This window comes from Nonomuraea sp. LP-02, assembly GCF_036289125.1.
In the GTDB taxonomy this organism is placed as follows: Bacteria; Actinomycetota; Actinomycetes; order Streptosporangiales; family Streptosporangiaceae; genus Nonomuraea; species Nonomuraea bangladeshensis.
The window spans coordinates 4511432-4740189 of record NZ_JAXCLK010000001.1 but is presented as its reverse complement, the minus strand read 5'-3'; the positions used below and the strand labels follow the sequence as shown (position 1 = coordinate 4740189).

215 protein-coding genes, 1 tRNA gene, 1 pseudogene and 2 riboswitches (2 of these 219 running past the window's edge) are annotated in these 228758 nt (G+C 71.2%); of the genes and pseudogenes, 135 read left to right on the top strand and 82 right to left on the bottom strand.

Going from position 1 to position 228758, the window contains the following annotated elements; all coding sequences use genetic code 11:
- From SMD20_RS21980 to SMD20_RS21955, 6 genes are all read left to right on the top strand, one after another.
- Positions 1–180 carry the 3' portion of an ATP/GTP-binding protein gene (locus SMD20_RS21980; RefSeq protein ID WP_329584060.1) on the top strand. Its footprint begins 111 nt before the window's first position, so only the last 180 of its 291 coding nucleotides appear in the window; the start codon falls outside the window, past its left edge; the stop codon is at positions 178–180.
- Positions 181–198: 18 nt separating this feature from the next.
- Complete coding sequence (locus SMD20_RS21975) at positions 199–903, top strand: alpha/beta hydrolase (protein ID WP_329592637.1); 705 nt, start codon at positions 199–201, stop codon at positions 901–903.
- Between the two features lie 204 nt (positions 904–1107).
- A complete protein-coding gene (locus SMD20_RS21970) occupies positions 1108–4371 on the top strand; it encodes a LamG-like jellyroll fold domain-containing protein (RefSeq protein ID WP_329584058.1) in 3264 nt (1087 codons plus the stop codon).
- Between the two features lie 88 nt (positions 4372–4459).
- A complete protein-coding gene (locus SMD20_RS21965) occupies positions 4460–10762 on the top strand; it encodes an RHS repeat-associated core domain-containing protein (protein WP_329584057.1) in 6303 nt (2100 codons plus the stop codon).
- Between the two features lie 128 nt (positions 10763–10890).
- Positions 10891–11649: an SDR family NAD(P)-dependent oxidoreductase gene (locus SMD20_RS21960; protein ID WP_329584056.1), complete on the top strand. Its 759-nt coding sequence runs from the start codon at positions 10891–10893 to the stop codon at positions 11647–11649.
- A 54-nt stretch (positions 11650–11703) separates the two neighbouring features.
- Positions 11704–12537, top strand: a complete 834-nt coding sequence (locus tag SMD20_RS21955) for an alpha/beta fold hydrolase (protein ID WP_329584055.1) — start codon at positions 11704–11706, stop codon at positions 12535–12537.
- Between the two features lie 9 nt (positions 12538–12546).
- On the opposite strand, the gene SMD20_RS21950 is transcribed toward SMD20_RS21955, so the two are convergent.
- From SMD20_RS21950 to mce, 3 genes are all read right to left on the bottom strand, one after another.
- Positions 12547–13692: an AI-2E family transporter gene (locus SMD20_RS21950; protein WP_329584053.1), complete on the bottom strand. Its 1146-nt coding sequence runs from the start codon at positions 13690–13692 to the stop codon at positions 12547–12549.
- 108 nt (positions 13693–13800) lie between these two features.
- Positions 13801–15090 (bottom strand): DivIVA domain-containing protein, encoded by a 1290-nt coding sequence (locus tag SMD20_RS21945; RefSeq protein WP_329584052.1) that lies wholly within the window; start codon positions 15088–15090, stop codon positions 13801–13803.
- A 185-nt stretch (positions 15091–15275) separates the two neighbouring features.
- Entirely contained in the window at positions 15276–15707 is a 432-nt protein-coding gene (gene mce, locus SMD20_RS21940) for a methylmalonyl-CoA epimerase (RefSeq protein WP_091090881.1), read from the bottom strand.
- An 85-nt stretch (positions 15708–15792) separates the two neighbouring features.
- On the opposite strand from mce, the gene SMD20_RS21935 reads away from it, so the two are divergent.
- The 4 genes from SMD20_RS21935 (at position 15793) to SMD20_RS21920 (ending at position 18750) form a co-directional block, all read left to right on the top strand.
- The gene (locus SMD20_RS21935; RefSeq protein WP_329584049.1) at positions 15793–16980 is read left to right on the top strand and encodes an acetyl-CoA C-acetyltransferase; all 1188 of its coding nucleotides are present in this window, start codon (positions 15793–15795) and stop codon (positions 16978–16980) included.
- Positions 16981–17132: 152 nt separating this feature from the next.
- Positions 17133–17561, top strand: coding sequence for a hypothetical protein (locus SMD20_RS21930; RefSeq protein WP_329584047.1), 429 nt, complete (start codon positions 17133–17135; stop codon positions 17559–17561).
- Complete coding sequence (locus SMD20_RS21925) at positions 17555–17782, top strand: helix-turn-helix transcriptional regulator (protein WP_329584045.1); 228 nt, start codon at positions 17555–17557, stop codon at positions 17780–17782. Before SMD20_RS21930 ends, SMD20_RS21925 begins: the two co-directional genes overlap by 7 nt.
- Complete coding sequence (locus tag SMD20_RS21920) at positions 17779–18750, top strand: NAD(P)-dependent alcohol dehydrogenase (RefSeq protein ID WP_329584044.1); 972 nt, start codon at positions 17779–17781, stop codon at positions 18748–18750. Before SMD20_RS21925 ends, SMD20_RS21920 begins: the two co-directional genes overlap by 4 nt.
- 166 nt (positions 18751–18916) lie before the next feature.
- Here the strand turns inward: SMD20_RS21920 and SMD20_RS21915 are convergent, their stop codons facing one another.
- From SMD20_RS21915 to SMD20_RS21905, 3 genes are all read right to left on the bottom strand, one after another.
- Complete coding sequence (locus SMD20_RS21915; protein WP_329584043.1) at positions 18917–19069, bottom strand: hypothetical protein; 153 nt, start codon at positions 19067–19069, stop codon at positions 18917–18919.
- 139 nt (positions 19070–19208) lie between these two features.
- Positions 19209–19880, bottom strand: a complete 672-nt coding sequence (locus tag SMD20_RS21910; protein WP_329584041.1) for a DUF4230 domain-containing protein — start codon at positions 19878–19880, stop codon at positions 19209–19211.
- A gap of 510 nt (positions 19881–20390) precedes the next feature.
- The gene (locus SMD20_RS21905; protein WP_329584039.1) at positions 20391–22454 is read right to left on the bottom strand and encodes a hypothetical protein; all 2064 of its coding nucleotides are present in this window, start codon (positions 22452–22454) and stop codon (positions 20391–20393) included.
- Between the two features lie 228 nt (positions 22455–22682).
- On the opposite strand from SMD20_RS21905, the gene SMD20_RS21900 reads away from it, so the two are divergent.
- Genes SMD20_RS21900 through SMD20_RS21885 form a run of 4 tightly spaced genes read left to right on the top strand, consistent with a single transcriptional unit; the run spans position 22683 to position 26258 of the window.
- Positions 22683–23234, top strand: a complete 552-nt coding sequence (locus tag SMD20_RS21900; protein WP_020546658.1) for a MarR family winged helix-turn-helix transcriptional regulator — start codon at positions 22683–22685, stop codon at positions 23232–23234.
- The gene (locus tag SMD20_RS21895) at positions 23218–24153 is read left to right on the top strand and encodes a tetratricopeptide repeat protein (protein ID WP_329584036.1); all 936 of its coding nucleotides are present in this window, start codon (positions 23218–23220) and stop codon (positions 24151–24153) included. Before SMD20_RS21900 ends, SMD20_RS21895 begins: the two co-directional genes overlap by 17 nt.
- Before the next feature lie 9 nt (positions 24154–24162).
- Positions 24163–24792, top strand: a complete 630-nt coding sequence (locus SMD20_RS21890) for a cytidylate kinase-like family protein (RefSeq protein WP_329584034.1) — start codon at positions 24163–24165, stop codon at positions 24790–24792.
- Positions 24793–24848: 56 nt separating this feature from the next.
- Complete coding sequence (locus tag SMD20_RS21885) at positions 24849–26258, top strand: NAD-dependent malic enzyme (protein ID WP_329584032.1); 1410 nt, start codon at positions 24849–24851, stop codon at positions 26256–26258.
- A gap of 15 nt (positions 26259–26273) precedes the next feature.
- Here the strand turns inward: SMD20_RS21885 and SMD20_RS21880 are convergent, their stop codons facing one another.
- From SMD20_RS21880 to SMD20_RS21865, 4 genes are all read right to left on the bottom strand, one after another.
- A complete protein-coding gene (locus SMD20_RS21880; RefSeq protein WP_329584030.1) occupies positions 26274–26777 on the bottom strand; it encodes a hypothetical protein in 504 nt (167 codons plus the stop codon).
- A gap of 46 nt (positions 26778–26823) precedes the next feature.
- Positions 26824–28374, bottom strand: coding sequence for a glycerol-3-phosphate dehydrogenase/oxidase (locus SMD20_RS21875; protein WP_329584027.1), 1551 nt, complete (start codon positions 28372–28374; stop codon positions 26824–26826).
- Entirely contained in the window at positions 28371–29852 is a 1482-nt protein-coding gene (gene glpK, locus SMD20_RS21870; protein ID WP_329584025.1) for a glycerol kinase GlpK, read from the bottom strand. The genes SMD20_RS21875 and glpK overlap by 4 nt, the downstream gene beginning before the upstream one ends.
- Before the next feature lie 114 nt (positions 29853–29966).
- Positions 29967–30713 carry an IclR family transcriptional regulator gene (locus SMD20_RS21865; RefSeq protein WP_329584023.1) on the bottom strand — a complete coding sequence of 249 codons (747 nt, stop codon included), beginning with the start codon at positions 30711–30713 and terminating at the stop codon, positions 29967–29969.
- A gap of 206 nt (positions 30714–30919) precedes the next feature.
- Here SMD20_RS21865 and SMD20_RS21860 point away from each other — a divergent pair, with 206 nt between their 5' ends.
- Positions 30920–31531: a TetR/AcrR family transcriptional regulator gene (locus tag SMD20_RS21860; RefSeq protein ID WP_329584021.1), complete on the top strand. Its 612-nt coding sequence runs from the start codon at positions 30920–30922 to the stop codon at positions 31529–31531.
- On the opposite strand, the gene SMD20_RS21855 is transcribed toward SMD20_RS21860, so the two are convergent.
- Positions 31521–32063, bottom strand: coding sequence for a hypothetical protein (locus SMD20_RS21855; protein ID WP_329584019.1), 543 nt, complete (start codon positions 32061–32063; stop codon positions 31521–31523). The two genes, SMD20_RS21860 and SMD20_RS21855, sit on opposite strands and share 11 nt — an antisense overlap.
- 120 nt (positions 32064–32183) lie before the next feature.
- Between SMD20_RS21855 and SMD20_RS21850 the strand changes: the two genes are divergently transcribed.
- Complete coding sequence (locus tag SMD20_RS21850; RefSeq protein WP_020546648.1) at positions 32184–32762, top strand: YqgE/AlgH family protein; 579 nt, start codon at positions 32184–32186, stop codon at positions 32760–32762.
- A 3-nt stretch (positions 32763–32765) separates the two neighbouring features.
- Here the strand turns inward: SMD20_RS21850 and SMD20_RS21845 are convergent, their stop codons facing one another.
- A complete protein-coding gene (locus SMD20_RS21845) occupies positions 32766–33383 on the bottom strand; it encodes a TetR/AcrR family transcriptional regulator (protein ID WP_329584016.1) in 618 nt (205 codons plus the stop codon).
- Between the two features lie 148 nt (positions 33384–33531).
- On the opposite strand from SMD20_RS21845, the gene SMD20_RS21840 reads away from it, so the two are divergent.
- The 5 genes from SMD20_RS21840 to SMD20_RS21820 all read left to right on the top strand — a co-directional run bounded on the left by SMD20_RS21840 (position 33532) and on the right by SMD20_RS21820 (position 40210).
- Positions 33532–35139: an MFS transporter gene (locus SMD20_RS21840; protein ID WP_329584014.1), complete on the top strand. Its 1608-nt coding sequence runs from the start codon at positions 33532–33534 to the stop codon at positions 35137–35139.
- Positions 35140–35235: 96 nt separating this feature from the next.
- Entirely contained in the window at positions 35236–35499 is a 264-nt protein-coding gene (locus tag SMD20_RS21835; RefSeq protein WP_329584012.1) for a DUF3039 domain-containing protein, read from the top strand.
- A gap of 121 nt (positions 35500–35620) precedes the next feature.
- On the top strand, positions 35621–37003 hold the full coding sequence (locus SMD20_RS21830) for an MFS transporter (protein WP_329584010.1): 1383 nt from the start codon (positions 35621–35623) through the stop codon (positions 37001–37003).
- An 83-nt stretch (positions 37004–37086) separates the two neighbouring features.
- A complete protein-coding gene (locus SMD20_RS21825; protein WP_329584008.1) occupies positions 37087–38331 on the top strand; it encodes a hypothetical protein in 1245 nt (414 codons plus the stop codon).
- Positions 38332–38455: 124 nt separating this feature from the next.
- Positions 38456–40210: a DEAD/DEAH box helicase gene (locus SMD20_RS21820; RefSeq protein ID WP_329584006.1), complete on the top strand. Its 1755-nt coding sequence runs from the start codon at positions 38456–38458 to the stop codon at positions 40208–40210.
- A 17-nt stretch (positions 40211–40227) separates the two neighbouring features.
- On the opposite strand, the gene SMD20_RS21815 is transcribed toward SMD20_RS21820, so the two are convergent.
- The gene (locus SMD20_RS21815) at positions 40228–40743 is read right to left on the bottom strand and encodes a GNAT family N-acetyltransferase (RefSeq protein WP_329584004.1); all 516 of its coding nucleotides are present in this window, start codon (positions 40741–40743) and stop codon (positions 40228–40230) included.
- 201 nt (positions 40744–40944) lie between these two features.
- Here SMD20_RS21815 and SMD20_RS21810 point away from each other — a divergent pair, with 201 nt between their 5' ends.
- On the top strand, positions 40945–42042 hold the full coding sequence (locus SMD20_RS21810) for a helix-turn-helix domain-containing protein (protein WP_329584002.1): 1098 nt from the start codon (positions 40945–40947) through the stop codon (positions 42040–42042).
- Between the two features lie 47 nt (positions 42043–42089).
- Here SMD20_RS21810 and SMD20_RS21805 read toward each other — a convergent pair whose 3' ends face one another.
- Positions 42090–43346, bottom strand: coding sequence for a hypothetical protein (locus SMD20_RS21805; protein WP_329584000.1), 1257 nt, complete (start codon positions 43344–43346; stop codon positions 42090–42092).
- A 710-nt stretch (positions 43347–44056) separates the two neighbouring features.
- Between SMD20_RS21805 and SMD20_RS21800 the strand changes: the two genes are divergently transcribed.
- Positions 44057–44281, top strand: a complete 225-nt coding sequence (locus SMD20_RS21800; protein WP_329583998.1) for a hypothetical protein — start codon at positions 44057–44059, stop codon at positions 44279–44281.
- A 141-nt stretch (positions 44282–44422) separates the two neighbouring features.
- Complete coding sequence (locus SMD20_RS21795) at positions 44423–44800, top strand: STAS domain-containing protein (protein WP_329583996.1); 378 nt, start codon at positions 44423–44425, stop codon at positions 44798–44800.
- Positions 44801–44806: 6 nt separating this feature from the next.
- On the opposite strand, the gene SMD20_RS21790 is transcribed toward SMD20_RS21795, so the two are convergent.
- From SMD20_RS21790 to SMD20_RS21780, 3 genes are all read right to left on the bottom strand, one after another.
- Positions 44807–45322, bottom strand: a complete 516-nt coding sequence (locus tag SMD20_RS21790; RefSeq protein ID WP_329583994.1) for a hypothetical protein — start codon at positions 45320–45322, stop codon at positions 44807–44809.
- 131 nt (positions 45323–45453) lie between these two features.
- Entirely contained in the window at positions 45454–46023 is a 570-nt protein-coding gene (locus tag SMD20_RS21785; RefSeq protein ID WP_329583993.1) for an isochorismatase family protein, read from the bottom strand.
- 14 nt (positions 46024–46037) lie between these two features.
- Entirely contained in the window at positions 46038–47321 is a 1284-nt protein-coding gene (locus SMD20_RS21780) for a nicotinate phosphoribosyltransferase (RefSeq protein ID WP_442942494.1), read from the bottom strand.
- Between the two features lie 46 nt (positions 47322–47367).
- Here SMD20_RS21780 and clpS point away from each other — a divergent pair, with 46 nt between their 5' ends.
- The 5 genes from clpS to SMD20_RS21755 all read left to right on the top strand — a co-directional run bounded on the left by clpS (position 47368) and on the right by SMD20_RS21755 (position 50008).
- Positions 47368–47661 carry an ATP-dependent Clp protease adapter ClpS gene (clpS, locus tag SMD20_RS21775; RefSeq protein ID WP_026215058.1) on the top strand — a complete coding sequence of 98 codons (294 nt, stop codon included), beginning with the start codon at positions 47368–47370 and terminating at the stop codon, positions 47659–47661.
- A gap of 40 nt (positions 47662–47701) precedes the next feature.
- Positions 47702–48226: a DUF2017 domain-containing protein gene (locus SMD20_RS21770; protein WP_329583991.1), complete on the top strand. Its 525-nt coding sequence runs from the start codon at positions 47702–47704 to the stop codon at positions 48224–48226.
- 10 nt (positions 48227–48236) lie between these two features.
- A complete protein-coding gene (locus SMD20_RS21765; protein ID WP_329583990.1) occupies positions 48237–48638 on the top strand; it encodes a M67 family metallopeptidase in 402 nt (133 codons plus the stop codon).
- Between the two features lie 145 nt (positions 48639–48783).
- Positions 48784–49059, top strand: a complete 276-nt coding sequence (locus SMD20_RS21760) for a MoaD/ThiS family protein (protein WP_020546633.1) — start codon at positions 48784–48786, stop codon at positions 49057–49059.
- 1 nt (position 49060) lies between these two features.
- Complete coding sequence (locus SMD20_RS21755) at positions 49061–50008, top strand: PLP-dependent cysteine synthase family protein (RefSeq protein WP_329583988.1); 948 nt, start codon at positions 49061–49063, stop codon at positions 50006–50008.
- Between the two features lie 45 nt (positions 50009–50053).
- Here SMD20_RS21755 and SMD20_RS21750 read toward each other — a convergent pair whose 3' ends face one another.
- Positions 50054–51871, bottom strand: coding sequence for a DUF3352 domain-containing protein (locus SMD20_RS21750; RefSeq protein ID WP_329583987.1), 1818 nt, complete (start codon positions 51869–51871; stop codon positions 50054–50056).
- An 87-nt stretch (positions 51872–51958) separates the two neighbouring features.
- Positions 51959–52285, bottom strand: a complete 327-nt coding sequence (locus SMD20_RS21745) for a hypothetical protein (protein WP_329583986.1) — start codon at positions 52283–52285, stop codon at positions 51959–51961.
- A 111-nt stretch (positions 52286–52396) separates the two neighbouring features.
- Between SMD20_RS21745 and SMD20_RS21740 the strand changes: the two genes are divergently transcribed.
- The 3 genes from SMD20_RS21740 (at position 52397) to SMD20_RS21730 (ending at position 54989) form a co-directional block, all read left to right on the top strand.
- The gene (locus SMD20_RS21740; RefSeq protein ID WP_329583984.1) at positions 52397–53188 is read left to right on the top strand and encodes a thioesterase family protein; all 792 of its coding nucleotides are present in this window, start codon (positions 52397–52399) and stop codon (positions 53186–53188) included.
- A 113-nt stretch (positions 53189–53301) separates the two neighbouring features.
- Positions 53302–54240, top strand: a complete 939-nt coding sequence (murI, locus tag SMD20_RS21735; RefSeq protein WP_329583982.1) for a glutamate racemase — start codon at positions 53302–53304, stop codon at positions 54238–54240.
- Positions 54237–54989, top strand: a complete 753-nt coding sequence (locus SMD20_RS21730) for an MBL fold metallo-hydrolase (protein ID WP_329583981.1) — start codon at positions 54237–54239, stop codon at positions 54987–54989. The genes murI and SMD20_RS21730 overlap by 4 nt, the downstream gene beginning before the upstream one ends.
- Here the strand turns inward: SMD20_RS21730 and SMD20_RS21725 are convergent, their stop codons facing one another.
- Entirely contained in the window at positions 54990–56237 is a 1248-nt protein-coding gene (locus SMD20_RS21725) for an MFS transporter (protein ID WP_329583980.1), read from the bottom strand.
- A gap of 68 nt (positions 56238–56305) precedes the next feature.
- Here SMD20_RS21725 and rph point away from each other — a divergent pair, with 68 nt between their 5' ends.
- Positions 56306–57025: a ribonuclease PH gene (gene rph, locus SMD20_RS21720; RefSeq protein ID WP_329583979.1), complete on the top strand. Its 720-nt coding sequence runs from the start codon at positions 56306–56308 to the stop codon at positions 57023–57025.
- The gene (gene rdgB / locus SMD20_RS21715; RefSeq protein WP_329583978.1) at positions 57022–57612 is read left to right on the top strand and encodes an RdgB/HAM1 family non-canonical purine NTP pyrophosphatase; all 591 of its coding nucleotides are present in this window, start codon (positions 57022–57024) and stop codon (positions 57610–57612) included. The genes rph and rdgB overlap by 4 nt, the downstream gene beginning before the upstream one ends.
- A gap of 64 nt (positions 57613–57676) precedes the next feature.
- Here the strand turns inward: rdgB and SMD20_RS21710 are convergent, their stop codons facing one another.
- The gene (locus SMD20_RS21710; protein ID WP_329583977.1) at positions 57677–58594 is read right to left on the bottom strand and encodes an endonuclease/exonuclease/phosphatase family protein; all 918 of its coding nucleotides are present in this window, start codon (positions 58592–58594) and stop codon (positions 57677–57679) included.
- Positions 58595–58904: 310 nt separating this feature from the next.
- Between SMD20_RS21710 and SMD20_RS21705 the strand changes: the two genes are divergently transcribed.
- The 4 genes from SMD20_RS21705 to SMD20_RS21690 all read left to right on the top strand — a co-directional run bounded on the left by SMD20_RS21705 (position 58905) and on the right by SMD20_RS21690 (position 62293).
- A complete protein-coding gene (locus SMD20_RS21705) occupies positions 58905–59261 on the top strand; it encodes a hypothetical protein (RefSeq protein WP_329583975.1) in 357 nt (118 codons plus the stop codon).
- A gap of 56 nt (positions 59262–59317) precedes the next feature.
- Positions 59318–59440: a hypothetical protein gene (locus SMD20_RS21700; RefSeq protein WP_329583973.1), complete on the top strand. Its 123-nt coding sequence runs from the start codon at positions 59318–59320 to the stop codon at positions 59438–59440.
- A complete protein-coding gene (locus tag SMD20_RS21695; protein WP_329583972.1) occupies positions 59437–60582 on the top strand; it encodes a methyltransferase domain-containing protein in 1146 nt (381 codons plus the stop codon). Before SMD20_RS21700 ends, SMD20_RS21695 begins: the two co-directional genes overlap by 4 nt.
- A gap of 91 nt (positions 60583–60673) precedes the next feature.
- Complete coding sequence (locus tag SMD20_RS21690; RefSeq protein WP_329583971.1) at positions 60674–62293, top strand: molybdopterin-dependent oxidoreductase; 1620 nt, start codon at positions 60674–60676, stop codon at positions 62291–62293.
- Between the two features lie 9 nt (positions 62294–62302).
- Here the strand turns inward: SMD20_RS21690 and SMD20_RS21685 are convergent, their stop codons facing one another.
- Positions 62303–62806 carry a hypothetical protein gene (locus SMD20_RS21685; protein WP_329583970.1) on the bottom strand — a complete coding sequence of 168 codons (504 nt, stop codon included), beginning with the start codon at positions 62804–62806 and terminating at the stop codon, positions 62303–62305.
- Positions 62806–63408 (bottom strand): DUF6286 domain-containing protein, encoded by a 603-nt coding sequence (locus SMD20_RS21680; protein WP_329583968.1) that lies wholly within the window; start codon positions 63406–63408, stop codon positions 62806–62808. Before SMD20_RS21680 ends, SMD20_RS21685 begins: the two co-directional genes overlap by 1 nt.
- Positions 63409–63545: 137 nt before the next feature.
- Between SMD20_RS21680 and SMD20_RS21675 the strand changes: the two genes are divergently transcribed.
- Positions 63546–64739 carry an amino acid deaminase/aldolase gene (locus SMD20_RS21675; protein WP_329583967.1) on the top strand — a complete coding sequence of 398 codons (1194 nt, stop codon included), beginning with the start codon at positions 63546–63548 and terminating at the stop codon, positions 64737–64739.
- Positions 64740–64752: 13 nt separating this feature from the next.
- Here the strand turns inward: SMD20_RS21675 and SMD20_RS21670 are convergent, their stop codons facing one another.
- Positions 64753–65082 (bottom strand): DUF3618 domain-containing protein, encoded by a 330-nt coding sequence (locus SMD20_RS21670; protein WP_329583965.1) that lies wholly within the window; start codon positions 65080–65082, stop codon positions 64753–64755.
- 108 nt (positions 65083–65190) lie between these two features.
- On the opposite strand from SMD20_RS21670, the gene bcp reads away from it, so the two are divergent.
- Positions 65191–65664 carry a thioredoxin-dependent thiol peroxidase gene (gene bcp / locus SMD20_RS21665; protein ID WP_329583963.1) on the top strand — a complete coding sequence of 158 codons (474 nt, stop codon included), beginning with the start codon at positions 65191–65193 and terminating at the stop codon, positions 65662–65664.
- A gap of 42 nt (positions 65665–65706) precedes the next feature.
- A tRNA-Leu gene (locus SMD20_RS21660) sits at positions 65707–65779 on the top strand.
- A gap of 22 nt (positions 65780–65801) precedes the next feature.
- Here SMD20_RS21660 and SMD20_RS21655 read toward each other — a convergent pair.
- The gene (locus tag SMD20_RS21655) at positions 65802–66569 is read right to left on the bottom strand and encodes a MerR family transcriptional regulator (RefSeq protein ID WP_329583961.1); all 768 of its coding nucleotides are present in this window, start codon (positions 66567–66569) and stop codon (positions 65802–65804) included.
- Positions 66570–66710: 141 nt separating this feature from the next.
- On the opposite strand from SMD20_RS21655, the gene SMD20_RS21650 reads away from it, so the two are divergent.
- Positions 66711–67079, top strand: coding sequence for a hypothetical protein (locus SMD20_RS21650; protein ID WP_329583959.1), 369 nt, complete (start codon positions 66711–66713; stop codon positions 67077–67079).
- 7 nt (positions 67080–67086) lie between these two features.
- Here SMD20_RS21650 and SMD20_RS21645 read toward each other — a convergent pair whose 3' ends face one another.
- The 3 genes from SMD20_RS21645 to SMD20_RS21635 all read right to left on the bottom strand — a co-directional run bounded on the left by SMD20_RS21645 (position 67087) and on the right by SMD20_RS21635 (position 69718).
- Entirely contained in the window at positions 67087–67863 is a 777-nt protein-coding gene (locus tag SMD20_RS21645) for a hypothetical protein (protein ID WP_329583957.1), read from the bottom strand.
- Positions 67864–67997: 134 nt separating this feature from the next.
- Positions 67998–69170, bottom strand: coding sequence for a CU044_5270 family protein (locus SMD20_RS21640; protein WP_329583955.1), 1173 nt, complete (start codon positions 69168–69170; stop codon positions 67998–68000).
- Positions 69167–69718, bottom strand: coding sequence for an RNA polymerase sigma factor (locus tag SMD20_RS21635; RefSeq protein ID WP_329583953.1), 552 nt, complete (start codon positions 69716–69718; stop codon positions 69167–69169). Before SMD20_RS21635 ends, SMD20_RS21640 begins: the two co-directional genes overlap by 4 nt.
- A 546-nt stretch (positions 69719–70264) precedes the next feature.
- Here SMD20_RS21635 and SMD20_RS21630 point away from each other — a divergent pair.
- The 4 genes from SMD20_RS21630 (at position 70265) to SMD20_RS21615 (ending at position 75467) form a co-directional block, all read left to right on the top strand.
- Positions 70265–71434 (top strand): sensor histidine kinase, encoded by a 1170-nt coding sequence (locus tag SMD20_RS21630; protein ID WP_329583952.1) that lies wholly within the window; start codon positions 70265–70267, stop codon positions 71432–71434.
- A gap of 14 nt (positions 71435–71448) precedes the next feature.
- Complete coding sequence (locus SMD20_RS21625; protein ID WP_329583950.1) at positions 71449–72099, top strand: response regulator transcription factor; 651 nt, start codon at positions 71449–71451, stop codon at positions 72097–72099.
- A 109-nt stretch (positions 72100–72208) separates the two neighbouring features.
- The gene (locus SMD20_RS21620; protein WP_329583948.1) at positions 72209–72949 is read left to right on the top strand and encodes an ABC transporter ATP-binding protein; all 741 of its coding nucleotides are present in this window, start codon (positions 72209–72211) and stop codon (positions 72947–72949) included.
- 1 nt (position 72950) lies between these two features.
- Positions 72951–75467 (top strand): ABC transporter permease, encoded by a 2517-nt coding sequence (locus tag SMD20_RS21615; RefSeq protein WP_329583946.1) that lies wholly within the window; start codon positions 72951–72953, stop codon positions 75465–75467.
- A gap of 189 nt (positions 75468–75656) precedes the next feature.
- Here SMD20_RS21615 and SMD20_RS21610 read toward each other — a convergent pair whose 3' ends face one another.
- The 11 genes from SMD20_RS21610 to SMD20_RS21560 form a co-directional block, all read right to left on the bottom strand.
- Positions 75657–75926, bottom strand: coding sequence for a hypothetical protein (locus SMD20_RS21610; RefSeq protein ID WP_329583945.1), 270 nt, complete (start codon positions 75924–75926; stop codon positions 75657–75659).
- The gene (locus tag SMD20_RS21605; protein ID WP_329583943.1) at positions 75923–76762 is read right to left on the bottom strand and encodes a toxin glutamine deamidase domain-containing protein; all 840 of its coding nucleotides are present in this window, start codon (positions 76760–76762) and stop codon (positions 75923–75925) included. Before SMD20_RS21605 ends, SMD20_RS21610 begins: the two co-directional genes overlap by 4 nt.
- A gap of 93 nt (positions 76763–76855) precedes the next feature.
- Positions 76856–77113 (bottom strand): Txe/YoeB family addiction module toxin, encoded by a 258-nt coding sequence (locus SMD20_RS21600; protein WP_329583940.1) that lies wholly within the window; start codon positions 77111–77113, stop codon positions 76856–76858.
- The gene (locus tag SMD20_RS21595; RefSeq protein WP_329583938.1) at positions 77110–77370 is read right to left on the bottom strand and encodes a type II toxin-antitoxin system Phd/YefM family antitoxin; all 261 of its coding nucleotides are present in this window, start codon (positions 77368–77370) and stop codon (positions 77110–77112) included. The genes SMD20_RS21600 and SMD20_RS21595 overlap by 4 nt, the downstream gene beginning before the upstream one ends.
- Before the next feature lie 46 nt (positions 77371–77416).
- Complete coding sequence (locus SMD20_RS21590) at positions 77417–78793, bottom strand: L-serine ammonia-lyase (protein ID WP_329583936.1); 1377 nt, start codon at positions 78791–78793, stop codon at positions 77417–77419.
- A 58-nt stretch (positions 78794–78851) separates the two neighbouring features.
- Positions 78852–79241 (bottom strand): glycine cleavage system protein GcvH, encoded by a 390-nt coding sequence (gcvH, locus tag SMD20_RS21585; RefSeq protein ID WP_020546607.1) that lies wholly within the window; start codon positions 79239–79241, stop codon positions 78852–78854.
- Positions 79238–80323, bottom strand: coding sequence for a glycine cleavage system aminomethyltransferase GcvT (gene gcvT, locus SMD20_RS21580; RefSeq protein ID WP_329583933.1), 1086 nt, complete (start codon positions 80321–80323; stop codon positions 79238–79240). Before gcvT ends, gcvH begins: the two co-directional genes overlap by 4 nt.
- A 34-nt stretch (positions 80324–80357) precedes the next feature.
- A riboswitch (glycine riboswitch) is annotated at positions 80358–80452 on the bottom strand.
- A riboswitch (glycine riboswitch) is annotated at positions 80453–80551 on the bottom strand.
- A 54-nt stretch (positions 80552–80605) separates the two neighbouring features.
- Complete coding sequence (locus SMD20_RS21575) at positions 80606–81298, bottom strand: gamma-glutamyl-gamma-aminobutyrate hydrolase family protein (RefSeq protein ID WP_329583931.1); 693 nt, start codon at positions 81296–81298, stop codon at positions 80606–80608.
- Between the two features lie 11 nt (positions 81299–81309).
- Positions 81310–82074 carry a 3-oxoacyl-ACP reductase gene (locus SMD20_RS21570; RefSeq protein WP_329583929.1) on the bottom strand — a complete coding sequence of 255 codons (765 nt, stop codon included), beginning with the start codon at positions 82072–82074 and terminating at the stop codon, positions 81310–81312.
- A 4-nt stretch (positions 82075–82078) separates the two neighbouring features.
- Positions 82079–83419, bottom strand: coding sequence for an aldehyde dehydrogenase family protein (locus tag SMD20_RS21565; protein WP_329583928.1), 1341 nt, complete (start codon positions 83417–83419; stop codon positions 82079–82081).
- A gap of 2 nt (positions 83420–83421) precedes the next feature.
- Positions 83422–84780 (bottom strand): glutamine synthetase family protein, encoded by a 1359-nt coding sequence (locus SMD20_RS21560; protein ID WP_329583926.1) that lies wholly within the window; start codon positions 84778–84780, stop codon positions 83422–83424.
- A 70-nt stretch (positions 84781–84850) separates the two neighbouring features.
- On the opposite strand from SMD20_RS21560, the gene SMD20_RS21555 reads away from it, so the two are divergent.
- Genes SMD20_RS21555 through SMD20_RS21545 form a run of 3 tightly spaced genes read left to right on the top strand, consistent with a single transcriptional unit; the run spans position 84851 to position 86754 of the window.
- Positions 84851–85609 carry a FadR/GntR family transcriptional regulator gene (locus SMD20_RS21555; protein ID WP_329583925.1) on the top strand — a complete coding sequence of 253 codons (759 nt, stop codon included), beginning with the start codon at positions 84851–84853 and terminating at the stop codon, positions 85607–85609.
- Between the two features lie 51 nt (positions 85610–85660).
- Positions 85661–86416: a hypothetical protein gene (locus SMD20_RS21550; protein ID WP_329583923.1), complete on the top strand. Its 756-nt coding sequence runs from the start codon at positions 85661–85663 to the stop codon at positions 86414–86416.
- Entirely contained in the window at positions 86413–86754 is a 342-nt protein-coding gene (locus SMD20_RS21545; protein WP_329583922.1) for a hypothetical protein, read from the top strand. Before SMD20_RS21550 ends, SMD20_RS21545 begins: the two co-directional genes overlap by 4 nt.
- Here the strand turns inward: SMD20_RS21545 and SMD20_RS21540 are convergent.
- From SMD20_RS21540 to SMD20_RS21530, 3 genes are read right to left on the bottom strand one after another with little or no spacing between them, the layout of a single operon-like run.
- Positions 86721–87512 (bottom strand): SGNH/GDSL hydrolase family protein, encoded by a 792-nt coding sequence (locus tag SMD20_RS21540; RefSeq protein WP_329583920.1) that lies wholly within the window; start codon positions 87510–87512, stop codon positions 86721–86723. The two genes, SMD20_RS21545 and SMD20_RS21540, sit on opposite strands and share 34 nt — an antisense overlap.
- Complete coding sequence (locus tag SMD20_RS21535; RefSeq protein WP_329583918.1) at positions 87512–88087, bottom strand: PadR family transcriptional regulator; 576 nt, start codon at positions 88085–88087, stop codon at positions 87512–87514. The genes SMD20_RS21540 and SMD20_RS21535 overlap by 1 nt, the downstream gene beginning before the upstream one ends.
- A gap of 59 nt (positions 88088–88146) precedes the next feature.
- A complete protein-coding gene (locus tag SMD20_RS21530; RefSeq protein WP_329583917.1) occupies positions 88147–89037 on the bottom strand; it encodes a hypothetical protein in 891 nt (296 codons plus the stop codon).
- Positions 89038–89176: 139 nt separating this feature from the next.
- On the opposite strand from SMD20_RS21530, the gene SMD20_RS21525 reads away from it, so the two are divergent.
- Positions 89177–89689 (top strand): SigE family RNA polymerase sigma factor, encoded by a 513-nt coding sequence (locus tag SMD20_RS21525; protein ID WP_329583915.1) that lies wholly within the window; start codon positions 89177–89179, stop codon positions 89687–89689.
- A complete protein-coding gene (locus SMD20_RS21520) occupies positions 89676–90422 on the top strand; it encodes a hypothetical protein (RefSeq protein WP_329583914.1) in 747 nt (248 codons plus the stop codon). The genes SMD20_RS21525 and SMD20_RS21520 overlap by 14 nt, the downstream gene beginning before the upstream one ends.
- A 5-nt stretch (positions 90423–90427) precedes the next feature.
- Here SMD20_RS21520 and SMD20_RS21515 read toward each other — a convergent pair whose 3' ends face one another.
- Positions 90428–91792, bottom strand: coding sequence for a nickel/cobalt transporter (locus SMD20_RS21515; RefSeq protein ID WP_329583913.1), 1365 nt, complete (start codon positions 91790–91792; stop codon positions 90428–90430).
- Positions 91793–91941: 149 nt separating this feature from the next.
- Between SMD20_RS21515 and SMD20_RS21510 the strand changes: the two are divergent.
- Positions 91942–93140 (top strand): annotated as a pseudogene (locus SMD20_RS21510) (RNA-guided endonuclease InsQ/TnpB family protein); the annotation flags it as partial.
- A gap of 32 nt (positions 93141–93172) precedes the next feature.
- On the opposite strand, the gene SMD20_RS21505 reads toward SMD20_RS21510, so the two are convergent.
- A complete protein-coding gene (locus SMD20_RS21505) occupies positions 93173–94378 on the bottom strand; it encodes a tetratricopeptide repeat protein (RefSeq protein WP_329583911.1) in 1206 nt (401 codons plus the stop codon).
- A gap of 70 nt (positions 94379–94448) precedes the next feature.
- On the bottom strand, positions 94449–95825 hold the full coding sequence (locus tag SMD20_RS21500; RefSeq protein ID WP_329583909.1) for a DUF4331 domain-containing protein: 1377 nt from the start codon (positions 95823–95825) through the stop codon (positions 94449–94451).
- Between the two features lie 271 nt (positions 95826–96096).
- On the opposite strand from SMD20_RS21500, the gene SMD20_RS21495 reads away from it, so the two are divergent.
- The 16 genes from SMD20_RS21495 to SMD20_RS21420 all read left to right on the top strand — a co-directional run bounded on the left by SMD20_RS21495 (position 96097) and on the right by SMD20_RS21420 (position 115334).
- Positions 96097–97809 carry an ABC transporter ATP-binding protein gene (locus tag SMD20_RS21495; RefSeq protein WP_329583908.1) on the top strand — a complete coding sequence of 571 codons (1713 nt, stop codon included), beginning with the start codon at positions 96097–96099 and terminating at the stop codon, positions 97807–97809.
- 64 nt (positions 97810–97873) lie between these two features.
- Positions 97874–99523, top strand: coding sequence for a urocanate hydratase (hutU, locus tag SMD20_RS21490; protein WP_329583906.1), 1650 nt, complete (start codon positions 97874–97876; stop codon positions 99521–99523).
- 52 nt (positions 99524–99575) lie between these two features.
- Entirely contained in the window at positions 99576–100448 is an 873-nt protein-coding gene (locus SMD20_RS21485; RefSeq protein ID WP_329583904.1) for a MurR/RpiR family transcriptional regulator, read from the top strand.
- A gap of 61 nt (positions 100449–100509) precedes the next feature.
- Positions 100510–101196 (top strand): SDR family oxidoreductase, encoded by a 687-nt coding sequence (locus SMD20_RS21480; RefSeq protein ID WP_329583902.1) that lies wholly within the window; start codon positions 100510–100512, stop codon positions 101194–101196.
- Positions 101197–101222: 26 nt separating this feature from the next.
- Entirely contained in the window at positions 101223–102401 is a 1179-nt protein-coding gene (locus SMD20_RS21475; protein WP_329583900.1) for an allantoate amidohydrolase, read from the top strand.
- The gene (locus tag SMD20_RS21470; RefSeq protein WP_329583898.1) at positions 102392–103717 is read left to right on the top strand and encodes a formimidoylglutamate deiminase; all 1326 of its coding nucleotides are present in this window, start codon (positions 102392–102394) and stop codon (positions 103715–103717) included. The genes SMD20_RS21475 and SMD20_RS21470 overlap by 10 nt, the downstream gene beginning before the upstream one ends.
- A 34-nt stretch (positions 103718–103751) precedes the next feature.
- Positions 103752–104939 (top strand): imidazolonepropionase, encoded by a 1188-nt coding sequence (hutI, locus tag SMD20_RS21465; protein ID WP_329583896.1) that lies wholly within the window; start codon positions 103752–103754, stop codon positions 104937–104939.
- A gap of 67 nt (positions 104940–105006) precedes the next feature.
- Entirely contained in the window at positions 105007–105948 is a 942-nt protein-coding gene (locus SMD20_RS21460; RefSeq protein ID WP_091091065.1) for a sigma-70 family RNA polymerase sigma factor, read from the top strand.
- A 50-nt stretch (positions 105949–105998) separates the two neighbouring features.
- On the top strand, positions 105999–106760 hold the full coding sequence (locus SMD20_RS21455) for an MOSC domain-containing protein (protein ID WP_329583892.1): 762 nt from the start codon (positions 105999–106001) through the stop codon (positions 106758–106760).
- Between the two features lie 172 nt (positions 106761–106932).
- A complete protein-coding gene (locus tag SMD20_RS21450) occupies positions 106933–108243 on the top strand; it encodes an ammonium transporter (protein ID WP_329583890.1) in 1311 nt (436 codons plus the stop codon).
- Positions 108240–108578 carry a P-II family nitrogen regulator gene (locus SMD20_RS21445; RefSeq protein ID WP_329583889.1) on the top strand — a complete coding sequence of 113 codons (339 nt, stop codon included), beginning with the start codon at positions 108240–108242 and terminating at the stop codon, positions 108576–108578. The genes SMD20_RS21450 and SMD20_RS21445 overlap by 4 nt, the downstream gene beginning before the upstream one ends.
- 96 nt (positions 108579–108674) lie before the next feature.
- Complete coding sequence (locus SMD20_RS21440; protein ID WP_329583887.1) at positions 108675–110900, top strand: [protein-PII] uridylyltransferase; 2226 nt, start codon at positions 108675–108677, stop codon at positions 110898–110900.
- Positions 110901–111047: 147 nt separating this feature from the next.
- Entirely contained in the window at positions 111048–113945 is a 2898-nt protein-coding gene (locus SMD20_RS21435; RefSeq protein WP_329583885.1) for a sensor histidine kinase, read from the top strand.
- Positions 113946–113966: 21 nt separating this feature from the next.
- On the top strand, positions 113967–114389 hold the full coding sequence (locus SMD20_RS21430) for a roadblock/LC7 domain-containing protein (RefSeq protein WP_329583884.1): 423 nt from the start codon (positions 113967–113969) through the stop codon (positions 114387–114389).
- 26 nt (positions 114390–114415) lie between these two features.
- Positions 114416–114778 (top strand): DUF742 domain-containing protein, encoded by a 363-nt coding sequence (locus SMD20_RS21425; protein ID WP_091093418.1) that lies wholly within the window; start codon positions 114416–114418, stop codon positions 114776–114778.
- Complete coding sequence (locus SMD20_RS21420; RefSeq protein WP_329583880.1) at positions 114759–115334, top strand: GTP-binding protein; 576 nt, start codon at positions 114759–114761, stop codon at positions 115332–115334. Before SMD20_RS21425 ends, SMD20_RS21420 begins: the two co-directional genes overlap by 20 nt.
- 13 nt (positions 115335–115347) lie before the next feature.
- Here the strand turns inward: SMD20_RS21420 and SMD20_RS21415 are convergent, their stop codons facing one another.
- Both SMD20_RS21415 and SMD20_RS21410 read right to left on the bottom strand, forming a co-directional pair.
- A complete protein-coding gene (locus SMD20_RS21415) occupies positions 115348–116136 on the bottom strand; it encodes an ABC transporter permease (protein ID WP_329583878.1) in 789 nt (262 codons plus the stop codon).
- Positions 116133–117089, bottom strand: a complete 957-nt coding sequence (locus tag SMD20_RS21410; protein ID WP_329583876.1) for an ATP-binding cassette domain-containing protein — start codon at positions 117087–117089, stop codon at positions 116133–116135. The genes SMD20_RS21415 and SMD20_RS21410 overlap by 4 nt, the downstream gene beginning before the upstream one ends.
- A 79-nt stretch (positions 117090–117168) precedes the next feature.
- Between SMD20_RS21410 and SMD20_RS21405 the strand changes: the two genes are divergently transcribed.
- Complete coding sequence (locus SMD20_RS21405) at positions 117169–117930, top strand: TetR/AcrR family transcriptional regulator (RefSeq protein ID WP_329583874.1); 762 nt, start codon at positions 117169–117171, stop codon at positions 117928–117930.
- Here SMD20_RS21405 and betA read toward each other — a convergent pair.
- Genes betA through SMD20_RS21380 form a run of 5 tightly spaced genes read right to left on the bottom strand, consistent with a single transcriptional unit; the run spans position 117927 to position 124400 of the window.
- Complete coding sequence (gene betA / locus SMD20_RS21400; RefSeq protein WP_329583872.1) at positions 117927–119552, bottom strand: choline dehydrogenase; 1626 nt, start codon at positions 119550–119552, stop codon at positions 117927–117929. The two genes, SMD20_RS21405 and betA, sit on opposite strands and share 4 nt — an antisense overlap.
- Entirely contained in the window at positions 119549–120490 is a 942-nt protein-coding gene (locus SMD20_RS21395) for an ABC transporter substrate-binding protein (protein WP_329583871.1), read from the bottom strand. Before SMD20_RS21395 ends, betA begins: the two co-directional genes overlap by 4 nt.
- A 48-nt stretch (positions 120491–120538) precedes the next feature.
- Positions 120539–121510 (bottom strand): ABC transporter substrate-binding protein, encoded by a 972-nt coding sequence (locus SMD20_RS21390; RefSeq protein WP_329583870.1) that lies wholly within the window; start codon positions 121508–121510, stop codon positions 120539–120541.
- Positions 121507–123423, bottom strand: a complete 1917-nt coding sequence (locus SMD20_RS21385; protein ID WP_329583869.1) for an ABC transporter permease — start codon at positions 123421–123423, stop codon at positions 121507–121509. The genes SMD20_RS21390 and SMD20_RS21385 overlap by 4 nt, the downstream gene beginning before the upstream one ends.
- Positions 123420–124400, bottom strand: a complete 981-nt coding sequence (locus SMD20_RS21380; protein WP_329583867.1) for a quaternary amine ABC transporter ATP-binding protein — start codon at positions 124398–124400, stop codon at positions 123420–123422. Before SMD20_RS21380 ends, SMD20_RS21385 begins: the two co-directional genes overlap by 4 nt.
- 418 nt (positions 124401–124818) lie before the next feature.
- Between SMD20_RS21380 and SMD20_RS21375 the strand changes: the two genes are divergently transcribed.
- The 4 genes from SMD20_RS21375 to SMD20_RS21360 are packed head-to-tail and all read left to right on the top strand — an operon-like array spanning position 124819 to position 128856.
- Positions 124819–127509, top strand: coding sequence for a sensor histidine kinase (locus SMD20_RS21375; protein ID WP_329583865.1), 2691 nt, complete (start codon positions 124819–124821; stop codon positions 127507–127509).
- On the top strand, positions 127506–127925 hold the full coding sequence (locus SMD20_RS21370) for a roadblock/LC7 domain-containing protein (protein WP_442942493.1): 420 nt from the start codon (positions 127506–127508) through the stop codon (positions 127923–127925). The genes SMD20_RS21375 and SMD20_RS21370 overlap by 4 nt, the downstream gene beginning before the upstream one ends.
- Positions 127926–127937: 12 nt before the next feature.
- Positions 127938–128306, top strand: a complete 369-nt coding sequence (locus SMD20_RS21365; RefSeq protein WP_329583863.1) for a DUF742 domain-containing protein — start codon at positions 127938–127940, stop codon at positions 128304–128306.
- Positions 128287–128856 carry a GTP-binding protein gene (locus SMD20_RS21360; RefSeq protein ID WP_329583862.1) on the top strand — a complete coding sequence of 190 codons (570 nt, stop codon included), beginning with the start codon at positions 128287–128289 and terminating at the stop codon, positions 128854–128856. The genes SMD20_RS21365 and SMD20_RS21360 overlap by 20 nt, the downstream gene beginning before the upstream one ends.
- A gap of 27 nt (positions 128857–128883) precedes the next feature.
- Here the strand turns inward: SMD20_RS21360 and SMD20_RS21355 are convergent, their stop codons facing one another.
- A complete protein-coding gene (locus tag SMD20_RS21355; protein ID WP_329583860.1) occupies positions 128884–129846 on the bottom strand; it encodes an SIS domain-containing protein in 963 nt (320 codons plus the stop codon).
- Positions 129843–130787, bottom strand: coding sequence for a hypothetical protein (locus tag SMD20_RS21350; protein ID WP_329583859.1), 945 nt, complete (start codon positions 130785–130787; stop codon positions 129843–129845). The genes SMD20_RS21355 and SMD20_RS21350 overlap by 4 nt, the downstream gene beginning before the upstream one ends.
- 360 nt (positions 130788–131147) lie before the next feature.
- On the opposite strand from SMD20_RS21350, the gene SMD20_RS21345 reads away from it, so the two are divergent.
- Genes SMD20_RS21345 through SMD20_RS21330 form a run of 4 tightly spaced genes read left to right on the top strand, consistent with a single transcriptional unit; the run spans position 131148 to position 134949 of the window.
- Positions 131148–132266, top strand: coding sequence for a polyamine ABC transporter substrate-binding protein (locus SMD20_RS21345; protein WP_329583858.1), 1119 nt, complete (start codon positions 131148–131150; stop codon positions 132264–132266).
- An 8-nt stretch (positions 132267–132274) separates the two neighbouring features.
- The gene (locus SMD20_RS21340) at positions 132275–133141 is read left to right on the top strand and encodes an ABC transporter permease (protein ID WP_329583856.1); all 867 of its coding nucleotides are present in this window, start codon (positions 132275–132277) and stop codon (positions 133139–133141) included.
- Positions 133134–133913: an ABC transporter permease gene (locus tag SMD20_RS21335; RefSeq protein ID WP_329583854.1), complete on the top strand. Its 780-nt coding sequence runs from the start codon at positions 133134–133136 to the stop codon at positions 133911–133913. Before SMD20_RS21340 ends, SMD20_RS21335 begins: the two co-directional genes overlap by 8 nt.
- Positions 133900–134949, top strand: coding sequence for an ABC transporter ATP-binding protein (locus SMD20_RS21330; protein ID WP_329583852.1), 1050 nt, complete (start codon positions 133900–133902; stop codon positions 134947–134949). Before SMD20_RS21335 ends, SMD20_RS21330 begins: the two co-directional genes overlap by 14 nt.
- On the opposite strand, the gene SMD20_RS21325 is transcribed toward SMD20_RS21330, so the two are convergent.
- On the bottom strand, positions 134943–135548 hold the full coding sequence (locus SMD20_RS21325) for a TetR/AcrR family transcriptional regulator (RefSeq protein WP_329583851.1): 606 nt from the start codon (positions 135546–135548) through the stop codon (positions 134943–134945). The genes SMD20_RS21330 and SMD20_RS21325 overlap by 7 nt on opposite strands.
- 128 nt (positions 135549–135676) lie before the next feature.
- On the opposite strand from SMD20_RS21325, the gene SMD20_RS21320 reads away from it, so the two are divergent.
- The 7 genes from SMD20_RS21320 to SMD20_RS21290 all read left to right on the top strand — a co-directional run bounded on the left by SMD20_RS21320 (position 135677) and on the right by SMD20_RS21290 (position 144793).
- A complete protein-coding gene (locus tag SMD20_RS21320; RefSeq protein ID WP_329583849.1) occupies positions 135677–136951 on the top strand; it encodes a glycosyltransferase in 1275 nt (424 codons plus the stop codon).
- A 14-nt stretch (positions 136952–136965) separates the two neighbouring features.
- The gene (locus tag SMD20_RS21315) at positions 136966–138363 is read left to right on the top strand and encodes an aminobutyraldehyde dehydrogenase (RefSeq protein ID WP_329583847.1); all 1398 of its coding nucleotides are present in this window, start codon (positions 136966–136968) and stop codon (positions 138361–138363) included.
- 252 nt (positions 138364–138615) lie between these two features.
- Positions 138616–141876, top strand: a complete 3261-nt coding sequence (locus SMD20_RS21310; RefSeq protein ID WP_329583845.1) for a sensor histidine kinase — start codon at positions 138616–138618, stop codon at positions 141874–141876.
- Positions 141873–142295 (top strand): roadblock/LC7 domain-containing protein, encoded by a 423-nt coding sequence (locus tag SMD20_RS21305; protein ID WP_442942492.1) that lies wholly within the window; start codon positions 141873–141875, stop codon positions 142293–142295. The genes SMD20_RS21310 and SMD20_RS21305 overlap by 4 nt, the downstream gene beginning before the upstream one ends.
- Before the next feature lie 23 nt (positions 142296–142318).
- Positions 142319–142720: a DUF742 domain-containing protein gene (locus tag SMD20_RS21300; protein WP_084685891.1), complete on the top strand. Its 402-nt coding sequence runs from the start codon at positions 142319–142321 to the stop codon at positions 142718–142720.
- Entirely contained in the window at positions 142701–143279 is a 579-nt protein-coding gene (locus SMD20_RS21295) for a GTP-binding protein (RefSeq protein WP_329583843.1), read from the top strand. Before SMD20_RS21300 ends, SMD20_RS21295 begins: the two co-directional genes overlap by 20 nt.
- A gap of 68 nt (positions 143280–143347) precedes the next feature.
- On the top strand, positions 143348–144793 hold the full coding sequence (locus SMD20_RS21290; protein WP_329583841.1) for a pyridoxal phosphate-dependent decarboxylase family protein: 1446 nt from the start codon (positions 143348–143350) through the stop codon (positions 144791–144793).
- Here SMD20_RS21290 and SMD20_RS21285 read toward each other — a convergent pair.
- The 6 genes from SMD20_RS21285 to SMD20_RS21260 all read right to left on the bottom strand — a co-directional run bounded on the left by SMD20_RS21285 (position 144768) and on the right by SMD20_RS21260 (position 150355).
- A complete protein-coding gene (locus SMD20_RS21285) occupies positions 144768–145496 on the bottom strand; it encodes an SAM-dependent methyltransferase (protein ID WP_329583839.1) in 729 nt (242 codons plus the stop codon). The genes SMD20_RS21290 and SMD20_RS21285 overlap by 26 nt on opposite strands.
- Positions 145496–146269 carry an ABC transporter ATP-binding protein gene (locus tag SMD20_RS21280; protein WP_329583837.1) on the bottom strand — a complete coding sequence of 258 codons (774 nt, stop codon included), beginning with the start codon at positions 146267–146269 and terminating at the stop codon, positions 145496–145498. Before SMD20_RS21280 ends, SMD20_RS21285 begins: the two co-directional genes overlap by 1 nt.
- A gap of 145 nt (positions 146270–146414) precedes the next feature.
- Complete coding sequence (locus SMD20_RS21275) at positions 146415–147650, bottom strand: FAD-dependent monooxygenase (RefSeq protein WP_329592631.1); 1236 nt, start codon at positions 147648–147650, stop codon at positions 146415–146417.
- Positions 147651–147669: 19 nt separating this feature from the next.
- A complete protein-coding gene (locus SMD20_RS21270; RefSeq protein ID WP_329583836.1) occupies positions 147670–148545 on the bottom strand; it encodes an ABC transporter permease in 876 nt (291 codons plus the stop codon).
- The gene (locus SMD20_RS21265; protein WP_329583834.1) at positions 148542–149363 is read right to left on the bottom strand and encodes an ABC transporter permease; all 822 of its coding nucleotides are present in this window, start codon (positions 149361–149363) and stop codon (positions 148542–148544) included. Before SMD20_RS21265 ends, SMD20_RS21270 begins: the two co-directional genes overlap by 4 nt.
- Positions 149360–150355: an ABC transporter substrate-binding protein gene (locus SMD20_RS21260; protein WP_329583833.1), complete on the bottom strand. Its 996-nt coding sequence runs from the start codon at positions 150353–150355 to the stop codon at positions 149360–149362. The genes SMD20_RS21265 and SMD20_RS21260 overlap by 4 nt, the downstream gene beginning before the upstream one ends.
- Before the next feature lie 517 nt (positions 150356–150872).
- Here SMD20_RS21260 and SMD20_RS21255 point away from each other — a divergent pair.
- From SMD20_RS21255 to SMD20_RS21240, 4 genes are read left to right on the top strand one after another with little or no spacing between them, the layout of a single operon-like run.
- Positions 150873–153776: a sensor histidine kinase gene (locus SMD20_RS21255; RefSeq protein WP_329583831.1), complete on the top strand. Its 2904-nt coding sequence runs from the start codon at positions 150873–150875 to the stop codon at positions 153774–153776.
- Entirely contained in the window at positions 153773–154195 is a 423-nt protein-coding gene (locus SMD20_RS21250) for a roadblock/LC7 domain-containing protein (RefSeq protein ID WP_020546542.1), read from the top strand. Before SMD20_RS21255 ends, SMD20_RS21250 begins: the two co-directional genes overlap by 4 nt.
- A 4-nt stretch (positions 154196–154199) precedes the next feature.
- A complete protein-coding gene (locus SMD20_RS21245) occupies positions 154200–154622 on the top strand; it encodes a DUF742 domain-containing protein (RefSeq protein WP_329583829.1) in 423 nt (140 codons plus the stop codon).
- Positions 154603–155190 (top strand): GTP-binding protein, encoded by a 588-nt coding sequence (locus SMD20_RS21240; protein WP_091093469.1) that lies wholly within the window; start codon positions 154603–154605, stop codon positions 155188–155190. Before SMD20_RS21245 ends, SMD20_RS21240 begins: the two co-directional genes overlap by 20 nt.
- A gap of 78 nt (positions 155191–155268) precedes the next feature.
- Here SMD20_RS21240 and SMD20_RS21235 read toward each other — a convergent pair whose 3' ends face one another.
- From SMD20_RS21235 to SMD20_RS21220, 4 genes are read right to left on the bottom strand one after another with little or no spacing between them, the layout of a single operon-like run.
- Positions 155269–156273, bottom strand: a complete 1005-nt coding sequence (locus tag SMD20_RS21235) for a methyltransferase (RefSeq protein WP_329583826.1) — start codon at positions 156271–156273, stop codon at positions 155269–155271.
- A 13-nt stretch (positions 156274–156286) separates the two neighbouring features.
- Entirely contained in the window at positions 156287–157069 is a 783-nt protein-coding gene (locus SMD20_RS21230) for an ABC transporter permease (protein ID WP_329583824.1), read from the bottom strand.
- On the bottom strand, positions 157066–157839 hold the full coding sequence (locus SMD20_RS21225; RefSeq protein WP_329583822.1) for an ABC transporter permease: 774 nt from the start codon (positions 157837–157839) through the stop codon (positions 157066–157068). The genes SMD20_RS21230 and SMD20_RS21225 overlap by 4 nt, the downstream gene beginning before the upstream one ends.
- The gene (locus SMD20_RS21220; protein ID WP_245775433.1) at positions 157836–158825 is read right to left on the bottom strand and encodes an ABC transporter substrate-binding protein; all 990 of its coding nucleotides are present in this window, start codon (positions 158823–158825) and stop codon (positions 157836–157838) included. Before SMD20_RS21220 ends, SMD20_RS21225 begins: the two co-directional genes overlap by 4 nt.
- A 435-nt stretch (positions 158826–159260) precedes the next feature.
- Here SMD20_RS21220 and SMD20_RS21215 point away from each other — a divergent pair, with 435 nt between their 5' ends.
- The 17 genes from SMD20_RS21215 (at position 159261) to dprA (ending at position 176162) form a co-directional block, all read left to right on the top strand.
- A complete protein-coding gene (locus SMD20_RS21215) occupies positions 159261–162206 on the top strand; it encodes a sensor histidine kinase (RefSeq protein ID WP_329583818.1) in 2946 nt (981 codons plus the stop codon).
- Positions 162203–162625: a roadblock/LC7 domain-containing protein gene (locus tag SMD20_RS21210; protein WP_329583816.1), complete on the top strand. Its 423-nt coding sequence runs from the start codon at positions 162203–162205 to the stop codon at positions 162623–162625. The genes SMD20_RS21215 and SMD20_RS21210 overlap by 4 nt, the downstream gene beginning before the upstream one ends.
- A gap of 4 nt (positions 162626–162629) precedes the next feature.
- Positions 162630–163049, top strand: a complete 420-nt coding sequence (locus tag SMD20_RS21205) for a DUF742 domain-containing protein (RefSeq protein ID WP_329583815.1) — start codon at positions 162630–162632, stop codon at positions 163047–163049.
- Between the two features lie 7 nt (positions 163050–163056).
- Positions 163057–163617 (top strand): GTP-binding protein, encoded by a 561-nt coding sequence (locus tag SMD20_RS21200; protein ID WP_329592629.1) that lies wholly within the window; start codon positions 163057–163059, stop codon positions 163615–163617.
- A 57-nt stretch (positions 163618–163674) separates the two neighbouring features.
- Positions 163675–165237, top strand: a complete 1563-nt coding sequence (gene ffh, locus SMD20_RS21195) for a signal recognition particle protein (RefSeq protein ID WP_329583813.1) — start codon at positions 163675–163677, stop codon at positions 165235–165237.
- A 218-nt stretch (positions 165238–165455) separates the two neighbouring features.
- Complete coding sequence (gene rpsP, locus SMD20_RS21190; protein ID WP_329583812.1) at positions 165456–165896, top strand: 30S ribosomal protein S16; 441 nt, start codon at positions 165456–165458, stop codon at positions 165894–165896.
- Between the two features lies 1 nt (position 165897).
- Positions 165898–166143, top strand: a complete 246-nt coding sequence (locus tag SMD20_RS21185) for an RNA-binding protein (protein ID WP_043634919.1) — start codon at positions 165898–165900, stop codon at positions 166141–166143.
- 69 nt (positions 166144–166212) lie between these two features.
- The gene (rimM, locus tag SMD20_RS21180; protein ID WP_329583810.1) at positions 166213–166713 is read left to right on the top strand and encodes a ribosome maturation factor RimM; all 501 of its coding nucleotides are present in this window, start codon (positions 166213–166215) and stop codon (positions 166711–166713) included.
- Positions 166713–167492: a tRNA (guanosine(37)-N1)-methyltransferase TrmD gene (gene trmD, locus SMD20_RS21175; protein ID WP_329583809.1), complete on the top strand. Its 780-nt coding sequence runs from the start codon at positions 166713–166715 to the stop codon at positions 167490–167492. Before rimM ends, trmD begins: the two co-directional genes overlap by 1 nt.
- 152 nt (positions 167493–167644) lie before the next feature.
- Positions 167645–168007, top strand: a complete 363-nt coding sequence (gene rplS, locus SMD20_RS21170) for a 50S ribosomal protein L19 (RefSeq protein WP_091093485.1) — start codon at positions 167645–167647, stop codon at positions 168005–168007.
- 148 nt (positions 168008–168155) lie between these two features.
- Positions 168156–169016: a signal peptidase I gene (lepB, locus tag SMD20_RS21165; RefSeq protein ID WP_329583807.1), complete on the top strand. Its 861-nt coding sequence runs from the start codon at positions 168156–168158 to the stop codon at positions 169014–169016.
- Complete coding sequence (gene lepB / locus SMD20_RS21160; RefSeq protein ID WP_329583806.1) at positions 169016–169609, top strand: signal peptidase I; 594 nt, start codon at positions 169016–169018, stop codon at positions 169607–169609. Before lepB (SMD20_RS21165) ends, lepB (SMD20_RS21160) begins: the two co-directional genes overlap by 1 nt.
- Positions 169610–169660: 51 nt before the next feature.
- Positions 169661–170329, top strand: coding sequence for a ribonuclease HII (locus SMD20_RS21155; RefSeq protein WP_329583805.1), 669 nt, complete (start codon positions 169661–169663; stop codon positions 170327–170329).
- A 39-nt stretch (positions 170330–170368) separates the two neighbouring features.
- Positions 170369–170692 (top strand): DUF2469 domain-containing protein, encoded by a 324-nt coding sequence (locus SMD20_RS21150; RefSeq protein WP_026215037.1) that lies wholly within the window; start codon positions 170369–170371, stop codon positions 170690–170692.
- Positions 170693–172339: 1647 nt separating this feature from the next.
- Positions 172340–172693 (top strand): YraN family protein, encoded by a 354-nt coding sequence (locus SMD20_RS21145; RefSeq protein ID WP_329583803.1) that lies wholly within the window; start codon positions 172340–172342, stop codon positions 172691–172693.
- The gene (locus SMD20_RS21140) at positions 172693–174231 is read left to right on the top strand and encodes a YifB family Mg chelatase-like AAA ATPase (protein WP_329583802.1); all 1539 of its coding nucleotides are present in this window, start codon (positions 172693–172695) and stop codon (positions 174229–174231) included. The genes SMD20_RS21145 and SMD20_RS21140 overlap by 1 nt, the downstream gene beginning before the upstream one ends.
- Before the next feature lie 614 nt (positions 174232–174845).
- A complete protein-coding gene (gene dprA, locus SMD20_RS21135; RefSeq protein WP_329583798.1) occupies positions 174846–176162 on the top strand; it encodes a DNA-processing protein DprA in 1317 nt (438 codons plus the stop codon).
- 93 nt (positions 176163–176255) lie between these two features.
- Here the strand turns inward: dprA and SMD20_RS21130 are convergent, their stop codons facing one another.
- Positions 176256–176786 (bottom strand): luciferase domain-containing protein, encoded by a 531-nt coding sequence (locus SMD20_RS21130; protein WP_329583796.1) that lies wholly within the window; start codon positions 176784–176786, stop codon positions 176256–176258.
- Between the two features lie 112 nt (positions 176787–176898).
- On the opposite strand from SMD20_RS21130, the gene SMD20_RS21125 reads away from it, so the two are divergent.
- Positions 176899–177273, top strand: coding sequence for a winged helix-turn-helix transcriptional regulator (locus SMD20_RS21125; RefSeq protein WP_329583794.1), 375 nt, complete (start codon positions 176899–176901; stop codon positions 177271–177273).
- A 500-nt stretch (positions 177274–177773) separates the two neighbouring features.
- Complete coding sequence (locus SMD20_RS21120) at positions 177774–178730, top strand: tyrosine recombinase XerC (protein ID WP_442942491.1); 957 nt, start codon at positions 177774–177776, stop codon at positions 178728–178730.
- 171 nt (positions 178731–178901) lie between these two features.
- Here the strand turns inward: SMD20_RS21120 and SMD20_RS21115 are convergent, their stop codons facing one another.
- Both SMD20_RS21115 and SMD20_RS21110 read right to left on the bottom strand, forming a co-directional pair.
- Positions 178902–179897 (bottom strand): M23 family metallopeptidase, encoded by a 996-nt coding sequence (locus SMD20_RS21115; RefSeq protein WP_329583791.1) that lies wholly within the window; start codon positions 179895–179897, stop codon positions 178902–178904.
- A gap of 305 nt (positions 179898–180202) precedes the next feature.
- Positions 180203–181558 carry an MFS transporter gene (locus SMD20_RS21110; RefSeq protein ID WP_329583789.1) on the bottom strand — a complete coding sequence of 452 codons (1356 nt, stop codon included), beginning with the start codon at positions 181556–181558 and terminating at the stop codon, positions 180203–180205.
- Between the two features lie 75 nt (positions 181559–181633).
- Between SMD20_RS21110 and SMD20_RS21105 the strand changes: the two genes are divergently transcribed.
- The 6 genes from SMD20_RS21105 (at position 181634) to SMD20_RS21080 (ending at position 188138) form a co-directional block, all read left to right on the top strand.
- Entirely contained in the window at positions 181634–182308 is a 675-nt protein-coding gene (locus SMD20_RS21105) for an ArsR/SmtB family transcription factor (protein ID WP_329583786.1), read from the top strand.
- Positions 182309–182746: 438 nt separating this feature from the next.
- Positions 182747–183685, top strand: a complete 939-nt coding sequence (gene rpsB, locus SMD20_RS21100) for a 30S ribosomal protein S2 (RefSeq protein ID WP_329583784.1) — start codon at positions 182747–182749, stop codon at positions 183683–183685.
- A 1177-nt stretch (positions 183686–184862) separates the two neighbouring features.
- Positions 184863–185696: a translation elongation factor Ts gene (gene tsf, locus SMD20_RS21095; RefSeq protein WP_329583781.1), complete on the top strand. Its 834-nt coding sequence runs from the start codon at positions 184863–184865 to the stop codon at positions 185694–185696.
- Positions 185697–185862: 166 nt separating this feature from the next.
- Complete coding sequence (gene pyrH / locus SMD20_RS21090; protein WP_020545359.1) at positions 185863–186561, top strand: UMP kinase; 699 nt, start codon at positions 185863–185865, stop codon at positions 186559–186561.
- Between the two features lie 46 nt (positions 186562–186607).
- Positions 186608–187165: a ribosome recycling factor gene (gene frr, locus SMD20_RS21085; RefSeq protein ID WP_329583778.1), complete on the top strand. Its 558-nt coding sequence runs from the start codon at positions 186608–186610 to the stop codon at positions 187163–187165.
- Between the two features lie 133 nt (positions 187166–187298).
- The gene (locus tag SMD20_RS21080) at positions 187299–188138 is read left to right on the top strand and encodes a phosphatidate cytidylyltransferase (RefSeq protein ID WP_329583775.1); all 840 of its coding nucleotides are present in this window, start codon (positions 187299–187301) and stop codon (positions 188136–188138) included.
- Positions 188139–188150: 12 nt separating this feature from the next.
- On the opposite strand, the gene SMD20_RS21075 is transcribed toward SMD20_RS21080, so the two are convergent.
- Entirely contained in the window at positions 188151–189170 is a 1020-nt protein-coding gene (locus SMD20_RS21075; RefSeq protein ID WP_329583772.1) for a suppressor of fused domain protein, read from the bottom strand.
- A 118-nt stretch (positions 189171–189288) separates the two neighbouring features.
- Between SMD20_RS21075 and rlmN the strand changes: the two genes are divergently transcribed.
- A complete protein-coding gene (rlmN, locus tag SMD20_RS21070) occupies positions 189289–190389 on the top strand; it encodes a 23S rRNA (adenine(2503)-C(2))-methyltransferase RlmN (protein WP_329583769.1) in 1101 nt (366 codons plus the stop codon).
- Positions 190390–190401: 12 nt separating this feature from the next.
- On the opposite strand, the gene SMD20_RS21065 is transcribed toward rlmN, so the two are convergent.
- Positions 190402–191070 (bottom strand): hypothetical protein, encoded by a 669-nt coding sequence (locus SMD20_RS21065; protein ID WP_329583766.1) that lies wholly within the window; start codon positions 191068–191070, stop codon positions 190402–190404.
- Positions 191067–191792: an ABC transporter ATP-binding protein gene (locus tag SMD20_RS21060; RefSeq protein ID WP_329583763.1), complete on the bottom strand. Its 726-nt coding sequence runs from the start codon at positions 191790–191792 to the stop codon at positions 191067–191069. Before SMD20_RS21060 ends, SMD20_RS21065 begins: the two co-directional genes overlap by 4 nt.
- A 90-nt stretch (positions 191793–191882) precedes the next feature.
- Here SMD20_RS21060 and SMD20_RS21055 point away from each other — a divergent pair, with 90 nt between their 5' ends.
- Both SMD20_RS21055 and SMD20_RS21050 read left to right on the top strand, forming a co-directional pair.
- Positions 191883–192434: a DivIVA domain-containing protein gene (locus SMD20_RS21055; protein WP_329583760.1), complete on the top strand. Its 552-nt coding sequence runs from the start codon at positions 191883–191885 to the stop codon at positions 192432–192434.
- Positions 192434–192916, top strand: coding sequence for a GNAT family N-acetyltransferase (locus SMD20_RS21050; protein WP_329583758.1), 483 nt, complete (start codon positions 192434–192436; stop codon positions 192914–192916). The genes SMD20_RS21055 and SMD20_RS21050 overlap by 1 nt, the downstream gene beginning before the upstream one ends.
- On the opposite strand, the gene SMD20_RS21045 is transcribed toward SMD20_RS21050, so the two are convergent.
- The 5 genes from SMD20_RS21045 to iolC all read right to left on the bottom strand — a co-directional run bounded on the left by SMD20_RS21045 (position 192913) and on the right by iolC (position 198655).
- Positions 192913–193983 carry an AI-2E family transporter gene (locus SMD20_RS21045; protein WP_329583755.1) on the bottom strand — a complete coding sequence of 357 codons (1071 nt, stop codon included), beginning with the start codon at positions 193981–193983 and terminating at the stop codon, positions 192913–192915. The genes SMD20_RS21050 and SMD20_RS21045 overlap by 4 nt on opposite strands.
- A gap of 79 nt (positions 193984–194062) precedes the next feature.
- Positions 194063–195895: a 3D-(3,5/4)-trihydroxycyclohexane-1,2-dione acylhydrolase (decyclizing) gene (gene iolD / locus SMD20_RS21040; protein ID WP_329583752.1), complete on the bottom strand. Its 1833-nt coding sequence runs from the start codon at positions 195893–195895 to the stop codon at positions 194063–194065.
- Positions 195892–196731 carry a 5-deoxy-glucuronate isomerase gene (iolB, locus tag SMD20_RS21035; RefSeq protein ID WP_329583750.1) on the bottom strand — a complete coding sequence of 280 codons (840 nt, stop codon included), beginning with the start codon at positions 196729–196731 and terminating at the stop codon, positions 195892–195894. The genes iolD and iolB overlap by 4 nt, the downstream gene beginning before the upstream one ends.
- A complete protein-coding gene (locus SMD20_RS21030; RefSeq protein WP_329583747.1) occupies positions 196728–197639 on the bottom strand; it encodes a Cgl0159 family (beta/alpha)8-fold protein in 912 nt (303 codons plus the stop codon). Before SMD20_RS21030 ends, iolB begins: the two co-directional genes overlap by 4 nt.
- Before the next feature lie 65 nt (positions 197640–197704).
- Entirely contained in the window at positions 197705–198655 is a 951-nt protein-coding gene (gene iolC / locus SMD20_RS21025) for a 5-dehydro-2-deoxygluconokinase (RefSeq protein ID WP_329583744.1), read from the bottom strand.
- A gap of 213 nt (positions 198656–198868) precedes the next feature.
- Between iolC and SMD20_RS21020 the strand changes: the two genes are divergently transcribed.
- The 9 genes from SMD20_RS21020 to SMD20_RS20980 are packed head-to-tail and all read left to right on the top strand — an operon-like array spanning position 198869 to position 209848.
- Positions 198869–200242: an extracellular solute-binding protein gene (locus SMD20_RS21020; protein WP_329583741.1), complete on the top strand. Its 1374-nt coding sequence runs from the start codon at positions 198869–198871 to the stop codon at positions 200240–200242.
- Positions 200217–201152, top strand: coding sequence for a carbohydrate ABC transporter permease (locus tag SMD20_RS21015; RefSeq protein ID WP_329583739.1), 936 nt, complete (start codon positions 200217–200219; stop codon positions 201150–201152). The genes SMD20_RS21020 and SMD20_RS21015 overlap by 26 nt, the downstream gene beginning before the upstream one ends.
- Positions 201149–201970 (top strand): carbohydrate ABC transporter permease, encoded by an 822-nt coding sequence (locus tag SMD20_RS21010; protein WP_329583736.1) that lies wholly within the window; start codon positions 201149–201151, stop codon positions 201968–201970. Before SMD20_RS21015 ends, SMD20_RS21010 begins: the two co-directional genes overlap by 4 nt.
- The gene (locus SMD20_RS21005) at positions 201970–203037 is read left to right on the top strand and encodes an ABC transporter ATP-binding protein (protein WP_329583733.1); all 1068 of its coding nucleotides are present in this window, start codon (positions 201970–201972) and stop codon (positions 203035–203037) included. Before SMD20_RS21010 ends, SMD20_RS21005 begins: the two co-directional genes overlap by 1 nt.
- The gene (locus SMD20_RS21000; protein WP_329583730.1) at positions 203034–204212 is read left to right on the top strand and encodes a CehA/McbA family metallohydrolase; all 1179 of its coding nucleotides are present in this window, start codon (positions 203034–203036) and stop codon (positions 204210–204212) included. The genes SMD20_RS21005 and SMD20_RS21000 overlap by 4 nt, the downstream gene beginning before the upstream one ends.
- Positions 204203–205102, top strand: a complete 900-nt coding sequence (locus SMD20_RS20995; protein WP_329583728.1) for a TIM barrel protein — start codon at positions 204203–204205, stop codon at positions 205100–205102. Before SMD20_RS21000 ends, SMD20_RS20995 begins: the two co-directional genes overlap by 10 nt.
- Positions 205099–206172, top strand: coding sequence for a Gfo/Idh/MocA family protein (locus SMD20_RS20990; protein ID WP_329583726.1), 1074 nt, complete (start codon positions 205099–205101; stop codon positions 206170–206172). The genes SMD20_RS20995 and SMD20_RS20990 overlap by 4 nt, the downstream gene beginning before the upstream one ends.
- A complete protein-coding gene (locus SMD20_RS20985; RefSeq protein ID WP_329583724.1) occupies positions 206169–208922 on the top strand; it encodes a glycoside hydrolase family 38 C-terminal domain-containing protein in 2754 nt (917 codons plus the stop codon). Before SMD20_RS20990 ends, SMD20_RS20985 begins: the two co-directional genes overlap by 4 nt.
- Positions 208923–208957: 35 nt before the next feature.
- Positions 208958–209848, top strand: coding sequence for a hypothetical protein (locus tag SMD20_RS20980; RefSeq protein ID WP_329583721.1), 891 nt, complete (start codon positions 208958–208960; stop codon positions 209846–209848).
- An 11-nt stretch (positions 209849–209859) separates the two neighbouring features.
- Here SMD20_RS20980 and SMD20_RS20975 read toward each other — a convergent pair whose 3' ends face one another.
- On the bottom strand, positions 209860–211344 hold the full coding sequence (locus tag SMD20_RS20975; protein ID WP_329583719.1) for a PucR family transcriptional regulator: 1485 nt from the start codon (positions 211342–211344) through the stop codon (positions 209860–209862).
- Positions 211345–211413: 69 nt separating this feature from the next.
- Between SMD20_RS20975 and speB the strand changes: the two genes are divergently transcribed.
- The 3 genes from speB to SMD20_RS20960 are packed head-to-tail and all read left to right on the top strand — an operon-like array spanning position 211414 to position 214552.
- Positions 211414–212352, top strand: a complete 939-nt coding sequence (gene speB, locus SMD20_RS20970; RefSeq protein WP_329583716.1) for an agmatinase — start codon at positions 211414–211416, stop codon at positions 212350–212352.
- Entirely contained in the window at positions 212349–213878 is a 1530-nt protein-coding gene (locus tag SMD20_RS20965; protein WP_329583713.1) for a purine-cytosine permease family protein, read from the top strand. Before speB ends, SMD20_RS20965 begins: the two co-directional genes overlap by 4 nt.
- Positions 213879–213889: 11 nt before the next feature.
- Positions 213890–214552, top strand: coding sequence for a cyclase family protein (locus tag SMD20_RS20960; protein WP_329583711.1), 663 nt, complete (start codon positions 213890–213892; stop codon positions 214550–214552).
- Here SMD20_RS20960 and SMD20_RS20955 read toward each other — a convergent pair.
- The gene (locus tag SMD20_RS20955; RefSeq protein WP_329583708.1) at positions 214531–215022 is read right to left on the bottom strand and encodes an Lrp/AsnC family transcriptional regulator; all 492 of its coding nucleotides are present in this window, start codon (positions 215020–215022) and stop codon (positions 214531–214533) included. The genes SMD20_RS20960 and SMD20_RS20955 overlap by 22 nt on opposite strands.
- A gap of 201 nt (positions 215023–215223) precedes the next feature.
- Here SMD20_RS20955 and SMD20_RS20950 point away from each other — a divergent pair, with 201 nt between their 5' ends.
- From SMD20_RS20950 to SMD20_RS20920, 7 genes are read left to right on the top strand one after another with little or no spacing between them, the layout of a single operon-like run.
- Complete coding sequence (locus SMD20_RS20950; protein WP_329583705.1) at positions 215224–216657, top strand: gamma-aminobutyraldehyde dehydrogenase; 1434 nt, start codon at positions 215224–215226, stop codon at positions 216655–216657.
- A gap of 5 nt (positions 216658–216662) precedes the next feature.
- Positions 216663–217724 carry an ABC transporter ATP-binding protein gene (locus SMD20_RS20945; protein WP_329583702.1) on the top strand — a complete coding sequence of 354 codons (1062 nt, stop codon included), beginning with the start codon at positions 216663–216665 and terminating at the stop codon, positions 217722–217724.
- Positions 217725–217733: 9 nt separating this feature from the next.
- Entirely contained in the window at positions 217734–218948 is a 1215-nt protein-coding gene (locus SMD20_RS20940) for an ABC transporter substrate-binding protein (RefSeq protein ID WP_329583700.1), read from the top strand.
- Between the two features lie 3 nt (positions 218949–218951).
- Positions 218952–219803, top strand: coding sequence for an ABC transporter permease (locus SMD20_RS20935; RefSeq protein WP_329583698.1), 852 nt, complete (start codon positions 218952–218954; stop codon positions 219801–219803).
- Complete coding sequence (locus tag SMD20_RS20930; RefSeq protein WP_329583692.1) at positions 219800–220585, top strand: ABC transporter permease; 786 nt, start codon at positions 219800–219802, stop codon at positions 220583–220585. Before SMD20_RS20935 ends, SMD20_RS20930 begins: the two co-directional genes overlap by 4 nt.
- Before the next feature lie 31 nt (positions 220586–220616).
- Positions 220617–222011 (top strand): NAD(P)/FAD-dependent oxidoreductase, encoded by a 1395-nt coding sequence (locus tag SMD20_RS20925; protein WP_329583690.1) that lies wholly within the window; start codon positions 220617–220619, stop codon positions 222009–222011.
- Between the two features lie 56 nt (positions 222012–222067).
- Complete coding sequence (locus SMD20_RS20920; RefSeq protein ID WP_329583687.1) at positions 222068–222970, top strand: serine hydrolase; 903 nt, start codon at positions 222068–222070, stop codon at positions 222968–222970.
- Between the two features lie 10 nt (positions 222971–222980).
- Here the strand turns inward: SMD20_RS20920 and SMD20_RS20915 are convergent, their stop codons facing one another.
- The 4 genes in view from SMD20_RS20915 to SMD20_RS20900 are tightly spaced (at most 35 nt apart) and all read right to left on the bottom strand, a layout consistent with a single transcriptional unit that may run on beyond the window.
- Positions 222981–224486, bottom strand: a complete 1506-nt coding sequence (locus tag SMD20_RS20915; RefSeq protein WP_329583679.1) for an MFS transporter — start codon at positions 224484–224486, stop codon at positions 222981–222983.
- 35 nt (positions 224487–224521) lie between these two features.
- The gene (locus SMD20_RS20910) at positions 224522–227347 is read right to left on the bottom strand and encodes a BTAD domain-containing putative transcriptional regulator (RefSeq protein WP_329583676.1); all 2826 of its coding nucleotides are present in this window, start codon (positions 227345–227347) and stop codon (positions 224522–224524) included.
- Between the two features lie 7 nt (positions 227348–227354).
- Positions 227355–228101 (bottom strand): isocitrate lyase/PEP mutase family protein, encoded by a 747-nt coding sequence (locus SMD20_RS20905; RefSeq protein WP_329583674.1) that lies wholly within the window; start codon positions 228099–228101, stop codon positions 227355–227357.
- On the bottom strand, positions 228098–228758 hold the 3' portion of the coding sequence (locus SMD20_RS20900; RefSeq protein ID WP_329583671.1) for a cytochrome P450. It continues 95 nt past the right edge of the window; the window shows 661 of its 756 coding nt (coding positions 96–756); the start codon falls outside the window, past its right edge; it ends in the stop codon at positions 228098–228100. The genes SMD20_RS20905 and SMD20_RS20900 overlap by 4 nt, the downstream gene beginning before the upstream one ends.

The following is a 228758-nucleotide window of genomic DNA, read 5'->3' as shown; positions in this document are numbered from 1 at the left end:
ACGGGCGCCGCGTCGACGAAGAACTACCGCTGCCCCGGCTGCGACCAGGAGATCCGTCCCGGTCAGCCGCACCTGGTGTCCTGGCCCGCCTGGTCGGGCGGTGACGAGGAACGCCGCCACTGGCACCCGCCCTGCTGGCGCAAGAGGCTCGATCGCGGCCCCGGCCGCAGCCGTTACTAGCCCCCGAAAGGAACGATGGTGGAGATTCGCGCGGCGACGGTGCTGCCGGCCCGGCGGGAGCCGATCGAGCTGCACACGGCCGACGGCCTGACCCTGGTCGGCGAGCTGGCCCTGCCGGCCGACCGTGCCCCGGTCGCGACGCTGGTGACCCTGCATCCGCTGCCGACCCACGGCGGCTTCATGGACAGCCACCTCTACAAGAAGGCCGCCAACCGGCTGCCGGCCCTCGCCGACCTGGCGGTGCTGCGCTTCAACACGCGCGGCACCTCCTCCGAGCGCGGCACCTCGGAAGGGGCCTTCGACGGGGGCGAGGGCGAGCGCTTCGACGTCGCCGCCGCGCTGGAGTACGCCGAGTTCCACGACCTGCCGCGGGTCTGGGTGGTCGGCTGGTCGTTCGGCACCGAGCTGGCGCTGAAGTGGGCGCACGACCCGCTGGTGCAGGGCGCGATCCTGCTCTCGCCGCCGCTGCACCGGGCCACCGACGACGACCTCGACGCCTGGGCGGCCTTCGGCCGGCCGCTGACCGCGCTGGTGCCGGAGTTCGACGACTACCTGCGGCCGGAGGAGGCGCGCAAGCGCTTCGCGCGGGTGCCGCAGGCCGAGGTCGTCGGCGTCGACGGGGCCAAGCACCTGTGGGTGGGGGAGCCGTACGTGCGGATCGTGCTCGGCGAGATCGTCAAGCGGGTCAATCCGGCCGCCTACCCGCTTCCCACTGAGGTCTGACGAAGATTTGCGCGCAGACGCCCGCTATGAAGCTTTTCGTGAACATAATGAGCAGAACTATGGACTCCGCGTCTGACACAGGGTGACAATCCGAGCGTCAATCGAAGATCGTGGAGACGCCGGACGGTCTCCGTTCCGCGCGTAACCCCTGCTCAGCATGGGCGAGGACAAATGCGGGTTGTGCGTTTACTTGGTGCGGCGGCGATGGCGTTCCCGATGGTGGCGGTGGTCCTGACACAGGCACCACCCGCCGCGGCCGAGACCCCTCCGGCGGCGTATGCCGCGGCGCCGCCGGAGCAGGCCGGGCCGCCCGGCCAGGAGGGCGCGGAGCGGCAGGCGGCCGCCCTGGCCCGGCGGGAGAACCGCACGGTCGAGATCGAGTCCATGCGCGGCGAGACCCGCCGCGTCTTCGCCAAACCCGACGGCACGTTCACGCTGGAGCAGTACGTCCGCCCCATCCAGGTCCGCAGGGACGGCGGATGGGTGCCCGTGGACACCACGCTCCGCCTACGCCCGGACGGCGTGATCGAGCCGGTCGCCGCCGCGGTCGGCGTCACCTTCTCCGGCGGCGGCGACGGCCCGCTGGCCCGCCTGTCGCGCGGCGGCAAGACCCTGGAGCTCGGCTGGACCGGCCCGCTGCCCAAACCCACGCTGAACGGCGACACCGCCACCTACGCCGAGGTCAGGCCGGGCGTCGACCTCCAGGTCACGGCCGACGTGGACGGCTTCTCGCACCTGCTCGTGGTCAAGACGCGGGCCGCGGCCGAGGCCCTGACCGAGCTGGCGTACCCGCTGGCCGCCGAGGGCCTGTCGGTGAAGACCGACGCCGCGGGCAACCTGCGGGCGCTCGACGAGGCCGGCGGCGCGCTCTTCCTCGCCCCCACCCCCAAGATGTGGGACTCCGAGGGCGTGACCAGCCCGAAGGCGCTCAGGGAAGGACGTTCGCCCGAGGCCCGCGAGGCCACGATGGGCGTCACGGTCAAGGGCCGTGAGCTGCGGCTCAAGCCGGACCGCGCGATGCTGACGGACCCGGGGACACAGTTCCCCGTCTACCTCGACCCCTACTTCTCGGCCTCGCGCGGCTCGTGGACCGCGGTCTGGAGCAACTGGCCGAACTCCAACTACCTCAACTCCAGCGACGTCGCCCGGGTGGGCCACGTCGAGTCGCAGAAGAACCGCTCGTTCTTCCAGATGGCGACCGGCGCGACCATCCACGGCAAGCAGATCGTCAAGGCGACGCTGCGGACGTACGAGACGTGGTCGTACTCGTGCAGCGCCCGCAAGGTCGAGGCGTGGGGCACCGGCGCGATCAGCTCCAGCACCACCTGGAACAAGCAGCCGACCTGGACCAGGCTGCTGAGCACGGTGAACGTGGCCAAGGGCTGGGGCGCCTCCTGCATGCCCGGCGGCGTCGAGTTCGACATCACCTCCTGGGCCGCCGACGCCGCGGCCAAGAAGTGGAACCAGATGACCGTCGGCCTCCGGGCCACCAGCGAGACCGACGTGTACGCCTGGAAGAAGTTCAAGAACAACCCGACCGCGGTCATCGAGTACAACTCCATCCCCAACGACCCGGTCGCCGCCGACGTCTGGTCGGACCCGGGCGGCCCCTGCGTCTCCGGCGACGACCGGCCCATCATCAGCACCGCCACGCCCAAGCTGTGGGCCAAGCTCAAGGACGCCGACAACTCGGTCAAGGGCCGCTTCGAGTGGTACAACGCCGCCGGCGTGAAGACCGGCGAGTACGTCACCGCCACCGGCTCCTCCGGCACCGCCTTCGCCGCCACCGTCCCGACCAGCCTGTACGCCGACGGCGCGCTGGTCCGCTGGCGGGTGCGCGGTGAGGACGGCAAGGCGAACAGCGCCTGGAGCCCCTGGTGCGAGGCCACGGTGGACTCCACCGCGCCCGGCCAGCAGCCCACGGTCACCTCGACCGAATACCCGGAGAACACCTGGTCCGATGGCCTCGGCCTGGCGGGGACGTTCGGCTTCGGCCCCAACGGCGTCACCGACGTGGCCTCCTACCTCTACGGGCTCGACACCGGCCCCAACACCGCGGTCGCGGCCGGCGAGGAGGGCAAGGCCACGATCCAGATCACCCCGCGGCACGACGGCCCCAACGTGCTGTCGGTCCGCAGCAAGGACCGCGCCGGGCAGCTCGGCCCGATCCGCACGTACGTCTTCAACGTCAACGCGGGCCGCCCGACGGCCGGGCACTGGCCGCTCGACGAGGGCCAGGGCGGCACCGCCGCCGACGCGGGAGGCACGCACCCCGCGACCCTGAGCGGCGCGACGTGGACGACCGGCCGCACCGGCTCGGCGCTGCGCCTGGCCAGCGGCTCCGCGCAGACCGCCGGCCCGGTCCTCGACACGAGCCGCAACTTCGCCGTCGCCGCCTGGGCCCGCCTGACCTCCAACGCCGCCACCGCGACCCTGCTCACCCAGGAGGGCGGCAGGACCGGCGCGTTCGCCCTGCAGTACTCCAAGAGCGACGACCGCTGGGCGTTCACCCGCACCGCCGCCGACGCCGACGGCGCGGCGACCACGCGCGCCCTGTCGGCCGCCGCGCCCAGGCTGAACGAGTGGACCCACCTGGCAGGCGTCTACGACACGGCGTCCCGGCAGCTCTCGCTCTACGTCAACGGCCGCCTGGAGTCCACGGTCGCCTTCACCCAGCCGTGGAACGCCACCGGCAAGTTCGTCGCCGGCCGCGGCAAGGCGGCGGGAGCGGCGGCCGAGTTCTGGCCTGGTGACGTGGACGACGTGCGCGCCTACGGCCGGGCCATGTTCGCCGACGAGGTCGCCGACCTGATCAACAGCGCGTCCACGCTGGTCGGCCACTGGTCGCTGGACGAGGAGAGCGGCACCGCCGCCGCCGACTCCTCCGGACGGGCCACGCCCGCCACGCTCGCCGGGGCCGCCTCCTGGACCTCCGGCTGGCTGGACGGCGCGCTCGCGCTCGACGGCGTCACCGGCGCGGCCCAGACCACCAAGCCCGCGGTCTCCACCGCCACCGGCTTCACCGTCGCCCTGTGGACCCAGCTCGACTACCTGCCCACCAAGGACGTCGCCGCCGTGTCCCAGACGGGCAACCGGGCCGCCGGGTTCCAGCTCGGCTACGACACCGCGCAGCAGCGCTGGGTGTTCGGGATGGCCTCGGCCGACACCGACACCGCGACCCTCGTACGGACCCGCTCCGACTCCCTCGCCAACCCGATGGAGTGGACCCACCTGGCCGGTGTGTACGACGCCCTGACCGGCCAGCTCCGCATCTACGTCAACGGCCGCCTGTCCGCCACCACGGTCACCGGCCACACCAGCACCTGGAACGCCACCGGACCGCTGCAGCTGGGCCGGACCAAGAGCGCAGGCGTCCTGACCGGCTACTGGCCGGGCACCGTCGACGACGTCCGCACCTACGACGGCGTGCTCAACGCCGATCAGATCGCCCAGCTCGCCGCCCAATGACCGCCGCCCGATAACTGCCGCTCAGTCACCCCTTCTTTTCGCCCAGTACACCCCCTCCAAGAGCAGCACCACCCGACTGGGAGAGTTCATGGATCTGCCGAGTGAGTTAGAGCTGCCCGAATCCCGCTGGAATCGCCCTCCGGAAACCCCGGAGTTCGCCGACGCCCCCGACCCCTACTGGAACCGCTTCCTCCACCCGAAGCCCGAATCCCCCTGGCCGCGCCGCCTGGCGACGGTCCTGTCCGTCATCCTCATCGCCCCCATGGCGTACGCCCTGCCCGCCGAGGCCGCCCCTCGCCCTGCTCCCCAGGTGCAGAAGGAGACCCCGGTCAAGGGCACCAAGGTGCCGGTCCTGCCCCCGCTGGACGACCCGGTCGCCAAGCAGGTCTGGACGGCCCCGCCCGCCGTGAGCTGGCCGAAGCCGCAGACCGCCGAGCTGGGCGGCACGGACGCCGCGGCGAGGACCCTCGCCGCGGGTGACTTCCCGGTCAGGCTGGCTCCGCAGAAGGCCGCGAAGAACGCCAAGACCGCCGAGGCGGCGGAGGCGGCGGAGGCGGCGACCCCGGTCAAGGTGGAGTTGCTCGACCCCGCCAAGTCCGACCGGTTCGGCCTGACGATGCGCGTCTCCCCGACCGAGGGCGCGGTGGCCGCCCGCTCGGCCGGCAAGGCGACGACCCGGCTCCAGATCGACTACTCCGGCTTCCGCTACGCCTACGGCGGCGACTACGGCGCCCGCCTGCGCGTGGTCAAGCTGGAGGAGTGCGCGCTCACCGGCGCGGCGGACTGCCCGCAGCCCACGCCGGTCAAGAGCGAGAACAACGCCGCGGACGGCACGGTGACCGCCGAGGTCGAGACGGCCGGCCTGTACGCGGTGACCGCCGCCGCCTCGGGCCCGTCCGGCGACCACTCGGCCACCTCGCTGGGCCCGAACGCGCAGTGGAGCGTCGGCACCCAGTCCGGCGACTTCAACTGGGGCTACGAACTGCGCGTCCCGCCCGCCCTGGGCGGCGACGAGCCGGACGTGGCGCTCGGCTACTCCTCGCAGAGCGTGGACGGCCGTACCGTCTCCACCAACAACCAGCCGTCATGGGTGGGTGAGGGCTTCGAGCTCAGCCCGGGCGGCTTCGTCGAGCGCCGCTACAAGTCCTGCTCGATCGACGGCAAGAAGACCGGCGACCTGTGCTGGGACCAGGACAACGCCGTCCTGACCCTCGGCGACTCGGCGGTGGAGCTGGTCAAGGACGCCACCACCAAGCAGTGGCGGCCCAAGCGCGACGACGGCACCAGGATCGAGTACCTCACCGGCGCCACGAACGGCGACAACAACGGCGAGTACTGGCGCGTCACCACGCAGGACGGCACCCAGTACACGTTCGGACTCAACCGGCTGCCCGGCTGGGCCACCGGCAAGGCCGAGACCAAGTCGGTGCAGACCGTGCCGGTGTTCGGCAACAACAGCGGCGAGCCCTGCTACAACAGCACCCCGGCCAACGCCTGGTGCCAGCAGGCCTACCGGTGGAACCTGGACTACGTGGTCGACCCGCACGGCAACGCGACCACCTACTGGTACGTCCAGGAGAAGAACTACTACGGCCGCAACAGCAAGCCCGAGTTGGGCACCGTCTACGACCGCTCCGCCTACCTGAGCCGCATCGACTACGGCTACCTGCAGAACGAGCTGTTCGCCAAGCAGCCGGCCTCCAGGGTCGTGTTCGACGTGGCCGAGCGCTGCCTGCCGAGCGGCACCATCACCTGCGCTCCCGAGCAGCTCAAGAAGGAGACCGCGGCGAGCTGGCCGGACGTGCCGTTCGACCAGATCTGCGACTCGGGCGTGAAGTGCACCGACCGCGTGACGCCGACGTTCTTCACCCGCAAGCGGCTGACCAAGGTCACCACGCAGATCCTCACCAGCGCCGGGACGTACACGCCGGTGGACTCCTGGACGCTGGCCCACCAGTTCCCCGCCACCGGTGACGGCCTCAGCCCGTCGCTCTGGCTGGCCTCGATCCAGCAGACCGGGCACGTCGGCGGCACGCTGTCGCTGCCGAAGACGACCTTCATCGGCGTGCAGCTCCCCAACCGGGTGGACGCCAACGAGGGACGCGCCCCGCTGGTCAAGTGGCGCGTCCAGGCGGTGGCCAACGGCACCGGCGGCGAACTGCGGGTCAACTACAAGGCCGCCGAGTGCAAGCCCGGCGAGCTGCCGGCGGCGGACAAGAACACCAAGCTCTGCTTCCCGCAGCGCTGGGCGCCGCCGGACGAGACCGAGGTCACCGACTGGTTCCACAAGTACGTGGTCGCGCAGACCCTGGAAGTGGACCGGGTCGGCGGCGGCACCCCCGTCGTGACCTCCTACGAGTACCTGGACGGCGCCGGCTGGCGCTACGCCGAGAACATCCTCGTCAAGCCCGCCGAGCGCACGTGGTCGGAGTGGCGCGGCTTCGGCCGGGTCCGGGTGCGCGAGGGCGACGGCCAGGACACCAAGCGCACGCTCACCGAGTTCCGCTACTTCCGTGGCCTGCACGGCGACAAGCAGGCCGACGGCACCAAGCGCACCGTCCAGGTGGAGGACACCGAGGGCACCAAGCTGGACGACCTCGACCAGTACTCCGGCTTCGAGCGTGAGGAGATCCTCTACGACGGCGACGGCGGCTCGCTGCTGAGCGCCACCGTCGAGAAGCCGTGGTCGGTGAAGACCGCCGAGTCCACGCAGGGCGGCATCACCAAGGCCGCGTACGTGGTCGAGGCCCAGTCGATGGTCACCCGCAAGGCGGTGGCCGGCGGCAAGTGGCGGCGCACGGGCGAGGAGCGCTCGTACGACGCGACGGGCACGCTGCTGTCGGTGGAGGACAAGGGCGACCTGTCCACCGCCGACGACGACCAGTGCACCCGCTACACCTACGCACGCAACGACGCGAGCTGGATGATCGACTACACCAGCCGGATCCACAAGGTCGCCGCCCCCTGCACCACCGGCGTGTCCACGCTGGCCACCGGCGACCTCATCTCCGACGAGCGGATCCAGTACGACGGCAAGGCCAACGGCCAGGCGCCGAGCAAGGGCGACGTGACGGCGGTCCAGGTCGTCGTCGGCGGTGACGGCGGCACGATCACCGACACCACGCGCACGTACGACTCCTACGGCCGCGAGACCAGCGAGACCGACACCGTCGGCACCAAGTCCACGACCGTCTACACGCCGGCCGCCGGCCTGCTCGCCACGGAGGTCGTCGAGACCAACCACCTCGGCCACGTCGAGCGCACGCTCGTCGAGCCGGCGTGGGGCGAGCCGGTCGCCGAGATCGACGCCAACAACCGCCGGGTCGAGATGGAGCACGACCCGCTCGGCCGGCTGGTCAAGGTCTGGCAGGCCGACCGCAGCAAGGCGGCCCAGCAGACGCCCAACACCGAGTACTCCTACGTCATGCGGGCCGACGGCCCCAGCTACGTCGTCACCAAGACCCTGCGTGACGACGGCACGTACGTCAGCGACTACGAGCTGTACGACGGCCTGATGCGCGAGCGCCAGACCCAGGAGCCCGCGCCCAGGGACGACCAGACGCAGGACCCGGCCCTGCGTGACGGCCGCACGATCACCGACACCTTCTACAACTCCCAGGGAGAGGAGTACAAGTCCAACACCGGCTACTTCGCCACCGGTAACCCCTCCACGGACCTGCTCGGCGTCGCCGACGTCGCGGTGCCCAACCAGGTCGTGACGACCTTCGACGGCACCGGCGAGGCGAACGCGCAGATCCTCAAGGCCAAGGGCGTGGAGAAGTACCGGGTGTCGGTCGTCAACGAGGGCGACCGGGTCCACATCACGCCGCCGCCCGGAGGCACCGCGACCACCCGCATCGGCGACTCCGAGGACCGGCTGATCGAGCTGCGCCAGTACAAGGGCGCGACCCCGACCGGCGAGTACGAGGCCACCAAGTACGCCTACGACCACGCCGGCCGCCTGTCCACGGTGACCGACGCCGCGGGCAACGTGTGGCGTCACCACTACGACCTGCGCGGCCGGGAGATCAAGACCGAGGACCCCGACAAGGGCGTCACGACGATGACGTACAACGACGCCGACGAGCTGGTCAGCACGACCGACTCGCGCGGCAAGACGCTGTACTACGTCTACGACTCCCTGGGCCGCAAGAAGGAGATGCGCGAGGGCTCGGCGACGGGTCCGCTGCTGGCCGAGTGGAAGTACGACGCCCTGGCCAAGGGGCACATGAACGCCAGCATCCGGTACGCGGGCGGGCAGGCGTACAAGGCCGAGATCAACGCGATCGACATCGACTACCGGCCGCTGCGCGAGACGGTCACCGTCCCCGAGCGTGAGGGCAAGCTGGCCGGCTCGTACGTGCTCAACACCCGCTACACGGCCGACGACCAGGTCCAGTCGGTCACCTTCCCGGGTGTCGGCGGGCTGGCCGAGGAGCAGGTGGTCTACGGCTACGACGCGCTCGCGCAGCCGGTGAAGGTCACCGGCCTGCAGACGTACGTGAACGCGACCCGCTACTCCAAGCTGGGCGAGACCCTCCAGTACGAGCTGGGCGGCTCGGGCAGCAAGAAGGCGTGGCTGACCTACAACCACGACGAGACCACGCGCCGGCTGACCAGCTTCCGGCTGGACCGCGAGGGCTCGTCCGCGACCGACCTCAACCTCGGTTACACCTACGACGCGGTCGGCAACATCACCAAGATCGCCGAGGCGGGCGGCCAGGACACGCAGTGCTTCACCTACGACCACCTGCGCCGGCTGAGCTCGGCGTGGACGGCCACGGACGACTGCGCGTCCGGCTCGCCGAAGTCCGCCACGATCGGCGGCGTGGCCCCGTACGCGGTCAGCTACGCCTACGACGTGACCGGCAACCGGATCAAGGAGACCAAGCACGCCTGGGGCGGCACGGCCGAGACCAGCCGGTCCTACGCCTACCCGCAGCCGGGCGGCAAGCAGCCGCACGCGCTGCAGAGCGTCGGCGCCGACCTGTTCGAGTACGACACGGCCGGCAACACCACCAGGCGCAAGATCGGCAACGCCGACCAGGCCCTGGTCTGGGACGCCGAGGGCAACCTCGAGTCGGTGACGGAGGCGGGCAAGACGACCTCCTTCATCTACGACGCCGAGGGCGATCGGCTGATCCGCAAGACGCCGACCGACGCGACCCTCTACATCGACGACATGGAGCTGCGTTTCGACTACGCCAAGGACGTGGTCCAGCAGACCCGCTACTACACGATCAACGACGAGCCGATCGCCGTCCGCACCCCGGACAACCAGGTGTTCTTCCTGGTCAACGACCACCAGAGCACGGCGCAGGCCGCGGTGAACGCCGCGACGGGCGAGCTGGCGATGCGGCGGACGACCCCGTTCGGCGAGGAGCGTGGTTCGCCACCGCCCTGGTGGCCGGGTGAGCGCGGGTTCGTGGGCGGCACCAAGGACGCCACGACGGGGCTCGTGCACCTGGGAGCCCGCGAGTACGATCCCAAGCTCGGCAGGTTCCTGTCGGTGGACCCGGTCATCGACGACGTGGACCCGCAGCAGCTCAACGCTTACGCCTACGCCAACAACAGCCCGGTCACCATGACCGACCCCGACGGCCAGTGGGTGTGGGTCGTGGTCGCGATCGGCGTCCGGGTCGGCGCCCGCTACCTCGCCAAGCGCGCCGCCCAGCGGGCGGCCGCGGCGGCCCTGCGCCGCGCGGCGATCAAGCGGGCCAGGGAGGCGGCCAGGAAGCGTGCGCTCGCCGAGGCGCGCAAGCGGGCCGCCGAGGAGGCCAAGAAGAGGGCGAGGGAGAAGGCCAAGCAGGAGGCCGCTCGCGCGGCCAAGCGCAAGCGGGCCGCCGCGCTGCGGAAGAAGCTCCGGGAGAAGCAGGAGCGGGCGCGTGCCGCCGCCGCCAAGCGGCGGGCCGCGATGGCCGCCCGCAGGCAGGCGCGGAAGGCGGCTCGCGAGGCGGCGGCCAAGCGGAGGCTGGCGCTCGCGGCGCGCAAGCGCAACCACTACCGTGGTCGCGTCCCGCGGGGTATCCAGCAGGCCCGGTCCACTCCGGCGCGGCGGCCGACGAGCCATCGCGCGGCGCAGCGGTCGGCCCCGCCGAAGGCGACCCGGCAGCCGGCGCAGCCGAGACCGAGCCAGGTCTACCGCAACGACGGGACCGCGCAGCCGACGCAGTCGTACACCGTGTACGGCAACGGCCGGTTGTACCCCAATGGCCGGCCGCCGTCCAACCTCCCCAACCGGGGCGGTTCCGGCCAGGGTGAGAAGCAGATCTTCAAGCCCGAGAAGGTCGAGCTCGAACCCAACAGGACGGGTCTGACGATGCAGACCGTCAACCGCGCTCCGAAGATCATCGACAACATCGCCGACATCATCGACGGGTTCCTGGGATGACCCCTTCCTGATCGACACCATCCAGGCGCGCCGGCGCGGAGCCCCGAGGCTCCGCGCCGGTGGCGTTCCCGGATCCCACCTCCATAGAATCTTGTTCGGTTCGGCTGGCACGCAACGGAGGAGGCGGCGTGGGCGCGTTCGATCTCAACGGTAAGCAGGCCCTGGTCACGGGGGCTTCGAAGGGCATCGGGCGGGCCATCGCGCTCGCCTACGCGGCGGCCGGCGCCGACGTGGCCCTGGTGTCCCGGTCGGCCGACGCGCTCGCCGAGGTCGCCAAGGAGGTCGAGGCGCTCGGCCGCCGGGCCGTCGTGCTGCCCGCCGACCTCACCGACCGCGACGCCGCCGCGAGCATGGTGGCCGCCGCGATCGACGGGCTCGGTCACCTCGACATCGTCGTCAACAACGCGGGCGGCTCGAACTTCATGGTCGAGTTCAAGGACCTGCGGCTGTCCGGCTGGGACAAGCTCATGCGGCTCAACCTCGACTCGGCCATGGTCGTCTGCCACGCGGTCGCGCCCCACCTGCTGGAGCGGGGGAGCGGGTCGGTCATCAACGTGGCCTCCGTCGCGGCGCTCGGCGCGCCCTTCCTGGCCCCGTACGCGGCCGCCAAGGCCGGGCTGGTCGCGCTCACCAAGACGCTGGCCCTGGAGTGGGCGCGGGCCGGCGTACGGGTCAACGCCCTGTGCCCCGGCTGGACGGCCACCGAGCTCAACCGCAACCTCTGGGACGACGCGAGCGGCGGGGCGGCCACGGTCGCCACGGTGCCCATGCGGCGCTGGGGGACCGCCGAGGAGATGGCCCAGCCGGCGATCTTCCTGGCGAGCGGGGCGTCGGCGTACATGACCGGGCAGGTCCTTTTCATCGACGGCGGAGCCACCGCCGTCTGACCTGCGCTCCAGCAGGCCGGGGAGAAGCGGTCGCGCGCTTTGCGGCATATCGGCATGCGACATCGTGTGCTCATCAGCGTGATCCGCGTTACCGTGGGGGCCGTGCAGCTCTACACGAGATCGTCCGGGACCGGGCTCCCGGTTGTGCTGCTTCACGCCTTCCCGCTGTCGTCGGCCATGTGGCTGGCCCAGCGGGAAGGACTGGCCAAGGTCTGCCGGGTCATCACCCCCGACCTGCGCGGCTTCGGCGGCTCCCGGCTGGGCGAGGACGACCCGTCGCTCGACCTCATGGCCGACGACGTCGCCAGGCTGCTCGACGACGAGGGCATCGAGCGGGCGGTGGTGGGCGGGCTGTCCATGGGCGGCTACGTCACGCTGGCGTTCTGCCGCAGGCACCCCGACCGGCTGCTCGGCGCGATCCTCGCCGACACCAAGGCCGTCCCCGACCCGGCTCCCGCGCGGGACAACAGGGAGCGCATCGCGCAAGCCGTGCTGTCCGAGGGCAGCGACGTGCTGGTCAGCGAGGTGCTGCCGGGGCTCATCGGGCCCACGACCAAGGAGCGGCGGGCCATGGTGTTCGGGCGGGTCAAGGGGCTGGTGCAGTCCGCCCCGCCGGGCGCGGTCGCCTGGGCGCAGCGCGCGATGGCCGGGCGGCCGGACTCCACCGGCACGCTCGCGGCGCTGAAGGTCCCCCTGCTGGTCGTGGTGGGCGAGGAGGACGACCTGACGCCGCCCGCCGAGGCCAAGGCCATGGCGGAGGCGGTACCGGGCGCGCGGCTGGAGGTCATCCCCAAGGCCGGCCACCTCAGCGCGGTCGAGCAGCCGGAGGCGTTCAACGCGGCCGTGTCGGAGTTCCTGCAGACCGAGCTGGGCGCCGCGCGCCAGTGAGGGGCCCGCTCAGGCGCGGGCCTGCCGGGGGATCACCACCTCGCGGATGATCAGCGCGATGGCCGCGGCCACCGGGATCGCGAGCAGCGCGCCGACGATGCCGAGCAGCGCCCCGCCGAACAACGCGGCGATCACCGTCACGGCCGGCGTCACGTCCACCGAGCGTTTCATCACCCTCGGGTAGATGAGGTAGTTCTCGACCTGCTGGTAGATGATGAAGAAGATCGCGCAGGCGATGCCGGCCGGCACCGACTGCAGCAGCGCCACGGCCGAGACCACCACCGCGCCGATCGTGGCGCCCACCAGCGGGATCAGGTCCGTCAGGGCGACGATGAGGGCGAGCGCGAGCGCGTACCTGACGTCCACGATGGACAGGAAGATCCAGGTCACCACGCCCGCGATGACCGAGATGAGCACGTTGCCAGCGACGTAGCCGCCGATCCCGGTCAGGATCTCCTCGCTGATCGCGCTGGTCCGCTCCCGGCGCGAGGCCGGCACCAGCTTCAGCATGTACGCCTTGATCGTGTGCAGCGAGCCGAGGAAGTAGAGCATGAGCACCAGCAGCGTCACCGTGGTGAACACGCCGTCCAGCACCACCAGGCTCGCGCCCATGATGCCGGTCGCGAGCGACGGCCCCAGCACGGTGGTCACGAACTGGGCAACCTGCGGGATGATCTGGTAGTCGGCGTCGAGCTGCCGCAGCGTCGGGTGGTTGCTCAGCTCGTTGACGTAGCCCGGCACCGCCGCCACGAAGTCGGCGAGCTCCCGCCCCACCGGCGGCACGATCGCCAGCCCGAACAGCACGAACGCCACGATCACCCCGATGAACACGATGGAGATCGCGGCCCTTCTGGCGAGACCGCGCCGCTGCAACGCCTCGACGGCCGGATTGAGCCCGACGGCCAGGAACATCGCCACCACGACCAGGATGATCGTGCTCAGCGAGTTGACGACCATCTGCGCGATCGCGATCGCGGTCAGCACCCCCAGGCCGCCGACCAGCCCGAACAGGAACGGGCCGCGGGCGAGCGGCTTGCCCGGCAGGCCGTACGGCTGCGCCGGGCCGCCGTTCCCCGGCCCGTCCTCGGCCCTGGGGCCGTCCTCGACCTTGGGGCCGTCCTCGATCTTGGGCCCGGTCTCGGCATTCGCGGACACTTACCAGCAACTCCTCCCATATAGGGCAGAAAACACAGAGAGAGCCTAGCGATCCAGTGATCGCCAGGCTCTCTCCCAGCCGTCAAACAGCCCCGGTGCGGTGAATCGTTACTCCTGCCACCACTCCGCGTCGTCGTCGGACTTGGCCTCGATCTTGGCCGCGGGCGTCGTGGCCGGCGCCTCGACCACAGGCGCGGGCGCCGGGATCGCGGGCTTCGGCGGAGCCGCGGTGACCGCGGGCTCCGGCTCCATGCCGGGCAGCGCAGCGCCGCCGAGGAGCTGACGGAGCTGGGCCAGGTGGCTGGTGATGCTGTCCCGCTGGCGGGTCAGCTCGTCGACCTGGCGCTGCATCGCCGTACGGGTGCGCTCAGCCTCGGTCTTCGCCTCGGTGACGATGGTCTCGGCGCTCGACTTCGCCTCGGCCACGATGGACTCGGAGTTCTTGCGGGCGTTGGCGACGAGCTGCTTGGCGTGCAGGTCGGCCTCGCGGCGGGTCTGCTCGGCCTGCTGGGTCGCCTTCGTGGCCCGCGACTCGGCGGTGGCGGCGCGCTGCTCGGCCTCGGCGACCAGCTTCTGCGTGGCGGCCTGGGCGGTGGCGTGGCGCTCGGCCTCCTGGCGCTCCGCCTCCTCGCGGCGGGAGGCGAGCTGGATCTCGAACTCCGCCTCGTCCTGGGCCCGCTTGGCCTCCGACTCCTCCAGCACCCGCTGCGCCTGGGCGCGCATCTCGTCGGCCTGGCGCTTGGCGGTGGTCAGCACCTCGTCGCGCTCGCGCTTGGTCGAGGCCCGGAGCTGGGCGACCTCGCGCTCGGTCGTGGTGCGGAGCTTGGCGATCTCGCGCTCGGCGTCGGCGCGCTTCTCGGCCACCTCGTGGTCGGCCGTGGCGCGGAGCTTGGCGACCTCACGCTCGGTGGTGTTGGTCAGCTCGTCGGCCTCGCGGCGGGCGGTGCCCCGGATCTCCTCGGCGTCGCGCTCGGCGGCGGAGCGCATCTCGTCGCTCTCGCGGGTGGCCTGGGCGCGCTTCTCGGCGGCCTCGGCCTCGGCGGCGGCGCGCATGTCGGCGGCCTCGACCTTGGCCGCGGCCTTGATCTCGTTGGCCTCGGACCTGGCGGCCTGGACGAGCTCGGTGGCCTGCTCCTCGGCCAGCCGGAGCAGCTGCTCGATGCGGGCGCCGAGACCGGAGTAGGTCGGGCGCTCCTGCTCCTGGAGCTGGCGCTGGGAGTCGGACAGGTCGCGCTGCAGGCCGGTGATCTGCTCGCGCGCCTGGCGAATCTCCTGGTCGAGCTGCTTGAGGTGGTCGTGGACCTGATGCCGGTCGTAACCGCGAAGCACCACATCGAATTCGCGTGCGGGTGCGTCCTCGAAGAAATTGTTGAGCTGGGCGTCGATGTCGGACTGCATGGAGGCTCGATCCTGGGTTGTCGAGACGGCTACACGTGCCGGACGGGGGGTTCGGGGCATCCGATCCAGGAGCCTGTGCCTCGCGGCAGGCTCCCTGTCCGGTTGGGAGGACCAGCGTACTCCGCCGGTGCCACCGGCGAAGCCCCGTCCAATTTTCTGCGTGACTAGTTACATATGAGCTTCTTTTACGATTTGTCGGGATCGGCAGCTTGGACCAGCTCCGTCAGCATTCCGCCCACATCCTTGGGATGCAGGAAGGCGATCCGCGAATCCATGGAACCGTGCCTGGGACGCTCGTCCAGCAGCCTCACACCCTTTGCGCCGATCTTAGCCATGGTTTCGGTGACATCGCGTACACCGAACGCGACATGATGAACACCCTCGCCTCTCCTGGCGAGGAATTTCCCCACGGGCGAGTCCTCGGAGAGAGGCTCCAGGAGCTGGATGTAGGAGCCCCCGCCCTCGCCGTCGGCGATGTGCAGCATGGCCTCCTTCACCCCCTGCTCCTCGTTGACCTCACGGGCGACCACCGTGAGCTCGAAGGTCTCCGAGAAGAAGCGGATCTTCTCCTCAAGGTCGTGGCAGGCGATCCCTATGTGGTCGATCCGCATGAACATGTGTGGTCTACCTCCATGGCGAGCGACGTTGTACCCGTGGGTATCGTGTCAAAGACCCGACGCGCGAGCACAGGAGGCCGTTGTCATGTCCAGGTCCGTCATTGTCGCCGGAGCTCGCACCCCCATCGGGAAACTGCTCGGCACCCTGTCCGGCCTGTCGGCCGTCGAGCTGGGCGGCATCGCGATCAAGGCCGCTCTGGAGCGCTCCGGCGTCGCCCCCGAAGCCGTCGAGTACGTGATCATGGGCCAGGTGCTCCAGGCCGGCGCCGGGCAGATCCCGTCCCGCCAGGCCGCCGTCAAGGCCGGCATCCCGATGACCGTCCCCTCCATCACCATCAACAAGGTCTGCCTGTCCGGCCTCGACGCGATCGCGCTGGCCGACCAGCTCATCAGGGCCGGCGAGTTCGACATCGTGGTGGCCGGCGGCATGGAGTCCATGACCAACGCCCCCCACCTGCTGCCCGGCCTGCGCAAGGGCGTCAAGTACGGCGGCTCCGAGGTCGTCGACTCGATGGCGCACGACGGCCTGTTCTGCGCCTTCGACCAGTGCGCGATGGGCGAGTCCACCGAGCGTCACAACAGCCGCCTCGGCATCGGCCGCGAGGAGCAGGACGCGGTCTCGGCCCGTTCCCACCAGCTCGCCGCCGCGGCCATCAAGAACGGCGTCTTCGACGACGAGATCGTCCCGGTGCCGATCCCGCAGCGGCGCGGCGAGCCGGTGCTGGTCAAGGAGGACGAGGGCGTACGCGGCGACACGACGGCGGAGACGCTCGCCAAGCTCCGCCCGGCCTTCGCCGCCGACGGCACCATCACGGCCGGCTCGGCGTCCCAGATCTCCGACGGCGCCTGCGCGGTGGTCGTCATGTCCAAGGCCAAGGCCGAGGAGCTGGGCCTGGAGTGGCTGGCCGAGATCGGCAGGCACGGCAACGTCGCCGGGCCCGACGCCTCCCTGCAGTCCCAGCCGGCCAACGCCATCAAGCAGGCCATGGCCAAGCAGGGCGTGAGCGCGGACGACCTCGACCTGGTCGAGATCAACGAGGCGTTCGCCAGCGTGGTGGTCCAGTCGGCCAAGGAGTTGGGCGTGCCGCTGGACAAGGTCAACGTCAACGGGGGCGGCATCGCGCTCGGGCATCCGATCGGGGCCTCCGGCGCGCGCATCGTGCTCACCCTCGCCCACGAGCTGAAGCGCCGGGGCGGCGGGCTCGGCGCGGCCGGGCTCTGCGGCGGCGGCGGCCAGGGCGACGCCCTGCTCATCAGCGTCCCGAAGTCCTGACCCCGTCCTTCTTCTGATCACCGCTCACCGGCCCGGTGATGGTCGCTTCTGACCGTCACCGGGCCGTTCGCGTGTGCGCGATCGCCGCGTCACCGTGCGTTGCGATGTAAAAAATTCTAGACACGATGTACGCCGTGCTTTACATTCCAAGTATGGCTTCCGAAGAGAAACGCGCCTGGGTCATGCTGGTGGTCACGGTCGTGGCGTACGGCGTCTACGTCGCCACGGTCCTCGGCCGGGCGGGCGCCGTGCCGCTGACCGAGGTGCCCTACGTGGCACCCCTGCTGTGGAGCATCGGCGGGGCGTTCCTGGCCTCGATGGTGCTGTTCATCGCGGTGAGCACCACCGCGCCCGCCGAGGTCGGCAAGAAGGACCAGCGGGACCGCGAGATCCACCGCTACGGCGAATACACCGGGCAGTGGTTCCTCGTCGCCGGCGCGGTCGCCGGGATGGTCATGGCGATGGCCGAGCTCCCGCACTTCTGGATCGCCAACGTGCTCTACCTGGGGTTCGTCCTGTCGGCCGTCCTCGGGTCCACGCTCAAGATCGTCGCCTACCGGCGGGGGCTGCCGGGATGGTGAAGCCCACGAAGGTCACCAACACGATCCGCGCCCTGCGCTTCACGCACGGCGAGATGACCCAGGCGGAGCTGGCCGACCGCATCGGCGTCACGAGGCAGACGATCATCGCCATCGAGCAGGGCCGGTACTCACCGTCCCTGGAGGTGGCCTTCCAGATCGCGCGGGTCTTCGGCGTCCCGCTCGACGACGTGTTCCAGTACCCGGACGGAGACCAGTCATGAAAGCGATCACCAGAAGCGTGTACGGCCCGCCCCGCGTCCTCGGCCTCGCCGAGGTGCCCGAGCCCGAGCCCGGCGACGGCGAGGTCCGGTTACGGGTCCACGCGGCGGGCGTCGACCAGGGCGTGTGGCACATGCTCACCGGCATCCCGTACGTCATGCGCCTCGGCATCGGCCTGCGCCGCCCCAGGAGCCCCTGGCTCGGGGCCGACGTCGCGGGCGAGGTGACGGCGGTCGGGGCCGGCGTCACCGCGTTCAAACCCGGCGACCGCGTCTTCGGCACCTGCAGCGCGGCCTACGCCGAGCACGCCTGCGCCCGCGCGGACCGGCTCGCGCCGATGCCCGCGAACCTGTCGTACGAGCAGGCCGCCGCCATCCCCACCTCGGGCATGACCGCGCTGCGCGCGCTGCGCGACTCCGGCCGGGTGCGGCGCGGGCAGCGCGTGCTCATCACCGGCGCGGGCGGCGGCGTCGGGACGTTCGCCGTGCAGCTCGCCAAGACGTTCGGCGCGCACGTCACGGGCGTGTGCTCCGGGGCGAAGGAGGAGCTCGTCCGCTCGATCGGCGCGGACGACGTCATCGACTACACGCGCGAGGACTTCACGGACGGCGGCCGGCCCCCGTTCGACCTCATCGTCGACATCGCGGGCCTGCGCCCGCTGGCCCACCTGCGGCGGGCGCTCACGCCGCGCGGCACGTACGTCATCGTGGGCGGGGAGGGCGGCGGCCGGTGGTTCGCCGGGCTGGACCGGCAGCTGCGGACCGCCCTGTACGGGCCGTTCACGCGCAAGCGGCCCCGGATGTTCTTCGCCTTCCCCCGCGAGGCCGACCTGCAGACGCTGGCCGAGCTGGCGGGGAACGGGGGGATCACGCCGGTCGTCAGCGCGACGTACCCGCTGGAGCGGGTGCCCGAGGCGATCCGCGAGCTGGAGAAGGGGCACGCGCGCGGCAAGCTCGTCATCACGGTGTGAGCCGCCGGGCCCCCTGCCCGGACAGCGCGATGCCCCGGTCCGACCAGGATGGACCGGGGCTTCGCGTACGTTCCGGAGCCGTCGACCAGGAATGCTCCGGGCGCCCCTTATGGGGGCTGTTCAGCCCGGCCGCGAGGGAGGCGGCGGCCGGGCTGCTTGTGGGCGGTCACGCGGAACGGAAACGGGCGAAGACCGAGCGGTGGCGGCGCTCGGCCCGCGGCCCGCGCAGCGCCTCCCGTACGCGCCGCTGCTCGGCGGCGGCCTGACGGAGTTCGGAGGCGTGGTGCTGCATGACGCTGTATTCGAGTTCGGCGTTCATTCGAGTGCTCCTCTGGGCTTTTTCGCGTTGCCTGTCGTCTGCACTCTCAAGATTGCTCCTAAGGCCCTCCCCGGCACATCGGGCTTATGCCTTATCTCTGGGCGTAGGAGTCCTAGGTATGTACCTAGGACGGGGCGGCTCAGGGCTCGTCGGTGAACTTGACGGAGACCTTCGTGAAGCCGAGCGACCTGAGCAGGCCCGTCATCATCGCCTTGGTGTTGGCGTCCGCGCGGGTCCGCAGGTCGCTCGCCACGGCCGCCTCGGTGATCTTCTTCTCCGCCAGCAGGTACAGCTCGCGCTGGTCGCCAGGGGAGCCCGACAGGAAGTCCGAGACGCGGTCGAACAGGCCGCGCTGCTGGGCGAAGACGTACGAGCGGTCGTTGTCGAGGTTCGGCTTCTCCAACTGGGCGTGGGGGAGGCGGATCGTCGCCTCCGTACGGTCCTCCGAGACCGTGACCGCGTTCGTCGCGAGGGAGGAGAAGTCCACGTAGGCGTCCACGCCGCCCGCGCCGACGAACAACGTCCTGGTGCCCTTGATCGCGTCGGGCAGGAAGTTCGCGTCCTTCTCCAGGTCCACGACCACCTGGAAGGTGCCGGTCGCCGCCTCGAAGCGGCTGAGGTCCTTGATGGACTCCAGCAGGACCGGCTGGCTGCGGTCGATGGTCCGCTCGCCCGCCGGGTTCAGGTACGTCCAGGCCAGCCGCCCGGCCACCACCAGCAGGACCGCCAGGACCAGCAGGCCCGCCGCGTATCGCCACCAGCGACGCCGTACGGGGGTGACCTCCGGCGGCGTCGTACGGGAAGTCGTCATGGTGGCATGACTACCCGCACAGCGATCATCAGTGCCAGCCCCAGGGTGACATCTCCGATTCCGCCCGCTTACGCCCGCCGCACCGGGGACCTCACACTCGCCCCGGCCGGCCGCCTGCTGCGGGCCTGAGGGGCAGAGCGACGCGGGCCACCTGGACGCCTCCTGACGTGCGCGGTCGTTTGTGTGGGGGAGGGCGTGGTGGGACGTGCGGGGCGGGTCGCGGCGTGTGCGGTCTTTTGTGCGGGCGAGGGCCTGGTGGGTCGCGCCGGGCGTGTCCTAGCGCTGTGCGGTCGTAGCGCGAGGTGGGACGTGCTGGGCGTGTCCTGGCGTGTGCCGTCGTGGGTCAGGTAGGGCGCCCTCGGGACGCGTCCGGCGGGCGTGCGCCGTCGTAGGTCCCGGTGCCGCCGGCCCACGGGGTGCCGCTCTACGGGCGGGGGGATGGCGGGTCGTCGCGTGTCACGCCTGCGCGCGCTCCGCCCCTCTGTGTCGTTTCCTGGCTGTCCGGCCGTCCTATGCCCTGTCGCCGGACGTCCTGTGACCCTGACTCTGGACACCCTGACTACGGATGCTCTGGGTCCCGGCGGCGTAAGGCCGGTCCCCGGACGTCGCGTCGTCGGCGGGCCAGTGGCCGCGCCACCCTTCGCCGCGCGGCCCGTGAGCGTCGGTCCTGCCGTGGGCCCATGCGCGCCCGGCTCCCGTGCGGGTGTCTCTCGTGCGCGAGTCTCCGGTGCGCGGTGCTCCAGAGCGCGAGTCTCCGATGCGCGGTGTACCGGTGCGCGGCGTCCCGGTTTGTGTTGTTCCGGTGCGCGGGGCTCCCTGGGCCCAGGAGCCGGTCCCGGATGAGCCGTGGCCGAGCGGGCCGTGGCCGGGTGAGCCGTTGCCGGATGATGAGCCGGGGCCGCTGGAGCCGGGGGACGTGGTGGGGCCGGGGGCGGTGGGGCGGGTGGCCGGGACGTCGCCGGTGGCGGGCCGTTCGGCCGCCGTGCCGCCTTGCGGACCGGCCGTGGGCTGCTCGGCCGTCGTGCCGCCCCGCCGACCCCAGCCCTGACCGTTCCAGTGGTCGTGGGAGGCCCAGCCGAACGGCCCCCGGCCGGCGTGCCGGGTGTACCCCCGGCCGGGCTCGGTGGCGCCGCCGGCCGTGGACCAGGTGGGCGGGCCCGCCGCCACCCAGCCGGGCGCGGGCTCGGGCGCGTAGCCCAGGGAAGGCGCGGTGCCGGACGTGCCCGGCGTGCCGTACGACGTGGGCGGGGCGGCCGGCGTGGCGGCCGGGTCGGGGTAGACCGGGTAGACGTGCGTGGAGTCGGGCGACGGCTGCACCGACTGCGGCACGACCTGCGGCCGGGCCGGGCTGCCGCCGAAGTGCGTGCTCGACAGCCGGCAGTTGCGGAAGTCGCTGTAGAACATGCGCAGCCACTCGCGCCGCTGGTGCTCGCTCAGCCAGGAGAACCACGAGGTGGCGTACTGGTGCTCGGCGAGCGGCCCGCCCGCCGGCGGCTCGCCGCGCAGCCATACCATGACGATCTCCCGGTAACCCTCCGTGACCAAGCCGGGGCAGGGGTCGGACAGCGCCTCGATGTACTCGTACGCCGCCTTCTCCGCGAACCCGGCGGAAAGGTCGGGAACGTGGATCGGCGCGAGTCCGAGCGAGGGCCGCAGCTTCTCCTCCAAGGGCCGCTGCTCCACCCGCTTGAACGCCGCCGGCGTGCCGTCGAGCCGCATGGCGATTTGGGTGAACACCGCCCCCAGCTCGGTCAGCCCGGCCCGCATCCCCGGATGGACGCACACCGTGATCGGCCAGTCCTGGCAGGCGTAGGCGATGTCCTCGGCGGCGGCCGGCCGGGTCTGGGCCAGCACCCGCGACACGCCCATGCCCGCCGCCAGCACCGACAGCAGCGCGCACGCCAGCACCAGCGCCTGCCGCGTCACCGTCGCCGCCCAGCCGAGCAGCAGCGCCGCCGTGAGCCCGAGCAGCCAGATCGTCTGGTCGAAGAACGCGGCCCCGCTCAGCTCCTGGAACAGGTCGTACGGCTCGCCGGTGCCGGGCGCCAGCTTGTCCGCCCAGCCCCGGTCGTCGGCCAGCCACGAGAACGCCGCGTAGCAGGCCAGCCCGGCCAGCGGCGGCGTGAACGCCTTCGGCAGCACCCACCCGGCCACCCAGCCGATGACCGAGTAGAGCGCCAGCCCCGCCATGCCCATGCCCAGCCCGGGCAGGCTCAGCCGGCCCGCCTGGTCCGTGAGGACCGTCTTGACCGCCAGCACCAGCACCGTCGCCGCGAACGACCCCAGCACCACCAGCACGATCGCCAGCGGCGCCTTCAACGCCCGCCAGGTGGTGAGCGACCGGCCGCGCAGCGCGCGGCGTTTGCGCAGCGCCACCCAGGCGGCGAAGGCGGCCGCCACCGGGCCGGTCAGCCGGAGCGAGCCGATGACCGCGGCCACGATGTTCTCCCAGGCGTCCACGCCCGGTATCAGGACGTTCCACGCCGCGATCAAGCCGACAGCGAGCAGCACGGCAACCGTGACGGCCGCGCTCTGCTTCAGCTCCTCCCGTGAAACGCCCGCGTGCTCACGCACCCTTTGCCCCGTTGACGTCCATCAAGCACCCCCCGTGCCCCTCGGCAAGACGGAAGCGTGTAGTCCGGCCGGTCCCCACAGGCTGATGGACTTGGCTTCCGCGTCACCATACGTACGAGAACCATAACTGAGCGTGATGATTGATGTCCGGATTCTTGGTCAAGGAGGATCGCCTGTCGCTCCAGATCGCCCGACGAACCGGGACGAGAGGCGCGCTAACGTAGCTGCGTGTCACAGCAGAAGCCGCTCAACCTGCCGTTCGACCCCATCGACCGCGCCGCGGAGAGCTGGCGCGCCCACTTCGGGCCCTCCGCCGCCATGGCGGCCGTGACCTCCATCATGAGAGCGCACCAGATCCTGCTGTCGCAGCTCGACGGCCTGCTGAAGCCGTACGGACTGACCTTCGCGCGTTACGAGGGGCTCGTCCTGCTGACGTTCAGCAAGACCGGCGCGCTGCCGCTGTCGAAGATCGGCGAGCGGCTGATGGTCCACCCCACCAGCGTCACGAACACGGTGGACAGGCTGGAGAAGTCCGGTTACGTCCGTAGGCTGCCCAATCCGCGCGACGGCCGCGGCGTGCTCGCCGAGATCACCGACGCCGGACGTGACGTCGTCCGCCGCGCCACCCGCGACCTCATGGACGCCGAGTTCGGCCTGGCGATGTACGCCGAGGACGAACTCCACGGCCTGTTCGACCAGTTGCGCACGTTGCGGGTCGCGGCGGGTGACTTCGACGGCTCGTCCATGCGGCAAGATGAAGGGCATGGCGGACTTCTCTAGGCCCGGGTCGCTCTACGGGGCGATCGATCTGGGCGCTCGCAAGCAGGCACTGGAGGCGCAGGCCCGGCGTGAGGCCGCAGGTCCTCAGGCCGCGTCGGCCTCGGTCGTCGAGGTGACCGAGGAGACGTTCACGACCGATGTCGTCGACCGCTCCATGCAGGTGCCGGTCGTCCTCGACCTCTGGTCCCCCCGCGCGCCGGCCTCCGCGCAGCTCGGGCCGGTGCTGGAGAAGGTGGTCGGCGACCTCGGCGGGCGGGCCGTGCTGGCCAGGGTCAACGTCGACACCAGCCCGCAGATCGCGGCCGCGCTGCGCGTGCAGGCCGTGCCCACCGTGCTGGCGATCTTCCAGGGTCAGGCCGTCACCGGCTTCCAGCAGGTGCTGCCCGAGCAGGAGGTGCGCCGCTGGCTCGACGAGCTGATGGCCGCCGTCGAGCAGTTCTACCAGGCCAACCCCGCCGCCCGGCCGCCCGCGGCCGAGGGCGGCGAGGAGGCCCCGGCGGGCCCGCCGACGGACCCCGACCTCGCGGCGGCCGAGGAGGCCGTCGAGCGCGGCGACCTCGACGCGGCCGCCGAGGCCTACCAGCGGCTGCTGGCCCGCGCCCCCGGCCACGAGGACGCCAAGATGGGCCTGGCCGGCGTCACCCTGATCAAGCGCACGGAGGGCGTCGACCCCGGCGACCTCCAGCGTCGCCTGCAGGACCCCGCCGACCTCGACGCCCACCTGCTGGCCGCCGACCTCGAGATGCTGTCGGGCGCGGTCGACGAGGCGTTCAGCCGGGTCATCGCCGTGGTCAAGCGCACCTCGGGCGACGACCGCGACCGGGCGCGGCGGCACCTGCTCGGCCTGTTCGACACCTTGCCGAGCGATGACCCTTCTCTGGCGAAAGCGCGCAGAGCTTTGGCGAGCGCCCTGTTCTAGCCTGGGGATATGCGGGTCGTCACCATCTCGGCGACATACGGCACGGCCGGCGGTGAGATCGGCCCGGCCGTGGCCGAGCGTCTTGACGTGCCCTTCGTCGACCGTGCCATCCCCAGCGCCGTCGCCAGGCGGCTCGGCTGCACGCTGGAGGAGGCGCTGGTCCACGACGACCGCGCCGAGCGGGGGCTGGGCCGGCTCATCTTCGGCGCGATGCGGCTGCCCACGGTCGCCTTCGGCGGCGTCGACATGTACGTGCCGGGCGCCATGCCGCACGCCCCGGAGGAGTTCGTGCGTCACGCCGAGCGCATGATGCGCGAGACCGCCCGCGAGCGGGGCGGCGTCTTCCTCGGCAGGGCCGGAGCCCTGGTCCTCGCCGGCGAGCCCGGCGCCCTGCACGTCCGGCTCGACGCCCCGCTCCCGCGCAGGGTCCGCCGGGCCGCCGCGCTCGCCGGGACGGACGAGGACGAGGCCCGGCGCGTCGTGGACGACAACGACCGCGCCCGCGCGGCCTACTGGCGGCACTTCTACCGGGCGGATCCGGCCGACCCTCGCCACTACCACCTGGTCGTCGACAGCACCACGATCCCCGTTCCGGCCTGTGTCGAGCTGATCGTCCTGGCATCCGCGGCACTCGACTGACCGAACGCCCCCTAACATGGGAGGACTTCTTGGTCAGTCCCGAAGGAGCGATTGACGTGGCGACCGTCCCGAGTGTGTCGTACTCCATCACCGTGCGTCTCGAGGTGCCGGCCGGCGGCAAGGCCGTCAGCCAGCTCACCCACGCCGTAGAGTCGGCCGGGGGGGTGGTGACCGCCCTCGACGTCACCAACGCGGGCCACGAGAAGCTCCGCATCGACGTGACCTGCGCCGCCCGCGACACCGACCACGCCCAGGCGATCGTCGACCAGCTCGAGGCCGTCGAGAGCGTCGTCATCCACAAGGTGTCCGACCGCACGTTCCTCATGCACCTCGGCGGCAAGATCGAGATGCAGTCGAAGGTGCCGCTGCGCAACCGCGACGAGCTGTCGATGGCCTACACGCCGGGCGTGGCGCGGGTGTCGATGGCGATCGCGCGCAACAAGGAGGACGCGCGCCGCCTGACCATCAAGCGCAACACCGTGGCCGTCGTCACCGACGGCTCGGCCGTGCTGGGGCTCGGCAACATCGGCCCCGAGGCGGCGCTGCCGGTCATGGAGGGCAAGGCGGCGCTGTTCAAGCGTTTCGCGGGCATCGACGCCTGGCCGATCTGCCTCGACACCCAGGACGTCGACGAGATCGTGCGCACCGTCCAGGTCATCGCGCCCGGCTTCGGCGGCATCAACCTGGAGGACATCGGCGCGCCGCGCTGCTTCGAGGTGGAGCGGCGGCTGCGCGAGCTGCTCGACATCCCGGTCTTCCACGACGACCAGCACGGCACCGCGATCTGCGTGCTGGCGGCGCTCCAGAACGCGCTGCGGGTCGTCGACAAGAGCCTGGAGAACGTCAAGATCACGATGGCGGGCGCGGGCGCGGCCGGCAACGCCGTGCTGCGGCTGCTGCTCGCCGCCGGGGCGCGCAACGTCGTCGTCTGCGACTACCTCGGAGCCGTGCACAACGGCCGCGACGACCTCGACGAGTCGCTGCGCTGGATCGCCGACCACACCAACGCCGAGGGCTACGCCGGAGATCTGCGCGGCGCGCTCAAGGACGCCGACGTCTTCGTGGGCGTGTCCGCGCCGGGCATCCTGACCGGCGACGACGTCGCGACCATGGCCAAGGACGCCGTGGTGTTCGCGCTGGCCAACCCGGAGCCCGAGGTGTCGCCCGACGACGCCCGCGAGCACGCGACCGTGGTGGCCACCGGCCGCTCCGACTACCCCAACCAGATCAACAACGTGCTGGCCTTCCCCGGCGTGTTCCGCGGGCTGCTCGACGCGCAGGCGGCCGTGGTGACGCAGGAGATGCTGCTGGCGGCGGCCAACGCGCTGGCCGCCGTGGTCACGCCCGAGGAGCTGGGCCCCAACTACATCATCCCGAGCGTGTTCCACCCGGACGTGGCGGGTGCGGTGGCGGCGGCGGTCCGCGAGTCCGCGGGCGGCCGCGCCCGCGGCTTCACCGAGGCCTGACCAGGGCGTCCGTCCTCACTGCCGGCCGGTGGGCGCGGGGCGGGTGAGGGCGGGCATGAGACGGTAGGACTCCTGGAAGACCAGGTTGTGGGCGTCGCCGGCGGCGATGACGCGCAGGGTGTCGGCCTGCGCCTCGGCGTCGGCGGCGTCGAAGATGTTCATCGGCCAGTCGCCCACCGTGTTCCCGCGCAGGTGCGGGTGGTGGAAGCCGGCGCCGTAGTGGGCGACGACGGCGATGGGCTGCTCCTGGGCGGCCCGCTGCTCCGGCCAGGTCAGCGACCACATCGCGTTCAGCCCGCCCTCCTTGGAGCGGGTCAGGCCGCTGGCCACCACCTCGCCCGTCCCGAGCAGCAGGTCGGCGTCGAGCTCCGCCAGCACCCGCCGCGCCACGGGGTCGAGCAGCTCGACCGCCGTGGCGAACAGACGCTCCTTGTCCTCCCGGGAGACGGCCTGGCCGTGTACGCCGTCCCGCAGGTCGCGGAAGTGGCGGAGCAGGGCTTCGTTGATGGGAGTGCGCATGCCCACCCCCTTCCCCGCCAGCGGCTCCAGCCACCTCCCGCCGGGATCAGCCCAGCAGCTCGGCGATCCGGGCGCGCACCTCGGGCGTGTCGAGCCCGCGGACGGTCAGCGTCGTGCGGCGGCGTACGACGTCGTCGACGGTCGCCGCCCACTCGCGGTCGCGCGCGTAGACGGCCTGCGCCCAGATGTCCGGACCCTCCGGGTGGATGCGCTCGCCGAGCGCCGGGTCGTCCCTGATGAGCCGGGCCAGGTCGAACGCGATCGACCCGTAGTGCGTGGCCAGGTGCCGGGCGACCAGGGGGTCCATGCGGGCGCCGCGATCGCGGTCCGTCCACAGGCGCAGGGCCACCGCGTCGGGGCTGGCCAGGCCGGGCAGCGGCACGGCGGGCAGGATGTCGGCCAGGTCGTCGCCGAGCGGCCGGCCGGGCAGATGGGCGAGGATGTCGAGGACCATACGGCCGATGTGCCGGTAGGTCGTCCACTTGCCGCCCGCCACCGACAGCATGCCGCCCGCGCCGCGCGTCACCACGGTCTCCCGCTTGGCCGCCGTCACCTCGCCGGGGCCGCCGGGCAGCACGCGCAGACCGGCGAAGGCGTAGGTGATGTCCTCGCGCCGGAGCTGCGCGTCGCGCACCGCGTGGCCGGCCTCGTCGAGGATCTGCGTGATGTCGGCCTCGGTGGGCCGCACGTCGGCCGGATCGCCGTCGTACGCCTCGTCCGTCGTGCCGAGCAGCAGGTGGTCCTCCCACGGGATGGCGAACGACACCCGGTACTTGTCGATCGGCGTGGTCAGCGCCGCCTTCCACGGCTCGTGCCGGCGCAGCACCAGGTGGGCGCCCTTGGACAGGCGGATGCTGGGGGCCGCGCCCGGGTCCTCCATGCGCCGCAGGTGGTCCACCCACGGGCCGGTGGCGTTGAGCACGAGGCGGGCGCTCACCCCGAACTCGGCGCCCTCCAGCCGGTCGCGCAGCTCGGCGCCGGACACCGTGCCGCTTCTCCGGCGCAGGCCGACGACCTCGGCGTGGTTGAGCACGGTCGCGCCGGCGTCCACGGCCGCCCGTACGGTCATGACCGCGACGCGGCTGTCGTTCATCTGGTGGTCGCCGTAGACGGCGGCGGCGCGCAGCCCCTCGGAGCGCAGCGCGGGCACCTTGGCGAGGGCCTGGTGCGGCGTGATGACCCGGCCCATGCCGTCGCCGAACACCGACAGCGCCGAGTACAGGAACACCCCCGCGCCCAGCTTGGCCGCCCCGTGCGGGCCGCCCTTGTAGATGGGCACCAGGAACGTCAGCGGCTTGACCAGGTGAGGGGCGATGTCGGCGGCGAGCGCGCGGCGCTCCCTGTGGTTCTCGGCGACCAGCCGGACATTGCCGGTCTGCAGGTAACGCAGGCCGCCGTGGACCAGCTTGGACGAGGCGCTGGAGGTGGCGCCCGCGAAGTCGCCCGCGTCCACCATGGCCACCCGCAGCCCGGCCTGGGCCGCCATCCAGGTCACCGACGTGCCGAGGATGCCGCCGCCGATGACCAGCAGGTCGTAGGTGGTGGTGGACAGCTCCTCCCTGGTCTCCGCGCGCTCGGTCCCCGTACTGATCATCATTGCTGGAACTCCTGCTCATCGACCCAGTCGAGGGTGCGGGCCACGGCCTTCCTCCAGTTGCGGTATTCACGCTCGCGGACCGCCTCGCTGATCTCCGGCCGCCACTCGGCCGCCTTGTGCCAGTTGGCGCGCAGGCTGTCGAGGTCCGGCCAGTAGCCGGTGGCGAGTCCGGCCGCGTACGCCGCGCCGAGCGCCGTGGTCTCGGCCACCATGGGCCGGATCACCGGCACCGCGAGCACGTCGGCGAGGGTCTGCATGAGCAGGTTGTCGGCGGTCATGCCGCCGTCGGCGCGCAGCGTGGTGAGCCCGAGCCCGGCGTCGGCGTTCATCGCGTCGACGACCTCGCGGGTCTGCCACGCGGTGGCCTCCAGGACGGCCCGCGCGATGTGCCCCTTCGTGACGAACCCGGTCAGCCCCGCGATCACGCCGCGCGCGTCGGAGCGCCAGTGCGGCGCGAACAGGCCGGAGAACGCCGGCACGAAGTAACAGCCGCCGTTGTCGGGGACCGTCTTCGCCAGCGTCTCGATCTCGGCGGCGCTGGAGATCAGGCCGAGGTTGTCGCGCAGCCACTGCACCAGCGAGCCGGTGACCGCGATCGCGCCCTCCAGCGCGTACGTGGCCGGAGTGTCGCCGATCTGGTAGCCGACCGTGGTGAGCAGGCCGTGCTTGGAGACGACCGGCCGGTCGCCGGTGTTCATGAGCAGGAAGCTGCCCGAGCCGTAGGTGCTCTTGGTCTCGCCGGGGTCGAAGCAGGTCTGGCCGAACAGGGCCGCCTGCTGGTCGCCGAGCGCGGCCGCCACCGGGACGCCGTCGGCGGTGTGGCCGTAGACCTCGGCGGACGGGCGGATCTCCGGCAGCATCGCGCGCGGCACGCCGAGCGCGGCCAGCAGGTCGTCGTCCCAGGCCAGGGTGCGGATGTTCATGAGCATCGTACGGCTGGCGTTGGTGACGTCGGTGACGTGGCGGCCGGTCAGGTTCCACAGCAGCCAGCTGTCCATGGTGCCGAACAGCACCTCGCCGCGCTCGGCCCGCTCGCGCAGCCCCGGGTGCTCGTCCAGCAGCCAGCGGATCTTCGGCCCGGAGAAGTAGGTGGCGAGCGGCAGCCCCGCCCGCTCCTTGAACAGCGCCTCGTGCTCGGCCAGCGCGTGCGTCAGCGGCGCGGTGCGAGTGTCCTGCCAGACGATCGCCGGGCAGACGGGCCGGCCGGTGTCGCGTTCCCACAGCACGGTGGTCTCGCGCTGGTTGGTGATGCCGAGCGCGGCGATGTCGCCGTCGACGCCGCCGACGGCCTCGGCGAGGACGAGCTGGACCGACTCCCAGATCTCCTCCGCGTCGTGCTCGACCCAGCCGGGCCTGGGGAAGATCTGGCGGTGTTCGCGTTGGGCGACGGAGATGATGTTGCCGGTCCGGTCGAAGACGATGCACCGGCTGGACGTGGTGCCCTGGTCGATGGCGGCGATGTAGGTCGGTCGAGGCACTGGCGGATCCTCGCTAGCTCGGGGTTCGACAATGTCGAACGACTTGCGGAATGGTATTCGGTTCCGTGGGGGGCGTTCAACTGGTCAGGCGACTGCTCGGGCAAATGGTCGGGGTCAGCGGGCCAGGTCGCGGGTGATCGCGCGGGCCGCGTCCCTGACGTACGACACGAACTCCATGCGCGGCCCGCCCTCCGGCGCCAGGCGCTCCAGCGCGCCCCTGATGCCGATGGCGCCGACCACGATGCCGCGCGAGTCCTTGATGGGCGCGGCGACGGCCACCTCGCCCTCGGTCAGCTCCTCCATCTCGGCGGCCCAGCCGCGGGCGCGGACCAGCTCCAGCTCCGCCTCCAGCCGGCCGGGGTCGGTGATCGTCGCGCTGGTGTACGGGGGCAGCGGCGCGGCCGGCTCGCCGTACGGGTCGTGGGCGAGCAGCACCTTGCCGAGCGCGCTGGCGTGCACCGGCAGGTAGGTGCCGACCTGGAGCGTCTGCATGCTGTCGTCGGGACGGAAGACATGGTGGATCACCAGGACGTGGCCCTCGTGCAGCGTGCCGATCCAGGCACTCTCCCTGCTCCGCCCGGCCAGCGCGTCGGCCCAGTTGATGGCCCTGGCGCGCAGCTCGTTGACGTCGAGGTAGCTGCTGCCGAGGTGGAGCAGCGTGGCGCCGAGGCGGTACTTGCCCGTGGCCGGGTCCTGCTCGACGAAGCCGACCAGGACCAGCGTGCGCAGGATGCCGTGCAGCGTGCCCTTCGGCAGGCCGAGGCCCCGGGCCAGCTCCGCCACCCCGAGCTGGCGGGGGCCGGAGGCCAGCAGCCGCAGGATCGCGGCCGCCCGCTCGACGGACTGGATGGTCTCTCCCACGTGCGGCAATGTAGCACGAGATCGTTCGATATTGCCGAACGATGATCGCCCTGCCGACGGCTGCCCCGCGCGGCTCTACAATTTGCGCAAGCGGTAAGCAATCTCGCAGTGGACGCTCAGCGGACCTGCAGGCGCCGCCACCCTTCGCGCGCACCGGGACACCCCGTCCCGGCGACCGTGCGTGCCCCCGAGGGACGAGGAGACAGATGGACTCACCCGCCCGCGTCGCGGGAACCGTGCGGCCGGGCGGCCGCACCGCCCGGGTCCGCGCGGCCGTGCTCCAGGCCGCCCAGGACGAGCTGGTCGAGCACGGCTTCCACGGCCTCACCATGGACCAGGTGGCGATCCGGGCCGGCGTGGGCAAGACCACGCTCTACCGGCGCTGGGGCAGCCCCGCGGGCCTGGTCACCGATCTCATGGTCGAGCTGGCCGAGCAGTCCTCGCCGCACGCCGACACCGGCTCGATCGAGGGCGACCTGCGCGCCAACGCCCTGGCCGTGGTCGAGGCGGTCAACGACGGGCGGCTCGGGGCCACGTTCCAGGCGATGATCGCGGCCGCGACCTGCGACGAGCAGGCGGCCGCCGCGCTGCGCGCGTTCTACCTGCGGCGCATCGAGGAATGGGCGGGCGTGGTGGAGCTCGCGGTCGGGCGCGGCGAGCTGCCGCAGGGCACGGACGCCACGGAGGTGATCCGGGCGGTCTCGGCCCCGCTCTACTACCTGCTCGTCGTCACCCGCGAGCCGGTGACCGCGGAGGCCGCCGAGCGGTCCGTACGCCGCGCGCTCGCCGCCGCGAAGGCGGGCGCCTTCATCCCGTAGGCGAAGTGGGGCATCCCTTGGGCAGGTCGGGCCGGCGGGGCCAGACGGAGCCGTACCACCAGAAGATCCCGCCCATCACCACCAGCCCGCCCGCGGTCGCCAGCTTGGCCATGAGGTCGGTGGGCGGGCCGGTGAAGGGGAGCTGCCCGGTGCGGTGACCCCAGGGGCAGTCGTTGACCACCCGGGTGGAGTCGATGAGGGTCTCCGGCTGGTGCTCGGTGACCTGGTACGCCTCGATCTCGGCGCGGCTGCCCTTGCCGACCGGCACCTGCCGCACGACGCTCTTGCGGGCCGCGATCGAGCCGCTCGCCACGCTGACCGCGTCGGACTTCAGGTCGAAGCGGACCGCCTGCCGGGTCTGGTTGCGCAGCGTCACCTTCGCCCGCCCCGAGCGGCAGCCGACGTCGTCCACGGTCATCGTGAACGGATCCCCGGAGTCGGACGCTCCCTGCCAGGCCGACGCGGACGCCGGGCCGGAGGCCGCGGCGCCCACCGCCAGGGCGGCCAGGGCCAGACGGGTACCGATGCGCATGAGCTCCCCCAAGGTCCACACGTCGTGATCTTTGCTACCCGAAGTGTCTTTGTGAACACGAAAAGTAACATGAGCCCTCTGGGGCAGCGCGCACCCCCCTGCACCCTTCATGATGGAGGTATGGCGGAAGCGATCTACGTCGGCGGTTTGTTGGTGGCGACGCCGCTTCTCGACGACCCCAACTTCCGGCGTAGCGTGGTGCTGATCCTCGAACACGACCGCGACGGCGGCACCCTCGGCGTCGTGCTCAACCGGCCCAGCGACATCTCGGTGACCCAGGTTCTCCCGGTCTGGGACCCGCTGGTCACCGGGCCCTCGGTGCTCTTCGAGGGCGGCCCGGTGCAGACCGACAGCGCGCTGGCGCTGGCGGCGGTGCCGAGCGGGCAGGAGCCGCTCGGCTGGCGCAGGCTGCACGCGGGGACGCCCGCGGTGTCCCGGCTCGGCACGGTCGACCTCGACGCCCCTCCCGAGATCCTGCAGGGCGAGATCGCCCAGATGCGGATCTTCGCCGGTTACGCCGGCTGGTCCTCCGGCCAGCTGGAGAGCGAGATCGCCGAAGGCGCCTGGTACGTCGTCGACTCCGAGGTGGGCGACACCTTCCACGCCGACCCGGGGTCGCTGTGGCGGCACGTGCTGCGGCGTCAGCCGGGCGAGCTGGCCTTCGTCGCGACCTGCCCGGACGACCCCTCGATGAACTGACCCTCAGACGTCCCAGCCGGGCCGCAGGGAACGCTCGGCCAGTTCGATGCTCTCCGCCATCCGGCCGGTGATCTCGGGCAGGCTCCCGTCGCTGCGCGGGCACTCGAAGCCCACCCGCATCGTGGACATCGCGAAGGCCACGATCAGGTGGGAGAGCTGGTCCGCGTCGGCCTTGACGCCGCGCCGCGCGGCCACCACCTCGGCGAGACGGCGCTCGGTCTCCGTGCCCCGCGCCACCGACTGGCCGACCAGGCGCGGGTTCTCGTCCAGGATGCGGCGGAGCTTGAGGAAACGTTCGCGCTCCTGCGGCGTCGCGTCCTCAAGGTCGGCCAGCATGGCGCGCAGGGCGTACATGAGCGCGGTGAACGGCGGCTCGTCCGGCGGCCTGGCCGCCATCGTCTCCAGCAGGATCTCCTCGCCCTGGTCGTGGAACCACAGCACCAGATGGTCCTTGCTGGTGAAGTAGCGGAAGAACGTGCGGGGGGACACCTCGACAGCCCCCGCGATCTGCTCGACGGTGGTCGACTCGTATCCTTGTTCGAGGAACAGGTCGAGCGCCGCGTCGAGAATCGCCAGGCGCGTCTTCTCCTTCTTGCGTTCGCGGAGACCCACTGTCGTCACTCCCTCGAAACCTTCCTGTCACAGTGTGACAGAAGTCATCCGCTGCCTTTTAAAAGTCGTTTGTCAGACGTCACCGCCTGTCATAGATTACCGGAGGCTTAAGAGACTTCCGCCCTGTTGAGGGGCGAATGTGTAACTAGGGGGCTTCATGGCGAACGCGAAGGCGGTGGACGCGCCGTCCTCGCCCGAGGTGGCGAAGGCGGGGGCCGGGGGGAATCCGTGGCTCGTGCTGCTGGCGGTCAGCCTCGGTGTGATCATGGTGATGCTGGACGGCACCGTCGTCGGCATCGCCAACCCGGTGATTCAGGTCGACCTCAAGGCGTCGCTGTCCGACCTGCAGTGGGTGACCAGCGGCTATCTGCTGGCTCTGGCGGTGTTCCTGATCACCGCGGGCAAGCTCGGTGACCTGTTCGGGCACAAGCGGGTCTTCCTGATCGGTGTGGCCGGATTCGCCGTCACGTCGGTCGGCATCGGACTCAGCGCCGAACTGGCCGACATCATTCCCGGCATCACGCCGGTCGGCGCGCTGATCGGCCTGCGGGTGCTCCAGGGCCTGTTCGGCGCGCTGCTCCAGCCCGCCGCGCTGGCGCTGCTGCGGAGCGCGTTCCCGGGGGAGAAGCTCAACCAGGCCATGGGCGCGTGGGGCGCGATCATCGGCCTGTCCAGCGCCGCCGGCCCGATCGTGGGCGGCGTGCTGGTCGAGAAGGTGAGCTGGGAGTCGGTCTTCTTCATCAACGCGCCCGTCGGCGTCATCGCGCTGATCCTGGGCATCATGCTGATCAAGGACAGCCGGGCCAAGACGTTCTCGCGCATCGACTGGCTGGGCGTGCTGCTGCTGTCCGGCGCGATGTTCGCGCTGGTGTGGACCATCATCAAGGCCCCCGAGTGGGGCTGGGGCGACAGCACCACGCTGGGCTTCCTCGGCGGCTTCGCGGTGCTGATCGGGGCGTTCGTCCTCTGGCAGCACCTGCTCAAGCAGCGCGGCGGCCAGCCGCTGGTGCCGCTGTCGCTGTTCGCCAACCCGTCCATCTCCATCGGCACGTTCCTGATGATGATGGTGGCCTTCGCCATGTTCGGCGCCATGTTCTTCCTGGGCTTCTTCTTCCAGGGCGTGCACGGGCTGACGCCGCTGGAGGCCGGTCTGCGCATGCTGCCGATGAGCGCCGGCATGATCTTCGCCTCGCCGCTCGCCGGCCTGGCGATCGGGAAGCTGGGGCCGAAGATCACGATGGCCGGCGGCCTGCTCATCACCGCCGGCGCCATGTTCCTCATGTCCCGGCTCGGCATCGACGCCTCGTTCATCGACACCGCGATCCCGTTCGTGCTGCTGGCCTTCGGCCTGTCGCCGGTGTTCGTGGGCGCCACCGAGATCATCGTGGGCAACGCCCCGCTCGACCTGAGCGGCGTCGCGGGCGGCCTGCAGCAGTCGGCCATGCAGGTCGGCGGCGCGCTCGGCACCGCGATCCTCGGCGCCGTCATGGCCGGTGAGATCTCCGACCGGCTGCCCGGCTACCTCGGCCCGGCGGCCCAGGCGCTGCCGCCGGAGCAGATGGCGGGGCTGGAGGCGGCCGCCGCGTTCGGCGTCGCGCCGCCCGGGCTTCCCGAGGTGGTCACGAACGCCGTGCACAACTCGTTCATGGACGGCATGCACCTCGCCTTCGTGGTGAGCACCTGCGTCGCGGTGCTGACCGCGGCCCTCACGATGTTCGTGAAGGCCGGCCGCAAGACCGAGGGCGCGCCCGTGCACGTGGGCTGACCCCCGTTTCCCGGACGGCCCCCGCCAGGTGGCGGGGGCCGTTTCGCTGTCCGGGAGAGGCGCGGGCCGCGGGCGGGCGGGCATAAACTCGATGGGGTGAGCACGAAGATCCTTCCGAAGCAGGAAACCACGCCACAGACGTCGCACGGCGACGGCGATCACGAGCGGTTCGCCCACTACGCGGACAAGCACAAGATCACCGAGAGCATGGTCACCGGCACGCCCATCCGCGCCCTGTGCGGGAAAATCTGGGTGCCCAGCCGCGACCCGAAGAAATACCCGGTGTGCCCGGAGTGCAAGGAGATCTACGAGGGCCTGCCCTCGGGTGGCGGCGGCGACCAGGGCGGCGACAAGCAGTAGGCGTGCCTGAGCGGCTCTGCTTGACGGGTGCCGGACGGCCCGGCGGGCGACCGCCGTCTCGCCGGCATGCGCATCAGCACACCCCGGAAACGTCAAGGGTGCGACAAATTACGATGTGCGGGTGACAGCACCAAAAGCACTCGACGCCCCCCACCAACCCCCTCGGCTCTTCGGCGCCGACTACCGCATCGCCACCTTCGGCATCCTGCTCGTCGTCACCCTCGTCGCCTTCGAGGGCATGTCGGTCGGGGTCGTCATGCCGGACGTCGCCCGCGACCTGGACGCACTCGACCTCTACGGGCTGAGCTTCTCCGCCTTCCTGGTCTCCAGCCTGTTCGCGAACGTGGTGGCCGGGCTCTTCGCCGACCGGCGGGGCTTCGCGGTGCCGTTCGTGGCGGGGCTGGCGCTGTTCGTGACCGGCATGGCGCTGGCCGGCGCGGCGAACACGTCGGTGCTGTTCCTGTCGGCGCGGGCCGTGCAGGGGCTCGGGGCCGGAGCCTCGTTCGTGGCGCTGCTGGTGATGATCGCGCGGGTCTACCCGGTCGACATGCGGCCCAAGGCGTTCGCGGCGGTCTCAGCCGCCTGGGTCGTGCCGTCCATGGTCGGCCCCGCCATCGCCGGCTCCGTGGCCGGCCAGTGGGGCTGGCGGTACGTCTTCTACGGCATCATCCCGCTGGTCGTTCCCGCGCTGCTCATGCTGCTCCCGTCGCTGAAGCGCTCGGCCGCCGCCGAGCAGCTGCCCGACGGGCCGCGTTCGCGCCCGCTCGCCATGACGCTGGCCGCGGCCGCCGCCGCCTGCGGGGCCGGCGTGCTGCTGCACGGCGTCGACCGGCTGCACCAGGCGCCCGTCGCCGGCGCCGCCGAGACCGTCGTGGGGCTCGCCTTCCTGCTGTACGGCCTCTACCGGCTGCTGCCCCAGGGCGCCTTGCGCTTCGCCCGCGGGCTGCCCACGACCGTGCTCATGCGCGGCTTCCTGTCGGCCACCTTCTTCGGGGTCAACTCCTTCATCCCGCTGGCGCTCCAGGAAGTGAAGGGGTTCGGCGTCAGGGAGGCGGGGATCGCGCTCACCACCGGGGCGCTCGGCTGGTCGGCGGGGTCGTACCTGCAGAGCCGCCAGGCCGGGGAGCCGCACCTGCGGATCAGGTTCGCGACGTCCTGCGTCACCGTGGGCGTGCTGCTGGCGCTGCTCGCCGTCCTGCCCGGGGTGACGGGATGGGTCGCGGTGCCGGCCTGGATCGTGGCCGGGCTCGGCATGGGGGTCGGCATGGCCACGGTCAGCGTCACCACGCTCAAGCAGTCGCCGGAGAACGAGCAGGGCGCGAACTCGGCGGCGCTCAACGTCACCGACATGCTGGGCTCGGCGCTCGCCATCGGGGCCGGGGGCGCGCTGGTCAACCTGGTCGGGCACGCACCGTCCCAGATCGCCACCGGGTTCGTGGTCATCTGCCTCCTCATGGCGGTGGTCGGGGGGAGCGGGGCGGTGCTGGCCGGTCGCATGAGGTGAATTCCGTCCCTCCCGTCCCAGCGATCACGGATCGCCTGATCTCCGTCGCGAGGAGTGATAGGACAGCGGGCGAGGAGGTGTTCATGGAGGATGATCACCGGGTCTGGCCGCCTCTCCCGCCTGGGGCCAGGCACCGCCGCAGTCCTCCGCCGGACGGCGACGAGCAGGAGGCCGCGCCCCCGGAGGAACTCGTGGGCCGCCGGCGCGGGCATCCGCTGGACCTGGAGCCGGGGGAGACCGTCGAACTCGACGAACCCTGGAACCCGCGCATCCGGCGCACCACTCCCCGCCCCGCCCAGGCCCGATCGGGCCGGACCCCGTACCCGGACGCGACGGCCACGCGCAGATCCGCCTCCAGGGATGCCGGCGGGGATGTTGACGATGACGTTGATGATGACGGGCAGACCGGCTGGGGCTCCTCTGGGGACGCCGGCTGGGGTGCGTCTGGGGACGACGGCAGAGACGCCGGCTGGGGTACGTCCGGGAACGGTGGCAGGGACGCCGGCTGGGGTGCTTTGGCGGACGGTGGCAGGGACACCCTCTGGGGCACCGACGCGGGCGATCTCAAAGGCGGTGGCAGCCTGCCCCCCGCATCCGACGACGACCCGGACGCCGAGTTCTGGGGCGAGTCGCCGTCGGACCCGGAGCCGGTTTCCTGGCGGTCGCCGTTCCGGTCGATCCCGTCCCCCGCGTCCAGGGAGAGCTCCACGGACGCCCTGCCGCCCTCCGCCCGCCTCTACGGCACCCCCGCCGCCCCCGGCGCGCGTACGGCCGCCGTGGGCCTGCCGCGCCGCTGGGCGTTCGCGCTGGCGGCGCTCCTGACCGGCGCGGCGCTCGTGGCGGTGGCGATCAACGTGGCGCCGCGCCTCGTCGCGCCTGAGCCGGGACCGGAGGCCGGGACGGGCAGGCTGAGCGACGGCCTGGCCGGGGTGGCCGCGACCCTGCCGGAAGGCTGGTACGTCGCACCCGTGCCCCCGGTGTCCGGCTTCACGTCGGTGGCCAGGGACGGAGCCGGCAGCCTGGTGATGGCCCGCCCTCTCCCCGAACCCGTCGCGGACGCCAAGGAGGCCACGGCCGAGGCCGCCGAGCTGTACTCCCGGCTGCTGCTCAAGGGCGACCGCGTCAAGATCGTCGAGGACCGGCAGATCCCCGGCGGGCACACGCGGGCGCTGCGGGCGGAGTACCGTGACGTGGTCAACCGGCCCGCGTACCTGAGAGTGATGCTCCTCACGCGGGGCGAGCGGAGCGTGCTCCTGCTCGGCCTGCTGCAACCCGAGCAAACCGCAAGCAGAAAGGCTCTCGACACGGTGCTGACGAGCCTCCGATAAGCCGCATAGCACGTGAGGACGACCTTGGCCAGAATCCACGGCTCACGGCACGTCTTGTCGGTGGGCCCGATTACTCTTGGGTCACTGTGAGAGAGCGAAGCACACGAACCCCAGAGGTGATGCGGTGAGCACCTTCGCCGCGTCCCACCTGTCTCCTTCCTATCCTGACCGGGCCGCGTGGGGCACCGCTCCCAAGCTGCGCGCCTGGCAGCAGGAGGCGTTCGACCTCTACTTCAGGCGCGAGCCGCGTGACTTCCTCACCGTGGCGACGCCGGGCGCGGGCAAGACGACCTACGCCCTGCGCATCGCCAGCGAGCTCCTGTCCCGCGGGGTGATCAGGGCCATCACCATCGTCACCCCGACCGAGCACCTCAAGCGCCAGTGGGCCGACGCCGCCGCGCGGGTCGGCATCGGCATCGACCCCGAGTTCAAGAACAGCCAGGGCACCACCTCGCGCGACTACACCGGGGTCGCGGTGACGTACGCGCAGGTCGCGATGCATCCGGCGCTGCACAGGGCGCGCACCGAGGCGCGCAAGACGCTGATCATCTTCGACGAGATCCACCACGCGGGCGACGCCAAGTCGTGGGGCGACGGCGTGCGCGAGGCGTTCGAACCGGCCGCCCGCCGCCTCCAGCTCACCGGCACCCCGTTCCGTTCCGACGACAACCCGATCCCGTTCGTCGGATACGAGGAGGACGCCGAGGGCTTCAAACGCAGCGTCGCCGACTACTCCTACGGCTACGGCCCCGCCCTCGACGACGGCGTCGTACGCCCGGTGATCTTCCTCGCCTACAGCGGCGAGATGAAGTGGCGCACGCGGGCCGGCGACGAGCTGGCCGCCACGCTCGGCACCCCGCTCACGAAGGACCAGCTCTCCCAGGCGTGGCGGGCCGCGCTCGACCCCAAGGGCGACTGGATCCGCCAGGTCATGCAGGCCGCCGACCGGCGGCTGACCGAGGTGCGCCGGGGCGTCACCGACGCGGGCGGCCTGGTCATCGCCACCGATCACGAGACCGCCCGCGCCTACGCCAGGCATCTACGCAACATCACCGGCGAGGGCGCCACCGTGGTCCTGTCCGACGATCCGGGCGCCTCGAAGAAGATCAAGCAGTTCGCGGCGTCGCAGGACCGGTGGCTGGTCGCCGTCCGGATGGTCTCGGAAGGCGTCGACATCCCGCGCCTGTGCGTGGGCGTCTACGCCACCTCCACCTCCACACCGCTCTTCTTCGCGCAGGCGGTGGGGCGGTTCGTCCGCGCCCGCAAGCGTGGCGAGACGGCCTCGGTCTTCCTTCCCTCGGTGCCCATGCTCATGGGGCTGGCCAACGAGATGGAGGTCGAGCGCGACCACGTGCTCAACAAGCGGCCGCCGGAGGACGGGCTCGACGACTCGCTGCTGGAGCAGGCCAACCGTAAGCAGGACAACCCCGACGTTCTGGGTGACGAGCTGCCGTTCGAGACGATGGAGACCTCGGCCACGTTCGACCGGGTGCTCTTCGACGGCGGCGAGTTCGGCACCGGGGCCGCCATCGGCTCCGCCGAGGAGGAGGACTTCCTCGGCCTGCCCGGCCTCCTGGAGCCCGACCAGGTGGCCACCCTGCTCCGCAAGCGCCAGTCCGACCAGCAGGCGGCCAGGCGCAAGCAGGAGTCCGCCGAGCCGGCCGCCCAGGCCCTGGCCCCGCACGAGCAGGTCGCCGAGCTGCGCCGCGAGCTCAACGGCCTCGTCGGCGCCTGGAACCACCGCACCGGGCAGCCGCACGGCGTCATCCACGCCGAGCTGCGCCGCGTCTGCGGCGGGCCGCCGATCGCGCAGGCGACGTCGGAGCAGATCCAGGAACGCATCGACATGATCCGCCGCTGGGCCACCCAGCGCCGCTGATCCCCGCGGGCCCTCGGTCAGCGGTAGCGGTTGTGGCCGAGGTGGCGGATCATGATCCGGCAGATCTCGGGGCGGCGTTCGCGGCTCCCGTCGGCGTGGTAGACGACCTCCGTCGTGGCGACCGGCCCGTGGGGCCACTCGGCGTAGCCACGGCGGCGGTACAACCGCTGCGCGTCGTGGTTGTCCAGGTCCACGCCGAGGGCGACGCGGTCGTGGCCCTCGGCGAGCAGCCGCTCCTCGGCCGCCCACAACAACTCGGTCCCGATGCCCTGGTTCCGGCGTGGCGCGGCCACCTCCAGGTGGGTGAGCAGCGCCACGCCCGGTAAGTGGGCGCGCAACTCGGGCTCCTCGGCGGGCGCCAGCCACACGTACACGTCGCCGACCGCCACCTCCCGCTCCCAGGCCACGAGGAGGAAGCCGTGCCCGGCGTCCTGCAGGGCCAGCCGGTCGTGGAAGTAGTGCTCCTGCCCGAGCGACCGGACGAGGGGACGGAGGTCCGTACGGACGGCTTGGCGGATGTCGGGGGCGCCCACGGAACCACGATGGCCCGGCTGCCTGATGTCAAGCAATGAACTCAAGGAATGGAAGGTTCGTCTCGGCACCTTCAGTCAACTTCACCTGCGTTCGCGACTCGCGGCGCCATGCGATCACCCGCTGGGACGGTGATGAGCGTATGGACAGTGCTCAGGTGGCGGCGTTAACTAGAAGTCGCTGAAGTTGAGGGATGAGGCGGCATGAGCGGCGACGATTCCGCGCGGACCGCGCTGGCCCGGCGTCTGCGCGAGCTCCGCGACAGCCACTGGCCGGACCTCCGGGTCACCCAGGCACAGCTACGGGAGGCATTCGGGGTCAGCGTCCCGCTGATCTCGTCCTGGGAGTCCACCACCGCGGCCAAGATCCCTCCCCTGCACCGCCTGGAGAAGTACGCCGTCTTCTTCGCCACCCGGCGCTCGCTCGCGGGCGGCGTCGCCCGCGTGCCGTCGCTGTCCGAGCTGACCTCCGACGAACTGGACGAGCACAAGAAGCTGCTGGCCGAGCTGACCCGGCTGCGCCAGACGGCCCTTCGCCACCAGGTCGCGGCAGAGGGCGGGGACCCGGGCCGACCCGGCGACGCCCTGCTGGCGGGTCCCTGGCACTTCCCGGAGGGCGAGCCGATCACGATCATCTGCTCGCAGGTCCCGGAGGAGGACCGGGCCAGGATCCCGTTCGCCGTCCCGACCCAGGGCGACTACATCGAGCTCTACAAATACTCCGACCTCGACTCCTTGTTCGAGTTATGGGGCCATCTGCGGGCCGCCAACCCGCACAGCCAAGTAACCCTGCGCGCCACCGAGGATCTGCGCTCCGACGACCTGACCACGCATGTCGCGCTGCTCGGCGGCGTCGACTACAACGAGGTCACCGCTTCCACGCTGGCCCGCATGCCCGACCTGCCGGTGCGGCAGGTGCCCGACTGGGAGGGGGAGCGGGGGCCGTACTTCGAGGTCAGCGAGGGGGACGAAACGCGCCGACACCATCCAGTGACCGTACGCGCCGACGACAGCGTACGGCTGCTCGAAGACGTCGCTTTCTTCTATCGCGGCGTCAATCCGGACAACCACGAGCGCACCTTGACCATCTGCAACGGCATGTACGCCAGAGGCGTCTACGGCGCGGTCCGTGCGCTCACCGATCCGCGCTTCCGCGACCGCAATGCCAGCTACCTGAGCGAACGCTTCGGCGGCGCGCAGTCCTACAGCATCCTCATGCGGGTCAGGATCGAGGGCCGGGCCGTGATCACGCCCGACTGGACCCGCGAATCATTCCGGCTGCATGAATGGTCGAGCACCTGAATCCGGCCGAGAACGGTGATTCTGCTCTACGTCACATGTGCCGATGATCAAGCGGCTGCCGCATTCTGTCGTGCCGTGCGACGGGCGCAATTACTGGTTTCCTGGCAGTGATAGCCAAATGGTTCCGATCCTGGCTTCGTGAGTTGCTCGATCGCGGCCGGGAGCGAATTCTGTGATTTGAGCAGGGTGAGATGCTCGGTCCATTGACGCCGGTCGAGTCGCCATGCCCTGACGTACGAAGCGCACAGTTCTGCGGTGATGCAGCGGCGACGATCCAGGCTGGCCACGAGGGACAGTTGCATCGCGAGGCGATCTGTCTGGGGCAGGTGCGGCATTCGTCTGACCCGTGCCAGCACGCCGCGGACGAACGCTTCCCGCTTGAGCAGACACTCCGACCAGTACGCAGTCTCGGCGACGTCGCGGCAGGCGATATCCCCGCCGCCGTCCAGCAGCCAGAACAGCCCTTCCGCCAGCACATCCCCAAGCTCCTGGTCCTGTGCTCTGTCCGGACGGTCGAAGGGATCGTACGGCTTCTGCGAGACGTCCCCAGCAACAGCGACACGGCAGAGGAAACGATCGTCGAGCAGGTAGAACCAGTCGTCGTTATAGATGTCAGGGAAAAATGACGATCTCCCGCTCGTGCGCGTGGCCAAGGCGCCGCCGCCGATGAACGAATCCTGAGGTCCTCCGGCCAGCCGGTGCGCATGACAGACGACAGAGTTGTCCGGGTGGCCGCCTACGCGCATTCCGATCGCGTCGTAGGAGTGCAGCAGGCTCACGGCGCGGGAGATTTCCTGGTGGTCGTGCACGTCGATGTCGTCGTCCAGGAAAAGAACGTGATCCCATCCCATCAGCCGGCCGAGAAGCAGCCCGGCGTTGCGTTTAGTGCTGGAATCGTCCTTTCTCTGAAAGATCGTGCCGCGCAGGAGCGCCGAAGTCGCGAAGTCGGGCAGGTTGAGACGGCTTGTGTCGTCGATGTCGATCGCGATGAACTGCAGGCCCGGCGGCATCAGAGCGGCCGCATCCATCGCGCGGCTCCTGGCGTGGCTGTGGATGGAGACCAGCGGACATCCCAGGTGCGCGGCGAGTTGGGCGGCGGGCTCGAGCTGGGAGGGATTCCGGATGGTCGGCACGATGATGGCGTCAAGGCGGACGGACGTGTCCGTCTGCCGTTCTCCGGGGATGTGCAGCAGGTGACGATGTGAGCCGTGATGATGTTCTGCGAGGGCTTCTGCCTGGTCGGGCGGCATCTCACCAGCCGACGGGCATGCTGCCCGCGCAGTGGCCGGCATGTCCGTCGCCATGGTGATCCTCTGCGACGCAGCGCTTCGGAGACGATGCGGTGTCCATGCCACGGCCCCTCCTCGTCATGTACTTCAGCCTTAAGAAAACATCTCGATGGCGTACGTCAAGCCCCCTGGATACGGCTGAAGTTCGTTCTGACGCCCTCGGCGGGGCGTCGAGTTTTGTCGTCGGCGCACGTCAAAGCCCATCGGCTTTGTTCACCGCACTTCACCCCGCGCTCGGGCTCCGTTGAACTTCGCGTGAGTTCAGCTGAAGTTCCGGATGATCCGGCATGTTGATCATGGCTGAGTGCGAACTTTCGCCCAGCGTCATTTCCGAATCTCTCGACGAACTTCGAGAGAGGTGGGGGACATCAGTAGATGACGCTCCATTTCACGTGAATGAGCGTTCGAATTGGCTGCGGCCGGAAATGATCTCACATAATGAAGCTCAAGGAGCTGGTGGTCCCGAGAGGAGACGACATGGGCATTGCCGGGGACCTCGCAATCAACGTCATTACGTCCCTGATGGCTTCTTTCGTGATCTGGCTGGTATTGAAAGCCGCACAGAGGATCCGCTCATACATTCGTCTGGGACGGCCGCCGCGTCGAGTTCTGCTAGTGATCTTGGTTGACGATCCTGCCGCTCGTGCTGCGAGCCCGTTGACCCCCTCCACCCCCGGCCGGAGTGGCACTCGACCCGGTTCTCGTCTCCATACAGGGATCACCTCATGATGTTCTCGACTTCCACCTTTGCCCTGACCGTCCTCCAGACCGCCGACACCAGGGGTGCCACCCTGCTGCTCCTGGCCGCCCTGATCACCGTCATAATGGCCGTGATCCGCTGGGCGGCCCGGCGGACCAAGGTCGTCGTGATGGTCAGTGGCACCGGCGTCCTGCTCGTCTTCCTCATCGTGCTGGTCCTCGCCTCCCTCATCCTCGGCGGGCTGACGTAAGGGGCGTCATTCGGCCGCCTCAAACCCGCCGCGCCTGAACCATACGCATTTGGCCACAGAGCCGTGGCTTTCCGTTAGAGACCCGGCAGAAGCGGCAAGAACTCTCTTGGCTCGCGTTGATGCGCAGAAGGACTCCAGCCCATGTCATATGAGGCCAACCGAAAATCGACGCTCTACGTCTCTTCCGGCCTCTCGCGCAACGCCGTGATCCTTCGGCTCGAAGGGGAGCTCGACGTCAACGCGGTGCCCCTGCTGCGGGAGCACCTGGAGCTCGTCTGGGAGCTGCCGCCGCCGCCGTTTCTCATCCTCGATCTCGCCGAGCTGCAGTTCTGTGACTCGATGGGCATGAACGAGCTCGTCGGCGTCATGCAGCGCTGCGAGGCCCGGGGCACCCGGCTGCTGCTCGGCGGGGTGCAGGGCGTGATGGCGCGGGTGTTGTCGATCACGGGGTTGCGGCACGCGTTCGAGGTGTTCGCGCAGTTCGACGACGCGCTGCGGCTCGCGGTCGCGGCTCCCTGACTTCGCTCAGCCGCGCGGCGGCGGGATGCGGTGGCCGTTGCGGCCGTCGACCGGGACTCGGGCGGCGTCCTTCGGCAGCGGCACCGTGACCGCCGCGGTGCGGCCCTTGACGTGCACCGGCAGGGTGTAGGCGAGCCGTCCCCCGCCGCCGGCCGGGGCCGGTTGCCCGGTGTGCAGCCAGACCAGCAGCCGCCGGCCCTGCGAGCGCATCGCGACTTCCGCCGTGTCGCACTCGTGGCGGCGGGCCGCCCAGGTGAGCACGAGGCTCGTGCCCAGCCGGGCCGAGCGTGGGGTGGGGGCACGCCCCGCGCAGGAGGCCGGCGGCGCGACGTCGTGGGCCACGACCGTGTGGCCGGGGGTCGCGTGCGGCGTGGCGAGCCGGCCCATGACGATCGTGCCGGCCTCCAGCAGCAGCAGGGTCACGATCGCGCCCGCTCGCTCCAGCGGACGGCCTCGGAACAGGAGCCAGAGGCTCAGCGGAGCGAGGAGCAGCCAGGCCGCCCCGAGTGAGAGGGCCAGCATGGAAAACCTTCGAGTTAGAGGATCATGTGTCACTCTCCGTACTACTGCGGCTCCGGAGAGGGTTCATCCTCTTGACTATCACATGACCGCTGCGTTGCGAAGCGCGTACGCAACGTGAACAGCGGTTGTGGTCAGCCCGTAACGGGAGCCCCGGTCAGCGTGGCGCCCGCCCGCTTCAGCTCCGCCATCGTGGTCTCGGTCGTCTCCGGCGACACCCCGGCCGTGAGGTCGAGCAGCACCCGCACCGTGAGCCCGTGCTTCACGGCGTCGAGGGCGGTGGCGCCCACGCAGTGGTCGGTGGCGATGCCGACGACGTCCACCTCGTTCACCCCGCGCTCACGCAGCCAGTCGATCAGCGTCACGCCGTCGCCGCTCTCGCCCTCGAAGCCGCTGTAGGCCGCGGTGTACGCGCCCTTGCTGAAGACCTCCTCCACCGCCGAGACGTCGAACGACGGGTGGAAGTCGGCGCCCGGCGTGCCCGCCACGCAGTGGGCGGGCCAGGAGGAGACGTAGTCGGGGGACTCGGCGAAGTGGTCGCCGGGGGAGACATGATAGTCGCGGGTGGCCACCACATGGTCGTAGCCGTGCTCGCTCACGTGGTGGGTGATCGCCGCGGCCACGGCCGAGCCGCCGGCCACGGGGAGACTGCCACCCTCGCAGAAGTCGTTCTGCACATCGACGATGATCAGCGCGGTGCCCATAAGAGCACGATACGTCACGCGAACTCGGTCGGGATCGCCGCGTACCCCCTGCCCAGGTGCAGGGCCTCCAGGGGGAGGGTGGCGACCGCGTGCCGGTGGCGCTCGCGGGCCTCGGCCAGGGACTCCCTGCCGACCACCTTGCCGTCGCGCACCAGGTCGTGCAGCAGGGGTATGCCGCCCTCGGGGACCACGCCGCCGGTCGTGATCAGCTCGGTCTCGACGTGCCCGGAGTCGTCGAGCAGCCGGTACGCCTCCTTGCGCCCGCCCCGCGACGGCTTGCCCACCGAGCGCTTGGCCACGGCCTCCAGCTCGCCGCTCGCCGTCTCGCGCGCCACCAGCTTGTACACCAGCGCCGCCGTCGGCACCCCGGAACCGGTCACCAGCGAGGTGCCGACGCCGTAACCGTCCACGGGGGCGGCGGCGAGGGCGGCGATGGCGTACTCGTCCAGGTCGGAGGTGACGAGGATGCGGGTGTCGAAGGCGCCGAGCGCGTCGAGCTGCTGGCGTACCTCCTGGGCCGCGGCGGCGAGGTCGCCGGAGTCGATGCGGACCGCGCCCAGCTCGGTCCCGGCCAGCTCGACGGCCGTGCGCACCCCCTCGGCCACGTCGTAGGTGTCCACCAGCAGGGTGGTGGCGGCCCCGAGCGAGGCGATCTGCGCCTCGAACGCCGCCCGCTCGGTGTCGTGCAGCAGCGTGAAGGCGTGGGCGGCGGTGCCCGCGGTGGGGATGCCGTACCGGTGGCCGGCCATGAGGTTGGAGGTCGAGGCGAACCCGGCGATGTAGGCCGCGCGGGCCGCCGCCACGGCCGCTTCCTCGTGGGTGCGCCGCGAGCCCATCTCGATGAGGGGCCGCTCGCCGGCCGCGTTCGCCATGCGGGAGGCCGCCGAGGCGATCGCGGAGTCGTGGTTGAGTATCGACAGGATCAGCGTCTCCAGCAGCACGGCCTCGGCGAAGGTCCCCTCGACGACGAGGATGGGGGAGGCGGGGAAGTAGAGGTCGCCCTCCTGGTAGCCGCAGATGTTCCCGGTGAACCTGTAGTCGGCCAGGAACGCCAGGGTGGCCTCGTCGACGACCCGGTGCTCGCGCAGGAAGGTGAGTTCCTCGTCACCGAAACGGAAGCGTTCGAGCTCGTCGAGGACACGCCCGGTTCCTGCGACGACTCCATACCTGCGGCCGCCGGGCAGATGTCTGGCGAACACCTCGAAGACCGCGCGCCGGTGCGCCGCGCCGCTGCGCAGGGCCGCCTGCAGCATCGTCAGCTCATAGTGATCTGTGAGCAACGCAGTGCTCATGGTCATTGTCACGACTCGAAGACTACGACTCAGATAGGGCAGACTTGCGGATGTGGGTACCACCGCTCCAATCGCCGTCGAGCGTCCGTCATCGGACGTCCGGCCCGATCTGCCCTGGGTAACCATCGTGTGGAACGACCCTGTCAACCTGATGTCCTACGTGACCTACGTCTTCCAGACGGTCTTCGGCTACACCAGGGAGAAGGCCGAAAAACTCATGCTGGACGTGCACCACAAGGGCAAGGCCGTGGTGTCCAGCGGCACGCGCGAAGAGATGGAGCGCGATGTGCAGATTCTCCACTCCTACGGCTTGTGGGCGACGCTCCAGCCGGATTCGGTCAAGTAGGGCGTATGACGCTCTCGACGCGCGTGAAGAAGAGGTTCGGGTGAGTTCGGGGTTCTCGCCGGGGGAGGGCGGGCGGGTGGTCGCGCGGTTCGAGGCCGCGGAGATCTCCCTGCTGCGCTCGCTGGTGTCGATGATGCTCGGCCTGGTTCCGCCGGGGGAGACCAGCGACGATCCGCTGGAGCGGGCGCTCGGCATCGGCGGGGGCGAGGCGCCGTCGGACCCGGTGCTGGCGCGGCTGTTCCCCTCGGCGTACGAGGACGAGAAGGACGCCTCCGAGTTCCGCCGCTACACCGAGGCGACGCTGCGCGAGGGCAAGCGGGCCGACGCCCAGACCGTCCACGACACCGCCGCCCCGGGCCGCTTCGAGCTGACCCCGGAGCAGGCGCAGGCGTGGCTGCGCGCGCTCAACGACGTCCGCCTCACGCTCGGCACCAAGCTGGAGGTGACCGAGGAGGTGCACGACGAGATCGCGATGATGTCCGAGGACGACCCCCGCTACCCGGCGTACGTGACCTACGACTGGCTGACCTACCTCCAGGACAGCCTGGTCCGGGCCCTCTGGTAACTTCCGGGCCATGCTGTCGATCGCGCAGGAACTCGCTGACAAGATCGTCGCCCATGCCCGGGCCGACCATCCCGACGAGGCGTGCGGGGTGATCGCCGGCCGCAACGGTGTGCCGGAGCGGTTCATCCCGATGGAGAACGCCGAGCGTTCGCCGACCTTCTACCGCTTCGACTCCAAGGAACAGTTCCGCGTCTGGCGCGAGATGGACGACCGCGACGAGACGCCCGTCGTGATCTACCACTCGCACACGGCCACCGAGGCCTACCCGTCGCGCACCGACATCTCCTACGCCTCCGAGCCCGACACCCACTACGTGCTGGTCTCGACGCGCGAGGAGGGCGAGACGGAGTTCCGCTCCTTCCGCATCCTCGATGGGGTGGTAACGGAGGAAGAGGTAGAGTTCCTCCCATGATGGTCCGGCCTGTGCAGAGCTTCCTCTTCGCGCACACTCCGGCCGTCGTCGTCTACGACTGTCGCTGAGCGTGGAACACCTGCCACACCCTGGGCGTTGACGCCCGTTGGACGACGACTGACCACTCATGAGGAGACTGACCGCGATGGCCATCGAGGTTCGCATTCCGACGATCCTTCGCAACTACACCGACGGCGCGAAGGCCGTGAACGCCGAGGGCGCGACCCTGGACGAGCTGATCACCAACCTGGAGACCAACCACCCGGGCATCAAGAACCGCCTGGTGGACGAGGCCGGCGGCCTGCGCCGCTTCGTCAACGTCTACCTCAACGACGAGGACGTGCGCTTCCTCGGCGGCCTCGGCACCCCGGTGTCCGACGGTGACACGGTGACCGTCCTCCCCGCCGTCGCCGGCGGATGACATGCGTTTCGATTCACTGATCGACTCGGTGGGCCGCACGCCGCTCGTCGGCCTGCCGAGGTTGTCGCCGTCCGATGACGTACGGATCTGGGCCAAGCTGGAGGACCGCAACCCGACCGGCTCCATCAAGGACCGGCCCGCGCTCTGGATGGTCGAGCAGGCCGAGAAGGACGGCCTGCTCACGCCCGGCTGCACGATCCTGGAGCCCACGAGCGGCAACACCGGCATCTCGCTCGCCATGTCGGCCAAGCTCAAGGGCTACAAGCTGATCTGCGTCATGCCGGAGAACACCTCGGAGGAGCGCCGCCAGCTCCTGCGCATGTGGGGCGCGGAGATCATCTCCTCGCCCGCCGCCGGCGGCTCCAACGAGGCGGTCCGCGTCGCCAAGCAGCTCGCCGCGGAGAACCCGTCGTGGGTCATGCTTTACCAGTACGGCAACCCGGCCAACTGGCGCTCCCACTACGAGACCACGGGCCCCGAGATCCTCGCCGACCTGCCCACCGTCACGCACTTCGTGGCCGGTCTCGGCACCACGGGCACGCTCATGGGCGTCGGCCGTTTCCTGCGCGAGCAGGTGCCGGACGTGCGGATCGTGGCCGCCGAGCCGCGTTACGGCGAGCTGGTCTACGGCCTGCGCAACGTGGACGAGGGCTTCATCCCCGAGCTCTACGACGAGTCGGTGCTGACCACGCGCTTCTCGGTCGGCTCGGCCGACGCGCTGCGGCGCACCCGCGAGCTGCTGGCCGCCGAGGGCATCTTCGCCGGCGTCTCGACCGGGGCCGCGCTGCACGCCGCGCTCGGCGTGGCGAAGAAGGCGGTCCAGGCCGGCGAGCGGGCCGACGTCGTCTTCGTGGTGGCCGACGGCGGCTGGAAATACCTGTCCACGGGTGCCTACGAGGGCACCCTGGACGAGGCGGAAGAACGCCTCGAAGGCCAGCTCTGGGCCTAGAGCGCACGAGAAAGGGCGGCCCGCCGGGCCGCCCTTGATCTCACGTCAGTTGAACAGCACCCGGAGCGAGAACGTCGCCTCCGAGTCCGTCATCTTGCCGCTCAGCCCCACGGCCCGCAGCACCTGAAGGTTGGCCTTGTCGTCGCCCTGCATGGACTCCAGGTAGAGGCTCTCCACCTTGTCGAGGTCCACGAAGAGCGCGTAGTTGGCCTCGTCGCCGTCCGCGACCGCCGTCTTGTACGTCTCCGAGTCGCCCAGCGTGCCCTCCTCGGACAGCGACTTGGCGTAGGCGTCGCTGGTCGCCACCGTGAAGACGCCGTCGCCGGTGACCTTGGCGATCTTCGGGGCGGGCTGGCCGCTCGCCGTCATCGCCTTCTCCACCTTCTCGAAGACGGTCTGCGCCTTGGCCGGGTCGGTGGCGATCCGCACACCCGCCTTGAGCTGGTCGCCGCTCAGGCCCTCGGAGTCGACCGCGACCGTGAGGTTCTTGCCGAGCAGCGTGGCGAGGTCGCCGGGCAGGCTGAGGCCGTACTGGGTCTTGGCCTGCTGGAGGAGCTGCGTGATCTCGGCCGAGCCGGTCGCCGTGGCCTGCTTCTCGATCTCCGCCCACTGCTTGGTGACCACCTGGTCGAGGCCGGAGATCGACAGGGCGCCCGCGGTGGAGGCGGGCAGCGTGCCGAGGTTCGCCTGCGGCAGGTCGCCCTCCGGCGTCAGGCCCTTGGCCCCGCGTACGGTGCCGGCGAGCTCGACGTAGGAGCTGTCGAAGCGGAGCGCGCCGGCGAAGCGGGCGTCCTTGACCTGCTCGACCGCCGCGCGCTGGTCGGCGGGGATCTGCTTGCCCGCCAGGTCGACGAGGCCGCCCATGTCGGTCCAGAACGACAGCACGCCCTGCTCGCCGACGGCGTCCATGTCGTCGCTGAACTCGGCGTTGTCGGCCAGGCTGTCGTCGGCGCCGGCGTACTTCTCGGCCAGCGCCTGGGTCGGGGTGAGCAGGGCGTAGTCGTCGCGGAAGGCGATGCCGAACTTCTCGCCGTCCATCAGCTTGGTCAGGCCGGTCTTGGCCTGCTCCTGGTCCTTGACCTGGACGGCCACCGCGAAGTCGGGCTCCTCCTTGCCGGAGGGGACGGCGGCGAAGCCGATCCTGCTGCCCAGCCACGGATCGACGTCCTTGGCGAAGTCGAGCTTGCTGTCGTAGTCCTCGTTGAGGGTGTCGAACAGCGCCTTGCGCGGGTCGTCGCCGGAGAAGGCGTCCTTGGTGACCGTGAACTTCCTGGCGAGCTGGAACAGCGCCAGCTTCTGGTTGGCGGCGGGGTCCAGGTCGAGGCGGGCGTAGGCGATCGCGTTGGCGGGCAGGACGTCGGCCGGCTGCGTGCCGCCGCCGCCGAGCGCGCCGACGGCCCAGACCGCGCCGCCGCCGAGCACGACCACGGCGAGCGCCGCGGCGCCGGCGACGAGCCAGCCCTTGCGGCCCTTCTTCGGGGGCTGCGCGGGCGGCTGCTGCTGCCAGCCCTGCTGCTGGCCGTAGAGGTCCTGCTGGGCGTAGGCGCCCTGCTGTGCGTACTGGGGCTGGGTGTACTGGCCCGGCTGCCCGTATTGGGGCTGCTGCCCGTACTGGGGCTGGCCGTACTGCTGCTGCCCGTACTGCTGCTGGCCGGACTGGCCCTGGTGCCCGTACTGCTGCCCGTACTGCTGGCCGTACTGGCCCTGCTGGATCTGCTCCTGCTGCCAGCCGCCCTGAGGAAGCTGCTGCTGGTGCGCCGGCTGGCCCTGCTGTGGCGGATAGGGCTGTCCCTGGTTCCAGTTGTATGCCTGGGTGCGGTCAGGATCCTGCCCAGCACCGTAAGGGGGGTTATTCGCAGACATCACTTCACTCACAATGTGGACTTCTGGCCACATCGGAACATAGTGCCTGCTGCTTATCAGGCGCTTGCAGAACGCTGGATCCGTCCCTTACACGCGGTCAAGCTCGCCCTTCAAGGCGCTGATGTGCACCTCGCCCCCGCCGTAGTCGGCCACGTCCGCCCAGGGGACGAACGCGCATCCGGCGTACAGCACCCGCGCGAGCGCCTTCGACACCCAGGGCGAACGCCCCTCGCGCTCGCGGGTGAGCCCGAGCAGGAGCGGGGCGCGGTGCTGGGAGACCACGAGCCCGTAGACCGTGTGACTCTGCTGGAGCTCGCCCTTGTGCCGGACCACCCGGATGTCGACCACGTGCCCGACCCACACCCCGTTGGCGTCCCAGACGGCCTGGCCGATGAGCTGGGTAACAGTTGCCATGATCAAACTGTCTCAGTCCGATCACGTTTCCCCAGGTAGGCGCGCGGATGAGGGGATGCCGTAGAGTATGTGACGACTAGAATATAGTTCCAGACTTCACGGGTGAGGCGGATGACGAAGTTCGACGAGGCAACGCAGGCGATCAAGATCGACGACACCACGTATGACGTGTGCCTCGACCCCGGCTACTCGATCGGCGGCCCGCTCAACGGCGGCTACCTCATGGCCGTGATCCTGCGCGCGGTGGTCGACGCCTCGCCGTTCGAGCACCCCGTGAGCACCACCGCGCAGTTCCTCAAGGCGCCCGTCCCCGGGCCCGCGCAGGTGCGGGTGGAGCCGCTGAAGGCGGGCCGGACGGCCGCGTTCGCCCGCGCCACGCTCGTCCAGGACGGCACGGCCAAGATCGAGGGACTGATCACCACCGCCACGCTCAGCGGGGCGGCCCCCGACTACCACGACGACGAGGTCCACCCCATGCCGCCCGTCGAGGACTGCCTCAGGCTCCCCGACCCCAAGCCCGAGTCCGGCATGACGCTGAACGCCCAGATGGAGCTGCGCTTCGACCCGCCCACGATCGGCTGGCTCAAGGGCGAGCCGACCGGCCGCCCCGAGTCACGCGCCTACTTCCGCATGGCCGAACCGCAGGACCCGGACCCGTACGTGCTGGCGCTGGCCGTGGACGCCCTGCCCCCCGTGGTCTTCTCGGCCGGGGCGCGCGGCTGGGCCCCGACCGTGGACCTCACCTGGCACCTGCGCGCCCTGCCCGCCCCCGGCTGGCTCACGCTCATCGGCGGCGGCCGGATGATCTCCGACGGCTGGTTCGACGAGGAGGTCGAGGTGCGCGACTCCACCGGCCGCCTGGTCGCGCAGTCCCGCCAGCTCGCCCGGGTGGGAAGGGGCTGACCGGCAGCGAAGCGTACGGATGTGACCAAGGCGACATCGCATCCTGCTCAGGAGTCGCACATGTGAGCATTCTTACGCAGTGTTGATCGCCCTGGTCGCCTACCCTCTGAAGCGTGCCGGACACGAGCATCGGGATATTCGACAGCGGGGTCGGCGGCCTGACGGTCGCCCGCGCGATCATCGACCAGCTTCCCCACGAGTCCATCACCTACGTGGCCGACACGGCCCGGCAGCCGTACGGGCCGAAGAGCATCCCCGAGGTCCGCGCCTGCGCCCTGGAGGTGATGGACCACCTCGTCGAGCTCGACGTCAAGCTGCTCGTGATCGCGTGCAACAGCGCCAGCGCCGCCGTGCTCCGCGACGCCCGCGAGCGCTACGACGTGCCCGTCGTCGAGGTGATCCACCCCGCCACCAGGCGCGCCGTGCGCGCGACCCGCAACGGCAGGGTCGGCGTGATCGCCACCAGGGCCACCATCGAGTCCATGGCCTATCACGACGCCTTCACCGCGGCTCCCGACGTGCAGCTCACCGGCGTGGCCGCCCCACGCCTGGTGGAGTACGTCGAACGAGGCGAGACGATGAGCGGCGAGCTCATCGAGGTCGTACGCGACTACCTGGAGCCCGTCAGGGCCGCCGGGTGCGACACTCTCATCCTCGGCTGCACCCACTATCCGCTGCTCGCGGGCGCGATCTCGTACGTCGCCGGCGAGGAGGTCACGCTGGTCTCCAGCGCCGACGAGACGGCCAAGGACGTCTACCGGATCCTGCACGACCGCGGCCTGGCGTCGGGAGGCGGGGCCACCCCCCGGCACCGCTTCCTCGCCACCGGCGACCCCCGGCTCTTCGCCCGCCTCGGGCGGCGGTTCCTGGGTCCCGAGATCGACGCGGTCGAAGTCGCACCCGTGGGGGGTACCACCGTGAACGGCCGCCCGGCTCGTCCGGCGCCCGCGCCGCTGGCCGCCCTCGGCGGCGGCTGGGGGGTCCTGGACGCCCGGGCCGCGCGGCCGAGCCGCGACGCCGCCGAGCGTCGCAACGAAAAGGAGCCCACATGAAGGTGACCGTCGTCGGCTGCTCCGGAAGCTACCCGGGCCCCGACAGCCCCGCGTCCTGCTACCTGCTCGAAGCCGACGGCTTCCGGCTGCTGCTCGACCTCGGCAGCGGGGCGCTCGGCGCGCTCCAGCGCCACATCGGGCTGTATGACGTGGACGCGATCTGCCTCTCCCACCTGCACGCCGACCACTGCCTGGACCTCTGCGGCTATCACGTCGCCCGCACCTACGGGCCGCGGGCCCCGTACCCGGTGCTGCCGGTGCACGCGCCCGCCGACGCGCCCGCCCGGCTGGCGGCCGCGTACGGCATGCCGGACGAGCCCGGCCTGGAGACCGCGTTCGACTTCGTGCCGCTGGAGCCACGCAGCTTCGAGCTCGGCCCGTTCACGGTCACCGCGGGGCTGGTCAACCACCCGGTCGAGGCGTACGGCTTCCGCGTGGCCGCGAACGGTCGCGTCGTCGCGTACTCGGGCGACACCGGCGAGTGCGAGGAGCTGGTCACGCTGGCCAAGAACGCCGACCTGCTGCTGTGCGAGGCGTCGTTCGTCGAGCGGCCCGACCTGCCGGCCGGCCTGCACATGACCGGCCGCCAGGCCGCCGAGCACGCCGCCGCGGCCGGCGTCGGCCGGCTCGTCCTGACCCACCTCGTGCCGTGGAACGACCAGGCCGAGGTGCTCGCCGAGGCCGGTCGCGGCGGCTACGGCGGCCCGATCGAGCTGGCCCGCAGCGGCGCGGTCTACGACCTCGCCTGACTACGACCTGGCCTGAACCTCGCCCGCCTCGTCGAACTCCCGCATCCGCGGCAGCGGCGAGAACAGCAGCGGCACGAACGCGAGCGCCCGGCCCGTCAGCAGGATCCAGAGCGCCTGACGGACCCCGAGCTGCGCGGCGATGAGCCCGCCGAGCAGCGCGCCCACCGGCATCGTGCCCCACACGAGGAAGCGCACCGAGCCGTTGACCCGGCCGAGCAGGTGCTCGGGGGTCACGGTCTGGCGGTAGGTGAGCTGGCCGATGTTGCTCATCGCCGCCGCGTACGAGATCGCGAACGAGGTCACCGCGAAGAACGACGCCCGCCAGTCCGCCTGCGTCATCGGCAGCAGCAGGCAGAACGGCGGGACGATCACGGCGGCCAGCCAGGTCATCCGCGCCGCCCCCAGCCGCCGCGACAGCCACCCCGCGCTCAGCCCGCCCACCATGCCGCCGACGCCGCCGGCGGTGAGCAGCGCGCCGAGCAGGGCCGGCTCCAGCCTGACCACGTCGGCGAGGAACAGCACCGACAGGCCGAGCACGCCGCTCACCGACAGGTTGGAGATGGCGGACGACGCCGTGAACATCCGCATCAGCCGGTCCTGCCACAGATAGGCCAGCCCCTCGCGGATGCCCCGCAGCAGCGGCTCGCGCCCGTCCGCCCGGCGCGGCTCGTCCGGCGTCCTGATGGTGGTCAGGAAGAGCATCGAGGCGAGCGAGCCGAGCGCGGTGGCCGCGATCGTGCGCGAGGCGCCGACCAGCTCCACCAGCGCGCCACCGATCGCGGGCCCGGACAGGAACGACGCCGCGCGTACGGTCTCCAGCTTCGCGTTGCCGTCGGCGAGCTGCGGCCCTCGTACGAGTCTCGGCAGGTACGTCTGGTCAGCCACGTCGTTGAACACCTGAGCGGTGCCCGCGAGCAGCGCGACCACGCATAACATCGGCATCGTCAGCGCACCCAGCTCCGCCGCCACCGGAACGCTCCCGACCAGCACGAACCTGGCGAGGTCGGACGCCATCATCACGCGCCGCCTGCGCATCCGGTCGACCCACACCCCCGCGGGCAGGCCGATCACCAGATATGCGGTGGTCTGCAACGCCGTGAGCAGCCCGACCTCGGCCGGCCCGGCGTGCAACACGAGTACGGCCACCAGCGGAAGCGCGACCCGGGAGATGTTCGCCCCGAGTTCGCTGGCCAGATGTGAGCTGAGGAACCGGAGGAAGTCAGGGTTGCGCAACACCCCCGTTGTCATTGCGTAAGGATCCATGTGGCCGACACATTTGGTCAAGAGCGTCGTGGGGCGGAGATAGGGTGATCTGCATGTCCCGACAGGATGGCCGCACCCCTGACCAGCTCCGTCCCATCACGATCACCCGCAACTGGCTGGCGCACGCCGAAGGTTCGGTGCTGGTCGAGTTCGGTGGCACGCGGGTGCTCTGCGCGGCCTCCGTCCAGGACAGCGTGCCGCGCTGGCGGCGGGGCAGCGGGCAGGGCTGGGTCACGGCCGAGTACGCGATGCTGCCGCGGGCGACCAACACCCGCAACGACCGCGAATCGGTCCGCGGCAAGATCGGCGGGCGTACGCACGAGATCTCCCGCCTGATCGGCCGCTCGCTGCGCGCCTGCGTCGACTACAAGGCGCTGGGGGAGAACTCCGTGCTGCTCGACTGCGACGTGCTGCAGGCCGACGGCGGCACCCGTACGGCCGCCATCACCGGCGCGTACGTCGCGCTGGCCGACGCCGTCGCCTGGATGCGCGAGCGCCGCATGTGCCCCGGCGACCCGCTGATCGGCTCGGTCTCCGCCGTCTCCGTCGGGGTGGTCGGCTCGGTGCCGATGCTCGATCTCTGCTACACCGAGGACGTCGCCGCCGAGACCGACATGAACGTCGTCATGACCGGCGAGGGCAGCTTCGTCGAGGTGCAGGGCACCGCCGAGGGTGCGCCCTTCGACCGTGCCCTGCTCGACCGGCTGCTCGACCTCGCCGTGGCCGGGTGCGAGGAGCTGACGCTCATCCAGCAGGAGGCCCTGGAGTCATGAGGATCGTCCTCGCCACCCGCAACCCCGGCAAGATCGCCGAGCTGCGCCGCATCCTGTCCGGGTTCGACATCGTCGGGCTGGAGGAGTTCCCCGAGATCGGCGACGTCGCCGAGACGGGCGTCACCTTCGAGGACAACGCCCTGCTCAAGGCGCACGCCGTCGCCCAGGGCTCGGGCCTGCCCGCCGTCGCCGACGACTCCGGGCTGTGTGTCGACGTGCTCAACGGCATGCCGGGCGTCTTCTCGGCCCGCTGGTCGGGGCGGCACGGCGACGACCAGGCCAACCTCGACCTGCTGCTCGCCCAGGTCTCCGACGTTCCCGCCGAGAAGCTGAGCGCCCACTTCGCCTGCGTCGCCGCTCTGGCGCTGCCGTCCGGTGAGCAGCGCGTTGTCGAGGGCACGCTGCCGGGGCATCTGGTGAGGGCGCCGCGCGGGGAGCACGGCTTCGGCTACGACCCGATCTTCGTCCCCGAGGGGGAGCGGCGCACGACCGCCGAGCTGGCCCCCGAGGAGAAGGACGCCATCAGCCATCGGGGGCGGGCCTTCCGCGCGCTCGCGCCACTGGTGCGCGAACTGCTCGCCACCTGATCGCCTCTGCGCGGATCGGTCATCTCGACAGGGTCGACAGATTCCGTTGAGGGCCTGAAGTCGGTCAGAGGCGGATGCGGGCGGCGATCGGCAGGTGGTCGCTGCCCGTTCTCGGCAGCGAGTGGATTTCGGTCACCACCATCGCGCGGGTCAGGATCTGGTCGATGCGCGCCAGCGGGACGCGAGCCGGCCAGCTGAAGGCGAAGTCGCGTGGCGGGGCCGCCATCAGCGAGAGGACCGGGCGCAACGCGCGATCGTCGACGGTGCTGTTGAGGTCGCCCAGCAGAAGGACGCGGCCGAGCGGCTCGGCGGCCAGCACCGCGCCGAGCCGGCGGGCGCTCTCGTCCCGGCGTACGGCGTCGAATCCTCCCAGGCCGATGCGTACGGAGGGCAAGTGGGCGACGTAGACCGCGATGTCGCCGTGCGGGGTGCGGGCAACGGCGCGCAGCCCGCGGTTCCAGTCCGGCCCGACGTCGTGCGGGCGGATGTCCACCGGCGCGGTTTCCGCGAGGGGGTGGCGGGACCAGAGGCCGACGGTGCCGTGCACTGTCCGATAGGGGTAGTCGCCGCGCAGCGCGTCCTCCCAGGCCGGCAGGGCTGCCGGCAGGAGTTCCTCCAGGCCGATCACATCCGGCCGGGCCGCGATCAGCGTGCGCGCCGTGCCGGCCGGGTCGGGGTTCTCGTCACTGACGTTGTGCTGCACGGCAACCAGGTGATGTGGCGGCTCCCCTCGGGGCAGCAGATGTCCGCCGAACTGGGCGAGCCAGGCGGCGAGCGGCAGCAGCGCGGCCAGCGCGCCCGCCGTGAAACGCCGCCACCAGGCCAGGCCGAGCAGCACGGGAACGGCCAGCGCCAGCCACGGCAGGAACGTCTCGACCAGGCTGCCGAGGCGGCCGATCCCGTTCGGAACCGACTGAGGGAAGGCCAGGACGGCGGCGACCAGCACTGCGACGGCGATCAGGACCAAACGGAAGATCGGCACACTGCGATCTTCGCAGGCTTCCTCCACTTCCGGCATCGTCCACGTCGCTTGGACGACAGCGCGACAATGGTTTCGCCCATCGCCTACTTCGAGGGCAGCACAATTCAGGTGGCGATGCGGATCCTCGGCACCGAGAACGTCGTGCGATTCACCCGCTAGGAAGGCCATGGGATTCGGAGAAGCAATGTGGGTTCGACGATCCGAATCCCGGGCAGTCCTGCTCAGCTCACTCGGCCGGCTGGCGCCCTACGGTCTGCGGCTCACGCATCCGCACACAGGTGCCGTACGCTACCTGGCCGAGTGTGGCCCGGTGGAGACCACGTTCGACGCGCTCCTGACCGAGGCGAACCTGCCTCGGCCACTGACGGTGCAGTTGTGGATCGATGCCGACACCGACGTCTTGACGTCGATCTCGGCTCGCGGTGACGTGGCCTTGATCGAGTTCGATCTGGACGGCCTGACGACGGATGAGGCCCACCGCGCCGTGGCCGCCGTCCTCTGGCTGGCGGTCACCGACACCGCCTCCCTGGGGTTGGTCGTGGACAGCCGGCTCCCGGACACCGGCGCAAGGTGGGTGGACTTCTTTCTCGACGGCTCTGCTGCGAAGCCGTACGTACCCGAGCTGCTGTGGCAACCCCGGGCGTACCGCGCAGCTTCTTGTGAATAACTGACGGTAGTCGTATCGTAGCGGAGAGCGTACGTCTAGTTGTAGGAGGACATCACATGGGCAAGCACAAGGGCGACGAGCCCAAGCTGAAGCCGTTCCAGCCGCCCGCGCCCGGCAAAAAAGAAGGCGACAGTGACGGTGGCAAGGGAGGCTCGCACGGCGGCGGTCCGAAGAAGTGACACCTGACCTCGACCTGGCTACCGGCGGCATGATCGCCGCGATCAGCGAGACCCGCGCCCCGATCGCCGACGCGATCATCGACGCGCTGTACGCCGTGCCGAGGCACCGGTTCGTCCCCCATGTAGGGGTCGCTCTGACCGAGGCCGGCCCCCGGCTCATCGACCGCGACAACGACCCTGAATCGTGGTGGGCGACCGTGTACGGGCCGTCCGCCATCGTGACGCAGCTCGACATGGGCGCGACGGACATCCGCGCAGTGGAGGGCCGCTACACCTCCTCCAACTCCTCGCCGGGCACGGTGGTCGACCTGCTCACGCAACTTGACCCTGAGCCCGGACACCGTGTACTCGAAGTCGGCACCGGCACCGGATGGACGGCCGCGCTGCTGGCCCACCTCGTCGGCGACGCGTCCCGGGTCACGTCCATCGAAGTGGACCCGGCCGTCGCCGAGCAGGCGGCGAAGAACCTCGTGGCGGCCGGCGTGCACCCGCACCTGATCGTCGGCGACGGCGCGGCCGGATGGCCGGAGGGCGCACCGTACGACCGCGTGCACGTGACCTGCGCGGTCCACACCGTTCCCTACGCCTGGGTCGAGCAGTGCCGCCCCGGCGCGGTCATCGTCACCCCGTACTCGCCCGGATTCGACTCCGACCACTGCCTGCGGCTGGTCACCACACCGGACGGCAGCGCCATCGGGAGATTCCCCTGCGACACCCGGTACATGATGATGCGTTCCCAATGCGCCACCACCCCGGGCGACCCGGACGACGGCAGCGGCCGACGGTTCACCACCGAGCTGGATCCCCGCACGATCACCTACGCGCCGGCGGGCGCTGATCTGGTGATATCGGCCCTGACCGGGTTGTGCATGCGCCTGGACGACGACGACCGGATGTTCCTCCTCGACCCCGGCGACCCCGGACAGTGGGGTGTCGCCATCTACGAACCTGACGGCGAGTCATGGGTGTACGAGCTCGGCGACCGCCACCTCTGGGAGGAGGTGACCCGCGCGTACTTCCAGTGGGTGAGCCTGGGGGAGCCGGGGCTGGAGCGGTTCGGCATGTCCGTCGATCGTGAGGGACAGCGGCTCTGGCTCGACACCCCCCAGACGCCCGTCGGCCCTCGCCGAAAGCTGGCCTGACATTCCGCACGACGTAAGGAGCGAGGGGCTGGGGGATCTCGTAACCATCGCGTAAGAACCGGGTGGTGGCCCAGGGCGTAGCGTCGGCAGTGTGCAGAGGAACATCTCGGTGCCCGACTGGGCGGGTGCGCTGGCCGGGCTGACGGCCGGCGGCGTGGCCCTCGGGTTGGCGCAACTCGTGGCGGGGCTCTTCGGGCCGCAGACCTCGCCCGTCATCGCGGTGGGCGACGGCGTTGTGGACCTGACGCCCGCGCCCGTCAAGGACTTCGCGATCACGACCTTCGGCGAGAACGACAAGACGGTGCTCGTCTGGGGCGTGCTGGTGCTGCTCGCCGTCGTGGCGGCGGTCATCGGCGTGCTCGCGCGGCGGCGGGTCGCGTACGGGATGGCGGGGTTGGCGGCGTTCGCGGTGGTGGGGCTGGTCGCTGTCGTCACCCGTCCGGGAGCCTCGGTCGTGGACGTTCTGCCGACGCTCGCGGGGGCCGCCGGCGGGATGTGGACGCTCGCCTGGCTGCTTCGCCGTGCCACCGTCCCGGCCGTCTCGGAGGCCCCTTCCGGCCAGGATCGCGACGAGGCGGCCGTGATGCGGGCGAGCGGCGGGGCCGAGCGGCCTGCCGTCATGCGGGAGAGCGGTGCACCGCAGACCTTCGACCGGCGGCGGTTGCTGACCGGGGTCGCCGGGGGGCTGGTGGTGGCCGGGGCGGGGGCGGTGGTCGGCAGCCGGCTGGCCGGGTCCCGAGCGGTGGACCTCGCCCGGGTGAACGTGGCGCTGCCCGCGCCCGCCACCCCGGCCAAGCCGATCCCCGCCGGCGCGGACCTGCGCATCGGCGGGCTGTCGTCCTTCATCACCCCCAACCGGGATTTCTACCGGGTCGACACCGCCCTCGTCCTCCCCCAGGTCGATCCCGGTACGTGGACGCTGCGGATCCATGGCATGGTGGACCGGCCCGTCGAGATCACGTACGCCGATCTGCTCCGGATGCCGCTCACCGAGGCCGACGTCACGCTCACCTGCGTCTCCAACGAGGTGGGCGGGCGGCTCGCCGGCAACGCTCGCTGGCTCGGGGTCCGGATGCCGGAGATTCTGCGCCGCGCCGGTCTGCACGCCGATGCCGACATGTTGCTGTCCACGTCCGCGGACGGATTCACCTGCGGCACCCCGGTGGATGTCGTGATGGACGGGCGCGAGGCGCTCTTCGCGGTCGCCATGAACGGTGAGCCGCTGCCGGTCGAGCACGGGTTTCCGGTGCGCCAGGTGGTGCCCGGCCTGTACGGGTACGTGTCGGCCACGAAGTGGGTGGTGGACGTCAAGGTGACCAGGTTCGACCGGGACGAGGCGTACTGGACGCCGCGCGGCTGGGCGGCCAAGGCCCCGATCAAGACGCAGTCCCGCATCGACGTGCCGGGCTCGGGCGCCTCGCTCAAGCCGGGCCGTACGACGATCGCCGGCGTGGCGTGGGCCCAGCACAAGGGCGTGGCGGCCGTCGAGGTACGGGTTGACGGCGGCGCGTGGCGGGAGGCCAAGCTGGCCGACGTGCCGGGCCCGGACACCTGGCGGCAGTGGTCGCTGGACTGGGACGCCACGCCCGGCTCCCACACCCTCCAGGTACGCGCCACCGACGCCACCGGCTACACCCAGACGGAGCAGGAGGCCCCGCCGGCCCCGGACGGCGCGACCGGCTGGCATACGATCACGGTCAGTGTGGCCTGAGCCCCGGGACTACCGGCGTACGTGCAGGCGGGCCATCGCCGGGGTCTCGTCGTCGCTGAGCTCGCGGCGGATCCGGCCGATGACGTCCTGGTCGAGCTTGCCCGCCACGGCGCCGACGTCCGCGGCCGCCGGGCAGGTGAGCGCGAGGCGCAGGCCGTCGGGGCCCAGCCGCACCTTGGCCTTGCTCAGCCCGTCCACGTTCTTGAGCCCGACGTACAGCATGGCGGTGCCGGTGCCGTTGTGGGCGCCGCGGCGGCCCCAGCCGAGGCAGAGCAGCAGCCAGCGCAGCGCGGCCAGCGCCAGCAGGAGCAGGACGAGGGCGAGCGCCCACAGGGGCCAGGCGGCGTCGGTCAGGGCGCGGGCGGCGGGCGCGGGCAGGACCTTGGCGTTCGGCGGCAGACCGAGGAAGCGGCCGTGGCCGCGGAGCCAGGCGTAGGTGCCGGCTGCGGCCAGTGTGCCGCCCACGACGGCCAGGCCGATGCGGTTGCCCCTGTACTGGCGCAGCTCAGCCATCAGCCGCCTTTCCCGAGCAGCCGGACGACGACCTCGCCGGCGGCGAGCGTGCCCACCCCGGCCAGGCGGTCGCCGACGGCGGTGCCGACCTGGCGGAGCATCGAGCCTGAGCTCTCGCCGTCCGTCACGACGGTGACCTCGATGGTGCGGCGGCGCAGCCGTACGTTGGCCCGGTGCACGCCGGGCACCTGCTGGGCGGCGGCCCGCAGGGTACGGCGCAGGCCCCTGCGGGTGATGCCGATGACGATGAGCGGGTCGGTGGTCTCCACCGGCACGAGCCGGGAGCGGCCGGGGACGGCGGCGAGCAGCAGCATCAGCGTGCCCGTGCCGGCGAGGGCCAGGGCCGTCGTGGACGTCTCCGGCCACGGGGTACGGCCCGCCAAGTCGGCCAGTTCGTTCAGCGGCACCCAGCCGAGCGGGTGCCCGAGCAGCGCCGCGACCACTTCGGCGGCGCTCGCCCCGAGCCCGCCGGCCAGCGTGAGCGACACGACGGCGCCGGGCAGGGTACGCGCCGGCCTGAGTGCCCGCCGCGCCCGGCGCAGCGTGCTCTGCCGCGGAGCGGCGGGCGCACCGGGGGAGCGTTGCCGCTGGAGGGTGGTCATCACGAGCATCAGACGTACACGGGGGCCGGGCGGGGGCGTCCTGTCCTCGCCGCCGGTTTGCCTGATCCTTACGGGAAGCCGACCGAACACGAACAGCACTCATATTCATTTGTTCCGTATGTCGTTACGCTGCTCATATGGACGACCGCCGGCGCTACGACCATGCCACCGCTGAGCTGGAGCCTCCCTTCGCCATCCTCGACCTGGCGGCCATGCGCGCCAACGCGGCCGACCTCGTCCGGCGGGCGGGAGGCAAGCCGATCCGGGTGGCCAGCAAGTCGATCCGCAGCCGCCCCGTGCTCGAACGCGTCCTCGCCATGGACGGCTTCCGCGGCGTCATGGCGTTCACGCTCCCCGAGGCGCTGTGGCTGGCCGGGCACGGCTTCACCGACATCCTGGTCGCCTACCCGACGGCCGACCGGCACGCGCTCGCCGCCCTCGCGGCCGACGCCGAGGCCGCCCGCCAGATCACGGTGACCGTCGACTCCGCCGCCCACCTGGACTTCATCGAGCACGCCGTGCAGGGCGCGGGGCCGAGGGCCGAGCTCCGGCTCTGCCTCGACGTCGACGCCGGGTACGTCGCGCTCGGCGGCAGGTTCCGTGCGGGTGCGCTGCGCTCGCCGATCCGCCAGCCCGAGGACGCCGCCGACCTGGCCGCCGAGATCGCCAAACGGCCGGGGCTGCGGCTGGTGGGGCTGCTGGCGTACGAGGCTCAGATCGCGGGCGTGGGCGACGCGCCGCGCGGGCAGGCCGCCTACGCGCGAGCCATCCGGCTCATGCAGGCGCGCTCGGCCCGCGAGCTGATCGTCCGGCGCGGGCGCGTGGTCAACGCCGTACGGCAGTTCGCCGAGCTGGAGTTCGTCAACGGCGGCGGCACCGGCAGCGTCGAGCTGACGGTGCGGGAGAAGGCGGTCACCGAGGTGGGTGCCGGGTCCGGGCTGTTCCATCCCCGGTTGTTCGACTTCTACCGCCGCTTCACCGGCCGCCCGGCCGCGCTCTTCGCGCTGCCGGTGGTGCGCCGGCCCCGGCCCGACGTGGTGACGGTGCTCGGCGGCGGCTATCCGGCCTCGGGGTCGGCGGGGCCGAGCCGGCTGCCGCAGCCGTACCTGCCCGCCGGCCTGCGCTACGCGCCCGACGAGGGAGCGGGCGAGGTGCAGACGCCGCTGCTCGGGCAGGCGGCGCAGGACCTGCGGATGGGTGACCGGGTGTGGTTCAGGCACGCGAAGGCGGGGGAGCTGTGCGAGCGGTTCGACGCGCTGCACCTGGTGGAGGGGGACAAGGTCGTGGAGACGGTGCCGACGTACCGGGGTGAGGGCCGCACCTTCCTCTGACGGCCGGTGCTCGTCAGCGGCGACGGCGGCGGCGCAGGAGCGCGATGGCGGCGCCCACGACCAGCACCGCGCCCACCCCGATGAGCACCGGCGCCAGGCTGGGGCGTTCGTCCTCCCACACCTGGGCGGGGTCGTCGCTGTACTCGACCGGCCGCGGCGTGACCCCGAGCGCGTCGCCCACGGACGCCACGAAGTGCCCGGCCCGGGTCTTGACGTCGGCCACCGTGCGCTCGGCGACCCGCTTGGGGTTCACCCGGTCGGCGATGGCGTCGACCGTCTGCGCCAGCTCCGCGCGTGCCCGTGCGATGCGTCGCTCCAGCTCGTCGGGATCGGTGTCAGCCATGGCTCTCCTCTCGACCGTGCCCGGTCGTGATCAGTCTGTCAGGTCCGCGTGCGGTACGGGACGCCGGCCGGGCCGGTAGGTTGGCGGGAAGAACTCGAGGAGGGCCACATGACCGAAACCAAGCTCGCGCCCGGCGACGCCGCGCCCGAGTTCACGCTACCCACCGCCGCCGGCGGCGCCGTCTCGCTGGAGGACTACCGCGGCAAGCGGGTGATCCTCTATTTCTACCCTGCCGCGATGACGCCCGGTTGCACCAAGCAGGCCTGTGATTTCCGTGACAGTCTGGGGCAGCTCACCTCCGAAGGGTTCGTGGTGCTCGGGGTGTCCAAGGACAAGCCGGCGAAACTGGCCCAGTTCGCCGAGCGCGACGGGCTGACCTTCCCGCTGCTTTCCGACCCCGACCTGGGCGTTCATAAGGCGTACGCGGCGTACGGGCTCAAGAAGCTCTACGGCAAGGAGGTGGAGGGCGTGATCCGCTCGACGTTCGTCATCGACGGCGACGGCAAGGTGGAGCACGCCCTCTACAACGTCAAGGCGACCGGGCACGTGGCCTCGCTGAAGAAGAAGCTCGGCCTGGCCTGACCCGTGTAAGATTGGCCGAACTGCCGGGCGGGCAGTTCACCAGGGGTCGTAGCCCAATGGCAGAGGCGCAGTCTTTAGGTGGCTGTTAGTGTGGGTTCGAATCCCACCGGCCCTACGATCTAGCGGATTCCCGGTGTTCAGCTCAGCCGGGCGTGCGCGTACGCGGCCATGGCGTCCCGCATGTACGCGGCCAGCCCGTCGGCGATCCGCTCGTAGTTCTCCCTGAACCGCTCGTCATCGACCTGCATCCGGCCCAGGTGGGCGTACTGCTCGGCGGTCGGCGCCCAGAACCGGCTCAGCTGCCGGTAGTGGACGTCGAGCTCGGCGAGCACCGCGGGGTCGTCCGCCGGGGTCCCGGCGGCCATGAGCTCGGCCATCCGGATCATCCCCGCCGTCGCCTCCTGCTGCATCCGGCCGAGCTCTTCGGGAGCCAGGGTGTCCAGGAGCTCCTGCTGCCCGGACTGCTCCCAGTGTCCGGGCCACTGCTCGCGGGCCTGCTCGCTGTAGCGGGCGCTGTCGAATCCCTCGAACAGGTTCTCCGGCTTGCTGATTCTGGACATGCCGTCCTTCCCTTCGCTGTTCTCAAGCTCGGTGATGGTTCTGGCCACCATGCGCGCCACCGCGTCCAGGCGGTCGCGCTCCTGCAGCACGCGCTGGTGATGTTCGCGCAGGGCGGCCAGGGGGTCGGTGTGCCGGTCGACGATCTCTTTGATCTCGGCGAGACCGAGGCCCATCTCCCGCAGCACCAGGATCTGTTGCAGCCGCAGGAGCTGGTCCTCCTCGTAGTGGCGGTAGCCGTTGCCGCCGACCCGGGCAGGCTCCAGCAGCCCGATCTCGTGATAGTGGCGCAGCGTCCTCGACGTCACTCCCGACATCCGCGCCACTTCGGCGATCGACCACGCCATTGCCTGCTCACCGTCCCGTACCGTTCACCAGGCCGGATCTTCCGGCTCCCTCGTGACGCTAGATATTGACGTAACGGCAGAGTCAAGCCGGCAGAAGTCTGGGTGGACGTCCCATCTCATCGTCCTCACAAGGAGACAGGAATGCGCAAGTCGTACAAGATGGCCTTGCCTGTCGTGCTCGCCGCAGGCTTGCTCGCCGCCCCGGGGGTGCTCGCGTCCTCCTCCGCCTCGGCGACGACGGCGACGGCGAGCCTGACCCTGACCGGGGGCGGCTGCGAACCGCTCGCGCGGCGGTTCCTCTGCGAGGTCTCCTTCAGCGGCGGCGTCGCGCCGGTCGCCGTGCGCTGGTACGTCAACGGCTCCAACGTGGCCTCGCTCGACGGCAAGACCTTCGTGACGATCGGCTGTCAGCCCACCTTCAGGTACGACATCCGCGCCGTGATCAGCGACGCCACGGGGGCGTCCGTCGAGTTCAGCACGTCGCCCACGTGCCGCTCCGGCAACCCGTGACAGCGGTCTAGCAGCCCACCCGCCGGCTGCTGAGCGCGATGTCGTCCATCCACACGTCGTAGCCGGCGGGGGTCGGGTTCGCCTGGTAGAGCTGCCAGCCCAGCTTGACCGTGTCGAACCGCGGGAAGACGAAGTCCACCGGATTGCCGCCGTGCTCGCGGGTGGACACGGTGAGCTCCGGCTTGGCCACCCCGTCGAACCACAGCGAGATCCGGTTGTCGGCGGCGTCCATGTGCCACTCCACGCAGGTCCACGTCCCGGCGACGGAGGGGGCGGTGGTCCGCCAGTTCGTCCAGTCCCCGGTGGGGCCGCCGTCCGCGCCGACGCCCCAGTACGCGGCTCCCCCGTGGGGCGGAGGGGCGTACTGGCCGCCGAGCGGACGGACGACCTCGGGCCCGTCGCCGGTCGCCTCGACGAGCGTGTAGTGCGCCCAGTCGGGCGCGGTCGGGAACGCGGCGGCCCGCAGCCGTACGCGGCCGTAGAAGCTGTTGCCCGGCGCGGCGAAGTCGTCCACCTTCAGGAACGCGCGGCCGTTGCCCTCGGTGTGCACGCGCAGCACCTTCTGCCCGCGCCGTCCATCGCGCTCGACGGTGAGCGTGCCGTGCCTGGTGTCGATTCCCCAGCGGAGACTGCTCGCGCCGCCCACCGGCATGGCCTGGAAGTCCTCGCAGAACAGCAGGTTCGCCTTGGCGCACGTACGCGGGTCCGTCCCGGCCGAGGCGGGGTGGGCCGTCAGCGGCACCATCAGGACGGACGCGACGACACCGGCCAGCCATGCACGCACGTGGACTCCCTTTGCCGGGGATGTGGGTGAGCGGGAGTACGGTACGCCATTCGCCGCGGAGGGGAACACGGGCGGCGACAGCCGCCGGTCAACGGCGCTGGTGGGGGAGCCGTGGCTGGGGAAACTTTCATCGTTCACCCGGGCGGCGTGGGCAGTTGCGGGCGTTCGTCGGTCCAGCCGATCTCCTGGAACGAGGAGGAGACACGAAGCTCTGCCTGCCGCCCGTCAGCGAGCTCGGTGGTGTTCACCCTCACTTCGGAGAGAAGCAGGCCGGTGCTGGGATCGACCACGAGCCGAACCTCGGAGAACAGGCCCGGCTCGATCTCCTCCTGGTAGCTGAGCAACTGCCCGCGCCGGCCCAGCGGATCCGTCGTCTCCCCGGCAGCCCGTATGGCGGGCAGGGACGCGAGGATCCGGTACGCGGACGCACGGGTCTCGGGCGAGGCCGGCAGGGTACTGATGATGTCCACACAGTCCCGGAGAAGGATGTGCTTCCTCGCCTCCTCCACGTCCATCCCGGATCCGGTCAGATCCAGCCGGCCGATGCGCTCTTCCAGGTAGCTCCGGAGCGTCTCGGGCTCGCCCGGGACCGCGCGCAGCTCCTTCCAGGTCAACGATTCCCCGGCCAGGTCCCCGACCGTCTTCCAGCGCAGCCGTTCGGCGGTTCGCTCACCCGCCGCCGCCTTCAGCGGCCCGAACGGGACGGCGAACAGGTTCTCCGTCTTCATGTCCTTGGGGTACCGCCAGCTGGTGGGCGACCCCGCGGCCCGCCACGCCACCTCGTCCTGCGGGGTCGCGGGCCTGACGCCGAGATCCTGGCCGATGCGCCAGCTCCGCAGACCCGTTCGCCCGGCCAGCCATACCTCTCCAGATCGCGCCTCCTCAAGCACGTAGCTGCGCGTGGGATCGGTCAACATCCACCGGGTGACCCCCTTGTAACGCCAGTAGTCGCCGCTCGCGGGGGCCTGCTCCGCGGCGACGGCGGCCGCGAGCAGGATCTGCCGGGCGGTCGGTTCGGCCGTCGCGGACGCCGACGTGCCGGGCTGAGGCGCGACGGAGATCGTGTTGCCGGACAGCATCGCGGGGGTGATGACCGCCACCGCGGTGGCCGCCGCGGCCAGGCCGAGCAGAGCGCGGCCTGGCCGCAGCAGAGCGCGGCCAGGAAAGCGCGGGAGCCGCCGTCGTGCCGGGTGCTCCATCGAGACGATCTCCGCCAGCAGCGCGTCCGCCCCCGTGGTGGACGCCCGGCCGGCCAGATCCTCGTCCCGCACTCGTGCCCGGTCCTTGAAAATCTGGTCGTTGTTCACCTTGACCTCTTCTCGATGAGCGGCCGTACCGCCAAGCCGGCGGCCGATGGACGGGTCCTCTCCAGGGCCTTGGCGAAGCGCTTGCGCGCCCGGTGCAGGCGGATACGGGCGGCGTTACGGGAGCAGCCCAGCACGGTGGCGATCTCGCCGGGGTCGAGCCCCTCCCAGAGAGCCAGGGCCAGCAGCTCACGATCGCTGTCGGCGAGCAGGTCCATGGCATCGTCCACGCCGTGCGGCTCACCGGTGGGAAAGGGGACGGCGTAAAGCTTGTCGATCTCGTCGGTGAGTTCGGTGTGCCGGGTGAGCCTGCGTCGCTCGCTCCGGCGGTGGTTGGCCAGGACCCGGCGGGCCACGCCGTACAGCCAGAGCCTGCCGGCGTCACCGTCGGGGAGCTCGGTCATCCGACGCCAGGCGATCACATAGGTCTCGGCCACGACGTCGGCGGCGTCCTCGGGCGAGGAACACCGCCGCACGGCGTAGCCGAGAATCTGCTCATAGGTCCTTCGGTACACCGCCTCGAACCGGGACCGGTCGTCTTGTTCACTCACGCGCCATCCTCGTCACGTTGCGGGCTTTCACTCCGTACGTGTCCGCGGGCGACGGCGGAATTTCAGGTCAGGGGCGAACGACTGAACCCAGACGATGCGGTCGGCCTCGGCGATCAGCAGGCGCGCGGCCACCAGGAGCGGCAGCGGGTCCGGGAAAGCCGCGAGGGGTGGACGGCTGTCACGGGGCTCCAGGTCCCAGGTGTCCCGGAGGACGATCGTCCCGTACTCGGGCCGCCATGACCGTGACCGTGGGCGGAGGGGTCGGGCGGAAGCCAGCCGGACTTCAGACCGGGGCGCTCAACGGGGATCGGCGTGAGGGTCAGGGTCGCGCGGCGCTTCCTCATCGCCGCGCGACCCGGCATCGCGATCATGATCCGCCATCACGATCTCCCTTTACTCGCCCCGATGAAGGGGCGCTCCCAGAGATCAGAGTGCCGCAAAGGGCGTAAGCCCTGTGTAAGACCTCTCGATGTGCGACCTGGGTCGTAGGCGGACTTCCACCTCCAGGCGGACCAACCCCGGTTCCGGCCTGCATATCGTGAGGATGTGTTCGGCAGGGTACGGTCGTGGTCCCGCGGCCACGAGAAGCTGGCGAGCGCCCTGCGGGTCGCTCCCCTCGCGGCGCTGTGCGGCCTGTTCGCCGTGCCGTACGCGTCCTACACCCCGCCCGGCGGTGGCTTCGCGCTCGGTGTGGCCGGCTATCTGGCGCTGTCGGCGGCGCTGCTGGCGCCGCTGCTGTGGCTGGCGCGGCCGGTCCCGTCGTACGCGCTGATCGCGCTGATCAGCTTCGGGCAGTGGCTCGCGGGCCTGGACCCGCTGCCCGCCAACCTCGCCGTGCTGGTCGCGCTCTGGGTGGTCGCCTACCGGTGCTCGTTCCGCTGGGGGCTGGCCGCGATGCTGGTGGCCGAGCTGGGGATCCTCCTGGCGCTGGTCAACTGGGAGTCGCCCTCGTTCGGGACGTTCTTCGGCGGGTCGGTGTTCGTGGTCACGATCTGGCTGTTCGGCCTGTACGCCGGCACCCGCCACCGCTACCTGGAGGGCCTGGAGGAGCGCGCGGAACGGGCCGAGCGCGAGCGGGACCAGCAGGCGCGGATGGCGGCCTCGGCCGAGCGCGCCCGCATCGCGAGGGAGCTGCACGACGTCGTCGCCCACAACGTCAGCGTCATGGTGGTCCAGGCCGACGGCGCGGGCTACGCGCTCGACCGCGATCCCGAGCAGGCCCGCCAGGCCGTACGGGCCATCTCCAAGACCGGCAGGGCCGCGCTGGCCGAGATGCGCCGGCTGGTCGGCGTGCTGCGCGACGACGAGCACCCCGACACCGACTACACCCCGCAGCCGGGCCTGGACCAGCTGGAGGAGCTGGTGCGCGGCTCGGCGGTGCCCGCCAGGCTGGTGGTGGCCGGCGCGCCCGGCGAGCTGCCCGAGGGCCAGCAGCTCGCCGTCTACCGCATCGTCCAGGAGGCGCTGACGAACGCGCTCAAGCACGGCGGCCCCGGCGCCCGCGCCCTGGTCGAGCTCGACTTCGACGGCCCCGAGCTGGTCGTGCGCGTCACCGACGACGGCAGGGGCGCGACGGCGCCGCGCGGCGACGGCGGCCACGGCCTCATCGGCATGCGCGAGCGCGTCGGCCTGTACGGCGGCGCGGTGACGGCCGGTCCCCGCCCGGGAGGCGGCTACGAGGTGCTGGCCCGGCTCCCCATGGCCAGGGCGGCGTGAGGGAGGCGGCCCCGGTGATACGGGTGATGCTGGTCGACGACCAGGAGCTGCTGCGGGCGGGCTTCCGCATGGTGCTGGGCGCGCAGCCGGACATCGAGGTGGTCGCGGAGGCCGCCGACGGCGCCGCCGCACTGGAGCTGCTCGCCACGACCGAGGTGGACGTCGTCCTCATGGACGTGCGGATGCCCCACATGGACGGCGTCGAGGCCACCCGCCGCATCGACGGGCCGAAGGTGCTCATCCTGACCACGTTCGACCTGGACGAGTACGCCTTCGCCGCCATCAAGGCGGGCGCGGCCGGCTTCCTGCTCAAGGACGTGCCGCCGGACGACCTGCTGAGCGCCATCCGGCACGTGCACGCCGGCGACTCCGTGGTCGCGCCCACCACGCTGCGGCGCATGCTGGACCGCTTCGCCGCCCAGCTCCCGTCGCCGGATCCGGTCGCGGCGGCCGAGCTGACCCCGCGCGAGCGCGAGGTGCTGCTCTCGGTGGCGCGCGGCCTGTCCAACGCTGAGATCGCGGCCCGGCTGGAGGTCGCGGAGGCGACGGTCAAGACACACCTCGGCCGGGTGCTGGCCAAGCTCGGGCTGCGGGACCGCGCCCAGGTGGTGGTGTACGCCTACGAGGCCGGGCTGATCGTGCCCGCCCATCGGCCGAAAGTCTGACCGGGGGTCGTCCGGAGTCGCAGCCGAAGTCCCTCCTCAGGGCCCAGAGCAGGCGACATTTCCGCTCCTAGCGTTGGTCGCGTTGAAAAAGCGCGACAAGGAGTGACGAGTGACCCGCACCCAGGCCCCGCCCGCCGTGGTGGCCACGAACCTGACCAAGACCTACGGTCACGGCGACGCCGCCGTGCACGCGCTGCGCGGCGTCTCCGTGGCCTTCCACACCGGGGCCTTCACCGCGATCATGGGGCCGTCCGGCTCCGGCAAGTCCACGCTCATGCACTGCCTGGCCGGGCTCGACACCGCCACCTCCGGCACCGTACGCGTCGGCGAGGCCGAGCTGACCGGGCTGAGCGACCGGCGGCTCACGCTGCTGCGCCGCGAGCGCATCGGCTTCGTCTTCCAGGCGTTCAACCTGCTGCCCACGCTGACCGCCGAGCAGAACATCCGCCTGCCGCTCGACATCGCCGCCCGCCAGCCCGACCAGGCGCTGTATGACCGGGTGATCGACACCGTCGGGCTGCGGGACCGGCTCGGGCACCGCCCGTCCGAGCTGTCCGGCGGCCAGCAGCAGAGAGTGGCCGTGGCCCGCGCGCTGATCAGCAAGCCGCAGGTCATCTTCGCCGACGAGCCGACCGGCAACCTGGACTCGCGCAGCGGCGCCGAGGTGCTGTCCTTCCTGCGTACCTCCGTGCGCGAGCTGGGCCAGACCATCGTCATGGTGACGCACGACCCGGTCGCGGCCTCGTACGCCGACCGCGTGGTGTTCCTGCGCGACGGCGAGTTGGTCACCGAGGTGACCGCGCCCACGCCGCAGACCGTGCTGGACACGCTCGTGAAGCTGGAGGCGTGAGGTGCTGAGGACGGCGCTGGCCGGACTGCGCGCGTACCGGCTGCGGTTGCTGCTGACGTCCCTGGCGATCGTGCTGGGGGTGGGGTTCATCGCGGGCACGTTCGTCCTGAACGACACCGTCCAGGCGGGTTTCGCCCAGCGGGTCACCGCCGACGCCGGCAAGGTGGACGTGGCGGTGCTGGCCGAGGACGGCGTGCTCGCCGAGGACGTGCTGCGCCGGGTGCGCGCGGTCGCGGGCGTCACCGACGCGCAGGGCCTGGTGCGCGGGTCCGCGCCGCTGCTCGGCAAGGACGGCAAGGCCGTCGGCGACCTGCCCACCACAGCGATCTCCGTCGTACGCGGCCCGCTGCAGCGCACCACGATCGTCGCGGGCACCGGACCCGGCACGGACGACCGCGCCGCCGTGCTCGACGAGAACACCGCCCGCGTCAACGGCTTCCGGCTCGGCGACGACCTCGTGGTGCTCGACCCCGGCGGGGAGCGGCACACCTTCAAGCTCGTCGGGCTCCTCGACCCCGGCGTGGACCAGGAGCTCGCCTTCACCGGCGCGATCGGCCTCACCACCTCCGCCGCCCTGCGGATGACCGGCGAGAAGGGCTACCACGAGATCGACGTGGCGGGCGGCGCTCCCGGCCTGAAGCAGGCCGTGGCCGCCGCCGCCGGGGCGGGGGCGACGGTGAAGACCGGCGACGAGCTGGCCGCCGACCTCGCCGCCGCGGCCGGGCTGGAGATGCGGACGCTGACCGTGGGCCTGCTGCTGTTCGGGGTCGTGGCGATGATGGTGGCCGCGCTCGTCATCTACAACACCTTCACCATCCTCGTCGCGCAGCGCGGCCGCGAGCTGGCGTTGCTGCGCTGCATCGGGGCCACGCGGGGGCAGGTGTTCGGCTCGGTCCTGCTGGAGTCGGGAGTGGTCGGCCTGATCGCCTCGGCGCTCGGCCTCGCGGCCGGGTACGGGCTCGCGGCGCTCGCGCTCGCCCTGCTGGCCGCGTTCGACGCCCCGCTGCCCACGGGCGCCTCCGTCGCGCTCACCCCCGTCACGATCGCCGTCGGGGCGGCCGTGGGCCTCGTCGTCACCGTGGGCGCGGCGCTGCTGCCCGCCCGGTCGGCCACACGGGTGCCGCCGGTGGCGGCGTTGCGTACGCAGGCCGACGAGCAGGCGTTCCGCATGGGCGCGGCGCGCTGGGGCGCCGCCGCGCTGTTCCTGCTGGCCGGTGCCGGCGCGACCGGGTTCGGCGTGTGGCGGATGCCGCCGGGGGGCGTGGCCACGCTGGTCGTGGTCATGGTCGGCGGCATGCTGACCTTCCTGGCCGTACTGATCCTCGGGCCGGCGCTGGTCCGGCCGCTGAGCACGGTCGTGGGCCGGCTCCCTGCCCGGCTGGCCGGGGTGCCGGGGCGGCTGGCGCTGGACAACGCGGCACGCAACCCGCGCAGGGCCGCGACCACGACCGTCGCCCTGACGATCGGGGTGACGCTGATGACGGTGATCTCGGTGCTCAGCGCCTCGACCCGGGCGACCGTGACGGACAAGCTGGACGAGCAGTTCCCGGTGGACTACCTGCTGTCCGCGCAGGGCGGCGAGGCCGCGGTGCCGCGTTCGGTGGCCGAGGAGCTGCGCCGGGCGCCGGAGCTGGGCTCGGTGCTGCAGGTCCGCGAGACGCCGGCCAAGGTCACGGGGCGGACGGGCGGGGCGCGGACGTACGATCTGGGCGCCTTCAACGGGCCGGTCACCCCCGAGGTGGTCGCGGGGTCGATGGCCGCAGGGCTGTCGGAGGGGCAGGTGGCGCTGCTCGACCGGGTCGCGAACGAGCTGGGCGTGCGGGTCGGCGACACCGTGCAGGTCAGCGTGCAGGTCAGCGTGCGGGCCAAGGGGCGGAGCCTCCCGTTGCGGGTCGTCGCCGTGCTCGGCGGGGGCGGCGCGGCGCTGCCGCCGCTCACCGTCGCCGAGAGCGCGTTCGACCGCTATGCCGGGGCGCTGCCCGACGCCCGGGTGATGGTCACCATCAGGGACGGCGTGTCCGCCGACCGGGCGAGGGCCGTGGTCAGGGAGGCCGTGGCCGCCTATCCGACCGTACGGCTCAGCAGTTCGACCGGGGTGCGCGGCGAGTTCGACGAGACGCTCGACATGCTTCTCATGATCGTCGGAGGGCTGCTCGGGCTGGCGATCCTGATCTCGCTGCTGGGCATCGCGAACACGCTGTCGTTGTCGGTGCACGAGCGCTCGCGGGAGTCGGCGCTGCTGCGGGCGCTCGGGCTGACCCGGCCGCAGCTACGGCGGATGCTCTCGGTCGAGGCGCTGGTGCTCGGGCTGGTCGGAGCGCTGGTCGGAGTGGTGCTCGGCGGGGTGTACGGCTGGGTGGCGGTGCTGGCGATGCTGGACGGGGCGATCCTGTCGGTGCCTGTGGGGCAGGTCGTGCTGTTCGTGGCGCTGTCGGGGGTGGCGGGGGTGGTGGCCTCGCTGCTGCCGGCGCGGCGGGCGGCGCGGGCGTCGATCGCCGGGGCGCTCGCTGCCGGGTGATCGTCAAGTCGGGTAAAGGGTCTTGAAAGGGCATAAACCCGTCATGTGCGGATAGAGGGCGCATGCGCGCGGGGGCCGGGCGTCTCATGGGGGCGGCGCCCGGCACTCGTGCGGCTGAGAGGGGGCGGCGCGGCCCCCGGCGGGGGCCGCGCCGGCGACTCGGTGGCCGCGCCGCCGCCGTGGCGCGGCTCAGCGGGGGATGGGGCCGGGCCAGAGCTCGGCGACCGTCTCCGGGTCGAGGAGCGGCCGGGGGGCCACCTCGCCGGTGGTCTCGTCGATGACGACGCACGCCCCGCCGACCGTCTCCGGCAGCCGGGCGGGGTCGTCGGGTTCGAGGTCTCGAATCCAGGCGACGTAGCCGTCGTGGAAGCCGTAGACGCCGACGGAGACGGCCTGCTCCGCCGGCAGCGCCCCGTTGACGTACTCCTCGGCCAGCGCCCGGGCCTGATCCAGGTTCACCGCGGCCTCCCGTGCCGGTCGAGGATCACGCAGAACACCCCGGTCACCGTCAGGTAAGGGGGCTCCACGGACATGTGCCCCCGCTGGGCGTCGATCCAGATGACCTCGCCCTCGGCGTTGACCGCGTTGTAGGCGTGGCTGCCGCCGCCGGGCCAGCGCACCACGATCACCGCGCTCGCCCCGTGCCCGGCCTCCGTCAGCCGCCACGCGATCATCGGGTAGGCGTGCCGCCCCTGCCCGGTGTACTCCAGTCGCTGCCCGACCCACCGTTCGATCCTGGCCGTGCTGCCGTGCTCGCCGATGAGCACGGGCCGGCCGATGCGGTCGTGCTCGGGCACCCGCGGCGCGGCCGTGGCCGGCTCGCCGTGCCAGGTGGACAGCACGGCGAGCGCGCAGTCGGCGGCGTTGGCGGCGCGGAACGGGTCGTCGGCGGGGCCGCAGCCGTTGATCAGCCTGATCCAGGTGCCGCGCGGGTCGGGGAAACGCGCCCCAGGAGGCAGGGCCTCCATGAGGTCGCGCTCCGCCCGCGGGTCGGGGCGCGCCAGCCCGCCGGGCACGTCGTACGGCCGGCACTCGGCGAGCGGCGGCGGCCGGTGCGGCCGGTCGAACCAGTCGTCCCCGTCGGCCTCCGGCGGCGTCGTCCGCGGCTCCCCGCCGATGCCGGGCGCGTCCTGCTCGCCGGCCCCGAACAGGCCCTGCTCGCCGGGGGCCGGCGCATGCTCGTCCGCCTCGGCGGCCCGCTCGTAGTCGAGCCACCGCACCCCGTCGGCGACGACGGGGTTGTACCGCCCTTCGGGAAGGACCCATCGGACACTCGGCTTGCGCTCGCGGAACACGGCCTGCCTCCTGTCATCCCTTCGACCACCGATCGTAGATGGGTCGTCACGGAACGGAGGCGGAAAGTGCAAAGTTTCGCTGCGCCAGGTCTCCTACTCGTAGTGGTAGCGAGCCTGCAGGATGACGACCTCGTCGTCCATGGGCAGGTAGACCAGTCGGTGCTCTTCGGTGATGCGCCGCGACCACGCGCCCGCAAGGGCGTACTTCAGCGGCTCGGGCTTGCCGATGCCCTCGAAGGGGTCACGCAAGGCGTCCTCGATGAGTCGGTTGATCCGTTTGAGAATCTGCCGATCAGCCGTCTGCCAGTGGACGTAGTCCTCCCAGCCCTTCCCGGTGAAGGCGATCTTCACCGGGAGGCCTCGTCGTCCAGCAGCTCGTGCCTCTCGTGGCGGCCCGCGAGCGCCTCGTGGTACGACTCGATCAGCCGGCGAGCGTTGGCCGGAGAGCGGAGCAGATAGGCCGTCTCCCGGAGTGCTTCGTATTCTTCGGCGGCGACCAGGTAGGCGTTTCCGCTCTTGGAGACGATCTCCACGGCGGTGCGGTCGTTGTTGACCTCTTCGATGAGCGGGAACAGGCGTCGGCGGGCCTCGCTGGCGGTGATGGACATGACCCTCCCTTTGAGTGGTACAGCTTTACGGTACCACTCAAAGTGGTCAGCACTCGATGACGTTGACGGCGAGGCCGCCGCGTGAGGTCTCCTTGTACTTGTCGAGCATGTCGCGGCCGGTGTCGCGCATGGTCTTGATGGCCTTGTCCAGGGCCACGTAGTGGCGGCCGTCGCCGCGCAGGGCGATGCGGGCCGCGGTGATGGCCTTGTTGGAGGCGACGGCGTTGCGCTCGATGCACGGGATCTGCACCAGGCCGCCGATCGGGTCGCAGGTGAGGCCCAGGTTGTGCTCGATGCCGATCTCGGCGGCGTTCTCCACCTGCTCAGGCGTGCCGCCCATGACCTCGGTCAGCCCGGCGGAGGCCATCGAGCAGGCCGAGCCCACCTCGCCCTGGCAGCCGACCTCGGCCCCGGAGATGGAGGCGTTCTCCTTGAACAGCACGCCGATGGCGGCGGCCGTCAGCAGGAAGCGGATCACGCCCTCGTCGTCGGCCTGCGGGACGAAGCGGGTGTAGTAGGTGAGCACGGCAGGGATGATGCCGGCCGCGCCGTTGGTGGGGGCGGTGACGATGCGGCCGCCGGCGGCGTTCTCCTCGTTGACCGCCAGCGCGAACAGCGTCACCCAGTCCATCGCCTGGAGCGGGTCCTTCTCGGGCGGCTCGGCCTGGAGGCGGCGGTGGAGCTGGTTGGCGCGGCGCTTGACCTTGAGCCCGCCCGGCAGCACGCCCTCGCGGGAGATGCCGCGGCGCACGCACTCCTGCATGACCCGCCACAGGTTGAGCACGCCCGCGCGGATCTCCTCCTCGGTGCGGCCGAACGCCTTCTCGTTCTCCATCATCAGCGCGGAGATCGACAGGCCGGTGTTGGAGCAGTGCTTGAGCAGCTCCTCGCCCGTGGTGAACGGGTAGGGGAGCACGGTGTCGTCGGGCTTGATGCGGTCGGCGCCGGTGGCGTTCTCGTCCACGACGAAGCCGCCGCCGACCGAGAAGTAGACCTTCTCCCGCACGGTGCCGCCGCCCGCGTCGTAGGCGGTGAAGCGCATGCCGTTGGGGTGCTCGGGGAGGGAGATCTTGCGTTCGAAGACAAGGTCCTCGCCGACGACGAACGGGATCTCGTGGCGGCCGTAGAGGTGGACGGTGCCGGAGGCGCGCATGGCGGCCAGACGTTCGTCGACGGTGTCGACGTCCACCAGCTCCGGCTTCTCGCCGGACAGGCCCAGCAGGACGGCCTTGTCGCTGCCGTGGCCCTTGCCGGTCAGGCCGAGCGAGCCGTACAGGATGGCCTCGACGCGCGCCACCCGCTCCAGCAGGCCGTCCTCGTGCAGGCCCCGGGCGAACTTGTGCGCGGCCGCCATCGGGCCGCCCGTGTGGGAGCTGGAGGGCCCGATGCCGATCTTGAAGAGGTCGAAGACGCTGATCGCCATTGATGTGCGCCCTTCATGGGACGGAAGCCGGGGCCCGGTCGGGGCCCCGGCGGGGAAATCAGGACTCGCCGGAGGTGAGGGCGGTGTACTCCTCGGGAGAAAGCAGGTCCTCGGGCTCGCCCTCGATGCGCACCCGGAACATCCATCCTTCCCCGTAGGGGTCGCTGTTCACCAGGGACGGGTCGTCGGCCACGTTCTGGTTGACCTCGACCACCTCGCCGCCCACGGGGGCGTAGATCTCGCTGACGGACTTGGTGGACTCCACCTCGCCGACCGAGTCGCCGGCCTCGACGTTCGCGCCGACCTCGGGGAGCTGCACGAAGACGACGTCACCCAGGGCCTCGGCGGCGAACTCGGTGATGCCCACGGTGATGGTCAGGCCGTCGTCCAGCCCGGCCACCCACTCGTGTTCCTTGGTGTAGCTCAGCTCGTCAGGGATGTTGCTCACTTCTTCCTCCTGTAAAAGGGCAGCTCTACGAGGTCCACGGGTTCTTGGCTGCCCCGGATGTCCACTGCCAGGCCTTCGCTCGCGCCGGTGTCGACGTAGGCCATCGCGATGGGCTTGCCCAGGGTCTGGGAAGGCGCGCCGCTGGTGACCTCGCCGACGACGGCGCCGTCCTGCGTCACCGGGTAGCCGTGCCGCGGCACCCGGCGGCCCCGCGCGACCAGGCCGACGAGGCGGCGTCCTGGCTGGTCGTCCTTGACCGCCTCCAGCGCCGCTCGTCCGACGAAATCGCCGGGCTTGTCGAATTTCACCACTCTGCCCAGTCCCGCGTCGAACGGGGTCAGCTCGACGCCGAGCTCGTTGCCGTACAGCGGCATGCCGGCCTCCAGCCGGAGCGTGTCGCGGGCGGACAGGCCCGCGGGCGCGAGCCCGTACGGCTGCCCGGCGGCGGTGAGCGTGTTCCAGAGCGGGACGGCGTCCTGGTTGGCGACGAAGAGCTCGAAGCCGTCCTCGCCGGTGTAGCCGGTGCGGGCGATCAGTGCCTCGCGGCCGTCGACCAGGCCGGGCAGGCCGGCGTAGTACTTGAGCCCGGCGAGGTCGGCGTCGGTCAGCGTGGCCAGGATCTCCTGCGCGCGGGGGCCCTGGACGGCGATGAGCGCGTAGCGGTCGGAGCGGTCCTCGACGGCCGCGTCGTACGCCTTGGCCCGCTCCTGGAGCTCCTGGGCGACCTTCGGGTAGTTCGAGGCGTTGGCGACCACCATGAACTCCTCGTCACCGAGCCGGTAGACGATGAGGTCGTCGAGCACCCCGCCCCGCTCGTCGACGATCATGGTGTACCTGGCCCGGCCGGTGGCGAGCGCGGACAGGTGGCCGACCAGCGCGTAGTCCAGCGCCTCGGCGGCCTGCGGGCCGGTCACGAAGATCTCGCCCATGTGGGAGAGGTCGAACAGCCCGGCCGCCTCGCGCACGGCCTTGTGCTCGGCGGACTCGCTGCCGTACCGGAGGGGCATGAGCCAGCCGGCGAAGTCGGTGAGGGTGGCGCCCAGGCTCTCGTGGACGTCGCGTAGCGGTGTCGGTCGGGACATGTGTCGCACCTCAGGACAGGAGTGGATGCCAGCATCCTCCCCCTCTGTCATCGATGCCTGAGAGCTTCGCCCGATTTTTGCCGGACTTTCACCTTCGGCGAGGCCATGAGCCTGCTTTCCAGAGGCCACCTCGTCCGTGCGGTCCTTTGCCTTGAGAGGTTCGCGGGGAGGGCTTGCTCCTTCAGGGACCCTGACCGGCTCGTCAGAGTGCTCTCCCGCACGGTGTCGACGGTGATGTCCGCCAGCCTAGTGCCGGTACGGGGCATTTGTCGCCTACGGGCCTCAGCAGGCCGCGACCAGCGCCTCGAACAGCGCGCCGTCCTCGGCCTCCTCCGGATGCCACTGCACGGCCATCGCGAACGCCGCCGACTCCAGCTCCACCGCCTCCACCGTGCCGTCCCCGGCGGTCGCGGTCACGGTCAGGCCGGGGGCGAGCCGGTCCACGGCCTGGTGGTGGTAGTGCGGGACCGTCACCGGCTCCGTGCCGAGCACCTTGGCCAGGCGGCTGCCGGGCGCCGGCGTCACCGGCAGGTGGCCGAACACGCCCGGCCCCGGCGCGTGCCCCGTGTGCCCCGCCACGTCCGGCAGGTGCTGGTGGAGGGTGCCGCCGAGGGCCACGTTGAGCACCTGGAGGCCCCGGCAGACCCCCAGGTACGGCAGCCCGGCGTCCAGCGCCCGCGCCAGCAGCGCGAACTCCGCCTCGTCGCGGAAACCGCGTACGTAGCCGGTGCGCTCGTGCGCCTGCGCGCCGTACCTGGCCGGGTCGATGTCGCCGCCGCCGGCCAGGACGAGCCCGTCGAGACCGCGCAGCGCCCCGGCGGGCTCGCCGGCCGGCGGCAGCACGACGGGCTGGCCGCCGGCCCGCACGACCTGCTCGACGTACAGGTACGGCAGCAGCGCCACGGTCACGTCCGTCCAGACCGTGAACGTGGCGGGCTCCACGTAGGAGGTGATCCCGATCAACGGGCGACGCACGACGGACCCCCCTAGAGCGGCGTCACGTAGGCGCCGCTGATGCCGCCGTCCACCAGGAACTGGCTGGCCGTGATGAAGGAGGAGTCGTCGCTGGCCAGGAAGGCCACCGCCGCCGCGATCTCCGACGCCTCGGCGAAACGCCCGAGCGGCACGTGCACCAGCCGCCGCTGCGCCCGCTCCGGGTCCTTGGCGAACAGCTCCTGGAGCAGCGGCGTGTTCACCGGCCCCGGGCAGAGCGCGTTCACCCTGATCCCCTCGCGGGCGAACTGCACGCCGAGCTCCCGCGACATCGCCAGCACCCCGCCTTTGGAGGCGGTGTAGGAGATCTGCGAGGTCGCCGAGCCCATCACGGCCACGAACGACGCGGTGTTGATGATCGAGCCCTTGCCCTGCCGCCGCATGTACGGGATCGCGTGCTTGCAGCACAGGTAGACGCTGGTGAGGTTGACCTCCTGGACCCGGCGCCAGGCGTCGAGCCCGGTCTCCAGGATGGAGTCGTCGTCGGGCGGCGAGATGCCGGCGTTGTTGAAGGCGACGTCCACGCTGCCGTAGGTCTCGTGCGCCGTGGCGAACATCCGCTCGACGTCGTCCTCGCGGGTCACGTCCGCCTCGACGAACAGGCCGCCGACCTCGTCCGCGGCCTTGGCGCCCGCCGCCGCGTCGATGTCCACGCAGACGACCCGCGCCCCCTCCTCGGCGAACCTGCGGGCCGTGGCGAGCCCGATGCCGCTGCCCGCGCCGGTGATGACGGCGACCCGATCCTGCAACCGCTGCACTTGCTCACTCCCAGGAGATGAAGACGTTCTTGGTCTCGGTGAACGCCGCGAGGGCGTCCGGGCCGAGCTCCCGGCCGAGGCCGGACTGCTTGAAACCGCCGAACGGGGTCCAGTAGCGGACCGACGCGTTCGAGTTGACCGACAGCGCGCCCGACTCGACCGCCCGCGCCACGCGCAGCGCCCGCCCGACGTCACGCGTCCAGATCGAGCCGCTCAGCCCGTACGGCGTGTCGTTGGCGACGCGGATCGCGTCGGCCTCGTCGGTGAAGCGGGCCACCGACACGACGGGACCGAAGATCTCCTCGGTGAACGCGGGATCGGTCACCTCCGGAGTCAGCACGGTGGCGGGGAACCAGTAGCCCTTGCCCGCCGGGCACTCGCCCTGGAGCCAGGGGTCGGAGACGAACCCGCGGACCCGTTCCAGGTGTTCAGCGCTGATCAGCGGGCCCATCTCGGTGGCCTCGTCGAGCGGGTCGCCGACCCGGACGGCGCGTACGGCGGGGGCGAGCAGCGCCATGAACTCGTCGTACACCTCGGCCTGCACCAGCAGCCTGGAGCGGGCGCAGCAGTCCTGGCCGGCGTTGTCGAACACCGCGTACGGCGCCGCCGCGGCCGCCTTCGCGAGATCGGCGTCGGCGAAGACGATGTTCGCCGACTTGCCGCCCAGCTCCAGCGTCACCCGCTTCACCTGGGCCGCCGCCTTGGCCGCGATCTCCTTGCCGACCTCGGTCGAGCCGGTGAACACGATCTTGGCGACGTGCGGGTGCTCCACCAGCCGGGCCCCCGCGACCTCCCCTGCCCCAGGCAGCACCTGGAGCACCCCCTCGGGGAGGCCCGCCTCCAGGGCCAGCTCGGCCAGCCGCAGCGCGGTCAGCGGGGTCTGCTCCGCGGGCTTGACGACGACGGTGTTGCCCGCGGCCAGCGCGGGGGCCACGCCCCACGACAGGATGAGCATGGGGAAGTTCCACGGCACGATCACGCCCACCACGCCCAGGGGCTCCTGGAAGGTGACGTCCACGCCGCCGGGCACCGGGATTTGCTTGCCGTGGTTGCGCTCGGGTGCGGCGGCGTAGAAGTGCAGCACGTCGCGGACCGCGCCGGCCTCCCAGCGGGCGTTGCCGATGGTGTGCCCGGCGTTGTCCACCTCCAGCCTGGCCAGCTCCTCGGCGTGCTCGCCCACCAGGTCGGCGAAGCGCCGCAGCAGCCGCGCCCGGTCGCCGGGGGCCACCGCGCGCCAGGACGGGTACGCCTTCCTGGCACGCTCCACGGCCCGGTCGACCTCGGCCGCGTCGGCGAACTCGACGTCGGCGACGACGTCCTCCGTCGCCGGATTGACGATCTTCATGCTCACATCCGTTCGAAACCGCGGAACAACTCCCAGTCGGTCACCGCCGCGTCGTACGCGGCCAGCTCCACCCGCGCGTTGTTCGCGTAGTGCCCGACCACGTCCTCGCCGAACGCCTCACGCGCCCGCTTCGACCCCTCGAACAGGGCCAGCGCGTCGCGCAGCGTCGCCGGCACAGTGTCGGCGCCGGAGTCGTAGGCGTTGCCCGCGTACGGGTCCTCCAGCGCCAGCTCGCCGTCGATGCCGTGCAGCCCGGCCGCGACCAGCGCGGCGACCGCCAGGTACGGATTGACGTCGCCGCCCGGCACCCGGTTCTCGATGCGCAGCGAGAGCCCGTGGCCGACCAGGCGCAGCGCGCACGTCCGGTTGTCCAGGCCCCACTTGACGGCCGTCGGGGCGAAGCTGCCGGGGACGAAGCGCTTGTAGGAGTTGACGTTGGGGGCGAGCAGGAGGGTGAGCTCGCGCAGGCAGGCGAGTTGGCCGGCGATGAAGCGGGCGCCGAGCCGCGACAGGCCGTGCGGCCCGTCGCCGGCCATCACCGGCTCGCCGCTCGTGGAGCGGAGCGAGATGTGGATGTGGCAGGAGTTGCCCTCGCGCTGGTTCGGCTTGGCCATGAAGGTGATCGACCGGCCCTCCTGGGCGGCGATCTCCTTGGCGCCGTTCTTGTAGATCGCGTGGTTGTCGCAGGTCCTGAGCGCCTCGTCGTAGCGGAAGGCGATTTCGTGCTGGCCCAGGTTGCACTCGCCCTTGGCGGACTCGACGTACATGCCGGCGCCCTCCATGTCGCGCCTGATGCGGCGCAGCAGGGGCTCGACGCGGGCGGTGCCGAGGAGGGAGTAGTCGACGTTGTAGAGGTTGGCGGGGGTGAGGTCGCGGTAGGCGCGCTTCCAGGCGTCCTCGTAGGAGTGGTCGTAGACGACGAACTCCAGCTCGGTCCCGACGTAGGCGACCAGGTCCCGCTCGGCCAGGCGGGCGAGCTGACGGCGCAGGATCTGGCGGGGCGAGGCGGTCACGTCGCCGCCGTCCTCCCAGGCCAGGTCCGCCATCAGCATCGCGGTCCCCTCCTGCCAGGGCACCCGGCGCAGGGTCGCGAGGTCCGGCTTCATGACGAAGTCGCCGTAGCCCCGGTCCCAGGACGACATCGCGTAGCCGGAGACCGTGTTCATGTCGACGTCCACGGCGAGCAGGTAGTTGCAGCCCTCGGAGCCGTGGTGCAGCACCTCGTCCAGGAAGTAGCGCGCCGAGAGCCGCTTGCCCTGCAACCTGCCCTGCATGTCGGCGATGGCGAGGAGCACCGTGTCGATCCGGCCCGCGCTCACCTCGTCGCGCAGCTCGTCCACGCTCAGGAAGCCTTCGTGCACGTTCAGGTCGCTCCGATCTGGCCCGAGGCGCTTTCCCGTTGATTGGGCTAGTCTCAGACCATTGATGTGCATGGTGGATCGTCTGTCAAGACCCGAGGACATGTTGGACGAGTCGGCGCGACTGATGACGGTGCTGCGCCCGGTCCGGGCCGGCAACGCCTTCGAGGAGACCGTGGAGCGGCTGCTCCAGGCCATCAAGCTGGGCGTGGTGCCGCCGGGCGGCAAGCTGCCCCCCGAGCGTGAGCTCGCCGTGCGGCTCGGCATCAGCCGGGTCACGCTGCGTGAGGCGATCCGCGCCCTGTCCGACGCCGGCTACCTCGACGTGCGCAGGGGCCGCTACGGCGGCGCGTTCGTCACCTACGAGCCGCCCGCCCCCGACGCCCGCGAGCTGCGCCAGGCCGTCGCCGAGATGGGTCACGACGACCTCGCCGACGCCCTGACCTTCCGCCTGGCCGTCGAGTGCGGCGCCGCCCAGGTGCTGGCCGGCATGGAGCTCGCCGGCGAGCGGCGCGCCCTGCTCCTGCGCCGGCTCGCCGAGCTCAACGAGGCGTCGCTGGAGGACTACCGCCGCCTCGACACCGCCTTCCACCTGTCCATCGCCGAGCTGACCGGCTCCACGCTGCTCGCCACGGCCTGCGCCGACGCCCGCTCCCGGGTCAGCGACCTGCTCAACGCGATCCCGATGCTCCAGGTCAACCTGGACCACGCCGCCGTCCAGCACCGGGCCATCGTGGACGCCATCCTCGCCGGCGACCCCGACGCGGCCCGCCGCGCCATGACCGAGCACCTGGAGGGCACGGCCGCGTTGCTGCGCGCGTTCCTCGCATGACGGAGATAGGTCACCGTAGGGGCGATCGCCTCGTACCATCGTTTTAACGTCATGGGGGATTGGTTTCAGCACACCATCATCGCCACGGGACGGCTGTCGCTGTTCTGTTTCTTCGTCATGCTCATCGTGGCGTTCATCGCGACCCGCATCAACGTCCGGCTGATCAGGGCGAAGGTCGGCTGGTTCCGTGACGTCAACGTGGGCGAGATGCACATCCACCACGTCGTCTTCGGCGTCGTGCTGATGCTCGTCGGCGGCGTCACGCAGATCGTCCTCGCGCCCGCCTCGCAGATCGGGCACGCGGTGGCGGCGGGCGTCTTCGGGGTCGGCTCGGCGCTGGTCCTGGACGAGTTCGCGCTGATCCTGCACCTGCACGACGTGTACTGGGAGGAGGAGGGGCGGACGTCGGTGGACGCGGTCTTCATCGCGGTCGCCGTCACCGGCCTGCTGCTCATCGGGCTCCGGCCGCTCACCTGGGACTACGGCCCGCTCGTCAACCCGGCGGTGCTCATCGTGGGCAACCTGGTGCTGGCCGTGATCACCCTGCTCAAGGGGAAGATCTGGACCGGGATGGCCGGGCTGTTCGTGCCGCCCATGCTGCTGGTGGGCGCGATCCGGCTGGCCCGGCCGGGATCGCCGTGGGCGCGCTGGGTCTTCGCCCGGCGCTCGCCGCGCAAGATGGCGCGGGCCCTGCGCAGGGAGGAGAAGTGGCGGCGACCGGCGATCCGGGCCAAGATCGCCTTCCAGGAGTTCCTGTCCGGGAGGCACGACCTGCCGTCCACGCGGCGCGCACGGCGGCGCACGTGAGCGCGGACGAGATCGGGCTCGGGGTGCGGGCGCTGCACGAGCGCGGCCACGCGGGCGACCTCGCCGAGATCGCCGCCGTGCGCCACCTCTACTCCTTCCGCGAGCTCGAAAGCCTCGCCAGGCGGCACCACGAGTCCTTCTCGGTGCACGAGCTGGCCGACCGGCTGGAGTTCGCCGAGCTCATCGCCGACGAGGAGTTCGAGGCGTACGGGCTGGACGAGGAGGGCGTGCGGGCGGTCCGGCGCTTCGCCCGTGAGTGGCTGGAGGACATCAAGCTGCGCCGGGCCGACGACGGCGACGTGGACTACGACGCCGAGGACGTCCCCGGCGTCGACTGATCCACCGGGGTGAGCAGGGGCCGCTTGGCGGTGCGGCCGTCGCCCGAGGAACGGCCGCGCAGGCGGCGGCCGATCCACGGCCCCGCGAACGCGCCCAGCCAGCGGGCCTGCTCCGCCGCCGTCCGCCAGGCCGGCGCCGCCGGCAGGAACGGGAACGGGTCCTTCCACGTGCCGTCGCTGCCCGGCAGCTCCAGGGCGTGGGCGACGGAGGCGGCGATGCGGGCGTGCCCCTCCGGGCTGGCGTGCAGCCGGTCGGGGCTCCACATCCGGGCGTCTTCGACGAACCGCATGCCGAACGTGTCCACCAGTGTCACCCCGTGCCGGGCGGCGGCGTCCCTGATCCGCGCGTTCAGCGCGAGGACGCGCGGCAGGAGCGGGCGGGCCAGCGGCATGATCGCGCCGATGTCGGGGAAGGTCACGCTGACCACCCGGGCCCCGGAGCTGGTCAGGGCCGCGAACATCTCCTCCAGCGCCTCCGCCACCAGCGCGGCGTCGAAGCCCGGCCGGATGAGGTCGTTCATGCCGGCCATGACCGTGGCCAGGTCGGGCCGCAGCGCGAGGGCGGCCGGCAGCTGCTCGTCGCGGATCTGGCCGGCCAGCCTGCCCCGGACGGCGAGGTTGGCGTAGCGCAGCTCCGGGTTCGCGCCGGCCAGGACCTCGGCCAGGCGGTCGGCCCAGCCGCGGTGGCCGCGCAGGTCGTCGCCGTCGCCGAGCCCCTCGGTCTGGCTGTCGCCGAGGGCGACGTAACGGGCGTACATCACTGCTGCTCCTTCCTGGCGCGGGCGGCGCGCTCCTCCAGCGCGCGGGCGGTGTCGAGACACCAGTCGCGGATCTCCCGCTCCAGCCTGCAGCCCGCCAGGCACGAAAGGTAGGGCCCGACGCGCTCGCCCTCGCGCAGGAACGTCTCCTCGTCCAGGTCGCCGCGGAAGTGCAGCAGCGTGCGCTCGAACAGGGCCAGCTTGGCGGCGGCCGCCGCGGCCCGCTCGCGGAGCTGGGCGATGACGGGGGCGGGGTCGAGGGCGTCCACGGCGTGCACCCGTACCACCAGGTCGTCGCGGAGCAGCAGCGGCTTGGGCGGGGCGGCGGCGAAGGCGGCCAGCTCGTCGAGGCCGGCGCCGGTGACGCTGAACACCCGCTTGTTGGGGCGGCCCCGCTGGACGACCTCGCGGCCCGCCACCAAGCCGTCGGCCTCCAGCCTGGCCAGCTCGGCGTAGAGCTGCTGGGGGGAGGCGTACCAGAAGTCGGCGACGCCGACGTCGAAGATCTTGGTGAGCTGGTAGCCGCTGTGCTCGCCGCTGAGGAGGGCGGCGAGGACGGCATGGCGGAGGGCCATCGTCACTCATGCCCATGAGTAGTCATGGACATGACTATAGGCAGGACGGGCGCGCGACGCTAGGGCAGGGCGGGGACGGCGGGCGGGGTGTTGGTCCAGCCGACCTCGACCAGGGTCTCGCTGGCGTCCTTGCCCGGGACCTGCTTGCCGTCGTTCAGAGCCTTCTGGTCCCGCGACAGCAGCACCATCCTGCCGGTGTCCACGATCAGCCTGGTCCTGGCCGAGGACTTGCCCCCCTTGAACGTCCTGTCGACCAGGACCGCGGCGCCGGATCTGCCCAGCGTGTCCTTCGCGACGCCGTCCGCGCGGACGCCCGGCATCGTCAGCAGCGCCTGGTAGGCGGCGGTGCGGACCTCCTTCGTGACGGGAAGGGCGTGCAGGAGCTCCGGCAGGGTCCCCACGACCCAGCCGTCGAGCGAGGCGCTCGGCACGCGGCCGACCTGACCCGCCCTCCTGAGCCAGTCCTTCAGGATTCCCGGGTCCGCGGGCAGGCGCTGGACCTCGTCGTACGTCAGGTTCTGCCCCGCGAGGAAGAACTGGTTCTGATCGCGTACGGGGCCGATGCTGCCCTTGGCGGGCGTGGCGGACAGCTTCACGGTCTTGCCGTCGATCGACTCGCTCCACTTGGACGGGGAGCCGTCACGCTGCCACGCCTTCCGGTCCGCCGCGCTCTTCGGCAGCGTCCCGAGCTCCCGGAACCCGAACCACGCCCTGCCGTCGGGAGCCTGCCAGCTCTCCGAGACCCGCCGCTGGACCAGCGCGTAGGGGTCAGACCTGGAGCCGAACCGCCAAGGATGGGTGAGCGTCATCAGCGACCTCGTATGCCAGTAGGCGCCCTCGGGCGGAGCCGCTGCGGCCGCCCCCGGCGCGCCCATGAGGGCGGTGGCGCCCATGGCCAGGCCGACGCCCAGGGAGATCAGCGGCCGGATCGGCGCGGTCGCGAGCTTCATAGGGATCCTCCGTGGATTCGACGTGATGATTTCCAATACGCCTGGGACCGCCGGAACGTTGCCCGCGAGACTTTTCGCTGCCGGGCAACGCCCGGGACGGCCGGGGCGTATTAGGAGGCGTGAAATCGGACAGACAGCCATGAGCGGCGCGGAGCGCGACTTCAGCGCCTTCGTGGCCGCGCGTGCCACGAGTCTGCTGCGGGTCGCCTATCTCGCCTGCGGCGACGAGACAGAGGCCGAGGACCTGCTGCAGACGGCGCTGGAGCGCACGTACAGGAGCTGGGACCGGGTGCGGTACGACAACCCCGAGCCCTACGTGCGCCGCGTCATCGTCAACGCCGCCATCAGCCGCGCCCGCCGCCGGGCGATCCTCAGCATCATCCCGACGCACAGGCCGCCGGAGAGACCGGCCCGCGTCACCGACGTCGACCTGCGCCACGTGCTCATGGAGGCGCTGCGCGCACTGCCGCCCCGGCAGCGCGCGGTGGTCGTCCTGCGGTACTGGGAGGACCTCAGCGAGACGCAGACCGCCGACGTGCTCGGGTGCTCGGTCGGCACCGTCAAGAGCCAGGCGTCGAAGGCCATGGCCAAGCTCCGTTCGGCGCTCGGCCGCGAAGCAGCGGAAGGAGTGATCAGGAATGCCCGCGCTTGAGGAGGAGCTCCGCCAGATCATGGCGGACGAGACCGCGAGGCTGCACGCCGCGCCCGACCTGGCGGAGCGGGTCATGCGCGCCGCCGGCGGCAGGCGGACGAGGGTCAGGGGCGTGGTGCTGGCCGCGACGGCCGCCGTCATCGCCGCCGCGCCCATCGGGTACGTGACCCTCGGTCCGGCGGCCACGAGCGGCGAGCCACCGGCGGTGGTGGAGCCCACGACCGCCGCGACGCTGGAGCCGCCCGCCATCGACGACACCCCGGAGGTCGCCTCCCAGCCGCCGGATCTCGGCGACCTGGGGGACGGGAAGGCGTTCGGGCACGTCAAGGTGGGATATCTGCCCGATGGGCTGAGATGGTCGAACTGGTCGGTGGACTACGGCGACCATTACACGACCAGCTACAACTTCGACGGCGACAAGAACAACTTCTACTGCGTCCAGATCTTCATGTACGAGGACGCCGCCGTCCAGGGGCCCGACGAGCGGATCCAGCGCTACCGCGACGAGGGCGACGGCGAGGAGGTGACCATAGGCGACCGCACCGGCTACCTGGTCATCCAGCACGTGGGCGAGGACGGCATGAAGGGCACCCCCACGCTCTTCCTCAGGATGGGCGACAGGCAGCTCGCCGAGATCATGTTCAGTCCCGTGTACGCCAAGGAGTTCTCCGGCGCCGACGCCGTCACCACCGAGCTGAAGAAGATCGCGGAGGGGCTCACCTCGACCCTCTGACCCGCTCAGAGCGCGGCGGCCGAGCGGAGCGCGAGACCCGCGCCGAGCAGCACGACCATCGCGGCGGTGCCCAGCGGGGCCAGGCCGGACACGCGGGCGGCCAAGCGGCGGCCAGTGGCGGCCCGGCTTTCCAGGCGGTCAACCAGCCTGACCAGCAGGAGGCCGGTGACGGTGAGGGTGGCGGCCATGCCGGCCCCGTACGCCGTCACCAGCGCGACGCCGAACCAGGTGCGGCCGAGGGCGATCGCGCCGAGCAGCACGATCAGCGCCGACGGGCTGGGCACCAGGCCGCCCGCCACCCCGAGCCCCACGAGCCCGGCCCGCTTGCCCGAGTGGCCGTGGCCATGCCCGTGGCCGGTGTGGTGGCGGCGGGCGTTCAGGAGGAGACGGAAACCGATGACGGCGATCAGCGCGCCGCTGGCCACCCCCAGCCAGGACAGCACCGTCTCGCCGGCGAGGGTCGTGAAGGCCGTCAGCGCCAGCCCCACCACCAGCACCCCGGCCGTGTGCGTGGCCGTCACGGTGGCCCCCACCACGACCGCGTCGCGCGGCCGGCCGCGCCGCCCCGCCAGGTACGCCGCCATCACCGTCTTCCCGTGCCCGGGGATCAGCGCGTGCCCGGCACCGAGCACCACCGCCAGCCCGACGGCGAGCAGCCCGAGCGGGAGCGTCAGCGCGTCCGAGCCGATCAGGCCGGTGAACGTCCGGTCCAGGGCGGCGAACGCCTCCCCGACGGGCCCGCCGGCGCCGAGGCCGCCGGGCACGGTCCCGCTCCCGCCCGTGGCGGGCCCGCCGGCCGAGACCGTGAACGTGGCCGTCTGCTGGTCGAGCGGGTCGGACAGCAGGTCCTCCGGGTAGGCGCGCAACTCGTCGCTGACGCTCGCGGCCGGCACCGTGGAACCGCTCAGCCGTACGCCGTCGCCCGCCGCGCTGATCTCCCGCCAGCCGATCCTGTCCTGCTCGAAGGCGTCGCTGAACTCCACCGGGCCCGAGGCCCGGACGGCGGCCGTGAGGCGGCAGGTCAGACGGCTGGTCCGCAGCCCGCCCAGGCCGGGCGCGTACGCGAACCCGGCCTCCGCCACCCGCCACGGCACCGCCGTCCCCGCCACGACCAGGCGTTGCGCGGCGGCCAGCGCGGCGCAGCGGCGGCCCGCGTAGCCGGCGTCCACGTCGGGATCGGCCTGCAGGGTCGGCAGCTCGGCCAGGTCGACGACGGCGAGGTTGCCGATCCCGCCGGGCGTGACCACCAGCCCGTTGTAGTGGTTGACGGTGAAGTTGCCCAGCGGGTGCGCCGCCGCCGGTCCCGCGAACAGCGCCGGCAGGAGCAGGCCCGCCAGCGCGGACAACAGGGCGAAACGGATCGCCTTCATCAGATACCTCCGAGGAGACCCCCGCCTTCAGGCGGGGGAGGGATCGGACTCCTGCGGAGCAGGACAGGAGCAGGCGATACGCCGTCAGGCGGACCGCCGCTTTTCCTGATCGGCCGGTGCGCGAGCGATCTCGTACATACAATCGAAAGGTGGCGCAGCTTGTGAAGCGGGCCTACAAGTACCGCTTCTACCCGACCCCCGAACAGGCCGAAGAGCTTGTCCGGACGTTCGGCTGCGTGCGCCTGGTCTACAACAAGGCCCTGGAAGAGCGGACCCGCGCCCACAAGCTGGAAGGCCGTGGCGTCTCCTACGCCGAGTCGTCGGCCGCGCTGACCGTGTGGAAGAAGACGCCGGAACTGGCGTTCTTGTGCGAGGTGTCGTCGGTGCCGCTCCAGCAGGCGCTCAGGCATCTGCAGGCGGCGTTCGCGAACTTTTTCGCCAAGCGCGCCAAGTACCCGACGTTCAAGAGCAAGAAGAGGTCGCGGGCTTCGGCCGAATACACCCGTTCGGCGTTCCGCTGGCGTGACGGCCGGCTCACCCTGGCGAAGATGGGCGCGCCGCTGGACATCGTGTGGTCGCGCCCGCTGCCCGAAGGGGCCGAGCCGTCCACGGTCACCGTGAGCAGGGACGCCGCGGGGCGGTGGTTCGTGTCCCTCTTGGTGCAGGAGGAGATCGCGCCGTTGCCGCCGGTCGAGCGGTCGACGGGCGTGGACGCGGGCCTGACCGTGCTGCTCACGCTGTCGTGCGGTGAGCAGATCGCCAACCCGCGTCATGAGCGTCGTGAGCGGCGTCGGCTGGCCAAGGCGCAGCGGGCGCTGGCCCGCAAACAGAAGGGGTCGAAGAACCGGGCCAAGGCCCGGCTGAAGGTGGCGAAGATCTATGCCCGGATCGCCGACCGGCGCCGGGACTACCTGCACAAAGTCACCACACGGCTGGTTCTCGAGAATCAAGTGATCGCCGTGGAGGACCTGGCCGTCCGCAACCTGCTGAAGAACCACGTGCTGGCCCGCGCCATCTCCGATGCCGGCTGGCGGGAGCTGCGCAGCATGCTGGAGTACAAGACCGCCTGGTACAGCCGCACGCTGGCGGTCGTGGACCGCTTCTTTCCCTCCTCCAAGTTGTGCTCGATCTGCGGGGCCCTGCAGGAAGAGATGCCGTTGAGCGTCCGCGAGTGGGCCTGTGCGTGTGGCGCGGTCCATGACCGGGAGGTGAACGCGGCCCGGAACATGCTGCTCGCCGCCGGGCTGGCGGAGAGCTGAAACGCCTGTGGAGCTGATGTAAGACCTCAACGAGAGTCCTCCTCTCGGGCGGGCGACCGGCGGTGAAGCAGGAAGACCGGCCGGTGACGGTCGGAATCCCCCTCGTCCCGCGAGGGGGATGTCAAGAGAGCCTCGCTAGGGACGGCAGGGACGGGTCGAAGCCGGGGTCCACGCGCGCGGGCCGGCCGAGGGCCCGTTCGATGCGGGCCCGGTGGTAGCGGATCAGCGGGTTGTTCCAGCCGGTCGCGGTGGCCCGCTCCGCGTACCGCAGCGCCTGCTCCGGCTCGCCGGCCCGGAACAGCGCCCACGCGAGGGCGTCGGCGGCGACGAGGTTGGGGTGGCGGGCGTACTCGGCCCTCGCGTACCGGACGGCGCGCTCCGGGTCGCGGTGGTCGGCCTCGAACTCGGCCGCCGTCAGGTCGTCGCCCACCCCGGCCGCCGCGAGCAGCCGCCGCTGGGCGTCGAGCAGCGTCCAGTCCGGCCGCAGCCCGGCCTTGATCTGGACCTCGCCCTGCTCGACCAGGTATTGGGGGAGCGGCAGGCGGGCGACGACCCGCTGGTAGAGGTCGAGCGCCTGGCGGAGGTCGCCGCCGAGCGCGCTCGCCCTGGCCTGGCCGGCGAGCGCCGGGGTGAAGGAGGGGTCGGCCTGGAGGGCGCGGGCGTACCAGCTCCTGGCCGTGGCCAGGTCGCCCGCGTGGAGGGCCAGCTCGCCCAGGTAGTGGCGGACGTAGGCGAGGTCGGCGGGCAGCCAGGCGTCCTCGTGCGCGTACTCCAGGTAGCGGCGGGCGCCTTCCTGGTCGCCGCGCAGCTCGGCCGCGTACGACGCGCGCGCGAACGCCGCCACCCCCGGCTGCAGCTCCAGCATCCGGTCCACGGCCCGCGCGGCCCCCTTGAGGTCGCCGAGCTGGGTGCGGGCGTCGGCGAGCACGCCGTGGGCCGCCGCGCTGTACGGGTTCGCCGCGACCGCCCGCCCCGCCAGCCGCGCCGCCTCGGCGAACTCGTGCCGGCCCGCGGCGAGGGCGGCGCGCGCGGTGAGCACGGCGTCGTCGTCCGGGGCCAGCTCGGCGGCGGTGCGGGCGGCGCCCTCCGCCTTGACGTAGTACGAGGGATCGCCGGTGACGCGGGCCTGGTCGACGTACTGGGAGGCGAGCTCGGCCCAGCCCCGGTGGTCGCGGGGGAGGCGCTTCAGCCGTTCCTGGAGGGTTTCGAGTGGTTGCGCGGCCGCCGTCGCGGGCGGCGCGGCGGCGGGGGCCGCGGAGAAGGAGGCGATCGTGAAGATCATCGCCCCGAGGAGGACGAGACCGGCGAAGAACACAGAAGAGCGCATGACGGGAGCTCCTGAACGGACAGTGCGGGCCGACCGGCCGGCTCGGGGAGGGGGCCGGCCGGTCGGGGACTCATCGCTGGTTGACGGCCACGTTGGAAGGCAGCGGGATGTACGGGAACGTCTGCAGCGACGGCTTGTCGTTCCTGTCCACCTTGTCCGTCAGGCCGGGCACGAGCTTGCCGCTCAGCGCGGCGCCCGCCACGGCCTGCAGCTCGATGTCGACGACGTCGTCGATGAGCCGGCGGCCGTTCGGGAAGCCTTGGAGGTCGCCGCCGAGCACGCCGAGCCGGTTCGGGTCCTTGGCCGGCGGGATCGACATGTTGAGCCGCAGCATCTCGGACGGCCGCAGCTTGCCCGCGTCCTTGTTCAGGGCCTGCGAGTTCAGGTCGGCCTTGATCGGGCCGGTCCGTTTGGCGACGCCCGTCAGGAAGATCTGGAACAGGTCGTCGCGCGGGGTGGCGGGGGCCTTGATGCCGTAGACGGCCTGGAGCAGCCGGGCCACCTCCGGGTCGTTGACCCGCTTGACCAGCGGGGCCACGTCGGCGTCGCCGGACGGGTCGAGGGCGTTGTAGGCGTCCTTGAGTCCGGCGGGCGCGACGACCTCGTTGACCAGCGGGTTGCACAGGCGCGAGACCTGCACGTACTTGTGGCCGTTGAACTTGTCGGTGGTCGAGCAGACGCCGATGACCGGGTTGCGCTCGGGGTCGCCCTTGAGCGCCAGGTCCTTCTGCGGGACCTGGAGGCCGATCGTGTTGACGTTGTAGCCGCGGGTGGTGTCCTGGCCGACCTCCGACAGGTCGCCGCCGTAGAGGAAGTCGAACACGCGCAGGTCGAGGAAGAACGCCTCGTCCGACTGGCCGGCGAACGTCCGACCGCCGCCCGGCACGCCGGTGATGGACTGGGCGCGCAGGGCGCCGTAGTCGGGCATCGAGGCGGGGCCGAGGTTACTGGGCGCGGCGATGCCGTTCGAGACCAGGGTCCTGGTGCCGTGGGGCGTGACGCGCTTCAGCGTGTAGCGCTGGCGGTAGAGCAGGTCCGGGTCGTTCAGCGAGGTGACGGGGCCCTTGTTGGCGAGGAAGGTGTCGTTGCCGCGTCTGTCCTCGTCGCGGAACGTCCACTGGTAGGTGATGTCGGTCCTGGCGTCGCCGTCGTTGTCGATCTTGATGTTGTAGCGGGCGCCGGTGTCCCAGGGGTAGAAGTTCGGGCCGCCGTGGGGCTCCTGGAACGGGATCCAGTTGGCCAGCAGCGTCACGGTGCCCGGTTTGTCGGGGCTGACGAACGCGTACACGTCGGTGTTGTCGACCTGGGGCATCCCCAGGATCTTCGGGGCCTCCCGGTGCGAGGAGGCGGTGCCGGGGTCGGTGCGGAGCGCGGCCATCGACGACGCGGCGACCGCTGCGGCGAGGCCGAGTCCGACCAGAGCGCGCCGGGTGATCCGGAGCTCCATGGTGGTCCTTTCGCAGGTGCTGTTCCGGTGCTGGACCGGTTGCTGGTTCCGGTTGCTGGTTCGGTGCTGCGAGGTCCGGCCGGGTTCCTCGACGGCCTATTCGTCCGCCGGACGCGCGCGGATGTCGCGAGTTCCTTCTCCTCCTCAAGGAGGAGAAGTCAACCTAAGTTGACATACTTAGGTCGTCAATTTAGGTTGACCCTGTCGGGGCGGTGCGGATCGCGCCGCTTCGTTCGTTGCGCAAAGTGGAAATTTCATGGAGGGGGATGCCGTGCTCAAGGAGTTAGTGGCCTACGTCCGCCCGTACCGGAGGATCCTGTTCCTCGGCGGGCTCCTGGGACTGATCGGCTCGATCGCGGGGCTCGCGATGCCGCTGCTGGCCAAGTACGTCGTGGACGCCTTCGGCTCGAACGGCTCGATGGCCGGGCCGCTGCTGGGGCTGACCGCCGCGGTGCTGGTCGGCGCGGTCGTCTCGGCGAGCGGCAGCTACCTGATGGAGCGCACCGGCGAGGGCATCGTGCTCGGCGCCCGCCGCAAGCTCGTGGACCGGATGCTCCGGCTCAAGGTCGCCGACGTCGACCGGCTCAAGCCCGGCGACCTGCTCTCACGGGTGACCGGTGACACCACGCTGCTGCGCGCGGTGCTCACCAACGGCATCGTCGAGTCCATCGGCGCGGTGTTCATGCTGATCGGGGCCATCGTCATGATGGCGACCATGGACGGCGTGCTGCTGCTCGTCACGCTCGGCGTCATCGTGGTCGTCGGCGGGCTCGTGGCGCTGATCATGCCGCGCATCCAGCGGGCCCAGGCGCAGGCCCAGGAGGCCGTGGGCGAGATGGGGTCCGTGCTGGACCGGGCGCTGCAGGCGTACCGGACGGTCAAGGCGAGCGGCGCGGAGGACCGGGAGATCGCCGAGGTCGGCGAGGCCGCCACCCGGGCCCGCGACCGGGGGCTGCAGGTCGCCGTCTGGACCTCGCTCGCCGGGGTCGCGACCTGGGTGTCGATGCAGATCGCCTTCCTCGCCGTGCTGGGGGTCGGCGGGGCCAGGGTCTCCTCGGGGGCGCTGGAGGTCTCGTCGCTGATCGCGTTCCTGCTGTACCTGTTCTACCTGGTCTCGCCGATCGGGCAGCTCGTCCAGGGCGGCGTACAGCTCCAGCAGGGCCTGGCCGCGCTGCAGCGGATCAAGGAGATCGAGGGGCTGCCGGCCGAGCCCGCCGAGCCCGCCGAGCGGACCGGCGACGGCCGCGAGCCGGTCGGCGTCACCTTCCAGGACGTGGTGTTCCGCTACGGCGAGGACCGCCCGCTCGTCCACGACGGGGTCACCTTCGAGGTGCCGCCCGGCGGGCTGACCGCGCTGGTCGGGCCGTCGGGAGCGGGCAAGTCCACCGTGTTCGGCCTCATCGAGCGCTTCTACGAGCACCAGGGCGGCACGATCACCGTGGGCGGCAGGGACATCCGCGACTGGCCGCTCGGCGAGCTGCGGGCCGCACTCGGCTACGTCGAGCAGGACGCCCCCGTGCTCGCCGGCACCCTCCGCGAGAACCTGCTCTTCGCCGCCCAGGACGTCACCGAGGACGAGCTGGCCCGCGCGATCGCCCGCACTCGCCTCGACGACCTGGTGTCCCGCCTTCCCGAGGGCCTGGAGACGCCGGTCGGGCACCGCGGCGTGCTGCTGTCCGGCGGCGAGCGCCAGCGCGTCGCCATCGCCCGCGCGCTGCTGCGCAGGCCCCGGCTGCTGCTGCTCGACGAGGCCACCTCGCAGCTCGACGCGGTCAACGAGCTGCGGCTGCGCGAGGTCATCGCCGAGGTCGCGAGGGAGACGACCGTGCTGGTCATCGCCCACCGGCTCTCCACGGTCACGGGCGCCGACCGGATCGTGGTGATGGAGGCGGGCGGCGTACGGGCCGTCGGCACGCACGCCGAGCTGGTCGGGGAGGACGACCTCTACCGGGAGCTGGCGGCCACCCAGTTCCTCGTGAGGTGAGGCGCGCCGGTGCGTTGTAGTCTGCGGGTGACAAAGATGAATGTGTTCATTCAGGAGGGTCACGATGGGCCGCAGCGTGCGCGCGCCGCGAGGCACGACGATCACCGCCAAGGGCTGGCCGCAGGAGGCGGCGCTCCGGATGCTCCAGAACAACCTCGATCCCGAGGTCGCCGAGCATCCGGAGCAGCTCGTCGTCTACGGCGGCTCCGGACGGGCGGCGCGTGACTGGGCGTCGTACGACGCGCTGGTCAGGACGCTCACCACGCTGGAGGGCGACGAGACCCTGCTCGTGCAGTCGGGGCGGCCCGTCGGCGTCTTCCGCACCCACGAGTGGGCGCCCCGGGTGCTCATCGCCAACTCCAACCTGGTGCCCGACTGGGCGAACTGGGAGGAGTTCCGCCGCCTGGAGGCGGCCGGGCTCACCATGTACGGGCAGATGACCGCCGGGTCGTGGATCTACATCGGCACGCAGGGCATCCTCCAGGGCACGTACGAGACGTTCGCCGCGGTCGCCGCCAAGCGCTTCGGCGGCTCCCTGGCCGGCACCGTCACGCTCACCGCGGGCCTCGGCGGCATGGGCGGCGCGCAGCCGCTCGCGGTCACCATGAACGGCGGCGTCGCCATCTGCGTCGACTGCGACCCGCGCTCCGTCGCCCGCCGCATCGAGCACCGCTACCTCGACGTCGAGGCCGCCACCCTGGACGAGGCGCTGCGCCTGGCCGAGGAGGCGCGGGCCGCCCGCCGGCCGCTGTCCATCGGGCTGGTCGGCAACGCCGCCGACGTCCTGCCCGAGGTGCTGGCCCGCGGCGCCGAGATCGACATCGTCACCGACCAGACCTCGGCGCACGACCCGCTCATGTACCTTCCGGCCGGCGTCGCCTTCGAGGACATGGCCGACGAACGCGACAAGGACCCGGCCGGCTTCACCGAGCGGGCGCGCGCGTCGATGGCCCGCCACGTGGCCGCCATGGTCGGCTTCAAGGACGCGGGGGCCGAGGTCTTCGACTACGGCAACTCCATCAGGGGCGAGGCGCGGCTGGCCGGCTACGAGCGGGCCTTCGACTTCCCCGGGTTCGTGCCCGCCTACATCAGGCCGCTGTTCTGCGAGGGCAAGGGCCCGTTCCGGTGGGCGGCGCTGAGCGGCGAGCCGGCCGACATCGCCGCCACCGACCGGGCGATCCTGGAGCTGTTCCCCGACAACGAGCCGCTCGCCAGGTGGATCCGCACGGCCGGGGAGAAGGTGCGCTTCCAGGGGCTGCCGGCCCGCATCTGCTGGCTCGGCTACGGCGAGCGCAACCTCGCGGGCGAGCGCTTCAACGACATGGTGGCGTCGGGCGAGCTGCAGGCGCCGATCGTCATCGGACGCGACCACCTGGACAGCGGGTCGGTGGCCTCCCCCTACCGGGAGACCGAGGCGATGGCCGACGGCTCCGACGCGATCGCCGACTGGCCGCTGCTCAACGCCCTGCTCAACACCGCCTCCGGGGCCGCATGGGTGTCCATCCACCACGGGGGCGGCGTCGGCATCGGGCGCTCCATCCACTCCGGTCAGGTGACGGTGGCCGACGGCACGGCCCTGGGGCGGGAGAAGCTGACCCGCGTCCTCACCAACGACCCGGGCACGGGGGTGATGCGGCACGTGGACGCCGGCTACGACCGCGCCGCCGAGATCGCCGACACCCGCGGCGTCCGCATCCCCATGCGCGAGTCCTGACCCGGGCCTCCTTGAGGGATGAGAACGAGGGGCGGGAGACGTTGGAGGAGGCGTGGCGGACGGATATCTCGGCGGACTCGACGTGTTGCTCAACGGCCGCAGGCTGTCCCCGGTGCAGCGCAGGATCGCCCACTACCTCAGCGAGAACCTCGACGAGGCCATCTTTCTGTCCAGCGTCGAGCTGGCCGAACGGGCCGGCGTCAGCCAGCCGTCGGTCACCAGGTTCGCCATGGTCCTCGGCTTCGGCGGCTACCCGGAGCTGCGCCAGGCGCTGCGCCCGCTCGTGCTGGGCAGCACCGGCACGGGGGAGCCGCAGGAGAGCCTGCTCCGGGGCGCGATCGACGTCGAGATCCGCAACCTCGCCGTCGTACGCGAGCGCCTGAGCGCGTTCCCGCTGAAGGAGCTGGGCGAGCAGCTGGCCGCCACCGAGCCGCTGCCGGTGGTGGGGCTGCGCGTCTCGTGCGGCCTGGCCACCACCTTCGCCGACTACGCCCGCCGCATCCACCCCGACGTACGCCTGCTCACCCACGGCGGCACCGAGCTGGCCGACGGCCTGCACGCCTGCCGCAGGGCGGGAGCGGAATGGCTGGTGGCCGTGGTGCTGCCGCGCTATCCGCGCGAGGCCGTGCAGGCCCTCGAATACGCCGAGAAGCTCGGCTACCGGGTGGCCGCGATCACCGACAAGCCCGGCTTCCCCGCCGAGGTGGTGCTGGACGCGCCCGTCGGCGACCGGCTCGTGTTCGACTCGCACGCGGCCCCGCTGCTGCTGGCGATGGCCCTGGTGGAGGCCATGGCCGACGCGGCGCCGCTGCGCACCAGGGCCCGCCTGGAGGAGTACGAACGCATGACCGACGAGACCGGCACGTTCCTGCCCGGCGACCCGCCGCCGCCCGTCGCGGGCAACGACGGCCACCTCACCGGCTGACCCGCCGCCGGCCGCAGCGGGGAGCGCGTCGGCGGGCGGGTGGGTCAATATGCTGATCTGCATGACTGAACGACCGACGGCGCTGGTCACCGGCGCTTCCCGAGGTGTCGGCGCGGCCGTCGCCAGGGCTCTCGGGCCCACTCACCACGTCATCCTGGGCGGCCGGGACGAGAGCGCGCTGGCCGCCGTGGCGGCGGAGCTGCCCGACGCGCGGCCGTGGCCGGTGGAGCTGACCGGGGTCACCGAGGCCGACGTCGCCGGCGTCGAGCGGCTGGACCTGCTCGTGCACAGCGCCGCGATCACCCGCATGGGCCTGATCGCCGAGCAGCCGGCCGCCGTCTGGCGGGAGATGTTCGAGGTCAACGTCGTCGCCGTCGCCGAGCTGACCCGCCTGCTGCTGCCCGCGCTGCGGCGCGCCAAGGGGCAGGTGGTGTGCGTCAACTCCGGCGCGGGCCAGCGCGCGAACCCGCACTGGGCGGCGTACGCGGCCAGCAAGTTCGCGCTGAAGGCGTTCGCCGACGCGCTGCGGCAGGAGGAGCGCGACGTGCGGGTCACGACCGTCTACCCGGGCCGCATCGCCACCGACATGCAGCACCAGGTCCGCGCGTACGAGGGCGGCCCGTTCGAGGCCGACAAATACCTGACCGCCGAGAGCGTCGCCCGCGCCGTGCTGGCCGCGGTCAACGCCGGGCCGGACGCCCATCTCACCGAGCTGACGCTGCGTCCCGCCGCCGGCCCGGTCAACTGAATGGATCCATTCACTACAGTGGGTCCATGCTCGAACCACTCACGCACATAGGACGAGACGCGGCGACCGGCGGCTACGTCAGGGACGCCTGGTCGCCGGCGGACATGGAGCTCCGGGAGTGGTTCGCGGGTGAGGCCGCCCGGCGCGGCCTCGACCTGCGGGAGGACCGCAACGGCAACCTGTGGGCCTGGTGGGGCGACCCGTCGCGGAGCCCCGGCGTCGTGACCGGCAGCCACCTCGACTCGGTGCGCCAGGGCGGCGCGTACGACGGCCCGCTCGGGATCGTCTCCGCCTTCGCCGCCCTCGACCTGCTGAAAGAGCGCGGCCTGTGGAAAGAGCGCGGCGTCCCTGCGAGGCCGCTCGGCGTGGTCTGCTTCACCGACGAGGAGGGCGCCAGGTTCGGCGTGCCGTGCATGGGGTCGCGGCTGCTCACCGGTGCGATCAGGCCGGAACGGGCGCTCGCGCTCACCGACGACGACGGCGACACCCTCGCCGACGTCCTGACCAGGGCGGGGCGCAGGCCGGAGTCGGTCGGGCGCGACGACGAGACGCTGGCCGGCGTCGGCGCGTTCGTGGAGCTCCACGTCGAGCAGGGCCGCGGCCTGGTCGCCCGGGAACGCCCGGTGGGCGTGGCCGCCGCCATCTGGCCGCACGGGCGCTGGCGCTTCGACTTCCGCGGCCGGGCCGACCACGCGGGCACCACGAGGCTCGCCGACCGCGACGACCCGATGCTGCCGTTCGCCCGCATGGTGCTGGCCGCCCGCGAGGCCGCCGAGCGGCGGGGGGTGGTGGCGACGGTCGGCAAGGTACGCGTCCGTCCCGGCAACGCCAACGCCGTCCCCGGCCACGTCGCCGCCTGGCTGGACGCCCGCGGCGCGGCCGAGGACGACGTCCGCGCCCTGGTGGCGGAGCTGGCCGAGGGCCACGAGGTGAGCGAGGAGTCCTGGACGCCGGTCGTCGGCTTCGACCCGGCGCTCAGGGACCGCCTGGCCCGGGTGGCCGGCGGCGGCACGCCCGCGCCCGTCCTGCCCACGGGGGCCGGCCACGACGCGGGCATCCTGGCGGCGGCGGGGGTGCCGGCCGGGATGTTGTTCGTCCGCAATCCCACCGGCGTGTCCCACAGCCCGGAGGAGCATGCCGAGCAGGCAGACTGCGAGGCGGGAGTGGTGGCGCTGGCGGACGTGCTGGAGGATCTGTGTCGCTGACGTACTGGTGCGAGCAGGCATGGCTGCCCGACGGCGTCGCCGAAAGCGTGCTCGTCGTCGTCGAGGGCGACCGCATCACCAGGATCGGCCAGGGCCCGCCGCCGCCCGGGGCCGAGCGGCTGGCCGGGCTCACCGTCCCCGGCCTGGCCAACGCGCACTCCCACGCCTTCCACCGGGCGCTGCGCGGCGTCGCCCAGGAGGGCAAGGGCGACTTCTGGACCTGGCGCGAGCGCATGTACGAGGTGGCCGCCCGCCTCGACCCCGACTCCTACCTGCGCCTCGCCACCGCCGTCTACGCCGAGATGGCGCTGGCTGGGGTGACATGCGTGGGCGAGTTCCACTACCTGCACCACGGGCCGGACGGCACGCCGTACGACGACCCCAACGCGATGGGCCACGCCCTCGTCGAGGCCGCCCGCGCGGCCGGGCTGCGCGTGGCGCTGCTCGACACCTGCTACCTGACCGGCGGCATCGGCGCTCCGCTGTCGGGCCCGCAGGTCCGCTTCGGCGACGGCGACGCCGAGCGCTGGGCGGCCCGCGCGGACGCGCTCGCCGCCGCCTACGAGGGGCAGCCCGACGTGGAGATCGGTGCGGCCGTGCACTCGGTCCGCGCGGTGCCGCCCGAGCAGATGCCGCACGTCGCCGAGTTCTCCCGCCATCACGCCGCGCCGCTGCACGCGCACGTCTCCGAGCAGCGGGCCGAGAACGCGGCCTGCGTCGAGATGTACGCCGCGACCCCGGTCAGCCTGCTGCACGAGCACGGCGTCCTCGGGCCGCGCTCGACCGCCGTGCACGCCACCCACCTCACCGACGTGGACGTGGAGCTGCTCGCCCAGTCGGGCACGGCGGTGTGCATGTGCCCCACGACCGAGCGCGACCTCGCCGACGGCATCGGGCCGGCCCGCGAGCTCGCCGACCGGGGCGCGGCGATCACGCTCGGCTCCGACAGCCACGCCGTCGTCGACCTGTTCGAGGAGGCCAGGGCGGTCGAGCTGGACCAGCGCCTCGCCAGCGGCCGGCGCGGCCATTGGAGCGCCACCGACCTGCTGTCCGCCGCGACCTGCGCGGGCCACATCTCGCTCGGCTTCCCCGACGCGGGCCTGCTCGTCCCGGGGGCCTGGGCCGACCTCGTGTCCGTACGCCTCGACAGCGTGCGCACGGCGGGCGCGGCCGGGCTGGAGGCCGTGGTGTTCGCGGCCACGGCCGCCGACGTGCACTCCGTCGTCTCCGGCGGGTGGCGGGTGGTCACCGAGGGGCGGCACGTGCTCGGCGACGCCGGCGCGCTGCTGTCCGAGGCCATCAAAGCCCTGCGCTGATCACAACCGACCCATTGAGAATCGGAGCCCTGCCATGACCTCGACCCTGTTCGACGGGATCGGGCTGCTCTACACCGGCGACCCCGGACGCGAGGAGATCCAGGACGCGGCGCTGCTCGCCGAGGACGGCGTGGTCGCCTGGCTGGGCCCGGCGGCCGAGGCCCCGGGAGGCGCCGACGAGCGCGTGGACGTGGCCGGCCGCGCCGTCATCCCCGGCTTCGTCGACTCCCACGCCCACCTGATCTTCGCCGGCGACCGCACGGCCGAGTTCCAGGCCCGCATGTCCGGCGAGCCGTACACCGGCGGCGGCATCAGGACCACCGTCGCCGCCACCCGCCGCGCCGGCGACGCCGAGCTGGCCACGCACGCCCTCGCGCTGGTCCGCGAGATGGCCAGGCAGGGCACCACCACGGTCGAGATCAAGAGCGGCTACGGCCTGACGGTCGAGGACGAGCGCCGCTCCCTGGAGCTCGCCACCGCGCTCACCGACGAGACCACCTTCCTCGGCGCGCACGTCGTGCCCGAGGGCGTGGACGCCGACGACTACGTACGGCTGGTGGCCGGGGAGATGCTGACGGCGTGCGCGCCGTTCGCGCGGTGGGTGGACGTCTTCTGCGAGCGTGGGGCCTTCGACGGCGACCAGACGCGGGAGATCCTGACCGCCGGGCTCAGGGCCGGGCTCGGCGTGCGGGTGCACGCCAACCAGCTCGGCGAGGGGCCGGGGGTGCGCATCGCCTGCGAGCTGGGCGCGGCCTCGGCCGACCATTGCACGCATCTCACGGCGGCCGACGTGGACGCGCTCGCCGGCTCGGGGACGGTGGCGACGCTGCTGCCGGGGGCGGAGTTCTCGACGCGCTCGCCGTACCCGGACGCGCGCCGGCTGCTCGACGCCGGGGTCACCGTGGCGCTCGCCACCGACTGCAACCCGGGGTCGTCGTACACCTCGTCGATGGCGTTCTGCGTGGCGCTCGCGGTGCGCGAGATGCGGATGACGCCGCTGGAGGCGATCCGGGCGGCCACGTACGGCGGGGCCCGCGCGCTGCGCCGTACGGACGTAGGCTGGTTGCGTCCCGGCGCCCGCGCCGACCTGGTCGTGCTCGACGCCCCGTCCTACGTCCACCTGGCCTACCGTCCCGGCGTCCCCCTCGTCCATCAGGTCTTCCAGGGTGGCCTCCTCCTTCAGGAGGACATCCAGAACCCTCCCTCGGTCGTAGTGCTTTAGGGAATCTTTGCCCCGTGCCGCTCGTTGGCCGGGTATAGGACGCAGCTGCGGAACGAGGTGCCAGGGGATGGCAAGGCCTACGGGGAGTCGCACGCAGGAGCAGCACGTCGCGGACCGCGATCTGCTGGGGACGTACCTGGCCGAGATCGGCCGCGTCCCGCTGCTCACCGCGGAGGAAGAGGTGGAGCTCGCCAAGCGGATCGAGGCGGGACTGTTCGCGGAGCACCTGCTGGACAGCGGGGGCTCGGAGCCGCGCATCGGGGACGCGGCGGACGAGGAGCTGGAGCGCCTGGCCATCTCGGGCCGGCGCGCCAAGGACGAGTTCATCCAGGCCAACCTGCGCCTGGTGGTGGCGGTGGCGCGGAAGTACTCCGGCCGGGGGATGCCGCTGATCGACCTCGTCCAGGAGGGCAATCTGGGCCTGGTGCGGGCGGTGGAGAAGTTCGACTACCGGCGGGGCTACAAGTTCTCCACCTACGCCACGTGGTGGATCCGGCAGTCGGTGGGGCGGGCCATCCACGAGCAGGCGCGGCCGGTGCGGCTGCCCACGCACGCGGGGGAGCAGATGACCCGGCTCATGCGGGTGCGGCGTGACATGCTCGCCGAGTTCGACACCGAGCCGACCGACGACGACCTCGCCGACATCCTCGAGCTGCCGATCGAGCGGGTGCGCGAGCTGCGCCGCTGGGCCTCCGACCCGGTGTCGCTGCAGCTCGGCGTCGGCGACGAGGACGAGACCGAGCTGGGCGACATGATCGCCGACGAGACCTGGGCCGACCCCGAGCAGCAGGCCATCGACATCCTGGAGCGCGAGCGGCTCGACCAGTGGCTCACCGGGCTGGAGGGGCCGACGAGCGAGATGCTGCGCTGGCGTTACGGGCTGGTCGACGGCCGCGAGCACACGCTGACCGAGGTGGGGGAGCGTTACGGCATCGGCCGTGACCGCGCCCGCCGCATCGAGCGCGACGCCCTGGCCCGCCTGCGCAAGATGGCGACCGCCGCCGCGTGACCCGCTGACGGCCCGGCTTCCTGGAGGGACCGGGCCATAGGCTGGGCCGCGTGCACATCCAGACACTGCATCGCTATCCGGTCAAATCGCTGCTCGGCGAGGAGCTCGCGGAGAGCGAGGTGGACGAGCGCGGCCTGGCGGGCGACCGCGCGCGGGCGGTGCTCGACGTCGCCACCGGCAAGATCGCCAGCGCCAAGAACCCCCGGATCTGGCGGGACCTGCTCACCCTGGACGGCGCGGCGGTGCCCGGTGACGAGGAGCTGTCGCGGCTGCTCGGGCGCGAGGTGCGGCTGATCGACGTGCCGCCGGAGGGCGCCGAGCTGGAGCGGTCGGTGCCCGAGCGGGTGCTGGCCGAGGGCATCGAGGCGGAGGTGCCGTACACGGTGGGCACGCTCGGCGCGGGCGCGCCCCCCGGCACGTTCTTCGACTTCGCGCCGATCCACCTGATCACGACCGCCGCTCTGGACAGGATCGGCGCGCTCGGCCCGCGCGCACGGGTCGAGGCCGCCCGTTACCGGCCCAACCTCGTCATCGCGACCGAGGGAGAGGGCTTCCCCGAGAACGACTGGGTGGGCCGGCGGCTGCGCGTCGGCGCCGACGTGGTGCTGGAGGTCATCGTCGCCAGCCCGCGCTGCGCCGTGCCCACGCTGGCGCACGGCCCGCTGGAACGCGACCCCGACGCGCTGCGCACCGTCGCCAGGCACAACCGGGTGCCGGTGTTCGGCACCGGCCCGCAGCCCTGCGCCGGCGTGTACGCCCGCGTGGCGCACCCCGGCCGGATCAGGAAGGGCGACCCCGTACGGCTCGGCTGAACGCCGCGCGCCGCCGATAGCGCATTTCCCTTTTCGGACAGGTGAGCCGTCCGAAACGCGGCGGAAACACCTGTGTGGCGAGTTTCACAGATGTGAAACACACCTGGTCGTGGCACGAAACCCCGGGCGAACACGCTGTGGCCACACGTCACACGTAAGGAGGGGTCGCTTCGTGAAGATCGACGGCGGCACTACTGCCTGGATGCTCGTCGCCACCGCCATGGTGTTGCTGATGACTCCCGGCCTCGCGTTCTTCTACGGCGGCATGACCAGGGCCAAGAGCGTCCTGAACATGATGATGATGTCGTTCGGCGCCATCATCACCGTGTCCATCACCTGGATGCTGTTCGGTCACTCGCTCGCGTTCACCGACAACCCCAGCTCGGCACTCAACAACTTCGTCGGCGGATTCGACGCACTGGGTCTGCAGAGCCTGGTGGACACCGCCACCAAGGACGACGGCACCGGCATGCCGAGTCTCATCTTCTCCGCCTTCCAGATGACGTTCGCCATCATCACCGTCGCCCTGATCAGCGGCGCGATCGCGGACCGGGCGAAGTTCGGCGCGTGGATCCTCTTCACCGTCGTGTGGGCCACGGTGGTGTACTTCCCGGTGGCGCACTGGGTCTGGGGCACCGGCTGGCTCAACACCATGGGCATCGAGGACTTCGCGGGCGGCACGGTCGTCCACATCAACGCCGGCGCGGCGGCCCTCGCCCTGGCCCTCGTGATCGGCAAGCGGCAGGGCTGGCGCAAGGAGCCGATGCGGCCGCACAACCTCACCCTGGTCCTGCTCGGCGCGGGCCTGCTGTGGTTCGGCTGGTTCGGCTTCAACGCCGGCTCCGAGCTGGCCGTCGACGGCACCGCCGCCCTGGCCTTCATCAACACGCAGGTCGCCACCGCGGTCGCGGCCGGCGCCTGGCTCGTGGTCGAGAAGCTGCGCGACGGACACGCCACCAGCCTCGGCGTCGCCTCCGGCGCGGTCGCCGGCCTGGTCGCCATCACCCCGGCCTGTGGTTTCGTGGACCCGTGGGCCGCGATGGTCATCGGCCTGCTGGCCGGCGCGATCTGCGCCTTCGCCGTCGGCCTGAAGTACAAACTCGGCTACGACGACTCGCTCGACGTGGTCGGCGTCCACCTGGTGGGCGGCGTCATCGGCGCCGTCGCGCTCGGCTTCCTGGCCGCCTACCCCTTCCTCGACCAGCAGAGCGAGGGCCTGTTCTACGGCGGCGGCTTCGGCCAGCTCGGCCTGCAGGTGCTCGGCCCGATCGCGGTCGGCGGCTACTCCTTCGTCATCACGTGGATCATCGGCAAGATCATTGACAAGACGGTGGGCTTCCGGGTGCCCGCCGAGAACGAGGTCACCGGCATCGACGTCACCACGCACGCCGAGACCGGGTACGACCTCGGCACGGTCTACGCCTCGGGCGTGGCCTCCTCCAACGGTCCCACGGCTCCCGCTCCCAAGAAGGTGGACGCATGAGGCTCATCACCGCGATCATCAAGCCCTTCAAACTCGACGACGTCAAGGCCGCCCTGGAGCAGTTCGGCGTCAAGGGGATGACGGTCAGCGAGGCCAGCGGCTACGGCCGCCAGCGCGGCCACACCGAGGTCTACCGCGGCGCCGAGTACCAGGTCGACCTGGTGCCCAAGGTGCGCCTGGAGGTCCTCGCGGAGGAGGACGACGCCGAGGACGTGATCGACGTCATCGTGAAGGCCGCCCACACCGGCAAGATCGGCGACGGGAAGGTCTGGTCCGTGCCCGTGGACACCGTGATCCGCGTACGCACGGGAGAGAGGGGCCCGGAGGCCCTGTGATGTTCCGGCGCAGCTCCGACAACGGCGTCGGAGCGGGACACAGGGTTCGCCGGGCGGCGCCCGGCAGGCAGGACACTGAGGTGAGGGGGCACTGAGGTGAGGGGAGAGGCCCGTTCGTTCGCCGCGGCCCGCAAGGAGCGGACCGCGGACACCGACCGCTGGCTCAAGGATCTCTTCCGCACGGCGAGCGACGGCGACCACGTCTCACTGGTCGCCGTCGGCAGCCTGGGAAGGGGCGAACCGGCACCCGGGAGCGACCTCGACCTGGTCCTGCTCCACAACGGCCGCCCGGACGTCGCCAGGATCGCCGACCGGATCTGGTACCCGATCTGGGACTCCTCGGTCGGTCTCGACCACTCGGTCCGCACGGTCGAGGAGGCCGTGTCGGTCGCCCGCCAGGACCTCAAGGCCGTGCTCGGCCTCATCCAGGCCCGCCACGTCGCGGGCGATCCCGAGCTGACGAGGAAGGCCAGGGAGGCGGTGCTCGCCGAGTGGCGGGCCGACTCCCGGCGCCGGCTCGGCGAGCTGCGGGAGTCCGCCGACCAGCGCGCCCAGGTCAGCGGCGAGCTGGCCTTCCTGCTCGAACCCGACCTCAAGGACGGCCGCGGCGGGCTCCGCGACGTCCAGGCCATGCAGGCCGTGGCGGCGGCCTGGGTCGCCTCCGCGCCCGGCCCCCGGGCCCGCGAGGCCCACGAGTTCATCCTCGACGTCCGGCACGCGCTGCACGTCGTCACCGCCCGCGGCACCGACCGGCTGGTCCTGCAGGAGCAGGACGCCGTGGCGGGGCTGCTCGGCCTGCTCGACGCCGAGGCGCTCATGCGCCGCCTCGCCGAGGCCGGCCGCACCGTCTCCCACGCCTTCGACGCGACCTGGCGCACGGTTGACAGACTCCTGTCAGGGCCGGCCCCGCGCGGCCGCCGCCCGCTCGCCGACGGCGTGGTCGAGCACGGCGGCGAGGTGGTGCTCGCGAGGGGCGTCAACCCCCGTACGGACCCCGTCCTCGTGCTGCGCGCGGCCGCCGCCGCGGCCGACTCCGGGCTGCCGATGGCGCCCGCCACGGTGTCCGTCCTCGCAGCTCAGTCGCCTCCCATGCCGGTGCCGTGGCCCGAGGAGGCCCGCGACGCGCTGGTGTCGATCCTCGGCGCGGGCCGCGCCGCCGTGCCCGTCTGGGAGGAGCTGGACCAGGCCGGGATCATTGTCAAGTTGCTCCCTGACTGGGAGCGCGTACGCCACCGCCCGCAGCGCAACCCGATCCACCGTTTCACCGTCGACCGGCACCTCATCGAGGCCGCCGCCAACGCCGCCGGCCACACCCGCGAGGTCTCCCGCCCCGACCTCCTGCTGATCGCGGCGCTCCTGCACGACGTCGGCAAGGGCTGGCCCGGCGACCACTCGGCGACCGGCGAGGTCGTCGTGCGCGACATCGCCACCCGCATCGGCCTGCCGCCGCACGACGTCGAGACGCTGGCCACCGTCGTCCGCCACCACCTGCTGCTGCCGGAGACCGCCACCCGCCGCGACCTCGACGACCCGGTCACCATCGAGAAGGTCGCCGCCACCGTCGGCAGCCGCGAGGTGCTCGACCTGCTGGCCGCGCTCGCCGTGGCCGACGGCAACGCGACAGGACCGGCCGCCTGGAACTCCTGGAAGGCCGGGCTCGTCGCCGACCTCGTCCGCCGGGTGCGGTCCGTGCTGTCCGGCTCGCCGCCGCCGAAACCGCCCACCCTGTCGGCCGAGCAGGCCGCGCTGGCCCGGCACGGCGGCGGCGCGGTCCGCGTGGCCGGCGGCAACGTCACCGTCGTCGCCCCCGACCGGGTGGGGCTGCTGTGGAGCGCGGCCGGCGTGCTGTCCGCGCACCGGCTCATCGTGCGCTCCGCCTCGTCGGCCTCCGCCGGCTCCACGGCGGTGATCGAGTTCTCCGTGGTCCCCGAGTACGGCTCCCCTCCCGACCCGGCGACCCTGGAGTCCGATCTCCGCCTCGTCCTTGCCGGCCGTCTTGACATCGAGCAGCGGCTGGCGCGGCGGACGCGGGCCGTGCGCCCGCCCCGCGTGCCCGTGGCCCCACCTCGGGTGACGCTGGTCGACGACGCCTCCGCGACGGCCACCGTGGTGGAAGTCAGGGCCCATGACAGGCCAGGGCTGCTGTGGCGGATCGGACGGGCGTTCGGGGAGTGCGGTCTTGACGTCCGGGCCGCTCGCGTGGAGACTCTCGGCGCGGAGGCGGTGGACGTCTTCTACGTGGTTGATCGCGCCGGTCGCCCCCTCAGCGACGACGCGCAGCGGGCACAAGTCCGCGATCACGTGCTCGCCGCACTGCGATAACCGGCAGCAACGGCTGTCGGTACCACTGTAACGATTGTGTCCGAATTGCCGGTTGTGACACTTGCTCGGATACCTTGTGGTCCGGCTTCATGGTTTGGGCGGCTTTGGAGCACATCACCACGGGATGATTGAGGGGTAGCGGAACCAGTGACTACGGGGAACTCCGTCAGCGGCTCAGCCGCGCCGCGTGAGCGCGGCGGACGGTCGCTGTCGCGCTTCGGACTGCGCAACTGGCGCGTGCGCTGGCGCCTCACGGCGCTCATCCTGGTCCCGACCGTGGCCGCCGTCGTGCTGGGCGGCTCCCGCGTGGTCGAGTCGGTGCAGAGCATCGCCGACTACGACCGTACGGCCGCCGCCGCCGAACAGGCGGGCCACATCCGCGACCTGCTGCAGGCGATCGGGCTGGAGCGTGACACCGCGGGCTGGATCGGGGCCAGCCGCGCGATGAAGAAGACGCTCGCCACGCCGCTCACCCAGCGCAAGGCGGCCGTCGACGGACTGGCCGCCCAGGTGCGCACCGACCTCGACGCCATCGACGACTCCTACGGCCCCCGCGCCGTCAGGGCCGCCGACCGGGCGAAGTCCGTCCTCGCCCGCCTGCCCCGCATCCGCGCCGAGGGCCAGACCAACACCGCCCAGTACGACACCCTGACCGACAGCCTCCTCGCCCTGCACGACGAGCTCGGCCTGCTGTCGGACGACTCCCTGACCGTCGGGCAGTTCCGCGCGCTCAGCGCGCTCGCCGCGGCCAAGGAGGAGGTCTCCCGCCAGCGCGTCCAGCTCCTGCAGGCCAGCTACGACACCGCCAAGGTGGACGCCAAGACGGTCGAGCAGTTCATCACCTCCAACGCCCGTCAGCTCAGCGACATCAGCACCGTCGGCGCCGAGGCCGGCGCCGAGGTCGGCCTCGACCTCTCCAAGTCGCTGGCCGCCAAGCCCGAGTACGTCAACGTCCAGCTCACCAAGTCCCGCGCGATCACGCTGGCCAGCGGCCGGGCTCCCGGTGTGCGCATCACCGACAACCTGATCTCCGCCCGCGCCAGCCGGCAGGAGTGGTTCGACCAGAACCAGATCGTGATCGACGTCCTGCACGGCGTCGAGAAGGACCTCGCCGACAAGGTCAACCTGCGCAGCCAGGAGCTGCGCAGCTCCGAGACCCGCAACGCGATCATCGCCGGTGTCATGATCGTAGCGCTACTTCTGCTCGTCCTGCTCCTCACCGTCACGATCGCCCGCTCCATGGTCACCCCGCTGCGCCGGCTGCGCACCGAGGCGCTGGAGATCGCCGGCTTCCGCCTGCCCGACGTGGTGCGCCAGCTCCGCGTCAACGGCGAGGCCCAGGTCGGCGAGGTACGCCCGATCGCCATCGAGGGCAACGACGAGATCGGCGACGTGGCCCGCGCCTTCGACCAGGTACACCGGCAGGCCGTGCGCCTGGCGGGCGAGGAGGCCGAGCTGCGCGGCAACATCAGCTCGATGTTCGTCAACCTCTCGCGCCGCACGCAGACGCTGGTCGAGCGGCAGATCTCGCTCATCGACGGCCTGGAGAAGGGCGAGCAGGACGGCGCCAGGCTGGCCGACCTGTTCAAGCTCGACCACCTCGCCACCCGCATGCGCCGCAACTCCGAGAACCTGCTGGTCCTCGCCGGCCACGAGGCCACCAGGCGGCGCAGCCAGCCGGCCAAACTGGTCGACGTCGTCCGCGCCGCGCTGTCGGAGGTCGAGGGCTACGAGCGGGTCCAGGTGCGGGTGCACCGCGGCACGTCGGTGCTCGGCAGCTGCGCCAACGACCTCGTCCACCTGGTCGCCGAGCTGGTCGAGAACGCCATCCAGTTCTCCCCGAGCAACTCGCCCGTCGTCGTCACCAGCAGCCCCATCGAGGGCGGCGGCGCCCTGCTGTCGGTGAGCGACACCGGCATCAGCATGACCGAGGAGGAGCTGGCCGAGGCCAACCGCCGCCTCGCCGAGCCGCCGGTCGTGGACGTGTCGGTGTCGCGGCGCATGGGCCTGTTCGTGGTCGGCCGCCTCGCGCTACGCCACGGCATCCGGGTCCAGCTCAGGAAGGGCGACGGCGCCGGGCTCATCGCGATGGTGCTGCTGCCGCCCGCGCTCATCGCCGACGGCCGCGAGCAGCCGCTGCCACAGCGGCCCGCCTTCGGCGGCGGCACCGCCCCCGCCCCCGCCGCCGGTCAGGGGTTCGGCGGGCGGCACGCGGGACCGGCGGGCTCGGTCCCCAACGGGACGTTCCGGTCGTTCGGCAGCTTCGAGTCGATGGACGTGCCGCGCGGCCCCGCCCAGCCCGGTTCCGGCGGTCACGGCAGCACGCCGGGCACGCCCAGGCACGGGTTCGGCACGTACGGCTCCGACCCCGCCCAGCCGGGCGTGAACGCCTTCACGGCCGACACCGACGGCGGCTCCTACCGCGGCCGGCCGCCCGCCTCCTTCGACTCCGGGTCCTACCCGTCGTACCCGAGCGGCGGCTCCCGGCCGGTCAACGGCGTTCACCACGCATCGGGAAATGGTTCGTTCCAGACGCCGCCGCCTCCCGCGTTTCCGACCAACGACGTGCGCAGGGCCGACCCCGCCCCGTCCGTGGAGGTGTCGCCCATGGAGCCTGACCAGGAGGAATATCTGCCGATCTTCGCGTCGGTGGAATCCGCCTGGTTCCGGCGCCCGCCGGGCGAGCAAACCCCGGCCCCGTCGGAGACGACGGGGGGCGGTGAGGCCACGGCCGCGCAAGCCGTACCCTCTGGGGAGGAATCGTGGCGAACGGCCGCCGACGCCGGTTGGCAGGCGGCGGCCAAGGCCAGCGAGCCCAGCCTCGGCGGCATCACCGCCGCCGGGCTTCCCAAGCGGACCCCCAAGGCCAACCTGGTGCCCGGCACGGCCGCCCAGCCGTCGCCGGCGCAGCAGCAGCCGCAGCGGCAGGCCCCCGCGCCGCCTCCGGTCTCCGCGGACCGGATGCGCAGCCGGATGGCCAGCTACCAGCAGGGTGTGCGACGGGGCCGCCAGGAAGTACGTCGACAGGAGGAACAGAGTGAGTAAGCGTCCCGCCGGGGAGGATGCGTGACTACGCTGAGCCATGAGGCGCACCGCTTCGACTGGCTGATCACCGACTTCGTCCGCAACACGCCCGGAGTCGCGCACGCCGTGGTCGTCTCGGCCGACGGGCTCAGCCTGGCGGCCTCCGAAGGGTTCCCGCCGGACCGGGCCGACCAGCTCGCCGCGGTCTCCGCGGGCCTGCTGAGCCTGACCGTGGGCGCCTCCCGGGTGTTCGAGGGCGGCGCGGTGACGCAGACCGTCGTCGAGATGCAGCGCGGGCTGCTGATCGTCATGGCCATCAGCGACGGCTCCGTGCTGACCGTGCTGGCGGGTCCGGATTGTGACATGGGGTTGGTGGCGTATCAGATGACGCTGCTGGTAGACAGGGCGGGACAGGCGCTCACGCCCGCCCTGCGCGCCGAACTGCAGGCAGCCAGGGCGCGGTGATGTGATGGAACTGATGGGAGCGGGCCGTGTACGGCAGTGACGGGATCGGGGAAGAAGAGCCCCTGTTCCGTCCCTATGCGGTGACGGGCGGTCGTTCCGAGCCGCGGTACCACCTCGCGATGGAGACCCTGATCTCCTCGATGTCGATCCCGGACGCCGAGATGGCGCTGCTCACCCCCGAGCAGGAGGCCATCATGCAGCTCTGCAGGACGTTCCGGTCGGTCGCCGAGATCTCGGCCCTGCTCCGCGTCCCGCTGGGCGTGGCGAGGGTGCTCGTGGCGGACATGTCCGACGAAGGGCTTGTCCGCCTGCACCAGCCACGCCTCCAGCAGGGACAGCCAGACCTCAACATGCTCGAAAGGGTGCTCAGTGGACTACGCAGGCTCTAGCCCCGGCCTCACCTCGACGAAGATCGTCGTGGCCGGGGGCTTCGGCGTCGGCAAGACGACGTTCGTGGGGGCGGTGTCCGAGATCCTTCCGCTCACCACGGAAGCGGTCATGACCGACGCGTCCGCGGGCATCGACGACCTGGGGATGACCCCCAACAAGCAGACCACGACCGTGGCGATGGACTTCGGCCGGCTCTCGCTGGACCGTGACCTGATCCTCTACCTGTTCGGCACGCCCGGACAGCACCGGTTCTGGTTCATGTGGGACGACCTGGTGAAAGGCGCGATCGGGGCCGTGGTCCTGGTCGACACCCGCCGGTTGGCCGACAGCTTCCCCGCGATCGACTACTTCGAGGAGGCGAAGCTGCCGTTCGTCGTCGGCATCAACGGCTGGGACGGGCAGTTCGTCCACTCCGACCCGGAGGTCAGGGAGGCGCTCGCGCTCTCGCCGCACACGCCGATCGTCCGCACCGACGCCCGCAACCGCGAGTCGGTCAAGGCGACGCTGATCACGCTCGTCGAGCACGTCGTACGCCTGCGCGCCGCCGTTCACTGAGTCTCCTGCGCGGCTACCGGTCCAGCAGCCGGTAGCGGCGGACCGACAGGACGAAGAACACGGCGGTGATGGCCAGCGGCCACGCCACGGCCATGAGCACCGGGTGCTGCGCCACCCAGGAGCCGCCGCCCCAGCCGGGGTTGCCGAAGAGCTGCCGGGCCGCGGCCACGGTGGACGACAGCGGGTTCCACTCGGCGATCGCGCCCAGCCAGCCCGGCATGGTGCCGGGGGCGACGAAGGCGTTCGACAGGAACCCGACGGGGAACTCCAGGGTCTGGACGACCACCGCCGCGCCCGGCTCGCGCGCCACCAGCCCCAGGTACATCCCGGCCCACAGCAGCGAGAAGCGCAGGAGCAGCAGCAGGCCCACCGCGCCGAGCGCTCCGCCCGCCGTGGCCGGCCGCCACCCCACGGCGAGCCCGCAGGCCAGCAGGCCGGCGAGGATCAGCGCCGAGTGGAGCAGGTCGGCGACGGCCCGGCCGACGAGCACGGCCGAGGGCGACATCGGCAGCGAGCGGAACCGGTCGGTGACGCCCTTGGCGGCGTCGGCCGAGACGGCGACCATGGTGGCGCTCAGGCCGAAGAGCATCGTCATGCCGTACATGCCGGGCATGAGGAAGGCGAAGTAGTCGGCTCCCTGCGGCACCCGTACGGCGCCGCCGAACAGGTAGCCGAAGGCCAGCGTGATCATGATCGGGAAGGCGATCCCGAAGACCACGGTCATCGGCTGGTTGCGCCAGTGGATCAGGTCGCGCCGGGCGACGGTCCAGCCGTCGGCCAGCGTCCATCGCAGCGTGGTCATGCGTGCTCCTCTCCGGCGTGCGCCGGGGTCCCGGCGGCGGTCAGGGTCAGGAAGACCTCGTCCAGGGTCGGCCGCCGTACCGCGATGTCCTCGGCCTCGATCCCGGCCGCGGCCAGCGCGGCCGGCACCTCCGTGAGGGCCTTCACCCGGTCGGCCACGGGCGCGGACACGCGGCGGCCGTCGGGGTCGGACTCCACCGGCCCGCCGGCCGCGCGGGCGGCGATCCCCGCGGCCTCCGCCAGTCGTTCGGGATCGTGGATCACCACGTCCAGCCGGTCGCCGCCGAGCCGGGACTTCAGCTCGTCCGGCGTGCCCTCGGCCACCACCCGGCCCGCGTCCACGACCGCGATGCGGTCGGCGAGCCGGTCGGCCTCCTCCAGGTATTGCGTGGTCAGCAGGACGGTCGTGCCGCCGGCGACCAGCTCGCGCACCGCGCGCCAGATCTCCGTGCGGCTGCGCGGGTCGAGCCCCGTCGTCGGCTCGTCGAGGAACAGCACGGGCGGCGCCAGGATCAGGCTCGCGGCGAGGTCGAGCCGCCGGCGCATGCCGCCCGAGTAGTCCTTGGCCGGGCCGTCGTGCCGCAGCCCGAACCGCTCCAGCAGCTCGCCCGCCCGCGCCCGTGCCGCCGCCGCGCCCAGGTGGTGCAGGCGGCCGAACAGCTCCAGGTTCTGCCGGCCGGTGAGCAGCTCGTCCACGGCGGTGTGCTGGCCGACCAGGCCGATGTTGCGGCGCACCTCGCGCGGCCGGCGCACCACGTCGTGCCCGGCCACCTCGGCCCGGCCGCCCGACGGGCGCAGGAGCGTGGTGAGGATGCGCACGGCCGTGGTCTTGCCCGCGCCGTTGGGGCCGAGCAGGCCGCAGACCGTGCCCTCGCCCACGTCCAGGTCGAGGCCGTCCAGGGCGGTCTTGCTGCCGTATGTCTTGCGCAACCCGCGTGCGAGCACTGCCGTCATCGCGCTCTCCTTCCGAATCGTACGCCGTACCGTACAAGCTACGATTCACGAAGGCAACCGTACGGTGTACCGTACGAAGGTGACCGTCGAACACCCGGGAAAGGGCGACCCCGCCCGCAGCCTCGCCCTCCTCTGGCGCACCAGCGAGCGGGCCAGCCGCAAGGGAAAGCCGGAGCTGAGCGTCGAGCGCATCGTGCGCGCCGCGATCGAGGTGGCCGACGCCGAGGGCCTGCAGGCGCTGTCCATGCGCCGCGTGGCCGAGCGGCTGGGCGTCGGGACGATGTCCCTCTACACGTACGTGCCGGGCAAGCCGGAGCTGTTCGACGTCATGCTCGACACGGTCTACGGCGAGACCGCCCGCCCCGACGACGTCCCCGGCGGCTGGCGGGGCCGCCTGGAGCAGATCGCCCGCGAGAACTTCGCGCTCTACCTGCGCCACCCCTGGCTGCTGCAGGTGGCCGCGAGCCGCCCGGTGCTCGGCCCCAACGTGACCGCCAAGTACGACTACGAGCTGCGCGCCGTGGACGGCATCGGCCTGAGCGACGTGGAGATGGACGCGGTGATCACCCTGATCACCGGCTTCGTGCACGGCACGGCCAGGGGCGCGGTGGAGGCGGCCCAGATCGAGAGCCAGACGGGCCTGACCGACGAGCAGTGGTGGGCCGCGCACGCGCCCTTCTTCGCGCGCATCGCCGACACCGAGCGCTGGCCGGTCGCCACCCGCGTCGGCCAGGCCGCGGGCGAGGCACTGAACACCGCCTACAGTCCCGAGCACGCCTTCGAGTTCGGCCTGCAGCGGGTGCTGGACGGCATCCAGGCCCTGGTCGAGCGCCGCGGCTAGGTGGCCCGGTAGAACTCCACGGGCTCCGGTGGCAGCGGGGTGTTGCCCAGGATGAGGTCGGCGGACTTCTCGGCGAGCATCATGACCGGCGCGTAGATGTTGCCGTTGGTGACGTAGGGCATGGCGGAGGCGTCCACGACGCGCAGCCCGTCGAGGCCGTGCACGCGCATGGTGTCCGGGTCGACGACGGACAGCTCGTCGGTGCCCATCCGGCAGGTGCACGACGGGTGGAGTGCGGTCTCGGCGTCCTTGGCCACCCACTTGAGGATGTCCTCGTCGGTCTCGACCTCGGGGCCGGGGGAGATCTCGCCGCCGTTCAGGCCGTCCCAGGCGGGCTGGGACAGGATGTTCCTGGCGTGCCTGATGGCCTCCACCCACTCGCGGCGGTCCTGCTCGGTGGACAGGTAGTTGAAGCGCAGGGCGGGCTTGACCCTCGGGTCGGCCGAGGTGATCCGGACCGAGCCGCGCGCGTCGGAGTACATCGGGCCGATGTGCACCTGGTAGCCGTGCCCCCCGGCCGGGGCCGAGCCGTCGTAGCGGACCGCGAGCGGCAGGAAGTGGAACATCAGGTTGGGGTAGGCCACGTCGTCGTTGGAGCGGATGAACCCGCCCGCCTCGAAGTGGTTCGTGGCCCCCGGGCCCCGCCGCAGGAACAGCCAGTTCGCGCCGATGAAGGGCCGCCGCCACAGCTGCAGCGACGGCTGCTGCGACACCGGCCGCAGGCAGGCGTGCTGGACGTAGACCTCCAGGTGGTCCTGGAGGTTCTCGCCGACCCCCGGCAGGTCGTGCACCACGTCGATGCCCAGGGGTTCGAGCAGCGCGCGCGGGCCGACGCCCGAGACCTGCAGGAGCTGCGGGGAGTTGATCGCGCCGCCGCACAGGATCACCTCGCCGGCGTCGATCCGCTCGCCGCCGACCTGTACGCCCACCGCCCGGGTGCCCTCGAAGAGCACCCGCTCGACGAAGGCGCGGGTGCGGACCGTGAGGTTGCGGCGGTGGCGCACCGGATGCAGGTAGGCGCGGGCGGCGCTGAGCCTGCGGCCCCGGTGCACGTTGCGGTCGAAGGCGGCGAAGCCCTCTTGGCGGTAGCCGTTGACGTCGTCGGTCAGCGCGTGCCCGGCCTGCTGCACGGCGGCGAAGAACGCCTCGAACAGCGGCCCCTCGGCCGGCCCGCGCTCCAGCTTGAGCGGCCCTTCGCCGCCGCGGTAGTCGGTGCCCGGGTCGGCGAGGCAGTTCTCCATGCGCTTGAAGTAGGGCAGGCAGTGGGCGTAGTCCCAGTGCTTCATGCCGGGGTCGGCCGCCCACCGCTCGTAGTCCAGCGGGTTGCCCCGCTGGAAGATCATCCCGTTGATGCTGCTGGAGCCGCCGAGCACCTTGCCCCGCGCGTGGTAGACGCGCCGGTCGTTCAGGTGCGGCTCCGGCTCGGACTCGTACTTCCAGTCGTAGCGGCTGTTGCCGATGGGGAACATCAGCGCGGCCGGCATGTGGATGAAGACGTCCCACAGGCTGTCGGGGCGTCCGGCCTCCAGGACGAGCACCGACGTGGCGGGGTCGGCGCTGAGCCGGTTGGCCAGGGCGCAACCGGCCGAGCCGCCGCCCACGATGACGAAGTCGAACCTCAACGGGGGATCCAGTCCTTCCACACGATCTTGTTCTCCGCCACCCACTCGGCGGCGGCCTGCTCGGCCGTCTTGCTGTCGTTGATCATGGCGCTCGCGACCCGGTTCTGGTCGTCGTTGGTCCAGGTGAAGTTGCGGACCAGCTCGTAGGCCCGGCCGCCCTTCTCGGCGAAGCTCCGGCTGACGATCTTGTCCAGCAGGTACGGCGGATAGTCGCAGGCGACCCTGGCCGCGTCGGCGTCGCAGCCGACGGCGTACGCCGGCAGCGCGATCTTGACCAGCTTCACCTTCGTGAACAGCCATTGCGGCTCGTAGAAATACATGAGCAGCGGCGTCCGATTCTTCGTCGCGTCCTGGGCCGCCTTGATCAACGCGTCCTCGCTGCCCGAGTAGACGACCTTGTAATTCAGGCGGAGGTTGCGCACCAGAGCCTCGTCATTCGTCACGAACGTCGGGTCGCCGTCCAGGATCTGACCGGCGTTTCCGGTTTTTTCGGTCCGAAAGAGGTTCGCGTACTTATTGAGGTTTCGGTAGTCCGTAATGTCGGGATATTTCTTGGCCATCCACTCGGGGACGTACCAGCCGATCACTCCCTTGTTCCCGGTGAGCCCGGCCGACAGCGCGACCTTCTTCTGCTCGATGTACTGCTTCTTCAGGTCGGGATGGCCCCAGTTCTCGATGATGACGTCGACCTTGCCGGTCTCGAAATCACGCCAGGACTGTTCCTCTTTCATCTTCCGCGTGTTCACCGTGTAGCCCAGCTCGTGCTCCAGCAGGTAGCCCAGCACGGCGGCCTGGGCCTCGTAGCCCACCCAGGCGTGGACGTCGAGGTTGACGGTCTTCTTGGCCCCGGTCGCGGCGCCGGGATCCTCGCCGCCGGAGCAGGAGGTCAGGAGCAGAACGGCCGCGGTCAGCGGCGCGGCGAGCGTCTTCAAGCGCATGAGAGTCTCCGGGGCCGCGGCCCGCCGACGGGCCGCGGCCGGAAGGGGTCACTTGGGGATCCAGGCCTGCCACTTGGCGGTGTTGGCCTCGACCCACTTCTTGGCGGCCTGCTCGCCGGTCATGCCGTTGTTGGTCATGTCGTTGGCGACGGCGTTCTGGTCCTCGTTCGTCCAGCTGAAGTTCTTGACCAGCTCGTAGGCCTTGCCGCCGGTGTCGGCGAACTTCTTGCTGACGATCTTGTCGAGGTCCATCTCCGGGTAGTCGCAGGCGACCTTCTTCGGGTCGGCGTCGCAGCCCTCGGTGTAGGCGGGCAGGTTCACCCGGACGAGCTGGGTCTTGTTGAACAGCCAGTGCGGGTCCCAGAAGTAGAACAGCAGCGGCTTCTGCTGCTCCTGCGCCTGCTGGGCGCTCTTGATCAGGGCCGCCTCGCTGCCGCCCACCACGACCTTGAAGTTCAGCTTGAGGTTCTTGATCAGGGCGTCCTCGTTGCTGACGTACGACGGGTCGCCGAACAGCAGCTGGCCCTTGTCGCCCGACTCGGAGGTCTTGAACAGGCCGGCGTACTTGTTGAGGTTCTTGGAGTCGGTGATGTCCGGGTACTTGTCGGCCATCCACTTCGGGATGTACCACCCGATCACGCCCTTGTTGCCGGTGGAGCCGGCCTCGACCGCGACCTTCTTCTCCTCGATGAACGTCTTCTTCAGGTCGGGGTGACCCCAGTTCTCGATGATGACGTCGACGCTGCCGTTCTCGAAGCCCTCCCAGGCGAGCTGCTCCTTGATCTCGGGCAGCTCCACGGTGTAGCCGAGCTCGTTCTTCAGCAGGTACGCCACCACGTTCGCGCTGGCCTCGTACCCGACCCATGGGTTGATCGCGATCTTGACGGTGCCCGTCGAGCTGCCGGCGCCGCCCTGCGGGGCGCCGGCCGAGGCGCTGGGAGAGGTCTCGACTGTGGCTCCGCCGCACCCCGCGGCGGCCATCCCAAGAGCGAGCAAGCCTGCGAGCAGGCGGATCTTCATGTGCTTTTCCTTCTGTGGGGGGAAGGGCGCCGGTCCGCGCCCTGCGTGATGCGGTCGAGCATGACTCCGAGCAGCACGGTCGCGACGCCGGCCACGAAGCCCAGCCCGAAGTCGGTGCGCTGGGAGAAGCCCACCACCACGTCGTAGCCGAGCGCCCCCGCCCCGACCAGGCCGCCGACCACCACCATGGCCAGCGTCATCACGATGCCCTGGTTGGCGGCCAGCAGGATCGCCCGCCGGGCCATCGGGAGCTGCACCTTCCACAGGAGCTGGCCCGGGGTGGAGCCGGCCGACACGGCGGCCTCGACCACCTCGGCGGGCACGGCCTTGATGCCGTCCTCCACCAGGCGCACCACGGGCGGCACGGCGTAGATGACCGAGGCGAAGATGGCCGTGAACCTGGTGGTCTCGAACAGCGCCAGCGCGGGCAGCAGGTAGACGAAGGCCGGCATGGTCTGGGCGGCGTCCAGCAGCGGGCGCTGCACGGCGGAGTAACGCGGCGAGCGGGCCGCGGCCACCCCCAGCAGCAGACCGATCACCAGGGTGACCAGCACCGCGAGCGCCACCGTGGTCATCGTCTGCATCGCGTGCTCCCACGTGCCGAGCAGCGCGATCGCCAGCAGGCAGCCGAGCGCGGTCAGCGCCGCCCGCGGCCCGCTGACCCGCCAGGCCACGGCCAGCACGGTCAGCGCGACCAGCCACCAGGGGGCCGAGGTGAGCAGCGACTCCATCGGGTTGAGCAGCAGGACGGAGGTCTGGTCCTTGACGAACGTGGTGACCGGGTACCAGGTCGTCTCGGCCCACCGTACGGCGGCGTTGATCTCGGCCGTGACGTCGAGCGTCCAGCCCTCCGGCCAGGTACGCGGCAGCACGGGGATCAGCGCGAGGCCGGCCACGGCCAGCGCGCCCGCGGCGGCGAGGTCGAGCCGGCGCAGCCGGGCGTGGGGGCCGCGGCGGGCGAGCGCCGTCGTCATCCGGTCGAGCACGATCGCCATGACGACGACGGCGACCCCGGCCGGCAGCATGATGCCGACCTGCGCCCGCGACAGGCCGCGGATGATGTCGCCGCCGAGCCCGGGGGCGGCGATCAGGTTCGCGATGACGACCATGGACAGGGCCATCATGATCGTCTGATTGACCGCCAGGGCGATCGTGGGCCGGGCCAGCGGCAGGACGACCTTGAACAGCGTCTGGCGGCCGGTGGCGCCGAGCGACCCCGACGCCTCGACCGCCGTGGGGGAGACCTCCGAGACGGCCAGCGCGGTGATCCGGATGGCCGGCGGGATCGCGTAGATCATCGTGGCGATGGCCCCGGCCGGGGCGCCGATGTGGAAGAACAGCGCGAGCGGGGCCAGGTAGGCGAACGTCGGCATGATCTGCATGACGTCCAGCACCGGCGTGACGGCCCGCCGCACCCGCGCCGAGCGGCCCGCCCAGACGCCGATCGGTACGCCGATCGCCAGCGACAGCAGCACCGCCACCGCGACCAGGGCGAGGGTGTCCACGCTGGACTGCCAGAGGCCGAGCACGCCGAACGCGCTCACGCCCGCGACCGCGAGCAGCCCGATCCGCCAGCCGCCGGCGAGCCAGGCCAGACCGCCCAGCACGCCGGTCAGGCCGGGCCAGCCGAGCGCCGTCAGCGCGCCGGCGAACAGGTCGTAGAGCGAGCCCACGAAGAGCCTGATGTAGTTGAGGAAGTAGAGGAACAGCGGGCTCTCGTTGCGGTGCTCGTCGATCCACTCGCGCAGCTCGGTGACGGCCAGGAACTGCGGGGCCTCCTTGTCGTGCGGCAGCGTGCCCGTGCCGCGGAAGACCAGGTAGGCCGCGACGATCAGCACCGCCACGCCGGCCGGGGCCGCCCAGCGGGGGAGCCTGAGCCTGGAGGGCGTGCCGACCGCGGTGGTGCTGCTCATGCCCCCGCCTTGACCGGCGTGTCCTGGCCGGACAGGAACGTCAGCAGGTCCACGCGGTCCACGACGCCGGCCAGCTCGCCGCCGTCGACGACCCGGATCGGGCGGGCGGAGGCCGAGGCCACGGCGATGGCGTCCTTGACCAGGGTGGTCACCGGCAGCTCGGGCCCGTCCAGCGCCTCGCCGGGCTCGGGGGAGCGCATGATCCAGCGCAGGGTCAGCACGTGGCTGCGCGGCACGTCGCGGACGAAGTCGGCCACGTAGTCGTCGGCGGGCGCGCCCACCAGCTCCTCGGCCGTGCCGAGCTGCACGATCGAGCCGGCCCGCATGATCGCGATCCGCTCGCCCAGCTTGAGCGCCTCGGACAGGTCGTGGGTGATGAACACCATCGTCTTGCCGACCTCGCGGTGCAGGCGGATGACCTCGGCCTGCATGTCGCGCCTGATGAGCGGGTCGAGTGCGCTGAACGGCTCGTCGAACAGCATCACCTGCGGGTCCACCGCGAGCGCCCTGGCCAGGCCGACGCGCTGCTGCATGTCCCCGGAGAGCTGGTCGGGGTAGGCGTCGGCGTAGCCGTCGAGGCCGACGAGGGAGAGGATCTCACCGGCCCGCGCGTGCCGGTCGGCCTTGGACGTGCCCTGGATCTCCAGGCCGTAGGCCACGTTGTCGACCACCTTGCGGTGCGGCAGCAGCCCGAAGTGCTGGAAGACCATGCTGACCTGGTGGCGGCGGATCTCGCGGAGCCGGGCGGGCGAGGCGCGGCCGACGTCCTCGCCGCCGATCGTGATCGTGCCCGCGGTGGGCTCGATCAGCCGGGTCAGGCACCGGACCAGGGTGGACTTGCCGCTGCCCGACAGGCCCATGACCACGAAGACCTCGCCGGGGCGCACGTCGAAGCTCACGTCACGTACCGCGGCGGTGCAGCCGGTCTTCTCGCGCAGCGCGGCGGGTTCGAGGTGCCGGTCCTCGCTGTCCAGCACTTTCCGTGCCCTGGATCCGAAGATCTTCCAAAGGCCCGTGACGCTGATTGCCGCGCTGTCGGGAGAATCCCCCACTACTCGCCTCCTCGTTTGCCGTCGCTCAACATATGGCGTGATTAATGTCGATCTCAACGGTGTGACCGTCCGGAGACCGCCGTGCTTCCGGGGCGTTATTGCTTTGAAACGTTCAAACCGCCCATCGGGCGACAGTTGGTGTGTGAAAGGTTCATTTCCGGCTGGACCGGTCCGGAACGTGGAGCTCCAGATTTTCCCCACGTACCACACATATAGATTTTTGTCGCGATATGTTTGGGTAGCTTGCCTGCCACGTGATGTGTTCCAATTACCGGCACTTGCTGATTTCCTCAGGGGACACAGGCCCCTCCCTTATACGCCGATTCGGGCGAGGTGCGTTCCGGTGACTACACAGCTGAGCCAGAGGAGGCAGACCGGCGAAGGCAACTGGCGGCTGCGCAACTGGCGGGTACGGGCACGGCTCGTGGCGCTCATCCTCATCCCCACGGCCGCCGCCGTCCTGCTGGGCGGCATCCAGGTGCTGGCCTCCACCTCCGCGGCCGGCGACTACGCCAGGACGAACCAGTTCGCCCGCCTGTCGGAGGAGCTGGGCGCGCTCACGCACGCCGTCTCCGGCGAGCGGGCCAGGATGTCCTGGTACATCGCCCGCAACCGGCCCGCCAGCGCCCTGAGCGACGTCCAGAACCAGATGGACGAGAGCGACCTCGCGGCCAGGGACGTACGCGCCATCGCCCGCGAGCTCCTCGGCGAGGTCACCGGCCGCACCGCCGACCAGCTCGAACAGCTGCTCAACCGGCTCGACGACCTGATCGCGCTGCGCAAGCAGGCCCTGGAGGCCAACCTGCTGCCCGGCCCTGCCGTCGAGCTCTACACCACGGTCATCGCCGACCTGCTCGCCACGCACAACGAGCTGATCAAGGGCAGCTCGGACGACGAGCTGTTCCGCCAGACCCGCATGCTCGACGCGCTCGCCCGGGTCAAGGAGAGCGTCGCCTACCAGCAGGCCCTGGTCACCGTCGTGCTCACCGAAGGGGCCTTCGACGCCGACCAGCTGGAACGTTTCCTCGGCCAGCAGGCCGGCGAGGCCGCCGAGCGCAGGGCCTTCGCCGCCGAGGCCACCGCCGCCGAACGCCGCTTCTTCGACGAGACCGTCAACGGCAACGTCGCCGAGCGCATGTTGTTCCTGCGCGAGCTGGTGCTCATCAGGTCCACGAACGGCCTGCCGCTCCGCGGCCTGGACCTGTCCAAGAAGGACGACGCCAGGGAGTGGTTCGAGGCGTCCAAGGCCGTCGTGGACGCCATGCGCACGGTCGAGAAGCGCCAGGCCGCCGGCATCCTCGCCCGCAGCGGGGAGCTGAGCGACGCCGAGCGCCGCAGCGCCTGGATCGTCGCGGCCGCCGTGCTCGCCCTGCTGGTGGCCGTGCTGCTGGTCACCACCGGCGTGGCCCGCTCGATGGTGCGCCCGCTGCGCCGGCTGCGCAGCGAGGCCCTGGAGATCGCCGGGCACCGGCTGCCCGCCTTCGTCCAGCACCTGCGCGAGTCCCGGGACGGCGAGATCGCGGCCGAGGTCCCGCCCATCGGCATCTTCACCAAGGACGAGGTGGGCGAGCTCGCCCGCGCCTTCGACGAGGTGCACCGCGAGGCCGTGCGGCTGGCCGGCGACGAGGCCCGGTTGCGTTCCAACGTCAACGCCATGTTCGTCAACCTGTCGCGGCGCAGCCAGACCCTGGTCGAGCGGCAGCTCACGCTCATCGAGAAGCTGGAGCGCGGCGAGCGCGACGACACCCGGCTGGCCGACCTGTTCAAACTCGACCACCTCGCCACCCGTATGCGCCGCAACAGCGAGAACCTGCTGGTCCTCGCCGGGCAGGAGGCCGCGCGCAGGTGGAGCGAGCCGGTCGAGATCATGGACATCGTGCGCGCCGCGCTCGGCGAGGTCGAGAGCTACGACCGGGTCAGCATCCAGGTGCAGTCGGACGTCGCCATCGCCGGCCAGGCCGTCACCGACGTCGTGCACCTGCTCGCCGAGCTGGTCGAGAACGCGGTGTCGTTCTCGTCCCGCGACACCAAGGTCATCATCTCCAGCAGCCGCATCGACGGCGGCGCGCTGCTGCTGTCGGTCACCGACAACGGCATCAGCATGACCCAGGAGGAGCTGGCCGAGGCCAACCACCGGCTGGCGAACCCGCCCGTCGTGGACGTGTCGGTGTCGCGGCGCATGGGCCTGTTCGTGGTCGGGCGGCTGGCGCTGCGGCACAACATCCGGGTGCAGCTCCGCCGCCAGGACGTCGGCGGGCTGACCGCGATGGTGCTGGTCCCGCCGATGCTGCTCACGGCGGCGAACGGCGCGCTGCCGGGCCAGCCGCAGGGCCATCAGCCCGGCCAACAGCACAGCCAGCAGTACGGGCAGCCGCCGATGGCCGCCATGCCCTCCCACCCGTCGATGGCCTCGATCCCGGTCGCGTCCCCCGTGCCGCCCGCGCCGCCCGTCCCGCCGGTGCCGCGGCAGCCCGCCGCGCCGGTGGCGCCCTTCGCCGGGCATCCGTCGTTCGACGCGGCCCTGCCGGAGCCGTCGTCCTGGTTCAGCTCGCCGAACACGAGCACGGGCGCGGGCACGAACACGGGCACGGGCACGGGCGCCGGCTCCGCGTCGCTGGAGGCGCCGCACGTGACGGGGTCGTACCCGTCGTTCGCCACGCCGCTGCCGTCGTACCCGCCTGAGCCGTCCAAGGACGAGTTCCTGCCGATCTTCGCCTCGGTCGAGGACGAGAGCAGCTGGTTCAGCAAGCCCGCGCCCACCGCCGACCACCGGGAGCGTGACCCCGGCTGGTCCTCGCCCGCCGACACCGGCTGGCAGGCCGCCAGCACCGCCGCCGAGCCCGTGCAGGGCGGGACCACGAGCTCCGGCTTGCCGAAGCGCACGCCGAGAGCGAATCTGGTACCGGGCACCGCGAACCCGCAACCGCCGCCCGCTCCCGCTCCTCCGCTGTCCCCCGACCGGTTACGCAGCAGACTGGCCAGCTACCAGCAGGGCGTACGCAAGGGCCGGTCCGAGCTTGAGGAGGACTCGTGAAGGAGCTGAGTCAAGCTGCCAGGGACATGAACTGGCTGGTGAGCAGCTTCGTCGAGGAGGTGCCCGGCGTCGCGCACGCCGTGGTCGTCTCCGCCGACGGCCTGCCCATGGCGTTCTCCCGCGGGTTCCCGAAGGACCGCGCCGACCAGCTCGCCGCCATCGCCGCCGGCCTGGTCAGCCTCACGGCGGGCTCGGCCCGCGTGTTCGAGGGCGGCGGCGTGACCCAGACCCTGGTCGAGATGGAACGCGGCCTGCTGCTGGTCATGTCGATCAGCGACGGCTCGTGCCTGGCGGTGCTGGCCGCGCCCGACTGCGACATGGGGCTGGTGGCGTACCAGATGACGATCCTGGTCGAGCGCGCGGGACAGGTGCTCACGCCCGCGGTGCGGGCGGAGCTGTCCGGGCGTCCGTGGTAGGGGGAGGCGATCGTGGCATCGTGGCACAACGGTGAGGCCGAGCCTGAGCGCAGCTCGCTGGTGCGCATGTACGCCCTCACGGGCGGCCGCACCACCCCGCGCAGCGCCCTGGCGATGGAGGCGCTGGTGTCCTCTGCCACGTCGGCGCAGCTCGGCACCAGCTACCCCCGCGAGCACCGTGCGATCAGCGAGCTGTGCCGCCAGGTAAGATCCGTGGCGGAGATCTCGGCTCTGCTGAGTGTTCCCCTCGGCGTCGCACGGGTGCTGGTCGCCGACATGGAGGCGGACGGTCTGGTCCGCGTCTACCAGCCGCAGCTTGAGGCGGGCCTGCCGGATCGCGGCCTGCTCGAAAGGGTTCTCAGTGGACTTCGCAGGCTCTGACGCCGGGCTCACCTCGACGAAGATCGTGGTGGCCGGCGGTTTCGGGGTGGGCAAGACCACGTTCGTCGGTGCGGTCTCGGAGATCATGCCGCTCACCACCGAAGCGGTGATGACCGAGGCGTCGCAGGGCATCGACGACCTGGCGCACACACCTGGCAAGACCACCACCACGGTGGCGATGGACTTCGGCCGGCTCTCGCTCGACCGCGACCTGATCCTCTACCTGTTCGGCACGCCAGGACAGCACCGGTTCTGGTTCATGTGGGACGACCTGGTGAAAGGCGCGATCGGCGCGGTCGTGCTGGTCGACTCCCTGCGCCTCGCCGACGCCTTCCCCGCGGTCGACTACTTCGAGGAGGCGGGGATGCCGTTCGTCGTCGGGCTCAACGGCTGGAACGGCGAGTTCCCGCACGTCGAGCACGAGGTGCGGGAGGCGCTGACGCTCTCGGCCCACGTGCCGATCGTACGCACCGACGCGCGCGAGCGGCAGGCGGTCAAGAGCACCCTGATCACGCTGGTCGAGCACGCCCTCGCCGCCCGCGCCCGCTGAAATACGCCCGCTTACTGGGCCCGCTGTCTACGACTGGGCCGCCCACCAGTAGGCCGCGACCAGCTCGGCCACCAGCGTCTCGGTGAGCAGCGCCACGTCCGGGTCGTCGTCGTGCGCGTAGCGGACGGTGGCCGCGGCGTCCTTGACCTCGGCGCCGACGCTCACCACCGTGGAGCCGCGCTGCCGCACCCAGTCCATGGCCTGCTCGTCGTAGCGGGAGCCGGGGAAGAGCAGGGCGCGGTAGTCGAGGGTCTTGGTGAGGTAGACGTCCACGTGCGACCAGTCGCCGCTCTCGCAGGCGTCGGCCGCGCGGCGCGGGCCCTCCCGCAGCATGAGCGCCGACTGCTCGGCCGACGACAGCCGCTCGGCGGGGGCGATCGTGTAGACGCCGTGCGGGCCGTCCAGCAGCTCCATGGTCATCGGCAGCCACTCGTCCCTGCGGTCGAGCAGGTCGGCGGTGGCCTCGGCGGTGCGGCCGAGCAGCCCGGCCAGGTCCAGGGGCCGCCCGGTGAGCCGGCTCTCCAGCGCCAGCAGCAGCGCCAGGGTGTGCTGGAAGGTACGGCAGGCCACGCCGCCGCGCTCCTCGCCGGCGTGCATGGGGATGGTCGCGCGGGCCAGCCCGGCGAGCGCGGAGTCCGGCCGGTTGGTGAGGGCCGCGACGAAGGCGGGGCCGCCGGCGTAGCGGTCCACGGCGTCCAGGGTCTCCCTGCTGCCGCCGGTGGCCGAGATCGGGATGACCAGCGTGTCCGGCGTGGCCGGGTACGTCGCCGCCGCCGAGGCGTAGTCGGCGTAGGCGTCCACGCCGGCGGCGCGCAGGCGCAGCGCTGCGACCCCGGCGGCGTACCGGGAGCTGCCCATGCCGAGGAACAGCACCCGGCGCGGGTTCGCGGGCAGCTCCGCGAAGGGGTCGGCGGCGGCGAGCGCGGCGGCCAGGCCCTCCAGGGCGGCGGGCTTGGACTCCAGGTCGGACAGGTAGAGCTCGGAATTCACGACGGGTTCTCCTCGGTGTACCAGGTGCGCAGGACGCCCATGGGGGCGTAGCGCCAGCGGGGCAGGTGGCGGGCGGCGTAGATCAGCTCGCGGCACTCCTGCTCGATCTCGAACGGGCGGATCAGGCCCTCGTCCAGCAGGTCGGGTCGGCCGCGCGCGGCCAGGCGGGCCCGGTAGGCGGCGAGCAGGCCCGCGCGGGCCTGCGCGGCCCAGGCGGCGGCCCGCTCGGGCGGGGTGCCGCGGCGTTTGATCGCGACCTGGGCCACGTGCTCCAGGCTCGTGGTGAGCTGGGCGACGTCGCGGGCGGCCGGCTGGAAGGGGTCGGCGTCGGTCACCGTGGGGTTGCCGTCGAAGTCGATGACCGCGTAGCCGTCGCGCCACCGGAGGATCTGGCCCACGTGCAGGTCGCCGTGGATGCGGATGAGGGGCGAGGCGATGGGGGCGTCGAGGGGTTCGAGCTCGTGCCTGAGCCGGTCGGCGCGGCCGGCCAGCCACCGCCCGTCCTCGCCGCCGGTGAGCTCCAGCGCCTCGGCCAGCGCCCCCGCGGCCCGTACGGCGGCGGGGGAGGGCGGCTCGGCCTGAACGGGCGGCGCAGGCTCGGGCGTCGTCGTGTGGGGGAGGGTGGACAGGGCGAGGTGCAGGTCGGCGGCCAGGCGCCCGAGGTCGGCGGCGAACGCCGTCTCGCCCGCCTCTGCCTCGTCCACGCACCACTCCCAGCCGTCCCTGGCCTCGGGAAGGTAGCCGGTGGCGAGGGCGAGCAGGCACTCCCGGCCGTCGACAGGGCCGGTCAGAGCCGCGTAAGGGGGAGCTGTGTCGTTGAATCCGGCCTCAACGAGGTGGGAGAGGATCTCCGGGGTGGGATGGGGCAGCGGGACGGGTGGGGTCAGCCACTTCACGACCACCTTCTCGGCCACCACCACCGAGTAGTTGGTCTGGTCCACGTGAGGGCCGAAGTCCCGTTCGCCCGGGACCCCGATGTGCGGACTTGCCGGGTCGTACGAGAGGGTTGGCAGCGGCAGGAACCGGCGCACGCGAAATGGCGGCGGCACCTCTCCCTCCAACACCGTGAGAAGCGCGGCTGTGAGCCCGCGATCTCGTGCGGTAAGGGGTTTCTCACCGAGAGAGACCAACCGCTGCGCTATTGAATCCCAATTCAACTGGTAGACCAAACTTCCAGGTAGCAATGTGGTGAAAAGTCTTGCTCATGTTGATTCGTGCTGCAACACTCTCAGCCTGGTCTGCTGTGTCCGGTAAGGTCGCGCGACCCCTCGTACATCGCACATCAAGAAGGAGTAGCGGCCGTGTCCCGTATCCGGTTCACCCGTCGTCTTCCGGCCGCCGCTGCGGCGGCCGGCCTCGCGCTTGCCGTCGCGGCGTGCGGCGGTGAGTCGTCGAACAGCTCAGACGGCGCGACCGCGGCGGCTGCAGAACAGCTCAAGCCCAATGCCGACCTGTCGAAGCAGTCGCTCCAGGTCACTGTATGGGACGGTTACACGCCGAAGGAGCTGCCCGAGAAGGCCAAGGAGAAGCTCAAGGTCTCCGACGTCAAGGTCAGCCTGCACGCCACCAACGAGGAGGCGATGGCCAAGCTGACCGCCTCCGGCGACAGCGGCATCGACGTGGCCTTCGTCTCCGGCCAGTACGCCCAGGCGCTCAACGAGCAGGGCCTGCTGGAGCCCATCCACGCCGAGCTGGTCCCCAACCTGGCCAACCTCTTCCCGGAGGCCGCCCAGCTCTCCTACGACAAGGGCAACAAGTACTCGGTGCCCTACACCTGGGGCACCACCGGCATCTGCTACCGCAGCGACCTGGTGAAGAGCGTGCCCACCAGTTGGAACGATCTGCTGAAGCCCCCGGCCTGGGCCGACAAGAAGGTCACCATGATGACCACCGAGCGCTGGCTGGCCCTGCCCGCGCTCAAGTCCCTCGGCTTCTCGGTCAACACCGACAAGGACGAGGAGATCGCCAAGGCCAAGGAGCTGCTGCTGGAGGCCAAGCCGCACCTGCTCGCCTACGACGACACGACGTTCGGCGAGAAGCTGAAGTCCGGCGAGGCCGTGATGGTCGAGGCGTGGGACGGCTGGTGCCCGACCACCGAGAAGAACATCAAGTTCGCGGTGCCGAAGGAGGGCAGCGACCTCTGGGTGGACACCATGGTGATCATGAAGTCCTCCAAGAACAAGGAGGCCGCGCACGCCCTGATCAACTACATCCTCGACCCCGAGATCCACAGCTGGGCCGCCGAGAACATCAACTACAAGGTGCCGAACAAGGCCGCCATGGAGCGGGTCAAGGCCCCCGAGGGCTCGCTGCTCGGCGTCAAGCCCGCCGAGCTGCTCGCCGGTGAGTCGATCATCGACCTCGGCCAGGCGTCCACCAAGTACACCCGGCTTTCCAGCGAAGTCACGGCGCAGTCGTAGTCAGTGCAGTGAAGTCTGAGGCAAAGGCCCGGCCGGCGCCCCGCGTGCGGGGCCGCCGGCTGGGCGCATTCGTTTTCCTGTCACCCGGGCTGACCTACCTGGTGGTGCTGCTGCTGGTGCCGCTGGGCCTGGTGCTGAGCTACACGGTCTTCCAGCGCGGACGCTTCGGCGGCGTGGTGTACGAGTTCACCACCGAGAACTTCACCCGCCTGATCGACCCCCTCTACCTGGGCGTGGTCGGCAACTCCCTGCGCATCGCGGCCCTGACGACGCTGATCGCGCTGCTGATCGGCTATCCGACGGCCTACCTGATCGCGCAGCTCCCCTCCAAGTGGAAGACGCTCGCGCTGGTCGCGGTCGTGCTGCCGTTCTGGACGAACTTCATCATCCGGGTCTACGCCTGGATCATGCTGCTGAGCGGTCCAGGGCTGGTCAACAGCGCGCTCGGCAAGCTGGGGCTGGGGCCGTACGAGCTGCTCTACCGCGAGGGCACGATCGTCACCGGGTTGTTGTACTCGTACCTGCCGCTCATGGTGCTGCCGCTGTACTCCGCCATCGAACGGCTGGACCCGCAGCTGCGCGAGGCGTCGGCCAACCTGGGCGCCTCGGCGTTCACCACGTTCCGCAAGGTGACGCTGCCGCTCAGCGTGCCGGGCGTGCTGACCGGCTGCCTGTTCGTGTTCGTGCCGAGCTTCGGCAACTTCGTCATCCCCGAGATGCTGGGCGGCAGTAAGTCGATCATGGTGGGCAACCTCGTCCGCGACCAGTTCCTCAAGGCGCGCGACTGGCCGTTCGGCTCGACGCTGGCGCTGGCGCTCATCGCGGTGCTGGTCGTGCTGCTGATCGTGCAGGCATGGGCGGCCCGCCGTGCGTAGGTCCAAGCTGCTGTACGTCCCGTTCTGGGCCACGTACGTCTTCCTCTACCTGCCGATCGTCGTGCTCGTCGTGATGTCGTTCAACTCCGGCGACTCGGCGTACACCTACGAGGGCTTCAGCCTCAAGTGGTACGGCGAGCTGGCCGGCGACGAGCGCATCAGGACCGGCGTGGTCAACACGCTCATCGTGGCCGCGGGCTCCACCGTCATCGCCACCGTGCTCGGCACCCTGATCGCGGTCGGCCTGGCCCGCTACACCAGGTCGAAGACGCTCGACGCGCTCGCGCTGATGCCGGCCGTGCTGCCCGACCTGGTGCTCGCCATCGGGCTGCTGGTGTTCTACAGCGCCATCCAGCTCACGCTCGGGCTGTACTCGGTGACGCTCGCGCACGCGCTGTTCTCGATGGCGTTCGTCGCGGCGGTGGTGCGCACCCGGCTCACGGGCGCCGACACCTCGCTGGAGGAGGCCTCGCGCGACCTCGGGGCCGGGCCGGTGGTCACCTTCATGAAGGTCACGCTGCCGCAGCTCACGCCCGGGATCGTCGCCGGGGCGCTGCTGGCGTTCACGTTGTCGCTGGACGAGTTCGTGATCGCCTTCTTCACGATCGGGAACGCCGAGCCGACGCTGCCGATCGTCATCTACTCAATGGTTCGTTTCGGGGTGACCCCGAAGATCAACGCGCTGGCCGCGATCCTGCTCCTGGTGAGTTTCACCGCGGTGATCGCCGGTCAGCGGATGACCAGGATCGGGGAGTCACGTGCTCAAGATTGACGGCGTCACCCGCAGCTTCGGGAGCGTCACCGCGCTGGACGACGTCTCGCTCCAGATCGAGCAGGGCGAGTTCTTCGCCCTGCTCGGCCCTTCGGGCTGCGGCAAGACCACGCTGCTGCGCATCATCGCCGGGTTCGAGACGCCCGACAGCGGGCGGGTCACGCTCGACGGCGAGGACCTGCTGTCCAAGGCGCCCAACCGGCGGCCGATCAGCCTCATGTTCCAGTCGTACGCGCTGTTCCCGCACATGACCGTGGCCAAGAACGTGGCCTACGGGCTGGAGCGCGAGCGGCTGCCGCGGCAGGAGATCAAGCAGCGGGTCGGCGAGGTGCTGGAGACGGTCGGGCTGTCGGCGCACGCCGGCCGCAAGCCCGCGCAGCTCTCCGGCGGCCAGCGGCAGCGGGTGGCGCTGGCGCGTTCCATCGTCAAGCGGCCCCGCCTGCTGCTGCTCGACGAGCCGCTGTCGGCCCTGGACAAGAAGGTCCGCGCCGACATGCAGCTCGAACTGAAGCGGCTGCAGCACGAGGTCGGCATCACCTTCGTGGTCGTCACGCACGACCAGGAGGAGGCGATGTCGCTGGCCGACCGCATCGCGGTGTTCGACACGGGCCAGGTGCGCCAGGTGGACGCGCCCGTGGCGCTCTACGAGCGGCCGAGGACGCCGTTCGTGGCCGACTTCGTGGGCGCCAACAACCTGTTCCGCGGCCTTTCCACCGGGCTCGACGCGCTGCGCAGCGAGGAGTTCGGCATGCTGGCCGGCACCCCGCTGGAGGAGCTGGAGGCGGACAAGCCCGCGCTGCTCGCGGTGCGGCCCGAGCGGGTCGAGCTGGCCGACGAGAGCGCCGTCAGGGGCATGGCGGGCAGCGTGGTGGACGTCAGCTTCTACGGCGGCGTCTCGCACGTCTCCGTGGACGTCCCCGGCCACCCCAAGCCCATCCTGGCGGCCGTTCAGGGAGCCGGTACGGTCCGCCCCGGGGCCAAGGTGAAGGTGCGCTGGAACGCCGAGGACGCCGTCATCATGGCGGATCCTCAGTGAGAAAGATCGTTGCCGGTCGCCGCCCGCGCGTACGACAGGATCAGCTCGGCGGCCTCGGCGGGCCCGATCACCGGGTGCCGGGCGGTGATGCGGTAGCCGTAGGCGTCCTCCAGCGCCACGAGGTTGCGCGCGATCGACAGCGAGTCGGCGGCCAGCGTGAAGACGCCCAGCGCCGCCCCGGTGTCCAGGATCGCCTGGTACATCGACACCTGGCGGTCGTAGAGCGAGGTGAGCAGGACGCCGTAGACGCGGTTGCGGCCCGCGGCGCCGCCCAGCTCGTTGAGCAGGCGCACGTCGGGGTCGAGCGGCCCGGTCGGCAGCCCGGAGCGGATCGTGACGACCAGCTTCTCGGCCGGGTCGGTGAAGTCGGCGAGGCGGCGCAGGCGCTGCTCGTAGAAGCGTTCCATGCCCGCGTGCTGCGCCTCGACCAGCAGCTCGCCGAGGTCGGGGTAGTGGTAGAGCACGGCGCCGGAGGTGAGCCCCGCCTCCTCGGCGACGTGCGAGAGCTGCACGCCGTCGACACCGTGGCGGATGATGGCTTTGCGCGCCGCCTCGATCAAGTCGATGCGCCGGTCACTCCGGCTTTTACGCTGAGCCACCCTCACCACCTTCACTCGTTGGGCTTCCGTTCAGTTAGCCGTGACCATAGTGCCCGTTACTTGACCATCACGCCAGCCACGTTTTTGAATTAGCCTTCAACTCTTCGAATCCCTCTCTCGGAGTTCCGATGTCACTCACGTTCCTGTTCATGCCGGAAAGCGCGTACGGCCCGACCAACAACTCCATCGGGATCGGCGACATCCTGCGCCGCCGCGGCCACCGTGTCGTCTTCGCCGCCGAGTCGTCCTGGAAGGGCAAGCTGGAGGCCCTGGGCTTCGAGGAGGACCTGGTCGACCTGGCCCCGCCGCCCGAGAACCCCGAGGAGCAGGACGCCGGCCAGTTCTGGAAGGACTTCATCCGCGACACGGCCCCGGAGTACCGCAAGAGCACCAAGGAGCAGCTCGACACGGTCACCAGGCCGATCTGGGGCGAGCTCATCGACGGCGCGAAGTACTGCGAGCCGCAGCTGAAGGCCATCATAGAGCGAGTGAACCCGGACGTGATCATCGAGGACAACGTGATCACCTTCCCGGCGCTCCTGACGGCGGGCAAGAAGTTCGTCAGGATCGTCTCCTGCCAGCCGCTCGAGGTGCGCGGCGCCGACGTCCCGCCGGTCTTCTCCGGCCTGCCCGCCGACGACCGCAGCGAGTGGGACGACTTCCGCGCCGAGTACGACCGCACCCACCGCGAGCTGTGGAGCGCCTACAACGAGTGGTGCGTCGAGCAGGGCACGGACCCGCTGCCCGACCTCGACTTCATCCACGAGGGCGACCTCAACCTCTACGTGTACCCGGAGATCCTCGACTACGTGGACCGCCGCCCGCTGGGCCCGTCGTGGCACCGACTCGACTCCTCGGTCCGCGAGACCGACGAGGACTTCACGCTGCCCTTCGAGCGCCGCCCGGACACCGCGCTGATCTACTTCTCGCTCGGCTCGCTCGGCTCGGCCGACGTCGGCCTGATGCAGCGGGTGATCGACGTGCTGGGCACCACCCCGCACCAGTACATCGTCTCCAAGGGCCCGCTGCACGAGGAGATCAAGCTCGCCGACAACATGTGGGGCGCGGAGTTCCTGCCGCAGACTAAGATCGTGCCTCAGTGCGATCTGGTCATCACGCACGGCGGCAACAACACGACCACAGAGGCCCTGCACTTCGGCAGGCCGATGATCGTGCTGCCGCTGTTCTGGGACCAGTACGACAACGCCCAGCGAGTCTCCGAGCTGGGCTACGGTGTCAGGCTCTCGACCTACACCTTCGAGGACGACGAACTCACGGGGGCGATCGCCCGGCTGCTCGGCGACACCGAGCTGCGCGAGCGGCTCGCCGCCGAGGGCGAGGAGATCCGGCGTCGCGACGGCCTGCGCAAGGCCGCGGACCTGATCGAGCAGCTCGGCCAGTAAGGACAAGACCTTCCATGCGTGAACTGATCAACCCCGCCACCGGGCTCCCGTGTGCCGAAATAGCCGACACGCCGGTGGAGGGCGTGGCGTCGGCCGTGACGGCCGCCCGTGCCGCCTACGCTGAGTGGTCCGAGACGACCCCGGCCGAGCGCGCCCGGCTGCTGCTGCGGCTGGCCGACCTCGTGGAGGCCGACGCCGAGGAGCTGACGAGGCTCGAAGTGGAGGAGACCGGCAAGCCGGCGGCGGTCTTCCGTGACGGCGAGCTGCCGTTCGCGGTGGACAACCTGCGCTTCTTCGCCGGGGCCGCCCGCTCGCTGGACGGCTCGGGCGCCGGGGTGTTCAGCTCCGGCTACACCTCGGTCATGCTGCGCCGCCCCGTCGGGGTGGTGGGGTCGATCTCGCCATGGAACTTCCCGTTCATCATGGCCGTGTGGAAGGTCGGGCCCGCCGTGGCCGCGGGCAACGCCGTGGTGATCAAGCCGGCGCCGCAGACGCCGCGTACGACGCTGCGCCTGGCCGAGCTGTTCGCCAAGGCGGGCGCTCCCGAGGGGCTCGTCCAGGCGGTGACCGGCGGCGCCGAGGTCGGCCAGGCGCTGGTCACCGATCCTGGTGTGGACATGGTCAGCGTCACCGGCTCCACGGAGACCGGCCGGGCGGTGATGACCGGCGCGGCGGCCACGCTCAAGCGGGTGCACCTGGAGCTCGGCGGCAAGGCGCCGGCGCTGGTCTTCGCGGACGCCGACCTGGCGGAGATGGCCCACGGCGTGGCGATGGGGGCGACGTACAACACCGGGCAGGACTGCACCGCGGCCACCCGGGTCTACCTCGCCCGCGAGATCTACGACGACGCCGTGGAGGCGCTTCGGGCAACTCTTGCCAACATCACCTACGGCGACCCCTGGGACCCCGCCACGGACATCGGCCCGCTGATCTCCGCGGCGCACCGGGAGCGCGTGCACGGGTTCGTGGAGCGTTCTGGCGGCCGGGTGCGGCACGGCGGCGCCCTGCCCGAGGGGCCGGGCTTCTACTACCCGCCCACCCTTGTGACCGATGTCGCACAGGACAGCGAGATGGTCCAGGGCGAGCTTTTCGGGCCGGTTCTCGTGGCGTTGCCGTTCGACGGCGAGGACGAGGCGGTCCGGCTGGCCAACGACACCCGCTACGGGCTCGCCTCGTCGGTGTGGTCGCGCGACGTCTCGCGGGCGATGCGCGTGGCGCACCGTCTCGACGTGGGTGTGACCTGGGTGAACGACCACCTTCCCATCGCCAGTGAGGCGCCGCACGGTGGGGTGAAGGGCAGCGGGTTCGGCAAGGACATGAGCCAGGAGGCGGTCCTGGAGTATTCGGTGACGCGTCATCTGATGGTGAAGCACGCGGCACCCGCTGAGCGGGATTCGTTCCGGCCCGCTTGAAAACGTGTACGGCGAAATGCACCCTAAAGCGAAGCTTTGGGCGTGTTTGATGGGATATGTCGGGTTGGCCGATCTGGTACGGACTGTGTTCCAATTACCCAGCCGGACGGAATCCCATGCGCCACACGCGTGTCTGATTTCTTTCGAGCACGTACCGGCGAGAGGTTGCGAGAGTCAGTGAGGACGGAAAACCCCAGGCATACGAAGTCGGGGGAGTACACAGGCGGCAGGTTCCGGCTGGCTAACTGGCGTGTGCGCTCCAGGCTGGTCGCTCTGATCCTCATCCCCACGGTCGTGGGCGTGCTCCTCGCCGGCATCCAGCTTGCCGACGCCATCGGGACCAGCGCCGAGTACCGGCGGCTGACCCAGGTCGCGGAGCTGGTCCAGAAGGTCGGCGCGCTCAACCACGAGCTCGCCAAGGAGCGCACGCTCACCGCGTGGGCCGTCGCCACGGGCAACCGGGCCGGCCGCACGCTGCAGCTGAAGAACCAGCGCCAGGCCACGGACAAGGTCAAGGCGCAGGTGGAAACCGCCGCCAAGGCCATCGACGACTCCCACACCAGCCGCGTCCGTGAGGGCGTGGCTGAGATGTCCCGCTGGCTCGACGGTCTCGACAGCCTCCGGGACTCGATGGTCGGGAACGTTCCGCCGCAGGCGTCCATCCGCACCTACACCACCATGATCGGCATCTTCTCGTCGATCCAGGCGGGTCTGGCCGACGGCGTCAACGACGACCGCCTCCAGCGGGACATCTCGGCGCTCGGCTCGCTGCAGTCGATGAAGGAGGAGGTCTCGCGCCAGCAGATCATGCTGATCGTCGCGCTGGCCGAGCGGAAGCTGGACGGCGAGGCCCTCACCGAGTTCCTGGGCTCCTGGGACAAGCAGCAGGCCGCCCTGGCCTCGTTCGAGGCCGAGGCGTCCGCCGAGGAGCTCAAGGCCTACCACCAGGGCCTCAGGGGCCAGCAGATCGACCGCGCCGACTCCATGCGCCAGCGCGCGCTCGCCCAGATGCGCGAGTACAACAGGCTCGGCGACCTCGACGTCACCACCGCCCGCGACCTCACGGTCTGGTACGACAGCACCACGCTGACCTCCAACGCCATGCGCAAGGTCGAGGACAGCCTGGCCACGAAGATCGTGAGCCGCACCCGTGAGCTGAGCGACAGCGAGCAGCGCAACGCCATCATCTCCGGCGCGATGATCCTCGTGCTGCTGCTCCTGGTCCTCGTCATCACCACCCGCGTGGCCGGTTCGCTGGTCCGCCCGCTGCGCCGGCTCCGCGCCGAGGCGCTGCAGGTGGCCACCACCCGGCTGCCCGAGACCGTCCGCGTGCTGCGCGAGTCCGGCGATGGCGCGCAGGTGCCGGAGGTCCCCTCCATCGGCATCAACACCCGCGACGAGATCGGGGAAGTGGCGCGGGCCTTCGACGAGGTCCACCGCGAGGCGATCCGGCTGGCCGGCGACGAGGCCAAGCTGCGCGCCAACGTCAACTCCATGTTCGTCAACCTCTCCCGCCGCAGCCAGACGCTGGTCGAACGGCAGCTCCAGCTCATCGAAGGTCTGGAGCAGGGCGAGGAGGACGAGCAGCGACTGGCCAACCTGTTCCGCCTCGACCACCTGGCCACCCGCATGCGGCGCAACAGCGAGAACCTCCTGGTCCTCGCCGGCCAGGAGGCCGCGCGCAAGTGGAGCGAGCCGGTGCCGCTGGTCGACATCGCCCGCGCCTCGCTGTCGGAGGTCGAGAACTACGAGCGGGTCCAGATCTCGATCGCGTCCAGCACGCTGATCGTCGGCCCGGCCGTCACCGACGCCGTCCACCTGCTCGCCGAGCTGATCGAGAACGCCATCTCGTTCTCCCCGCGCGAGAGCAAGGTCACCGTGACCAGCACCCCCGCCGAGGGCGGCGTCCTGGTCACCATCAACGACCAGGGCATCGGCATGAGCCAGGACGAGCTGGGCGAGGCCAACTGGCGCCTGGCCAACCCGCCGGTCGTGGACGTGTCGGTGTCGCGCCGCATGGGCCTGTTCGTGGTCGGCCGCCTGGCCCTGCGCCACGGCATCCGGGTCCAGCTCAGCCAGCGCGAGAACGGCGGCCTGAGCGCGCTGGTGATGATGCCCGACATGCTCATCAGCGGCGGCGCCGGGGTGCCGCAGCAGGGCGGCCAGTACGAGGCGTTCACCTCGTTCGACCCGAGCATGTTCAACCAGCCCTCGGCCAACGGCGCGCAGTCCACCGCCAACCAGGTGCTCGACACCGAGTGGCCGGGCTCGCTGCCCGCGCCGGGCAGCACCGGCACGAGCTGGCCGTCCTTCGGCGAGCAGCCGTCGTTCGACCAGCCCTCCTCCGACCAGCCCTCCTTCGACCAGCCGCCCTTCGGCCAGCCCCGCTTCGGCGAGCAGCAGCCGGCCGCCTTCGGCGGCGACCGGCCGGGCCCGTTCGACCGCGCCGGCTTCGACCAGCCGCCGGCGGCGTCGCCGGGCGGCCCGGGAGTGGACGAGCAGCGCTGGCCGTCCTTCGCCGGGGAGCCGCCCGCTCCCGCGCGGCAGGAGGAGCAGCGCTGGTACTCCGACGAGGCCGCCCGCTGGCCGTCGTTCGCCGAGGAGCCGCCCGCTCCCGCGCCGCAGCAGCCGCAGCAGCCGTTCGCCGAGAACCGCTGGCCGTCCTTCGCCGAGCAGCCGCCGCCGCCCGCGCAGAGCGACGAGCCGCGCTGGCCGTCCTTCGCGACCGAGCCGCCCAAGGAGCAGCCGGACGATGCGTCCCGCTGGTCCTCCTTCGCCGACCCGCTGCCGCGCAGGGGTCTGTTCGAGTCGGTCGACCGGCCGCGGCAGTCCTTCGGCCCCGACTACGTCTCGCCCTTCGACGAGGACCCCAAGCCCGCCGACCGTTACGAGCAGAACGGGCACTCCGGTCTCGGGGCCTTCAGCGCCGGCAACTACACCTCCCAGGACATGACCGGCCCGCTGCCGGTCGTGCGCAACTCGCCGCTGGAGGAGCAGAGCGAGGAGTTCCTGCCCATCTTCTCCTCGGTCGGCTCCGACTGGTTCCGCCGGCCGGAGCCCGAGCAGCTCAGGCAGCGACTCGAACCGGTGGAGGAGGAGCCCGAGGTGACCGCCGTGCACCCGGCCATCCCCGCCGACGCCACCGCGCCGCCACCGGCCCCGCCGGCAGCCACGCCGCCGGCCGCGAGCGCGTCCAGGTCGTCGGGGCTGCCGCAGCGGCGGCCGGGCGCGTCGGGAGCCGGCGCGAGCTGGTCCTCGCCGGCGGACGCCGGTTTCCAGGCCGCACAGGCCGCCGCGCAGCCGCAGCAGGCCGGCACCACGAGCTCCGGTCTGCCGCGCCGCGTGCCCAAGGCGAACCTGGTGCCCGGCACGGCCAGCCTCGCCGAGCCCCAGCCGACGTCTCCGCCGCCACAGATCTCGCCCGAGCGGTTGCGCAGCCGGCTCTCCAGCTTCCAGCAGGGTGTCCGGCAGGGCCGAGCGTTCACCCGCGGAGAGAATGAGGAGGACAAATGAGAGAGATGAGCCAGGGAGCGCGCGGCATCAGCTGGCTGATCACTGACTTCGTGAACAACGTGCCCGGAGTGGCGCACACGGTCGTGGTCTCGTCGGACGGTCTGCCGCTCGCGTACTCGGAGGGTTTTCCGAAGGACCGGGCCGACCAGCTCGCGGCCGTCGCCTCCGGCGTGATCAGCCTGACTCAGGGCGCGGCCCGGGTCTTCGAGGGCGGTATGGTGAGCCAGACCGTCATCGAGATGCAGCGCGGGCTCTTGATGATCATGTCCATCAGTGATGGGTCCTGCTTGGCGGTTCTGGCCGCCCCCGACTGTGACATGGGTCTGGTGGCTTACCAGATGACCCTGCTGGTCGAGCGGGCCGGGCAGGTGCTGACGCCGGCCGTACGCGCTGAACTGCAGGCGGCCCGTCCCCGCTAGCCTGGGGGCGTCGACAGGAGATCATGGTGACAGGTCAGGGTTGGGCTGGTGATAGCACTCCGCCGCATCCGGCGGCGCCACAGTCGCGCAAGAGCTCGTTGGTACGGCCGTACGCCGTGACCGGCGGGCGCACTGCGCCACGGATGAAGTTCGCCATGGAGGCGTTGGTGTCCTCCGTGACGTCGGAATACCAAGACATTTCCCTACTAAGTCCGGAGTATCAGGCGATCATCCAACTGACTCGTAACGTTCGGTCGGTTGCTGAGATCTCCGCCCTTTTACGCCAGCCCCTTGGAGTGGTCCGGGTGCTGATCGCCGACATGGCGTCGGAGGGCCTGATCCGCGTGCACCAGCCTGCGCTGGAGGCGGGAAAGCCGGACCTCAACTTGCTCGAAAGGGTGCTCAGTGGACTTCGAAGGCTCTAGCCCCGGCCTGACCTCGACGAAGATCGTCGTGGCCGGGGGCTTCGGCGTTGGCAAGACGACGTTCGTGGGTGCGGTCTCGGAGATCCTCCCCCTCACCACGGAAGCCGTCATGACGGACGCGTCCGCCCACGTGGACGACGTCTCGCTGACGCCGAACAAGACGACCACGACCGTGGCGATGGACTTCGGCCGCGTCTCGCTGGACCGTGACCTGATCCTCTATCTGTTCGGCACGCCGGGCCAGCACCGGTTCTGGTTCATGTGGGACGACCTGGTGAAAGGCGCTATCGGCGCGATCGTGCTGGTCGACACCCGCCGCCTGGCCGACAGCTTCCCCGCGATCGACTACTTCGAAGAGGCGAAGCTGCCGTTCGTCGTCGGCATCAACGGCTGGGACGGGCACTTCGCCCACCAGGAGGAGGAGATCCGCGAGGCGCTGTCGATCAGCAGCCACACCCCGATCATGCGGCTGGACGCCCGGCAGCGCGAGTCGGTCAAGGCGACGCTGATCACCCTCGTGGAGCACGCCCTGACCCGCCACATGCACGAGCCGGTATAGCCCGGCGTCACGGGCGCCGCCGGGTGTGGATCCCCGGGCGGCGCCCGTCCGGGTGACAGGATGCGGGCATGCACGCGACCCCATATCCTCTCGAACCCGGCCCCGCCCAGACCCGTGAGATGGGCGAGGCCGCGCTGGCCCTGATCGAGGAGTTCCTGCGCGACCTGCCGGACCTGCCCGCCCTCGCCACGAGCGACGCCGGCCTGCTCGCCGGCCTGCGGGAGCCGGCCCCCGAGCACGGCAGCCCTCTGTCCGCCCTGCTGCGGACGGTGGCCGCGGCGGCCCGGCAGGGCGGGGCGAGCGCGGGGCCGGGCTACCTGGCGTACGTGCCGGGCGGCGGGCTGTACGCCGCCGCCCTGGCCGACTTCCTGGCCGCCGCGCTCAACAAGTACGTGACGGTCTGGGACCTCGCGCCCGCCTGCGCCCAGATCGAGGCGACCGTCGTCCGCTGGCTGTGCGACCTGTTCGGCCACCCGGACGAGGCGCGCGGCATCCTGACCTCCGGCGGCTCGATGGCCAACTTCTCGGCGATCGTCACCGCGCGTACGGCGCTGCTCGGCGAGCGCTTCCTCGACGGCGTCCTCTACGTCACCGACCAGACGCACGCCTCCTCCGCCAAGGCCGCCCTGCTGGCCGGCTTCCCCCGGGCGAACCTCCGCACCGTGCCCACGCTGCCGTCACTCGCGATGGACCCGGCCGCGCTGACCGGCCTGATCGCGGCGGACCGGGCGGCGGGCCTGCGCCCGTTCCTCGTGATCGGCAGCGCGGGGACGACGAACACCGGCGCGACGGACCCCCTGGAGGAGCTGGCCGGCATCGCGCGGGCCGAGGGGCTCTGGTTCCACGTGGACGCCGCCTACGGCGGGCCGTTCCAGCTCACGGCGCGCGGGCGGGCCCTCATGAGCGGCATCGAGCGGGCCGACTCGATCACGCTCGATCCGCACAAGGCGATGTTCCTGCCGTACGGCACCGGGGCGCTGCTGGTCCGCGACGGGGCGCGGCTGCGCGCGGCGCACCACCTGGGCGCCGACTACCTTCAGGACCTCGCCGCGGAGGAGGAGATCCCGAACTTCACCGAGTACTCGCCGGAGCTCACCCGCGGCTTCCGCGGCCTGCGGCTGTGGCTGCCGGTCAAGCTGCACGGCCTCGCCGCCTTCCGCGAGGCGCTCGACGAGAAGCTGGACCTGGCCCGCGTGGTGCACGACGCCCTGGTGGAGTCGGGGTTCGAGGTGCCGTGGGAGCCGCGGCTCACCACCGTGGCCTTCCGCTGGGTCCCCGAGCACGGTGACGCCGACGCCTTCAACGCCCGCCTGCTGCGCCGGATCAACGCCGCCGGGCGGGTGCTGCTGTCCAGCACCACGATCGGCGGCACGTACATGATCCGGGTGTGCGTCGTGAGCCACCGCACCCACCGCGACCGGATCGACGAGGCCGTCGCCATCATCCGCACGGCCTGCGAGCGGCTGCGCGAGGAGGAACGAGAGGCGGTCAGGAGCGGCGCAGCAGGAGGGTGACGAAGCCGAGCAGGTCGCGGTAGCCGTTGAGCCAGATGTCGCGGTGCTCGCGCGCGGCCCGCAGCGCCTCGTCGCCGTCGGGGCCGGGGTGCTCGGCGGCCCAGCGGGCGAGGCTGCCGGTCCAGGAGAACTCGTAGTCGTCCCATTCGGCCCGGTCGCTGACGTGGGCGTGGACGGTGAGCCAGCCGCCGGACTCGGCCGCCGCGACCGTGCCCGCGAGGTCGGGGAAGGGGCCGATCTCCGCGACCAGCTCCGGCGTCGGCGTACGCTCCCAGAACCCCTCGCCCACCAGCGCCAGCCCGCCGGGGCGGACGAACCTGGCGAGCGCCTCCATCGTGCCCTTCAGCCCGCCGAAGGCGTGCGTGGAGCCGACGGCGAGCACCAGGTCGTACGGCTCACCGGCGGGAAAGGCGCTGATGTCGGCGAGCCGCGCCGTGAACCGGCCGGCCAGGCCGCGGGCCGCGGCTTCGCGCTCGGCGGCCGACACGGCGTGCGGGGAGAGGTCCACGCCGTCGGCGACGGCCGACGGCACCAGCTCAAGAGCGCGGAGCGCCCACGCGCCGGGCCCGCAGCCGAGGTCGAGGACGCGCGCGCCCTCGGGCAGCGCCGCGCGCCGCAGCAGGCGGTCGAGCGCGGCGTCGGAGACGGGCGCGGCGATCGGGTGGTCGGTGTGCGCGATGGCGCTGATGAGCTGCCGATCCATCAGACGACCGCGGCGTGTCCCCGGACCAGGCGGCCCACCTCGGCCCGCAGGTGCACGAAGTCGCTGTGCTCGCGGGTGGTGATCTGGTCACGCGGCCCGGGCAGGTCGACCTTGAGGTCGCCCACGACGTGCGCCGGCGCCTTGGACAGCACCACCACGCGGTCGCCGACGTAGACGCTCTCGTCGATGTCGTGCGTGATGAGCACGATCGTCATCTGGTGGTGGCCGCGCACCTTGAGCACCAGGTCCTCAAGGTCTTCCCTGGTCTGCGCGTCCACCGAGCCGAACGGCTCGTCCATCAGCATCAGCGTCGGCCGGTAGGCGAGCGCCCGCGCGATCGCGACCCGCTGCTGCATGCCGCCGGAGAGCTGGAAGGGGTATTTGCGCTCGGCCGTGGACAGGCCGACCGACTCCAGCGCCTCCATGGCGGCCTCACGGCGGGCCTTCTTGTCCATGCCCCTGCGGCGCAGCGGCAGCGCGACGTTGTCGGCGACCGACATCCAGGGGAACAGCGAGCGGCTGTAGTCCTGGAACACCACGGCGAGGTTGTCGGGGGTCTGGCGCACGAGCTTGCCCTCGACCTTGACCTGGCCGCCGGTCGGGCTGATGAGCCCGGCGATCGAGCGCAGCAGCGTGGACTTCCCGCAGCCCGACGGCCCCACGATGCACAGCAGCTCGCCCTCGGCGACGCTCAGGTTGAGACCTTCGATGGCGCGGTGCTCGTTGGGGGTGCCGGCGCCGTACACATGGGAGAGATTGTCTATCTCGAGCAATGTGCTTCCTAGGGGGGCGAGACCGCGGAGGAGGACCGCGACTCCGGAAGGGTCGGAACTCGACTCTAGCGGAGCGGGCAAAGCTGGAGGAGTCGGTCAGGTAAACCTCTTCCGGGCGCGATCTTACTCGGGGAGACCCGCACTGTCATGGCGCACGTACGCTCCACGACTCCCGCTCGTTGAGCGCCCGCACGTCGGCGTCCGAGATGGCCCGCTGCGCCGCCGCCATGGCGGCCAGCTCGGCCTCCGTCAGCACGTCCGCGACGTCGCGGAAGCCGTCGGGCGCCCGCTCGGTCACCAGGGCGATCGTCTCCTCGACGGGCAGCGCCCGGTGCGCGCGCACCAGGGCCGAGGTGGGCGGAAGACGCTCGTTCTCGTACGCGCTCAGCGCCTCGGCCGGATCGTCGTACGAGGCCAGGCACCGCGCCAGCACCCGGGCGTCGAGCACGGCCTGGGAGCCGCCGTTCGAGCCGATCGGGTACATCGGGTGGGCGGCGTCACCGAGCAGCGTCACCCGTCCCTCGCCCCAGCGCGGCAGCGGCTCCCTGTCGACCATCGGGTATTCGAGGATGCGGCCGGTGGCGGCGAGCAGGGCCCGGATGTCTGCGGGGCGATAGGTCCAGTGCGCGAAGTGCGGCGCCACATCGGACAGGCGGCCCTCCCGGCTCCAGTCGGCGGCGGCGACCTGGCCCGGCTCGGCCACCTTCACCTCGGCCACCCAGTTGACCAGCCGCGGGTTGGCCGCCGAGATGTGGTAGGTGACGAACTTGCCGGCCGTGTTGGAGCCGCCGACCAGCACCGTCGCGCCGTCGAGGATGGGGTCGGCCTCGGCGACGCCACGCCACATCCTGATGCCCGCCCACAGCAGCGGGTCGCCGGCCGGGTGCAGCCGGGCCCGCACCGCCGACTGCACGCCGTCGGCGCCGACGAGCACGTCCACCCGCTCGCGCAGCACCTGCCCGTCCGCCCGGCGCAGCGTGACGAGCACGCCGTCGCCGTCCTGCGCGCAGTCCTCGAAGCGCACCCCCGTGCGCACGGGGACGCCGCGCTCCTCGACCGCGGCGAGCAGCGCGAGCTGCAGCTCACCGCGGTGGATGCTGTACTGGGGCCACCGGTAGCCGGCCGCGCGGCCGCGCGGCAGCGCCAGGATGACGTTGCCGTGCCGGTCGGCGAAGGTCATGGAGCTGGTCTCGACGCCGAGCGCCGCCAGGCGGCCGGCCAGCCCCAGCTCGGTCAGCTCGCGTACGGCGTGCGGCTGCAGGTTGATGCCGACGCCGAGCGGCCTGATCGTCCGCGCGGCCTCCACGACCACGCACTCCAGCCCGGCCGCGGCCAGGCTCAGCGCGGCGGCGAGTCCTCCGACGCCGCCGCCCACGACCATGGTCCTCACGGCCCGCACCCTAACCGACGGGTTCCTGCGCCGCGCGGTGCCAGCCGAGCACGCGCCGCTCCACGACGAGGAACAGCTCGTTCAGCAGGTAGCCGAGCACCCCGAGCAGCACGATCGCGGCCCACATCGCGGGCAGGTCGAACATCGAGTACGCCTCCGTGAGCTGGAACCCGATCCCGTTGGTGGTGCCCGGCAGCAGCTCGGAGAAGACCATGACGATGAGCGAGAGCGACAGCGCGAGCCGCAGCCCGGCGAACATCTTGGGCAACGCCGACGGCAGCACCACCCGCCACAGCCGCTCGGCCCGCGACAGCCGGAACACCTGGCAGGTCTGCAGGTGCAGCGGCTCCACGGCGCGCGCGCCGTCGGCGGTGTTGAGCAGCACCGGCCACACTATGCTGAACATGATGAACGCGAGCTGCATGCGCAGCCCGAACCCGAACACCACCAGGAACACCGTGACCAGCGCGGGCGGCGGCACGGCCCGCAGGAACTGCAGCACCCCGTCGAGGTAGTCGTAGACGCGGGCCGACAGCCCCACCGCCAGCCCGAGCACGACCCCGGCCAGCGCGCCCCCGGCGAACCCCGCGGCCATCCTGCCCAGGCTGGGCAGGATGTTCTGGACGGCGACGTCGCTCAGGAACAGCCGCTGCGGCGGCCCCGAGAACCACATCGCCTGCATCCGCGTCACGATGGTGCTGGGCGTGGGGAAGAACGCGCTGCCCGCCACCCTGGTCGCCGCCTCCCACAGCAGCACCAGCACGGCGAGCACGAGCCAGCGGAACGCCGCCGTCCGCACGACTCTCCGGCGGGCCGCGGCGCGGGGCCGCCGGGCGATCCGCGCGGGCGCCGTGGCCTTCGCTGTGACCTCGGCCGTCGCTTTCACGTCTGCTCCCCCAACCGGGCGTGGTGCCAGCGGAACGCGCGCCGCTCGAAGGCGACCAGCAGGGCGTTCACCGCCACGCCGAACAGCCCGACCCAGCACACCCCGGCCAGGATGTCGGTCATGCGGGCGGGCACCGCGATGCCGGCGAAGTAGATGAACACGCCCATGCCCTCGCCCCGGCCGGCCACGATCTCGGTGCTGACGGTCAGGATCAGCGCGATCCCCGCGGCCAGCCGGACGCCGGTCGTGATGAACGGCGCCGAGGAGGGCAGCGAGACGCGCAGCAGCACCGACAGCGGGCCGAAGCCGTACGACCTGAGCGACTCCTTGGCCAGCGGGTCCACGCCCCGGAGGCCGTACATCGTGTTGTAGAGGATCGGCCACAGCGAGGCGTAGACCACCAGCGAGATCCGCAGTTGCAGGCCGGTGCCGATGACCAGGGCCACCAGCGGGATCAGCGCGACCGACGGGATCGGCCGCAGGAACTCCACGACCGAGCGGGTGGCGGCGTCCACGACGGGGACGCTGCCGAGCAGCAGCCCGAGCGGCACCGCGGCGACCGCCGCGAGCCCGAGCCCCACGGCCCAGGCGAGCAGGCTGGTCAGGGCGTGCGCCCGGAAGGCGGGATCGAGCGCGAGCGCCCCCATTCGCGCGGCGATCTCCGTCGCGGGCGGCAGGAACTCGCGGTCGGTCAGGCCGGTGCGGCTGACCAGCTCGATCAGGGCGGCGAATGCGAGGGCCCCGGCCGCCCGCCGCGACCACCGTACGGTGGCGCGGGCCGGACGGCCGGGGGCCAGGGCGGTGGCGGTCACGCTCACCCGGACGTGGTCGGCGACATGAGCGTCTTGACCTCGATCGCCTTGGTCAGCCAGCGGGCCTCCAGCATCCAGTCGGCCACCCGTTGCAGCCGCACCGGGTTGTCGCTGCTGGAGAAGTAGGGGAAGGTGACGGTGGCCGCGGTGGCCGCGTCGATCTGGGTGAAGGTCGGCAGCACCTTGGAGACCACCTCGCGGTTGTTCTCCATGAGCTTGGCCGCGTTGTGGATGGCCCGTTGGAAGGCCGCCGCGACGCGCGGGTTCTTGTCGTACCACTCCTGGGTGCTGACGTAGCCGGAGATCGGGAACTCGGCGGCGGGGCCGGAGGCCGGGTCGAGGATCTTGCGGGCCCCCATGGTGGAGGTGGCCGCGGTGACCATCGGCTCGCCGAGGTAGGCGGCGTCGATCTGGCCGCCCTTCCACGAGGGCATGATGTTCTGGAACGTCACCTGCACGTACTTGATGGAGGCAGGGTCCACGTTGTTGGCCTTGAGCACCTGCGTCAGGGCCAGCTCCTGGAAGTTGTGCAGGACGTTGACGTTGATCGTCTTGCCTTCGAGGTCCTTGGCCGTCTTGATGGGCGAGGTGGGCAGCACCATGATGCTGAGCGAGTCGGGGGCCGCGCGTGAGCCCTCGGCCAGGATGCGCAGCTTGAGCGTGCCCTTGTCCTGGGCCTGGAACATCGACACGTAGTTGCCGAACATCGCGTCGATCTCGCCGTTGAGCATCATGGGGATGGCCTCGGGCGCGGCCTGGACCACCTGCGGGGTGACCTCCAGGCCCTCCTTCTCGAAGAGCCCCTGGTCGATGGCGACGTAGAGGGCGGCGCTGTCGATGGCCGGCAGGGTGGCGACCTTGATCTTGGTCTTCTCCAGGCCGCCACTGGCTGCGGCCGGTGGTGCACTGGCGGTCGTGCCGCCGCCTGAGCTGCAGGCGGCGGCGAGGGTCAAAGCGAATCCGATGATGGCGGCCCTGGCGGGACGGCCAAGCCTCATGTCAGGGACTCCCTTCAGATGGAGCCAGGGGGGACCGGGCGGCTTTCTGCTGCCGGCGGCTCTTGCGCCTGACGCGCAACAGGGCTCGACCGTAGCACCAAATTAGTGGTCATTATCGAGAAGATAACACTTGTGGTTGCAATGTCTGCTTCCCGCTATATCGTGAAAATTTGACGACCGGTAAGTAACTGGAGGTTTGTCCAGTTTGGGAATGGAGGTGTGAACGAGACCGACGTTACTGGCGGGGCGGTTCTGGTGAAACCCCTGTGGGTGAGGAAGAGGCCCGCAGGGCGATCTCTTACACCTTGTTTCCGCAGATGGACGGCTGTTTACCGATTCTGGCGTAATTTTCGGACACTCTAGGACAAACTTCTCGATCGAGCACGATCGGTGGTTGGCTGCCTTCGGGCCATGTGCTCAAATGACGCTTATCTTGACGTACTAAATTGCCCCAACGCGCATTTACCTGCAGGGTCACCGAGAATTCCCCTCCCGGGGCGAGAGGTTGCGAAGGCAAGTGAGAACGCAGAGCGCTGAAGCTTCCGCCGACCGCGAGCCGCACGCGCACCAGAAGCAGCGCCAGAAGCAACGGCCGGCCAAACCCTCCTCACGCAGGTTCGGACTGGGCAACTGGCACGTGCGGTCGCGCCTCATCGCGCTGATCGTCGTTCCCACGGCCGTGGCCGTGGGGCTCGGCGGGCTCAGCGTGATCACCTCGCTCAACGACGCCGACACCTACCAGACCCTCCGGCAGGTCGCCGAGTTCAGCGAGCAGCTCGGGGCCGTCACCCACGAGCTCGCCTTCGAACGCGACGAGACCGCGCTGTTCATCGCCCAGGGCCGGCCCGGCAGCCGCGAGGCGCAGCTCCAGACCACCTACAGCGGCGTGGACGCGCTGATCGACGAGGTCAAGGAGCGGGGACAGGCGATCTCCGACACGCACGGCAGCTCCGTGCGGCCGGTGCTGCGCCGTCTGGAGGAGATCCCGACGCTGCGCGCCACCGCCGTCAAGGGCAAGATCCAGCCGCTGCCGATGATCGACAAGTACTCCCAGATCATCTCCGCGCTCCTGCAGTTCCACGACCAGGTCGGCCAGGTCGCGGTGGACGACCAGGTCAACCACAGCGCGAGCGCGATGGCCGCCATCGCGCGGGCCAAGGAGCAGGCGTCCAAGCAGCGCGGCATCCTCGCCAGCGCCCTGGACAAGAAGTCCTTCGACAGCGGTGAGCTGGACGCGCTGACCGACGCCAAGGCGCGCGAGGAGAGCGAGGAGACCCTCTTCGCCACGCTGGCCAACCTCGACCAGCTTGAGCTGTACCGCAACACGGTGGTCGGCCGCGACGTGGACCAGACCGACCTGTTCCGGCTGCGCGCGATGGCGCAGGCGTCCGAGGGCAAGGAGCTGAGCATCGGCGCCTCGCCCAACAGGGACGTCACCACCTGGTTCGACGTCAGCACCGGCAAGATCGACGCCCTGCGGGAGGTGGAGAAGGACCTCGCCTCCTCGGTGATCCTGCGCGCCCGCGGCCTGGAGGAGGGCGCCAACCGCGCGGCGATGATCTCCGGCGGCCTCATCCTGCTCCTGCTGCTCGTCGTGGTGGCGATCATCTCGCTCATCGCCCGCTCGCTCATCAGGCCGCTGCGCCGGTTGCGCCGCGAGGCGCTCGACATCGCCGGGCAGCGCCTGCCGGAGACGGTCAAGGCCCTGCGCGAGAGCACCGACGGCAGCCCGGGCCCGGTCGCCCCGATCAGCGTCGACACGCACGACGAGATCGGCGAGGTCGCGCGGGCGTTCGACGAGGTGCACCGCGAGGCGGTCCGGCTGGCCGGCGAGGAGGCCCGGCTGCGCAGCAACGTCAACGCGATGTTCGTGAACCTCTCGCGCCGCAGCCAGACGCTGGTGGAGCGGCAGATCACCCTGATCGACGGTCTGGAGCAGGGCGAGCAGGACGAGCAGCGGCTCGGGAACCTGTTCAAGCTGGACCACCTGGCGACCCGTATGCGGCGCAACAGTGAGAACCTGCTGGTGCTCGCCGGTCAGGAGCCGCCGCGCCGCTGGAGCCAGCCGGTCAAGCTGGTCGACGTGGCCCGCGCCTCTCTGTCGGAGGTCGAGAACTACGAGCGGGTCGTGCTCCAGGTGCCCGACGGCGTCTCGGTGGCGGGCCAGGCCGTCAACGACGTCATCCACCTGCTCGCCGAGCTGGTGGAGAACGCGCTGTCGTTCTCGCCGCGCGAGACCCGGGTGACGGTCTCCGGCAGCCGGATCGACGGCGGCGGCGTGATGCTGTCGATCACCGACTCCGGCATCGGCATGACCCAGGACGAGCTCATCCAGGCCAACGACCGGCTGACGGACGCGCCCTCCGTGGACGTGTCGGTCTCCCGGCGGATGGGCCTGTTCGTGGTCGCCCGCCTGGCCCACCGGCACGGCATCCGCGTGCAGCTCCGCCCGCACGCCTCCGGCGGCCTGACCGCCATGGTGCTCATCCCCGAGAACATGCTGGGCTCCCAGGCCCCGGCGCACGCGGCCGGGATGCCGTCGTTCACCGGCAACCAGCCGCCGTCGTACAACCCGCCGCCGGCCTTCGACCAGCCCTCCTCGGGGCACCCGTCCTTCGGCCAGCCGTACGAGCGGCCGCCCGCCTTCTCCGGCGCGGGCGGCGGGGGAGGGGACGAGCCCTACTCGGGCCCGCATCCGGCCCCGCCCGCCATCGACTGGCCGCAGCCGCCCGCCCAGCTGGGCCCAGGCCACCCGTCCTTCCCCTCCGGCCCCTCGGGCGCCGAGAGCAACGGCTGGCCGAACACGCCGGGCTGGCAGCCCGACGCCGCCTCCTGGTCGGCGCCGGAACCACGCGGCTTCGACGCCTCCGACGTCTGGTCGCCGCCCCGGACCTCCGCGTGGAACGGCGGCGGCCTGCCCAGAAGGCCCACGCCACCGCAACCGCCGCCCGGCGGCTGGAGCGGCGACACGATGCCGCCACAGCGTCCCGGGTTCGAGTTCACCGACGACTCCGGGGACACCGGGCCCATCCCGGCGGTCCCTCCGGCGGCCGGCGGCGACGACTACTTACCGATCTTCGCCGCGGTCGAGTCCGCCTGGTTCGGCCGCGACAAGACGTGGAGCAGCAGCAAGGCGGACGAGGGATGGAACGCTGCGGAGGCCGTGGTGGAACCGGTACGTGACGGATCGACGGCCGCCGGCCTGCCCAAACGGGTGCCCAAGGCCAACCTGGTGCCCGGCTCGGCGGGCACCGCGGCCGCGCCCAAGGGCGTGACGCCGATGCCGTCGGTCTCGCCCGACCGGGTCCGCAACCGCCTGTCCAGCTTCCAGCAGGGTTACCGGGCGGCGCGGGACGACATCACCGAGGGCAAGGCGTTCTCCGCCGGCTCGCGGAACGACGAAAGGGAGGAGGGCGCGTGAACGACCTGAGCCACGCGGCACGCGGGGTGGATTGGTTGATCACCGACTTCGTCAGCACGGTGCCGGGTGTCGCGCACGCGGTGGTCGTCTCTTCGGACGGGTTGCCGCTGGCCGCCTCGTCAGGTTTCCCGGCGGACCGCGCCGACCAGCTGGCGGCCATCGCGTCGGGGCTGGTGAGCCTGACGCAGGGCGCGGCCAGGGTGTTCGAGGGCGGGGCGGTCAACCAGACGATCGTGGAGATGCAGCGCGGGCTGATGCTGATCATGTCGATCAGCGACGGCTCGTGCCTGGCGGTGCTGGCCGCCCCGGACTGCGACATGGGTCTGGTGGCGTACCAGATGACGCTGATGGTCGATCGCGCGGGCCAGGTGCTGACCCCGGCTGTGCGCGCGGAGCTGCGTGCCAGCCAGACCAGGTGATGGAATGACGGACCCCAGATGGAACAGCGGCGGGTGGGCGCCGGAGTCGCAGCCCCAGTCCCAGCCCCAGTCGCAGCTGAACCCGGACCCCGCATCGCCCGTCCGTCCCTACGCCGTGACAGGCGGGCGGACGGCGCCGCGGGTCAAGCTGGCGATGGAGGCCCTGGTGTCCTCGGCGACCGCCGAGCACCGGGAGTTCTCGCATATCACGCCGGAGTACCAGGCGATCAGCCAACTGTGCCGGCAGGTCCGGTCCGTCGCGGAGGTCTCCGCCCTTCTCCGGATCCCCCTAGGCGTGGTCCGTGTGCTGATCGCTGACATGGCGGCCGAGGGCCTGGTCCGCGTGCACCAGCCACAGCTGGAGGACGCCGGCCGGCCCGATGTGAACTTGCTCGAAAGGGTGCTCAGTGGACTTCGCAGGCTCTAGCCCCGGACTCACCTCGACGAAGATCGTCGTGGCCGGCGGCTTCGGGGTGGGCAAGACGACGTTCGTCGGCGCGGTGTCGGAGATCATGCCGCTGACCACGGAAGCCGTCATGACCGACGCCTCCGCAGGCATCGACGACCTCGGCATGACCCCGCTGAAGTCGACCACGACCGTGGCCATGGACTTCGGCCGCGTCTCGCTCGACCGCGACCTGATCCTCTACCTGTTCGGCACGCCAGGACAGCACCGGTTCTGGTTCATGTGGGACGACCTCGTGCGCGGCGCCATCGGCGCGGTCGTGCTGGTCGACACCCGCCGGCTGGCCGACAGCTTCCCCGCCATCGACTATTTCGAAGAGGCGCAGCTGCCGTTCATCGTGGGCATCAACGGCTGGGACGGCCAGTACCCGCACAGCGACGGGGAGGTTCGCGACGCCCTCACGCTGGCCCCGCACATCCCCATGGTGCGGCTCGACGCGCGCAAGAAGGACTCCGTCAAGAACACGCTGATCGAGCTGGTCGAGCACGCCCTCTCGGTACGGATGGCCGTGCCGGGCTGGGGCGGCTGACCCTCGGGATCCGCCGCCCCGCTCTCCGTTGCGTCCTGCCGCCGTGACGGAGAGCGGCGGCAGACTCCGAAAGGCGGCTCAGACGGGCAGGGCTTCGATGAGGCTCGCGCCGGAGCCCAGGTCGACGACCTCGGAAAGGGCCAGGCCCGCCCGGCCGAGCAGCGCGGCGTACTCCTCCCGGGTACGCTCCGCGCCCCCGTTGAAGATCGCCAGCATCCGCAGGTCGATGTCCTTGCCCAGGTGCGGCGCCGCGTCGTCGGGCAGCACCACCTCCAGCACGAGCACCCGCCCGTCCGGGCTCATGGCGCGCCGGATGTTGCCGAGGATGGTGACGGCGTCGTCGTCGTCCCAGTTGTGCAGGACGCTGGCCAGCAGGTAGACGTCGCCGCCGGCCGGCACCCCGGTGAAGAAGTCGCCGGCGACGACCTCCGTCCGTCCGGCCAGCCCCTCCTCGGCGAAGGTCCGCTCCGCGTGCGCGGTGACGTGGCCCAGGTCGAGCAGGATGCCGCGCATCTGCGGGTTGGCGTGCAGGACCGAGGCCAGGATGTGTCCCTTGCCGCCGGCCACGTCCACCATCGTCGCCTCCGGCGGGAAGGCGTACGCCTTGACCAGGCCCTCGGTGAAGGGCAGGGCCCGGCGCCTCATGTAGTCGTCGAACATGCGGCTGAGCGCCGGGTCGGCGCCCAGGTGGTCGTAGAGGTGGCCGTACCGTTTCACGAAGGCCGAGCTGCCCTCGCGGACCGTGGCGGGGAGCAGGCCCATGGCGTACCAGAAGCTCTCCTCGCCGAGCATCCTGATCGACGAGCGGACCGAGTCGTGCACGTCCGAGCGCAGCGCGGTGCCTCTCGGGGCGAGGTCGTAGGCGTCCGGCCCGGCCGGCCGGACGAGGTCCATGGCGGCCAGCTCGCGCAGGACCCGGCGCAGCGCGGGCGCGTCGGCCTCGCAGCGCCGGGCCAGCTCGGCGGTGCCGAGCGGGCCGTCCGTCAGGTGGTCGGCCACGCCCAGCTCCGCCATGGTGAGCAGGGCGGCCAGCCGGGAGATGTCGCCTACGGCTCCCCAGAGAAGCTCGTCGGAATGCGGCATACGTCCTTCCAGGTCAGGTCGCGTTGCGGGTGGCCTGCCGGTGCCAGACGAGCAGACGCCGCTCGACCAGCACGAACAGGGAGTTCACGAGATAGCCGAGCACTCCGAGCAGCACGATCGCGGCCCACACCCCGGCGCCGTCGAAGCTGCGCTGGGCCTGCAGGAGCTGGTAGCCGATGCCGTCGGTGCTGCCGAACAGCTCCGAGATGACCATGAGGATCAGCGCCAGCGACAGGCTCAGCCGCAACCCGGCGAAGATCTTCGGCGAGGCCGCGGGCAGCACCACCAGCCGCAGGTACTGCTGCTTGGACAGGTTGAAGACCGTGGCGGTCTCGGTGTAGGTGCGGTCCACCGCACGTACGCCGTCGATCGAGTTGAGCAGCACCGGCCAGATCACGCCGAACACGATCGCCGCCAGCATCATCGGCAGGCTCGCCTGGAACAGCACGATGAAGACCGGCAGCAGCAGCGGCGGCGGGATCGCCCGGCCGAACTCGATCAGCGGGTCCACGTAGTCGGTCGCCGTGCGCGAGCGCCCGAGCAGCACGCCCGCGACGATGCCCAGCACCGCGGCGAGCACCCAGCCGCTGAACATCCGGGCGAGGCTCGGCAGCAGGTTCTCCAGCGCGTCGTCCGTCAGGAAGAGGCGGGAGACCGGGCCGGAGAACCACAGCTCGTACATCCGGGCGACGATCGTCGTGGGCGGCGGGAAGTCGGTGTCCTCCACCGCGCGGGCGATGAGCTCCCACGCGACGAGCACGACCGGGATGACCCAGAACCGGGCGAGTGCCTTCACGACTGCGCTCCCGTCCGCATGCGATGCCAGTGGAACAGGCGGCGCTCGCCGGCCAGCAGTACCACGTTGGCGGCCACGCCGAACAGCCCGGCCCAGACGGTCGCGGCCATCATGAGGTCCATGCGGTTGCCGCTGCCGGCCTGGATCACGTACACGCCGATGCCGGCGACGCCGCCCGCGACCAGCTCGGCGCTCACGGCGAGGACCAGCGCGATGCCGGCCGCGATGCGCACGCCGGTGGCCATGAACGGGGCCGCGCTCGGCACGCTCACGCGCGAGAGCACCGCGAGCGGGCCGAAGCCGAAGCTGCGCAGGGACTCCTTGGCCAAGGGGTCCACGTCGTGCATGCCGTAGAGGGTGTTGATGAGGATCGGCCACAGGGAGGCGTACACGATCACCGAGACCTTCATCATCTCGTCCACCGGGATGAGCAGGATGGCGAGCGGGATGATGGCGACCGAGGGGATCGGACGCAGGAACTCCAGTACGGGCCGGATGGCGCGCTCCACCGGCGGCAACGAGCCCAGCAGCACGCCGAGCGGCACCGCGACGCAGATCGCGATCAGCAGGCCGAGCGCCCAGTTGGCGAGGGTCGCGGCGACTCCGGCGAGGAAGTCGGGGTCCGCCAGGAGGCGCCCGGTTTCGAGCAGGATGGTCGACGGGGGAGGGAAGTCCATGTCATCGCCGATGCCGTAGCGGATGACCAGCTCCCCGACGACGAAGAACCCCGCGGCGCCGGCGGCGCCGCGGAGCAGGCGAGCACCGGTCATCCGCTTGAGGCGGGTGCCGCGATCACGGACTTCACGTCGAGCGGGCTCTTGAGGTAGCCGTACTCGAGCATGAGGTCGGCCACCTTCTGGAGGCGGTTGGCGTTGAGCTCACTCGGATAGGTGCCGAGCGTGATCACGGACGCCGTCTTGGCGTCGATCTTGGTGTACTTCGGCAGCATGGCCTCGATCTCCTTGCGGTCGCTGGAGGCGAGCTGCTGGGCCTTGGCGATCGCGCGCTGGAAGGCGGCGAGCGTCTTCGGGTACTTCTGCACCCACTCCTCGCTGGCCATCCAGCCGGCGATCGGCAGGTCCTCGGTCTGGCCGGTGATGGTGTCGGCCAGCTTGCGGAAGCCGTTGGCGCTCTGGTTGGCGGTGATGAACGGCTCGGTGATCCAGCCCGCGTCGGCCTGGCCCGCCTTGATCGCGTTGCCCATCTCGGGGAACGGCTTCTCCGCGAACTTCACGTCGTCCTTGGAGAGACCGGCGACCTTGAGCTGCGTCTCCACGGCGAGAGTGGCGACATTGTTCAGGTTGTTGACGAAAATCGTCTTGCCCTTGAGGTCGGCCACGGTCTTGATGGGCGAGTCGCCCGGCACCATGATGACGAAGCAGTTCGCGCCCGCCTGGTACATGTCGGCGACGAGCTTGATCTTCTTGCCGCCGGCGACCGCCGCGAAGGTCGAGACGTAGTTCGTCTGCGAGATGTCGAGCTGGCCGCTCTCGATCATCGGGACGGCCACGGCGCCACCGGTGATCGGCGTGGGCTCGACCGTCAGGCCCTCTTCCTTGAAGAAGCCCTTGGCCTGCGCGATGTAAACCGATACAGGGTCAGGGATCGGAAGAGCACCGACCTTAATGGTGGTTTTCTCCAAGCCCTTGCTGTTGGCTGAGGTGGCGCCGCCGTCGTCGGATCCACCGCAGCCGGCAAGCGTCAGAGCGACTGTGACGCCGAGTGCGACGGCGTAACAGCGCAGTTTGCGTGTCATGGGGGGTTCTCCTACCAGGGGGAAGCTTCTGGAGATCGGCACAGGATACCGGGCGTGAAGCGTAGCGGAAGGGAACGCCGAAGGTCGGCGCAATGCCGCGTATATGCTGTTTATCTGTCAAATAAGACTGTAAACGTCTATAGATGTAAATATGGGGATAAAGACCGTTTATGAGCTGTTTGTCCGGATTGGTGTACCGGTTGCGCTCCGTGGTCGAGAGCTTGCCTTGTGAACAATGTGTGATCTGGAACGGTTGAAAACTGGCGATACGTTGGCCTAACTATGAGGTTTGTGCTCAAATTGGGCCTCGAACTTGCCTGCGATCACTCGTGCGAGAGACGAAGCCGCTGAGACCCCCACAAAGCAGGCCATGGCGAGAGGTTGCCACCAGTGAGGACAACAACGACCGAAACCGGTCGTGGTAGGGCCCCGGACGTGCCCGAAAAGCCAGTGGGCGGCGAGGTGCCAGAGGTTCAGCTGCCCAAGTCGGGCAGCCCGCTCGCGCTGCGCAACTGGCGGGTACGAACCCGCCTGATCGCCCTCATCGCCGTCCCCACGCTCGTGGCCGTCGTTCTGGGAGCGCTCCGCGTCACCAGCTCGATCGGCAGCGCCCAGCAGTACCAGGTCGTGGGCGAGGTCAACACGCTCATCACCCAGGTCGGCGAGCTCGTCCGTGACCTCGGACTCGAGCGCGACCTGGCCAGCCGCTTCGTCGCCTCCGGCCGCTCCGGCGGCGAGAAGGACCGGCTGGCCGGCCAGCAGCGCATCGTGGACGTCAGCGTGGGCCGCGTGCTGTCCAACGCGAAGACCACCGAGGACTCCCTGTCCGAGATCGGCCGCCGGTCCCTCGACCGCATCACGACCCGGCTCTCCCAGCTCCGCTCGCTGCGTGAGACGGCGATCAATTCGCACCTCCCGCCGCTGCCGACGATGGAGAAGTACTCCGAGACCATCGCCGAGCTGCTGCAGCTCTACGACGAGCTGGCCCAGGGCGCCGCGGACGAGCAGCTGATCTCCACCAGCGCCGCCCTGCGCGCCATCGCGCGCGCCGAGGAGGAGGCGTCCAAGCAGCGCGCCCTGCTGGCGATCGCGCTGGAGCGCGGGTCGTTCGAGGAGACCGAGTTCAACGCCTTCCTCGACGCCGGGTCCAAGCGCAACAGCGAGCGGGCGGCCTTCCGCTCCGCCGCCACCCTCCAGCAGCGGCAGATGTTCGACGACACCGTCGCGAACACCAAGATCGGCCGCGCCGAGTTCTACATCGACCGCGCCGTCCTGCTGCACAACAACGCCGTCGGCGTCGCCAGCAGCAACAACGTCACCGGCACCCGTTACCTGCGCAGGCTCGACACCGGCAGCAACGACGACGCCGGCCGCTGGTTCGACTCCATCTCCGACACCGTCGACCGCCTCCACCAGGTGCAGAAGAACCTGGGCGTGCAGGTCGCCACCCGCTCCACCGACGTCGCGAGCGCCGACAGGCAGACCGCCGCGATCAACATCGCGATCGTGGTCGGCCTGCTGATCCTGGTCCTCGTGATCACCGCCATCATGGCGGGCTCGCTGGTCCGGCCGCTGCGCCGGCTGCGCGGCGACGCGCTCAAGATCGCCGGTCAGACCCTGCCCGACCTGGTCCGCCAGCTCCGCGAGACGGACGTCAGCCCCGACAAACTCCGCGTGCCGCCCATCGAGATCAACTCCAAGGACGAGATCGGTGAAGTGGCGCGGGCCTTCGACGAGGTCCACCGCGAGGCGGTCCGCCTGGCGGGTGAGGAGTCCAAGCTGCGGGCCAACGTCAACGCGATGTTCGTGAACCTGTCCCGCCGCAGCCAGACGCTGGTGGAGCGGCAGATCACCCTGATCGACGGTCTGGAGCAGGGCGAGCAGGACGAGCAGCGGCTCGGGAACCTGTTCAAGCTGGACCACCTGGCGACCCGTATGCGGCGCAACAGTGAGAACCTGCTGGTGCTCGCCGGCCAGGAGCCGCCGCGCCGCTGGAGCCAGCCGGTCAAGCTGGTCGACGTCGCCCGCGCCTCTCTCTCCGAGGTCGAGAACTACGAACGGGTCGTGCTGGAGGTGCCCGAGGGCGTCTCCATCGCGGGCCAGGCCGTCAACGACGTCATCCACCTGCTCGCCGAGCTGATCGAGAACGCGCTGTCGTTCTCGCCCCGGGAGACCCGCGTCCCCGTCTCGGGCAGCCGGATCGACGGCGGCGGCATCATGCTCTCGATCAGCGACTCCGGCATCGGCATGACGGCCGACGAGCTGGCCCAGGCCAACGACCGGCTCACCAACGCCCCCACCGTGGACGTGTCGGTGTCCCGCCGCATGGGCCTGTTCGTGGTCGCCCGCCTGGCGCACCGCCACGGCATCCGCGTGCAGCTCCGCCCGCACGGCTCCGGCGGCCTGACCGCCATGGTCCTCATCCCCGAGTCGCTGCTCGGCGCGCAGGCCCCCTCGTACGCCGGCTCCGCCACGCCCGCCACCGCGGGCACCGGGCAGCCGTCCCGCGAGGAGGCGTTCCCGTCGCCGCAGCCCGCGGGCGCCGGCTGGCCGGCCACGTCCTACCAGCTCGGTCCCGGGCATCCGTCGTACCCGTCGTACCCGTCGGCGGAGCCCGCCGCGGCCGGCTCCCCGTGGGCCTCGGCGCCGCAGTGGCCCTCCTCCGACAACGGCATGGGCGCCGGCGGTGGCATGGGCGCCGGTATGGGAAGCGGCGCCGGCAACGGCGCGGGCAACTGGATGGCGAACAACTCCGCGCCCTCCTCGGACGTCTGGGTCTCCTCGCGCGGCCCGGCGACCGGCGAGACCACGGCGCTGCCGCGCAGGGGCGCCGCCCCGCCGGAGGAGCCCTCACCGTGGACCCGCGCTCCCGCCGAGGAGCCGAGCCCGTGGACGCGCCCCGCCGGACGGCCGTCCGGTGGTCCCGCACCGTCCTTCGACTTCCCCGAGACCGAGTCCGCCGCCACGGGTCCCATCCCCGTGGTCAAGCCGGCCGCGTCCGGGGACGAGTACCTGCCGATCTTCGCCTCCGTCGAGTCAGCCTGGTTCGACAACGGCGGCGAGGCCAACGCGGCCACCTGGGGCTCCAGCAAGGCCGACGAGGGCTGGAGCGCGGCCAAGGCCGTGGTCGAGCCGGTACGCGACGGGGCGACGGCCGCCGGCCTGCCCAAGCGGGTGCCCAAGGCCAACCTGGTGCCCGGCTCGGCCGACACCGTCTCGGCCCCGAAGGGCGTCGCGCCCATGCCCGCCGTCTCGCCGGACCGGGTGCGCAGCCGCCTGTCCAGCTTCCAGCAGGGCTTCCGGGCCGCACGCGATGACATCAGCGAGGGCAGGACGTACGGGTCCGGCCCCAGGAGTGACAGCAGGGAGGAGGGCGCGTGAACGACCTGAGCCACGCGGCACGCGGGGTGGATTGGTTGATCACCGACTTCGTCAGCACCGTCCCGGGTGTCGCCCACGCGGTGGTCGTCTCTTCGGACGGGTTGCCGCTGGCCGCCTCGTCAGGTTTCCCGGCGGACCGCGCCGACCAGCTGGCCGCCATCGCATCGGGCCTGATCAGCCTGACGCAGGGCGCGGCCAGGGTGTTCGAGGGCGGGGCGGTCAACCAGACGATCGTGGAGATGCAGCGCGGGCTGATGCTGATCATGTCGATCAGCGACGGCTCGTGCCTGGCGGTCCTCGCGGCGCCCGACTGCGACATGGGTCTGGTGGCGTACCAGATGACGCTGATGGTGGACCGCGCCGGGCAGGTGCTGACCCCGGCTGTGCGCGCGGAGCTGCGTGCCAGCCAGACCAGGTGATGGAATGACGAACCCCACGTGGAACAGCGGCGGGTGGAACAGCGGCGGCTGGGAGCCCCCGCCGCCGCCCCAGCCCACTGCCGCCGACCCTGCCTCACCGGTACGCCCGTACGCCGTCACCGGCGGGCGGACCGCACCGAAGGTCAAGCTGGCGATGGAGGCTCTGGTGTCCTCGGCGACCGCCGAGCACCGGGAGTTCTCGCACATCACGCCCGAGTACAAGGCGATCAGCCAGTTGTGCCTGCAGGTGAGGTCGGTGGCGGAGGTCTCCGCGCTGCTGCGGATGCCGCTCGGCGTGGTGCGTGTTCTGATCGCTGACATGGCGGCCGAGGGCCTCGTGCGGGTGCACCAGCCGCAGCTCGAGGCGGGTAGGCCGGACGTCAACCTGCTGGAAAGGGTGCTCAGTGGACTTCGAAGGCTCTAGCCCCGGCCTGACCTCGACGAAGATCGTCGTGGCCGGGGGCTTCGGCGTCGGCAAGACGACGTTCGTCGGCGCGGTGTCGGAGATCATGCCGTTGACGACCGAGGCCGTCATGACCGACGCGTCCGCAGGCATCGACGACCTCGGCATGACCCCGCTGAAGTCGACCACGACCGTGGCCATGGACTTCGGCCGCGTCTCGCTCGACCGCGACCTGATCCTCTACCTGTTCGGCACGCCAGGACAGCACCGGTTCTGGTTCATGTGGGACGACCTCGTGCGCGGCGCCATCGGTGCCGTGGTCCTGGTGGACACCCGCCGGCTGGCCGACAGCTTCCCCGCCATCGACTATTTCGAAGAGGCCCAGCTGCCGTTCATCGTCGGCATCAACGGCTGGGACGGCCAGTACATCCACAGCGACGGCGAGGTCCGCGACGCCCTCACGCTGGCCCCGCACATCCCCATGGTGCGGCTCGACGCGCGCTCCAAGGACTCCGTCAAGAGCGCTCTGATCAACCTCGTCGAGCACGCTCTCACCGTTCGGATGGCTGTGCCAGGCTGGAGCGGCTAGGGAAGCGGATAGGCTGGAGTCTTAGACGTTCATTCGCTTCGAGGACTGGCCAACCACGTGTTCGAGACGCTTTCCGACCGCCTCACATCGGTTTTCTCCTCCCTTCGATCCAAGGGCCGGCTGTCCGATGCCGACATCGACGCCACCACCCGGGAGATCCGCATCGCCCTGCTGGAGGCCGATGTCGCGCTCCCGGTGGTCAAGGCGTTCGTCGCCCAGGTCAAGGAGCGCGCCCGCGGGGCCGAGGTGTCCCAGGCGCTCAACCCGGCGCAGCAAGTCGTCAAGATCGTCAATGACGAGCTGATCGAGATCCTCGGCGGCGAGACCCGCCGGCTCCGCCTCGCCAAGACGCCGCCCACCGTCATCATGCTGGCGGGTCTCCAGGGCGCGGGCAAGACGACCCTGGCGGGCAAGCTGGCCAGGTGGCTGCGCGAGCAGGGCCACGCGCCCATGCTGGTCGCCGCCGACCTGCAGCGGCCCAACGCCGTCCAGCAGCTCCAGGTCGTCGGCGAGCGCGCCGGCGTCGCCGTCTACGCGCCCGAGCCGGGCAACGGCGTCGGCGACCCGGTGGGCGTGGCCCGCCACTCGATCGACGAGGCCAGGCGGCTGCAGCACGACATCGTCATCATCGACACCGCCGGTCGCCTCGGCATCGACCAGGAGATGATGAAGCAGGCCGCCGACATCCGCGACGCGGTGCGGCCCGACGAGGTCCTGTTCGTCGTCGACGCTATGATCGGCCAGGACGCCGTCACCACGGCGCAGGCGTTCATGGAGGGCGTCGGCTTCGACGGCGTCGTGCTCACCAAGCTCGACGGCGACGCCCGCGGCGGCGCGGCCCTGTCGGTGCGGCACATCACCGGCCGGCCGATCATGTTCGCCTCCACCGGCGAGAAGCTGGAAGACTTCGACGCCTTCCACCCCGACCGGATGGCCTCCCGCATCCTCGACATGGGTGACATCCTCACCCTCATCGAGCAGGCCCAGAAGACGTTCGACGAGGAGCAGGCCGCCAAGATGGCGGGCAAGCTCACCTCGGGCGAGAACTTCACGCTGGACGACTTCCTCGAGCAGATGATGATGGTCCAGAAGATGGGCCCCATCAAGAACCTGCTCGGCATGATGCCCGGCATGGGGCAGATGCGCGACCAGCTCAACGCCATCGACGACCGCGACCTCGACCGCATCGCCGCGATCATCCGCTCGATGACCCCGGCCGAGCGCCAGGACCCCAAGATCATCAACGGCTCCCGCCGCGCCCGCATCGCGGCCGGCTCCGGCGTCACGGTCAGCGCGGTCAGCAACCTCGTCACCCGCTTCTTCGAGGCCCAGAAGATGATGAAGCGGGTCGCGGGCGGCATGGGGGGCATCCCCGGCATGCCGGGCGGCCGGGGCAAGGCGGCCAAGGCGCAGAAGAAGAACAAGAAGGGCCGGCGCGTCAGCGGCGACCCGCGCAAGGCGGCGCTGGAGAAGTCGTCGTCCGGCGCGGGCGACGGCGACGGCCAGGCGCAGCCCAAGCAGGGCGGCATGCTGGGCAACCTGCACGGCAAGCTGCCCCCGGGCATCGAGCTGCCGCCCGGCTTCGACCCGTCCAAGCTCAAGCTGCCCGGCCAGAACTGACGCCGGGTCGCCTCGTTGCCGAGGCTTTGCGGGTGTGACCCGCGAGGTGTCGTGGACAGTGACGGCGATCTGGCACAATTGCATGTTGGAACATCGTGTTCAGGTGGGCGCCCTCTCACCGACCCGCTGATCACGCCTGTCCCTGGAGCGTCGTCCTGTCGTGCCCCACTCGGCGCGGCGCCGCTCACCCACGCTCTAATGCAGGAGAGACCACACCCGTGGCAGTCAAGATCAAGCTCAAGCGGCTCGGCATGATCCGCAACGCTCAATACCGCATCGTCGTCGCCGACAGCCGCACCAAGCGTGACGGCCGGGCGATCGAGGAGATCGGCCTGTACCACCCGAAGGACGACCCTTCGCGCATCGAGATCAACGCCGATCGTGCGGCCTACTGGCTGGGGGTCGGCGCCCAGCCGACCGAGCCGGTGCTCAAGCTGCTCAAGCTCACCGGTGACTGGCAGAAGTTCAAGGGCGAGCCCGCCCCGGCGCCCCTCAAGGTCGCCGAGCCCAAGCCCGACCGGCACGCCATCTACGAGGCCGCGGCCAAGGAGGCCCTGTCCGGTGGCGACACCGGCACGGCCGCCACCACGCCGCGCAAGTCCAAGAAGAAGGACGAGTCCGAGGCCCCCGCCGAGACCCCGACCGAGGGCGAGGGCTGACGTGCTCGAGGAGGCTCTCGAGCACCTCGTTAAGGGCATCGTCGAACATCCCGACGATGTCCGGGTCCGCGCACGCCGCATCCGCAGCGGGCGCGTCCTGGAGGTCCGGGTGCACCCCGAGGACCTGGGCAAGGTCATCGGACGCGGCGGGCGCACCGCCAAGGCGCTGCGCACGGTCGTCAACGCCCTGGCCGACGGGAAGTACGTGCGGGTCGATCTGCTCGACCTGCACGAGGCAGTCCGTTAGCGTCAGGTTTTCCGCGCCCTCACCGGTTCGTCGCCGGTGGGGGCGCTCCGCGTTAGAAAGGGCACGTTCGTGCAGTTGGTCGTCGGCCGGATAGGCCGTCCGCACGGGGTTCGCGGCGAGGTCACCGTCGAGGTGCGCACCGACGAGCCCGAGCGGCGCTTCGCCGTCGGGGCGTCGATCGCCACCGAACCGGCCGGCTCCGGGCCCCTCGTCGTCGCCGGGCGCCGCTGGCACAAGGGCATCCTGCTGGTGACGTTCGAGGGCGTCACGGACCGCGACGTCGCCGAGGACCTCCGGGGCACCATGCTCGTCATCGACTCGGCCGACGTCGAGCCCACCGGCGACCCCGACGAGTTCCACGACCACCAGCTCATCGGCTTGGCCGTCGAGACGGTCGCCGGCGAGCCCGTGGGCGAGGTGGAGGACGTCCTGCACCACGGCCAGGACCTCCTCGTGGTGCGCCGCGAGGGGCGGGAGGAGGCGCTCATCCCGTTCGTCAAGGCCCTGGTGCCCGAGGTCGACCTGGCCGGCGGCCGGCTGGTGGTCGACCCGCCGGAGGGGCTGCTCTGATGCGGCTCGACATCATCTCGATCTTCCCCGAGTACTTCGCGCCGCTCGACGTCTCGCTCATCGGCAAGGCGCGTGAGCGCGGCACGCTCGACGTACGCGTCCACCAGCTGCGCGACTGGGCCCACGACGTGCACAAGACCGTGGACGACACCCCCTACGGCGGCGGCCCCGGCATGGTCATGAAGCCCGAGGTGTGGGGCGAGGCGATCGACGCGGTGATCGGCGACGGCGCGCCGCGGCTCGTCGTCCCGACGCCGAGCGGGCGGCCGTTCACCCAGGAGCTGGCACAGGAGCTGGCCGGGGAGCCGTGGCTGTTGTTCGCCTGCGGCCGCTACGAGGGCATCGACTCCCGCGTCATGGCCGAGTACGGCGGGCGGCTGCGCGTCGACGAGGTCAGCATCGGCGACTACGTGCTGGCCGGCGGCGAGGTCGCGGTGCTGGTCATGGTGGAGGCCGTCGGCCGGCTGCTGCCCGGCGTGCTGGGCAACGCCCAGTCGGCCGTCGACGACTCCTTCGCCCCCGGCTCCATGCGCAACCTCGTCGAGGGCCCCGTCTACACCAAGCCGCCGGTCTGGCGCGGCCACGAGGTGCCGGCCGTGCTGCTGTCCGGGCACCACGGCAAGGTCGCCAGGTGGCGGCGGGACGAGGCGCTGCGGCGCACCGTGCAAAACCGGCCCGACCTCGCGGCGGAGCTCGACCCGGAGACGCTCGACAAGCACGACAGGAAGCTGCTGGAGGAGCTGTCGTTTCGCGTCGAACGGGAAGATGTGGCAAACTGAATCGCTGCCCAACTCATGTTGGCCGCTAGCGCATGCCCGGAATCCGATCCGGGACCACCGAAGACAGCAGGCGCGTCCGCTTCGCTGCCGCGCTCGTGAGAGCTCGGCCGAGTGGACCTCCGCGTGCCCCCGAACTTTGAGGAATGACTCTCATGCACACGAAGATCCAGGAGCTCGACAAGGCCGGCCTGCGCGACGACGTGCCGAACTTCCGCCCCGGTGACACGCTCGAGGTCCACGTACGCGTCGTCGAGGGCAACCGGTCCCGCATCCAGGTCTTCAAGGGCTTCGTGCTGCGCCGGCAGGGCAGCGGCGCCCGCGAGACCTTCACCGTCCGCAAGGTCAGCTACGGCGTCGGCGTCGAGCGCACCTTCCCCGTGCACAGCCCGGTGATCGAGAAGATCGTGCTCGTCACCCGTGGCGACGTGCGCCGCGCCAAGCTCTACTACATGCGCGACCTGCGCGGCAAGGCCGCCCGCATCCGCGAGAAGCGCGAGACCACGGCCGCCAAGTAAGCGCCCTTCGTCTCTTCCGTGGCCCGTGCCCTTGTGGCACGGGCTTTCGGTTTTTACAGCGGCGTTTCTTTTATGTGGAGCGACCCGTGCGTGGGTGTAACGTCGGTCGAGGCTTGTCGAGCCCGCACATCATCTAGGCTCGTCAGCGATGACTAGCGAGAGCCAGGAGCACGGCGCGGCGCGCCGCCCTGTCGAGGACGAGGTGGACGTGGTCGCGGAAGAGACTCAGAAACCGGCCAAGGGCGGCAAGAAGGACAAGAAGGGGTCGTTCTGGAAAGAACTTCCCGTTCTGGTAGTAGTGGCCTTGGTGCTCGCCCTGATCATCAAGACGTTCGTGGTGCAGGCGTTCTACATTCCGTCGGAGTCGATGGAGAACACCCTGCTCAAGAACGACCGGGTGCTGGTCAACAAGCTCGTCTACCACACGCGCGACATCGAGCGCGGCGACGTCGTGGTCTTCTCCGGCGTCGACTCCTGGGACGGCGAGTTCCAGATGGAGGAGCCGTCCAACCCGGTCGAAGGGTTCTTCCGATGGGTCGGCACGGCCTTCGGCATCGTGCCCGGCGAGAAGGACTACATCAAGCGCGTCATCGGCGTCGGCGGCGACCACGTCAAGTGCTGCGACTCCAAGGGCCGCATCACGGTCAACGGCACGCCCATCGACGAGGAGAGCTACCTCTATCCGGGCAACGTGCCCTCCGACCGGTTCTTCGACGTCACCGTGCCGCCCGGGCGGCTGTGGGTCATGGGCGACCACCGGTCGGTGTCGCTCGACTCGCGCTCCCACACGGGCGACCCCGGCGGCGGCTCTATCCCCGAGAGCCAGGTCATCGGACGGGCCTTCGTCATCGTCTGGCCCTTCGACCGGGCCCGCGTGCTGGAGATCCCCGACACCTTCGCGCAGCCCGCGCTCCAGGCGCTGGGCGGGGCGGTCCCGTTGGTCGCCGGGTTCGGGCTGGCCGTACCCTTGGTCCTGGTCCGTCGGCGCCGGCGCCTGAGGAAGCGCTGATGGCCGTCACCAAGAAGGCGGAGGGCGTGGGAAAAGAGAAGAAGAAGGGCGGCTTCCGCGAGACGCTGCTGCTGCTGATCCTCGGCGTGGGGATCGCGCTGCTGCTGCAGGCGTTCGTGGTCGGTTCGTTCTACATCCCCTCGCAGTCCATGGAGAACACGCTGCTGATCAACGATCGCGTGTTCGTCAACAAGCTCTCGGGCAAGCCGGAGCGCGGCGACATCGTGGTGTTCAAGGGCTGGAACGGCGAGGACACCATCAAGCGCGTCATCGGCGTCGGCGGCGACCAGGTCAAGTGCTGCGACTCCAAGAAGCGCATCACGGTCAACGGCACCGCGCTGGAAGAGACGTCCTACCTCTATCCCGGCGATTTCGCCTCCGGCGACAAGTTCGACGTCACGGTGCCGGTCGGCAAGCTGTGGCTGATGGGCGACCACCGCAGCGCCTCGGCCGACTCGCGGGCCCACATGGCGGAGCCCGGCGGGGGCTTCATCTCGGAGAACGACGTCATCGGCAAGGCCGTGGTGCGCTACTGGCCGCTGTCGCGGGGCTACTTGTTCGCCCGTCCCGACACTTTCGACAAAATCAAGTAGACGGACTTTCGGTCGCGGGTTGCGGCGAATGGGGCGTACGCTGCCTCTGTCATGACAGTTGCGTTCCGCCCTCGACCGAGCGTCGTCCGGCGCGATTCCGGACTCTACGCCTACGAACGGGCACTGGCCCGCCGGGGCCTCACCCCGATCGCCGGCGTCGACGAGGCCGGCCGCGGCGCCTGCGCCGGCCCGCTCGTGGTGGCGGCCGTCGTCCTGCGCAAGCAGATCGACGGCCTGGGCGACTCCAAGCTCCTGACCCCGGCCGTGCGCGAACACCTCTACGAGCGCATCGTGCGCGTCTCCCACGTAGGCGTAGTGATCATCCCGCCGGGGGAGATCGATGCCAAAGGTCTGCACAAGTGCAACGTCTCAGGAATGCGGCGAGCCGTCGCGCAGTTGCCCTGTGACCCGGAGTACATCCTGACGGACGGTTTCCCGGTGCCGGGGCTTCCGGCGCCGTCACTGGCCGTATGGAAGGGGGACCAGGTGGCCGCGTGCGTGGCGGCCGCGTCCATCGTGGCCAAGGTGACGAGGGACCGGCTGATGGTGACGCTCGACGAGCGCTACCCGCAGTACGGTTTCGCCGAGCACAAGGGGTACGTCACACCGCGACATCGGCTGGCGCTGGCGGCGCACGGCCCGTGCCCGGACCACCGTTACTCCTTCGTCACGGTGGCCAGGGAGATGGGTGAGAATGAAATGGGGGCCGGGGTTGCCTGAGCAGGCAAACCGGGGGACCGGTACGACAGGAGGACCGCGATGAGCGCAGAGGATCTCGAAAAGTACGAAACCGAGATGGAGCTGCAGCTTTACCGCGAATACCGCGATGTCGTCGGATTGTTCACATATGTCGTGGAGACCGAGCGGCGGTTCTATCTGACCAACTCGGTCGACCTCGACGTCCGCACCGCCGAGAACGGCGACGTGTTCTTCGACGTGAAGATGCAGGACGCCTGGGTGTGGGACATGTATCGGCCGGCGCGGTTCGTGAAGAACGTGCGGGTGGTCACGTTCAAGGACGTGAACGTGGAAGAACTGGCCAAGGCCGATCTCGAGATGCCCAAGGAAGGGTTCTCCGGGTAGCGGGGCCGGCCGGTCGGCTGGCTGGTTGGTGCGGGACGCCTGGAGCGGGGTGATGTCCGCCTCGCAGTGTCATGCGGGGGCTGTCGGACTCGTCGCGCCCATCCGGCACCTGCATCCTGGTCGGCGCTGCCCTGAAGGGGACGGGAAGGCCGCCGCACAGTCCGGTCCCGACGCCGACCCTCACCTCGATCCCGCCCATGACGTCGCCCGCGACCCCGGCCGGTGGTGGCACCCTCGATCTCAGCCCGTGATGGTGTCCCAGATCATGCCCGTGCCGTCGCCTCCGCCGCGTTCTCGCCACCGTCGGGTTCTCGCCACCGTCGGGTTCCGCCTCCGATCGGCCTTTGCTTCCGCCTTTGACCACGATTGCGGCTAGCCTCCGCTCGCGACTCGCCTTTGACTCTCGCGTCCGATCACGACTTGGTCTTCGGCCCTGAGCACGAACGCCGACCGCCGACTGCCGGCCGCCGACCGACGACGGCGGTACGCCCCCGACGGTGGCCCGACCCCGATGGCGACCCGAGCGCTGGCCGCGACCTCGTCTCCGGTTCTAGGCACGACCACCGGTCGCCGACAGCGGTCTGACCCCAATGGTGACCGCCCCCGTACGGCGGCCCGACCCCGATGACGACCTGAGCCGACCGCGACTTGGTTCCCGGCCCTAGGCACGACCACCAAGCACTGACCGCCGACCGTCGACGGCTCCGACCGCCGACTCGCGGGCTGGCTCCGACCGCCGACGGCGACCCAAGCGCCGACCGCGAGCTGACCCCGCGAGCCCATCCCGACTCCGACCGCCGATCGCGACCGCCACCCGACTCCGACCGTGAGCACGACCATGACCGCGCTACCCGACCGCAGGCATTCCCGCCCCCGCCCCAGTTCAGCGTGGCTGCAACTCCACGACGCCGGTAGCGTCCTTCATGCAAGTGCCTTGCTACCTCTGCCGCGAGAGCCCTTCACCTAGCCTCACCGTGAGGCACCGCATCGAGCCGTCGGCCATCGCCCTCTGCTACGGCCGCGTCGCCTTAACGCCATCTCCCGGCTGAGCAAATCAATATCCACTGTCTCCGCGTGTGCTGCCTCCGGGTGTGTTGCCGCATCCACCTCTGGCGCTACGCGCTCGCACCTCTTCGGGGCTCACGCCCTTCTTCTGCACCCTCACACCCTTGAGTTCCAGTCCGCACGCCTCGCGTCGCCTTACCCTCGCGCGCGCCCTCGATCGCCAACTCCGGCGCCTCCCGTCGGCGCGCCCTCGAATGCCAGCCCGCGCTATCCGCGCGGCACGAGCATCCAGGAAGCAGTTCCGCCGCCAGTCCTGTGCATCGCACTTCCGGCGTCGCTTCTGCGTCAGGTCAGCGTGCTCGCCGCCCTCTGCTCCCACTTATACGGCCGCGAAGGCGTGCCCCTGACCGCGCTCACGGACTCCGCCATCGCTCTCGGCCGGTACGGCACTACACCCACCCTTCAACCACCGGTCGGCGCAGCAGCCTCCTCATAGGCCCACCGGCTGCCCCGTTATCCACAGCCAGCAAGACTCTGCACTCCCTATCCCCAGAACCCCGCTCGGCCGCACGACACCCACCCCGCCTCCGCCAAGGTCGAGCCCGACGCATCCAAAGCAACACCCTCGGACGGAGGCACCACATGGCCAAGAAGGACGAACTCGGCAAACAGGGCGAGCAACTGGCCGCGATCTACCTGGAAGCCAAGGGCATGAGAATCATCGACCGCAATTGGCGCTGCCGCCACGGCGAAATAGACATCCTCGCCGAAGACGGCCCCACGCTCGTCGTCGTCGAGGTCAAGACCCGCTCAGGCCGATCCCACGGCACCGCCCTGGAGTCGGTGGACCGCAGAAAGCTCTCCAAACTCCGCGCGCTCGCCGCCAAGTGGCTGTCCGCCCAGGCCCGCGCCTTCGACTCCGTACGAGTGGACATCATCGCCATAGAACGCTTCGCCGGCGACTTCGCCCTGCGCCACATCCGGGGAGTGATCTGATGGCCGTGGCGCGCACCCGCAGCGTGGCCCTGGTCGGCGTGACGGGCCGTACGGTGGAGATCGAGGCCGACGTGGGCAACGGCCTGGCCGGCATCCACCTGATCGGCCTACCCGACACGGCGCTGAGCGAGGCCCGCGACCGAGTGAGGTCGGCGGTCGTCAACAGCAGATACCCGTGGCCCGACGCCCGTATCATCGTCAGCCTGTTCCCGGCCACCCTCCCCAAGCGTGGCTCGCAATTCGATCTCGCCATAGCGATGGCGATCCTGGGAGCCGCGGGCGTGGTTCCGGCCGAGCGCATCGCGGATCCGTTCTTCCTGGGCGAACTGGGCCTCGACGGCCGCATCAGACCGGTACGCGGCGTCCTGCCCGCCGTCCTGGGCGCCGCGAACCATGGAGACGCCACGGTCGTCGTCCCCTCGGCCAACTCCGCGGAGGCGTCCCTGGTCCCCGACGTCAAAGTGATCCCGATGGCGTGCCTCCGCCAACTGGTGGAGTGGCTGCGCAAGGGCCATGAGGAGGCGCCCGAGCCCGAACCGGAAGAGTTCACCGAGCCCAGGACTCCGTCCACGAGCCCGGCCTTGGACCTGGCGGACGTCGTCGGCCAGCCGGTGGCCCGCCGCGCTCTGGAAGTATGCGCCGCCGGCGGCCACAACCTGTGGATGCTCGGCCCGCCCGGCACCGGCAAAACCATGCTGGCCGAACGCCTCCCCACCCTCCTGCCTGACCTGGAGCTGGACCACGCGCTGGAGGTGACCGCCATTCACTCGGTGGCGGGCATCCTGCCACCCAGCGCGCCCATGCTGAGCCGTCCGCCGTTCGTGGCTCCGCACCACACGGCCACCTCGGCAGCGATCATCGGGGGCGGCAGCGCGGTCGTACGCCCCGGAGCCGTCTCCCTGGCCCACAGAGGCGTCCTCTTCATGGACGAGGCTCCCGAATTCCCCCGCCATGTCCTCGACGCGCTGCGCCAGCCCTTGGAATCCGGCCGCGTGACGGTGTCGCGATCGGCTGGCTCGGTCACGTTCCCGGCCCGATTCATGCTCGTCCTGGCGGCGAACCCGTGCCCCTGTGCGCAGAGCGACGACCAAGGTGAAACCTGCAAGTGCTCCCCGACCGTGAGACGCCGCTATCTCGGCAGGCTCTCGGGCCCGCTCCTTGACCGCGTCGACATGAAGGTCACCGTCGCCCGCGCATCCAGGCGCGAGCTGCTGGCCGACCGCCAGTTCACCGAATCGAGCGCAACGGTGGCCGAACGCGTGCTCGCGGCTCGTGACCGCGCCGCCAAACGCCTCAGCGGCACCCCTTGGCGTACCAACGCCGAGGTCCCCTCGTCGGTCTTGCACGGCGACTACCGTCCGCCCCCGAAGGCGATGAAGCCTATGACCGCCTGCCTGGACTCAGGCACCCTGACCGCCCGTGGCCTCGACCGGGCTGTCCGCGTCTCCTGGACCTTGGCCGACCTGGCCGACAAGGACCGCCCCGGGGAAGACGAAACGACCACCGCCCTCCACTTCTGGCTCGGAGCGACGTCCTGATGCACAACACCCCCTGCACCCCCGCCCGCCTCCTCCACCCTCAGAAGCCCTCCGTCGCAGCCCGCCCCGCCCAACCGGCCGTCTCGCCCCAGGAGAAGCTACCGGCCCTCTCCACCGAGCCGCTCACCGTCCGGCGGCGCACGCCGAGCGGCCAATCAACGTCGTCCGGAAGCGCCCGACCGCCTGCGCCATCCCCTCCGGCCGCATCCACATCAGAGCCGGTACGGTCATTCCAACCAGCGCCCGGTGCCGCCGCCGCAGAACGACTCCCCCCACAGAGCACCCACCAGCGCGCGCCCGCAACAGCGCCACCGCAAGCATGCGAGCCGATACGGCGCACACAACGAGACCAGCCCGGGCCAGAGCCGACGACAGCGCCACCGCAGGCATGTGCCCCGGCACGGTCACTCACGCCACGGGATCAGCCCGGGCCAGAGCCGACGACAGCGCCACCGCAGGCATGCGAGCCGACAGGGTCACTCACGCCACGAGACCGGTCAGCACCAGAGCCGACCATCGTTGCACCAACGCCGGTTCCGGCAGCCATGTCCGCTCGATCCGAGCACGCAGCTCGCGCCGCGCTGATGCGCGCCGCAGACGTAGGTGACCCGATCATGGGCCGCCTTGTGGCGCGATACGGAGCGGCCACGGCGGCGGACGCGATCCGCGCCCGGTCCCTCCCGCCCGAGTTCATCGAGCAGGAGATGACGCAACGTGACCGCCCCCGCCACGAGCTGACAGCCCGTCTGAACGCCTGGCACGCCCGCTTGGCCGCCTCCAACCCGGCCGCCGACATCGAGAACGGCGAAAGATGCGGCGCCCGCCTCATCGTCCCCGGCGACGCCGAATGGCCCACTCAACTCGACCAACTCGGCCCGAGCCGTCCCCTCGGTCTCTGGCTGCGGGGCGCGGTCGACCTCCGCTTCTCCTGCCTCAAGTCCGTGGCGCTGGTCGGCGCCCGCTCAGCGACCGCGTACGGCATGCACATAGCGGCGGAGTTCGGCGTCGGCCTCGGCGAGTCCGGCTGGACGGTCGTGTCGGGCGGCGCCTTCGGCGTGGACAGCGCCGCGCACAGGGGAGCACTCACCGCCGGCTCCCCGACCGTCGTCGTGCTGGCCTGCGGTGTCGACGTCTGCTACCCGAGCAGCCACGACACCCTGTTCGCCAAGATCAGAGACCAGGGCGTGATCGTGAGCGAATGCCCACCAGGAATGCACCCGACCCGGGCCCGCTTCCTCATCAGAAACCGCCTGATCGCAGCCCTGTCGCGAGGCACCGTGGTGGTGGAAGCCGCCCTGCGCAGCGGCGCCCTCAACACCGCCACCCACGCCCTTGCGCTCAACCGGCACCTGGCCGCCGTGCCTGGCCCCATCACCTCCCGCCTGTCGGACGGGTGCCACCGCCTCCTCCGCGAACGCAAGGCGGTGTGCGTCACCTCCCCTGAGGAGATCATCGACCTCGTCGGCGTGATGGGCGATGACTTGGTCTCGCAACCCCGCACTCCGGCGGTCGCCCGAGACAAGCTCAACGACGTGACAAAGAGGGTGCTGGACGCCGTACCTACTCGGAAAGGCGCCGGCCCGGCCTCGATAGCGGTCGCGGCCGGCGTGAACTTGAGCACCGCCCTCAGCGCCCTGGGCGGCCTCGCCGCCGCCGGCTACATCGAACGCTCCGCAGACGGCTGGCGCCTCCGCAAGCAAACGACCTCCTACCGCAAGGCTCCCGACTCCGCTGCCCTCGAACCCCCGCACATCGACGTCGACGCAGATCCATCCCAGGACCCGCCTTTCCCCGACGAGGACGACCTCGTACGCCGCGAACACAACCTCCCCACCCCTGACGAGGGTTCCCCAGAGTTCCGCACGGCCTGCAACACAAATGAACCCGAGCGACACCCGGTTCCACCAAGGAACACTCTGAACCGAGGGTGACCGGCAAGAAGTCAATGTGGCCGTCCACCTGGCCTGGCCATCGCCCCGCCTCGCGCAGCCGGCACTTTCGCGCGCCCAGAGCCAGGCCATTGGTCAGCCTGTCACCGCGTCCGGGGTCCCAGGGCGGGGTTCGCCGGTCGCCTCGGCGGCGGGAATGCCGAGGTCGTGGCCGGTGGCGTAACGGTAGGACGCCGTAAGGACGGTCTTGGCGATCTCCAGTTCGTCGTCGGTGCGCGGGCCGTAGAGCATCACGACGTTGATCGTGGGTGAATAGAGCGGGTGCCGCTCGCCCCAGCCCTTGGCGATGAGTTCATGCTGGTCTTCCTGGGAGAGGGCCAGGTGCAGGCTGCCGTCAGGGTGCACGTGGACGAATTCGGCGTTCAAACGCGGCGGTAGCAGCACCACCCCGGCCGGCGGAAGCGTGTCGTCGAGGAAGAAGGCCAGCGACCCCGGTTCGGAGATCTCGCTCGGACGGATGACGGCTCCGTCCAGGTGGTCGGTCATCCACTGCTTGAGTTGCTCGCGCAGTTGGTCGGGGCTGTTCTGGCTGAGTTGGACGTGCGGGACCGACGGGCCGGTCTCGGGACGGTCACCGGTACGGGCGGGAAGGCTGAGCGCGGACATGATGTCGTTCCTCCTTGTCACCGGATCGGCCGGCGAATGGGAAGCTAACATCCTTTGGCTAGTAGGTTCCTAATGGATAGTGACTTCTCTTGAGAGCGTCGGAGGAGACGTGATGCGTAGATCCGTCGAAGCGATCGAGGCATGCCCCATCAGTCCCGTGGTGGACCTGGTGTTCAGCCGGTGGTCGACACCGATCCTGTGGGTGCTGAAGGAACACGGGCGGCAGCGGTTCGTGGAGATCCAGCGCCGCCTGTCCGCCATCACCCCGAAGGTGCTCACGCAGCGGCTCCGGCAGTTGGAGCGCGACGGACTCATCACCCGCACCTACCACGCGGAGATCCCACCTCGGGTGGAATACGAGATCAGCGATCTCGGCCGCACCCTCAGCCCAGTCTTCGCCACGCTCACCCAATGGTCCGACGTTCATTTGGCAAGCGTCGAAGCAGCCCGCCACGCCTACGATCAGGCTGACCGTCCCACCCCCTGAACTCAGCAGGGCGCGGCTCAAGCGCCTGGTCAGCAAGGGCATCCTCATCGAAACCGAGTCAGGATTGTTCGCTCAGCCGCGTCCGCAGCCCCGTAGCGGGTCGGCTGACCAGCCCTCCTCACGACGAAAGGGGCATAAACCCTCGAACCGCCCTCTGATTGTTCTCCGGCATCTCGGCTTACCTGGGTCTGTCCAGAGGCATGGGACGGGCTGGGGCGTAGGTAGCACAGTCCGTCCTCTGGTGTCCGATGTGTCCCGGGGGCTGTCCGACGGTCTGGGACGGAGCGGCCGAGGTGAAAGTGTGCAGTCCGTCCGGCGTCCTCTGGGATGGCGTTTGCTGCAGTGGCGGCGCCGAGTGGGTGGCGGCTGAGCTGGTAGGGCTACTGGTGTCGGGCGCCGTTGCAGGCTGGTCCTGCGGGGCGGCGGCCTCCTCGATGATCCGATTGAGGTGGGCGTCGCGATGTTGTGCAGGGGGAGAGGCGGCGTGACGTTGTGGGGGCGTGTGGCAAGTGGGGTTTGGGGGCGGCTTGGGGTGGCACGATCGTTTGTGGTTACTGCGGCCGGGAGGGGCGGGCTTGGGGAGGGACGAGGTTCTTGGGGCGTTCGGGCGGTACCTACGGTTTGAGCGGGATCTTTCGCCGCACACGGTGCGTGCCTATCTGACTGATGTCAGCAGCTTGCTCGATCACCTGAATGGTTCCATTGAGGACCTCGATATCGCGGTGTTGCGGGAGTGGCTGGCCGAACAGCATGACGCTGGGAAAGCGCGCGCGACCTTGGCGCGGCGGGCGGCCTGTGCCCGGACTTTCACCGCCTACTGTCACCGGCAGGGGTGGCTGGACGCGGATCCCGGATTGTTGTTGGGGAGTGCCAAGGCGCCACGGGACTTGCCGGAGGTGCTCGATCAGGAACATGCGCAGGAAGTCATGGATTCGGCCTCCGGCGCGGAGCCGAAGGAACTCCGGGATCGGGCGATTCTTGAGCTGTTGTACGCCACCGGTGTCCGGGTGAGTGAGCTGTGCGGGCTCGACGTGGATGACGTGGACCGGGATCGGCACGTCGTTCGCGTCATGGGGAAGGGGCGCAAGGAGCGCTCAGTGCCGTTCGGGTTGCCTGCGCTCCGCGCGCTGGATCAGTGGTGCATCAATGGGCGGCCACTCTGGGTGCGGGCGGGTTCGGGGCCGGCGCTCTTTCTCGGGGTACGGGGAGGGCGCATCGACGCGGGGACGGTTCGGCGGGTGGTGCATGCGGCGTTGGCGCAGGTCGAGGGCGCTCCCGACATGGGGCCGCACGGGCTGCGGCACAGTGCGGCCACTCATCTGCTGGAGGGCGGGGCGGATCTGCGAAGTGTGCAGGAGCTCCTTGGGCATGCGTCGTTGAACAGCACGCAGATTTATACCCATGTCTCGATCGAGCGGCTGCGGGCGGCGTACAAGCAGGCTCATCCCAGGGCGTGACTGACGCCATTGATGCAGACCGGATGTTGCCGGCGAGCGGATTGGCGGGTCGTTCAGGAGCGGGGAGGAGTGGGGTTCGGAATCGCGGCCAGGGATTTCAGCGCGATCTACGGTGAGCGGGCGTGGCGGGTCACGCTTTTGCCTTGCTGATTTTTGGTGCGATCGGCACCCTCAGGGGCGTAGATGACGCGGGTGGTCGTCATGGCTGCGGGCGCCCTTGCGGTGCTTGCTGTTGGCCCTGATCCCGTGGGTGCCCGAATGTCTTTTGCGATGCCGGCCGCTGTTTGGGCGGGGTGGCCGGCTGTCTGAAGTGCGGCCATGGTGGCGGCGGTGATGCAGGCCGATGATCAGGAGAAGCGCGGTGAGTATGGCGACGGGCAGTGAGATCGCGATGGGGGTGGCGGTGGTGGGTGAGGTGGAATTGCTCAGGCGGTAGTTGTCCGGACCCGTGGTTTTGGGCGGTGGCGGGTTGGGGTGGTCGGTTTTGCCGCGCGTTCGGAATCGTGTGGGAGGTCGCGGTGCGGTGGTGCTGCGGGGCTTCTTCGAGAAAGTGATGGCTTGGGGTGGTGCGGGCCAGAAAGGGAGGAGGCGGATGGGGGCTTGGCCGAGGAGGAGAAGAGGGTTCAGATAGCGGGAATCGCGTAGGAGGCCCCAGTGGAGGCAGGACTCCGGGCAGTGCGGGTTGGGGGTTTGGAGCAGGCCCAGTTCGGTGCCGGGGGTGACAAGCTGGTTTCGTTTTACGGCGGGGGTGACCGGCAGGTACGTCGTCCGCAGGCCTCCCTCGTGGTCGATCGTCACCACGCCCTTTCCTCCCACCGGACCGGCGAAGCGGACCGTGCCGGCGCCCGCTGCCAGGACAGGCGTGGATGGCGGTGCCGCCAGGTCGACGCCGCGATGGCCGGCCAGCCAGCGTTCCGGAGGCGGGGTGAAACGACGCAGGACGCGGGGGTGGCCGTCCAGGGGCCAGCGCCAGGCCGGAGGTGAGGCTCTGGCCGGGGGAGCGGTCAGGACGATGAGCGTGGTTGCCAGGAGCGGGGCGACGAGCGTGGTCGGCAGGAGCAAGAGGAGGAAAGCGGCGATGTGATGGAAGCGCGGAGGGCGGGTTTCGTTCGGCGTGGGGCGACGGCGGAGGACGGAAGCCTGGTTGCTTGTGGAGTGAGAGTGCATGGCGGGAGTTTCCGCCAGGGTGCAGCGGGGGCGTGGCGGCGAACGGCGTTCTGTGGATGAAGGTGTTCACGGCCCGCTGCTCTTGTGGATACGCGGGCTCGTGGTCCACCGAATTGGTGGGCTTGAGGCTCGTAGCTGCTGCATCCGTGGATGTGGGGTCCGTGTCTGCTGCGGCGGTGTGTGCGGGGCTTGCGTGCCCGGAATTGTCGGAGGGAGCTGCTTGCATGTGTTGTGGCGGTGGTCCGGCGGATCTACGTTCTCGCGGCGTGGGCGGTGGGGTGGTCGGGGCACACGGGTGTGAACGGTCAGGGCCAGAGATGGCGTTTCGTGGACGTGAGGTCGCGGGTCAGAGCGCTGGGGTCCGGGCTGGTGGCGGGGGCGGGTGTGGGGTGAGGGCGTTCGGGAGTGCGGGGGCGTAGGGGAGAGAGCCAGATCCAGAACGTCGTCAGGGCCATGCCGGCGGCGCACAGCAGGATCACCGGGCGCAGGCCGATCTGGTCGGCGACGACACCGCCCGCCAGGCCGCCCAGCGCCAGGACGCCCTGGACGGCGAAGGTCATGGTGGCGTTCACGCGGCCGCGCAGCTCCTGGGGGGTCTCGCGGAGAGTGATGACGCCCAGGCAGGTGGAGAAGGCGACCACGACGCCGCCCGTCATGAGACCGACGATGGTCATCGCGGTGACGTTCCACCAGAGGGGGCCGTTCAGGAGGCCGGCCGTCAGGACCTCGAAGGGGAAGAAGATCACGGTGACGAGCAGGATGCGGTTCTCGCCGTAGCGTTTCGTCAGGCGGGTCGTGAGCCAGGCGCCCACCAGGCCGCCCACGCCGCTCATCGCGATGAGGGCGCCGATCAGGCCCTTGGGGATGCCCAGGGTGTTGACCATGTACAGCATGTAGACGGCCACGTACGCCATCGCGAAGAAGTTGATCGTCACGCCGGCGCCGAGGAGGGCGCGCAGGGTGGGGTGGGTGAGGACGGAGCGAAGGCCCTCGGTGACGTCGCGCCACATGCCGCGGGAGGGGGCGGGCTCGTTCCGTTCTTCCGTACGGATGGAGCGGAGGAGCAGGGCGGAGGCCAGGAACGACATCGCCTCCGCGAGAACGGCCAGCGGCGCCGTGAAGAACTGGACGAGGAGACCGGCGAGGCTCGGGCCGCCGACCGAGGCCACCGAGTGGCATGCCTGGAGACCGGCCATCGCCTCGACGCGCTGAGCGGGCGGGACGGTTCCGGCGACGTACGAGAAGTTCGCGGACTTGAACAGCACCGCCGCCGTGCCGATCACCAGGGCCACCACGAGGAGCCACGGGACGCTCAGCAGGCCGAGGAGCCAGGCCAGCGGGACCGACGCGGCGGCGGCGCAGGCCGCGAGCTCGCAGGCGATCATCAGCGGCCGGTGGCGGACGAGGCGGTCGACGATCGCGCCGGCCTGCAGGCCGAACAGGAGCGCCGGGAGTGGGGCGGCGGCGGTCAGCAGACCCATCTCGGTCGGGCTGGCGGTGAGCAGCGTGACGGCCGTCAGGGGGATGGCCAGTTTGGAAACCTCCGATCCCGTGATCGAGATCGTGCGCGAGGTCCAGAGGAGGCGGTAGTCGCGCTGCCTGCGCAGGGGCGGCGGTGCCGGCAGGGGGGAGGCAGGCGAGGTCTGAAGGGTTCGCTTCACAGTTATGAAGGTATCCCTTCAGAGTTCTGAAAGCAATGTTTCAGAGTTGGTGAGTGGGCCGGGTACCTTGGGCGCATGACTGCGGACTTCGAGGGGCTCAGCGATCCCAAAGCGATGAGGGCGCTGGCCCATCCCGCGCGGCTGCAGATCCTCAACCGGCTCGGAGTGGAGGAGAGCGCGACCGCCACGGAGGTGGCGGAGATCGCCGGCATCACGCCCAGCGCCGCGAGTTATCACCTGCGGATGCTGGCCAAGTACGGGTTCGTGGAGGACGCGCCGCCCAGGGGCGACGGGCGGGAGCGGCTGTGGCGGGCCGTCGGCAAGCAGTTGAGCGTGGGCCTGCTGCCAGAAGACCAGCCGGATGTGCGGGACGCCAAGGTCGCGCTGATGACGGCGTTCCGGCGGGAGGCGAACCGGGAGGCCGACCGGGCGCTGGCCAACGTCGAGACGGAGCCGGAGGAATGGCAGGACGCGACGGTGTTCCACCGGACGCGGGTGAAGGTCACCGCCGAGGAGTTGACGCGGCTCTACAGGGCGATCCAGGAGCTGATCGAGCCGTATGCCGTACGGAGGCGGGAGGAGACCGGGGTGCCGGACGGGGCGAGGGCGGCCGAGGTGCAGCTCAACCTGTTTCCCGTGATCACGAGGCCGGTTCCCGGGCTGCCGACCGAGGATCACGGGCTCGCGCAACGCGGCGCTGCGGCGGAACGGGTGGGGAGGGAAGCGGGGGGAGAGGGCTCGCCGGGGTGAGGCGTCTCCGGGCGGAGCCCTGGGGAGCTTTCCTGAAATGTCCAGGAAAGCCAGGCAAGGCGCGGGACCCGCGGGGGGCCAGAGAGGGTTTTCCCAAGAGTTCGGGGAGAGAGGCTTCCCTGGGAGTTCGGGGAGAGAGGCTTCCCCGGGAGTTCGGGGAGAGGGGCTTCCCCGGAGATACGGGGAAAGAGCCTCCGGGGAGTGGTGGTGGGCGTTTGACCTCCGGCGGTCAGGCGGGGGCGGTGTGCAAGGTAGACTTTTCGGTGGCCTGTAGCCACAGGCCAACTTCGCATGCCCCATTGCGGACCGCCCCATCGGTCCGGGCCCAGTGCCCGGCTGGAGCGGGTTCGGGGCATCAGGGCGGCAGACAACGCGCTGCCGCGGCACAACCGAGAACCGCGCCCATCCGCAGGGCGCCCAGACCTGGAGGACCAGCAGATGGCCCCCGTCGTCACCATGCGACAGCTGCTCGAGAGCGGCGTTCACTTCGGTCACCAGACCCGGCGCTGGAACCCGAAGATGAAGCGCTTCATCTTCACCGAGCGCAACGGCATCTACATCATCGACCTGCAGAAGTCGCTCTCCTACATCGACCGCGCCTATGACTTCGTCAAGGAGACGGTCGCCCACGGCGGCACGATCCTGTTCATCGGCACGAAGAAGCAGGCTCAGGAGGCCATTTCCGAGCAGGCCGCCCGCGTCGGCATGCCGTATGTCAACCAGCGCTGGCTGGGCGGCATGCTCACCAACTTCTCCACCGTGCACAAGCGGCTGCAGCGTCTGAAGGAGCTCGAGGAGCTCGACTTCGACAACGTCGCCGGCTCGGGGCTCACCAAGAAGGAGCTCCTCATGCGCCGTCGCGAGAAGGACAAGCTCGAGCGCACGCTCGGCGGCATCCGTGACATGGGCCGCGTGCCCAGCGCGGTGTGGGTCGTCGACACCAAGAAGGAGCACATCGCGATCAGCGAGGCCAAGAAGCTTGGCATCCCTGTCGTCGCGATCCTCGACACCAACTGCGACCCCGACGAGGTCGACTACCCGATCCCGGGCAACGACGACGCCATCCGCGCCGTCGGCCTGCTGACCAGGGTTGTCGCCGACGGTGTCGCCGCCGGTCTCATGGCCCGCTCCGGCGCCGCTCGCGGCGACGAGAAGCCCGCTGCCGCCGAGCCGCTGGCCGAGTGGGAGCGTGAGCTCATCGAGCAGGGCACCGGCGCCGCCGAGGCTCCTGCCGCCGAGGCTCCGGCTGCTGAGGCGCCCGCTGCTGAGGCTCCTGCCGCCGAGGCTCCGGCTGCTGAGGCCGGCGCCGAGGCCGGTGCCGAGGAGAGCGCTCCGGCCGCCCCGGCTGCCGAGGGCGACGCCGAGCAGCAGGCCTGACCCGCACGTAACGCACGGGCACAGGCGCGGGCTGGGCACGGGTGTGGATGGTGACGGTCGCCGCCGCCGCTTCGGGGGTGGTACGGCCGTCGCCTCTCACTCGGGCGAAGGCTCTGGTCCAGGGTTCGGGCTGAGGCTCGGAGCGAAGGGCCGGCGTATGAGGCAAGGGCTGAAGTTCGGGCATAGTTCCGGGCTCGGGCTCGGGTCAGCGCTCGGGGTTCGGGCGAGAGCCCGGGTTCGGGCTGAGGCCCAGGACCCAGGGCTGGCGTTCGGGGTTCGGGCAAGGGCTTGGGTTCGGGGCTGGTGTTCGAGGTTCGGGCGAGGGCCCGGGTTCGGGGCTGGTGCTCGGGGTTCGGGCTGAGGCTGGGAACTCGGGCTTACGGGTCCGGGCTTGAGGCTCAGGCTTACGGGTCAGTCCAGGGCGCGGGCACGATGGCTTGGGCCAGGGGTGATACCCGGGCTCGGGTCAGCTGACATCTGAATCACGGTGCACTACTGACCGGCGGTCCGCTGAACGGCGAACCAGGAGCTGCTGGTCCTGCGCAGGCGGCCGGGAGGTCGGCTGGGTTACGGATCGGTTGGCCATCTGGGTCGCAAGGCCGGCAGAGGTACGGGTTGTCGCTCGGCTTTCGGGCTGAGCTCAGAGCCGATGGTTTCTGGCCGGGGCTCGCAACCGGTGATTGCTGGCCGGGGCCTCCGACCGGAGCTTGCAGCTAGTGCTTCTGGTCGGGGTTCCGATCGGTGGCTCCTCGGCTGGAGCTCCCGCCGGAGCTTCGTAGCCGGAGCCTCTCGGTTGGGGGCTGGGCGGTACGGCGGGGCGAGGCTGGGCAGTATGGCAGCGGAGCAGCCGCGACCAGCCCAGGCCCGGTGCCGTACGACCCGGCGCCCACCAGCCCCGGTGCCTGACACCGGAGGCCCGGACCGGGATGCCGGAGCAGCCCGCCCGAACGGCGAGCCGGACCGGCCTACGGCACGGCACACCGGACCGGCGTACCGCACGGCATGCCGGGCAAGTGCGCCGGACAAGGACGCCGGAGCAGCGCGAAGGCTCCTGCACGGCCCGTACGGCGCGCGCCTGCCGTACCGACGACAAAGGGCGGACGGACCGATCCCGGCCCGTCCATCCGACCACGATGACCACGATGACGACGACGAAATCCCACGAGGAAAAAGAGCAATGGCTTCCGTGAACATGGCCGACGTCAAGCGGCTTCGCGAGATCACCGCTGCCGGCATGATGGACTGCAAGAAGGCGCTCGAGGAGGCCGAGGGCGACTTCGACCGCGCCGTCGAGCTGCTGCGCCTCAAGGGCGCCAAGGACGTGGGCAAGCGTGAGGCCCGCACCGCCTCCAACGGCCTGGTCGCGCTCAAGCAGGACGGCGACTCGGTCGCCGCGCTGCTGGAGCTCAACTGCGAGACCGACTTCGTGGCGAAGGGCGAGCGCTTCCAGGACCTGGCTTCCCAGGTCGTGGCGCACATCCTGGAGACCAAGCCGGCCGACGTGGCCACGCTGCTGGAGTCCTCCTTGGGCGGCAAGCCCGTCCAGCAGCACCTGGACGAGGCCAACGCCGCGCTGGGCGAGAAGATCGAGATCCGCCGTTACCAGGTTCTCGAGGGCGGCTACATCGGCGCTTACATGCACAAGACCGACCCGGCGCTGCCGCCGGCCGTCGGCGTGCTGGTGCAGCTCGACAAGCCGAACGCCGAGGTCGCCAAGGACATCGCACAGCACGCCGCGGCGATGGCCCCGCAGTACCTCAAGGCCGACTCCGTGCCGTCCGAGGTCGTCGAGAAGGAGCGCAAGCTCTTCGAGGAGATGACCCGCGAGGAGGGCAAGCCGGAGGCCGCCATCGGCAAGATCGTCGACGGCCGCCTGAACGGCTGGTACCGGGACTTCACGCTGCTCCAGCAGGCGTTCGTGAAGGACAACAAGAAGAGCGTCGGCAAGTACGCCGAGGAGAACGGCGTCGAGGTCCTCGCCTTTGTCCGTTTCAAGGTCGGTCAGGCTTAGGCTTAGGCAAGCCACCATCAGGCACGCCGAGAAGCCAGGATCGATCCACCGAATGAAGGAGGCCGCCGCCGTGCAGGACCACCGGGAGTCAGCCCACGAATCCACACGGACGGCGGCCGACTCATCTCCACATCCGCCCACCAACCATCTGAGGTGGAAGCGGGTGATGCTGAAGCTGTCGGGCGAGGCGTTCGCCGGCAGCGAGCCGCTGGGCATCGACCCGACGATCGTCGACCATCTCGCCGACTCGATCGCCGAGGCGGTCAAGGAGGGCGTGCAGGTCGCCGTCGTGGTCGGCGGCGGCAACATGTTCCGTGGCGCCACCCTGTCGCAGGGCGGCATCGACCGCGCCCGCGCCGACTACATGGGCATGCTGGGCACGGTCATCAACTGCCTGGCCCTGCAGGACTTCCTGGAGCGCAGGGGCGTCGAGACCCGCGTGCAGACCGCCATCACGATGCAGCAGGTCGCCGAGCCGTTCCTGCCGCGCCGCGCGATCCGGCACCTGGAGAAGGGCCGCGTCGTGATCTTCGGCGCCGGGCTCGGCTCGCCCTACTTCTCCACCGACACCGCCGCGTCACAGCGCGCCCTGGAGATCGGCGCAGAGGCGCTGCTGAAGGGCACGCAGGTGGACGGCATCTACGACTCCGACCCGCGCAAGAACCCGGACGCGGTCCGGTTCGACCACCTCGACTACGGCGAGGTGCTGCTGCGTGACCTCGCGGTCATGGACGCCACCGCGATCAGCCTGTGCAAGGACAACGACCTGCCGATCGTGGTCTTCGACCTGATGGGCGAGGGCAACATCCTGCGTGCGGTACGCGGTGAGAAAATCGGCACGCTGGTGAGTCCCGCGGGGAAATGACGGAGCGAGCCCGACACCGCCAGCCAGAAGACGACAGGGAGCCGCTGTGATCGACGAAACCCTCCTCGAAGCCGAGGAAAAGATGGACAAGGCCGTCTCGGTCGCGAAGGAGGACTTCGCGACCATCCGCACGGGCCGGGTCACGCCTGCGATGTTCAACAAGATCAGCGCCGAGTACTACGGCACGCCGACGCCGATCCAGCAGCTGGCGTCGTTCCACGTGCCCGAGGCGCGCATGGTGCTGATCCAGCCCTACGACAAGAGCTCGATGGGCGCGATCGAGAAGGCCATCCGTGACTCCGACCTCGGTGTCAACCCGACCGACGACGGCCAGGTCATCCGCGTGACGTTCCCCGAGCTGTCGGAGGAGCGCCGCAAGGAGTACATCAAGGTCGCCAGGAACAAGGGCGAGCACGCGAAGGTCTCCATCCGCAACATCCGCCGCACCGCCAAGGACGCCCTCGACAAGCTGGTCAAGGACGGCGAGGCGGGCGAGGACGAGGTCCGGCGCGCCGAGAAGGAGCTGGACGACCTGACGCAGAAGCACGTCGCCAAGATCGACGAGCTGCTCAAGCACAAGGAAGCCGAGCTGCTCGAAGTCTGAGCGGCGCGCCCCGGCCCGGATCGCCCCCCGGCGACCCGTACGGCGGCCGCCTCCGGGTGGTCCGCCGGGTCAGCGGGTCTTGCCCTACGGCCCTCGCCCCCCGGCGAGGGCCGTGGCCCTATGGAGAGTTGCAGTGGAAGAACGTACGGCCGGCACCAGCCCGAGCGGCGGCAGCCGTACCGGGAGGAATCTGCCTGCCGCGATCGCCGTGGGCGTGATCCTGGGGGCGCTCGTCCTCGGGACGATCTATACGATCAAGGAGCTGTTCCTCCTGGTCGTCGCCGGCGCGGTCGGCGTCGGCGTGCTGGAGCTGGTCAAGGCCTTCGCGCTGCGCGAGATCAAGGTCCCGGCCGCGCCGGTGCTGGCGGGGCTCGTGGCGATGCAGGCGGGCGCCTACTGGGGCGGGCCGGTGTGGCTGCTGGCGGGCTTCGCGGTGTTCGCGTTCGTGCTGCTCACCTGGCGGATGTTCAGCGACGGGACCGACGGCTACGTACGTGACGCGACGGCGTCGGTGTTCACGCTCTTCTATCCCGCGATGCTGGCCGCGTTCGTGCCGTTGCTGCTGCGGGAGGAGGACGGCGCCCACCGGGTGCTGATCTTCGTCGCGGTGACCGTGGCCAGCGACATCGGTGGTTACGCCGCGGGCGTGCTGTTCGGCCGGCACCAGATGACGGTCATCAGCCCGAAGAAGACCTGGGAGGGTTTCGCCGGATCGCTCGTGGCGTGCACGGCGGTCGGGGCGTGGCTGGTGACGTGGCTGCTCGGCGGGGCGCTCTGGCAGGGCGCGCTGATCGGGGCGCTGGGCGCGCTGCTGGCGACGATGGGCGACCTGATCGAGTCGATGATCAAGCGGGATCTCGGCATCAAGGACCTCGGCACGATCCTGCCGGGGCACGGCGGGCTGATGGACCGGCTGGACTCCCTGGTCACCACGCTGGTGCCGGTCTGGCTGCTGCTGACGCTGTTCTTCTGAGCACGTTCCCTGTCAATGGTGGGTGTCCAGGGTTTCGGCGGTGACGGGCGTCAGCCAGAGCCACCGGACCGCCTCACCCCCGAACGCGAATCCTGACATGTCAGGCATGTGGGGGGCGTCGGCCAGCATCAGCACCCCTGAATACCGCGGCCCCAGCGGGAACGTCTCCGGCTCGTGATACCACCTGGCGGTGTGGGCGTGCCCCAGCCAGGTGACCGAGTGCCACGGATACTGCGCCAGCCACACCAGCAGCAGCGCCGCGTCCCTCGGGTCGTCGCGGGTGGCCACGGCCAGCTCGATCCTGGCGTACGCGCCGGGCTTGTCGATCCACTGCTCGACCGTCGGCATGCGCTGGCAGCTCATCCCGACCGTGGACAGCACGGTGTAGCCGCGCTTGCCGTGGGGCGGCCGCTCGGTGATGCCGACCGTGGGCAGCCGCTCGCCGCTCGCGTCCCAGTAGCGTCCGGCCGGGCCGAGCACCCGGTCCAGGTGCCCCATCACGAACTGCTGGAACGACGGCCACGACCCCTCGCTGTGCCGCCAGCGCCAGTACGAGCGGGCATTGGCGATCCGGGGTTCGAGCCCCTCCAGCGCCTCCGACAGCGCCCACGCGAACGGCGACTCGCCCACCGCGTCCCGGGCATAGCCGGGCATGCCGCGGCTCATGTCGGCCCAGCCGGGGATGACGGCGAGGAGTTCGTCGTCCTCGTACAGCGCGACGCCGTCGCCCTCCTCGAACCACAGCGCGCTGAGCTGCCCCAGCGGGCGGCGGCCCTCCGGGCGCAGCGTGTTGGGCCGGGGCATGAGCGGCGGCAGGCCCGAGTTGATCCGGGCGAGGTCCACGACCGCCGGGGCGGGCCGGTGGTTGGCCAGCCAGACGGCGCCGTGGACGGTGCCGTCGGGCGAGCACAGGTAAGCTACCGAGGCGTCCTCGTCCCGTTCGACGACGAGCGTGCGGCTTCCGTACGGGTTGCCGACGGCGAGAACCACCTCGGCGCCACCCTCCCCGGACGCCGACCGAAAAATCGCCATACGTGTGCACTGTAGATCGGGCGGAGACCATGACGCGAGCCGTACGCTGACCAGGAATGCCACCTCCGTCCCTGACGTTGATTACCCTGGTCCCCATACCCGAAGCAAAGGCAGCAACGTGTCCCAGCCCCCAGGTCAGCTCACCTTCGTCGCGCCGCGACGGGCCAAGCCCGCCCGGCACCTGGCCGACCTGCCGATGCCCGAGCGGCGGGCCGCGGTGACCGAGCTGGGCGAGAAGGCGTTCCGCGCCGACCAGCTCTCGCGCCACTACTTCGAGCGGCTCACGACGGACGTCTCGGCGATGACCGACCTGCCCGCCGCCGCCCGCGAGAAGCTGTCCGCGCTGCTGCCGACCCTGCTCACCCCGGTGCGCGAGCTGGCCACCGACGGCGGCACCACCCGCAAGACGCTGTGGCGGCTGTTCGACGGGGCGCTGGTCGAGTCGGTGCTCATGCGCTACCCCGACCGGGTCACGATGTGCGTGTCCTCGCAGGCCGGTTGCGGCATGAACTGCCCGTTCTGCGCCACCGGACAGGCGGGCCTGACCCGCAACATGTCCACCGCCGAGATCGTCGAGCAGGTCGTGGCGGGCGCGCGGGCGCTGGCGGCCGGCGAGGTGCCGGGCGGTCCCGGGCGGGTCAGCAACGTCGTGTTCATGGGCATGGGCGAGCCGCTGGCCAACTACAAGCAGGTCATCGGCGCGGTCCGGCGGCTGGTCGAGCCGGCGCCGCACGGGCTCGGCATCTCGGCGCGCGGCGTGACGGTCTCCACCGTCGGCCTGGTGCCCGCCATCGGCAAGCTCGCCGACGAGGGGCTGCCGGTCACGCTGGCGCTGTCGCTGCACGCGCCCGACGACGAGCTGCGTGACACGCTGGTGCCGATCAACACCCGGTGGAAGGTGGCCGAGGTGCTGGACGCCGCGTGGGCGTACGCGGCGAGGACCAAGCGGCGCGTCTCCATCGAGTACGCGCTGATCAAGGACATCAACGACCAGGAGTGGCGGGCCGACCTGCTCGGCAAGCTGGTCAAGAACAAACTGGTGCACGTCAACCTGATCCCCCTCAACCCGACGCCCGGCTCCAAGTGGACCGCGTCGCGGCCGGAGGACGAGCGGGCGTTCGTGCGGCGGCTGGAGTTCCACGGCGTGCCGGTGACCGTGCGCGACACGCGCGGACGGGAGATCGACGGCGCCTGCGGCCAGCTCGCCGCGGCCGAATAGCCCCACACCCGGTCAGTGCCTCAGGCGGCGCCAGGCGTACCACGTCAGGGCGAGGAGGCACCACGCGAGCGAGACGGCGGCCAGCTCGGGAAAGCGGGCGACCAGGTCGCCGTCGTTGGCCGCGCGCATCCACACCACCAGCGGCACCGTCAGCCAGTAGGCCGGCGAGGCGCTGAGCAGCAGCATCAGCAGGAACCCGAGGACCAGCCCCATGATCGACAGGGCGGGCGAGCGGACGACGGCCCGGCTGGTGAGTGCGCCCAGCGCGGTGCCGGTCAGCGCCGCGAGGCCGTGCATCGCCACGCCGGTGGCGAGCACGCCGGGCGAGGGCCGCGCGCTCATGCCGAGCAGCAGCGCCGCGGCCAGTCCCGCGGCGGCGAGCGCTCCGCAGGCGACCAGCGCCGCCACGAGGCCCGCCACCACCTCCCTGCCCCGGCCGCCCACCGTCACCGCCGACAGCTCGCGCTGCCGGTCGGGCTCGGTGTCCAGCAGGCTCCTGGCGGACCAGGCCAGCACGGGGACGATCAGTACGGCGGCGTCGGCCAGCACGCCCGCCTCCTCGCCGCGCGGCGCCCGGCTGCTGTGCAGGATCGCCAGCAGGGCGAGGACCAGCAAGAGGCTCTGGAAGACGCGGTGCGAGCGGACATAGGCGGCCAGCCGGAACACGGTGAGCGCCGTCATCGGGCGGACTCCTCGATCTCGCGGGCCGGATAGCCCTCGCCGCGCATCCGGGCGAGGAAGCGGGGCAGCTCGCCGGCGGGCACCTGTACGGCCACGGTGACCAGTTCGTCCGAGACCGGCACCGGCGAGGAGAGCTCGTGGAGGCGGCCGTCGGCGACCGTCCAGTGCCGGAGCGCCGGTAACGCGCGCAGGCCGCCCTGGTGGTCGCTGACGACGACGATGCCGCCCCGCCCGGCCACCTCCGTCGCGAGGTCCGGCAGCACCGCGCGGGTGGCGGCGTCCAGGCCGGCGAACGGCTCGTCCATGATCAGCAGCCCGGGGTCGGCCATCAGCGCCTGCGCCAGCCCCACCTTGTGCCCGCCGCCCTTCGACAGCTCGCCCAGCGGAGTGGCCAGCAGGTGCTCCATGTGCAGTCGTTCGGCCCACGGCTCCCACCGGGCCCCGCCGCGCATCCGGGAGACGTGCCGCAGGTACGCCGCCACCGTGAACGGCTGCCCCGTGGGAAACCGGTCCGGCGCGAACCCGACCACCGCTGGCCGCTCGCCGATCGTCCCCTGAGTGGGCCGGGACAGACCGGCCAGCAGCCGCAGCAGGGTGGACTTGCCCGCGCCGTTCACCCCGGTCAGCTCGACGATGTCGCCGGGCATGAGCTCGGCGTCCGCCCCTTGGATGACGAAGGGGTCACGCCGTCGGTAGCGGAAAAAGACCTTGGACAGTCGCATGGTGGTGTAACGGTATATGTCGGGGTGCCTGACCAAGATAAAGAGCAGCACAATGGAGGCACCCCCAGCACGATTCAGAGGAGCGTGAGCTTGAACCGCTTTCCGCGCGTCATGGGCATGCGTTCAGGCTATGACCCGGCCGAAGTCGACGCTTTGATCGGCCGCATCGAGGCCACCCTGGGCCGGGGTCCCCGCACGTACGAGCCGATCACCGCCGACGAGGTGCGCGCGGCCACGTTCCGCGCCAAACGCGGCGGCTACCAGGAGACGGCGGTCGACTTCGCCCTGGAGGCGTTCGTGGTGGCGCTGGAGACGCAGGCCAAGTGGCCGGTCCGGCTGGCGCTCGCCGAGCCGACCGGCGAGCTGCTGCGCGAGGAGTGGTTCGAGACGCAGGCGGCCCGGGTCGAGCGGGTGGCCTTCCGTTCGGGCCGCATGGGCACCGGCTACAACGAGGACGAGGTCGACGCCTTCCTCGACCGCATCGTGGCCACCCTGCGCGGCACGACCGACTTCCCGGTGACGGCGAAGGAGGTGCGCGAGGCGCGGTTCTCGGCCGTGCTGGTGCGCTCGGGTTACCTCATGGCGGACGTCGACTCGTTCCTCGCGGGCATCGCCGACGTGCTGGAACAGCGGCGGGCCTGATGAGCCTGTCCGTACGGCCCATCGGGCCGGCCGACGTGGAGAGCGTGTCGGCGGTGCTGCGGGAGAGCTGGGGCGGCACCACGCTCGTCGCCATGGGCCGGGGCGAGCTGGTGGACGCCGCCGCCCAGCCCGGTTTCCTCGCCGAGCTCGACGGCGAGCCGGCCGGCGTCGTCACCTACCGGGAGCGGGACGGCGCGGTGGAGATCATCACCATCGACGCCGTGCTGCCCGGCAAGGGGGTGGGCCGGGCGCTGCTCGACGCGGTCCGGGCCGCGGCCGTCGAGCGGGGCGCCACCCGGCTGTGGCTGATCACCACCAACGACAACACCAGAGCCCTGCGCTTCTACCAGCGGTACGGCTTCGACCTCGTGGCCCTGCACCGCGACGGCGTGGAGCGGGCGAGGAGGCTGAAGCCCTCCATCCCGCGCGAGGCCGACGGCATTCCCATCAGGCACGAGCTGGAGCTGGAGCTCCTGCTCTAGGCGCCCTGCGGAGGAGCCTGAGGGGAAGGAGCGGGAGGGGCCGGCGGGGGCCGCTCCGGCGGAGGCGGAGCGGGTGGCTCGTCGGTGTGCTCCCCGTGGCGGTGCACCAGCGCCACGACCACCGAGGTGACCGGCGCGGCGAGGAACGCCCCGACGATCCCGGCGACCACGCTGCCCACCGCGATCGCCACCAGGATGACCGCGCCGGGCAGTTCGAGCGCCTTGCCGTAAATCTGCGGCGCGAGCACGTGCCCTTCGAGCTGCTGCACCGCGATGGTCACCGCGACCACGATGAGCGCCACCAGCCAGCCCTTGGCCACCAGCGCCACCACGGCCGCGAGCAGCCCGGCCAGGAACGCCCCCACCACCGGCAGGAACGCCCCGATGAACGTCAGCACCGCGAGCGGCAGCGCCATCGGCACGCCGAGGATCCACAGCGCGATGCCGATGAAGAACCCGTCCACCGCGCCCACGACCGCGATGCCGCGGACGTAGCGGCCGATCACCGAGAAGATCAGCCGGCCGGCCCACATCAGCCGCCCCCTGCTCCTGGCGGGGGCGAGGCTCACCAGCCAGCGGAACAGGTGGTCGCCGCTGTGCACGAAGTACACCGACAGGATCACCGCCAGCACCGCGCCGACCACGATCTCGCCGGCCGTCCTGACCCCGGCCAGCGCGCCGGTGGTGATCGTCTTGCTCTGGCCGGACAGCCAGTCGGTGGCCTGCTTGAGTAGCTGCTGGTCGTTGATGCCGAACCCGGCGAGGAAGGTGTGCAGGTCGTTGAGCACCTTGCCGACGCTGGCCTGCATCTCCGACACGCTCTCCGCCGTGGGCGGCACGAGCAGCGCGATGAACGCCGCCGCCATCACCAGCGCGGTGAGGAAGACGACCGTGGTGGCGAGGGCCCGGTTGAAGCCGTGCCGCCAGAGCCGGCGGGCGGCCGGCGCGAGCAGCGCCGTCAGGAACACGCCGATCACGACCGAGATCGCGACCGTCGCCACCTTGGTGAGGCAGTAGCCGGCCACGGCGATCACGCCGGCCCATCCCAGCAAGCGCCACGGCCTCATCCACTGCTCCCTGATCTGGCCCCCTCAACAGCCCGGAGAGGGGGCCTACCCGGCACTGCGGCGGGCAATCCTCAGGGGATCAGGAAGGATCGAGGTGGAGGTGCTGCCGGCGCTTGGCGGCGGCGTACTCGTCCCGGATCTCCTGCGGCGGGCCGACCTGCGCCACGGGCACGTCCCACCACGCCTCGGACGAGGGCACGTCGTCGGCCAGCCGGTCGGTCCGTACGTAGATCACCGTCGTCGTCTCGCCCGCCCGCGCCGCGTCGAGCGCCTTGCGCAGGTCGGCGACCGTCTCGGCGCGGACCACGGACGCGCCCAGGCTGGCCGCGTTGGCGGCGAGGTCGACCGGGAGCGGGCCGCCGTCGCGGGCGGTGTAGGCGGTGCCGAGCCGCCGCGCGCCGACGCTCTCCGACAGCCGCCCGATGGAGGCGAAGCCGGAGTTGTCCACGAGCACCACGGTCAGCTTGACGCCCTCGGCCACGGCGGTGACCAGCTCCTGCGCCATCATCAGGTACGACCCGTCGCCGACCAGCACGAACACCTCGCGCTCCGGCGCCGCCAGCTTCACGCCGAGCCCGCCGGCGATCTCGTAGCCCATGCACGAGTAGCCGTACTCGACGTGGTAGCTGCCGGGACCGCTCGGCCGCCAGAGCTTGTGCAGGTCGCCGGGCATCGAACCGGCCGCGCACACCACCACGCCGTCCTCGCCGGCGGCGGCGTTGACCGCGCCGATCACCGCGGCCTGCGACGGCGGCGTGCCCTCCAGCGCGAACGCCGCGTCCACGGCCGCGTCCCACGCGCGGATCAGCTCGCCCGCCCGCTCGCCGAGCGCGGACGGGGCGTGCCAGCTCCCCAGCGCGCCGGCCAGGTCCGCCAGGCCCTCGCGGGCGTCGGCGACGAGCTGGAGACCCGACAGCTTGGCCGCGTCGAAGCCGGTGATGTTGACGTTGACGAAGGCCGCGTCCGGGGCGAAAAGGGTGCGCGAGGCGGTGGTGAAGTCGCTGTAGCGGGTGCCGACGCCGATGATCACGTCCGCCTCGCGGGCCAGCGCGTTGGCCGCCGTGGTGCCGGTCGCGCCGACCGCGCCGACGGCGAGCGGGTGCCCGTGCGGCAGCGCGCCCTTGCCGGCCTGCGTCTCGGCCACCGGGACGCCGAACCGCTCGGCGAAGGCCCGCAGCTCGTCCGCGGCCTCGCTGTGGAGCACGCCGCCGCCCGCCACGATCAGCGGCCGCTCGGCCGCGCGCAGGCGTTCGGCGGCCCGCGCCAGGGCGGCCCGCTCGGGGCGGGGCCGCGGGACGTGCCAGACCCGGCGGGCGAACAGCTCGTCGGGCCAGTCGTACGCCTCGGCCTGCACATCCTGGGGCAGTGCGAGCGTCACCGCGCCGGTCTCGGCCGGGTCGGTGAGCACCCGCATGGCCGCGAGCAGCGCGGACGGGAGCTGCTCGGGCCGGTTGATCCGGTCCCAGTAGCGGGAGACCGGCCTGAGGCAGTCGTTGACCGACACGTCGTAGGAGCGCTGGTCCTCCAGCTCCTGCAGCAGAGGGCTCGCCACCCGGGTGGAGAAGATGTCGCCGGGCAGCAGCAGCACCGGGAGCCGGTTGATGGTGGCGCCCGCCGCGCCGGTGACCATGTTGGTCGCGCCGGGCCCGATCGAGGTGGTGCAGGCCAGCGTGGCCAGCCGGTTGCTCGCGCGGGCGTAGCCGGCGGCCGTGTGCACCATGGCCTGCTCGTTGCGGCTCAGCAGGTACGGCAACTCGCTGTCATCGGCGAGGGCTTGTCCAATCCCCGCCACGTTGCCGTGGCCGAAGATGCCGACGCAGCCGGCGAAGAAGCGGCGCTCCACGCCGTCACGCTCGCTCCACTGCCGCGCCAGGAAACGCACGACGGCCTGCGCGACGGTCAACCGGGTCATGAGGTCCTCCCGAAGGGCAGTCTGGGATCCATGCGCTGCCCCTCCCACGAGGAGCGGATCCAGGCGTGGCGCGGATCATCGCAGAACGCCATCGAACGCTCGTCGGCCGGACCGGCCAGCACGTTCAGGTAGTAGAGGTCGTAGCCGGGCGCGGCCATGGACGGGCCGTGATAGCCGTGGGGGACCAGGACGACGTCGCCGGAGGACACCTCGGCGAGGGTGTCGATCCGCCCACCTTCCGAGGAGTAGACCCGCTGGTAGCCGAGCCCCTGGTCGGCCACCTCGAAGTAGTAGATCTCCTCCAGCACGGCCTCGCCCGGGTTGGGGGTGTCGTGCTTGTGCGGCGGGTACGACGACCAGTTGCCCGACGGCGTCAGCACCTCCACCGCCATGAGCTTGTGGCAGTCGAAGACGCCGGGCGCGCAGAAGTTGTTGACCTGGCGGCTGGCCTGGCCGGCGCCGCGCAGCTCGACCGGCACCTCGGCCGCCGCGACGTACCGGGCGGGAAAGGCCTCGGTGGCGCGGGCGGAGGGCAGCGCGATCCGCCCCGCCCCCTCGATGGTGACCTCCGTGCCGATCGGCACGTACGCGAAGTCGGAGGGCCCGTCGAAGACCGACGGCCGCCCCGCCAGCTCGAACCTGTCACCGGGCAGGCGCACCGAGCACGATCCCGCCAGCGGGAGGACCAGCAGCTCCTCCTCGCCGGTGGAGAACGTCACCGGGGCGTCGGTCAGGTCGAGGATCCGCAGGCCGGAGTAGGTCCAGCCGGCCTGGGACGGAGTCACCTCCACCGACCAGGGGCCGTTCGCGGTCTTGCCGTACGGAAGATGGGTCATGCGCGTGCCTCTCGCACCAGGGCCGCGGCGCCGTCCACGGCGGCGGCCACGTCGTCGTCCGGAGGGTAGAGCAGGGCCCGGCCGACCACGAGCCCCAGCACGCCGGGCAGGCGCAGCGCGCGGTCCCAGTCGGCGAGGGCGGCGTCGATGTCCGGGGGATCGCCGCCGAGCAGCAGGGCGGGCAGCGTGGTGGCGGCCATCACCCGCTCCATCTCGGCGATCGCGGGGATCTTCAGCCAGGTGTAGGCCGAGGTCGTGCCGAGGGCCTGGGCGATGCTGATCGCCTTGATCACCGCCTCGGGGGACAGGTCGTTGCGCAGGGCTCCCGACTCGGTGCGCAGCGACCAGAACGGCTCCACCATGGCCACCAGCCGGCGCCTGGCCAGCTCACTTACCGCGCGGGCGCAGGACTCCAGGGTGTTGACGGTGTTGTGGTCGGACGGGTCGATGCGGCAGAGCATCTTGCCGCCGTCCAGCCGCATGGCGTCGATGGAGCCGGCGTCGAAGCCGGTGAAGCGGTCGTCCAGCTCGAACACCGAGCCCTGGAGGCCGCCCCGGTTCATCGAGCCGAAGGCCAGCTTGCCCTCCAGCGCGCCCAGCAGCAGCAGGTCCTCCAGCACGTCGGGGGCGGCCAGGATGCCGTCCACGCCGGGCCGCGACAGCGCGGTGCGCAGCCGGTCGAGCAGGTCGGCGCGGCTCGCCATGGCCAGCGGGCGGTCGCGGACGGCCAGGGCGCCGCGGGCCGGATGGTCGGCGGCGATGATGAGCAGGCGCTCGTCGTCGCCGGGCAGCCCGCGCCGCTGCCTGCGGGCCGCGGCCTCGGCGATCTCCTCGGGGCGGGTGGCGCGGATGCGGGTGAGCTGCTCGTACCCGCTGACGGCGGGCTCGTTGCGAGCGGGGCCATTCACGGCGGGCCCATTCACGGCGGGCCCGTTGACGGAGGGCCCATTCACGGCGGGCAGGGTGACGTCGCTCACGAGGTCACCCCCTTCAGCAGTTCCTCCACCTCGGCGGTCGTGGGCATGGCGTCGGCGCAGGCCAGCCGGGCGGCCACGAAGGCGCCCGCGGCGTTGGCGAAGCGGATCGCGCGCTCCAGCGGCCAGCCGTTCAGCAGTCCCAGGCAGAGCGCGCCGCCGAAGGCGTCTCCCGCGCCGATGCCGTTGACCACGCTGACCTCGACCGGCTTGATCAGGCAGCTCTCGTCGCGGGTGCGGGCGTGGACGCCTTCGGGGCCGAGCTTCACGATCGCGACCCGCGCCCCGGCGGCCAGCAGCGCCTCGGCCGCGGCCTCGGGCTCGCGCACGCCGACCGCGGTCTCGACCTCCTCCAGGTTGCCGACGGCGACGTCCGCGTACGGCAGCATGCGCGCCGCCATCGCGCGGGCGGCCTCCCGCGAGGGCCACAGCGAGGCCCGGTAGTCGAGGTCGAACACGGTCCAGCCGTCACTCCCGGCGTCACGCCGGGCGGTCAGCGCGGCCTCGTGCGCGGCGGCGCTCGGCTCCTTGCTGAGCCCGGTCAGTGAGAACCAGAACATCCGGGCCGCGCCGATCGCCTCCAGGTCGAGGGAATCGGCGGTGAGGCGCAGGTCGGGTGGATGCTCGCCGCGGTAGAAGTAGATGGGGAAGTGGTCGGGCGGGAAGATCTCGCAGAACGTGACCGGCGTCGGCGCCTCGGGGTAGGTGGCCACATACCTGTCGTCCACGCCGAACCCGCGGATCGCCCGCCGTACGTACTCACCGAAGGGATCGTCGCCCACGCCGGTGATCACCGCGGAGCGCAGCCCGTGGCGGGCGGCCGCGACGGCCACGTTGGTCGGGCTGCCGCCGAGGAACTTGCCGAAGGTCTCGACGTCGGCCAGCCCGACGCCGGTCTGCAGCGGGTAGACGTCGACGCCGCAGCGGCCGATCGTGATCAGGTCGTACAACGCACCTCCTGAAGGGGAGCTTACCTTCGACACTATGGCATATTGTCAGGACATACAGATGTCCGCCACGTTACTAGGCCTGCTACCGGATGCAAGGGTAGGAAGGCCGACATATCTCTGAAACATGGCAAGAGCTTTACGTCATCTGCATGTCATGACATATTGGCTTTCGGCCCACCTCCTCAAGGAACGTGTCGGAGGGTTTGCATGGCAATGCGGAAGTTCGCTGTGGTCATAGCCGCGGCCGGCCTCGGGCTCGCCGCCTGCGGCCAGTCGTCGGGTGGCGGCAGCGGCGACACCATAGAGTTGACGATCGCCCAGAATGCCATCGCCGGCGGCAAGAACGCGGCGGCGGCCGGCTTCGTGGCCGACTGGGTGATCCCCAAGTTCGAGGCCGCCCAGAAGGCCAAGGGGAAGGACGTCAAGGTCAAGTTCGTCCCCAGCGGCGTCGACGACGAGCAGTACAAGACCAAGCTCTCCCTGGACCTCAAGTCAGGCAAGGGCGCGGACGTGATCGACATCGACGGCATCTGGGCCGGCGAGTTCGCCCAGGCCGGCTACATCAAGCCGCTGGCCGACGTGGTGGGCCCCGAGGCCGAGAGCTGGGACGGCTGGGCGCAGATCCCCGAGTCGGTGCAGGGGCTGGCCACGTACGAGGGCAAGAAGTACGCCCTGCCGGTCGGCACCGACGGCCGCGTGCTCTACTTCAACAAGACGCTGTTCCAGAAGGCGGGCCTGCCCGCCGACTGGCAGCCGAAGAGCTGGCAGGAGATCCTCGACGCCGGCACCAAGCTCAAGTCCTCCGGCGTGCCGGTGCCGATCCAGATCAACGCCGGCACCGCGATGGGCGAGGCCACCTCGATGCAGGGCGTGCTGCCGCTGCTCGCCGGCGCGGGCGGTCAGGTCGAGCAGGACGGCAAGTGGACCGGCGCCGCACAGTCGCTCAAGGACGCGCTCGGCCTCTACCAGAAGATCTACGGCGGCGGCCTCGGCGACCCCAAGCTCCAGCAGGAGGCCAAGGGCCGCGACAAGTCGTTCCAGCAGTTCGCCGAGGGCAAGGTCGGCATCCTCATGGAAGGCGACTACTTCTGGCGCGGGGTGGTCAACCCCGCCACCGGCGTCGCTCCCATGAAGGACCGCGACCAGAACGTCGGCTACGCGCTGATCCCCGCCATCGAGCCCGGCAAGGGCATCCGCGGCCAGGACTTCGTCAGCATGTCCGGCGGCGCGCTGCGCACGGTCAACCCCAACAGCAAGCATCCGAAGGAAGCCTTCGAGCTGCTGGCCTTCACGCTCTCCCCGGAGGCGCTGAAGGAGGAGACCAAGGACGGCAACGTGCGCATCACCCCGCGCACCGACGTCAACAAGGAGATCCTGGCCGGGCAGCCGCTGCTGACGTTCATCTCGGAGAAGGTGCTGCCGCTGACGGCCTACCGGCCGCCGGTCGCGGTCTACCCGCAGGTGTCGGTGGCGCTCCAGGAGGCCACCGCCGCGGTCGTCGGCGGCACAGCGCCCGACCAGGCGGCGGCCGACTACCAGAAGAAGCTCGAAGGAATCGTCGGTGGCGCAGGCAATATCGCCTCCTGAGGTCATCGACGGCGACCCGTCAGGCCGCCGCGGCGGATACAGCTCCGACGCGGCGGGCCTCGGCCGGCTGCGCGCGGGGGCCTTCGTGGCCCCCGCACTCCTGCTGATCGCGGCGTTCCTCGTCTTCCCCGCGCTCTGGGTGCTCTACCTGGGGCTGACGAACTACCGCCTGACCGGCGCCGCGGCGGCCGAGCCGCAGTTCGTGGGGCTGGACAACTTCCTGGACGCGGTCGCCAACCCGACGTTCTGGAACTCCACCTGGCTCACCGTGCAGTTCGTGCTCGGCTCGGCCGTCATCGGCCAGGTCGTGCTCGGCTTCACCATCGCCTGGATGCTGCGCGACCGGCGCGGGCCGCTCAAGCGGCTGGTCGAGGGCCTGGTCATCCTGGCCTGGATCCTGCCCAGCGCCGTGGTGTCGTTCCTGTGGGTGGCGCTGCTCGACCGCGACGGCGGCACGCTCAACGCGCTGCTCGGCATCCCGGGCTTCGCGTGGCTGCTCGACCACCCGATGTTGTCGATCATCATCTTCAACACCTGGCGCGGCACGGCGTTCTCGATGATGTTGTACGGCGCCGCCCTCGGCAACGTCCCGCCCTCGCACCTGGAGAGCGCCCGGCTGGCCGGGGCCTCCGGCTGGCAGCAGCTCCGCGACGTGGTCTTCCCGCACATCCGCGGCCACATCCTGACGAACCTGCTGCTGATCAGCCTGTGGACGTTCAACGACTTCAGCCCGTTCCTGCTCACGGCGGGCGGACCCGACGGCCGGTCCGAGGTGCTGGCCGTGCACGTCTACAAGGTCGCGCTGCAGAGCGGCGAGCTGGGCTACGGGGCCGCGGTCTCCACGATCATCCTGCTCATCAACCTGGTCGTGGCGGTGTTCTACCTGCGGCTGCTGAGGAGCAAGAAATGACGCCCCGCTTCGTCCTCGGCCGGATCGGCTTCTACACGCTGATCGCGGTGCTGCTGGCGTTCTTCACGATCCCGCTGCTGTGGCTGGTGACCGCGCCGTTCACCTCCGACCCCACCTACGAGGTGCGGATGCCGGACTTCACCTGGGAGAACTTCCAGGCGGTCCTGGAGCATCCGTACGCGCTGCCGTCGCTGTGGAACTCGCTGGTGCTGTCGGTGGGGACGGCGCTGCTGGTCGTGCTCATGGCGGCGCTGGCGGCGTACGCGCTGAGCCGGGTGCGGCTGCCGGGGCGCGACGCGCTGCTGTACGCGCTGCTGCTGCTGTCGTCGATCATCACCGGGACCGCGGCCATGGTGCCGCTGTTCCAGCTCGCCGTGGAGCTCAACCTCATCGACTCGCAGCTCGGGCTGATCCTCATCCTGACCGGCGGGCTGCTGCCGGCGGCGATCTTCATGCTCAAGGACTTCATGGACTCCACGCCGAAGTCGTACGAGGAGTCCGCCCGGGTCTTCGGGGCCTCGCCGCTGCAGATCGTGCGGCACGTGGTCGTCCCCCTCGTACGGCCCGGGCTGGCGACCATCGCCGTGTGGTCGATCGCCAACGTGTGGGGGAACTTCCTCATGCCGTACCTGCTGCTGAGCGACGTGGAGAAGCAGCCGGCGGCGGTGATCACGTACACGCTGTACACCGAGGGCGGGCAGGCCAACCTGCGCATGCTGTCCACGTTCGGGCTGCTCTACTCGGTCCCCGTGGTGCTCATGTACCTGTTCGTCAGCAAGAAATACGGCTTCCGCTTCCACGGAGGGATCAAGCGCTAATGGCCGCCATCGAACTACGCGGGCTGACGAAGGTCTACCCGGGCGGAGTGAAAGCGCTCGACGCGCTCGACCTGGTCATTCCCGACGGCGAGTTCTTCGCGCTGCTCGGGCCCTCCGGTTGCGGCAAGACCACGCTGCTGCGCACGATCGCCGGTCTGGAGGCCGCCTCCGGCGGGTCCGTGCTGATCGGCGAGCGCGACGTCACCGGCACCCAGCCGGGCGGGCGCGACGTGGCCATGGTCTTCCAGGACTACGCGCTGTTCCCGCACATGGACGTCACCGACAACATCGCCTACCCGCTGCGGATCAAGAAGGTCGACAAGGCCACGCGCCGCGACAAGGCCGCCGAGGTCGGGGCGCGGCTCGGGCTGGAGCGCCTGATGGACCGGCGGCCCGGCCAGCTCTCCGGCGGCCAGCAGCAGCGGGTCGCGCTGGCGCGGGTCATGGCCACGCAGGCGCAGGCGTTCTTGTTCGACGAGCCGCTGTCCAACCTGGACGCCCGGCTGCGGCTGGAGGCGCGTACGTTCCTGAAGAAGCTGCAGCGCGAGCTCGGCGTCACCACCGTCTTCGTCACCCACGACCAGGCCGAGGCCCTCGCCATGGCCGACCGGATGGCCGTCATGGAAGCGGGGCACATCCGGCAGATCGGCACACCGGCCGAGGTGTTCCGGCGGCCGGCCAACACGTTCGTGGCCGGCTTCATCGGCTCCACTCCGATGAACCTGCTCGACGGGCTGGTCCGAGGTGACACGCTGGAGGTTGCAGGCTGCAAGGTGGCCGTCCCCGCCCTGGCGGAGGGCCGGCTGAGCGACGGAGAGAAGATCGTGTACGGTGTCCGCCCCGAGTACATGACCTACTCGGACGAGCCCGCGGAGGGCGGAATGGGCGGGAAGGTGGCCATCGTGGAGAACCTGGGCGCCTCCCACCTGGTGACGCTCGACGTCAACGACGTGATCGTGCAGGCCGTCGTGCCCGAGGGCAGCGAGCCCGCCGTCGGCGACGACGGCTACGCCGTGCCCCGGCGCGACCGCGCGCTGGTCTACCGGGACGGGGAGCTGGTGTCATGAGAGGCCACTGGAGTCTGGACGACCGGCTGGAGCGGATCCTGCGCGAGGTGTCCTTCGAGGTCCCGCCCGGCACCGCGGCCGTCACCGTCCGGCTGTCGTACGACCGCGCGCAGGGCGTGCTCGACCTGGGCTGCGGCGCCCCCGGCGGCTTCCGCGGCTGGTCGGGCGGCGCGCGCGACACGTACACGATCACCCCGTCGTGGGCCACCCCCGGCTACCTGCCCGGCGAGCCCGAGCCCGGCACCTGGCACGTGTGGCTGCGGCTGCACCGCATCCCGCCGCAGGGCCTCGACTTCACCCTGGAGATCGAGACCTCCGGCACGGTCCCGCCCGAGCCGGCCGCCGAGGAGCCGCCGCACGGCGAGCGCCCGCCGAGGCGCGACATCCCCGGCGTCGACGGCCTGAGCTGGCACGCCGGCGACTTCCACGCCCACACCGTGCACAGCGACGGCGCGCTCGGCATCGCCGAGCTGGCCGAGCTGGCCCACGGGCGCGGGCTCGACTTCCTGGCCGTCACCGACCACAACACCGTGAGCCACCACCCCTGGCTGGCCAAGGCCGGTCGCGGCATCACGCTCATCCCCGGCCAGGAGGTCACCACCGACCGCGGCCACGCCAACGTCTTCGGCGACGTCGGCTGGGTCGACTTCCGCGAGCCCGCCGACTCCTGGGCCGAGCACGCCGAACGGGCCGGCGGCATCATGTCGGTCAACCATCCGCTCGGCGGCGACTGCGCCTGGCTGCTGCCGCTCGACCGGCGCACCCGGCACGCCGAGGTGTGGCACTCGGGCTGGTGGGACCGCCGCTGGGGCGCCCCGATGGCCTGGTCGCAGTCCTGGCGCGACGACGTGATCGCGATCGGCGGCAGCGACTTCCACCGTCCCGGCTCCGACGGGCTGCCCGGCGAGCCCACGACCTGGGTCCTGGCCGAGGACCCCGCCACGGTGCTCGACGGGGTGCGCGCCGGGCGCGTGGCGATCTCCGCGGGGCCGGACGCGCCGCTGCTGCTGCGGCTGGGCGACGAACTGCTGGCGCTGGACGCCGACGGGCTGGTCCTGGTCCGGCCCTCCGGCGAGCGTCAGGTGATCCGCGGTGACCGGGTGCTGGTGCGCGGCATGGACGGGCCGCACCGGCTGGAGACGTACGAGAACGAGGTGATGGGGCTGTGTCACTAGTCAAGGTCGCGAACGCGCCGGTGAGCTTCGGGGTGTTCGAGCTGAGCGACGCGCCGCCGCCGCTCGGGCCGGACACCATGGTCCAGGCACTGGCCGGGGCCGGGTACGAAGGCATCGACTCCGGCCCGATCGGCTACCTGGGCACCGGCTCCGAGCTGGCCGACCGGCTCGCCGGCAGCGGGCTGCTGCTCGCGGGCGGCTGGGTGGACCTGCGTTACGGCGACGCCGAGGCGTACGCGCGGCAACTGCCCGCGCTGGAGGCCGCGCTGGACGTCTTCGCCGCCGCGCCCCCCGCGCCCGAGGGCTTCGCGCCCCGGCCCACGCTGGCCTGCTCGGGCTCGGCGAAGCGGTTCGCGCGGCCCGGCGGGAGCGTTCCAGGGCTCGCGGCGGGGGAGTGGCCGGCCTACGCCGCCCGCGTACAGGAGGCCACCGACCGCTGCCGCGAGCGCGGCCTCGAACCCGCCTTCCACCACCACCTCGGCACCTACGTCGAGACGCCCGACGACGTCGAGCGGCTGCTGGAGCTGACCGACGTCCAGCTCTGCCTGGACACCGGCCACCTGCTGCTGGCCGGCGGCGACCCCGTGACCGCGCTGCGCGACTGGGCCGGCCGGGTCGGCCACGTGCACATCAAGGACGGCGACACCAAGATCCTGGCCGCCGCCCTCGCCGATGGCATCGACCTGCGCGAGCTCATGGGCCGCGGCGGCTTCGCGCCGCTCGGCGAGGGCGAGCTCGACCTGCCCGGCGTCGTGCGCACGCTGGCCGAGATCGGCTACTCGGGCTGGGTCGTCATCGAGCAGGACACCCTGCCGGGCCGGCGCACCGTCGAGCAGAACATCGCCGACCAGGCCGCCAACCGCCGCAAGCTGAAGGAACTGGGACTGTGAGAATCGCGCTCATCGGATGCGGCGCCGTCACGCAGGCGGTGTACGTGCCGCTGCTGTCCAGGCGCCGCGACCTGTTCGAGGTGACCGCCGTCTGCGACCTGTCGCGCACGCTGGCCGACGCCGTCGGCGACCGGCTCGGCGCCCCCGGCCGCTACACCGCGCTGGAGGACATGCTCGACGCCGGCGGCTTCGAGGCCGTGCTCGTGCTCGCCTCGGGCTCCCACGGCGAGACCGTGCGCCGCGCGCTCGCCGCCGGCTACGCCGTGCTGTGCGAGAAGCCGCTCGCGCTCACCCGCGCCGAGGTGGCCGCGCTGCCCGAGGGGCGGCTCATGGTCGGCTACATGAAGCAGTACGACCCCGCCGTACGCCGGGCCGAGGAATTGCTCGCCGAGCTGGGCGGCCCCGCGGCGATCCGCGCCGTCGAGGTGACCGTGCTGCACCCGAGCGGGGAGTCGCAGCTCGCCTTCGCCAACCTCACCCAGGCCCGCGACGTGGACGCCGGCCTCCTCGACTCCCTGCGGGCCGCCGAGCGCGAGCTGACGATCCGCGCGGTCGGCGAGTCCGAGCCGGTGCGCAGCCTGTACGGCATCTCCCTCGGCTCGATCTGCCACGACCTGTCGCTGCTGCGCAGGTTCACCGGCTCGCCGGCCGAGATCTCGCACGTCGAGACCTGGGGACCCGCGCCCGGCTCGGTCGAGATCTCCGGCGCGCTGCCCGTGCAGGGCCGCTTCTCCATCCGCTGGCACTACCTGGAGGACTACCCCGCCTACCGGGAGACGGTGGCCATCCACCACGACACCGGCACGCTGGAGCTGGTCTTCCCCGCGCCCTACCTGATGAACGCCCCCACCACGCTCACCGTCGTGTCGGGAGCCGAGAGCCGCAACGAGTACCGCGACGTCACCGAGGCGTTCGAGGTGCAGCTCGCCGCCTTCCACGCCTTCGTCAACGACGGCAAACCGCCGCTCACCGACGCCGGCGGCGCGCTGGAGGACATCGTCACCGCGCAGCGCATCGCCGCGCGTTACGCCGAGCAGCATGGTCTGCCGATCGGAGGAGAGGCCGCGTGAGCGCGGAGATCGTGCCTACGGAGATCGTCGTCGTCCCGCACACCCACTGGGACCGCGAGTGGTACGAACCGTTCCAGCGTTTCCGGCTGCGCCTGGTGGCGCTGCTGGACGAGGTGCTCGACACGATGGAGCGCGAGCCCGGCTACCACTTCACCCTCGACGGCCAGCTCGCCTGCGTGGACGACTACCTGGAGGTGCGGCCGGAGAACCGCGACAGGATCGCCGCCCTCGTCGAGTCGGGACGGCTGGCGATCGGCCCGTGGCAGATCCTGCTGGACGAGTTCCTGTGCTCGGGCGAGAACATCGTCCGCAACCTCGAACTCGGCATGGACCGGGCCGACAAGCTGGGCGGCGCGATGCCGGTCGGCTACCTGCCCGACATGTTCGGCCACACCGCCCAGATGCCGCAGATCCTGCGCAAGGCCGGGCTGCTGCACGCGTGCGTCTACCGGGGCGTGCCGTCCGCCGTCACCACCGACGCCTTCGCCTGGGTCGCCCCCGACGGCACCGCCATCCGCACCCAATACCTCCCGGCCGGCGGCTACGGCAACGGCGCCCACCTGTTCCACGACCCCGACGGGCTGGCCGAACGGGCGGCGACGTTCGTCACCACCATGCGCCGCTGGCACGGGCCCGAGGGGTCGCTGCTGGCGATGTACGGCACCGACCACTCCGCGCCGGTGCGCGGCCTCCCCGAGATGGTGGCCGCGATCGGCGCCCGCATGGACACCCTGTCCGGCTACGTCGGCGCGTACTCCGGCGACGTGGCGGGCCTGCCCGCCGTGCCCGGCGAGCTCCGCTCCCACGCCCGCGCCAACATCCTGCCCGGCGTCATCTCCATCCGCCCCCACATCAAGCAGGCCATGGGCCGCGCCGAACGCATGGTCGAGCGCTACGCCGAGCCGTTCGCCGCGCTCTGGGGCGGCGAGTGGCCCGGCCGCTTCCTCGACATGGCCTGGTGGCGGCTCGTGGACGCCAGCGGCCACGACTCGGTGACCGGCTGCGGCGTGGACGAGACCGCCCAGCAGGTGGCCGCCCGCATCGCCGAGGCCGAACACCTCGGCCAGGCCGTACGCGACATGGTGACCGCCCGCCTCGCCGCCACCGTGCCGGCGGAGGGCATCCTCGTGGTCAACCCCAGCCCCGCCGCCCGCACGGGCGTCGTCCTCCTGGACGTCGCCGGCCTCGACCCCCTGGTGGACCCCTCCGGCGCGGTCGTCCCGGTCCAGCCCCTGGAGTACGCCCCCACGCTGCTGCTCGACGAGGAGATGGACCCCGCCACGGCCCTCACCTTCGTCCACGGCACCGAGCTGTACGGCCAGCACATCACCGGCTGGTCCGTCGAGGACGGCGTGCTCACCTTCACCGTGGCCCGCACCTCCACGCTCGCCTTCGACGTCGCCGACCTGCGCGACGCCCTCGACGGCGTCACCCGCGTCCGGATCGTCGCCGAGCCCCGCCGCACGGTCGCCGCCCTGGTCCAGGTCCCGCCGCTCGGCCACACCAGCGTGCGGCCGATGCCGCACGCCCTGGTGTTCACCGCGCCCGCCCCCAGCGAGGACGACGACACCGCCACCCACGACCCGGCGTGCTGGCTCGCCTCCGACGTCAGCCCCCTCCCGGCGCGCGGCGACGAAGAGATCCTCGACAACGGGCTGGTCCGCGTCACCATCGCCGCCGACGGCACGCTGGCGCTCGTCGGCGCGGACGGCACCACCATCACGGGCGCGGGCCGCATCGTGGACGGCGGCGACGTCGGCGACACCTACAACTACGCGCCGCCCGCCCACGACCTGCTCGTCTCCGAGCCGGTCGCGGTCGAGACCGAGCTCATCCACACGGGGCCGCTGGTGGCCGTGGTCGAGGTGCGGAGGACGTACGAGTGGCCGGCCGCGGGCGACGGCCTCGCCGAGACCCCCGAGCTCCCGGCCCGGTCGCGGACCGCCCGCACGGAGCGGACCGTCGTCACCACCCGGGTCGAGCTCCGCTCCGGCGAGCCCTTCGTCCGGCTCCGGCTCGACTTCGACAACCGCTGCGACGACCACCGCGTCCGCTTCCACGTGCCCCTGCCCGAGCCGGCCACGGAGTCCCACGCCGAGGGCCAGTTCGCGGTCGTCACCCGCGGTCTGACCGCCGAGGCCGGCTGCGGCGAGACCCCGCTGCCCACCTTCCCCGCCTCCTCCTGGGTGGCCGCGGGCGGCGCCGCCGTGCTGCTGGAGCACGTCACCGAGTACGAGCTGACCGGCGACGGCGAACTCGCCCTCACCCTGCTCCGCTCGGCCGGCTACCTCTCACGCAACCGCAACGCCCTCCGCCCCGAGCCCGCCGGCCCTCAGCTCCCGACCCCGGCCGCGCAGTCGCGCGGGCTGCGCTCGCTCAACCTCGCGCTGATGCCGTCCGCGTCCTGGCAGCAGGCGCCGCCCGCCGCCGAGGTCTTCCGCCACGACCTGGTGACCGTCGCGGGCACCGGCGAGCCGTCACTGCCGCTGCCGGCGGCGGCGTACGGGCTGTCGGTGACGGGCGAGGGCGTGACCATGACCTCGCTGCGGATGCGCGACGACTGGCACGAGCTGCGCGTCGTCGCCCTCACCCCGGACGCCACCGAGGCGGTCGTCGCGGGCGGCCTCACCGAGGCCCGCCACGCCGACCTCCGCGGCCGCCCCGGAGACACCCTGCCGGTGACCGACGGCACGCTCCGGCTCCCCCTGAAGCCCTGGGAGATCGCCACCATCCAGTTCCGCAAACTCTGAGTAATGAATCGAACGCGAGTAGTAATGTTCGCGGCATGGTCACGTCGCAACACGAAGGTCTGACCAAGGTCGCGACCTTCGAACCGGATCACACCCGACAGATGCTGCTCGCGCTGTTCGACCTGCCCATCCCGAAGTCGGGCGAGGGCCGCCTCGCCTCGCCCGACCTCTCGGAGGCGGACCCGGCGGTGTGCCGGGCCGACGGCGCCCTGCTCTACGGCGATGGGGAGGACAAGTTCGGCATCATCGTCGAGACGCAGCGCGGCCTCGACAAGGAGAAGCCCTACTCCTGGCTGGAGTACATCGCGAACTTCCGCTCCCGCGAGAAATGCCCGGTGTGCTTAATCGTCATCTGCCCCAAGCGCAAGGTCGCGCGATGGGCGCTGCGGGTCATCGAGACCGGGCACCCCGGCCTCGAACTGACGCCCCTGGTCATCCACTCGGGCAACACGCCCGTCATCACGGACGTCGAGCGCGCCAGGGAGAACATCGGGCTGGCGGTCATGTCCGCCGTCATCCAGAGCGAGGATCCCCGCTTCGAGGCCGTCATCTCCGCGGTGGAGAAGGCGCTGGACTACCTCGATCCGAAAATCGCCGAGCGGTACGCTCGCTACATCACTGTGTCACTGGAAGGTGACGCACAGAAAGAGTGGGAAAAAAGGATGAAGGCGATGACGTATCCGTACATGGGCGAGTACGCCGAGAGCCTGTTCGCCAGGGGGAAGCTCGAGGGGAAGGCCGAGGGGAAGGTCGAGGGGAAGGCCGAGGGCGAGGCGAATGCCATCATCCTGATTCTTCAGGGACGCGGAATTCCGGTGCCCGACAAGATGCGGGGGCAGATCCTCGCCTGCACCGACGAGGACACCCTCGACGCCTGGGTGCTGCGGGCGCTCACCATCGAGTCAGCGGAGGACCTCTTTGACTGACCCCGCGTGTCCTAGCCGAAGAGGCCGAGTTGGCGGGCGGCGCGGAGGGCGAGCCAGACCTCGGCGAAGGCGCCGCTTGACGAGAGGTCGCGGTCGGTGAGCGCGGCGAAGCGGCGCAGCCGGTAGGACAGCGTGTTGGGGTGGATGTGCAGGGCCGCGGCGGCGTCGTCCGTGTGCCGGTTGTGCTCCATCCACACCCGTACGGTCGCCAGCAGGCGCGAGTCGTGGGCGGCGTCGTAGGCCACGACCTCGCCGAGCACGTGGTCCACCAGGGCGCGCAGGGTCGCCGGGTCGTCGGGGAGCCAGCGGCCCGTGGTGTCCTCCCCGTAGTGGACCAGGGGCTTGCCGGATTCGGCGGCGTGCGAGGCGGCCCAGACGGCCTCGCGTTGCGGCAGGCGCAGTGAGGCGCCGGCCGGGAACGGGCGGCTCGCCCCGGCGCGGGCGTCCGGGACGGTGGCGGCGACGGGGCCGGCCGCGGGCGGGCCCAGCACATAGTGGTCGTCGCCGCGGCGCAGCATCAGATGGGGCAGTTCGTCCAGGGCGCGGCGCAGGGCGTCGTCGGGGGCGTCGCGGACGACCAGCAGGACCAGGTCGGCGTCGAGGCCGAGGCGGGTCAGGCGGCGGCGGGCGGCCGGCGGGTCCAGCACGTCCTGGAGCAGCTCGGCCAGCGTCTCGGCGCCCTCGCGGCGGAGCGTCTCGCGTTCGTTGCGGGCCATCGCCACCTGCAGCGCCGCCACTGTGGCGATGTGCTGGACGACGGCGAGCCCGGCCGGGCGGGCGCCCTCGCGTTCGAAGGCGACGAGGAAGCCGGCGGGGCCGCCCGGGGCGGAGACCGGCAGGGCGAAGCCGCCGGGGATGGTGGGCGGCGCGTCCGGCTCGGCGGGCAGGACGTCCAGGCTGGGCGGCACCGGCACCCCCTTGAGCAGCGGCCGGCCCTGCGGCGTGCACAGGTGGACGTCGTAGCCGGACAGCCGTTCGAGGCGTTTGAAGAGGGTCGCGGTGTCGAGGTCCTCGGCGGCGAGCCAGCGCAGCGCGCCGAAGACCTGGAGCTGTGCGCCCAGGCGGTGGTCGGCGTCCTCCTGCAGCGCCGCCGCCACCTCCTGCGAGATCGCGATGAACGGCACCGCCAGCGGCACCTCCAGCACCGGGATGCCCCGCTCCTCGGCCGTCTCGAAGAAGGCCGGGTGCAGCGGCGGGACGTGGAGCCCGGCGGACAGGGCGAGCGCGGAGACGCCGGCGTCGTCGAGGCGGCGCAGGTAGGCGCGCTGCCGGGCGGCCGAGCGGGGCAGGCCGAGCCCGGTCGTCAGGATGACCTCGGCGCCGAGCAGCCAGGGCGTCGGGTCGTCGAGCTCGCTGACGTGCGCCCAGGACACCGACCGGGACAGGCCCGCCTCGCCGGCCAGGAGCCGGAGCTGCAGGGCCGGCGAGCGGAGGAGGTCCTCGACGGTGATCTTGTGGTCCCGGCGTTCCGGAACCGGGCGTTTGTGTTCCGGCACAACACACACCGTAATACTTCGTGGCCACTACAATTGCCGCAGGTCAGAGGCATGACGAACACTGTCGGCATGACTATCGGCCCCGTCGACTCCTCCCGGGTCCCGCGATTCGCCGGGCCCGCCACCTTCGCCCGCCTGCCCCGCCTCGACCAGGTGGAGCGGGCCGACGTCGCGGTCGTGGGCGTGCCGTTCGACAGCGGCGTGTCCTACCGGCCGGGGGCCAGGTTCGGTCCCGCCGCCGTCCGGGAGGCCTCCCGGCTGCTGCGGCCGTACCACCCGGGGCTCGACGTGTCGCCGTTCGAGCAGGTGCAGGTGGCCGACGCCGGTGACATCGCGGCGAACCCGTTCGACATCGGCGCGGCCGTCGGGGCGATCGAGGAGGCGGCGGGCTCGATCGACGCCCGGCTCGTCACCATCGGCGGCGACCACACCATCGCGCTGCCGCTGCTGCGGGCCGCCGCGAGGAAGCACGGCCCGCTCGCGGTGCTGCACTTCGACGCGCACCTCGACACCTGGGACACCTACTTCGGCGCGGAGTACACGCACGGCACGCCGTTCCGGCGGGCGGTGGAGGAGGGGCTGGTCGACACCGAGGCGCTGAGCCACGTCGGCACCCGCGGCCCCCTGTACGGCAAGAAGGACCTAGAGGACGACCGGCGGCTCGGGTTCGGCATCCTGACCGCCGCCGACGTGCTGCGGCGCGGCCTGGACGAGGTGATCGACGTGCTGCGGCAGCGCATCGGCGGGCGCCCGCTGTACGTCTCGGTCGACATCGACGTGCTCGACCCCGCCCACGCTCCCGGCACCGGCACCCCGGAGGCCGGCGGGCTCACCAGCCGCGAGCTGCTGGAGATCCTGCGCGGGCTCGCCGGTTGCGACCTGATCGGGGCCGACGTCGTCGAGGTGGCCCCGGCCTACGACCACGCGGAGATCACTTCGGTCGCCGCCTCCCACGTGGCCTACGACCTCGTCAGCTTGCTGGCGTTGCGGCAGGAGAAGCAGACATGAGCAACACCCTCACCGAGATCGAGACCTACGGGGTCGAGCGCATCCCCGACGCCGACCGGACGGCGCGCCCGCTCGACCTGTTCCGGGTGGCCTTCGGCGGCGCGAACACGTTCGCGACCTGCGTGCTCGGGGCCTTCCCCATCCTGTTCGGCCTGTCGTTCTGGCAGGGCCTGGCCGCGACCGTGCTCGGGCTGGTGGTGGGGTCGATGATCCTGGCGCCGCTGTCGCTGTTCGGGCCGCTCAACGGCACCAACAACGCCGTGTCGTCCTCGGCCCACCTGGGCGTGCACGGGCGGGTCGTGGGCTCGTTCCTGTCGCTGCTGACCGCGATCGCGTTCTTCTCGATCTCGGTGTGGTCGTCGGGAGACGCGCTCGTGGGCGGCGCGCACCGGCTGGTCGGGCTGCCGGACGTCGACGCGTCGTACGCGGTCGCGTACGGCATCTTCGCCGCTCTCGTCCTGGTCGTCTGCGTGTACGGCTTCCGCTTCATGCTGTTCGTCAACAAGATCGCGGTGGCGGCGGCGTCGCTGCTGTTCGTGCTGGGGATCTTCGCCTTCGCCGGCGACTTCGACCCGTCCTACCCGGGCACGCTCGCGGCGGGTGACCCGCTGTTCTGGCCGTCGTTCATCGGCGCGGCGCTCATCGTGCTGTCGAACCCGGTCTCCTTCGGCGCCTTCCTCGGCGACTGGTCGCGTTACATCCCGGCGGACACGCCGCGCCGGCGGGTGATGACGGCGGCGTTCATGTCGCAGATCGCCACGATCCTGCCGTTCCTCTTCGGCCTGTCCACCGCCTCGATCATCGCGTCCAAGGCGGCGCAGTACGTGGACCCGGCCGCCCCCAACTACGTCGGCGGCCTGCTGGCGATCTCCCCCGCCTGGTACTTCGTCCCGGTCTGCCTGATCGCGCTCATCGGCGGCATGTCCACGGGCAGCACCTCGCTCTACGGCACCGGCCTGGACTTCTCCAGCGTGTTCCCGCGGTTCAGCCGCGTGCAGGCCACGGTCTTCATCGGTACGCTGTCGATCGTGTTCATCTTCGTCGGCCGCTTCGCCGCGAACCTGACGCAGAGCATCTCGACGTTCGCCACGCTCATCATCACCTGCACCGCCCCGTGGATGGTGATCATGATGCTCGGCTACGTCACGCGGCGCGGCTGGTACGACGCCGACGCCCTGCAGGTCTTCAACCGCCGCCAGCGCGGCGGCCGCTACTGGTTCACCCACGGCTGGAACTGGCGGGGCATGTCCGCCTGGCTGGCCTCGGCGGCGCTGGCGTTGTCGTTCGTCAACCTGCCGGGGCAGTTCGTCGGCCCGCTCGGCGAGCTGGCCGGCGGCGTGGACATCTCGCTCCCCGTCGGCCTGGCCGTCGCCGCGCTGCTCTACCTGGCGCTGCTGGCCGCCTTCCCCGAGCCGCGCGAGGTCTACGGGCCGCGGGGTCCGCGCCTGGTCCGCGCGGCCGACACCCCGGTGCCGCCGATCATCGACGCGCGGCCGGCGGCGGCCACGGAGCCGGTCGCCCCGTGAGGGAGCCGGACGTGACCGAATACGTCGACCTGTCGGTGCCGGTCGAGACCGGGATGCCCGTCTATCCGGGCGACCCGGAGGTCTCGATCGGCCCGGCGCTCACCGTGGCCCGCGACGGCGTCAACGTGCTTGCCGTCCACATGGGCTCCCAGTCGGGCACCCACGTGGACGCGCCGTACCATTTCGGCGACGCGCTGCCCACCCTGGACGACCTGCCGCTCGACCGGTTCGCCGGCCCGGCGACGGTGGTGGACGCCCGGGGCCTCGCGCCCCGGTCGGGCATCGGCGCGGCGGCCTTCCGCGAGGTGCGCGCGGGCACGATCGTGCTGGTCGCCACCGGCTGGTCGGCGCACTGGGGGAGCGCCGCCTACCTGGAGCACCCCTACCTGTCGGAGGAGGCGGCGGAGCTGCTCGTGGAGCGGGGCGTCCGTACGGTCGGTATCGACGCGCTGAGCGTGGACCCCACGCCGGCCGCCGACTTCCCCGCCCACCGGGTGCTGTGCGGCGCGCACGCGGTCATCGCCGAGAACCTGACCGGTCTCGGCCGCCTGCTCCGGGCACAGGAGAGCGGCCGGCCGGTCGAGGTGTCACTGTTCCCGATCAGGCTGGCCGGCGCGGACGGTGCTCCCGTCCGCGCGGTGGCCCGCCTGGGTCAGCGTGTGCCCCAGGAGTAGGACTGTTTGCGCAGCTTCAGGTACACGAACGACTCCGTGGCCCGCACGGCGGGGATGGCGCGGATCTTGCTGAGGATCTCCAGCAGGTGACTGTCGCCCTCGCACACCACCTCGACGATGACGTCGAACGAGCCCGCGGTGAGCACGACGTAGTCGATCTCCTCGATCGCGGCCAGCTCGTCGGCGACCGAGTCCAGGTCGCCCTCGCAGTTGACCCCGATCATCGCCTGCCGGGGGAAGCCCAGGGTGAGGGGGTCGGTGACCGCGACGATCTGCATGACCCCGGCCTCCTGTAACCGCTGCACGCGCTGGCGCACGGCGGCCTCGGAGAGCCCGACTGCCTTGCCGATGGCCGCGTACGGCATCCGCCCGTCCGCTTGGAGCTGCTCGATGATCTGCTTGGACAGCTCGTCGAGCACGACGGGACCCTGGGCCGGATTGCTGCGGCGGACGCGGGGCGGCGACGTCATCGAAGGGAATCCTCCTAGCGGTCCGGCGTTACGGGGGCGTTCCCGCTTGATTGCCGTCCTGGTGCGACATGTTGTCAGTTCCTGGCGGTCTGTCAAGCGAATTCGTAGCAATTTGGTATCTTCACCACGAAATCCCTTGTCCGGATGCTTCCACTCTGTAAGAGTCGCGGCATCTTCAGCCACCTCACGAGGAGGTCAACCTTGACCACCCGTCTGCAGAACTTCGTCAACGGGGAGTTCGTGGACGCCAAGAGCGGCCGATTCTCCGACATCATCGATCCCTGCACGGGCGAGGCGTACGTCCAGGCCCCGGTCTCCGGCATCGAGGACGTCGACGCCGCCTATGCCGCCGCGGCTGCCGCGTTCGACTCGTGGGGCAGGACCACACCGGGCGAGCGGGCCAACCTGCTGCTGAAGGTCGCCGACGCCATCGAGGCGCGGGCCGACGAGATCAACGAGGCCGAGTGCCGCAACACCGGCAAGCCGCGCGCCCGCATGGCCGAGGACGAGACCCCGGTCGCCGCCGACCACTTCCGCTTCTTCGCGGGCGCGGCCCGCACGCTGGAGGGCCCGACGGCCGGTGAGTTCCTCGCCGAGCACACGAGCGTCATCCGGCACGAGCCGATCGGCGTCATCGGCCAGGTCACGCCCTGGAACTACCCGATGATGATGGCGGTCTGGAAGATCGCCCCGGCGCTCGCGGCGGGCAACACGATCGTGCTCAAGCCGTCCGACACCACCCCGGTCTCCACGCTCAAGCTCGCCGAGATCCTCGGCGAGGTGCTGCCCGCCGGCGTCTTCAACGTCGTCACCGGCGACCGTGAGACCGGCGCCCTCGTCGTCGGCCACCCGACCGCGTCCATGGTCGCGATCACCGGCTCGGTCGGCGCGGGCATGTCGGTCGCCAAGAGCGCCGCCGACGACCTCAAGCGGGTGCACCTGGAGCTCGGCGGCAAGGCCCCGGTCGTGGTCTTCGAGGACGTCAAGGACCTCGCCAAGGCCGCCGCCGACATCGCCACGGCCGGCCTCTACAACGCCGGCCAGGACTGCACGGCCGCCTGCCGGGTGCTCGTGCAGGAGAGCGTGCACGACGAGTTCGTGGCCGCGCTGACCGAGGCCGCGGCCGCCACCGTCACCGGCGACCTGTCGAACGAGGACGCGCTCTACGGCCCGCTCAACAACGAGAACCAGCTCACCCGCGTCCAGGGCTTCATCGACCGGGTGCCGGCGCACGCCAAGGTCCTCACCGGCGGCCACCGCGTCGGCGACCAGGGCTACTTCTTCGCCCCCACCGTCGTGGACGGTCTCCGTCAGGACGACGAGATGGTGCAGAACGAGGTCTTCGGCCCGGTCATCACCGTCCAGACCTTCACCGACGAGGCCGACGCGCTGGCCAAGGCCAACGACGTCAGGTATGGCCTGAGCGGCTCGGTCTGGACCTCCGACCACGGCCGCGCGATGCGGATGTCCAACCGCCTCGACTTCGGGGTCGTCTGGGTCAACACGCACATCCCGTTCGTCTCCGAGATGCCGCACGGCGGCTTCAAGCACTCCGGCTACGGCAAGGACCTGTCGGTCTTCGGCCTGCACGACTACACGAGGGTCAAGCACGTCATGCACTACATCGGTGAATAGCGCTGATGACCAGCGCCATCGAGCTTGAGGACGTCGTCAAGGAATATCACGCGCACGGCGAGCTCGTCCGTGCCGTCAAGGGCGTCTCGCTGGACATCGAGGAGGGGGAGTTCTTCTCCCTCCTCGGCCCCTCCGGCTGCGGCAAGACCACGACCATGCGGATGATCGCCGGCTTCGAGGCGCCGTCCAAGGGCCTGGTCAAGCTGCACGGCCAGGACGTCACGAACGTCCCGCCCAACAAGCGGGACGTCAACATGGTCTTCCAGTCCTACGCGCTCTTCCCGCACATGAGCGTCTGGGACAACGTGGCCTTCGGGCTGAAACAGCGCAAGACCCCGCAGGAGGAGATCCGGCGGCGGGTCGGCGACATCCTGGAGATCGTCGACCTGGTCGGCAGGGAGAAGCGCCGGCCGCGCGAGATGTCCGGCGGCCAGCAGCAGCGGGTGGCGCTGGCCAGGGCGCTGGTCAACCGGCCGCGGGCGCTGCTGCTCGACGAGCCGCTCGGCGCGCTCGACCTCAAGCTGCGCCAGGCCATGCAGATCGAGCTCAAGCGCATCCAGCGCGAGGTCGGCATCACGTTCGTGTACGTGACGCACGACCAGAACGAGGCGCTGACCATGAGCGACCGCATCGCGGTCATGAACGACGGCCTGGTCGAGCAGCTCGGCGGGCCGCGGGAGATCTACGAGCGGCCGGCGACGCCCTTCGTGGCCGGCTTCATCGGGACCTCCAACCTGCTGACCGGGACCGCCAGGGCGGGCGAGCTGCCGATCGGCGACGGCCGGGTGCTGGTGCCCGGCAAGGAGGGCGAGGTGACGGTCACCGTACGCCCCGAGAAGATCACCATCGGCACGGACGCGCCGGAGGCGGGCCTCAGCGCGCTGGCCGGCACCGTCTCCGAGGTGGTCTACCTCGGCACCTACAACAGTTATGCCGTGCGTCTCGCCGACGGGGCCGAGATGACGGTGTTCCAGCAGAACGCCCACGACGCGACGGCCACGGCGGAGCGGGGCGACTCCGTGTGGCTGTCCTGGCAGGCGCAGCACTCGTACGTGATTGGAAGTTGATAGCAGGCCATGAACCCCCGTCTCCCCCTCCCTCGCCACGGACTGCCGCGCCGTGAGGCGTTCCGGCTCGCGGGCCTGTCGGCCGCCGGTCTCGCGCTCGCCGCCTGCGGCGTGCAGGGCCAGAAGGCCGCGCCGCCCAAGGCCGACGAGGTCCAGGACTTCTGGTCCAAGCAGACCAAGCACGGCAAGGTGATCTTCGCCAACTGGCCGGAGTACATGCCCGAGGACAAGGCGCCGCTGGAGAAGTTCGCCAAGGACACCGGCATCTCCTACGAGTACAAAGAAGTCATCCAGGAGAACGCGGACTTCTTCGGCAAGGCCGACCCCGTGCTCCGCGCCGGCCAGCCGCTGGGCTACGACATCGTCGTCATGACCAACGGCATCCAGCTCCAGCACATGATCGAGCTGGGCTACTGCGTGCCGCTCGACCACTCCAAGCTGCCGAACTTCGCGGCCAACGCCGGCCAGAAGTACAAGGAACGCGCCTACGACCCCGGCAACAAGTACACCGTCCCCTACACCTCGGGCGTGACCGGGATCGCATACAACACGAAGTACGTCAAGGACGACATCACCAGCATCCAGGCGCTGTTCGACCCGAAGTACAAGGGCCGGGTCGGCATGATGGCCGACGCGCAGGAGATCGGCAACTTCGGGATGTTCGCCCTCGGCATCGACCCGGAGAAGTCGACCGAGGCCGACTGGAAGAAGGCCGGCGAGAAGCTCAAGGAGCAGCGCGACAACGGCCTGGTGCGCAAGTACTACGACCAGAGCTACATCGACGCCGTGGCCAAGGGCGACATCTGGATCACCATGGCCTGGTCGGGCGACGTCTTCCAGCGCCAGCTCGCGGGTGAGCCGGTCAAGTTCGTGGTGCCCGAGGAGGGCGGCACGATCTGGACCGACAACATGCTCATCCCCAAGGGCGCCGCCAACCCGCTGGACGCGCTGATGCTGATGGACTACCTCTACCAGCCGGCCGTGGCCGCCGAACTGGATGAGTTCATCCAGTTCGTCACCCCGGTCCCGGCGGTGCAGGACCTGCTGCGGGAGAAGGCGAAGTCCGCCCAGGGCGAGGACAAGAAGGCGCTGGAGCAGATGGCCGACAGCCCGCTCATGTTCCCGACCGAGGCCGACTACGCCCGGCTGCGCGGCTACACGCCGCTCGACAACCAGCAGCAGCAGATCTTCAACCCGATCTTCCAGTCCGTCACCCAGGCGTAGACGATGCGGCGGCTCACCCCCTACCTGCTGGCGCTGCCGGGCTGGATGTGGCTGGCGATCTTCCTGGTCGTGCCCATGGCGGCCATGGCGTCGGTGTCGCTGCAGACCGGCAACGCCATCGACGGCTACGCGATGACGTTCGCCGTCTCCAACTACACCGACGCCCTCGGCCGCTACAGCACCCAGTTCGTCCGGTCCCTGCTCTACGGCGGGATGGCGACGGTGGCGATGCTGGTCATCGGGTACCCGGTGGCGTACTGGATCGCCTTCAAGGGCGGCCGGCGCAAGTCGGTCTACCTGTTCCTGCTCCTGCTGCCGTTCTTCGTGTCGTTCGTGCTGCGGACGATCTCGTGGAACTTCCTGCTGGCGGACAACGGCATCCTGTTCGGCACGCTGAAGGGATGGGGGCTGCTGCCCGCCGACTTCCACGTGCTGGCCACCACGTTCGCGGTGGTGGGCGGCCTGACCTACAACTGGCTGCCGTTCATGATCCTGCCGATCTACGTGGCGCTGGAGCGCGTGGACCCGCGCGTGGTGGAGGCGGCCCAGGACCTCTACGCGACCCGCGCCGCGGCCTTCCGCCGGGTGGTGCTGCCGCTGTCGCTGCCCGGCGTGTTCGCCGGGGTGCTGATGACGTTCGTGCCCGCCACGGCGGACCCGGTCAACGCGGCCATCCTCGGCGGCACCGCCAACACCATGATCGGCAACATCATCCAGACCGAGTACCTCACCAACCTCGACTACCCGACGGCCTCGGCGCTGTCGTTCACGTTGATGGGGGTGCTGCTCGTGGGGATCTTCGTCTACGCCCGCGTGCTCGGCACGGAGAACGTCCTTGAGGCGGCGGCCCGATGAGGGGCACCCGCACCGGCGACCGGCTGCTGCACATCTGGACCTGGCTCGTCATCGTGTGGCTGTCGTCGCCGATCGCGGTGATGATCCTGTTCGGCTTCAACGACAAGCAGAGCAAGTCCAACACCACCTGGCAGGGGTTCACCCTCCGCTGGTACGGCGAGCTGTTCGAGATCGCCGACCTGACCACGGCCCTGACGAACACGCTGGTCATCGCGGTGGCCAGCACGGCCGTCACGGTCGTGATCGGTACCATGCTGGGCCTCGCGCTCGGCCGGCACCGGTTCCGCGGCCTCGGCGCGACGAACTTCCTCGTCTTCGCCGCGATCTCCACGCCCGAGCTGGTCATGGGCGCCTCGCTGCTGTCGCTGTTCGTCTCGGGGAACGTGCCGCGCGACTCCGTCACGATCATCGTCGCGCACGTGCTGTTCTCGCTGTCCTTCGTGGTCGTCACCGTGCGGGCGCGGGTCGTCGGGCTCGACCCGTCGCTGGAGGAGGCCGCGAGGGACCTCGGGGCGTCCGCGTGGGGCACGTTCCGGCAGGTCACGCTGCCGTCGATCATGCCGGGCGTGGCGGCGGGGGCGATGTTGTCGTTCGCGCTGTCGATCGACGACTACGTGGTCACCAGCTTCGTCAACGGCTCGACCGTGACGTTCCCGCTGTGGATCGTGGGCGCCGTGAAGACGGGAATCCCGCCCCAGGTGAACGTCATGGGTACGCTGATCTTCGGCATAGGGGTGCTGATCGCGATCGGCAACGCGATCGCGGCGCGGCGCCGCAACTGAAACACCTGACCTTCGTAGGGAAGTGGGATTTGTGGATCCGCTGAAGGCGCTTGCTGACGCGGAGCGCAAGCCGTACTGGCTGGACAGCCCGGCCAGACCCGAGCCGCGACCGCGGCTCACCGATCACACCACCGCCGACCTGGCCGTCGTCGGCGGCGGTTTCTCCGGTCTGTGGACCGCACTGATGGCCAAGGAACGCGACCCCTCACTGGACGTCGTCCTGCTGGAAGGCCGCCGGATCGGCTGGGCGGCCACCGGCCGCAACGGCGGGTTCTGCATGGCGACCCTCACCCACGGCCTGGCCAACGGCCTGGAGCGGTGGCCGGACGACATCGGGCGCCTGGAGCGCATGGGCGTGGAGAACCTCGACGAGATCGAGGCCACGCTGGAGCGCTACGGCGTCGACTGCTCCTTCGAACGCACCGGCGAGCTGCACGTGGCCACCGAGCCCTGGCAGCTCGACGCGCTGGGCGAGCACCTGGACCTGATCTCCGACCTGGGGCTCGACTACGTGCCCCTGGACCAGGAGCAGGTGCGGGCGGAGGTGAACTCGCCCACCTACCTCGGCGGGCTCTGGGAGCGCAGCGGCTGCGCGATGCTCGACCCGGCGCGGCTGGCGTGGGGGCTGCGCGAGGCGTGCCTGCGGGCCGGGGTGCGGGTGCACGAGCGCTCCCCGGTGCGCTCGCTGCGCGACGACGGCGTCCGCATCGAGCTGCGCACCCCGTACGGCGGGGTCAGCGCCGCCAAGGTGGCGCTCGGCACCGGCGTCTTCCCGCCGCTGCTGCGCCGGCTCAAGCACTTCGTGGTCCCCGTCTACGACTACGCGCTGATGACCGAGCCGCTGACCGGCGACCAGCTCGCCGAGGTCGGCTGGCGCAACCGGCAGGGCGTGGGCGACTCGGGCAACCGCTTCCACTACTACCGCCTGACCGACGACAACCGGATCCTGTGGGGCGGCTACGACGCCGTCTACTACAACGGCGGCCTGGTCAAGCCCGAGTACGACCAGCGCGACGAGACGTTCGTGACCCTCGCCCAGCACTTCTACGACACCTTCCCGCAGCTCGACGAGGTGCGCTTCACCCACCGGTGGGGCGGCGTGATCGACACCTGCAGCCGCTTCAGCGCCTTCTACGGCCAGGCCCACGGCGGGCGGCTGGCCTACGGCGTCGGCTACACGGGCATGGGCGTGGGCGCCACCCGCTTCGGCGCGAACGTCATGCTCGACCTGCTGTCCGGCGAGCCGACCGAGCGGACCGAGCTGCGCATGGTGAAGGAGAAGCCGATCCCGTTCCCGCCGGAGCCGGTGCGCTCGGGCGTCATCCAGGTCACCCGCTGGTCGATCGCCCAGGCCGACCAGCACCAGGGCAAGCGCAACCTGTGGCTGCGCACGCTCGACAGGATGGGGCTGGGATTCGACTCCTGACCTCTCGGGCATGATGCCTGGCGACCCCCGATGCCACCAAAAGTGGGGGTCGCGAGGTGCGTGCGAGGCTTGTCGCCTGTGTCGGGATGATGCTGCTGGCCGGCGGTTGCGGGAGCCGGCAGGTCCTGCCCGCCGGGCCGCCCGCCGCCGCGGTCGCCCGCTGCGTCATGAGCTTTCCCGACGTACGGGCCGGGCGCCTGGCCCGGGCCCGGCTCGTCAGCGACATCGCCCGCTACCTCTTCCACCGCCCCGGCCGGATCGTCTACGCGGTCCACGACCTGGTCAGCGGGATCACGCTGGGGTACGGCCGGCAGCGGGACGAGCTCGTCACGGCCGGCGGCGCCAAGGTGGACATCGTCATGGCGCTGCTGGCCCGCCGCGCGGGCAGGCTCGGCAAGGACGAGCGCCACCTGGCCGAGCGCATGATCAGGAAGAGCGACGACCGCGCCGCCGACGCCATGTGGTCGCGGATCGGCGGGAGCGGCGCGGTGAGCGCGTTCTACCGGCGGATCGGGCTGAGCCACACCACGCCGGGGCCTGGCGCCAACTGGAGCGGCACCACCAGCAGCCCGTCCGACCGCGTCCGGCTGCTGAAGGTGCTGGTCAAAGGCGGCGGCGGCCTGAGCGCCGCGGACCGGGACCTGGTGCTCGGCCTGATGGGACGGGTCCAGGAGGACCAGTCGTGGGGCGTCAGCGCGGCGGCGCGGCGCGGCGACCGGGTGGCGCTCAAGAACGGCTCGACGCCGCGCCCGTTCGTCCACGGCACCTGGGCCGTCAGCAGCTACGGCAGGATCGCCGGGCCGGGACGGGACCTGCTGCTGTCGGTGCAGTCCGACCTGCAGCCGGGGGACGGGGCGGGCATCGAGACCGTCGAGGGCGTGGCCCGCATGATCGGCACCCGCTGGGACGGCCTCACCCCGACCACCAGCCGCCCCTGCCCGACGAAGCCCCTCCCGTGACCTCCGCGGCTCAGGCGCGGGCGGTCAGCACCTCCTCCGGGATCTCCTTCGGAACGCCGCGCAGGCCCACCAGCGCCAGCACCGCGACCGCGGCCAGCAGCACGGCGGCGACCAGCGACGTCATGTGCAGACCGGCGAGGAACGCCTCCCGCGCCGCCCGCATGAGCGCCCCGGCCTGCTCGGCGGGCAGCGTGGCGGCCGCATGGGCGGCCCCCGCGATCGACTCCCCGGCCGCCCCGGCGACCCCGGCGGGCAGCTCCAGGTTGGCCCGGTAGGCGCTGGTGAGCACGGTACCGAGGATCGCGATGCCGAGCGCCGCCCCCAGCTCGAACGCCGTCTCCGACACCGCGGCCGCCGCCCCGGCACGCTCCCTGGGCGCGGTGGCCAGCACGTTGTCGTTGTTCACGGTGAAGGCGAAACCGATGCCCACGCCGCCGATCACCATGGCGGGCAGCAGCGTCAGGTAGGTCAGCTCCAGGCCGAGCGTGGTGTAGTAGAGGAACGCGCCCGCGTTCATGGCCAGGCCCAGCGCGACCACGCCGGCCCGGCCGATCCGCCGGATCAGCCCGGCCGCGAGCACGCCGCCGACCGCGCCGCTCAGCCCGCCCGGGAGCTGCGCCAGCCCCGCCTGCAGCGGCGACCAGCCCAGCACGAGCTGCAGATACCAGGCGAACATCAGCAGCATGGCCGACATGGCGAAGATCGCCAGCAGGTTCGTCACGATGGACGCGCTGAACGCCCGCCGGGCGAAGAGCCGCACGTCGATCAGCGGCTCGGGCAGCCGCGTCTGCCGCCAGGCGAACAGGCCCAGCAGCGCCACCCCGCCCGCCCCCGCGACCAGCACGTTCCCGTGCCCCAGGCCCTGGTGCCCGGCCTCCTTGATCGCGTAGACGACCGCGATCACCCCGGCCATCGACAGGGCCGCGCTGATGAGGTCGAGTGGGCCCGCCGCCGGGTTGCGCGACTCGGGCAGCACGAGCGCGCCGCCGACCAGGATGAGCAGCATGATCGGCACGTTCATCAGGAACACCGAGCCCCACCAGAAGTGGTCCAGCAGCAGCCCGCCGACGACCGGGCCGACGGCGAAGCCCGCCGCGCTCATCCCGCTCCAGATGCCGACGGCCGCGGTGCGCTCGCCCGGCTCGGTGAAGACGTTCCTGACGATCGACAGCGTGGACGGCATGATCGTCGCACCGGCCACGCCGAGCAGCGCGCGGGCCGCGATCAGCAGCTCCGGACTCGGCGCGTACGCGGTGAGCGCCGAGGCCGCGCCGAACGCGGCAGCGCCGATCAGCAGCAGCCGCTTGCGGCCGATGCGATCGCCGAGGTTGCCCATGGTGACCAGCAGGCCGGCGAGGGCGAAGCCGTACACGTCGCCGATCCAGAGGAGCTGGGTCGAGCTCGCGCCGAGGTCGGCGGTCAGCCGGGGGAGTGCCAGGTGCAGGACCGTGAGGTCCAGGGAGAGCAGCAGAGTGGCCAGGCAGGCGACGGCCAGGCACCACCATTTGTTCGTCATGCCGGTCAGCGTGACGGGAGCCCCTGACCGCGGGCCTACCGGTCGCTGACCGCTCCGCTGACCTGACCGTCGAGCTCGGTCAGCGCCGCCGCGATGCGGGCGCGGGTGTCGGCCGTGCTGTACCAGTCGTCCGGGCATTCCGCACGGGCCCGCAGCAGCAGGCCGCGCGCCTGCTCGGGGGCGCCGCCGCGCAGCTCCACCTCGGCGAGCCCGAGAAGCGCCCAGGCCAGGATCTCGACCGAGCCGTTGCGGCCGGCCAGCTCGGCGGCCGGCAGGTAGCCGGCCCGCGCCTCCTCCGGCCGGCCCAGGCCCTGCAGGGCGTCGCCGCGCCGGCACAGCGACTCGGCGATCTCCGTCGTGGCCTTCAGCTCGCGGGCGATCGCCAGCGACTCGCCCGCCAGCGCGTACGCCGTCGCGTAGTCCCCCTGCTCCTGGTGGAGCGTGCCGAGCCCGGACAGCACCAGCACCGTGCCCCAGCGCTCGCCGATGGCCTTGAACCTGGCCAGGCTCTCGTGGAAGTGGCCCGCCGCCTCCTCCATCCGGCCGAGCACCTGCAGCACGAAGGCCGCCCCCGCGTACGCCAGCGCCCGCGGCCAGGGCGCGAGCCCGACCATGGTCCGCTGGACGTCGAGATAGGCCTGCTCGAAGTCGCCGCGCGGCCCGTTGTACATCGACAGCAGCATCATCAGGAACTCCACCCGGCGCGGTATGTGGTTCCACGGCAGCAGCGTGCGCGAGTGGACGATCAGGTCGCGCACCTCGTCGCCGACCTCGCCCCGCCAGGCGGTGACGACCCCGCACGTCACGTACTCCTCCTCCAGCCCCTCGGGGACGGCCGCGCCGAGCTTGAGCAGCAGCGTGGCCGCGAGGTCGGCGCTGGTGACGCGGTGGCCGCGCATCCACCAGTAGCAGGCGCAGTGCGCGAGCAGCCGCAGCGCCGTCCCGACCTGGCCGGTCTCGGTGGCCCAGCGCAGGGCGGCGTTGACGTCGTCGCTCTCCTCGTCGAGGCGGGCCAGCCACTCCAGCTGCTCGTGGGTGCGCAGCCGCTCGTCGGCGGCGAGCACGAGGTCCAGGCAGCAGGCGGCGTGGGCGTCGCGGGCCGCCGCCACCTCGCCGGACTCGGCCAACCGCTCCGCGCAGAACGCCTGGATCGTCGCCAGCATCCGGTAGCGCCCGCCGACCCGCTCCACCAGCGACTTCTCCGCCAGGGAGAACAGCACCTCCTCCGGCAGCCCGCACACCCGCTCGGCCGTCTCGGGGCGCGCCCCGCCCACGAATACGCTGAAGCGCCGGGCCATGCGCTGCTCGTCGGCGTCCAGCAGGTCCCAGCTCCAGGCCACGACCGCGCGCAGCGTCTGGTGGCGGGGCAGCGCCGTACGGCTGCCGCGGGCCAGCAGCCGGAACCGGTCGTCCAGCCGCGCCGCCACGTCGGCCACCGACATCGTCCGCAGCCGCGCCGCGGCCAGCTCGATCGCCAGCGGCAGCCCGTCGAGCGCCCGGCAGATGCGTACGACGTGCGCCGCGTTGACCGCGTCCACGGCGAAACCGGGGGCCACCGCACCGGCCCGGTCGGCGAACAGCCGCACCGCCGGATAGTCCAGCGGATCGACGGCCTCGGCCGGCGGCAGCCGCAGCGGCGCGACCGGGAGGATCGACTCGCCGGTGATGCCCAGGGCCTCCCGCCCGGTGACCAGCACCCGCAGGCCGGGGCAGGAGGCCAGCAGCAGATCGGTCAGCTCGGCGGTCGCCTCGACCAGGTGCTCGCAGTTGTCCAGCACGAGCAGCAGCTCGCGCCCGGCGAGCGCGGTCGCGAGGCGGGTGAGCGGATCCACCGGCCGGTCGGCGGCGGGGCGCAGGGCGTCGCGGACGTCGAGCGCGGCCAGCACCGCGGCGGGCACGTCCGCGCCCTCGGTGACCGGGGCGAGCGGGACGAAGCAGACATCCTGCGGCTCCTGCCCGGACGCCTCGACCGCGAGCCGCGTCTTGCCCGCCCCGCCAGGGCCGATCAGCGTGACCAGCCGGCCGGCCCGCAGCCGCGCGCTCACCTGGGCCAGCTCCCGGTCCCGGCCGACGAAGCTGGTGAGCTGCGCGGGCAACCCCTGCCGCTGCGGGGCGGCGGGAGCGGGCGCGCCGAGCGCGGGGTCGGCCCGCAGCACGGCCAGGTGCGCGGCGGCCAGCTCGGGGCCGGGCGCGACGCCCAGCTCCTCGTCGAGGATCTTCCTGGCCTCGTCGTAGACGGTCAGCGCCTCCGCCTGGCGGCCGCTGCCGTAGAGCGCCCGCATGAGCTGGGCGCGCGGCCGCTCGCGCAGCGGATGGGCGGCGACGAGGCCGCGCAGCTCGGCGGCGAGCTCCCGGTGCCGGCCGAGGTCCAGGTCGGCCTGCACCCGGTCCTCCGTCGCGGCGAGACGCAGCTCCTCCAGCGCGCTCGCCGCGTCCTCCGCGTGCGGGGCGTCGGCCAGCGGCGCGCCCCGCCACAGCTCCAGCGCCTCGCGCAGCAGCCCGGCGGCACGGCCGGGATCGCCGGCCGCGAGGGCCTGACGGCCGGCCGCCGCCAGTCGCTCGAAGCGGTGGGCGTCCACGTCCGACGGCTCGGCGGCCAGCCGGTAGCCCGCCGGATGGAACTCGACCAGATCCCTGCCGAGCGCCCGGCGCAGCCGGGACACCTGGGACTGCAGCGCGTTGGCCACGCCCTCGGGCGGCTCGGGGCCGTACAGGCCGGCGGCGAGCCGGTCCGCGGCGACGACGCGGCCGGCGTGCAGGGCCAGCAGCGTGAGCAGCGCCCGTACCCGGGGGCCGCCGAGCGCGACGGGCTCGCCGTCCTCGCCCAGCACCGTGGTGGGCCCCAGGATCTGGAAGCGCATGCTTCGATTATCCAGTTTTCGGCAGCAGCGCGGCCGTCTCCTCGTACGTCGGGACGCGGGGCGCGGGCCTGCCCTCGGCGGCGAGCGCCGTCGCCAGCGCCCCCTGGAGGGCGGCCCGGTAGAGCAGCGAGCCCGTGCTCACCCGGGCCACCCCTGCCGCGGCGAGCTCGGCCATCGTGGGGCCGTCCGGCTGGAGGAGCACGTTGAGCGGCAGCGGCGTGGCCGCCGCCACCTCGGCGATCGCGTCCAGTCCGGTCAGGCCGGGCACGAAGACGCCGTCGGCGTGCGCGTACGCCCGCACCCGCTCCAGCGTGCCGCCCGTCCGCAGCCAGCAGGTGTCGGTACGGGCGTTGACGAACACGCCGTGCCCCTTCGCCGCCTCGATGATCTCCTGGTGCAGCCCGATCGGGCGCAGGGTGCCGTCCGGCCGGCCGTCCTCGAGGTTCACGCCCGCCACGCCCAGCGCGGCCAGGCTCGCCACCAGGTCCGACACCTGGGCCGGGTCGTCGCTGAAGCCGCCCTCGATGTCCACGGTGACGAGCACGCCGAGGTCCTTGATCGTCTCGGCCAGCTCGACGGTCTCGGCGCGGGTGACGCCGGCCGCGTCCGGCCGGCCGTGCACGGCCGCCACGCCGAGGCTCGTGGTGCCGATCGCGGGGAAGCCCAGCGCGGCCAGGGCGGCGGCCGAGCCGTAGTCCCAGGCGTTCGGCAGCAGGAAGGGCTCGCCCGGACGGTGCAGGTCGCGGAAGCTCACGGGCGCTCACCCTCCCGCAGCCCCTCCAGCACGCCGGCGGCCAGCGCGAGCGCGTACGCGGGCGCCGGGCAGGGACGAACCCCGGCGCCGAACGTCAGCTGCGGCACCTCGCCGCGCGCCGGGTCGAACCGGCCGGGATCGGGGAAGACGTCCGGGTCGCGGTTGGCGGCCACCAGGTCGAGGGTCACCTCCTCGCCGCTGCGGAGGTCCAGCCTGCGGGTGACCTCGAGCGGCGGATCGTGCCGGAGCGTCTCGCGCAGCACCGCCTCCACGTCGTCGTGCCCGGCGAGCCGCGGCAGGGCGCCGGCGATCAGCGCCTCGGTGGCGGCGTGCGCCTGGAGCAGCAGGGTGACGGCCGGCAGGTCGGCCTGGTCCAGGAGGGCGGCGACGGCGGCGTCCGCCTGCGGGCTCTGCTCACCCGACAGGTATCCGGCCGCCGCGGCGGCGACCGGCGCGGTGTCGGCGACGCCGAGCGCGGCCCCGAGCACCCGCGTCGGCACGCCCCGCCACTCGCCGGGGTGCTCCAGGGTGGCGCTCCTGGCGGCGGCGCGCAGGTGTACGGGGTCCAGGGCGGCCAGCCGCTCGACGACGCGGCGGCGGCGCTCGGCATGCTCCGGGCCGGCGCTGAACCGCGAGACGTGGGCGCGCAGCCAGGCC

What these genes read in the sequence shown, in the direction of transcription:
- SMD20_RS21970 (WP_329584058.1), top strand. Translation starts at nt 1,108, where the DNA reads ATGGCGTTCCCGATGGTGGCGGTGGTCCTGACACAGGCACCACCCGCC.
- SMD20_RS21965 (WP_329584057.1), top strand. Translation starts at nt 4,460, where the DNA reads ATGGATCTGCCGAGTGAGTTAGAGCTGCCCGAATCCCGCTGGAATCGC.
- SMD20_RS21955 (WP_329584055.1), top strand. Translation starts at nt 11,704, where the DNA reads ATGCGACATCGTGTGCTCATCAGCGTGATCCGCGTTACCGTGGGGGCC.
- SMD20_RS21945 (WP_329584052.1), bottom strand. Translation starts at nt 15,090, where the DNA reads ATGCAGTCCGACATCGACGCCCAGCTCAACAATTTCTTCGAGGACGCA.
- mce (WP_091090881.1), bottom strand. Translation starts at nt 15,707, where the DNA reads ATGTTCATGCGGATCGACCACATAGGGATCGCCTGCCACGACCTTGAG.
- SMD20_RS21935 (WP_329584049.1), top strand. Translation starts at nt 15,793, where the DNA reads ATGTCCAGGTCCGTCATTGTCGCCGGAGCTCGCACCCCCATCGGGAAA.
- SMD20_RS21930 (WP_329584047.1), top strand. Translation starts at nt 17,133, where the DNA reads ATGGCTTCCGAAGAGAAACGCGCCTGGGTCATGCTGGTGGTCACGGTC.
- SMD20_RS21925 (WP_329584045.1), top strand. Translation starts at nt 17,555, where the DNA reads ATGGTGAAGCCCACGAAGGTCACCAACACGATCCGCGCCCTGCGCTTC.
- SMD20_RS21920 (WP_329584044.1), top strand. Translation starts at nt 17,779, where the DNA reads ATGAAAGCGATCACCAGAAGCGTGTACGGCCCGCCCCGCGTCCTCGGC.
- SMD20_RS21915 (WP_329584043.1), bottom strand. Translation starts at nt 19,069, where the DNA reads ATGAACGCCGAACTCGAATACAGCGTCATGCAGCACCACGCCTCCGAA.
- SMD20_RS21910 (WP_329584041.1), bottom strand. Translation starts at nt 19,880, where the DNA reads ATGACGACTTCCCGTACGACGCCGCCGGAGGTCACCCCCGTACGGCGT.
- SMD20_RS21895 (WP_329584036.1), top strand. Translation starts at nt 23,218, where the DNA reads ATGGCGGACTTCTCTAGGCCCGGGTCGCTCTACGGGGCGATCGATCTG.
- SMD20_RS21890 (WP_329584034.1), top strand. Translation starts at nt 24,163, where the DNA reads ATGCGGGTCGTCACCATCTCGGCGACATACGGCACGGCCGGCGGTGAG.
- SMD20_RS21880 (WP_329584030.1), bottom strand. Translation starts at nt 26,777, where the DNA reads ATGCGCACTCCCATCAACGAAGCCCTGCTCCGCCACTTCCGCGACCTG.
- SMD20_RS21875 (WP_329584027.1), bottom strand. Translation starts at nt 28,374, where the DNA reads ATGATGATCAGTACGGGGACCGAGCGCGCGGAGACCAGGGAGGAGCTG.
- SMD20_RS21860 (WP_329584021.1), top strand. Translation starts at nt 30,920, where the DNA reads ATGGACTCACCCGCCCGCGTCGCGGGAACCGTGCGGCCGGGCGGCCGC.
- SMD20_RS21855 (WP_329584019.1), bottom strand. Translation starts at nt 32,063, where the DNA reads ATGCGCATCGGTACCCGTCTGGCCCTGGCCGCCCTGGCGGTGGGCGCC.
- SMD20_RS21850 (WP_020546648.1), top strand. Translation starts at nt 32,184, where the DNA reads ATGGCGGAAGCGATCTACGTCGGCGGTTTGTTGGTGGCGACGCCGCTT.
- SMD20_RS21840 (WP_329584014.1), top strand. Translation starts at nt 33,532, where the DNA reads ATGGCGAACGCGAAGGCGGTGGACGCGCCGTCCTCGCCCGAGGTGGCG.
- SMD20_RS21825 (WP_329584008.1), top strand. Translation starts at nt 37,087, where the DNA reads ATGGAGGATGATCACCGGGTCTGGCCGCCTCTCCCGCCTGGGGCCAGG.
- SMD20_RS21810 (WP_329584002.1), top strand. Translation starts at nt 40,945, where the DNA reads ATGAGCGGCGACGATTCCGCGCGGACCGCGCTGGCCCGGCGTCTGCGC.
- SMD20_RS21805 (WP_329584000.1), bottom strand. Translation starts at nt 43,346, where the DNA reads ATGGCGACGGACATGCCGGCCACTGCGCGGGCAGCATGCCCGTCGGCT.
- SMD20_RS21800 (WP_329583998.1), top strand. Translation starts at nt 44,057, where the DNA reads ATGATGTTCTCGACTTCCACCTTTGCCCTGACCGTCCTCCAGACCGCC.
- SMD20_RS21795 (WP_329583996.1), top strand. Translation starts at nt 44,423, where the DNA reads ATGTCATATGAGGCCAACCGAAAATCGACGCTCTACGTCTCTTCCGGC.
- SMD20_RS21790 (WP_329583994.1), bottom strand. Translation starts at nt 45,322, where the DNA reads ATGCTGGCCCTCTCACTCGGGGCGGCCTGGCTGCTCCTCGCTCCGCTG.
- SMD20_RS21785 (WP_329583993.1), bottom strand. Translation starts at nt 46,023, where the DNA reads ATGGGCACCGCGCTGATCATCGTCGATGTGCAGAACGACTTCTGCGAG.
- SMD20_RS21780 (WP_442942494.1), bottom strand. Translation starts at nt 47,321, where the DNA reads ATGACCATGAGCACTGCGTTGCTCACAGATCACTATGAGCTGACGATG.
- SMD20_RS21765 (WP_329583990.1), top strand. Translation starts at nt 48,237, where the DNA reads ATGCTGTCGATCGCGCAGGAACTCGCTGACAAGATCGTCGCCCATGCC.
- SMD20_RS21760 (WP_020546633.1), top strand. Translation starts at nt 48,784, where the DNA reads ATGGCCATCGAGGTTCGCATTCCGACGATCCTTCGCAACTACACCGAC.
- SMD20_RS21755 (WP_329583988.1), top strand. Translation starts at nt 49,061, where the DNA reads ATGCGTTTCGATTCACTGATCGACTCGGTGGGCCGCACGCCGCTCGTC.
- SMD20_RS21750 (WP_329583987.1), bottom strand. Translation starts at nt 51,871, where the DNA reads ATGTCTGCGAATAACCCCCCTTACGGTGCTGGGCAGGATCCTGACCGC.
- SMD20_RS21745 (WP_329583986.1), bottom strand. Translation starts at nt 52,285, where the DNA reads ATGGCAACTGTTACCCAGCTCATCGGCCAGGCCGTCTGGGACGCCAAC.
- SMD20_RS21740 (WP_329583984.1), top strand. Translation starts at nt 52,397, where the DNA reads ATGACGAAGTTCGACGAGGCAACGCAGGCGATCAAGATCGACGACACC.
- SMD20_RS21730 (WP_329583981.1), top strand. Translation starts at nt 54,237, where the DNA reads ATGAAGGTGACCGTCGTCGGCTGCTCCGGAAGCTACCCGGGCCCCGAC.
- SMD20_RS21725 (WP_329583980.1), bottom strand. Translation starts at nt 56,237, where the DNA reads ATGACAACGGGGGTGTTGCGCAACCCTGACTTCCTCCGGTTCCTCAGC.
- rph (WP_329583979.1), top strand. Translation starts at nt 56,306, where the DNA reads ATGTCCCGACAGGATGGCCGCACCCCTGACCAGCTCCGTCCCATCACG.
- rdgB (WP_329583978.1), top strand. Translation starts at nt 57,022, where the DNA reads ATGAGGATCGTCCTCGCCACCCGCAACCCCGGCAAGATCGCCGAGCTG.
- SMD20_RS21700 (WP_329583973.1), top strand. Translation starts at nt 59,318, where the DNA reads ATGGGCAAGCACAAGGGCGACGAGCCCAAGCTGAAGCCGTTCCAGCCG.
- SMD20_RS21685 (WP_329583970.1), bottom strand. Translation starts at nt 62,806, where the DNA reads ATGGCTGAGCTGCGCCAGTACAGGGGCAACCGCATCGGCCTGGCCGTC.
- SMD20_RS21680 (WP_329583968.1), bottom strand. Translation starts at nt 63,408, where the DNA reads ATGACCACCCTCCAGCGGCAACGCTCCCCCGGTGCGCCCGCCGCTCCG.
- SMD20_RS21675 (WP_329583967.1), top strand. Translation starts at nt 63,546, where the DNA reads ATGGACGACCGCCGGCGCTACGACCATGCCACCGCTGAGCTGGAGCCT.
- SMD20_RS21670 (WP_329583965.1), bottom strand. Translation starts at nt 65,082, where the DNA reads ATGGCTGACACCGATCCCGACGAGCTGGAGCGACGCATCGCACGGGCA.
- bcp (WP_329583963.1), top strand. Translation starts at nt 65,191, where the DNA reads ATGACCGAAACCAAGCTCGCGCCCGGCGACGCCGCGCCCGAGTTCACG.
- SMD20_RS21655 (WP_329583961.1), bottom strand. Translation starts at nt 66,569, where the DNA reads ATGGCGTGGTCGATCGCCGAAGTGGCGCGGATGTCGGGAGTGACGTCG.
- SMD20_RS21650 (WP_329583959.1), top strand. Translation starts at nt 66,711, where the DNA reads ATGCGCAAGTCGTACAAGATGGCCTTGCCTGTCGTGCTCGCCGCAGGC.
- SMD20_RS21595 (WP_329583938.1), bottom strand. Translation starts at nt 77,370, where the DNA reads ATGTCCATCACCGCCAGCGAGGCCCGCCGACGCCTGTTCCCGCTCATC.
- SMD20_RS21590 (WP_329583936.1), bottom strand. Translation starts at nt 78,793, where the DNA reads ATGGCGATCAGCGTCTTCGACCTCTTCAAGATCGGCATCGGGCCCTCC.
- gcvT (WP_329583933.1), bottom strand. Translation starts at nt 80,323, where the DNA reads ATGTCCCGACCGACACCGCTACGCGACGTCCACGAGAGCCTGGGCGCC.
- SMD20_RS21565 (WP_329583928.1), bottom strand. Translation starts at nt 83,419, where the DNA reads ATGAAGATCGTCAATCCGGCGACGGAGGACGTCGTCGCCGACGTCGAG.
- SMD20_RS21555 (WP_329583925.1), top strand. Translation starts at nt 84,851, where the DNA reads ATGGTGGATCGTCTGTCAAGACCCGAGGACATGTTGGACGAGTCGGCG.
- SMD20_RS21550 (WP_329583923.1), top strand. Translation starts at nt 85,661, where the DNA reads ATGGGGGATTGGTTTCAGCACACCATCATCGCCACGGGACGGCTGTCG.
- SMD20_RS21540 (WP_329583920.1), bottom strand. Translation starts at nt 87,512, where the DNA reads ATGTACGCCCGTTACGTCGCCCTCGGCGACAGCCAGACCGAGGGGCTC.
- SMD20_RS21535 (WP_329583918.1), bottom strand. Translation starts at nt 88,087, where the DNA reads ATGGCCCTCCGCCATGCCGTCCTCGCCGCCCTCCTCAGCGGCGAGCAC.
- SMD20_RS21530 (WP_329583917.1), bottom strand. Translation starts at nt 89,037, where the DNA reads ATGAAGCTCGCGACCGCGCCGATCCGGCCGCTGATCTCCCTGGGCGTC.
- SMD20_RS21525 (WP_329583915.1), top strand. Translation starts at nt 89,177, where the DNA reads ATGAGCGGCGCGGAGCGCGACTTCAGCGCCTTCGTGGCCGCGCGTGCC.
- SMD20_RS21520 (WP_329583914.1), top strand. Translation starts at nt 89,676, where the DNA reads ATGCCCGCGCTTGAGGAGGAGCTCCGCCAGATCATGGCGGACGAGACC.
- SMD20_RS21515 (WP_329583913.1), bottom strand. Translation starts at nt 91,792, where the DNA reads ATGAAGGCGATCCGTTTCGCCCTGTTGTCCGCGCTGGCGGGCCTGCTC.
- SMD20_RS21505 (WP_329583911.1), bottom strand. Translation starts at nt 94,378, where the DNA reads ATGCGCTCTTCTGTGTTCTTCGCCGGTCTCGTCCTCCTCGGGGCGATG.
- SMD20_RS21500 (WP_329583909.1), bottom strand. Translation starts at nt 95,825, where the DNA reads ATGGAGCTCCGGATCACCCGGCGCGCTCTGGTCGGACTCGGCCTCGCC.
- hutU (WP_329583906.1), top strand. Translation starts at nt 97,874, where the DNA reads ATGGGCCGCAGCGTGCGCGCGCCGCGAGGCACGACGATCACCGCCAAG.
- SMD20_RS21480 (WP_329583902.1), top strand. Translation starts at nt 100,510, where the DNA reads ATGACTGAACGACCGACGGCGCTGGTCACCGGCGCTTCCCGAGGTGTC.
- SMD20_RS21475 (WP_329583900.1), top strand. Translation starts at nt 101,223, where the DNA reads ATGCTCGAACCACTCACGCACATAGGACGAGACGCGGCGACCGGCGGC.
- hutI (WP_329583896.1), top strand. Translation starts at nt 103,752, where the DNA reads ATGACCTCGACCCTGTTCGACGGGATCGGGCTGCTCTACACCGGCGAC.
- SMD20_RS21460 (WP_091091065.1), top strand. Translation starts at nt 105,007, where the DNA reads ATGGCAAGGCCTACGGGGAGTCGCACGCAGGAGCAGCACGTCGCGGAC.
- SMD20_RS21445 (WP_329583889.1), top strand. Translation starts at nt 108,240, where the DNA reads ATGAGGCTCATCACCGCGATCATCAAGCCCTTCAAACTCGACGACGTC.
- SMD20_RS21415 (WP_329583878.1), bottom strand. Translation starts at nt 116,136, where the DNA reads ATGACCACGCTGCGATGGACGCTGGCCGACGGCTGGACCGTCGCCCGG.
- SMD20_RS21410 (WP_329583876.1), bottom strand. Translation starts at nt 117,089, where the DNA reads ATGACGGCAGTGCTCGCACGCGGGTTGCGCAAGACATACGGCAGCAAG.
- SMD20_RS21395 (WP_329583871.1), bottom strand. Translation starts at nt 120,490, where the DNA reads ATGCGCTTGAAGACGCTCGCCGCGCCGCTGACCGCGGCCGTTCTGCTC.
- SMD20_RS21390 (WP_329583870.1), bottom strand. Translation starts at nt 121,510, where the DNA reads ATGAAGATCCGCCTGCTCGCAGGCTTGCTCGCTCTTGGGATGGCCGCC.
- SMD20_RS21385 (WP_329583869.1), bottom strand. Translation starts at nt 123,423, where the DNA reads ATGAGCAGCACCACCGCGGTCGGCACGCCCTCCAGGCTCAGGCTCCCC.
- SMD20_RS21320 (WP_329583849.1), top strand. Translation starts at nt 135,677, where the DNA reads ATGTCACTCACGTTCCTGTTCATGCCGGAAAGCGCGTACGGCCCGACC.
- SMD20_RS21315 (WP_329583847.1), top strand. Translation starts at nt 136,966, where the DNA reads ATGCGTGAACTGATCAACCCCGCCACCGGGCTCCCGTGTGCCGAAATA.
- SMD20_RS21305 (WP_442942492.1), top strand. Translation starts at nt 141,873, where the DNA reads ATGAGAGAGATGAGCCAGGGAGCGCGCGGCATCAGCTGGCTGATCACT.
- SMD20_RS21300 (WP_084685891.1), top strand. Translation starts at nt 142,319, where the DNA reads ATGGTGACAGGTCAGGGTTGGGCTGGTGATAGCACTCCGCCGCATCCG.
- SMD20_RS21290 (WP_329583841.1), top strand. Translation starts at nt 143,348, where the DNA reads ATGCACGCGACCCCATATCCTCTCGAACCCGGCCCCGCCCAGACCCGT.
- SMD20_RS21285 (WP_329583839.1), bottom strand. Translation starts at nt 145,496, where the DNA reads ATGGATCGGCAGCTCATCAGCGCCATCGCGCACACCGACCACCCGATC.
- SMD20_RS21275 (WP_329592631.1), bottom strand. Translation starts at nt 147,650, where the DNA reads ATGGTCGTGGGCGGCGGCGTCGGAGGACTCGCCGCCGCGCTGAGCCTG.
- SMD20_RS21260 (WP_329583833.1), bottom strand. Translation starts at nt 150,355, where the DNA reads ATGAGGCTTGGCCGTCCCGCCAGGGCCGCCATCATCGGATTCGCTTTG.
- SMD20_RS21245 (WP_329583829.1), top strand. Translation starts at nt 154,200, where the DNA reads ATGACGGACCCCAGATGGAACAGCGGCGGGTGGGCGCCGGAGTCGCAG.
- SMD20_RS21235 (WP_329583826.1), bottom strand. Translation starts at nt 156,273, where the DNA reads ATGCCGCATTCCGACGAGCTTCTCTGGGGAGCCGTAGGCGACATCTCC.
- SMD20_RS21225 (WP_329583822.1), bottom strand. Translation starts at nt 157,839, where the DNA reads ATGACCGGTGCTCGCCTGCTCCGCGGCGCCGCCGGCGCCGCGGGGTTC.
- SMD20_RS21220 (WP_245775433.1), bottom strand. Translation starts at nt 158,825, where the DNA reads ATGACACGCAAACTGCGCTGTTACGCCGTCGCACTCGGCGTCACAGTC.
- SMD20_RS21205 (WP_329583815.1), top strand. Translation starts at nt 162,630, where the DNA reads ATGACGAACCCCACGTGGAACAGCGGCGGGTGGAACAGCGGCGGCTGG.
- trmD (WP_329583809.1), top strand. Translation starts at nt 166,713, where the DNA reads ATGCGGCTCGACATCATCTCGATCTTCCCCGAGTACTTCGCGCCGCTC.
- rplS (WP_091093485.1), top strand. Translation starts at nt 167,645, where the DNA reads ATGCACACGAAGATCCAGGAGCTCGACAAGGCCGGCCTGCGCGACGAC.
- lepB (WP_329583807.1), top strand. Translation starts at nt 168,156, where the DNA reads ATGACTAGCGAGAGCCAGGAGCACGGCGCGGCGCGCCGCCCTGTCGAG.
- lepB (WP_329583806.1), top strand. Translation starts at nt 169,016, where the DNA reads ATGGCCGTCACCAAGAAGGCGGAGGGCGTGGGAAAAGAGAAGAAGAAG.
- SMD20_RS21155 (WP_329583805.1), top strand. Translation starts at nt 169,661, where the DNA reads ATGACAGTTGCGTTCCGCCCTCGACCGAGCGTCGTCCGGCGCGATTCC.
- SMD20_RS21150 (WP_026215037.1), top strand. Translation starts at nt 170,369, where the DNA reads ATGAGCGCAGAGGATCTCGAAAAGTACGAAACCGAGATGGAGCTGCAG.
- SMD20_RS21145 (WP_329583803.1), top strand. Translation starts at nt 172,340, where the DNA reads ATGGCCAAGAAGGACGAACTCGGCAAACAGGGCGAGCAACTGGCCGCG.
- SMD20_RS21140 (WP_329583802.1), top strand. Translation starts at nt 172,693, where the DNA reads ATGGCCGTGGCGCGCACCCGCAGCGTGGCCCTGGTCGGCGTGACGGGC.
- dprA (WP_329583798.1), top strand. Translation starts at nt 174,846, where the DNA reads ATGGGCCGCCTTGTGGCGCGATACGGAGCGGCCACGGCGGCGGACGCG.
- SMD20_RS21130 (WP_329583796.1), bottom strand. Translation starts at nt 176,786, where the DNA reads ATGTCCGCGCTCAGCCTTCCCGCCCGTACCGGTGACCGTCCCGAGACC.
- SMD20_RS21125 (WP_329583794.1), top strand. Translation starts at nt 176,899, where the DNA reads ATGCGTAGATCCGTCGAAGCGATCGAGGCATGCCCCATCAGTCCCGTG.
- SMD20_RS21115 (WP_329583791.1), bottom strand. Translation starts at nt 179,897, where the DNA reads ATGCACTCTCACTCCACAAGCAACCAGGCTTCCGTCCTCCGCCGTCGC.
- SMD20_RS21105 (WP_329583786.1), top strand. Translation starts at nt 181,634, where the DNA reads ATGACTGCGGACTTCGAGGGGCTCAGCGATCCCAAAGCGATGAGGGCG.
- rpsB (WP_329583784.1), top strand. Translation starts at nt 182,747, where the DNA reads ATGGCCCCCGTCGTCACCATGCGACAGCTGCTCGAGAGCGGCGTTCAC.
- tsf (WP_329583781.1), top strand. Translation starts at nt 184,863, where the DNA reads ATGGCTTCCGTGAACATGGCCGACGTCAAGCGGCTTCGCGAGATCACC.
- pyrH (WP_020545359.1), top strand. Translation starts at nt 185,863, where the DNA reads ATGCTGAAGCTGTCGGGCGAGGCGTTCGCCGGCAGCGAGCCGCTGGGC.
- SMD20_RS21075 (WP_329583772.1), bottom strand. Translation starts at nt 189,170, where the DNA reads ATGGCGATTTTTCGGTCGGCGTCCGGGGAGGGTGGCGCCGAGGTGGTT.
- SMD20_RS21065 (WP_329583766.1), bottom strand. Translation starts at nt 191,070, where the DNA reads ATGACGGCGCTCACCGTGTTCCGGCTGGCCGCCTATGTCCGCTCGCAC.
- SMD20_RS21060 (WP_329583763.1), bottom strand. Translation starts at nt 191,792, where the DNA reads ATGCGACTGTCCAAGGTCTTTTTCCGCTACCGACGGCGTGACCCCTTC.
- SMD20_RS21050 (WP_329583758.1), top strand. Translation starts at nt 192,434, where the DNA reads ATGAGCCTGTCCGTACGGCCCATCGGGCCGGCCGACGTGGAGAGCGTG.
- SMD20_RS21045 (WP_329583755.1), bottom strand. Translation starts at nt 193,983, where the DNA reads ATGAGGCCGTGGCGCTTGCTGGGATGGGCCGGCGTGATCGCCGTGGCC.
- iolD (WP_329583752.1), bottom strand. Translation starts at nt 195,895, where the DNA reads ATGACCCGGTTGACCGTCGCGCAGGCCGTCGTGCGTTTCCTGGCGCGG.
- iolB (WP_329583750.1), bottom strand. Translation starts at nt 196,731, where the DNA reads ATGACCCATCTTCCGTACGGCAAGACCGCGAACGGCCCCTGGTCGGTG.
- SMD20_RS21020 (WP_329583741.1), top strand. Translation starts at nt 198,869, where the DNA reads ATGCGGAAGTTCGCTGTGGTCATAGCCGCGGCCGGCCTCGGGCTCGCC.
- SMD20_RS21010 (WP_329583736.1), top strand. Translation starts at nt 201,149, where the DNA reads ATGACGCCCCGCTTCGTCCTCGGCCGGATCGGCTTCTACACGCTGATC.
- SMD20_RS21005 (WP_329583733.1), top strand. Translation starts at nt 201,970, where the DNA reads ATGGCCGCCATCGAACTACGCGGGCTGACGAAGGTCTACCCGGGCGGA.
- SMD20_RS21000 (WP_329583730.1), top strand. Translation starts at nt 203,034, where the DNA reads ATGAGAGGCCACTGGAGTCTGGACGACCGGCTGGAGCGGATCCTGCGC.
- SMD20_RS20980 (WP_329583721.1), top strand. Translation starts at nt 208,958, where the DNA reads ATGGTCACGTCGCAACACGAAGGTCTGACCAAGGTCGCGACCTTCGAA.
- speB (WP_329583716.1), top strand. Translation starts at nt 211,414, where the DNA reads ATGACTATCGGCCCCGTCGACTCCTCCCGGGTCCCGCGATTCGCCGGG.
- SMD20_RS20965 (WP_329583713.1), top strand. Translation starts at nt 212,349, where the DNA reads ATGAGCAACACCCTCACCGAGATCGAGACCTACGGGGTCGAGCGCATC.
- SMD20_RS20955 (WP_329583708.1), bottom strand. Translation starts at nt 215,022, where the DNA reads ATGACGTCGCCGCCCCGCGTCCGCCGCAGCAATCCGGCCCAGGGTCCC.
- SMD20_RS20945 (WP_329583702.1), top strand. Translation starts at nt 216,663, where the DNA reads ATGACCAGCGCCATCGAGCTTGAGGACGTCGTCAAGGAATATCACGCG.
- SMD20_RS20940 (WP_329583700.1), top strand. Translation starts at nt 217,734, where the DNA reads ATGAACCCCCGTCTCCCCCTCCCTCGCCACGGACTGCCGCGCCGTGAG.
- SMD20_RS20935 (WP_329583698.1), top strand. Translation starts at nt 218,952, where the DNA reads ATGCGGCGGCTCACCCCCTACCTGCTGGCGCTGCCGGGCTGGATGTGG.
- SMD20_RS20930 (WP_329583692.1), top strand. Translation starts at nt 219,800, where the DNA reads ATGAGGGGCACCCGCACCGGCGACCGGCTGCTGCACATCTGGACCTGG.
- SMD20_RS20915 (WP_329583679.1), bottom strand. Translation starts at nt 224,486, where the DNA reads ATGACGAACAAATGGTGGTGCCTGGCCGTCGCCTGCCTGGCCACTCTG.
- SMD20_RS20910 (WP_329583676.1), bottom strand. Translation starts at nt 227,347, where the DNA reads ATGCGCTTCCAGATCCTGGGGCCCACCACGGTGCTGGGCGAGGACGGC.